166 protein-coding genes, 2 tRNA genes, 1 rRNA gene and 8 pseudogenes (1 of these 177 cut by a window edge) are annotated in these 230,686 nt (G+C 70.9%); 81 read left to right on the top strand and 96 right to left on the bottom strand.

Features of this window, described 5'->3' with window-relative positions; translation table 11 throughout:
• Both ACTWP9_RS13880 and ACTWP9_RS13875 read right to left on the bottom strand, forming a co-directional pair.
• Window positions 1-836, bottom strand: partial view of an aldehyde dehydrogenase family protein gene (locus tag ACTWP9_RS13880; protein WP_443246398.1) — the 5' portion only. The gene continues 622 nt to the left of window position 1, outside the view; only the first 836 of its 1,458 coding nucleotides appear in the window; its start codon is at window positions 834-836; its stop codon lies off the left edge, out of view.
• 56 nt (window positions 837-892) lie between these two features.
• Window positions 893-1,732, bottom strand: coding sequence for a helix-turn-helix domain-containing protein (locus ACTWP9_RS13875; RefSeq protein WP_443246397.1), 840 nt, complete (start codon window positions 1,730-1,732; stop codon window positions 893-895).
• 344 nt (window positions 1,733-2,076) lie between these two features.
• Between ACTWP9_RS13875 and ACTWP9_RS13870 the strand changes: the two are divergent.
• Both ACTWP9_RS13870 and ACTWP9_RS13865 read left to right on the top strand, forming a co-directional pair.
• Window positions 2,077-2,487 (top strand): annotated as a pseudogene (locus ACTWP9_RS13870) (ATP-binding protein); the annotation flags it as partial.
• 231 nt (window positions 2,488-2,718) lie between these two features.
• Window positions 2,719-2,901 (top strand): annotated as a pseudogene (locus ACTWP9_RS13865) (ATP-binding protein); the annotation flags it as partial.
• On the opposite strand, the gene ACTWP9_RS13860 reads toward ACTWP9_RS13865, so the two are convergent.
• Window positions 2,864-3,103 (bottom strand): DUF397 domain-containing protein, encoded by a 240-nt coding sequence (locus tag ACTWP9_RS13860; protein ID WP_443246396.1) that lies wholly within the window; start codon window positions 3,101-3,103, stop codon window positions 2,864-2,866. The pseudogene ACTWP9_RS13865 and the gene ACTWP9_RS13860 overlap by 38 nt on opposite strands.
• Window positions 3,104-3,302: 199 nt before the next feature.
• Between ACTWP9_RS13860 and ACTWP9_RS13855 the strand changes: the two genes are divergently transcribed.
• Both ACTWP9_RS13855 and ACTWP9_RS13850 read left to right on the top strand, forming a co-directional pair.
• Window positions 3,303-5,264, top strand: a complete 1,962-nt coding sequence (locus tag ACTWP9_RS13855) for an ABC transporter ATP-binding protein (protein ID WP_443246395.1) — start codon at window positions 3,303-3,305, stop codon at window positions 5,262-5,264.
• A gap of 153 nt (window positions 5,265-5,417) precedes the next feature.
• Window positions 5,418-6,557, top strand: a complete 1,140-nt coding sequence (locus ACTWP9_RS13850) for a rod shape-determining protein (protein ID WP_443246394.1) — start codon at window positions 5,418-5,420, stop codon at window positions 6,555-6,557.
• A gap of 27 nt (window positions 6,558-6,584) precedes the next feature.
• Here ACTWP9_RS13850 and ACTWP9_RS13845 read toward each other — a convergent pair whose 3' ends face one another.
• The gene (locus tag ACTWP9_RS13845) at window positions 6,585-7,055 is read right to left on the bottom strand and encodes a Crp/Fnr family transcriptional regulator (RefSeq protein ID WP_443246393.1); all 471 of its coding nucleotides are present in this window, start codon (window positions 7,053-7,055) and stop codon (window positions 6,585-6,587) included.
• Window positions 7,056-7,170: 115 nt separating this feature from the next.
• Here ACTWP9_RS13845 and ACTWP9_RS13840 point away from each other — a divergent pair, with 115 nt between their 5' ends.
• Window positions 7,171-7,401 (top strand): DUF2277 domain-containing protein, encoded by a 231-nt coding sequence (locus ACTWP9_RS13840; RefSeq protein ID WP_443246392.1) that lies wholly within the window; start codon window positions 7,171-7,173, stop codon window positions 7,399-7,401.
• 42 nt (window positions 7,402-7,443) lie between these two features.
• Here ACTWP9_RS13840 and ACTWP9_RS13835 read toward each other — a convergent pair whose 3' ends face one another.
• The 3 genes from ACTWP9_RS13835 to ACTWP9_RS13825 all read right to left on the bottom strand — a co-directional run bounded on the left by ACTWP9_RS13835 (window position 7,444) and on the right by ACTWP9_RS13825 (window position 10,123).
• Window positions 7,444-8,085 (bottom strand): MarR family winged helix-turn-helix transcriptional regulator, encoded by a 642-nt coding sequence (locus ACTWP9_RS13835; RefSeq protein ID WP_443246391.1) that lies wholly within the window; start codon window positions 8,083-8,085, stop codon window positions 7,444-7,446.
• A gap of 150 nt (window positions 8,086-8,235) precedes the next feature.
• Window positions 8,236-8,694 carry a carboxymuconolactone decarboxylase family protein gene (locus ACTWP9_RS13830; protein ID WP_443246390.1) on the bottom strand — a complete coding sequence of 153 codons (459 nt, stop codon included), beginning with the start codon at window positions 8,692-8,694 and terminating at the stop codon, window positions 8,236-8,238.
• A gap of 142 nt (window positions 8,695-8,836) precedes the next feature.
• Entirely contained in the window at window positions 8,837-10,123 is a 1,287-nt protein-coding gene (locus tag ACTWP9_RS13825) for a S1 family peptidase (RefSeq protein WP_443246389.1), read from the bottom strand.
• A gap of 281 nt (window positions 10,124-10,404) precedes the next feature.
• On the opposite strand from ACTWP9_RS13825, the gene ACTWP9_RS13820 reads away from it, so the two are divergent.
• Window positions 10,405-11,652, top strand: a complete 1,248-nt coding sequence (locus tag ACTWP9_RS13820; RefSeq protein ID WP_443246388.1) for an ANTAR domain-containing protein — start codon at window positions 10,405-10,407, stop codon at window positions 11,650-11,652.
• Between the two features lie 299 nt (window positions 11,653-11,951).
• Here ACTWP9_RS13820 and ACTWP9_RS13815 read toward each other — a convergent pair whose 3' ends face one another.
• Window positions 11,952-12,131 (bottom strand): hypothetical protein, encoded by a 180-nt coding sequence (locus tag ACTWP9_RS13815; protein ID WP_443246387.1) that lies wholly within the window; start codon window positions 12,129-12,131, stop codon window positions 11,952-11,954.
• Between the two features lie 50 nt (window positions 12,132-12,181).
• Here ACTWP9_RS13815 and ACTWP9_RS13810 point away from each other — a divergent pair, with 50 nt between their 5' ends.
• Window positions 12,182-12,979 (top strand): carbonic anhydrase, encoded by a 798-nt coding sequence (locus ACTWP9_RS13810; RefSeq protein ID WP_443246386.1) that lies wholly within the window; start codon window positions 12,182-12,184, stop codon window positions 12,977-12,979.
• Window positions 12,980-12,983: 4 nt separating this feature from the next.
• Here the strand turns inward: ACTWP9_RS13810 and ACTWP9_RS13805 are convergent, their stop codons facing one another.
• The 3 genes from ACTWP9_RS13805 to ACTWP9_RS13795 all read right to left on the bottom strand — a co-directional run bounded on the left by ACTWP9_RS13805 (window position 12,984) and on the right by ACTWP9_RS13795 (window position 16,941).
• Complete coding sequence (locus ACTWP9_RS13805) at window positions 12,984-13,673, bottom strand: response regulator (RefSeq protein ID WP_443246385.1); 690 nt, start codon at window positions 13,671-13,673, stop codon at window positions 12,984-12,986.
• Window positions 13,670-15,376, bottom strand: coding sequence for a sensor histidine kinase (locus ACTWP9_RS13800; RefSeq protein ID WP_443246384.1), 1,707 nt, complete (start codon window positions 15,374-15,376; stop codon window positions 13,670-13,672). The genes ACTWP9_RS13805 and ACTWP9_RS13800 overlap by 4 nt, the downstream gene beginning before the upstream one ends.
• A 143-nt stretch (window positions 15,377-15,519) precedes the next feature.
• The gene (locus tag ACTWP9_RS13795; protein ID WP_443246383.1) at window positions 15,520-16,941 is read right to left on the bottom strand and encodes a CitMHS family transporter; all 1,422 of its coding nucleotides are present in this window, start codon (window positions 16,939-16,941) and stop codon (window positions 15,520-15,522) included.
• A 318-nt stretch (window positions 16,942-17,259) separates the two neighbouring features.
• On the opposite strand from ACTWP9_RS13795, the gene ACTWP9_RS13790 reads away from it, so the two are divergent.
• Together ACTWP9_RS13790 and ACTWP9_RS13785 are read left to right on the top strand one after the other, a co-directional pair.
• Window positions 17,260-17,928 carry a dienelactone hydrolase family protein gene (locus ACTWP9_RS13790; RefSeq protein ID WP_443246382.1) on the top strand — a complete coding sequence of 223 codons (669 nt, stop codon included), beginning with the start codon at window positions 17,260-17,262 and terminating at the stop codon, window positions 17,926-17,928.
• Between the two features lie 41 nt (window positions 17,929-17,969).
• Window positions 17,970-18,620: a phosphoribosyltransferase gene (locus ACTWP9_RS13785; protein WP_443246381.1), complete on the top strand. Its 651-nt coding sequence runs from the start codon at window positions 17,970-17,972 to the stop codon at window positions 18,618-18,620.
• A 41-nt stretch (window positions 18,621-18,661) separates the two neighbouring features.
• On the opposite strand, the gene ACTWP9_RS13780 is transcribed toward ACTWP9_RS13785, so the two are convergent.
• Window positions 18,662-19,540, bottom strand: coding sequence for a SigB/SigF/SigG family RNA polymerase sigma factor (locus ACTWP9_RS13780; protein ID WP_443246380.1), 879 nt, complete (start codon window positions 19,538-19,540; stop codon window positions 18,662-18,664).
• 510 nt (window positions 19,541-20,050) lie between these two features.
• Here ACTWP9_RS13780 and ACTWP9_RS13775 point away from each other — a divergent pair.
• Window positions 20,051-20,290: a hypothetical protein gene (locus tag ACTWP9_RS13775; protein ID WP_443246379.1), complete on the top strand. Its 240-nt coding sequence runs from the start codon at window positions 20,051-20,053 to the stop codon at window positions 20,288-20,290.
• 9 nt (window positions 20,291-20,299) lie between these two features.
• Here ACTWP9_RS13775 and ACTWP9_RS13770 read toward each other — a convergent pair whose 3' ends face one another.
• From ACTWP9_RS13770 to ACTWP9_RS13755, 4 genes are all read right to left on the bottom strand, one after another.
• Window positions 20,300-20,770, bottom strand: coding sequence for an ANTAR domain-containing protein (locus ACTWP9_RS13770; RefSeq protein ID WP_443246378.1), 471 nt, complete (start codon window positions 20,768-20,770; stop codon window positions 20,300-20,302).
• A gap of 268 nt (window positions 20,771-21,038) precedes the next feature.
• Window positions 21,039-22,427 (bottom strand): hypothetical protein, encoded by a 1,389-nt coding sequence (locus ACTWP9_RS13765; RefSeq protein ID WP_443246377.1) that lies wholly within the window; start codon window positions 22,425-22,427, stop codon window positions 21,039-21,041.
• A 128-nt stretch (window positions 22,428-22,555) separates the two neighbouring features.
• Window positions 22,556-23,737 (bottom strand): GDSL-type esterase/lipase family protein, encoded by a 1,182-nt coding sequence (locus tag ACTWP9_RS13760; protein WP_443246376.1) that lies wholly within the window; start codon window positions 23,735-23,737, stop codon window positions 22,556-22,558.
• An 81-nt stretch (window positions 23,738-23,818) separates the two neighbouring features.
• On the bottom strand, window positions 23,819-24,388 hold the full coding sequence (locus tag ACTWP9_RS13755; protein ID WP_443246375.1) for a TetR/AcrR family transcriptional regulator: 570 nt from the start codon (window positions 24,386-24,388) through the stop codon (window positions 23,819-23,821).
• 187 nt (window positions 24,389-24,575) lie between these two features.
• On the opposite strand from ACTWP9_RS13755, the pseudogene ACTWP9_RS13750 reads away from it, so the two are divergent.
• A pseudogene (locus ACTWP9_RS13750) lies at window positions 24,576-24,707 on the top strand (GntR family transcriptional regulator); the annotation flags it as partial.
• A 58-nt stretch (window positions 24,708-24,765) separates the two neighbouring features.
• On the opposite strand, the gene ACTWP9_RS13745 reads toward ACTWP9_RS13750, so the two are convergent.
• From ACTWP9_RS13745 to ACTWP9_RS13725, 5 genes are all read right to left on the bottom strand, one after another.
• Window positions 24,766-25,896, bottom strand: a complete 1,131-nt coding sequence (locus ACTWP9_RS13745; protein ID WP_443246374.1) for a methyltransferase domain-containing protein — start codon at window positions 25,894-25,896, stop codon at window positions 24,766-24,768.
• An 8-nt stretch (window positions 25,897-25,904) separates the two neighbouring features.
• Window positions 25,905-26,108, bottom strand: a complete 204-nt coding sequence (locus tag ACTWP9_RS13740) for a hypothetical protein (protein ID WP_443246373.1) — start codon at window positions 26,106-26,108, stop codon at window positions 25,905-25,907.
• Window positions 26,108-26,794 carry a radical SAM protein gene (locus ACTWP9_RS13735; RefSeq protein WP_443246372.1) on the bottom strand — a complete coding sequence of 229 codons (687 nt, stop codon included), beginning with the start codon at window positions 26,792-26,794 and terminating at the stop codon, window positions 26,108-26,110. The genes ACTWP9_RS13740 and ACTWP9_RS13735 overlap by 1 nt, the downstream gene beginning before the upstream one ends.
• 626 nt (window positions 26,795-27,420) lie before the next feature.
• A complete protein-coding gene (locus ACTWP9_RS13730) occupies window positions 27,421-27,696 on the bottom strand; it encodes a DUF7848 domain-containing protein (RefSeq protein WP_443246371.1) in 276 nt (91 codons plus the stop codon).
• Window positions 27,693-27,917, bottom strand: coding sequence for a hypothetical protein (locus tag ACTWP9_RS13725; RefSeq protein WP_443246370.1), 225 nt, complete (start codon window positions 27,915-27,917; stop codon window positions 27,693-27,695). Before ACTWP9_RS13725 ends, ACTWP9_RS13730 begins: the two co-directional genes overlap by 4 nt.
• Before the next feature lie 142 nt (window positions 27,918-28,059).
• Between ACTWP9_RS13725 and ACTWP9_RS13720 the strand changes: the two genes are divergently transcribed.
• Together ACTWP9_RS13720 and ACTWP9_RS13715 are read left to right on the top strand one after the other, a co-directional pair.
• Complete coding sequence (locus ACTWP9_RS13720; RefSeq protein ID WP_443246369.1) at window positions 28,060-28,932, top strand: helix-turn-helix domain-containing protein; 873 nt, start codon at window positions 28,060-28,062, stop codon at window positions 28,930-28,932.
• Window positions 28,929-29,135, top strand: a complete 207-nt coding sequence (locus ACTWP9_RS13715) for a DUF397 domain-containing protein (RefSeq protein ID WP_443246368.1) — start codon at window positions 28,929-28,931, stop codon at window positions 29,133-29,135. The genes ACTWP9_RS13720 and ACTWP9_RS13715 overlap by 4 nt, the downstream gene beginning before the upstream one ends.
• Window positions 29,136-29,301: 166 nt before the next feature.
• On the opposite strand, the gene ACTWP9_RS13710 is transcribed toward ACTWP9_RS13715, so the two are convergent.
• Entirely contained in the window at window positions 29,302-29,745 is a 444-nt protein-coding gene (locus ACTWP9_RS13710) for an SMI1/KNR4 family protein (protein WP_443246367.1), read from the bottom strand.
• Window positions 29,746-29,815: 70 nt separating this feature from the next.
• A complete protein-coding gene (locus ACTWP9_RS13705; protein WP_443246366.1) occupies window positions 29,816-38,224 on the bottom strand; it encodes an SDR family NAD(P)-dependent oxidoreductase in 8,409 nt (2,802 codons plus the stop codon).
• Window positions 38,225-38,758: 534 nt separating this feature from the next.
• Here ACTWP9_RS13705 and ACTWP9_RS13700 point away from each other — a divergent pair.
• Complete coding sequence (locus ACTWP9_RS13700) at window positions 38,759-39,520, top strand: 3-hydroxyacyl-CoA dehydrogenase (protein ID WP_443246365.1); 762 nt, start codon at window positions 38,759-38,761, stop codon at window positions 39,518-39,520.
• A 61-nt stretch (window positions 39,521-39,581) separates the two neighbouring features.
• Here the strand turns inward: ACTWP9_RS13700 and ACTWP9_RS13695 are convergent, their stop codons facing one another.
• The 12 genes from ACTWP9_RS13695 to ACTWP9_RS13640 form a co-directional block, all read right to left on the bottom strand.
• Window positions 39,582-40,691 (bottom strand): acyl-CoA dehydrogenase family protein, encoded by a 1,110-nt coding sequence (locus ACTWP9_RS13695; RefSeq protein WP_443246364.1) that lies wholly within the window; start codon window positions 40,689-40,691, stop codon window positions 39,582-39,584.
• Window positions 40,684-40,974 carry an acyl carrier protein gene (locus ACTWP9_RS13690; RefSeq protein WP_443246363.1) on the bottom strand — a complete coding sequence of 97 codons (291 nt, stop codon included), beginning with the start codon at window positions 40,972-40,974 and terminating at the stop codon, window positions 40,684-40,686. Before ACTWP9_RS13690 ends, ACTWP9_RS13695 begins: the two co-directional genes overlap by 8 nt.
• 2 nt (window positions 40,975-40,976) lie before the next feature.
• Window positions 40,977-41,837: a 3-hydroxyacyl-CoA dehydrogenase family protein gene (locus tag ACTWP9_RS13685; RefSeq protein WP_443246362.1), complete on the bottom strand. Its 861-nt coding sequence runs from the start codon at window positions 41,835-41,837 to the stop codon at window positions 40,977-40,979.
• 22 nt (window positions 41,838-41,859) lie between these two features.
• The gene (locus tag ACTWP9_RS13680) at window positions 41,860-43,083 is read right to left on the bottom strand and encodes a cytochrome P450 (protein WP_443246361.1); all 1,224 of its coding nucleotides are present in this window, start codon (window positions 43,081-43,083) and stop codon (window positions 41,860-41,862) included.
• Between the two features lie 26 nt (window positions 43,084-43,109).
• Complete coding sequence (fabD, locus tag ACTWP9_RS13675) at window positions 43,110-46,346, bottom strand: ACP S-malonyltransferase (RefSeq protein ID WP_443246360.1); 3,237 nt, start codon at window positions 46,344-46,346, stop codon at window positions 43,110-43,112.
• Entirely contained in the window at window positions 46,343-68,035 is a 21,693-nt protein-coding gene (locus ACTWP9_RS13670) for an amino acid adenylation domain-containing protein (RefSeq protein ID WP_443246468.1), read from the bottom strand. The genes fabD and ACTWP9_RS13670 overlap by 4 nt, the downstream gene beginning before the upstream one ends.
• A gap of 28 nt (window positions 68,036-68,063) precedes the next feature.
• Entirely contained in the window at window positions 68,064-76,415 is an 8,352-nt protein-coding gene (locus ACTWP9_RS13665; protein ID WP_443246467.1) for an SDR family NAD(P)-dependent oxidoreductase, read from the bottom strand.
• 604 nt (window positions 76,416-77,019) lie between these two features.
• Window positions 77,020-78,141, bottom strand: coding sequence for a DUF6421 family protein (locus ACTWP9_RS13660; protein ID WP_443246359.1), 1,122 nt, complete (start codon window positions 78,139-78,141; stop codon window positions 77,020-77,022).
• Window positions 78,142-78,204: 63 nt separating this feature from the next.
• The gene (locus tag ACTWP9_RS13655; protein WP_443246358.1) at window positions 78,205-79,695 is read right to left on the bottom strand and encodes a tryptophan 7-halogenase; all 1,491 of its coding nucleotides are present in this window, start codon (window positions 79,693-79,695) and stop codon (window positions 78,205-78,207) included.
• On the bottom strand, window positions 79,692-81,014 hold the full coding sequence (locus ACTWP9_RS13650; RefSeq protein WP_443246357.1) for a cation:proton antiporter: 1,323 nt from the start codon (window positions 81,012-81,014) through the stop codon (window positions 79,692-79,694). Before ACTWP9_RS13650 ends, ACTWP9_RS13655 begins: the two co-directional genes overlap by 4 nt.
• Window positions 81,011-90,319 carry an amino acid adenylation domain-containing protein gene (locus ACTWP9_RS13645; protein ID WP_443246466.1) on the bottom strand — a complete coding sequence of 3,103 codons (9,309 nt, stop codon included), beginning with the start codon at window positions 90,317-90,319 and terminating at the stop codon, window positions 81,011-81,013. The genes ACTWP9_RS13650 and ACTWP9_RS13645 overlap by 4 nt, the downstream gene beginning before the upstream one ends.
• A 20-nt stretch (window positions 90,320-90,339) precedes the next feature.
• Window positions 90,340-96,717 carry an amino acid adenylation domain-containing protein gene (locus ACTWP9_RS13640; RefSeq protein ID WP_443246356.1) on the bottom strand — a complete coding sequence of 2,126 codons (6,378 nt, stop codon included), beginning with the start codon at window positions 96,715-96,717 and terminating at the stop codon, window positions 90,340-90,342.
• A 980-nt stretch (window positions 96,718-97,697) separates the two neighbouring features.
• Between ACTWP9_RS13640 and ACTWP9_RS13635 the strand changes: the two genes are divergently transcribed.
• A complete protein-coding gene (locus ACTWP9_RS13635) occupies window positions 97,698-98,366 on the top strand; it encodes an O-methyltransferase (protein ID WP_443246355.1) in 669 nt (222 codons plus the stop codon).
• A 78-nt stretch (window positions 98,367-98,444) separates the two neighbouring features.
• On the opposite strand, the gene ACTWP9_RS13630 is transcribed toward ACTWP9_RS13635, so the two are convergent.
• Entirely contained in the window at window positions 98,445-99,551 is a 1,107-nt protein-coding gene (locus ACTWP9_RS13630) for an HAD-IIIC family phosphatase (protein ID WP_443246354.1), read from the bottom strand.
• 467 nt (window positions 99,552-100,018) lie between these two features.
• Here ACTWP9_RS13630 and ACTWP9_RS13625 point away from each other — a divergent pair.
• Together ACTWP9_RS13625 and ACTWP9_RS13620 are read left to right on the top strand one after the other, a co-directional pair.
• Window positions 100,019-100,879, top strand: a pseudogene (locus tag ACTWP9_RS13625) (metallophosphoesterase family protein); the annotation flags it as partial.
• A 54-nt stretch (window positions 100,880-100,933) separates the two neighbouring features.
• The gene (locus tag ACTWP9_RS13620) at window positions 100,934-101,632 is read left to right on the top strand and encodes a 4'-phosphopantetheinyl transferase family protein (RefSeq protein ID WP_443246465.1); all 699 of its coding nucleotides are present in this window, start codon (window positions 100,934-100,936) and stop codon (window positions 101,630-101,632) included.
• Between the two features lie 15 nt (window positions 101,633-101,647).
• On the opposite strand, the gene ACTWP9_RS13615 is transcribed toward ACTWP9_RS13620, so the two are convergent.
• From ACTWP9_RS13615 to topA, 5 genes are all read right to left on the bottom strand, one after another.
• Window positions 101,648-101,721, bottom strand: a tRNA-Thr gene (locus tag ACTWP9_RS13615).
• An 86-nt stretch (window positions 101,722-101,807) separates the two neighbouring features.
• On the bottom strand, window positions 101,808-103,448 hold the full coding sequence (locus ACTWP9_RS13610) for an alpha/beta hydrolase (RefSeq protein ID WP_443246353.1): 1,641 nt from the start codon (window positions 103,446-103,448) through the stop codon (window positions 101,808-101,810).
• Between the two features lie 84 nt (window positions 103,449-103,532).
• Window positions 103,533-104,744, bottom strand: a complete 1,212-nt coding sequence (locus tag ACTWP9_RS13605; protein WP_443246352.1) for a DNA polymerase III subunit delta' — start codon at window positions 104,742-104,744, stop codon at window positions 103,533-103,535.
• A gap of 89 nt (window positions 104,745-104,833) precedes the next feature.
• Window positions 104,834-108,067 carry a dTMP kinase gene (gene tmk, locus ACTWP9_RS13600; protein ID WP_443246351.1) on the bottom strand — a complete coding sequence of 1,078 codons (3,234 nt, stop codon included), beginning with the start codon at window positions 108,065-108,067 and terminating at the stop codon, window positions 104,834-104,836.
• Window positions 108,068-108,166: 99 nt separating this feature from the next.
• The gene (gene topA / locus ACTWP9_RS13595) at window positions 108,167-111,028 is read right to left on the bottom strand and encodes a type I DNA topoisomerase (protein ID WP_443246350.1); all 2,862 of its coding nucleotides are present in this window, start codon (window positions 111,026-111,028) and stop codon (window positions 108,167-108,169) included.
• A 216-nt stretch (window positions 111,029-111,244) separates the two neighbouring features.
• Here topA and ACTWP9_RS13590 point away from each other — a divergent pair, with 216 nt between their 5' ends.
• Together ACTWP9_RS13590 and ACTWP9_RS13585 are read left to right on the top strand one after the other, a co-directional pair.
• On the top strand, window positions 111,245-111,634 hold the full coding sequence (locus tag ACTWP9_RS13590) for an NINE protein (RefSeq protein WP_443246349.1): 390 nt from the start codon (window positions 111,245-111,247) through the stop codon (window positions 111,632-111,634).
• Between the two features lie 55 nt (window positions 111,635-111,689).
• A complete protein-coding gene (locus ACTWP9_RS13585; protein WP_443246348.1) occupies window positions 111,690-112,115 on the top strand; it encodes a DUF2752 domain-containing protein in 426 nt (141 codons plus the stop codon).
• Window positions 112,116-112,132: 17 nt separating this feature from the next.
• On the opposite strand, the gene ACTWP9_RS13580 is transcribed toward ACTWP9_RS13585, so the two are convergent.
• From ACTWP9_RS13580 to bldG, 5 genes are all read right to left on the bottom strand, one after another.
• Window positions 112,133-113,719, bottom strand: a complete 1,587-nt coding sequence (locus ACTWP9_RS13580; protein WP_443246347.1) for a DUF7059 domain-containing protein — start codon at window positions 113,717-113,719, stop codon at window positions 112,133-112,135.
• 61 nt (window positions 113,720-113,780) lie between these two features.
• On the bottom strand, window positions 113,781-114,353 hold the full coding sequence (locus ACTWP9_RS13575; protein WP_443246346.1) for a small secreted protein: 573 nt from the start codon (window positions 114,351-114,353) through the stop codon (window positions 113,781-113,783).
• A gap of 262 nt (window positions 114,354-114,615) precedes the next feature.
• A complete protein-coding gene (locus tag ACTWP9_RS13570) occupies window positions 114,616-117,069 on the bottom strand; it encodes a sodium-translocating pyrophosphatase (RefSeq protein ID WP_443246345.1) in 2,454 nt (817 codons plus the stop codon).
• Between the two features lie 881 nt (window positions 117,070-117,950).
• Window positions 117,951-118,508 carry an ATP-binding protein gene (locus ACTWP9_RS13565; protein WP_443246344.1) on the bottom strand — a complete coding sequence of 186 codons (558 nt, stop codon included), beginning with the start codon at window positions 118,506-118,508 and terminating at the stop codon, window positions 117,951-117,953.
• 137 nt (window positions 118,509-118,645) lie between these two features.
• Window positions 118,646-118,987, bottom strand: a complete 342-nt coding sequence (bldG, locus tag ACTWP9_RS13560; RefSeq protein WP_016473000.1) for an anti-sigma factor antagonist BldG — start codon at window positions 118,985-118,987, stop codon at window positions 118,646-118,648.
• A 189-nt stretch (window positions 118,988-119,176) separates the two neighbouring features.
• Between bldG and ACTWP9_RS13555 the strand changes: the two genes are divergently transcribed.
• Window positions 119,177-121,816 carry a DEAD/DEAH box helicase gene (locus ACTWP9_RS13555; protein WP_443246343.1) on the top strand — a complete coding sequence of 880 codons (2,640 nt, stop codon included), beginning with the start codon at window positions 119,177-119,179 and terminating at the stop codon, window positions 121,814-121,816.
• A gap of 138 nt (window positions 121,817-121,954) precedes the next feature.
• Here ACTWP9_RS13555 and ACTWP9_RS13550 read toward each other — a convergent pair whose 3' ends face one another.
• From ACTWP9_RS13550 to ssd, 7 genes are all read right to left on the bottom strand, one after another.
• Window positions 121,955-122,431: an Rv3654c family TadE-like protein gene (locus tag ACTWP9_RS13550; RefSeq protein ID WP_443246342.1), complete on the bottom strand. Its 477-nt coding sequence runs from the start codon at window positions 122,429-122,431 to the stop codon at window positions 121,955-121,957.
• The gene (locus tag ACTWP9_RS13545) at window positions 122,418-122,861 is read right to left on the bottom strand and encodes a TadE family type IV pilus minor pilin (protein ID WP_443246341.1); all 444 of its coding nucleotides are present in this window, start codon (window positions 122,859-122,861) and stop codon (window positions 122,418-122,420) included. Before ACTWP9_RS13545 ends, ACTWP9_RS13550 begins: the two co-directional genes overlap by 14 nt.
• A complete protein-coding gene (locus ACTWP9_RS13540) occupies window positions 122,848-123,042 on the bottom strand; it encodes a DUF4244 domain-containing protein (RefSeq protein WP_443246464.1) in 195 nt (64 codons plus the stop codon). Before ACTWP9_RS13540 ends, ACTWP9_RS13545 begins: the two co-directional genes overlap by 14 nt.
• 123 nt (window positions 123,043-123,165) lie before the next feature.
• On the bottom strand, window positions 123,166-124,116 hold the full coding sequence (locus ACTWP9_RS13535) for a type II secretion system F family protein (RefSeq protein WP_443246340.1): 951 nt from the start codon (window positions 124,114-124,116) through the stop codon (window positions 123,166-123,168).
• Window positions 124,113-125,147: a type II secretion system F family protein gene (locus ACTWP9_RS13530; protein WP_443246339.1), complete on the bottom strand. Its 1,035-nt coding sequence runs from the start codon at window positions 125,145-125,147 to the stop codon at window positions 124,113-124,115. Before ACTWP9_RS13530 ends, ACTWP9_RS13535 begins: the two co-directional genes overlap by 4 nt.
• On the bottom strand, window positions 125,144-126,529 hold the full coding sequence (locus ACTWP9_RS13525) for a TadA family conjugal transfer-associated ATPase (RefSeq protein WP_443246463.1): 1,386 nt from the start codon (window positions 126,527-126,529) through the stop codon (window positions 125,144-125,146). The genes ACTWP9_RS13530 and ACTWP9_RS13525 overlap by 4 nt, the downstream gene beginning before the upstream one ends.
• Window positions 126,530-126,546: 17 nt before the next feature.
• Window positions 126,547-127,707 carry a septum site-determining protein Ssd gene (gene ssd / locus ACTWP9_RS13520; protein ID WP_443246338.1) on the bottom strand — a complete coding sequence of 387 codons (1,161 nt, stop codon included), beginning with the start codon at window positions 127,705-127,707 and terminating at the stop codon, window positions 126,547-126,549.
• Between the two features lie 452 nt (window positions 127,708-128,159).
• On the opposite strand from ssd, the gene ACTWP9_RS13515 reads away from it, so the two are divergent.
• Complete coding sequence (locus ACTWP9_RS13515; protein ID WP_443246337.1) at window positions 128,160-128,999, top strand: HAD family hydrolase; 840 nt, start codon at window positions 128,160-128,162, stop codon at window positions 128,997-128,999.
• 424 nt (window positions 129,000-129,423) lie between these two features.
• Here the strand turns inward: ACTWP9_RS13515 and ACTWP9_RS13510 are convergent, their stop codons facing one another.
• Window positions 129,424-130,299: an oxidoreductase gene (locus ACTWP9_RS13510; RefSeq protein WP_443246336.1), complete on the bottom strand. Its 876-nt coding sequence runs from the start codon at window positions 130,297-130,299 to the stop codon at window positions 129,424-129,426.
• Between the two features lie 106 nt (window positions 130,300-130,405).
• On the opposite strand from ACTWP9_RS13510, the gene ACTWP9_RS13505 reads away from it, so the two are divergent.
• On the top strand, window positions 130,406-131,404 hold the full coding sequence (locus tag ACTWP9_RS13505) for a nucleotide-binding protein (RefSeq protein WP_443246335.1): 999 nt from the start codon (window positions 130,406-130,408) through the stop codon (window positions 131,402-131,404).
• Window positions 131,405-131,492: 88 nt separating this feature from the next.
• Here ACTWP9_RS13505 and ACTWP9_RS13500 read toward each other — a convergent pair whose 3' ends face one another.
• Window positions 131,493-132,746, bottom strand: coding sequence for a hypothetical protein (locus ACTWP9_RS13500; RefSeq protein WP_443246334.1), 1,254 nt, complete (start codon window positions 132,744-132,746; stop codon window positions 131,493-131,495).
• Window positions 132,747-132,970: 224 nt separating this feature from the next.
• On the opposite strand from ACTWP9_RS13500, the gene ACTWP9_RS13495 reads away from it, so the two are divergent.
• The 6 genes from ACTWP9_RS13495 to ACTWP9_RS13470 all read left to right on the top strand — a co-directional run bounded on the left by ACTWP9_RS13495 (window position 132,971) and on the right by ACTWP9_RS13470 (window position 141,218).
• A complete protein-coding gene (locus ACTWP9_RS13495; RefSeq protein WP_443246333.1) occupies window positions 132,971-135,598 on the top strand; it encodes a SulP family inorganic anion transporter in 2,628 nt (875 codons plus the stop codon).
• Between the two features lie 198 nt (window positions 135,599-135,796).
• Complete coding sequence (gene acs / locus ACTWP9_RS13490; protein ID WP_443246332.1) at window positions 135,797-137,764, top strand: acetate--CoA ligase; 1,968 nt, start codon at window positions 135,797-135,799, stop codon at window positions 137,762-137,764.
• 175 nt (window positions 137,765-137,939) lie between these two features.
• The gene (nhaA, locus tag ACTWP9_RS13485; protein WP_443246331.1) at window positions 137,940-139,370 is read left to right on the top strand and encodes a Na+/H+ antiporter NhaA; all 1,431 of its coding nucleotides are present in this window, start codon (window positions 137,940-137,942) and stop codon (window positions 139,368-139,370) included.
• A 99-nt stretch (window positions 139,371-139,469) separates the two neighbouring features.
• The gene (locus tag ACTWP9_RS13480; protein WP_443246330.1) at window positions 139,470-139,940 is read left to right on the top strand and encodes a phage holin family protein; all 471 of its coding nucleotides are present in this window, start codon (window positions 139,470-139,472) and stop codon (window positions 139,938-139,940) included.
• Window positions 139,937-140,902, top strand: a complete 966-nt coding sequence (locus ACTWP9_RS13475) for an alpha/beta fold hydrolase (RefSeq protein ID WP_443246329.1) — start codon at window positions 139,937-139,939, stop codon at window positions 140,900-140,902. Before ACTWP9_RS13480 ends, ACTWP9_RS13475 begins: the two co-directional genes overlap by 4 nt.
• A 130-nt stretch (window positions 140,903-141,032) precedes the next feature.
• A complete protein-coding gene (locus tag ACTWP9_RS13470; RefSeq protein WP_443246328.1) occupies window positions 141,033-141,218 on the top strand; it encodes a hypothetical protein in 186 nt (61 codons plus the stop codon).
• Between the two features lie 62 nt (window positions 141,219-141,280).
• Here ACTWP9_RS13470 and ACTWP9_RS13465 read toward each other — a convergent pair whose 3' ends face one another.
• From ACTWP9_RS13465 to nth, 3 genes are all read right to left on the bottom strand, one after another.
• Window positions 141,281-142,480, bottom strand: coding sequence for a MarP family serine protease (locus tag ACTWP9_RS13465; protein WP_443246327.1), 1,200 nt, complete (start codon window positions 142,478-142,480; stop codon window positions 141,281-141,283).
• 246 nt (window positions 142,481-142,726) lie between these two features.
• Window positions 142,727-143,395 (bottom strand): NUDIX hydrolase, encoded by a 669-nt coding sequence (locus ACTWP9_RS13460; protein WP_443246462.1) that lies wholly within the window; start codon window positions 143,393-143,395, stop codon window positions 142,727-142,729.
• A gap of 50 nt (window positions 143,396-143,445) precedes the next feature.
• Window positions 143,446-144,561 (bottom strand): endonuclease III, encoded by a 1,116-nt coding sequence (gene nth, locus ACTWP9_RS13455; RefSeq protein WP_443246326.1) that lies wholly within the window; start codon window positions 144,559-144,561, stop codon window positions 143,446-143,448.
• Between the two features lie 265 nt (window positions 144,562-144,826).
• Between nth and ACTWP9_RS13450 the strand changes: the two genes are divergently transcribed.
• Window positions 144,827-145,501 carry a Crp/Fnr family transcriptional regulator gene (locus tag ACTWP9_RS13450; RefSeq protein ID WP_019355551.1) on the top strand — a complete coding sequence of 225 codons (675 nt, stop codon included), beginning with the start codon at window positions 144,827-144,829 and terminating at the stop codon, window positions 145,499-145,501.
• 114 nt (window positions 145,502-145,615) lie between these two features.
• On the opposite strand, the gene ACTWP9_RS13445 is transcribed toward ACTWP9_RS13450, so the two are convergent.
• From ACTWP9_RS13445 to ACTWP9_RS13430, 4 genes are all read right to left on the bottom strand, one after another.
• The gene (locus tag ACTWP9_RS13445) at window positions 145,616-146,446 is read right to left on the bottom strand and encodes an MBL fold metallo-hydrolase (protein ID WP_443246325.1); all 831 of its coding nucleotides are present in this window, start codon (window positions 146,444-146,446) and stop codon (window positions 145,616-145,618) included.
• Complete coding sequence (locus tag ACTWP9_RS13440) at window positions 146,443-147,327, bottom strand: NUDIX hydrolase (RefSeq protein WP_443246324.1); 885 nt, start codon at window positions 147,325-147,327, stop codon at window positions 146,443-146,445. Before ACTWP9_RS13440 ends, ACTWP9_RS13445 begins: the two co-directional genes overlap by 4 nt.
• 124 nt (window positions 147,328-147,451) lie before the next feature.
• On the bottom strand, window positions 147,452-147,916 hold the full coding sequence (locus ACTWP9_RS13435; RefSeq protein ID WP_443246323.1) for a RidA family protein: 465 nt from the start codon (window positions 147,914-147,916) through the stop codon (window positions 147,452-147,454).
• Window positions 147,913-148,074 (bottom strand): DUF4177 domain-containing protein, encoded by a 162-nt coding sequence (locus ACTWP9_RS13430; protein WP_003975360.1) that lies wholly within the window; start codon window positions 148,072-148,074, stop codon window positions 147,913-147,915. Before ACTWP9_RS13430 ends, ACTWP9_RS13435 begins: the two co-directional genes overlap by 4 nt.
• A gap of 111 nt (window positions 148,075-148,185) precedes the next feature.
• On the opposite strand from ACTWP9_RS13430, the gene ACTWP9_RS13425 reads away from it, so the two are divergent.
• Window positions 148,186-149,205, top strand: coding sequence for an ArsA-related P-loop ATPase (locus tag ACTWP9_RS13425; protein WP_443246322.1), 1,020 nt, complete (start codon window positions 148,186-148,188; stop codon window positions 149,203-149,205).
• Between the two features lie 77 nt (window positions 149,206-149,282).
• A complete protein-coding gene (locus tag ACTWP9_RS13420) occupies window positions 149,283-150,731 on the top strand; it encodes an ArsA family ATPase (protein ID WP_443246321.1) in 1,449 nt (482 codons plus the stop codon).
• Window positions 150,732-150,875: 144 nt separating this feature from the next.
• Here the strand turns inward: ACTWP9_RS13420 and ACTWP9_RS13415 are convergent, their stop codons facing one another.
• Entirely contained in the window at window positions 150,876-151,226 is a 351-nt protein-coding gene (locus ACTWP9_RS13415; RefSeq protein ID WP_443246320.1) for a WhiB family transcriptional regulator, read from the bottom strand.
• A 473-nt stretch (window positions 151,227-151,699) separates the two neighbouring features.
• On the opposite strand from ACTWP9_RS13415, the gene ACTWP9_RS13410 reads away from it, so the two are divergent.
• On the top strand, window positions 151,700-154,000 hold the full coding sequence (locus ACTWP9_RS13410; RefSeq protein WP_443246319.1) for a transglycosylase domain-containing protein: 2,301 nt from the start codon (window positions 151,700-151,702) through the stop codon (window positions 153,998-154,000).
• A gap of 121 nt (window positions 154,001-154,121) precedes the next feature.
• On the opposite strand, the gene ACTWP9_RS13405 is transcribed toward ACTWP9_RS13410, so the two are convergent.
• Window positions 154,122-154,586 carry a GatB/YqeY domain-containing protein gene (locus ACTWP9_RS13405; protein WP_443246318.1) on the bottom strand — a complete coding sequence of 155 codons (465 nt, stop codon included), beginning with the start codon at window positions 154,584-154,586 and terminating at the stop codon, window positions 154,122-154,124.
• Between the two features lie 291 nt (window positions 154,587-154,877).
• Between ACTWP9_RS13405 and ACTWP9_RS13400 the strand changes: the two genes are divergently transcribed.
• The 3 genes from ACTWP9_RS13400 (at window position 154,878) to ACTWP9_RS13390 (ending at window position 157,439) form a co-directional block, all read left to right on the top strand.
• On the top strand, window positions 154,878-155,822 hold the full coding sequence (locus tag ACTWP9_RS13400) for a metallophosphoesterase (RefSeq protein ID WP_443246317.1): 945 nt from the start codon (window positions 154,878-154,880) through the stop codon (window positions 155,820-155,822).
• Window positions 155,823-155,893: 71 nt separating this feature from the next.
• Window positions 155,894-155,967: transfer RNA gene (locus tag ACTWP9_RS13395), tRNA-Pro, on the top strand.
• Window positions 155,968-156,584: 617 nt separating this feature from the next.
• Window positions 156,585-157,439 (top strand): DUF2071 domain-containing protein, encoded by an 855-nt coding sequence (locus tag ACTWP9_RS13390; protein ID WP_443246316.1) that lies wholly within the window; start codon window positions 156,585-156,587, stop codon window positions 157,437-157,439.
• A gap of 481 nt (window positions 157,440-157,920) precedes the next feature.
• Here ACTWP9_RS13390 and ACTWP9_RS13385 read toward each other — a convergent pair whose 3' ends face one another.
• Entirely contained in the window at window positions 157,921-158,325 is a 405-nt protein-coding gene (locus tag ACTWP9_RS13385; protein ID WP_443246315.1) for a transcriptional regulator, read from the bottom strand.
• Window positions 158,322-158,825 carry a hypothetical protein gene (locus ACTWP9_RS13380; protein WP_443246314.1) on the bottom strand — a complete coding sequence of 168 codons (504 nt, stop codon included), beginning with the start codon at window positions 158,823-158,825 and terminating at the stop codon, window positions 158,322-158,324. The genes ACTWP9_RS13385 and ACTWP9_RS13380 overlap by 4 nt, the downstream gene beginning before the upstream one ends.
• Before the next feature lie 663 nt (window positions 158,826-159,488).
• On the opposite strand from ACTWP9_RS13380, the gene ACTWP9_RS13375 reads away from it, so the two are divergent.
• From ACTWP9_RS13375 to ACTWP9_RS13360, 4 genes and pseudogenes are all read left to right on the top strand, one after another.
• The gene (locus ACTWP9_RS13375) at window positions 159,489-159,614 is read left to right on the top strand and encodes a hypothetical protein (RefSeq protein WP_443246313.1); all 126 of its coding nucleotides are present in this window, start codon (window positions 159,489-159,491) and stop codon (window positions 159,612-159,614) included.
• A gap of 131 nt (window positions 159,615-159,745) precedes the next feature.
• Entirely contained in the window at window positions 159,746-160,156 is a 411-nt protein-coding gene (locus tag ACTWP9_RS13370; protein ID WP_443246461.1) for a winged helix-turn-helix domain-containing protein, read from the top strand.
• Window positions 160,157-160,391: 235 nt separating this feature from the next.
• A complete protein-coding gene (locus ACTWP9_RS13365; RefSeq protein ID WP_443246312.1) occupies window positions 160,392-160,928 on the top strand; it encodes a VOC family protein in 537 nt (178 codons plus the stop codon).
• Between the two features lie 46 nt (window positions 160,929-160,974).
• Window positions 160,975-161,141: pseudogene (locus ACTWP9_RS13360) on the top strand (MerR family transcriptional regulator); the annotation flags it as partial.
• 34 nt (window positions 161,142-161,175) lie between these two features.
• Here ACTWP9_RS13360 and ACTWP9_RS13355 read toward each other — a convergent pair.
• Window positions 161,176-161,464: pseudogene (locus ACTWP9_RS13355) on the bottom strand (NAD(P)-dependent oxidoreductase); the annotation flags it as partial.
• A gap of 3 nt (window positions 161,465-161,467) precedes the next feature.
• Here ACTWP9_RS13355 and ACTWP9_RS13350 point away from each other — a divergent pair.
• The 3 genes and pseudogenes from ACTWP9_RS13350 to ACTWP9_RS13340 all read left to right on the top strand — a co-directional run.
• Window positions 161,468-161,677: pseudogene (locus tag ACTWP9_RS13350) on the top strand (winged helix-turn-helix transcriptional regulator); the annotation flags it as partial.
• A gap of 383 nt (window positions 161,678-162,060) precedes the next feature.
• A complete protein-coding gene (locus ACTWP9_RS13345; protein ID WP_443246311.1) occupies window positions 162,061-162,816 on the top strand; it encodes a class I SAM-dependent methyltransferase in 756 nt (251 codons plus the stop codon).
• 164 nt (window positions 162,817-162,980) lie between these two features.
• Entirely contained in the window at window positions 162,981-163,712 is a 732-nt protein-coding gene (locus ACTWP9_RS13340) for an N-acetyltransferase (RefSeq protein WP_443246310.1), read from the top strand.
• A 297-nt stretch (window positions 163,713-164,009) separates the two neighbouring features.
• Here the strand turns inward: ACTWP9_RS13340 and mshD are convergent, their stop codons facing one another.
• The 6 genes from mshD to ACTWP9_RS13310 form a co-directional block, all read right to left on the bottom strand.
• The gene (mshD, locus tag ACTWP9_RS13335) at window positions 164,010-164,909 is read right to left on the bottom strand and encodes a mycothiol synthase (protein ID WP_443246309.1); all 900 of its coding nucleotides are present in this window, start codon (window positions 164,907-164,909) and stop codon (window positions 164,010-164,012) included.
• A gap of 59 nt (window positions 164,910-164,968) precedes the next feature.
• Complete coding sequence (locus ACTWP9_RS13330; RefSeq protein WP_443246460.1) at window positions 164,969-166,381, bottom strand: HAMP domain-containing sensor histidine kinase; 1,413 nt, start codon at window positions 166,379-166,381, stop codon at window positions 164,969-164,971.
• 164 nt (window positions 166,382-166,545) lie between these two features.
• Window positions 166,546-167,301, bottom strand: coding sequence for a response regulator transcription factor (locus ACTWP9_RS13325; RefSeq protein ID WP_443246308.1), 756 nt, complete (start codon window positions 167,299-167,301; stop codon window positions 166,546-166,548).
• A 37-nt stretch (window positions 167,302-167,338) separates the two neighbouring features.
• A complete protein-coding gene (locus ACTWP9_RS13320; protein WP_443246307.1) occupies window positions 167,339-168,355 on the bottom strand; it encodes a S1C family serine protease in 1,017 nt (338 codons plus the stop codon).
• A gap of 61 nt (window positions 168,356-168,416) precedes the next feature.
• Window positions 168,417-169,466, bottom strand: coding sequence for a LacI family DNA-binding transcriptional regulator (locus ACTWP9_RS13315; protein ID WP_443246306.1), 1,050 nt, complete (start codon window positions 169,464-169,466; stop codon window positions 168,417-168,419).
• Window positions 169,467-169,591: 125 nt separating this feature from the next.
• A complete protein-coding gene (locus ACTWP9_RS13310; protein WP_443246305.1) occupies window positions 169,592-170,365 on the bottom strand; it encodes a winged helix-turn-helix transcriptional regulator in 774 nt (257 codons plus the stop codon).
• A 366-nt stretch (window positions 170,366-170,731) separates the two neighbouring features.
• Here ACTWP9_RS13310 and ACTWP9_RS13305 point away from each other — a divergent pair, with 366 nt between their 5' ends.
• The 11 genes from ACTWP9_RS13305 to ygfZ all read left to right on the top strand — a co-directional run bounded on the left by ACTWP9_RS13305 (window position 170,732) and on the right by ygfZ (window position 180,034).
• Entirely contained in the window at window positions 170,732-171,685 is a 954-nt protein-coding gene (locus tag ACTWP9_RS13305; RefSeq protein WP_443246304.1) for an alpha/beta hydrolase, read from the top strand.
• Between the two features lie 30 nt (window positions 171,686-171,715).
• A complete protein-coding gene (locus tag ACTWP9_RS13300) occupies window positions 171,716-171,982 on the top strand; it encodes a MoaD/ThiS family protein (protein ID WP_443246303.1) in 267 nt (88 codons plus the stop codon).
• Complete coding sequence (locus ACTWP9_RS13295) at window positions 171,979-173,304, top strand: hypothetical protein (protein ID WP_443246302.1); 1,326 nt, start codon at window positions 171,979-171,981, stop codon at window positions 173,302-173,304. The genes ACTWP9_RS13300 and ACTWP9_RS13295 overlap by 4 nt, the downstream gene beginning before the upstream one ends.
• A gap of 110 nt (window positions 173,305-173,414) precedes the next feature.
• Window positions 173,415-174,131, top strand: coding sequence for an LmeA family phospholipid-binding protein (locus tag ACTWP9_RS13290; protein WP_443246301.1), 717 nt, complete (start codon window positions 173,415-173,417; stop codon window positions 174,129-174,131).
• 619 nt (window positions 174,132-174,750) lie between these two features.
• Complete coding sequence (locus ACTWP9_RS13285) at window positions 174,751-175,587, top strand: sulfurtransferase (protein ID WP_443246300.1); 837 nt, start codon at window positions 174,751-174,753, stop codon at window positions 175,585-175,587.
• 37 nt (window positions 175,588-175,624) lie between these two features.
• Window positions 175,625-175,912 carry a DUF1416 domain-containing protein gene (locus ACTWP9_RS13280; protein WP_443246299.1) on the top strand — a complete coding sequence of 96 codons (288 nt, stop codon included), beginning with the start codon at window positions 175,625-175,627 and terminating at the stop codon, window positions 175,910-175,912.
• A gap of 74 nt (window positions 175,913-175,986) precedes the next feature.
• Window positions 175,987-176,355 carry a DsrE family protein gene (locus ACTWP9_RS13275; protein ID WP_443246298.1) on the top strand — a complete coding sequence of 123 codons (369 nt, stop codon included), beginning with the start codon at window positions 175,987-175,989 and terminating at the stop codon, window positions 176,353-176,355.
• 225 nt (window positions 176,356-176,580) lie between these two features.
• Window positions 176,581-177,144 carry an FABP family protein gene (locus ACTWP9_RS13270; RefSeq protein WP_443246297.1) on the top strand — a complete coding sequence of 188 codons (564 nt, stop codon included), beginning with the start codon at window positions 176,581-176,583 and terminating at the stop codon, window positions 177,142-177,144.
• A gap of 397 nt (window positions 177,145-177,541) precedes the next feature.
• A complete protein-coding gene (locus ACTWP9_RS13265; protein WP_443246296.1) occupies window positions 177,542-178,375 on the top strand; it encodes an LAETG motif-containing sortase-dependent surface protein in 834 nt (277 codons plus the stop codon).
• A gap of 91 nt (window positions 178,376-178,466) precedes the next feature.
• Window positions 178,467-178,991 carry a Fur family transcriptional regulator gene (locus tag ACTWP9_RS13260; RefSeq protein ID WP_443246295.1) on the top strand — a complete coding sequence of 175 codons (525 nt, stop codon included), beginning with the start codon at window positions 178,467-178,469 and terminating at the stop codon, window positions 178,989-178,991.
• Between the two features lie 29 nt (window positions 178,992-179,020).
• Complete coding sequence (ygfZ, locus tag ACTWP9_RS13255; RefSeq protein ID WP_443246294.1) at window positions 179,021-180,034, top strand: CAF17-like 4Fe-4S cluster assembly/insertion protein YgfZ; 1,014 nt, start codon at window positions 179,021-179,023, stop codon at window positions 180,032-180,034.
• Window positions 180,035-180,074: 40 nt separating this feature from the next.
• Here ygfZ and dtd read toward each other — a convergent pair whose 3' ends face one another.
• A complete protein-coding gene (gene dtd, locus ACTWP9_RS13250; RefSeq protein ID WP_443246293.1) occupies window positions 180,075-180,500 on the bottom strand; it encodes a D-aminoacyl-tRNA deacylase in 426 nt (141 codons plus the stop codon).
• 150 nt (window positions 180,501-180,650) lie between these two features.
• On the opposite strand from dtd, the gene ACTWP9_RS13245 reads away from it, so the two are divergent.
• From ACTWP9_RS13245 to ACTWP9_RS13235, 3 genes are all read left to right on the top strand, one after another.
• The gene (locus ACTWP9_RS13245; RefSeq protein ID WP_443246292.1) at window positions 180,651-181,202 is read left to right on the top strand and encodes an RsiG family protein; all 552 of its coding nucleotides are present in this window, start codon (window positions 180,651-180,653) and stop codon (window positions 181,200-181,202) included.
• Window positions 181,203-181,323: 121 nt separating this feature from the next.
• Window positions 181,324-182,274 carry an asparaginase gene (locus ACTWP9_RS13240; protein WP_443246291.1) on the top strand — a complete coding sequence of 317 codons (951 nt, stop codon included), beginning with the start codon at window positions 181,324-181,326 and terminating at the stop codon, window positions 182,272-182,274.
• A gap of 72 nt (window positions 182,275-182,346) precedes the next feature.
• Window positions 182,347-183,639 (top strand): GNAT family N-acetyltransferase, encoded by a 1,293-nt coding sequence (locus tag ACTWP9_RS13235; protein ID WP_443246290.1) that lies wholly within the window; start codon window positions 182,347-182,349, stop codon window positions 183,637-183,639.
• 192 nt (window positions 183,640-183,831) lie between these two features.
• On the opposite strand, the gene ACTWP9_RS13230 is transcribed toward ACTWP9_RS13235, so the two are convergent.
• Window positions 183,832-184,014 carry a hypothetical protein gene (locus ACTWP9_RS13230; protein ID WP_443246289.1) on the bottom strand — a complete coding sequence of 61 codons (183 nt, stop codon included), beginning with the start codon at window positions 184,012-184,014 and terminating at the stop codon, window positions 183,832-183,834.
• Window positions 184,015-184,290: 276 nt separating this feature from the next.
• Between ACTWP9_RS13230 and ACTWP9_RS13225 the strand changes: the two genes are divergently transcribed.
• The 4 genes from ACTWP9_RS13225 to ACTWP9_RS13210 all read left to right on the top strand — a co-directional run bounded on the left by ACTWP9_RS13225 (window position 184,291) and on the right by ACTWP9_RS13210 (window position 187,734).
• On the top strand, window positions 184,291-185,157 hold the full coding sequence (locus ACTWP9_RS13225; protein ID WP_443246288.1) for a winged helix-turn-helix domain-containing protein: 867 nt from the start codon (window positions 184,291-184,293) through the stop codon (window positions 185,155-185,157).
• Window positions 185,158-185,327: 170 nt separating this feature from the next.
• A complete protein-coding gene (locus ACTWP9_RS13220) occupies window positions 185,328-186,422 on the top strand; it encodes a phosphotransferase (protein WP_443246287.1) in 1,095 nt (364 codons plus the stop codon).
• Window positions 186,423-186,565: 143 nt separating this feature from the next.
• Window positions 186,566-187,261, top strand: a complete 696-nt coding sequence (locus ACTWP9_RS13215) for an HAD family hydrolase (protein ID WP_443246286.1) — start codon at window positions 186,566-186,568, stop codon at window positions 187,259-187,261.
• Window positions 187,262-187,314: 53 nt separating this feature from the next.
• Entirely contained in the window at window positions 187,315-187,734 is a 420-nt protein-coding gene (locus tag ACTWP9_RS13210) for an ankyrin repeat domain-containing protein (protein ID WP_443246285.1), read from the top strand.
• Between the two features lie 56 nt (window positions 187,735-187,790).
• Here the strand turns inward: ACTWP9_RS13210 and ACTWP9_RS13205 are convergent.
• The 4 genes and pseudogenes from ACTWP9_RS13205 to abc-f form a co-directional block, all read right to left on the bottom strand.
• Window positions 187,791-187,916 (bottom strand): annotated as a pseudogene (locus tag ACTWP9_RS13205) (SAM-dependent methyltransferase); the annotation flags it as partial.
• Between the two features lie 133 nt (window positions 187,917-188,049).
• Entirely contained in the window at window positions 188,050-188,904 is an 855-nt protein-coding gene (locus ACTWP9_RS13200) for a maleylpyruvate isomerase N-terminal domain-containing protein (RefSeq protein ID WP_443246284.1), read from the bottom strand.
• On the bottom strand, window positions 188,901-189,785 hold the full coding sequence (locus ACTWP9_RS13195; protein ID WP_443246459.1) for a virginiamycin B lyase family protein: 885 nt from the start codon (window positions 189,783-189,785) through the stop codon (window positions 188,901-188,903). Before ACTWP9_RS13195 ends, ACTWP9_RS13200 begins: the two co-directional genes overlap by 4 nt.
• A 68-nt stretch (window positions 189,786-189,853) precedes the next feature.
• On the bottom strand, window positions 189,854-191,503 hold the full coding sequence (abc-f, locus tag ACTWP9_RS13190; RefSeq protein WP_443246283.1) for a ribosomal protection-like ABC-F family protein: 1,650 nt from the start codon (window positions 191,501-191,503) through the stop codon (window positions 189,854-189,856).
• Between the two features lie 305 nt (window positions 191,504-191,808).
• Here abc-f and ACTWP9_RS13185 point away from each other — a divergent pair, with 305 nt between their 5' ends.
• Window positions 191,809-192,546 carry a TetR/AcrR family transcriptional regulator gene (locus tag ACTWP9_RS13185; RefSeq protein ID WP_443246282.1) on the top strand — a complete coding sequence of 246 codons (738 nt, stop codon included), beginning with the start codon at window positions 191,809-191,811 and terminating at the stop codon, window positions 192,544-192,546.
• Here ACTWP9_RS13185 and ACTWP9_RS13180 read toward each other — a convergent pair.
• The gene (locus tag ACTWP9_RS13180) at window positions 192,531-193,154 is read right to left on the bottom strand and encodes a short chain dehydrogenase (protein WP_443246281.1); all 624 of its coding nucleotides are present in this window, start codon (window positions 193,152-193,154) and stop codon (window positions 192,531-192,533) included. The two genes, ACTWP9_RS13185 and ACTWP9_RS13180, sit on opposite strands and share 16 nt — an antisense overlap.
• 70 nt (window positions 193,155-193,224) lie before the next feature.
• On the opposite strand from ACTWP9_RS13180, the gene ACTWP9_RS13175 reads away from it, so the two are divergent.
• Window positions 193,225-194,085 carry a LysR family transcriptional regulator gene (locus ACTWP9_RS13175; RefSeq protein ID WP_443246280.1) on the top strand — a complete coding sequence of 287 codons (861 nt, stop codon included), beginning with the start codon at window positions 193,225-193,227 and terminating at the stop codon, window positions 194,083-194,085.
• Between the two features lie 6 nt (window positions 194,086-194,091).
• On the opposite strand, the gene ACTWP9_RS13170 is transcribed toward ACTWP9_RS13175, so the two are convergent.
• Window positions 194,092-195,303 (bottom strand): MerR family transcriptional regulator, encoded by a 1,212-nt coding sequence (locus ACTWP9_RS13170; protein ID WP_443246279.1) that lies wholly within the window; start codon window positions 195,301-195,303, stop codon window positions 194,092-194,094.
• A gap of 267 nt (window positions 195,304-195,570) precedes the next feature.
• Window positions 195,571-196,545, bottom strand: a complete 975-nt coding sequence (locus tag ACTWP9_RS13165; protein ID WP_443246278.1) for an NAD(P)-dependent oxidoreductase — start codon at window positions 196,543-196,545, stop codon at window positions 195,571-195,573.
• A gap of 68 nt (window positions 196,546-196,613) precedes the next feature.
• Between ACTWP9_RS13165 and ACTWP9_RS13160 the strand changes: the two genes are divergently transcribed.
• A complete protein-coding gene (locus tag ACTWP9_RS13160) occupies window positions 196,614-196,976 on the top strand; it encodes a winged helix-turn-helix transcriptional regulator (RefSeq protein WP_443246277.1) in 363 nt (120 codons plus the stop codon).
• Window positions 196,977-197,673: 697 nt separating this feature from the next.
• Window positions 197,674-199,140 (top strand): rifampin monooxygenase, encoded by a 1,467-nt coding sequence (rox, locus tag ACTWP9_RS13155; protein WP_443246276.1) that lies wholly within the window; start codon window positions 197,674-197,676, stop codon window positions 199,138-199,140.
• Window positions 199,141-199,284: 144 nt separating this feature from the next.
• Here rox and ACTWP9_RS13150 read toward each other — a convergent pair whose 3' ends face one another.
• The 4 genes from ACTWP9_RS13150 to ACTWP9_RS13135 form a co-directional block, all read right to left on the bottom strand.
• Window positions 199,285-201,000: an ABC transporter ATP-binding protein gene (locus ACTWP9_RS13150; RefSeq protein WP_443246275.1), complete on the bottom strand. Its 1,716-nt coding sequence runs from the start codon at window positions 200,998-201,000 to the stop codon at window positions 199,285-199,287.
• Window positions 200,997-201,698 carry a metal-dependent transcriptional regulator gene (locus ACTWP9_RS13145; protein WP_443246274.1) on the bottom strand — a complete coding sequence of 234 codons (702 nt, stop codon included), beginning with the start codon at window positions 201,696-201,698 and terminating at the stop codon, window positions 200,997-200,999. Before ACTWP9_RS13145 ends, ACTWP9_RS13150 begins: the two co-directional genes overlap by 4 nt.
• Entirely contained in the window at window positions 201,695-203,596 is a 1,902-nt protein-coding gene (locus ACTWP9_RS13140) for an ABC transporter ATP-binding protein (protein ID WP_443246458.1), read from the bottom strand. The genes ACTWP9_RS13145 and ACTWP9_RS13140 overlap by 4 nt, the downstream gene beginning before the upstream one ends.
• A 128-nt stretch (window positions 203,597-203,724) precedes the next feature.
• Complete coding sequence (locus ACTWP9_RS13135; protein ID WP_443246273.1) at window positions 203,725-204,615, bottom strand: alpha/beta fold hydrolase; 891 nt, start codon at window positions 204,613-204,615, stop codon at window positions 203,725-203,727.
• Between the two features lie 104 nt (window positions 204,616-204,719).
• Between ACTWP9_RS13135 and ACTWP9_RS13130 the strand changes: the two genes are divergently transcribed.
• The 4 genes from ACTWP9_RS13130 (at window position 204,720) to ACTWP9_RS13115 (ending at window position 207,420) form a co-directional block, all read left to right on the top strand.
• A complete protein-coding gene (locus ACTWP9_RS13130) occupies window positions 204,720-205,574 on the top strand; it encodes a helix-turn-helix domain-containing protein (RefSeq protein WP_443246272.1) in 855 nt (284 codons plus the stop codon).
• A 124-nt stretch (window positions 205,575-205,698) separates the two neighbouring features.
• Entirely contained in the window at window positions 205,699-206,109 is a 411-nt protein-coding gene (locus ACTWP9_RS13125; RefSeq protein WP_443246271.1) for a helix-turn-helix domain-containing protein, read from the top strand.
• Between the two features lie 122 nt (window positions 206,110-206,231).
• On the top strand, window positions 206,232-206,882 hold the full coding sequence (locus ACTWP9_RS13120) for a hypothetical protein (RefSeq protein ID WP_443246270.1): 651 nt from the start codon (window positions 206,232-206,234) through the stop codon (window positions 206,880-206,882).
• Between the two features lie 181 nt (window positions 206,883-207,063).
• Complete coding sequence (locus tag ACTWP9_RS13115; protein ID WP_443246457.1) at window positions 207,064-207,420, top strand: DUF2516 family protein; 357 nt, start codon at window positions 207,064-207,066, stop codon at window positions 207,418-207,420.
• A gap of 54 nt (window positions 207,421-207,474) precedes the next feature.
• Here ACTWP9_RS13115 and ACTWP9_RS13110 read toward each other — a convergent pair whose 3' ends face one another.
• Together ACTWP9_RS13110 and ACTWP9_RS13105 are read right to left on the bottom strand one after the other, a co-directional pair.
• The gene (locus ACTWP9_RS13110; protein ID WP_443246269.1) at window positions 207,475-209,127 is read right to left on the bottom strand and encodes a SpoIIE family protein phosphatase; all 1,653 of its coding nucleotides are present in this window, start codon (window positions 209,125-209,127) and stop codon (window positions 207,475-207,477) included.
• Between the two features lie 326 nt (window positions 209,128-209,453).
• Window positions 209,454-210,545, bottom strand: a complete 1,092-nt coding sequence (locus ACTWP9_RS13105; protein ID WP_443246268.1) for an NlpC/P60 family protein — start codon at window positions 210,543-210,545, stop codon at window positions 209,454-209,456.
• A gap of 318 nt (window positions 210,546-210,863) precedes the next feature.
• Between ACTWP9_RS13105 and pstS the strand changes: the two genes are divergently transcribed.
• From pstS to pstB, 4 genes are all read left to right on the top strand, one after another.
• Complete coding sequence (gene pstS, locus ACTWP9_RS13100; protein ID WP_443246267.1) at window positions 210,864-211,988, top strand: phosphate ABC transporter substrate-binding protein PstS; 1,125 nt, start codon at window positions 210,864-210,866, stop codon at window positions 211,986-211,988.
• A 269-nt stretch (window positions 211,989-212,257) separates the two neighbouring features.
• Window positions 212,258-213,241 carry a phosphate ABC transporter permease subunit PstC gene (pstC, locus tag ACTWP9_RS13095; protein ID WP_443246266.1) on the top strand — a complete coding sequence of 328 codons (984 nt, stop codon included), beginning with the start codon at window positions 212,258-212,260 and terminating at the stop codon, window positions 213,239-213,241.
• Complete coding sequence (gene pstA, locus ACTWP9_RS13090; RefSeq protein ID WP_443246265.1) at window positions 213,238-214,311, top strand: phosphate ABC transporter permease PstA; 1,074 nt, start codon at window positions 213,238-213,240, stop codon at window positions 214,309-214,311. Before pstC ends, pstA begins: the two co-directional genes overlap by 4 nt.
• A 13-nt stretch (window positions 214,312-214,324) precedes the next feature.
• Window positions 214,325-215,101: a phosphate ABC transporter ATP-binding protein PstB gene (gene pstB / locus ACTWP9_RS13085; RefSeq protein ID WP_443246264.1), complete on the top strand. Its 777-nt coding sequence runs from the start codon at window positions 214,325-214,327 to the stop codon at window positions 215,099-215,101.
• Window positions 215,102-215,345: 244 nt separating this feature from the next.
• Here the strand turns inward: pstB and ACTWP9_RS13080 are convergent, their stop codons facing one another.
• Entirely contained in the window at window positions 215,346-216,341 is a 996-nt protein-coding gene (locus ACTWP9_RS13080; protein WP_443246263.1) for an inorganic phosphate transporter, read from the bottom strand.
• A 6-nt stretch (window positions 216,342-216,347) separates the two neighbouring features.
• Window positions 216,348-216,968, bottom strand: coding sequence for a DUF47 domain-containing protein (locus tag ACTWP9_RS13075; protein ID WP_443246262.1), 621 nt, complete (start codon window positions 216,966-216,968; stop codon window positions 216,348-216,350).
• Window positions 216,969-217,174: 206 nt separating this feature from the next.
• Between ACTWP9_RS13075 and ACTWP9_RS13070 the strand changes: the two genes are divergently transcribed.
• Window positions 217,175-217,543, top strand: coding sequence for a metal-sensitive transcriptional regulator (locus tag ACTWP9_RS13070; protein WP_443246261.1), 369 nt, complete (start codon window positions 217,175-217,177; stop codon window positions 217,541-217,543).
• A 35-nt stretch (window positions 217,544-217,578) separates the two neighbouring features.
• Here ACTWP9_RS13070 and ACTWP9_RS13065 read toward each other — a convergent pair whose 3' ends face one another.
• Both ACTWP9_RS13065 and ACTWP9_RS13060 read right to left on the bottom strand, forming a co-directional pair.
• Window positions 217,579-217,803: a hypothetical protein gene (locus ACTWP9_RS13065; RefSeq protein WP_443246477.1), complete on the bottom strand. Its 225-nt coding sequence runs from the start codon at window positions 217,801-217,803 to the stop codon at window positions 217,579-217,581.
• Between the two features lie 256 nt (window positions 217,804-218,059).
• The gene (locus ACTWP9_RS13060) at window positions 218,060-218,935 is read right to left on the bottom strand and encodes a hypothetical protein (protein WP_443246260.1); all 876 of its coding nucleotides are present in this window, start codon (window positions 218,933-218,935) and stop codon (window positions 218,060-218,062) included.
• Window positions 218,936-219,072: 137 nt separating this feature from the next.
• On the opposite strand from ACTWP9_RS13060, the gene ACTWP9_RS13055 reads away from it, so the two are divergent.
• Window positions 219,073-219,321, top strand: coding sequence for a hypothetical protein (locus ACTWP9_RS13055; RefSeq protein ID WP_443246259.1), 249 nt, complete (start codon window positions 219,073-219,075; stop codon window positions 219,319-219,321).
• Window positions 219,322-219,369: 48 nt separating this feature from the next.
• Here ACTWP9_RS13055 and ACTWP9_RS13050 read toward each other — a convergent pair whose 3' ends face one another.
• Complete coding sequence (locus ACTWP9_RS13050; protein WP_443246258.1) at window positions 219,370-220,089, bottom strand: phosphatase PAP2 family protein; 720 nt, start codon at window positions 220,087-220,089, stop codon at window positions 219,370-219,372.
• A 297-nt stretch (window positions 220,090-220,386) separates the two neighbouring features.
• Complete coding sequence (locus ACTWP9_RS13045) at window positions 220,387-221,367, bottom strand: C40 family peptidase (protein WP_443246257.1); 981 nt, start codon at window positions 221,365-221,367, stop codon at window positions 220,387-220,389.
• A 367-nt stretch (window positions 221,368-221,734) separates the two neighbouring features.
• On the opposite strand from ACTWP9_RS13045, the gene ACTWP9_RS13040 reads away from it, so the two are divergent.
• Together ACTWP9_RS13040 and ACTWP9_RS13035 are read left to right on the top strand one after the other, a co-directional pair.
• Window positions 221,735-222,043: a hypothetical protein gene (locus ACTWP9_RS13040; protein ID WP_099882465.1), complete on the top strand. Its 309-nt coding sequence runs from the start codon at window positions 221,735-221,737 to the stop codon at window positions 222,041-222,043.
• 99 nt (window positions 222,044-222,142) lie between these two features.
• Window positions 222,143-222,793 carry an O-methyltransferase gene (locus ACTWP9_RS13035; protein ID WP_443246256.1) on the top strand — a complete coding sequence of 217 codons (651 nt, stop codon included), beginning with the start codon at window positions 222,143-222,145 and terminating at the stop codon, window positions 222,791-222,793.
• Window positions 222,794-223,024: 231 nt separating this feature from the next.
• Here the strand turns inward: ACTWP9_RS13035 and ACTWP9_RS13030 are convergent, their stop codons facing one another.
• Window positions 223,025-223,324, bottom strand: coding sequence for a YiaA/YiaB family inner membrane protein (locus ACTWP9_RS13030; RefSeq protein WP_443246255.1), 300 nt, complete (start codon window positions 223,322-223,324; stop codon window positions 223,025-223,027).
• A 314-nt stretch (window positions 223,325-223,638) separates the two neighbouring features.
• Between ACTWP9_RS13030 and ACTWP9_RS13025 the strand changes: the two genes are divergently transcribed.
• From ACTWP9_RS13025 to ACTWP9_RS13005, 5 genes are all read left to right on the top strand, one after another.
• Window positions 223,639-224,511, top strand: a complete 873-nt coding sequence (locus ACTWP9_RS13025) for a hypothetical protein (RefSeq protein ID WP_443246254.1) — start codon at window positions 223,639-223,641, stop codon at window positions 224,509-224,511.
• Entirely contained in the window at window positions 224,501-225,832 is a 1,332-nt protein-coding gene (locus ACTWP9_RS13020; protein ID WP_443246253.1) for a hypothetical protein, read from the top strand. Before ACTWP9_RS13025 ends, ACTWP9_RS13020 begins: the two co-directional genes overlap by 11 nt.
• The gene (locus ACTWP9_RS13015) at window positions 225,829-227,394 is read left to right on the top strand and encodes an SCO6880 family protein (RefSeq protein ID WP_443246252.1); all 1,566 of its coding nucleotides are present in this window, start codon (window positions 225,829-225,831) and stop codon (window positions 227,392-227,394) included. The genes ACTWP9_RS13020 and ACTWP9_RS13015 overlap by 4 nt, the downstream gene beginning before the upstream one ends.
• Before the next feature lie 81 nt (window positions 227,395-227,475).
• A complete protein-coding gene (locus tag ACTWP9_RS13010; RefSeq protein ID WP_443246251.1) occupies window positions 227,476-228,930 on the top strand; it encodes an ATP-binding protein in 1,455 nt (484 codons plus the stop codon).
• Between the two features lie 84 nt (window positions 228,931-229,014).
• Window positions 229,015-230,535 (top strand): hypothetical protein, encoded by a 1,521-nt coding sequence (locus ACTWP9_RS13005; protein WP_443246250.1) that lies wholly within the window; start codon window positions 229,015-229,017, stop codon window positions 230,533-230,535.
• A gap of 76 nt (window positions 230,536-230,611) precedes the next feature.
• On the opposite strand, the gene rrf is transcribed toward ACTWP9_RS13005, so the two are convergent.
• Window positions 230,612-230,686 (bottom strand): 5S ribosomal RNA (gene rrf / locus ACTWP9_RS13000); the annotation flags it as partial.

Raw genomic sequence — 230,686 nt, 5'->3', positions numbered from 1 at the left:
CGGCTGTAGACCGCGGCGTCCACGGCGTAGTCCACATCGGCGTCGTCCAGCACCACCAGGCCGCTGTTGGAGCCGAGTTGCAGGATGACGCGCTTGAAGTTGCGGCCGGCGACGGTGGCCACATGGCGGCCGACGCGGTCGGAGCCGGTGAAGGAGATGACCTTGGGCACCGGGTGCTCGATCAACGTGTCGCCGATCTCCGCGCTGTCGGTGATGACGACGTTCACCAGACCCGGCGGCAGCCCGGCGTCCTCCAGCACCTTGGCGACCAGGGTGCCCCCGCACACCGGGGTCGACTGGTGCGGCTTGAGGAGCACGGCGTTGCCCAGCGCGAGCGCGGGTGCGGCGGACTTCACCGCCAGCAGGAAGGGGTAGTTGAACGGGGAGATGATCCCCACGACCCCGACCGGGTCCCGGTAGACGCGGTTCTCCTTGCCGGGCACCGAGGACGGCAGGATCTCGCCGAGCGGGTTGAGCGAGAGCTGGAGCGCCTCCCGGAAGAACTCCTTGACCATGTGGATCTCGAAGGCCGCCTTGTGCCGGGTACCGCCCAGCTCGGCGATGATGGCCTCGGTGATCTGCTGCTCGCTGTCCTCGATGACCCGGATCGCCCGCTCGAAGACCCGTCTACGGGCGTACGGGTTGGTGGCAGCCCACTCACGTTGTGCGCGTTCGGCCGCGCGATACGCCTCGTCGACCTCGTCGCGCGTGGCGACGGTGATGGAGGCGAGCTTCTCCCCGTTGTAGGGGTTGAAGTCGATGATGTCCCAAGAGCCGGTGCCGGGACGCCACTCGCCGTCTATGCACTGGAGTGCCAGATCCTCGAAGTAGGACATGCCATTCCTTCTGGGGGTTGAAGGAGTCGCTGCTGCTTGGTCATCGTACCGGCGAGTCACAGGAGTTGGCGGATTCGGTGAAGGTGATCCCGAGTGCGCTCGGGAGAAAGGCTGATATCCACCAGTCGCCGCAGCACCTGGTCGTACTGAGCAACCTCGTCCCGCTTGTCCAAGTACAGGGCGCTGGTGAGCTGTTCGAGGTAGACGATGTCGCTCAGATCGGACTCAGGGAAGCGCAGCAGAGTGAACGCACCGGCCTCGGCGGGATGCCCGCCCAGCTCGAACGGGACGATGTGCAGCTGCACATTGGGCTGCTCGGAGACCTCGGCGAGATAGCTGAGCTGAGCCTCCATGACGGCCTTGCTGCCGTACGGGCGGCGCAGCGCGGCATCGTCCAGCACACAGAGCAGGTCGGGGGCGTTCTCACCGAGGAGCAGTTTCTGCCGCTCCAGGCGGAGCGCGACGCGGCGTTCGACCTCCTCCTCGGCGAGCGGGTTGCGGTGCCCGGCGGTGACAACGGCGTGTGCGTACTCGCCGGTCTGCAGGAGGCCGTGCACGAACTGCACCTCGTACGTACCGATATGCGAGGCGGCACCCTCCAGTCCGACGTACGTCTGGAACCAGCCAGGCAGCACATCGCTGTAGTTGTGCCACCAGCCCGCGACGCTCGAGTCCCGGGCCAGACCGAGTAGAGGCTCGCGCTCGGCGTCTTCGGTGACGCCGTAGAGCGTGAGCAGATCCTCCACGTCCCGGGCCTTGAAACTGACCCGTCCCAGCTCCATCCGGCTGATCTTGGACTCGGAAGCCCGGATCGAGTAGCCGGCGGCCTCGCGGGTGACGCCGCGGGCCTCGCGCAGCCTCCTGAGCTGGGATCCGAGCAGGATACGCCGGACCATCGAGCCGCTGGAGCTGTTTGCCCCCTTCGCCCCTCCGGTACCGCTCTGTGCCGATTCTGCTGCCATTCCGATCAGCCCTCCACCCCTGCTTGAAGGGAAGTGTGCCATCCCCGCGCTCCGTTGCGTGCCCGCCCGATTACACACGATCGAAAGTCTCTCGTGCACGTGCATCTGCCCTTGCATCTGCTGTGGGCATTGGGAACCATGGGGATGGCACAAGTGGACCCGTCGGCACGGAAGTTGGCTGCGCGGGTTGCGCTGTGGCGCCCGCACCAGGCGGGGTAGCACGGCCGACAGGATCCGCGCAGGATCATCACTGCCGCTGACGCCAGGAGTGGCCCTTGTTGGGGACCGAAGGATCGACGGTGCTGGAGCCCTTATGGCAGGGGCTCCCCTCGCCGGATGCCGCATCGGTCTCCGGCTCCGCTTCCTGCGCGCTGCCGCCACGCTACGAAGCGGTCTCCAGCGCCCGGGACTTCACCCGAAGGACACTCCGGCGCTGGGGCCTGACCGAAGAGTTCGACGACGTGGCGCTGGTGGTCTCCGAACTGGTGACCAACGCCATGCGGCACGGCCTCACCCCCGGCGCCGATCACGGGGCGGCGTCGGGGGACGAGGGCGACCCACCGGTCCGGCTGCATCTGATGCGCTGGTCGGCCCGGCTGGTCTGTGCCGTACGGGACCCCAGCGATCAGCCGCCCGAGGTGACGGCAGTACGACGTGCCGCCGCGCATCGGGAGGCCCGCGGGGGATTCGGTGCCGGCCACGGGGTGCACGGCGGTCACGGGGGCCGCACGGCACTCGAAGACTCCATGGAGTACGGGGGCTCCATGGATCGAGGGAGCTCCCTGAGACACGGGGGCTCCCTCGGACACGGGGGTCACGGGGAAAACGGGGGTCACGGGGGCGTCGTGCAAGCCGTTGACGCGTTCGACGCGTTGGGCATCTTGGACTCCGGGGATTTCCAGGAGTTCGAGGTGCCCGGCTTCACGGCGGAGTCCGGCCGCGGACTGTGCCTGGTCGATTCCTTCAGCGACAGCTGGGGCTGGCATCCGCTGTCCGGCCCGCTCGCCGGAAAGATCGTCTGGGCGCTGTTCCGGGTCGGCCGCCAACCCCGGGAGGGATCGATGGTCAGTGAGCCACCAGGTCGTCGAACTCGCCGTCCTTGACGCCGAGGAGCAGCGCCTCCACCTCCGCGGGGGTGTAGACGAGCGCGGGCCCGTCGGGGAAGCGCGAGTTGCGCACGGCGATATCCCCGTTGGGCAGTTTGGCGAACTCCACACATGCACCCTGCGAGTTGCTGAACCGGCTCTTTCTCCACACGACCCCCTGCAGGTCCATGGCGGCCATGCCGTTGAACGCGTCGGGCACTTGGATCTCCTGAGGTGGTTGAACGTGCGGGTCGCCGCAGTTGACGGCCGTGAGGCCGTCAACTGCAAACTTCCAGGGATCATAACTTCGTTCACGTACTGATGCATGTGCCGATGCACGTGCACGACACAGGTCGTGAGCTCATCACAGCCGGTCAGACCCTTGACTTGAAGTTCTCTTCAAGTCCTAGCTTCGACCTATGAGCATGGAGATGACCGCCTGGCACGCGCTCTACAACGCGCGCCACGCCCACCAGGACCAGCATCCCTTCTCCGCGGCCACGGTCCGCCGTGTCGTCCGCTTCGCGCACCGCCACCACCGCAAGCTGGTCGCGTTCATGCTGCTCAGCAGCGTGCTCGCCGTGCTCACGGTGGCCACACCGCTGCTCGCCGGGCGGGTGATGAACGCGATCGACCAGAGGGCTGCCAGCAGCACCGTGCTGATGCTGGCCGGTCTGATCGCGGCCATCGCCCTGGCGGAGGCAGGGGTCGGCATTCTGACCCGCTGGCTGTCCGCGCGCATCGGGGAGGGCCTCATCCTCGATCTGCGTACCGCCGTCTACGACCATGTGCAGCGGATGCCGGTTGCCTTCTTCACCCGCACCCGTACGGGTGCGTTGGTCAGCCGCCTCAACAACGATGTCATCGGCGCCCAGCGTGCCTTCTCCTCCACCCTCTCGGAGGTCTTCAGCAACCTCGTCACGCTGCTGCTGACCCTCGTGGTGATGTTCAACATCTCCTGGCGGATCACCCTGCTCACCTTGGTGCTGCTGCCGCTGTTCGTGCTGCCGGCGCGGCGCATGGGCGCCCGGCTCGCGCGGCTGGAGCGGGAGCGGGCCGACCACAACGCGCAGATGAGCACCCAGATGACGGAGCGCTTCTCGGCACCCGGCGCCACCCTGGTCAAGCTGTTCGGGCGCCCCGCTGAGGAGTCCGCCGAGTTCGCGGCCCGCGCCGACCGCGTACGGGACATCGGGGTGCGCACCGCGATGGTGCAGGAGGTCTTCTTCACGGCGCTCACCCTGATGGCGGCCCTCGCGCTCGCCCTCGTCTACGGGCTCGGCGGCTACTACGCGCTGCGCGGCAGCCTCGATCCGGGCGCCGTCGTCTCCCTCGCGCTGCTGCTCACCCGCCTCTACGCGCCGCTGACCGCGCTGGCCAGCGCCCGGGTCGAGGTGATGAGCGCGCTGGTGAGCTTCCAGCGGGTCTTCGAGGTGCTCGACCTCAAGCCGCTGATCGAGGAGAAGCCCGAGGCGGAAGAGGTGCCTGCCGGGCCCGTCTCCGTCGAGTTCGACGACGTCCACTTCAGCTACCCCTCTCCCGACAAGGTCTCCCTCGCGTCCCTGGAAGAGGTCGCCACGCTCGACACCCGGGGCGGCGAGGAAGTGCTGCACGGCATCTCCTTCCACGCCGGACCAGGAGAGATGATCGCCCTCGTGGGCTCCTCGGGCGCGGGCAAATCCACCCTCGCCTCGCTGGTCCCCCGCCTCTACGACGTGGACAGCGGCGCCGTACGGCTGGCCGGCAAGGACGTCCGCGACCTGAGCGCGGCGGCGGTACGGCAGACGCTCGGCATGGTCACCCAGGACGGCCATCTCTTCCACGACACCATCCGCGCCAATCTGCTGCTGCCCCGCCCCGAGGCCACCGACGCGGAGCTGTGGTCCGCGCTGCGCAGGGCCCGTCTCGACGGACTCGTCGCCGCCCTCCCGGACGGCCTGGACACCCTGGTCGGGGAGCGTGGTTACCGGCTCTCCGGCGGCGAGCGCCAGCGGCTGACCATCGCCCGGCTGCTGCTGGCCAGGCCCCGCGTCGTACTGCTGGACGAGGCCACGGCACACCTGGACTCCACCTCGGAGGCCGCCGTGCAGGAGGCACTCGGCGAGGCACTGCAGGGCCGCACGTCCCTGGTGATCGCACACCGGCTGTCCACCGTGCGGGCCGCCGACCAGATCCTCGTACTGGAAGAGGGCCGGATCGTGGAGCGCGGCACCCACGAGGAACTGCTGGCCGCCGGCGGGCGGTACGAGCAGCTGTACCGCACGCAGTTCCGCGACACGGACGACGGCACGGCAGGCAGTACGGCAGGCAGCACGGAAGGCAGCACTGCAGGCCCTACGGAGGACGGTACGGAAGGAGCACAGGTGCCGAGCGTCGCCTGAGGGAACGTCACCCCGCCGGACGCGCTCGGCGCGCGTGGGGTCACGGACCGGCACAGGCTGAGCTGTGGACCGTCCCTCGGCACCGTCCCTCGGCACCGCCCCTGGGGCGGTCCACTGGTCCACGCCAGCCGCTCCCGGAAGGACACGAGCGCCATGAGCTGCTCCAGCCTTGAGTCCCTGACCCGCTGCTCCGTCGCCGTCGACCTGGGCGCTGCCAGGACCCGCGTCTACGCGAAGGGATCGGGGCTCATCGTCGACCAGCCGTCGGTCGTCGCCGTGAACACCCACTCCGGCACGTTGATCGCGGTGGGCCAGGCAGCCGAGCGGATGGACGGCCGCACCCCGCAGCACATCCAGGTCATCCGGCCCGTCTCCGGCGGCCACGTGGTGGACATCGAGATGGCCCGGCGGATGGTACGGGCGCTCCTCGGCGACAAACTGCACGGCCTCCGGCGGCGCCGGACCATGAAGCAGGCCGTGGCCACGATCCCGCACGACGCCGACCCGCTGACGCGCCGGGCCACCATCGAGACGCTGTCCGGGGTCGGCGCGCGCCACGTCGAACTGGTGGAGGCCCCCATCGCCGCCGCGATCGGCTGCGGGCTGCCGGTGGTGCGCGCCGAGGGGGCCATGGTGCTGCTGTGCGGGACGACCACCACGCAGGTCGCGGTGGTCTCGCTGGGCTGTGTCGTGGCGGCGGGCACGGTCGGCCTGGGCGGGGACACCATCCACCACTCCGTCGTGCAGTACCTGCGCAACCGGCACGAGCTGCTGCTGCCCAGCCAGGAGGTCCGCCCGCTCCATCTGGCCCTGCTCGGCAACGGCGACCTCGGCAACGAACTCGGCACCGTCGAGGTGCAGGGCCGCGACGTGGTCTCCGGGCTCGCCCGCACCGTCGCCATCGACCCGGAGGAGGTACGCGGCGCCGTCCAGACCCCGCTCACGGGCGTGCTGGACACCATCCGCGTCGTCCTGCACCGCTGCCCGCCCGACCTGGTGGCCGACCTCGCCGAGCGCGGCATGGTGCTGGCCGGCGGCACAGCGCGGCTGCCCGGCCTCGCCGATCAGTTGCGGGAGCACACCGGGATGGCTGTCCATGTGGCGGAGGAGCCGGATCTGTGCGCCATCAACGGCCTCGCCGCGCTGATGCGGGCCGGCGCGGAAGCGGCCGATGCGGGCGCGCCCGTGCCGGAGAGCTCCGCGCATCCGGCCGCGGAGAGGGAAGTGATCGGCTCCCCGGCCCCGGTGGCAGCCGCAGAGGGAGTGCCGGTACCGGAGCAGGAAGCCGGATAGCCCTGCCGGTGGTCCCCGCGGTCCGGGTCAGATCGGACCCGCGGCGCGGTCCTGTGGGGCGTACGGGCCGAACAGGTCCACCAGCCGGGCGCGGCAGCGCTGGAGTCTGTCTCCCATCACTGCCGCAACGGTCCTGGTCATCGCCAGGCCCAGCGCTTTGTCCTCCTCGCACAGCACCCGCACCGAGAGCGCGTCGAACTCGAGGGCGCGTACCGGGCTGTCCGCCTGGGCGGCGAGGGACCACACATACGGCTGGAACATCCATGACCAGCCGAGCAGTTCTCCGTGCCGGACGTGGTCGATGGCCACGTCACGGTGTCCGGGGATGTGCATGGCCAGCGTCGCCGAGCCGGTATGCAGAATCCAGAAGCGGTCGGCCTTCGAGCCCTCCTCGAAGATTCGTTCCCCGGCTTCGAAGCGCACTTCGTAGCCGAGGGAGCGCACCCGCTCTCGCTGCTCCGGGGTCAGTTCACCGAGCAGCCCCGTCGTGGTCTGCATGGCCCGCCCTCCCTTCCGGGAACGGAGCGACGTATTCCCACGTCACGGCTTTTTCACCGTACCTCGCCTCACTCGAACAGGCGAGTGATGGGAGACGGGACGTACGGTCGGGAGTATGTGCAGAAGCATCCGGACCCTACGTCCGCCCTACGCCGAAGTCGTGACCGAGCAGGACATGCGGGCCGCCGCGCTCCAGTACGTCCGCAAGGTGTCGGGGTTCCGCGCCCCTGCAGCGCACAACCAGGCGGCCTTCGACCTGGCGGTGGAGCGGATCACCGCGGCGACCGAGGAGCTCCTGGAGGGCTTGGTGATCAAGGGAGCGGCAGGGACCGAGGGCACCCGCTGACGGGGGGGGAGGACGGGGGAGAGAACGGGGTTCCGCGCCGGTTCAGCGCCGGGAGCTCGCCTCCTCGCGGCTCTCCAGCAGCTGCAGCAGCTCACCCAGCATCCGGGCGAGCCCGTCGCGCTGCTCCTCGCCCAGCCCCGCGAGCAGTGAGCGCTCGTACGCCACCTGTTCCGGCATGATCCGGTCCACCACGTCACGCCCGTTCGCGGTCAGCGACAGATGTGCCATCCGGCGGTCCCGCGCGTCCGGGCGCCGCTCGATCAGGCCCCGCTCCTCCAGCGTCCGTACCCGCTTGGTGACGGCCGTGCCGGAGGCGTAGGTCTCCCGGGCCAGCCGGCCCGGGGTCAGGTCGCGGTCCTCGCGGCGCAGCGCGCTGAGGATGTCGAACTCGGGACGCGAGAAGCCCTCGCGGGCCAGCGGGGCGTCGGACGCCTGCCGCAGCAGCGCCGCGCACCTGGTGAGGCGGCCGATGACGCCGATCGGCTCGGTGTCGAGGTCGGGCAGCACCTGCCGCCACTGGGCCAGCACCCGCGCGACGACATCGCCCTCGGCCGCCCAACCGTTCGCTCCGGCCGCCTCGCCGTTCACCTCGTCCGGTCGGCCGTTCGCCCCGGCCCCCCGGCCGTTCGCCTCGGTTCCTCCCGCTCCGTCGGCTCTTTCGCCGGGTGCGCCTTCCGCCGGCACGCACTGCCCCTCTCGCCGAGCTCGTCTCTCCCGTACGCCGCCAATTCTGCCGTCGGGGGGCAGGCCGGTACGGGAGCGGGGTCCCACGGACGCGCGTGGCGCCCGCGGGACCCCGGCGAAAGGCAGCGGTTCTGCCCGCCCGTGCGGGTCCTACCGGTCCACCTGGTCGGAGGGCTGCTTGACGGGCACGTTGAACCGGTTGAACAGGTTGGTGATGCCGATCATCAGCAGCAGCCCGGCGAGCTGCTTCTCGTCGAAGTGCCGGGCCGCCTCGTCCCACACCTCGTCCGGAACCGCGTCCGACCGGTCGGCCAGCCGGGTCGCGGACTCGGCCAGCGCGAGGGCCGCGCGTTCCGCCTCCGTGAAGTGCGGGGTGTCGCGCCAGGCGGCCACCGCGTGCAGCCGCTGGTCGCTCTCGCCCGCCTCGCGGGCGGTGCGTGTGCCGTAGTCCACGCAGAAGCCGCAGGCGTTGATCTGGCTGGCCCGCAGGTGGACCAGCTCCAGCGTGGTCTTCGGCACCCCGGATCCGAAGGCCGTCTTCAGCAGCCCCTGGACGTGCGGGTTGAGCTCCGGCAGCAGCACTGCGGGGTTCTGCATCCGTGCGGTCATGTCTGGCTCCCTCTCTCACGCCTCCGCCGCTTTCGTCGGGCTGCGGCAGGCGAGGCGCTCTCGGTTGGTCACCCGTACGACGGAACGCGGGCTGCGGGATGTGACATGCGAACGCAGGGAAATTTCGCCGGGCCCGCCGGGCTCAGCCGCGGCTCCACGGCAACGCGGCGGTGCCCTGGTCCGGCGAGCCGGTCGGGCCACCGCCCCCGCCGGTGACGAGGGTGAGGCCGTACGCCTCGAGCGCGGGGATGACCGGATGGAAGAACGTCGTGCCGCCGGACGTGCAGTTGCCGGTCCCGCCCGAGGTCGTGCCCTGGGCCTGGCTGCCGGAGATGAACGAGCCGCCCGAGTCGCCCGCCTCCGCGCACACGGTGGTGCGTGCCACCCCGAAGACGGTGCCCTGCGGGTACGTCACGCTGGTGTTGCGCTGCTGGATGGTGCCGCAGCGCCGGCCGGTGGCCGAGCCGGAACGGCACACGGACGAGCCCACCAGCGCCTCGGTGGCCCCGGCCACCCTCACATCGCGGTGGCCGTAGCCGTTGACCAGCGGGCGCGGTGTCCAGTTGGAGTTCGTCGCCACCCACGCGTGGTCGGCGCCCGGGAACGTGGAGCCCTGAAAGGTGCCCTGGGGCTGCTGGTTGTATCCCTCGGTGGTGGTGCCCGGGGTGCCGCAGTGTCCCGCGGTCACGAATCCGCCCTGACGGCCCCGGGTGACGGAGAAGCCGATGGAGCAGCGGCCCCCGCCGTTCCTGTAGTACGTGTCGCCGCCCCGCAGATCCGCGAACGTGCGGGGCTCGGCGGTGGTGTGGCGCACCGTCACCGCGTTCCGGCCGACGCCGGCCCGCTTGATGAGGGCGTGCGCGGCGGAGGTGCTGTGGGCCTCCACGACGATGTCGTTGCGGGCGATGTCGATGTACCAGACGGGTACGCCTTGCGGGGCCGAGCGCGCGGCAGCACGGTCGAGGGCCTTCTGGACGCGGTCGAGGTCGCGGAGGTCACGCGCGACGACGCGCGCGGTGGCGCCCGCCCGGGTGATGCGCGCCGCCCGCGCCGCGTCCGTGGTCGCCACCGTCAGCCGCTCGGCCGTCCGGCCGCTGACGCGGGCCCCGGCGAAGCTGTCGCCGAGCGCGGTACGCAGCGCGCCGGCGGTGGCCGCCGCCTCGGCCTCGTTGGCGAGCCGGGTCCTGGCCTCGGCCCTGCTGAGGCCGAGGTCACGGCTGACGGCCCGGACGAGATCGGGGTCGGGCGCTGCGGTTTCCGGGGCGGTGCGGGGGGTGGCACTGGCGGGTGCCGGGGCGGTCAGCCCGGCCGGTAGCAGTCCGGCGACGGCCAGTACGGCAGCGGCGGTGGCAGCGGCGGCACCGTGCCGAGGCGCGGGGCGGGTTCTGGGCGGGAGAGGGGGAGGGCCGGAACTCGTGGGTCTCGCCATGGAGTTCTCCTCTGTGGGGGCGTTTCCCGGCGGGGTCGGAGAGCGGCTCGGCGAAACCGTAGAACCTGTTCCGCGCTGGTCCGGACCTCCCACTGTCCCCCTTCCACGGCGTTATGGCGGGACCCCTCGCCCAAGTGTCATGACGTGGCCGGTGCGGGCCCCGCCCGGGTGGCCCGCCCGGTCATCCCACCGGAAACCAGCCAGGGACCGAACTGCCGTGCGGTCTGACGCATGAGTACCTTTGTCATGCTGCAAATGTCCCGGGAAGGAAAGGACGCTGTATGGACAGTACGAGCGCCCCTGGCTTCGCGCGGGTGGAAGTGGTGCGGTTGCCGGGCGGGGAGAGCTTGTGGGTGGTGCGCGCGGAGGGTGGCCTGTTGGACGCCGGCCATCCGGCGCTCGACGCAGCCGCACAGCCCGGTGCGGGCTGCGCCGCCGTGGTGATCGACCTGGCGCTGGTCCCGCGGGTCTCCGCCGGGGGCGTCCGGGCGCTGGTCGGCTGTGCGCGTGCCGTGGAGGAGCACGGATGCAGCCTGCTGCTGGCCACCACCGACGCATCGGCCGGCAGCACCCTGACCACGGACGGAGCCCTGACCGTCGTGCGCTCCGTCGCCGAGGCGGCCACCGTATGCGGCGGCCCCGGTCCCGGGCCCGCCACCGGAATTCCTGTGCCGAGGCGGCCGGAACAGCCCTGCCGTCCGGACCGGGCGGGACCGGCAGCCCCGCCCGACGAACTGCTTCGGCTGCGCGAGGAGGTGCGCCATCTGCGGGCCAAGGTCCGTACCCATCCGCTGATCTCGCGCGCCCAGGGGGTCCTGGAGGAGCGCTATCGGCTGCCCGACGAGGGCACGGCGTTCGCGCTGCTGGAGGCCAGCTCGCAGCGGTTCAACGTACGGCTGCGTACCCTCGCCGCCGCTGTTGTGACCGTCCCGGCGCCGCGTTCCCTGGGCCGCGAATGGTTCCCGGGGCGGAAGCGGCACTCCGCTCCCCCGCTGGCCTTCGCGCCCGGGCTGCGGGCGGCCTCCGCGAACGCCGCAGAGGTGCTGTCCGCCGTGCTGCGGCGCAGCATGGAGGTGGCCGAGACCGGCATGGGCAATGTGCAGCTCGTCGATCCGATCACCGGTGATCTGCGGATCGAGAAGCATCACGGGCTGGACGACGACTTCCTGGAGTTCTTCGACCGTGTCGGCAAGGAGGGCACCTCTTGCGCGCAGGCTTCGCAGCAGGTCACCCGCGTCACCGTGACGGATGTGGCCACCGACACCATGTTCGACGAGCCCGCCAGGGCGGCGATCCTGGCCGCGGGAAGCCGTGGCTGCCACAGCACGCCACTGGTTGTGCCCTCGGGGCAGGTCGAGGGTGTGGTCTCCACCCACCACGAGCGTCCGGTCGGCGCGCTGTCCGCTGCGCAGGCGCGTGCGCTGGATGAGGTGGGTGCCCAGGCTGGGCGCTGGCTGGAGTGGTATCAGCGCACCGTTGTGCTCGATGCGCTGGAGGACTTGCACTTTGCGGGTGGCACTTGGTGCTGACCGCTTGTGGGGGCGCGCCTCCTTGTGTTTTGGCTGCCTGCCGGTGCTTGTGGGGGCACGCCCCCTTTGTTTTCGGCTGCCTGCCGGTGCTTGTGGGGGCACGCTTCCTTTGTTTTCGGCTGCCGCCGACAGGTCGTGTCGGGGGGCTCCGCCCCCCAACGGCCCCCCGCCAGGTGGGCTTCGCCCCCCTAGAACCCCCCTTCCGCAACCGCGGAAGCCATTGACGTAAGAGCAGCCCGCCCGGGGGCTGCCGCCCTTTGTCCGCACGTGGCGCCCATATCTGGGGTGGTTGCGAGGGTTCAGGTCAGGGAGTCGTCGGCCGGCGCGGGGATGCGGTCTCCGCGGCTGCGGGCGATGCGCACGACGTAGCAGGGCTTGTTGGTCGGCCGGTGCTTGGTGGTTGCTTTGCGGCAAGGAATGCTCCAGGGACCGGCAAGAACTGTTCTGGGCTTGATCAGGATTTGCCAACGGTCGTCCATGATTCGGCAATCCGGAGGGAGGGGTGGCGGGACGGAGATACGTTTCCTCCGTGAAATTTGCCCCGGTACATCCCAGAGTCGTTCGTCCAGAGAGGACGACACCTGTCGCCCCCGACTCCGGGGCGGCGCCCCCGGGTCGGCGTTTCCTCCTCCGTACCGCCCTCACCGGGACCGCGGTACTCGGCGCCGGTCTTGCCGTCGGTGCTTCCCCCGCGGTCGCCGCGGGCCGCACCGGGGCTGTGCGCAAGCGGCCCACCAATGCCAAGGAGGCTCTGCGGGAGCTGGCGGCGGGAAACAGGCGCTGGCGTGACTATCGGGAGCGGCATCCCGACGAGACGCCAGATGTCCGGGAGGCGCTGACGACCGGTCAGCACCCGTTCGCCCTCGTGCTCGGCTGCATCGACTCCCGGGTGCCTCCGGAGCTGGTCTTCGACCAGGGGCTCGGCGACCTGATGACCGTTCGCAGCGCGGGCCAGGTCCTCGACGAGGCTGTGCTCGGCAGCCTTGTGTACGGAGTGCTCGAACTGGACATCCCGCTGCTCATGGTGCTCGGCCATCAGTCGTGCGGGGCCGTGACGGCTGCGGTGCGGGCGGACGAGTCGGGCGAGGAACTTCCCGACCACATCCAGTACGTGGCCGACCAGATCAGCCCGGCCATCGACCACTGCAAGGAGGGCGACGCGCGCATCGCGGCGACGATCGACGCCAACGTACGGCTCATCCGTTCGCGGCTCGCGGCGGAGCCCGATCTCGCCGCCAAGGTGGACTCGGGGGAGCTGGCCATCGTCGGCGCCCGCTACGACCTGACCACCCAGCGGGTGCACCGCATCAGCAGTCGGACAGGCTGAGCGCTCAGCCCACCGGTCCGTGCCAGTGGTAGAGGTGGACCGGGCGGCCGGTCTCACCGTGCTTGAGGCGGTGCCGGACCAGCCCGGCACCCTCCAGCAACTTCAGGTAGCGCTGGGCGGTCTGGCGGCTGAGACCGGCGCGGTCGGCGATTTCCTGGGCCGAGAGGGGAGCGGCGGCGCTGTGCAGCACCTCGCGTACCAGATCGGCGGTCAGCACCGAGTGGCCCTTGGGCAGGGTCTCCGTGCCGCCGGGTGGCGTCGCGGCGCCGAAGATGCGGTCCACCGTCTCCTGGGTGGCGCCGGAGCGGGGAGCCGTGGCCAGTTCATGGCGGAGCGCGGCATAGCTGTCGAGCTTGCCGCGCAGGTGGGCGAAGGTGAACGGCTTCACCACGTACTGCAGGGCGCCATGGCGTTGTGCCGCGCGTACGGTCGCGGTGTCGCGGGCCGCGGTCACCATGATGACCTCGGTCTCGATGCCGAGGCCGTGCAGTCGGCGGAGGAGGGCCAGCCCGGATTCGTCCGGCAGGTAGTGGTCGAGCAGGACGAGATCGACGGGGTGCTGTTGCAGGAAGAGCAGTGCTTCGGCGGCGCTGTGGACCGTGCCGGCGACGTGGAAGCCGGAGACCTTCGCCACGTACGCGGCGTTGATCCGGGCCACGTTGGGGTCGTCGTCCACGACCAGCACTTCGATCACGTCACGGCTCCCGTCCGGGCGGATTCGGCGCCTCGGCCGGTGGGAGCGTCGGTGTCGGCGTCGCCGTCGGGGGCGGCGTCCGTCAGCGCCTCCGGCAGGACGACGCGGAACTCGGCACCGCCCTCTGCCGAGGCGCCGAGGTGGACCTGGCCGCCCGCGCGCTCCGCGAAGCGCCGTACGAGGGCCAGGCCCAGGCCCAGGTGGGAGGACGCCTCGCCGTCGGCCACGCCGTCCGCCGCCGGAACGGCCTTCGTCGACCAGCCCTCCTCGAAGACCAGCTTTCGGTTCTCGGGCGGGACGCCGGGACCGGTGTCGCGTACGGCGAGGACGACCCTGCGGTCGCCCTCGCCGCGCAGCTCCACCTCGACCGCGGGGTCCGCGCTGCCCGCCGCCGCGTCCAGCGCGTTGTCCACCAGGTTGCCGACGACCGTGACCAGGCCGCTCGGGTCGACCAGGCGGTCCGGGAGGAGCGAGTCGGGCGCGAGCCGCAGGGCGACGCCGCGCTCGGCGGCCACCGCGGCCTTGCCGACCAGCAGCGCCGACACCAGGGGATCGTGGACCCGTTCGGTGACCTCTTCGGCCGTGGCGCGGTGCACGCCCAGCGAGTCGGTGACGAACTGGGCGGCCTCCTCGTACAGCCCCAGTTCCAGCAGGCCGAGCAGGGTGTGCAGCCGGTTGGCGTGCTCGTGGTCCTGGGCGCGGAGGGCGTCCAGGAGACCGCGGGTGCCTTCGAGTTCGCGGCCGAGGCGTTCGAGTTCGGTGCGGTCGCGGAGGGTGGCGACGGCGCCGCCGTCCGCGGTGGGCATGCGGTTGGCGACGAGGACGCGGGCGCCGCGGACGGTGACCAGGTCGCGGCCCGTCACCCGCCCGGTGAGCACGTCCGCCGTACGGCCGGGGCCGAGGGCTTCGGTGACCGGGGAGCCCAGCGCTTCGGGGCCGAGGCCGAGGAGCCGCTGGGCCTCGTCGTTGACGAGCCGCACCCTGCCGCCCGCGTCCAGCGCCACGACGCCCTCCGCGAGGCCGTGCAGCATCGCCTCGCGCTCGGCCAGCAGCGCGGAGATGTCGGAGAAGGCGAGCGCGTGGGTGCGCCGCCGCAGCCGCCGGGCCAGCAGATAGGCGGCCAGCGCACCGACGGCCAGCGCACCGCCCGCGTACGTCAACAGCCTGGGGACGAGCGCCAGCAGGCTCTCGCGGACGTTGGCGTAGTCGATACCGACGGAGACCGCGCCGACGATCCGCCCGCCGGCGTCCCGCAGCGGGGCCTTGCCGCGCGCGGTGCGGCCGAGGGTGCCGTCGTCGATCTGGGTGACGTCGTGCCCCGCCAGCGCCGGTCCGGGGTCGGTGGAGACATGGTGTCCGAGCGCCGAGGGTGACGGGTGGGACCAGCGGATACCGCGCTTGTCCATGATCACCACGTACTCGGCGCCCGTGGCGTGCCGGATCCGCTCCGCCTCGGCCTGGAGGGGGCCGTCCGGAGAGGGCCGGTCGGCGGTGTGCCGCTGGGCGGTCAGCTCGGCGGCGAGCCCCGGCCGGGCCGCGGTGGTCTGGGCGATCGCGAGGGCACGGCGCATGGCCTGCCGGTCCAGCTGGTCGCTCAGCGGTGCCAGGAACAGGCCGCTGACCAGCGCTGTCACACCGACGACAAGCGCGAGCTGGGCCGCCAGCACATGAGAGGAGACGCGGCGCGGCGATCTGACGCGCATCGGCCCCGCCTCCTCTCGGCCTTCGGATTCGCGCAATCCGGACTGTCTGGAATCACCCGTTCCGGTTAACGTTACGGGTTCCGGCCACCCGGCCACAGGCCCCGGCCGTAGATCCCGGCCACAGGTCCGGCCACAGGTCCCGGCTACAGGATGCCGAAGAGCAGTCCCGCGCCGAGCACGACCAGCGATGTCAGTACCGCCCACTTGATCGTGAACTTGGTGTGCTCCCCGAACTCCACCTTCGCCATACCGACCAGCACGTACACCGCGGGGACCAGCGGGCTCGACATGTGCAGCGGCTGGCCGACGAGCGAGGCGCGGGCGATCTCCAGTGAGCTGACCCCGTGCGCGGCCCCGGCCTCGGAGAGGATCGGGACGATGCCGAAGTAGAAGCCGTCGTTCGACATCAGATAGGTGAACGGGATGCTCAGGAGGCCGGTGACCACCGCCATGTGCGGCCCGAGCGCGTCGGGGATCGCATGCACCACGGTGCGGGCCATCTCCTCCACCATGCCCGTCCCGGTCAGTACGCCGGTGAAGACGGCAGCGGCGAAGACCATGCCGGCCACGTTGAGCACGTTCTCGGAGTGCGCGGCGATCCGGGCCTTCTGGTCTGCCATGTCCCGGAAGTTCACCGTCAGCGCGATGGCGGCCCCCAGCAGGAACAGCACCGGGATGGGGAGCAGCTGGGTGATCAGCAGCACGAGGAGGGCTACGGTCAGCGCCGCGTTGAACCAGTACAGCTTCGGGCGGAGGGTGGGGCGGTTCGGGTCCAGTACGGCCGACTCGGGTCCGGTGCCGGTGTCGGCCTCGGGACCGGTGCCTGTGCCGGTGCCGCCACCCGTGCTGGTGCCGGTGCCGGTGTCGGCGCCCGTGCCGGTGCCGCCACCCGCGCCCACCAGCACCGTCTCCGTCTCGCGCTCGCGCTCGTCCGCGCCCGTGAAGGTCAGCGTGCCCAGGCGACGCCGTTCCCGGAGCCCGAGGACGTAGGAGAGGACCAGGACGCAGACCAGACCGACGGCGAGTGCCGGGATCATCGGGACGAAGATGTCGCCCGCGTCCAGGTGCAGCGCGGTGGCGGCCCGCGCGGTGGGGCCGCCCCAGGGGAGCGTGTTCATGACGCCGTTGGCCGTGGCGGCGATGCCGGTCAGCACGACCACGCTCATCCCCAGCCGCCGGTAGAGGGGCAGCATCGCGGAGACCGTGATCATGAACGTCGTCGAGCCGTCACCGTCCAGCGAGACGATCGCGGCGAGCACGGCCGTCCCCACCACGATCCGCAGCGGGTCGGCCTTGCAGAACCGCAGGATGCCCCGGACGATCGGGTCGAAGAGGCCGACGTCGATCATCACACCGAAATAGATGATGGCGAACATCAGCATGGCGGCCGTGGGCGCGAGGTCGGCGACGCCGTCGAGTACGTACTTCCCCAGGTGCGCCCCCTGGCCGACCAGGACGCAGAACAGCGCGGGGATGAGCACGAGCGCGGCTATGGGGGACATCTTCTTGGTCATGATCAGCGCCAGGAAGGTAGCGATCATGACAAAGCCGAGGATCGTCAGCATGGAAACCCAATCTCTCGCCCGCCGCGACGCGACGGGGGGCCCGCCCGTAACCCCGTCGCCTCGCGGCGGGGACCGGTGTCCGGTGACGGAGCACGCGGTGGCCCTGCGATCGGGGCCCCGGTGCCCTGCGGTCGCCCGACCGTAAGCAGCGCGAGGTACCCGTCACAAGAGCGTCATCCGCGAGCAATATGAGCGAAACCCCAGCTCAAGGTGGGGGCGTGGTTGGACCGCTGCGCCCATGGGCACCCGGGGAACGGCGCGAGAACCCAAAAGCGCAGGGGACGCCGTGAGGGAAAGCCCGAGGGGAAGTGAGGAGGCATGGCCACCGAAACCATGGAAACCGTGCATGTCCGGACCGACGACGGAGCGGTGCTCACCGGCGACCTCCAGGTGCCGGAACGGGTGACCGGCGCCGTGCTCTTCGCCCACGGCAGCGGCAGCTCGCGGTTCAGCCCTCGCAACCGCACGGTCGCCGCGGCGCTGCGCGAGGAAGGGCTCGCCACGCTGCTGCTGGATCTGCTGACCGAGGAGGAGGAGCAGATCGACGTGGCGACGGCGGAGCACCGGTTCGACATTCCGCTGCTGGCCCGCCGGCTGGTGGCGGCCGTCGACGACCTGACCCGGCACGGGCGGACGGCCGGACTGCCGGTGGGGATCTTCGGAGCGAGCACCGGCGCTGCGGCGGCGCTGACGGCTGCGGCCCAGCGGCCGAGCACCGTGTACGCGGTGGTCTCGCGTGGCGGCCGGCCGGACCTGGCAGGCGAAGCGCTGCCGGACGTGCTGGCTCCGGTGCTGCTGATCGTCGGCGGGAGCGACCACCAGGTGCTGCGGCTGAACGAGGCCGCCGCCGAGCGGCTGCGTGCCCCGCACCGTATCCAAATCGTCCCGGGCGCCACCCACCTGTTCGAGGAGCCGGGCACGTTGGAGGAGGCCGCGAGGGAAGCGGCCAAGTGGTTCGCGCTGCCGCCCACCACGGACGGCGAGTGAGGCCCCGGAAGAACGAGAACGCGTCGCAGAAGGAGACCCCGATGCGATACCCAGACCGCATCCAGGCAGGCCGCGAACTCGCCGCGGCCCTGAGCGAGATGCAGCGTACGGAAGAGCTTCCGGACCCGCTGGTCCTGGCGCTGCCCCGGGGTGGCGTACCCGTCGCGGCCGAGGTGGCACGTGCACTGCACGCGCCGCTGGACGTGCTGGTCGCCCGCAAGATCGGCCTGCCGGGCCGGCCGGAGTACGGCATCGGAGCCATCGCCGGGGAGGACCCGCCGGTCTTCGACCAGACGGCCCTGGAGATGCTCGGCCTCACCGAGGACCGGCTCTCTTCGACGGTGGCGCACGAGCGGACCGAGATGCACCGCCGCCAGGATCTCTACCGCGGCAACCGCCCGGAGCCGCGGATCGAGGGCCGTACCGTCGTCCTCGTCGACGACGGGCTGGCCACCGGTGTCACGGCGCGGGCCGCGCTGCGGTTTCTGCGGCGGCAGCGGCCAGGTCGCCTCGTGCTGGCGGTCCCGGTGGGCTCGCCGCAGGCCGTGCAGGCGCTCAGCCATGAGGCGGACACGGTGGTCTGTCTGCAACAGCCCGCCGTCTTCGAGGCCGTCGGCCTCTGGTACGAGCACTTCCCGCAGATCAGCGACGAAGAGGTCACGGAAGCACTTCACTTGACGACAACCCGCTGACTGTGCGCCCGCGCCCCGAAGGGGCGCGGGGAACTGCGCGCTCAGCCACAGCCAAGGCGCGCCCGGCCACCCGCACCAGCCCCGACGGCGGGTGCCGCACCCTCCGGACGGCGTGCCCGGCCGGGGTGCTCGACCTGACGGCGTACCCGCTCGAAGCTCTTGGACAGCAGCCGGGAGACGTGCATCTGCGAGATGCCCAGCTCCTGGCCGATCCGGGACTGCGACATGTCGCGGAAGAACCGCAGGTACAGCACCCGGCGCTGCCGTTCGGGCAGTTCGCGCAGGCACGGCTTGACCGCTTCCCGCGCCACCACCGTGTCGTACTCGGCCTCGGTGTGGCCGAAGGTGTCGGCCAGCGAGAAGCCGTCGTCGGCACCGGCCGACATCGAGGCGTCCAGGGACAGCGAGCGGAAGCTGCCGAGCGCCTCCATCCCGGCCGCCACATCCTCCTGGGGCATGCCGGTGTGCTCGGCGATCCGCTCGACGGAGGGGGCACGGTCCTCGACCGTGGTGCTCAAGTCCCGCACCGCGGACCGCACCTTGTTGCGGAGCTCCTGGACACGGCGCGGTACGTGCACGTCCCAGGTGTGGTCGCGGAAGTGGCGGCGGATCTCACCGGTGATGGTCGGCACCGCGAACGGCACGAACGGGGTGCCGAGCGCCGGGTCGTAGCGGTCGACGGCCTTGACCAGACCGAGCGCGGCGACCTGCTCCAGGTCCTCCAGGGTCTCGCCACGGTTGCGGTACTTGGCAGCCAGCCGGTGGGCCATCGGCAGCCACGCCTCCACGAGACGGCCGCACAACTCCTCCCGCTCGGGACCCTCCGGCAACCCGGCCAACTGCTCGAAGTCCCTGGTGGTGTCGGGAGCATCGTCATGGCTGTGGCGGGTTCGCTGGGGCCGGTACCGTACGGGGCACATGGGATCTGGCTCCTCCCGGTGTCGCTGACACGTGGACAACCGCGGGAGTAGCGGATTCGGGTGACGCACCCGGGGCCCGGGCAACACACCCGGGGTGACCTACTGCGGTCGCCTCCCGCGGATGTGCCTGTCCTCCCAAGCACGTGGTCTCTTGTGTAACCGAGCCAAGGGCCGGTAAACCCCTCGATCGGGTCCCGACGCGTCGGTCGGAGGCGGGGCGGCACCGGCGGCTGTTCTTCCAACCTGCCGGTGCCTCCGTGCGGCGACGTCGCCACACGTACCCGAGTGCGTAACCGCTCAGCGCCACGTCAAACAGCCGACCGAACAGCCGGTGCGCGAGTGCGGGGACGGAGCCGGGAGCGCCCCGGCACGGAGCGGTGGCAGTCCCACCGGCAACGGCCCCACCCGGGGGCGGCGGGGGCCGAGGGCGTAAGGTCGGCGTCTGGCCGCCCGCACGCACCATGTGGGTGGCCGGTTGTCTGTCCGTACCCTCACCAGGAGCTGTTCTGCATGCCGATCGACAACGCCACGGGCCCGCCCATCTACAACAGCCTGATCGAGGAGCACGGCGACGTGCCCGGCGATGTGCGCCAGGCCGCCGAGGTGCTCCAGCAGGAGGCACAGCAGGCGGTGGACTTCTCCCCGGTGCACCACCGCCACCCCAGTACGGGAAGACCGGAGGCTTCCGAGCCCCCGGCGTCCGGTCCCGCGCCGCAGGCCCCGCGGCCGCATCGATACGCGGCCGAGTAGCCGGGCGCGTCAGCCGCGGGGGATCCGTATCCGGTGGAGGGCGGCGGCCAGGTTCTTCCGGACGGGCTTGGGTACGGGGGTTCCCTCGGCACCGGCCACCAGTGCTGCGGCCACGCTCCGCAGCTTGATGTTGGAGTGCTGGGAGACCCGCACCAGGACCTGCCAGGCCGTCTCCGCGTCGCACGGCGCAAGGGCCATCACCATGCCCCTGGCCTGGTCGATGACCGGGCGGGTCTCCAGCGCCTGCCGCAACTGCCCGACCTCCGCGCTCAACTCCTCGACCTGCGCGGCCAGCCGCTCCCGCTCCAGGTCGGCGGAGTCGGCCTGCGAATGCTCCAGCACCTCCGCGACCTCGGACCCCTCCGGGGGTTCCGACACCTCCGCGGCCGGAGCCGCTGCCGCCTCGCCCGGCGGCACATCTCTGCGCCGCGAGCACTCCGCGGCAACAGAGGTACGCACAGAGCCGGTTGCGGCACTCATCGACGTCTCCCAGCGCTCGGACGGTCCTTCACCGCGCGGAGCCTCCGCCTCCGGAAGCTCCCGTACTCCGGACACTTCCGAGCCTGAACCCACAGCCCCGGTAGCAGCAACCCCGTACCATCCGCACGTTTCTGCGCAAAAACGGCACCGGGGGCTGTGTCCCCAACCCACCGGTGCCTTCGCAGGACGAGCTCACTCCCGCGCACTTGGGCACGTAACCATGGAAACGGCAGGTGAAACCCGCGCCTGTCCATGCGCGTTGGGCTCCTCAGAAGCCGCCGCCGAAGTCCCCACCGCCGACGCCACCGCCGCCGCCGTCTCCGAAGCCGCCGCCGAAATCGCCGGAGTCGAAGTCGCCGCCGGAGAAGTCGCCGCCGCCGAAATCACCGTCGGGCGCTCCGCCGTAGCCGTACGCGTACGGGCCGCCCAGCGCGCTGCCCAGCATGGTGCCCATCAGCAGACCGGGCAGCAGGGCCCCGCCGAAGTATCCGGCGGCCCATGGGGCGTACACCGGCCCGGCCTCCCAGTACGGCCGGGGCCCTTGCGGGGTGCCGACCTCGCGGGCCATCGGCTCGTCCCCGTCCGCCAGCCGGGTCGCGTCCGCGGCGCAGACCGGCACGGTCCGCTCCGTACCGCCCGGTGGTGTCCACTGCGCATCCTCCACCGACGGGCCGTGCCGGGGGTCGAAGAAGCAGGGCGGACGGCGCTCGGGCAGCGGTTTTCCGCCCAGCCGCGCCTCCAGGGTGGCGAGGGCGAAGCGGCCCTCCCCCAGCGCCTCGCTCACCCGCCGTACGTCCCGCGGGCTGCGGGCCGCCGACATCGTCGTCTTGGCGTCCTCGTACGAGTCGAGGGCCCGCGCATAGTCCTCGCGCGCCGCGTCGGCCTCCTCCCGGGGTACCCGGCCGGCCGCGGTCGTAGGGTCGAAGCCGATCCGGCTCAGCTCCTCGCCGAACGCGGTGATGTCCTCGTCCACGACCGGGCGCAGCTTCTCCAGCGCGGCCCGGTTCTGCCGCTCCTGCCGCCTGCGCCCGCCCATGCTCACCAGGAAGGCGCCGCCCGCGGCCAGCAGCAAGAGGATGCCGAGCGTCACGATGGCGGCGGTGCCGCCGCCGGTACGGCCGCCGTCCTGCCCCGCGCCGCCGCCGTCCCAGGACGCCGGAGCCACGCCGTCCGCCTGCTCGAGTGCCTGGCCGGTGAAGTCGGTGACCATCGCCCTCGGGTCGCCCGGGTGGGAGCGCTCCACGGCGCCGGCCACGTTCTGGACCGCGTCGCGCGGCATGACCTGGTGGTCCGCGCCCGCGTCGAAGCGGTTACCGAGGGCTACCGCGTAGACGCCGGTGATGCCGGTCTCGGTCCGCAGGTCCCGCAGCAGCGTCTGCCGGTCGAACCCGCCGTCGGAGGGCAGGACGGCGACGAGGACCGGTTTGTCGGCCTGTTCGATCTTGTCGCCGAGGGCGTCGGCCGCCCGCGGGGGCAGTACGTCGCGGGCCCGCGGATCGACGTAGACGGGGCCGTCCCGCAGGGCGTTGGCCGCATCGTCGACCCCGCCGCCGTCCGCGGCGCGCGGCCCGGCGGCAGCCGCGACCACCAGGAGCAGCGCGGCCACCACGGTCGCGAGCACCGAAGCGAGACGGAGGATCCGTCGTACGGCATTCATGTGATCACAGTACCGCAAATAGGACATTTAACGCTGGTGATCACCGGCCGGTGCGGAGCCCCAGGCCCCTCCCGTGCTCCGTCCACTCCTCCAGGGCGCCCACCGCGTCCCAGCCGCCGCCGGTACCGTCAAGCGCCCTCGGCGAACAGCCCTCCCTCGCCGAGAACGAGCTCGGCGAAACGCTCGCCCATGCGGCGGTGGGTGGCGGGGTCGGGGTGAAGGTCGTCGGGCAACGGCAGCTCGGCGAAGTCCGCCGCACCGTAGAGCTCACGGCCGTCGAGGTAGTACAGGTTCGGATCGTCGGCGGCCCGCTGCTCCACGATGCGGGACAGCTCTGCACGGATGACACCCAGCGTCAGCTTTCCGCTCGCCCGCTCCGCCGGATCGCCCGCTGCCCGGAACCGCAGCTGCCCGGAGCCGGCCGCGTCGAGGTCCGGGAGGCAGGGGCCGGGCGTGTCCTCGTGGATGGGGCAGTGGACGGGCGAGACGACCAGCAACGGCGCGGTGGGATGGCCCTCCCGGACGGTGTCGAGGAAGCCGTGCACCGCGGGGCCGAAGGCGCGCAGCCGCATCAGATCGGCGTTGACCAGATTGATGCCGACCTTGACGCTGATCAGGTCCGCCGGGGTGTCCCGCATCGCCCGTGCGGTGAACGGGTCGAGCAGCGCTGCGCCGCCCAGCCCCAGGTTGACCAGCTCCACGCCGCAGAGCCGGGCGGCCACCGCCGGCCAGGTCCCGGTCGGATGCCGGGCGTTGGAGCCGTGGCTGATCGAACTGCCGTGGTGCAGCCACACTTTGCCGTCCGGGGTCGGCGCGGGTTCGACGGGGGCGTCGGTGCGCAGGGCGACCAGTTCGGTGGTCTCGTCGTGGGGCAGCCAGATCTCGACGTCCTTGAGGCGGTCGGGCAGACCGGTGAACCGCAGAGTGCCGACGGGGCCGGGTTCCGTCCCGGCGGCCCCGGTAGCCATGTCGATGGTCAGGACTTTGCCACCGCTCACCCCGGCCTGGTCGGCGAGACGGCCGTCGACGAGCAGGTCGTACACCCCGTCCGGACGAGGCGGGACCCCCACGTAGACCCGCTTGGTCGGCAGCGTGTCCAGTTCGACGGCGGTCGCCCGAGTACGGAAGACCAGCCGTACGCCGGACGGTTGCGACTCCGCCATGGCGAGCTGCCCGTCCGCGCACTGTGCCCGGGCCCGCGCCGGCAGCCGGTGCGGCAGCAGACCGTGCTCCGTACGCTCCAGTTCGAGGGCCCCGCGCACCAGGTCGGCGGTGAGGGGTGTGGTGATCCAGTCGTGTTCGGTCTGCATAACCTCAGCCTCTTGTCGGTGTTTTCAGCCTCTGGTCGGTGCCTTCCGGATGGCTGCCCGAATGCGCCGTGGGCGCCGGGATCAGGGCGCGGGCCAGTTGCGCAGCAAGGCGTCGAGAGCGTCCAGCATCCGGGCCCAGGTCTCCTCCGTGTCGGGAGCGCTGTGGCTGAACCCCCCTCCCATCTCCAGGCTGACGTAGCCGTGGAAGACGCTGCCCAGCATCCGGACCGCGTGCGTCTGGTCCGGCTCCGTCAGGTGGTAGCCGCGCAGGATCGCGCGGGTCATCTGGGCGTGCCGGACGCCTGCGCCGGCAGCGGCCGTCTCCGGGTCGAGCCGCGTCTGGGCGGCGGCGTAGCGCCCGGGATGCTCCCGCGCGTAGTCGCGGTAGACGTTCGCGAAAGCGGTCAGCGCGTCCTTGCCGGCCCGCCCGGCCAGGGCGTCCGCGGCCCGGTCGGCGAGCTCCTCCAGCGCCAGCAGCGCAATCTTCGTCTTGAGGTCCTGGGAGTTCTTCAGGTGCGAGTACAGGCTCGCGACCTTGACGTCGAACCGCCTGGCCAGCGCCGAGACGGTCACCTGGTCGAAACCGACCTCGTCGGCCAGCTCCGCCCCCGCTCGGGTCAACCGTTCCGTAGTCAGCCCCGCCCGCGCCATAACCTTCCTCCCGTTTGATCGAGCCCATGCTGCATCTCCCTAAACCTTTTAGGCAAATCCCGGGCGCCCACCTGAAGCTTGGCCCGCAGTTAGCGGCGCCGCGTGCTGTGGCCGCCCTGAGGTGGCGAAGCGGATGCGGAAGGGGCTGCGGATGCGATGGCTGTGACCGGCGGGGGGGGGCGGCAGGCAGCGGTATGGGGTCGCACGGGACACCGCCCGGCGGGCCGTCCGTTATCTGCGGGAAGAGGGCTACGTGCGTACGGTTCCGCAGCGCGGGTCGTACGTCATCGACCGGTCAGAATTGGAACCTGACGCGTAGGGGCTCCTGGCTGTCTGCTGCGGCCAGACGGCAGACAGCCAGGAGGCCGTATGGGGTGTCAGCCGTACGAGGCAGACCATTTGCCTCGCGTGAAGTGGCATGCGCCGTCGGGCGTGATGTGCACCCGGCTGCCGTAGATCGGTAGACCACCCTCAGCGTTGAGTCGATGCCGGACGCGTTCCAGCATCGTCCACAGCTGCCGCGGGCCGCCCTGGTGGACGGTGGGCGGATCGATCCACGTCGCCGAGGCCCGCGCCCATGAGCCGTCGGCGTGCACCAGCCATGCCGTACGCTGCCCGCCGCGTTCCTCGTAGTAGGTCTCCACCCCGGGGGCGGCGAGTTCGAGCATGGCGCGTACGTCCCACGCTTCCGCGACGTTGAGCACCGGATAGCGTCCCTCGGTCACCTCCTCCCCCTCACGGTCCCGTACGGCCGCGAACAGCTCGCCCGTGCCCGGTGGGTAGTCGGCACCCTTGCGGGTACTCATGAACCCGGCGCGGTCCCACTCGACGACCCCGCGGGCGCTGCCGTCGTCGTCCTTGTCGGCCGTGACGATCACGTGCATACGGGCGAGGGTGGTCACCAGTCGTCCGCCGGGACGGAGCGCGGCAACCACACTGGCGAGGTTGCGCAGCGCGACCATGGACACGATGCGGTCGAAGTCCCCCGGGAGCGGTTCCGTCGCGTCGCAGGTGACCACCTGGGGGGACATGCCGAGCGAGGCGAGCCGTTCGGTCGCTGCTGCGGTCAGGTACGGGTCTACGTCCACGGTCGTGACGTGCTTGTCCCCGAGGCGCCGCGCCGCAAGGGCGGTACTGGCCCCGGTGCCGGTGCCGATCAGGCCAAGGTCGGCCCCGTCGTACAACAGTCCGTGGCGCAGCATCCGGACCACGAGGCCGGGCATGGTGCTGGACGAGGTAGGCACTCCGCGCGGCTGCTCGTCGGGGCTCGCGTCGTCGGCGTGCAAGCAGCCGACCCGGGTCGCCAGGGACGTGTCGGAGTAGGCGGCGCGCAGCCATGCCGACTCGTCCGCCGGACCCTCGCGCAGCGTCCATCTGCCGCCGCCCGCGGGTTCCCACCACCGGGGCACGAAGACGTGCCGGAGAGTGGAGGCGAGGGCAGCGCGCCACCGGGAGACGGGCGGGGTCACCTCGGCCGCGAGCCGTTCGGCATGGGCTTTCCAGTCCATCGGCCGCCTCACTCCTCGTACTTGGGTTCGCAAGCTTCCTGTTCCGCGGGCGAGCAATCACCGCCGTCCAACGCGGGCTTGCAGTCAGGGTCACACGGGTTGGCATCCGCGCGGGCCGGAACCGCGCGCAGCGCCTCGGCCCATGCCTTGCCGCCGAGGATTGCGGTCAAGCCGTGGTCTCGTACATTGCCGGTGGTCAGCCATCGCGACATCACGCACGGGTCACCTCGCCGGAGGGCAGGACGGCCGCTTGTCCATGCCCGCACCGCCCGCACAGTTCCGCCGAGTCCTTCCCGGTCCCCGGCAGCGAGGCGCGGCCGAGGCGCCGCGTCCGGTCCATGCGGATCTTCGTCACGCCGAGTGCTTCCAGTTCCCGACGTGCCTCGATCACGCGCTGTCCCGGCAGAACGGACACGATGCCGACGCGCAGCGGAATGCCTCGCTGTACGGCCTCGGCGATGTTCGCCCGAGTGCGTTCGTAGCTCCCTGGACGGGTGGTGATCGCGTCGTGTTCCTGGGCGCGGTCGCTGTAATAGCTGGTAGCCAGCCTCACGCCCTCGCGGGCGAGCAGACGCCACCAACCGGGCTTGATGTGGAACAAGTTGCTGTAGACCTCGACCCGAAGGCGGAGGCTCAACGCGTGGTCGACCAGCTCTGCCCATGCCGGGTGCGTTGTCGGCTCGCCACCGACGAGCTGCACCTCACGAGCGCCCATCGCCGCCGCGTCGCTGATCACGCGTCGCCAGTCGCTGGCCGTCATCGCACCGTGCGTGCCGTTCGGCCCCGACTCGGCGAAGCACTGCGTGCACTGCAGTTGACAGGCTCCGGTGATCTCCAGCCCGACAACGCTCGGCGCAGTCGTCGGTGACGGTGCCGGGCCTTCCATGACCGTGCTCATTTGCCGCTCCCTTGGTGGCGGTGTGCTGCTGTGATACGGCCGCCGGGTCGATGCCCGCGCGGGTGGTGCCCGCCCCCTGCCGGGGGCTCGGTGTGGGAGAACCGTGAACCGGTCGTCCCCCGGCAGAGGGCGGAGCCTTCATAGGTAGAGCTGTTTCTTGCACTTGCGGCAGTAGGTCTTGCCGTCGCGCCGCTCGGTCTGCCGGTGCTCGCACGTCTTGGTATCGGTCATCGCGACTTGCCGACTTGCAGGGCTGCGGGGAATCGCTCCCGCTTGCCTGCGGGGCGGCCGGTGACGGCCGCCGGACTCACCCGCGGGCAGAGTTCGCGGCGGGGGTGCATGCACAGTCGCGGTGAGCGTGGCCGGCTGAGCGGTGCCGTCGGCGGGCGCGTCCCGGCTGTATGACTGGCAGCGCACTATGCGGTCAAGCTCCGCAATGCATGGGCCGCACGCGTACACGTCGCCTGTCGCACCCGGAGTGTGCACGGAGCCGACCCACAGCACGCGCACACCATCGCGGCGGCAGTACAGCCAACAGGCGCCCTTCATCCACGGGTTACCGTCGTCCGTCTGCGCGGCCAGTGGCCAAGCGTTGCGCCACTGGCGTTCGGCGGCCGGAAGGAAACTCACGCCGTCCCTCGCTTCGCCTGCGCGAGTTCCTCCAGCCCTGCCAGGGGCTCCATGACCGCGTGGTCCGCGAAGCACCGCCAGTAGCGACGGTGTCCGGTCTCCTGCGTGTGCCTGCGCTGCCACTCTTCCACCGGCTCCGGGCTGGGGTGCGGTCCGGACTCCGCGCCACACTGCTTCCCCTCCCCGGACACGCACTCGGCTTCGTAGGTGGACGCTGCCGACTCGTCCCGCGCAATCACGTAAGGGACACCGCGAAAGCCCCGCCGGGTCACCGCTCCGCCCCCTTCTCGATGACAGCCGCCAACTCGCGGGCCACGGGAACGGAGCACTCGCCGAGACTCACCAGGGCATAGCCGGCGCCGTCGGCATGCAGCAGGGGACGCACGTCCATGGCGGGGAGCTGGATACCCGCCCGCCGCAACGCCGAGCCGAGGGCCTCGCGAGCCTCCCCAGCTTCCCTGATCTTCTTCACCGTTTGCTGCTCCGTCGTCATGGCTTTCGCTCCGAACGCCTGTTGTTGTGCACCCTCATTGGGTGGGTGGCTACGATCTGTACATCAACCATCACCGCCCATAGCGGCGTTCAACAGTCGCTTGGCCATGACACAAAACAAGTCATGGGGGAGGGATACACACATGACCGTCGAGACCGGTGAACCTGACCCCACAGCTTCACTACTTGCCTTCTTCGGAACGGAGTTGACCCGCATCCGAACTGAGCAGAACCTCTCCCAAGAGAAGACAGCGAGGTTGGCCCACACCACTCAGTCAATGCTCAGCAAGATCGAGGCGGGCAAGCGTGTGCCGTCGAAGGAACTGGCCCACGACCTTGACGAAGCTCTCAAGACCGGCGGGCACTTCGGGAGGCTGTACCCCCTCGTCATCCGCTACGCGTATCCCTCGTGGTTCCTGCCGTTCATCGAACTTGAGCGCGACGCGGTGTCTATGAGGGTCTTTGAGTCTCAGATCATCCCCGGTCTTCTACAGACGGAGGATTACGCCCGCGCGATGCTGGCAGCCGTCAGGCCGGACAACCTTGACGATCTCGTTGCTGCCCGCATGTCTCGGCAAGAAGTCTTCGAGCGGGATACTCCGCCCCGAGCGTGGTTTGTAGTGGACGAGCAAGCTCTACGGCGTCCCATCGGAGGGGCGGAAGTATGGAGTGCGCAGCTCGAGCACTTGCTCAAGGCAGGCGAGGACCCACGAACCGTGATTCAGGTGGTCCCCCTCAAGGTCCTTGCGCACCCTGGGCTAGCCGGTCCGTTTACGCTCCTTCGCTTCGAGGAAGGGGCGCAGCCGCCAAGCCGTACCGGCTCCGCGCCGCCACGGCGTAAGGACGCGGCGCCAGATGTTCTATACGTCGATGGCTTCTCCCAGGGCCGAATTGCCTTGGACACGAGCGAGGTAGCCGCAGGCGCACACGCATATGATTTGCTCAGGGCGGTTGCCCTGTCGCCCGAAGAGTCCGCCGAACTGATCGGCGGCTACCTGGAGGAACCGGAGCAATGACCAGCGCAAGCAAGCTCCCCGCCACGTGGCGGAAGAGCAGCTACAGCACCAACGGCGGTAACTGCGTGGAGGTTGGTGAAGGTCTCAGCAGGGTTGTCCCCGTCCGGGACTCCAAGGACCCGCACGGCCCGGCGCTCGTGTTCGAACCGTCCGCATGGTCGTCGTTCATCGCTACCGTCCAAGGCGGAGAGTTCGACGCCTGAGCATCTGGAACAGACCCCCGAGTGACCGGCCCTCGCCACGCGGCGGGGGCCGTTGTCGTGCCGGAACACGGAGCGGCGACACCGCACGCTGCGGCACCTGACCGCGCGAGCTGGGCGCCCGGCCTGTGACCCGGCCGCCGATGACGGCGGCGGTGTCACTTGCCGTTCAGTGGTACCAGCCGTCGCCGCCGTCGTCGCCGGCGCGGCGTTCGAGGTAGTCCCGCAGAGACTGGGCGACGCACTTGCGCTCATCGGTCTCGTGGTCCCACACGAAGACGTCGTCGGGGCGACCTGCCGGGACGCGCACGTACGCGAACAGGTCGCCGCCGCCGTTGTCGGCCATGAACATCAGCTGGTCGAAGGACATATAGAGCGCGGCGAAGTCGGAGCTCGCGCGGAACTCGGCGTTCTGCTCGATGATCTCCTGTGTGGACCACACGAGCCCGGACCCGTACTCGTCACGCACTCCGTCGGCCTCGTGCAGCAACCGGCGCAGCGCGTCCGGGACGGGCTGTCCCAGTCGGCGCTCGACCTGATCGATCTCTTCGTCCGAGGCGGGCGCAGCGAACTTGGCACCCTTGTAGAGCCGCGCGATCAACTCTCGCCACATCGCACGAGCGTATCGAGCCCGGTGTCAGGGCACGCCGGCAGCGTCATGGACAAGGTCGGGTGGTCGGTGGTCATCCGCGCCCTGCCTGCTCGGTGCTCGCGTTCAGCGCGTCCAGTTCTTCCTCACTCATGCTCTCCACGAGTGCGATGACATCGAGGCTCTGCTGCTCCGCGTCGGACGTCCCGGAAGCCTGCTCCGCCTCCGACGGCCAACCTCCGCGGCCGATCCAGTAGCTGCCGCCCTCGAATGCTGTCGGAGGCAGTGGGGCGAGCGGGCGCGGACCGTTGTGCAGCCTGCGCCAGGGCACGTCGCCGCCGCGTACCCACAGCTCGGCGAGGTGCTCCAGGTCGCGGTCCTCGACGAGACCGGCCAGGAACGCCTCACCGCGGGCGCCGGAGAGCATCGCGCCCAGCGGGCCGGCGTCCTCCTCGGCGTTGCCCGTGTGGACGGTCACAGCGGTGTCACCCGGCTCGGCCTCCCCGTCGTCCGCCAGATACCGGGTCAGCGCCTGACGCAGCTCGTCCAGCGAACCGACGACCGCCGCGAGCCGTTCGGGCAGCGCTTCACGGCCCAACTGGCAGGTGTACGCGACGTCGGCCAGGCTCACCGACCCGGCGTCGCCCTCCACGAACGCGAGCAGCCGCTCCGCCGCCGTGCGCAGCCTCGGGCCCGTCTTCGCGGACAGCACCACGAGCTGGGGCCCGGAGTCGTGGACGTCCGCGACAAGGTCCGCGCCTGGCGGGGCCTCGACGACCAGGCTGACGTGACTGCCGCCCGCCGCGGACGAGTTGACCAGCGCGCGGAGTGGGGCCGAGTCCTGCCGGGGCTCCCAGTGCGCGGGCCGCTCGCACAGTTCCAGCGCCGTGCCGTCCAGGGCGAGGTTGGGGTTGGGGGTGCCGACCTCCGTGAGGGGGGCCAGCTCCCCGTGCCGCAGTTGCAGGATCACCTTGGTCAGCTGGGCGATGCCGGAGGCCGCCTCCGGATGGCCCAGGTTCGACTTCACCGTGCCGACGGGCACCGGCTCGGTGACACCGTCGAACACTTCCCGCAGCGCGCGCAGTTCGATCTCGTCCGACATCGAGGCACCGTTGGCCGCTGCCTCCACGTAACCGATGGAGTCCGCCGCCACATCGGCCTGTGCCAGCGCCCGCCGTATGACGTTCACCTGGGTACGGCGGCTCGGCATCATGAAGCCCGACGACCGGCCGCTGTGCATGGAGGAGGTGCTCTTGATCACCGCGTGCACCTGGTCCCCGTCGCGCAGGGCGGCGTCCAGCGGCTTGAGCAGTACAGCGCCGACGGCCTCGGCCGGCAGGTAGCCGTCTCCGTCGCGGAAGCTGCGGCTGCCCGGGTGGCTGCCGAGCAGTTGCAGCTCGGACAGGGCCAGATACTTGTCCGGATGGACGGTGAGGTTGATGCCACCGGCGACCGCCAGCTCGGTCTCACCGCGGCGCAGATCGACGCAGGCCAGGTGGATCGCCATGGCGGAGGAGGTGCACATGCTGTCCACCGCCAGGCTCGGGCCCTCCAGCCCGAAGAAGTGCGAGACGCGATTTGCGATCATGTTGTACGAGGTGGACGAGGTCAGCGCCGCGAGCACGGGGTTGGTGTCGTCGGCCCGGTAGAGCTGGTACGCCGCCCCCACATAGACCCCGACGCGCCGTTCGTAGCGCCGGTGGAGGTCGTTCTGGGTCACGCCCGACTGCTCCATCAGCTGCCACACGGTCTCCAGGAACAGCCGCTGCTGCGGGTCCATCTCCGCCGCCTCCCGCGGGGACACCCCGAACAGCAGCGGATCGAACCGGTCGATGCCGTCGAGAAAGCCGCCCCATCCGGACGGCCGCGTGCCCGTGGTTTCGGTCGCCGAGTCGAGCAGCGCCTTGTGGTCCCAGCGCTCGGCGGGAACCTCGGTCACGCAGTCCTTGCCGGTCCGGAGGTTGTCCCAGAAGGCGGCGAGGTCGTCGGCCTGCGGATACCGTCCGCTGACGCCGATGACCGCCACGTCCCCGCCGGAACCCGGCCGGCCCTCGCCCTGCGGGAGAGGCGCCGTCCGGGCCCGCTCCTGCGCGACCGCCGCCGTCGCGCGGGCGGGCGCGGCCTCCCGCGCGGACGCGGCCTCCTGGGCGTGCGCCGCGTCCGCGGGCACCGTCCCGGAGGAGGCGGGCTGCCCTGTCTCGGGCGACGGCGCGGACGGTTCGGGCGACGGCGCGGGCGGTTCCGACTCGGCGGGCATACCGAGCAGCGCGCGCAGCTCGTCCGGGTGGTCGGTCATGAAGTAGCGGGCCAGTTCCCGAACCGACTCGACCTCCAGCAGCAGTGTCCGGGACAAGCGGCCGAAGGACTCCTCCAGCTGGGAGATCACATCGACAGCGATCACCGAGTCCATGCCGTAGCGGTCCAACGGCGCGTCCGGAGCCAGCCTTTCGGACCCCAGCTTGAGCGCCGAGGCCAGCACGCGCCGCAGATGTTCCACCGCGCGGTCCTCGAGGAGACGGTCGGCAACGGGGTCCTGGGCCGGGGCCTTGGCGGCCGGGCTGCCGTCGGCCACGGCCCCGTCGGCCGGTCCGGACGCGGCACTCTCCTGCGCATCGGCCTGCATCGGCGATTCCTCCTCGGGTGTGGTGAGTTCGGTGAGCAACCGCGCGCGCTCGCCGACGAGAACGAGCAGCCTGCCCTCCGCCGGACCGGCTTCCGCCGTCAGGGCGTGATGCAGCGCCGCCAGCCCGCGGGCGGTGTCCAGGGGCGCGAGACCGGCGCGGCGCAGGTGCTGCCGTACGGCGTCGCCGCCCATACCGCCCGCTTCCCACAGCGGCCAGCCGATGGACACCGTCCTTCCGCTGCACCGGCCGTCCTCGACGAGCCGGTTGCGGTATGCGGCGTAGGCGTCCATGAACGCGTTTCCGGCCGCGTAGTCGGCCTGTCCCGCGTTGCCGAAGGCGCCGGCGGTCGACGAGAAGCAGCAGAAGAACTCCAGCGGCTGGTCCCGGCTCAGCTCGTCGAGGTTGACCAGCCCCGAGACCTTGGGGCCGAGGACACGTGCGAGGTCCTCGGAGCTCTTGCGCAGCAGGAAGCCGTCGGCCAGGACGCCGGCGCTGTGCACGATGCCTGTCAGCGGCCCGTGGTCGTCGGCCACACGTGCCAGCAGTCGCGCCACCGCGTCCCGGTCAGTGACGTCGACGGCCTGGTAGTCGACCGTCAGGCCGGGCGCGCGCAGGGTGTCCAGGTCCCGCCGCCGTTCCTCGTCCAGCGGCGACCTGCCGGTGAGAACCACGGTGGCGTGGTCGACCGAGGCGGCGATGTCCTCCGCCACGATGCGGCCGAGGCCGCCGGCGCCGCCGGTGATCAGATATACGCCGCCGGTCCGCCATGGTGCGGACCCGCGCGTGGCGCCTTCGCCGGCCTCCGCGAGCCGCCCGACGAGTCGCCGGCCGTCCCGGTAACGCACCTCCGGCTCGGGCTCGGGCACCGCCGCCTCGGCCGCAAGACGAGCGGCGACGGTGGTGGCCGCCGCGCCGTCCAGGCACTCAACGTACTGGGTGCGCAGCAGCGGCTGTTCCGAGGTGGCGGACTTCAGCAGGCCCGCAAGGCCGGCCGAGCAGGCGAGGAGCTCACCCGCGGTTCCGTCGCCGGACGGGACGGCACCGGCCAGGACGACCTGGAACAGCAGCGGCTCCCGTACCCCTCCCGCCATTACCTCCCGGACCAGGGCGAACAGCCGCTGGGCTGCGTCGCCGTACCAGACGTCCGGCGCACCGTCGGCAAGCTGAAGGAAGTGGCATACGGCACCGGAGGGGAGCGCGGCACGCAGTCCGTCACGTCCGTCCGTGCCCAGCCGGCCGAGGATCACGACGTGGTGGGCCTGGAACGTACCTTCGTTCGCGTGGGCGGTGCCGTCGGCGCCGGGTTCCGGTAGCTCCCGCGCCGCCCAGTACGGCCGCAGCAGCACCATGTCGCCTTCCGGCTCCGCGGGCGCTGCGGCTGCCGGGGCCGCGAGCGGTGCTCGCCTCGGCTCCGTACCGTCGGCCGGATCGAGGTCGAACCAGCAGCGGTCCTTGGCGAAGGGATATCCGGGCAGACCGACGCGCCGGGCAGGCGGCCCCGCGGGGCTCAGATCCTCCCAGTGCACCGTCGCCCCGTGCGCCCAGAGGCGCAGCAGTTCGTCGTGTTCGCCGTGTTCGGTCCACGCGGTGACAGCGCCGCGCAGTGCGGCCTCACCGGCTGCCGTGGGCGCCTGCCGGCCGGGGCCGACGGTGCCCCGCACCCAGGCGGCCGGTCCGCGCGCGGTCTCGTCGGCGTTCGCGGCGTCCGTACCGGCGAGGAAGGACTCCAGCCGCGCCCTGGCGTCCGCCATCGTGGTGGCGGCGAAAGCCAGCCGCTCGTCCAGCGCCATGCGGCCCACCTGGAGCGTCCAGGCGACATCGGCGAGTGCGTCTTCGGGCAGCTCCGTCAGCCGGGTGCGCAACCGGCGGGCCTGCTCGGCGAGCTGCTCCTCGCTCTGCGCGGAGAGTACGAACAGCGCGGGGCGACCGGCGGTGCCCGACGGCGCGGGGAGCGGAGCCGGTTCCGGCACGTACTCGGACAGCACGACATGGACGTTCGACCCGCCGGCGCCGAAGCCGGACACCCCGGCGAGCCGCGGCAGCACCCGGGTCCCGCCCGCCTCGTCCGCCACGACGGGCTGCTGCCAGGGCTCCCTGCGCTGCTGGACCCGCAGCGGGGTGCCGTCGAAGTCGATATGCGGGTTGAGCTTGTCGGAGTGCAGGCTCGGCACCAGCTCGCCGTGGCGCAGCTGCAGCAGCACCTTGGTGATGCCGGCGATCCCGGCCGCGCCCTCGCAGTGCCCGATGTTCGACTTCACGGAGCCGATCGCACACGTCCCCGGCGAACCGCCTGCCGCCTCGAACGCCCTGGTGATACCGGTGACTTCGAGCGGATCGCCCAGTGCGGTGCCCGTACCGTGCGCCTCCAGATAGCCGACCGCCGAGGGATCGACGCCGGCGGCGGCGAACGCGTCCGCGATGACCTCGCCCTGCGCGGCGGGCGACGGAACCGAGTAGCCCGTGGTGCGTCCGCCGTGGTTGAGCGCTGTTCCCTTGATCACTCCGTGGATGTGGTCGCCGTCGGCGACCGCCCGCGCGAGGGGCTTGAGCACGACCGCGCCGACACCCTCGCCGGGGACGTAACCGTCGCCGCCCTCGCCGAAGCTGCGGCAGCGGCCGTCGCTGGAGAGGAAGCGGCGCTGGCTCAGCAGCACGAACTTGTTCGGGTGGGAGTGCAGATTCACCCCGCCTGCGACCGCCGTCTCGCACTGTCCGCTGCGGATGGCCTCACAGGCGAGGTGGATGGCCGTCAGCGAGGACGAGCACATGGTGTCCACGGTCATGCTCGGACCGTGGAAGTCGTAGAAGTACGAAACCCGGTTGGCGATGCTGGAGGCGCTTCCGGACAGCGCCGTGTACCTGCCCCGGTCCTGCGCCTGTGCGCCGTAGAGCTGGTACTCCTCGTACATCACTCCGACGAAGACGCCGACCCTGCCCGGTGGTGCGACGGCCGCGGCGGGACCGTCCGGGTCGGACGCGGCGCGGGCCAGCAGCTCGCCGGTGTATCCGCTGTCCTCCAGGGCGTGGTGGGCACACTGGAGGAACAGTCGTTCCTGCGGGTCCAGCAGCTCGGCCTCGTGCAGGGAGATCTGGAAGAACAGCGGGTCGAACTTGTCGATGTCGTCGATGAAGCCGCCCCACTTGGCCGTGGAGGAGCCCCCGACGTCGGCGTACGTCCGGTGATCCCAGCGCTCCGCGGGGACTTCCCGGATGCAGTCGCGGCCGTTGCGGAGGTTCTGCCAGAACTCGTCCAGGTCCGCCGCCTGCGGATAGCGACCGCTGAGGCCCACGATCGCGATGTCGCCGCCGGCGGGCCGCGGAGCGACGGTGCCGGCTGCGGCGGCGTGCTGGGCCTGCGGCTCGTCCTGCTGGGGCTCGTCTTGCTGCGGCTCGGCCAGGGTACGGGTGCTCAGCCCGGTCACCTCGGCACACACCCGGCCGTCATCGTCGAGCAGGGTGATGTCGAGCGGCCCGGCGCCGGGACCGCTGCCGCCGCCGGGCTGGTGCCGGATCCAGGCGTACGCGCCAGCCGGTGTGGGGGCGGGTGCCTCGACCCGCTGGACCGAGAACGGCAGTGCGGCGCGGGCCTCTTCGCCGTCCCCGCCCTCCCGTGCCGGGGCCGTCAGTCCGATCACTGCCTGGAGGGCGCCGTCGGCGATGCTCGGGTGGAGTCGGCAGCCCTCCACCTCGCGCGCTTCCTCGGGCAGGCGGAGGCGGGCGAGCACCTGGGGCCGCCCGGAGCGGTCGGTGCCCACGTGCAGCTCCGTGAGGGAGCGCTGCGCCGGGCCGTAGTCCATGCCCACACTGGCGTACAGGTCGTAGATGTCGGCGGCGGAGACGGTCCGCTCGGAGCACAGGGCCCGCAACTCGTCCAGGGACGGCGGGGTCGGGGCGGCACCGTCCACCAGGCTCGCGCGGCCCCGGCCGCACACCGTCAGCTCTCCGTCCTCGCTGACCGCGTGCAGCGTGTACTCCCAGCCGCCGCGCGGCACGTCGTGCACGGTGACGCGCAGCTCCAGGCCCTCGGGCCCGCAGAGCGCCGGGCGGAGCCAGACGACGTCGTCGAGCTGCACTGTGCCTGCGTTGCCCGCGCCGTCCCCGCCGTCCCCGCCGTCCGCGCCGCCCGCGCCGCCGTGCGCGGCTTCGACTGCGGCGCGCGCCATTTCCAGCTGCACGACGGCGGGGAGCAGGCGGCCCCCGCGGACCTTGTGGTCGCGGAGGAAGGGTTCGTCGCCGTCGAGCCGGGTGCGGTACTCCACGACGCCGTCGCGCCGGCTGACGTGGTGCAGCAGGGGATGCGGCGTCTCCTGGGGGCGAGTCTTCTGCGGGCGCGTCTTCTGCGGACGTGCCTCCTGCGGGCGCGGCTCTTCCGCCGGGCGGCCCGCGACCTGGTGGGCGACGGCGTCCACAGTGAGGTGGTCGGCGAGCGAAGCGGCGGTCAGCGCCGACCCGAAGCGTTCGTTGAGCCGCGCGGCGAGGCGGGCGCGGAGGGGCAGATCGAGGCCGTACTCCCCCAACTCCCCTTCCGCCGCGATGTCGTGGGGCTCCACCTCCAGCAACGCGGCCAGCTCCTCGACCACGGCGCTACGGGCGGAGGGCTGCTCCGCCCGACCGGTGGGCGCCGCCGGGGCCTCGGCCGCCCGGCGCTCGGCGACCTGCCCGCTCAGCCAGGCCGCCAGATCCGCGGGCGACCTGTGCTCGAACACCACCGTGGGCGACAGCGAGAGCGACAGCCGCTCTTCCAGCTCGGGCACCATCGAGACGAGGTCGGCGGAGGCCAGGCCGATGTCGTAGAAGCTCGCCCCCGTGTTGACCTGTCCGGGCGGCAGCGCCAGCCGGGCCGCGACCAGTTCCGTCACCACCTCCGCGGCATCCGGTGCGCCGGTGGCTGCGGAAACGTCGCCGGCCGGCCGTGCGGCGGGCATGCCGGTGGCCGGCCGTGCGGCACCCTGCTGCGGCTCGCTCCGTACGTCGAGGGTGTCGGCGGAGCGCACCCGCTTGGCGACGATGCGGTTCAGCTCGGCGACCTGCTGTCCCGTCTCGTCGTAGAACTCCACCGCGAGCTGCATCAGTTCTTCGTCCCGGTGCGCCGAGTCCGCCGGCACCCGGACGAAGCAGCGCCTGCCCAGCGGCGCCGACGCGCGGAACGACTCGAAGACCAGCGGCAGATAGAGATCCTCGGCCGCTTCGCCCTCGTACAGCATGTGCAGGCCGACGCCCGCGCCGAGCACCCCGGCCTCGAACAGGGCGGGATGGAAGGGGAATGCGTCGGCGGTGTCCTGGTGGGCGGGGTCCAGCTCGACTTCCGCCACCCAGTCCCCGGAACGGTGGTGTATCCCGCCGCCGACCTTCATGAGCCCGGAGTGGACGAGCTCCAGCCCTCTCAGCCACGCGTACAGATCGGCCAGCGGGGTGTGCCGGTGGGCCCCGGTGATCGGCAACGTCAGCCGCTCCCGGAAGGCCGGGAGGGTGTGCCGGTGCGCGTTCACCGTGGCGTGGACGACCTCGGGGCCGCCCTGCCCCTGGCCGCCCTGCCCCTGGCCGCCCTGCCCCTGGCCGCCCTGCCCCCGGGCGTCCTGCCGCGAGCTGACGACCTCGATCCTGCACCCTCCCGCCGCTGCGGGGCGGCCTCGGACGGTGGTCGGCACGCGCTCACCGGGGGCGGCGACCAGCGGAGCGAGGATGGTGAGGTTGCGCAGCTCGACCTCGGACGTGTCGTAGCCGTGCCGGGAGAGGACCTGGAGTATCAGGTCCACGTAGCCGACTCCGGGGAGCAGATGCCGCCCGTGGACGACGTGACCCTGCAGCAGTGGGTTGTCGGCAGTGACGGTGAAGGTCTCGTCGAATGTCAGCCGTTCGGGCATCGGTATCCGTCCCATGAATCAATATCCGTCCCCGCATGGCAACGGACCGGCAGGCGTCCGACAGGCGGGCATCTTCACAGCGAATGGCTCGTCGAAAACACGGTATGCGGCCCTGTCGACGGGCAGCAGAAATCCGCCGCCTCGCTGAACAGGATCGAGCAGTCGGCGCACCGACAAACGTCGGAGGCCCGGTTCCTGCTACCCGTGAAAAGTAGGTGACATCTCCCCGTAGTTCCCCCGTTGCAATTTCCGTCCCCGTAGCCGTCGACGGCAGAAACTTCGAATGTTATCCGGCTTTGCGGATTCTCGGCCGTCTACGACTGTCGGCAACGCTATCTAAACCGGGCGACAAGTGGCAACCCTCTCCGGGAATCGGCCCTGGAGACCGTCGAACGCTCAACAAGAGCGGGTGCGCAGGGGTTTGACCCTCGCCCGTAACCACCCGGCGGGAGGCGGGAAACCACCGGTTCCGTCTCCCCCTGTGATCGCCGGGAACTATGCTGATCGAGCCATACTGGCCAACTTCCACAGCGACAACAGGGGGAATGCGTGAGGATCGAAGGGAGTGTTGCGCTCGTTACCGGCGGAACGTCCGGACTCGGTCTGGCCGCGGTACGAAAGCTGCACAGCAGCGGCGCATCCGTGGTCATCATCGGCCGGTCTTCCTCGCCCGGCGAGCAGATCGCGAAGGAGCTGGGTGAGCGGGTCGTTTTCTCACCCGGAGACGTGACCAAAGAGGACGATGTCGCCGCCGCGATCCAGCGCGCCACAAGCCTTGGCACCCTGCGCATCGCGGTGAACTGCGCCGGGATCGGCAATGCCGTCAAGACGGTCGGGAAAAACGGCCCCTTTCCGTTGGCCGCCTTCAGCAAGGTTGTCCAAGTCAATCTCATCGGCACCTTCAATGTCATACGTCTCGCCGCCGCGCAGATCAGTAGGGCCGAGGACGACGGCGAGGAGCGCGGCGTCATCATCAACACCGCTTCGGCGGCGGCTTTCGAGGGGCAGATCGGGCAGGCCGCCTACTCGGCCTCCAAGGGAGGCATCGTGGGTATGACCCTGCCGATCGCCCGCGATCTCGCGGAGTGGAGGATCCGGGTGGTCACGATCGCGCCGGGACTCTTCCGCACCCCCATGTTCGACTCCTTCCCCGAGTCCACGCTTGAGGCGCTCGGTAACCAGGTGCCGCATCCCGGCCGGCTGGGAGATCCGGCGGAGTACGCCTCGCTCGTCTCGCACGTCGTGGAGAACCCGATGCTCAACGGCGAGACGATCCGGCTCGACGGCGCCCTCCGGATGCCGCCCAGGTAGCCGGCGCCGCCGCCCGGCCCGCGACTCGGCGCGGGCCGGGCGCCTCCCCCTGGCCGGCTCCTCACTGCGCTGTCTTCACGGCGTGCTCCGCCAGGATCAACTGGCAGATCTCGTTGCTGCCTTCGATGATCTCCATCAGTTTCGCGTCCCGGTACGCGCGTGCCACGACATGGCCGTCCCGCGTCCCTGCCGATGCCAGTACCTGGACCGCCGTCGAGGCTCCCTTGGCCGCGTTGCCGGCACTGACGTGCTTCGCGAGCACGGTGGCGACGACGAGGTCGGGAGAGCCGGCCTCCCAGCATTCGCTGGCGTACGCGCACGCCTGGGTCGCGACCTGCTCGGCGACGAACAGCTCGGCAAGGTGCCGCTCCACGAGCTGGTGGCCGGTCAGGAGCTTGCCGAACTGCGTCCGGGAACTCGCGTGCCGGGCCGCGGCGTTCCGGCACGCGCGCAGGATGCCCACACAGCCCCAGGCGACCGAGATCCTGCCGTACGCGAGTGCGGCGGTGACCAGCAGCGGCAACGGCAGGCCGGGCCCTCCGAGGATGCTGGAGGCCGGGAGCCGGACCGAGTCGAACCGGACGTGGGCATGCCCCGCGGCACGGCACCCCATCGGGTCGGCGACCCGCTCCACGTGCACCCCGGGTGCCGAGGTGGGCACCACCACCGCGGCGGCGCCACCGTCGCACTTGGCGAAGACGACCAGCAGGTCCGCGTAGTACGCACCGGTGACCCACACCTTGTGGCCGTCCAGCACGAGCGAGTCGCCGTCGAGCTCGACCGTGGTGCTCATCGTGGACAGATCGGAACCGGCGTCCGTCTCGCTGAACCCCACGGCCGCCAACTTGCCGCTGACCAGCTGCGGCAGCAGAGCCGCCGACTGCTGCGGACCGGCCAGCCGCTGGATGGTCCAGGCCGCCATGCCCTGGGAGGTCATCACGCTGCGCAGCGAACTGCACCGGCTCCCGGCGTGCGCGGTGAGCTCTCCGTTGTCGCGGCTGCCCAGGCCGCGCCCGCCGTGGCCGGCGTCGACCTGGGCACACAGCAGGCCCTCGGCGCCGAACTTCCGGAGCAGTTCACGGGGGATCTCCCCGGCGAGGTCCCATCCCTCGGCCCGGTCGCCGACGAGCTCGTCGACGACCGCGATCTCGTCGGCGAGCCGCTCAGGCACCGTCGGCCGTCTCAGCCGTGTCGCGCAGCCGGAGCACCAGTTCCGTCATGGTCTGCACCGTCCGGAAGTTGTCCAGCCGCAGGTCGGTGCCGACGATGGATATGCCGTACTCCTTCTCCAGGTGGACGACGAGCTCCATGGCGAACATCGAGGACACAAGTCCGGAGGAGAAGAGTTCCTGTGCCGGCGCGACCGATGTCTTCGTCTTCGCCTCCAGGAAGCTCAGCAGCGCCTTCTCGATGGATTCGGCGTTGACGTCCTCGGTGTGCTGTTCAGTCGTCACAGTTATTCCTTTCCGTATGCGTAGAAACCGCGGCCGGACTTGCGGCCGAGTTCACCGTCGCGCACCTTTGCCAGCAACAGGTCACAGGGCTTGCACTCTTCGGCACCGGTGCGCTCGTACAGCGCGGCGAGCGAGTCGGCCAGATTGTCGAGCCCGATCATGTCCGCGGTGCGCAGCGGGCCCGTCGGGTGTCCGAGGCACCCCTCCATCAGCTCGTCGACCGCTTCGACCGTGGCGGTGCCCTCGCCCACGATCCGCGCCGCGGTGTTGATCATCGGGTGGAGCAGCCTGCTGGTCACGAACCCCGGCGCGTCCTGTACCAGCACGGATCGCCGGTTCAGCGCGGTCAGCAGCGCGACCAGCGCTTCGACGGTGGCCTCGCTGGTCTGCGGGCCCCGGCTCACCTCCACCATCTCGATCAGGTAGGGCGGGTTCATGAAGTGCGTGCCGAGGAGTTCTTCGGGCCGTTCGGTCCAGGCGGCCAGCTCGCTGATCGGAATGCCGGAGGTGTTGGTGATCAGCGGAGTGCCGGGCCTGACCGCGGCCGACGCCTCCGTCAGCACCTTGGCCTTGACCTCGGGTGACTCGGTCACCGCCTCGATGACGGCGGTCGCCTCCACCACGTTCGGGAGAGCCACGGTGGTGACCAGCTGGCCGGGGGTACGGCCGGCCGGGAGCACGCCCATCAGCTGGGCGTGCCTGAGCTGATGCATGATCCTGGCGCGCGCGTCTTCGAGCGTCTCCTCGTCGACGTCGACGACAACGACGGGTATGCCGTGTCCGAGCACCAAGGCGGCGATGCCCGAGCCCATCACACCCCCGCCCAGGATGGCGACCAGATGGCCGGTCGGTTCTTCACTCATGATCGGGTCCACTCCTTCAGGTTCATACTCGGACCGGCAGCCGGGCGGCGCCGCGCAGGCTCCGCAGGCCGTTCCATTCGACCTCGCCGTCCATGCGCAGGCCGGGGAAGCGGCGCACCAGTTCGCCGATCGCCACCCTGCCTTCGATACGGGAGAGCTGCGCGCCGAGGCAGTGGTGCATACCGCTGCCGAACGAGAGATGCTTGCGCGCCTTCTCCCGCCGCACGTCGAATTCCTCCGCGTCGGGGCCCCAGAACTCCTCGTCGCGGTTGGCCCCGGCCAGGTTGGCGAGGATGAACGAGCCGGGAGGGATCTCGTAGCCGCCGACGTGGTAGGGCTCCAGCGTCACCCGCCTGCTGGTGTGCACCGGGGGTTCGTAACGCAGCATCTCCTCCACCGCGTTCTCGCCGAGCTCCGGCTCGGCCCGCAGGAGTTCGAGCTGCTCCGGGTTGCGCAGCAGGGAGAGCGCGCCACCGGAGATCAGGTTCACCGTCGTCTCGTAACCCGCGACGTAGAGCATGGTGACCTGGGCGACCAGCTCGTCGTGGCTCAGCTTGTCCCCGTCGCTCTCGGCGGCGATGAGAGCGGTGAGCAGGTCGTCGTCGGGCTCGCTCCGCTTCCGGGAGACGGCGTCGCTGACCAGCTCGAAGATCTCCACATCGGCTGCCTCGATGACCCTCATCACCTCGAGGTCGGTGGTCAGCTCCACCGAACGCATCAACAGGCTGGTGAGCATGCGCAGATGCTTGGTGTCGATCGGCGGCATGCCCAGCATCCGCGAGATGACGGCGAACGGCAGCGGGAACGCGAGCAGTTCGACCAGGTCGCCTCCCCCTTCCTCGGCGATGTCGTCGAGCGCCTCGTCGACCAGCTCGCGGACCATCGGTTCGAGCGCGTTGATGGCGCGGGTGGTGAATGCCTGCTTGACCAGCTTGAGCAGCCGGTCGTGGTCCGGCGGGTCCAGGTCCAGCAGGGCGAGCCCCTTCAGCCGCGGCTTCTCCGTGACGCCCGCCTTCGCGTACGCGTCGCGGAACGGCCCCGGCGCGACATGGCGCTGCTCCACGGAGAGTCCGCTACGCAGCAGCGCTGACACGTCGTCGTAGCGCGAGAGCATCCAGAAGCCGCCCGGGTGATGGTGCACCGGCACATGCCTGCGCAACTCCGCATAGTGCGGATAGGGGTCCTCCATGAATTCCTGCGTGAACGGATAGAAGATCACGGACTGATCCTGCGGCACGGTACTCATCGCTTGCCTGCCTCTTTCTTCGCTGGTCACTCGCTCTGGCTCCGCTGCATCTCGGGGAAACTCCGCAGCCGGGCCGTGATGTGGGCCGCAGCGCCCTCCATGAGGACGTCGGAGACGGCCTCGACGGTCCGGGCCCGCCAGGGGTGCAGGTCCGTACCCGCAACCGCCTGGTTGAAGGCGCCCATCGCCGGACCGCAGTGGACGAGGTGGTCGACCTTGGACTGCCGGTCGCCGGTCACCGCGAGGCGGAAGCCGCGTTCGAAGTAGCCGCGGAACAGGGCGGCCAGCTCCGCCTTCGGGTCCGCGCCCGCTGCCGGGGCCGAGGGTGCGGGATGCTCTCCGCCCAGGTAGCGGTCGAGGAGCTGGGCCCTGGTGCCTGCGTCGAGCTCGGCGTACGAGGCATGGCGGCGCCACAGGTCGTACAGCTTCGCCGCCCGCGCGGGGAAGAACAGCCCGCGCTTCACATAGCGGGCCTGCACCCCGAGTTCGAAGAGACCGGCGAACGGCGCGGTGTCCACGTCGTACTCGTGCACCTGCTGGAGGAGGTCCTTGGCCTGGTCGCTGGTGGCGGCCTCGACCGAGCACTGGTTGACCGATCCGGTCAGCACGAACTCGGCGCCGAGGAGGAAGGCGGCGGCTGCGGCCTCAGGGGTGCCGATACCGCCGGCACAGCCCACGTGCACCCGCGGGCCGGGGAGCGCTGCCTCGTCCCGCAGCCGGAGCACCGCGGGGAGCAGGGTCAGCAGATCCGCGCCGTCGCACAGCCAGCCGCCGTCCGCCTCGACGCAGAGGTCGTCGGCCATCGGGCGGGACGCCGCAGCGGCGGCCTCGGCCTCGGTCACAGCGCCCGCGGCCAGCAGCCGCGCGACCAGCGGCTCGGGAGGAGGGGCGAGGAACGCGGCGGCCATGTCGGTCCTGGACACCTTCGCCAGGACCCGGCCGCCCTTGAGCCGGAAGCGCACCAGGTCCTCGGTGATCAGCGGAAAGCCGGACGTCTCCACCAGGTCGACGCCGTGCCGCAACAGCTGGTCGACCAGTGCGGCCTCCTGTTCCGGAGCGCCGTGCCGGTAGAGGAAGTTGACACCGACGGCGGCGCCGGGCTCCAGCTCGCGAAGGTGTCGTTCCGTCTCGTCCGGAGTGAGTCCGCCGGTCCCGAGGAAGCCGAGGAGACCCGCCTTGGCAGAGGCGCGCAGCATCTCCGGGCCGGAGATGCCGCCGTACATCGCCCCCACGGCATAGGCGCGGCGCAGCCCGTACCGTTCCCGGAAGCTCCGGGCGCCGAGGTCGTCGGCGGTGAGGGCGACGGTGGGCTCGGTGGCGGCCGTGGGCTCGGTTACGGCCGTGGGCTCGGCTACGGCCGTGGGCTCGGGGCGCCGTGCCGGCGCCGTCGGCAGCGGGTCGGGGGCTGTCCTGATGCGCGTGACCAGTTTGGTGAGCACCTGTCCCGGACCCAGCTCGACGAACTCGAAGTCGCCGTGCCGCAGCACGGTGCGTACGGTCTCGGTCCAGCGGACCGGGGAAGCGATCTGGGCCGTCAGGCGTTCCTTGACCGTGTCGGCCGTGTACGGCAGGGCGTCGACGTTGGCGAGCACCGGGACCGTCGGGGCGCGCAGGGTGAAGCCGTCGAGGAACCGGCCGAACTCCTCGGCCACGCCGCGCATGTACCGGGAGTGCAGCGGCGCGTTGACGCGGAGCCGCACCGCACGCGCTCCGGCTGCCTCGAAGGCGGCGCACGCCGCGTCGACCGCCTCGCCGGGACCGGATACGACGAACTGGTCGGGGGCGTTGTAGTTGGCCAGGTCCAGCGGCGCGAACGCGGGGTCCGCGAGCGTCTGTACGACGGTCTCCTCGTCGACGCCGACCACCGCGGCCATGGCACCGGCGTCGGCTGCTGCCATCAGCTCGCCGCGCCGCCGCACCAGCCGCAGCCCGGTCTCGAAGTCGAAGACTCCGGCCGCGAACAGCGCCACGTACTCGCCCAGGCTGTGTCCGACGAGGTAGTCCGGCGGCACGAGGTCCTGTGCCGTACGGTCCAGGTAGGACAGGGCGCCCACGACGTAGAGCGCGGGCTGGGTGAACTCCGTGTTGCCGAGCTTGCGTTCAGGATCACTGAGGCACAGTTCCTCGATCGAGTAGCCCAGCACCTCGTCGGCGAGCGCCGTCTCGGCGGGAAACCGCGGGAACAGCTCCTTGCCCATTCCCCGCCGTTGCGAGCCCTGTCCCGGAAAGCCGTAGACCTTTCCGCCGGGGCCGCGGGATTCCTCCATGGCATGCACCTTCCGTGGTGTCGTCCGGACGGCATGCGTCCGCTTCCGGACCCCGTCGAGCAGCGCGGTGTCCTTCTCGAACTGGCTGAGCAGCGGCAACGAGGCAGCACGCGTTCCCGCCGGGAGGAGCTGGCGGAGGAAGTTGTGCAGGGTCCCCGCGGGACCGAGGTCCAGGTAGAGGAAGTCGTCCTTCTCCCGCAGACCGGCGATGGCGCCCTCGAACTCGATCGGCCGCCTCGCGACCCGCCAGAAGTGGTCCGGGGTGACCTGTTGCACCGTCCCGCCGTCCACGCAGGACACCCAGGGAAGGCGGGGCCGCGCCAGCTTCACTCCGTCGAAAGCCTCCCGGCAGGCGTCGAGCGCCTGGTCCATCAGGCGGGAGTGGAAGGCGTACTCGACCGGCAGCCGCACATGCAGCACGCCGGCGTCGCGCAGCGCCGCCTCGGCCCGGGTCAGATCCGCCTCCGGACCCGAGACCACGAAGCTGCCGGGGTAGTTGCGTGCGGCGATCTCGCACACCCGCAGCTCGGGCACCCGGTCCAGTACGTCGATCCCGGTGAGCACGGCGAGCATGCCGCCGGGTGGGCTCGCGCTCACCGCGTCGGCCTGGCGTACCAGCAGCCGCAGACAGTCGAACGGGTCGAGGCTGCCCGCGACGACGGCCGCGGCGTACTCGCCGAGGCTGCAGCCGAGGACGTAGTCCGGCTCGATGCCCTCGGCGCGCAGGGTCTCCGTCAACGCCAGCTCGATCATGACGATGCCCGGATGCGTGATCCGGGTGTCGAGGAGGGGATGGTTCCTCGGCTTCGCCGGGTCGAAGATCCGCCCGAGCACCGACTCGCCCAGTTCCCCGGCGACCGCCTCGTCATAGCGGAGCAGCGCCGTACGGAACACCTCGTTGGCGTCGTAGAGCTCCTTGCCCATGCCGTAGTACTGCGAGCCCTGCCCGGAGTACGCGAACACGATGGGCTGTGCTTTGTTCAGCGGTTCGGTCATCGGTAGCTGTCCCAGAACAGGCTGCTCGCCGCGGTCTTGGATGCGGTGGTTCCTCGGATGACGATCCTCCGGTTCAGCACGGGTTCCGGCAGTGGTGCCTTGGTGGGGTGGGCGGCTTCGGGCGCGGGGCCGAGGAGCACATGGGCGTTGGTGCCGCCGTCGGCGAAGCAGTTCAGTGCCGCGAGGCCGGCCGCCTCTGACCACGGCCCCGGCTCCCTGGGGAAGTTCAGCGGCGATGTGGCCAGGTCGAAGTGTTCGAGCGGTTCCTGTCCGGAGCCGAACGGCACCTGCTCCCGGTGGTGCAGCATCAGCACGACCTTGATGAACGCCGCGATACCTTCCGCGGCCAGCGGATGGCCGATGTTCGGCTTCACCGAACCGAGGGAGACCGGACGTGCTGTGTCGGTGCCGTAGACCGCCTGTACGGCCTTGAGTTCGAGCAGGTCGGTGACGACGGATCCGGAGCCGTTGGCCTCCACCCAGCCGACCTCCTGCGGGCTGTGTCCGCCGGCCGCCAGCGCCTCGGTCATCACCTGCTTCTGCGCCTCCAGGTTCGGAGTGGCGGGCCCCGCGGTCCGGCCGTCGTTGTTGATCGCGATGCTCTTGAGGACTGCGAGCACCTGGTCCCCGTCGGCCTGCGCCTTCGTCAGGGGCTTGAGGACGACGGCGCCCGCACCCTCGCCGAGGACCAGCCCGGAGGCCCTGCGGTCGAACAGATGGAACTCGGCGCCGGAGCTGAGCAGTCCACGCTGGGCGAAGATCTGGTGTGCCCGGTCGTCGGCGAGCAGGTTCACCCCGGCGACCACCGCCGACTCGATGCTGCCCGCACGCAGGGCCTGCGCGGCCATGTCCATCGCGACCAGGGCCGAGGAGCAGGCGGTGTCGACCACGATGCCGGGTCCGCGGAAGTCGAAGAACTGGGAGATGTTGGCGGACAGGTAGTTCTGGCCCGTGACCATCACGGGGTTCTTCGCCTGGTCCACCAGCGCGTCGTCGGGCGTACGGGTCGCACGGCCGCCGACGTAGACCCCGACGCGGCGCCCCTTGAGCTCCTCCGTCCGGTAACCGGCGTGGTGTACAGCGCGGTTGACCTCTTCGAGGAGGAGCAGCGCTTGCGGGTCCATGGCCGCGACGTCCGCCTCCGACAGCAGGAAGGACTCGGGGTCGAAGCGCAGCTCGTCCGGGAGCAGTCCGGCGTGGTAGCCGGTCAGCCCGGCGAAGCGCTGCTCGGGGAGCGGGCGCAGTGCCGAACGGCCCTGCCGGAGCAGCTCCCAGTACTCGCTCGCGGATCCGGAGCCCGGGAACCGGCAGGACAGACCGACGACCGCGATGTCGTCCCCGGCGAGTTCCCGCCGCTCCGGGACGGGCGCCGCGGCGCGAGGTGCGGCGGCCGTGTCCGTACCGGCGGCGGCAGTCTCCCGCGGCATGGGCTCCGCGGTGCCGGGTGAGGACCGGCCGAAGACGGCGACGAGTTCCTCGGGGCACTCCCCCGCGAGATACTCCGCGAATTCGTCGGCGGTCGGGTACTCCAGCAGGGCCGACGGGTCGAGCGACACATCGAGCTGCTTGGCGAGGGTCTGCACGAGCTGGGTGACGAGGATCGAATCGATACCGAAGTCCTGGACGGGCACATCGCCCGTCAGCTTGGCCCGGTCGAAACGGAGCTCCAGCGCCAGCCGGTCGAGCAGCCACGAGGCCACCGCGTCCTTCGCGCCCTGGAGATCGGGGTCACCGGCCGCCGCCACGGGCGGGCCGGACACTGCCACGGACGGGGCGGACGCCGCCGGCCGCTCGGGGGCCGCGTCCAGTCGGCGGGCCGTCAGCAGCTCGGGGCGCCAGTCGGCGTCCGGGCGCACCACTGCGGGCAGGACCACACGCGCGTCGGCGGCCAGCGCGCGGTCCAGCAGGGCGAGTCCCTGCGCGTCCGACAGGGCCGCCAGCCCGGATGCCCGGTAGGCGGCGCTGCGCACCTCCCCCATGCCGGTGTCCCGCCAGCTCGGCCACTGCACACTGACCAACGGCAGTCCGTACGGGCGCGCTTGGGCGACCTCGTCCAGGTAGGCATTGGCCAGCGCGTAGTCGCTCTGCCCGACGGCGAGTGCGGGGACCGCGGCCGTGACCGACGAGTACAGCACGAAGAAGCTCAGCGGCTCGGCACGGAAGCACGCCGCCATCGTGTCGAGGCCGAAGACCTTCGGGCCGATCACCCGGGCCAGGCCCTCGGGCTCCTTGCGGACGAAGGCGGGGTTCTCGGAGTCGGTGGTACCGGCGCAGTGCACCACCCCGCCCACCGGGCCCAGCCGGAGCTTCACATCGGCCAGGGCCCTGGTGAGTGCCTGCTCGTCGTCCAGCGGGACGGCCAGCACCTCCAGTTCCACTCCCCGTTCGGCGAGCTCGGCCAAGGGGCGCAGTTTGCGGCCCAGCGCGGTGTCCGCGGCGATGTGCGCTGCCCACTCGGCCCGTGGCGGCAGCTCCTCACGGCCGGTGAGGACCAGCTTGCGCACCCCGTGCCGGGCCACGAAGTGCTGGGCGGTCAGCAACCCGATTCCGCGGGTGCCACCGGTCACCCAGAGCACATGGCCGTCCGGGACGCGCGGCGGCTGCTGCGCGCTGTGCGGCAGTTCCCGCAGCACCGACCGGTGCCGGACGCCCTCCCGGTAGGCGACCTCGGCCTCCTCGCCGTCGGCGGCGAGTTCATCGGCCACCCACCCGCACAGCTGCTCGTCCGCGCACGATCCCACCTCCACGTGACGGGAGCGCAGCTGGCGGTACTCGCTCTGCAGCATGCGGTACAGGCCCACCCGGGCCGCACCGCCATGGCCGTCCCGCGACGTACGGGACACCAGCACGGTGCGCAGGTCGCGCTTGCCCCGGTCGACCACGTGCTGGAGCCAGCGGAACCAGGTGGACAGCGCCGCGCGGTCGACGCGGGTCACCGACCCGGCGCAGCCCGCCAGGTCGACCACCGCGTCGAAACGGTCCCAGCGGGTGCTGCCGGAGGCCAGATCGGCGTCGAGCCCCGTCGTGGTGAGCACTTCGGCGGCGGGCAGCGTGGCGGCCAGCCGTTCGGCCAGTGCCTCGGTGCCCGGTGCGGCCAGCACGGCGGTGCGGCCGGGCAGGGCGAGGCGGGCCGCGGGCTCGGCGGGAACCCAGTGCCTGGTCAGCAACGACCCTTCGGCGGCGGGTACGGCTTCCAGCGCGGCCAGTTCGGCGTCCGCCGCCGCCAGCCAGACCCGCTCGCCGCCGAAGGGATAGCCGGGCAGCGGAACCCGTCCGGGCCGGGACCCATGGTGCAGCGCCGACCAGTCGACCTGCCGGCCCGAGGTCCAGGCATCGGCGTAGGCCGCAGGACGGGCGGGCGGCGCCTCGCCCTTGGTGGGCCGGCGTGGATCGACGACCCCGGTCCAGCAGTCGGCGGAGGTGTTGCCGGTGACGAACTCGTCCAGCCGCGCGGCCAGTTGCCCGAGGTCGTCGAAGCGGACGGCCAGCCGGTGGGCCATGGCCTCCCGCCCGGACTGGAGCGTCCATGCGACCTCGTGCGGCGCCAGCCCGGCTCCCTCAGCGCGCAGATACGCGGCGAGGCGGCGCGCCTGCTCGGTCAGCCGCTCGGCATCCCTGGCGGACAGCACGGCCAGCTGCTCACCGGCCGGGCCGGTCGGCTGCTTCGGCGCACCGGGGTACTCCTGCAGGATGATGTGCGCGTTGGTGCCGCCGGCGCCGAAGGAGCTCACCCCCGCGGTCCTGGGCCGCTCGGTGCCGTCTTCGAGAACGCGGCGCGGCCAGGGTGCCAGCTCGCGCTGTACCTGGAACGGGGTCGCGGCGAAGTCGATGTTCGGATTGAGCTCTTCCGAGTGCAGCGACGGAGCGAACTCACCATGGCGCATCTGGAGCAGCAGCTTGGTGATCGCGGCGATCCCGGCCGCCGACTCGGCATGCCCGATGCCGGACTTGACCGAGCCGATCGGCAGCTTCTCCACCGGCACATCGCCGTCGAAGGCCCGTAGCAGGCCGGTGATCTCCACCGGGTCGCCCAGAGCCGTACCGGTGCCGTGTGCCTCGATGTAGTCCAGGTCGGCCGGGCGCATCCGGGCCCGGTCGAGCGCGGACCGCACCAGGTCGCCCTGGGCCTTGGGGCTGGGCACGTTGAAGCCCCGGCCGGTTCCCCCGTGGTTGACCGCGGTGGCCTTGACCACGGCCAGCACCCGGTCGCCGTCGGCGAGAGCCGCGTCGAGGCGCTTGAGCAGCACTGCGCCCGAGCCCTCGGACGGGACGTAGCCGGTGCCTCCCTCGCCGAAGCTGCGGCAGCGGCCGTCCTCGGACAGGAAGCTGCGCCACGCGAGTTGGAGGTACTTCGCCGGGTGGGTGGAGATATTGACGCCGCCCGCGACCGCCGTCTCGCAGTCGCCGTCGCGGATGGCCTGGCACGCCTGGTGGATGGCGACCAGCGCGGAGGAGCACATCGTGTCCACGGCGACACTGGGGCCGGTGAAGTCGAAGAAGTACGACACCCGGTTGGCCACCGAGGCGTAGGACGAGTGCGGGGGCAGTCCCTCGCCGCGCAGCGCCTCCTGAACGCCGTACAGCTGGTACTGGCCGTACATCATGCCCGCGAACACCCCGGTACGGGAGCCGCGCAGGCTTTCGCGGGTGTAGCCGGCGTCCTCCAGCAGATGCCAGACCGTCTCCAGGAAGACCCGCTCCTGCGGGTCGGTGTGCTCGGCCTCGATCTGCGACATCCGGAAGAACAGCGGGTCGAACCGGTCGGCGCCGCGGATGAACCCGCCCCACTTGCCGTACGTCTTGCCGGTGGCGGACTTGTCCGCGTCGTAGAACCGGTCATGGTTCCACCGGTCGGCCGGTATCTCCTCGATGCAGTCCGTGCCCGCGCGCAGATTGCGCCAGAACTCGTCCACGTCGTCGGCCTGCGGATAGCGGCCCGCGACACCGATGATCGCGATGTCGTCGCCGACCGCGTCGGGCCGGACGGTGTCGGTTGCCCCGTCCTGAGCCGATACCGCCTCGGCGATGGCGGGCACGGCCGCCTCGGAGGTGGTGAACGCGTCCGGGTGTGCCGCGGCCAGGTGATCGACCAGCTCTTCCGCCGTCACGTACTCGAACAGCAGGGTCTTCGACAGGGGACCGAAGCGCTCCTCCAGCCGCTGGGTCACGCTCATGGTGATGAGTGAGTCCACGCCGTAGTGGTCGAAGGACTCCGTGACGTCGATGTCCGCCTCGGGGAGCTTCAGTTCCTCCGCCAGGATCCGGAGCACCAGCCGCTCGGCCTGCTCCCGTACGCCGGTGGTGCTCTGCGGCGCGACGGCGGTGGCGTGCGCTGCAACGGGGGTGGCGGCGGTGGCCTGCGCCGGTACGGCGGGGGTGTGCGCGGCGGGGGTGTGCGCCGACCTGCCGTCGAGTGCGGTGAGGATCCGGGCGGGGTCGCCCGGTGCGAGCAGCAGCCTCGGCGCTGTACCGACCAGCGCGCGCTCCAGTGCCTCCAGCGCCGGTGCGGTACGCAGCGGACGCATACCGAGCACGCGCTCCACGTACTCCTCGGCAGCCGGTGCGATCCGCATGGCACCGTCGGCCCAGACCGGCCAGGCCGCGGCGAAGGTACGGCCGTGCCGCGCGCCCTGGCGGCGCAACTCCTCGCGCTGCTCGGCGAAGTGGTCGAGGAAGGCGTTGGCGAAGGCGTAACCGATCTGGCCCGCGTTCCCCAACGCCGCCGCCGCGGAGGAGAACGTCACGAAGTAGTCCAGCGCATCGTCCCGTGTCGCCTCGTCCAGCAGCACCGTGCCGTGCACCTTGGCGGCCAGCACCGCGTCCACGTCCGCCCGGTTCTTACGCTGCAACAGGCCGTCGCCGAGCACTCCGGCGGCGTGCAGGACGCCGGACACCGACCCGTGGGCCTGGCGGGCCTCGGCGATCAGTGCGCGCACCGCCGCGGCGTCGGACACGTCAGCGCGCACCACCCGGGCACCGATGGCCTCGATCCGGGCACCGGCCTCGGGGCCCGGAGCGGACCGGGCGGCGAGCACGATCCCGCCGCGGGGCAGTCCCGCCTCCTGCCGCACCTTGGCGATGTGCTCGGCGAGCAGCAGCCCCAGCGCACCGGTGCCGCCGGTGATCACATGGGCGCCCGGTCCCGTGAACGCCGAGGCGCCGACGGCCGGAAGACCCACCTCGCGCCAGGAACGGCGGGCCCTGCCCGCGGCATCGATCCGCACCTCGGGCTCGCCCTGACCGCCGAGTTCACCGGCCACGGCGTCCGCGAGGGAGCCGGACGCGACGGTCAGCACGCCGAAGTCGATCGCCGGGTGCTCCAGACGTACCGAGCGGGCGAACGCCGCCATGGCCGGGTGGGCCGGCGAAGCTGCCGCTTCGCCGTGCACATAGAGGTAGCGCAGTGCGCCGCGCCGCTGCCGCTGCCATGCCTGGAGGAACGCCATGGCGGTGTGGAAGCCGTGCTCGACGGCGCTGCCGGGGTCGGCGTTCTCCCCGGCCAGGTGGACCACATGGACGGGGGACGTCTCACCGTCCCCGACCGCCGCCTCGGCATCGAAGCCGTCGCCGAGGGCGATCCGCCGGGTGTCCGCACCCGCGGCAGTCAGGGCGGCGCTCACCTCGGCCCCCTCGGAGCCCGCGTCCAGCACAAGTACGTTTCCGTCCAGTTCGCGCTGCGCCTGCGGGGCGGGCTGCCAGACCGGTTCGAACGCGGTCACCGCGTCCTCCGCGGCCGAAACAGCCGAAGCGGCCGAAACAGCCGAAGCACGCTGCGTGTCCTCCGCGTCCGGCCGGGGCACCGCCCGGAGCGTGAAGGCGTCGATCGAGACGGCCACCTCGCCGGTACGGTCCAGCAGCGCCACGTCGAAGCAGAGCGTTCCGGCCGGCGACCGGCGCGCCGAAGGAGTGGCGTAGGCGTACATCTGCTCGGGCAGTTCCGCGTGGAGCCGGACCGAGCCCAGCGAGAAGGGCAGATACGGCAACGGCTGCGCCAGGTCGTCAGCACCGGACGCCAGCAGACCCGCCGTCTGCAAAGCCGCGTCGAGCAGCGAAGGATGGAACACATAGCCGCCCGCGTCCGCCACCCGGTCCGCGGGAAGGCGCAGTGCCGCCAACGCCTCGCCGTCCCCCACGGCGAGTTCCTCGATCACCTGGAAACTCGCGCCGTAGTCCATGCCCAGCCGGGAGAAGAGCCGGTAGCAGCTCGCGCCGTCACGGACATCCGTGCAGCGCCCGCGTACGCCTGGTACGTCGATCCGGGTGGGACGAGGCTCGGGCGCGCCGAACAGCAGCGTGCCGCGCGCATGCCCACGGGGTCCGCCCTCCGCGCTGTGCACCTCGAAGGACGTGCCGGCCTGGTCCTCACCGAGTCGGACCAGCAGTCGCTGTTCCCCTCCTCCCGCGGGCAGCCGGACCGGCGCGGCCCACACCAGGCCGTCGACACCACGCACCGGCGAGCCGGCGGACAGTTCACCGGCCAGCCGGGCGATCTCCAGATACGCCACGCCGGGCAGCACCGGCTCGCCGCCCACCACGTGGTCGCGCAGGAAGAACTCCCCGCCCGTGAGCGTCTTGGCGAACGAACGCGCGCCGGGCGCCGAGACGTCCGCGTCGAGCAGGGTCGGGTGCAGCCGGGCCGCGGCCCTCTCCGGTGCCGCCACCGGTGCCGGGCCAGGGGCGAACCAGTGCCGGGTACGGGCGAAGGGGTAGCTGGGCAGATGTGTCCGGCGGCGAGCCGCGCCCGCGTGCAGGGGCGCCCAGTCGACCTCGGCGCCGGCCAGCCACGCGTCCACGACGGCGGTCAGCTCCCCGGTCGCGGTGACCTTGGGCGGGGTTGCCTGCCGCTCGACCCGCCCGGTGCGCACCGCCGACGGGCGGCCGGCCAGGTAGGCGACCAGTTCGGACCGCAGCCCGGCCACGCCGTCCGTCACCACGGCGAGCCGGTGGGCCATCGGCTCACGGCCCGTCTGCAAGGTGTACGCGAGGTCGCCGGGCGGGACGCTCCGGTCCTCCAGGTGGTCGGCGAGCCGCTGGGCGGCGCTCCGCAGCGCCTCGGGAGTGCGGGCGGAGAGCACGTACGCCTGCTCGGCGGCCTCCTTCTCACGGTCGTCCGGCATCTGTGATTCCTCCAGCACGATGTGCGCGTTGGCTCCCCCGAAGCCGAAGGAGCTGACCCCGGCACGGCGTGGCAGCTCGCGTCCGGCGGTGTCGCGCCGCCGCGGCCAGGACCGGGCGGTGGCGGCCACCTCGAACGGGCCGCCGTCGAGTTCCAGATAGGGGTTCTGCTCCTGGAAGTGCAGGCTGGCCGGGATGGTGCCGTGCCGTAGCGCGAGTACGGCCTTGAACATCCCGGCGATGCCCGCGGCGGCCTCCAGGTGGCCGATGTTGGTCTTGACCGAACCGATGGCGCAGCCGGGCGCCTCAGCCGTGCCGGCACTTCCGCGGTCCGCGCGCAGCCGCCGGAAGGCGGCGGACAGACCGGCGGTCTCGATCGGGTCGCCCAGCGCGGTTCCGGTGCCGTGCGTCTCGATGTAGCCGACGGACTCCGGCGGTACGTCGGCGGCGCGGTAGGCGTCGACCAGCAGGTCGGCCTGGGCATCCGGGTTGGGAGCCGTCAACGACGTGGTCCGGCCGCCGTGGTTGGTCACGGCCGCCTTGATCGTCGCGTGCACGGCGTCGCCGTCGCGCCGCGCCGGGTCCGCCGGCTTGAGCAGCACCACGCCGACGCCCTCGCCCCGGACGTAGCCGTTCGCCCGGCTGTCGAACGCCTTGCAGCGGCCGTCGGGGCTGAGCATCTCGCCCTGGCTGAGCACCTCGTACACGGTCGGGGTCAGGATGAGGTTGACGCCGCCCGCGATCGCCAGATCGCAGCTGCCGTCCTGGAGCGCGGCGCACGCCTGGTGGACGGCGGTGAGCGATCCGGAGCAGGCGGTGTCGACGGCCATGCTGGGCCCGCGCAGATCCAGCAGGTAGGAGACCCGGTTCGGGATCATCGACAGCGCCGCGCCGGTGGCCGTGTGGCCTTGGGGACCGTGTCCGGCAGCCCGCTGCGCCTCCAGATAGTCGTTGTTGGCGACGCCGATGAACACCCCGACGCGCTTCCCGGCCAGCTCGGACGGGCGGTAGCCCGCGTCCTCGATGGCCGACCAGACCACTTCCAGCAGCAGCCGCTGCTGGGGGTCCATCAACTCCGCCTCCCGGGGTGAGATCCCGAAGAAGGCGGCGTCGAAGCGGTCCACGTCGGGGACGAAGCCGCCCCGATAGGAGGAGGCACGCGGCTGGTCCTGCTGCCCGTCCCAGCGCTCCGCGGGAACGTCCTGGACCAGATCGTCCCCGGCGGCCAGGTGGTCCCAGAACTCCTGGAGGTCGGAGGAGCCGGGCAGCCGTCCGGCCATGCCGACGACCGCGATGTCGTCGCCGCGCCGCACCTCGGCCTGCGCCTCGGCGGGGCGCGGTTCGACGGGGACGCTTACTTCGGCGGCGGCGCTTACTTCGGCGGCGTGGACCGGTGCGGCAGCGCGGACCGGTGCGGCAGCGCCGAACCGCGCGGTGAGCTCGGCGGGGTGCTGCTCCCACAGGTGCTCGGCCAGTGCGTGGAGGGTGCCTCGGCGGTAGAACAGCGTGGGGTAGACCTCGATGCCGTAGGCGGTACGCAGCTCGGCACTGAGCGCGGTGAAGCTCACCGAGTTCATCCCCACCTCGCCGAGCGGGGTGTGTGCGCCGATCTCCTCGTGCGGCAGCCCTGCCAGGCGGCCGACCGTGTGGGCCAGTTCGGCCACCAGCGCCTCGACGCGTCCCGCGGGTTCCGGGGAACTCCCGGGCTGCTCGGCGTCGGTGACGTCGGTGGCACCGGTGGCGCCGAAGCGCGCCCGCAAGTCGGCGGGCGGCAGGGTGGCCAGCGTGCTGCGGTCGACCTTCTCGTTGAGCGTGTGCGGGAAGCCGGTGACCGGAATCAGCACGTCCGGGAGCATATGAGCCGGCAGCCAGGCCGCGAGCTGCTCCCGGGTCGGGTCGGCGCCGCCGTCGGCACGTATGTAACAGGCCAGCAGCGAGCGGTCGCCGCCGCCCTGACCGCGTGCCACCACCACGGCGTCGCGGACCCCGTCCAGGCGCCGCAGGGTCGCCTCGATCTCCTCCAGCTCCACGCGGTGGCCGCGCACCTTGACCTGGGAGTCGATCCGGCCCAGGTGTTCGATCCGCCCGTCGGCCAGCCGGCGGACCAGATCGCCCGTGCGGTACATCCGGGCCTTCCGGGCCTCGGGCCCGTTCGCGAACGGGTCGGGGAGGAAGCGCTCGGCGGTCAGTTCGGGGTGGCCGGGGTAGCCGTCGGCCACCCCGTCGCCGCCGATGTACAGCTCGCCGGGCATACCGGTCGGGACGGGCCTGCGCGCGCTGTCGAGCACGTACAGCGCGGTGTTGGCGATCGGGGCACCGATCGTCACCCGCTCACCTGGGCTGAGCTTGCACGCCGCCGACCAGATGGTGGTCTCGGTCGGCCCGTAGAGGTTCCACACCGCGCCGTTCCCGGCGAGCAGTCGCTCCGCGAGGTCGGCGGACAGCGCCTCGCCGCCGCACAGCACCGTGAGCCGGGGGTTCCCCTGCCATCCGGCGGCGAGCAGCATGCTCCAGGTGGCGGGGGTCGCCTGGAGCACCGTGGCCGCACTGTGCTCGACCGCCTCCCGCAGCCGCAGTCCGTCCTGGGCCACCTCGGTCGGCAGGATCTCGACGGTGCCACCGCTGATCAGCGGCAGATAGAGCTCGAGCGCCGAGATGTCGAAGCAGGCCGTGGTGAGCGCCAGCAGCGTGTCCCGCGGCCCGAACCCGGGCTCACGCGCCATCGACCAGAGGAAGTTGGTCAGCGCGCGGTGCGGGACACGGACGCCCTTGGGCCTGCCGGTGGAACCGGAGGTGTAGATCACGTACGCGGGGTCCGACGGCTCCGAGGGGCCGGGCGACGGAGCCGCGGGCGGCTCCAGGCCCCCGTCGACGAACAGCCGGGGTACCGCGTCACCGCAGTCGGCCTCGACGGCGGAGTGCGTGAGCAGCAGGTGCAGCCCGGCGTCGTCGGCCATGAACGCGAGCCGCTGCTGCGGATATGCCGGGTCGAGCGGTACGTAGGCGCCACCGGCGGCCTGCACGGCAAGCAGGGCCACGGGCAGGTCGACGTCGCGCGGCAGCAGGACGCCGACGGTACGGCCCCGGCCGACACCGGCGGCGCGCAGCCGGGCCGCGAGCGCTTCCACCCGCTCGTGCAGCTCGCGATAGGTCAGCTCCCGCCCCCCGGCGCGGACCGCCACCGCCTCCGCGCGTGCCTCGGCCTGGCTCCGCACCAACTGCCAGACCTGCTTGTCGGCCGGGTAGTCCGCGGGTGCGGGCGGCGCGAGCATCGCCCGCTCCTGAGACGTCAGCAGATCGAGCTCGCCGACCGCGGTTCCGGGGGCGCCGACGGCGGAGGCCAGCAGCGTGACGAAGTGGTCCCCGAGGCGCTCCACCGTGGCGGCGTCGAAGAGGTCGGGGTTGTACTTGAGGGTGTACCGGCAGCCTTCGGGGCTGTCGACCAGGTCGAGGGTCAGGTCGAACTCACCTTCCTGGTGGACGCCGTCGACCCGGTCCCCGACCAGGCCGTCGTTCCGCATGTCGCGTGCCCAGTTGTGGAAGTAGAAGGCGACATCGAACAGCGCGTCCGTCGCGCCGGGGGCCTCCCGCTTCAGTTCCTCGGTGAGGGTGATCAGCGGGTAGGCGCTGTGCTCCAGCGCGCCGAGGACCGTCCGGTGGATACGGCGGACCAGATCGCGGAACGGCTCCTGGCCCTCGACCCGCTCCGCCACGACGACCATGTTCATGAAGTAGCCGAGCACGTCGTCGTAGCCGTCGGCGGGACGGTTCGCCGTCGGTGTGCCGACGGCGATGTCGGCCTGGTCGCTGTAGCGGTGCAGCAGCGCGAAGAAGCTCGCCAGCATGACGCTGGACAGCGAGGTGCGCTCCCGCGCGGCGAGCCCACGAGCCCGCTCGGACACCTCCGCCGGGACGCGGCCCTCGACGCTGGCGCCCCGGAAGCCGGGCACGGGCGGGCGCGGCCGGTCCAGCGGCAGCGGAACGGCGGTCGTACGGCCCCGCAGCCGGTCGGTCCAATACGTGCGCAGCCGCTCCCCCGTGGGACCGGCGACGAGGTCGCGCTGCGATGCCACGTAGTCGGCGAAGGTGTGCTCGGGCCGGTCGGCCGGCAGCGGACGGCCCTCGCGGACGGTGCGGTAGCCGCGGTCGATCTCCTCCAGCAGCAGAGGGATGGACACTCCGTCCAGCACCAGGTGGTGCACGTTCAGCAGCAATGCCTGCGAACCGTCGCCGAGGGTGTACAGCGTCGCGCGCAGCAGCGGGCCGTCGGCAAGATCGAACGGCGGGCGCATGTCGGCGCGCAGCCGTTCGCGGAGGTCCTCTTCCGAGACGGAGGTGAGGAAGACCTGCTGGAAGGGCAACTCTGGTTCGGCCGCGATCCGGATGTACGGGCCGTCCTCGTCGGTGCGGACCGTTGCCCGCAGTTCCTCGTGCCGGTCGAGCAGGTCCTGAAGGACGACACGCAGGGCGAGTACGTCCACGTCGCGGTCGAGCCAGAAGGCGAGCGGCAGGTTGTAGGCGTGGTTCCCGGGGGCGATCTGCTCGATCACCCACAGAGCACGCTGCCCCTCGGACATCGGGTGGGTCGACTCCTCCGCGTCCGTGCGGGGGCGCAGGACCCGGGCCGCCTCGGCTGCCGCCGGAGAACTCGCGGCGACGGCGGGCACGGACACGGTGGGCGTCGCGGAGACGACCGGCGCCGCGGAGACGGGAGCCGCCGAGACGGGCGCCGCGGAGACGGCCGTCGCGGGACCGGTGGGAACGGGGCTGTCGGCAGCCGCGGCGTCGGCAAGCCAGCTCGACGTCAGGTGCGCCGTCAGCTCACGCAACGTCGGACGCTCGAAGAACTCGTCCAGCGGCACCGCCACACCGAACTCCGCGTCCACGGCGGACACGATCCGCAACCCGCTCAGCGAGTCGAAGCCGTAGTCCCCCAGCGGACGATCGGGATCGATCGGCTCGTCCAACTTCAGGATCCGCTCCAGCAGCTGCCGGAGCCGGTCCTGCATCACGTCGGCGGTCTCGGCACCTGCACCAGAAACCGTCACCACCTCAGAGGGTGACGCCACCACACCAGGTACGACACCGTCGCTCTCCGCGACGAGCACCCGCTGGCCCAGCTCGGCGTCCTCGGCGCCGAGGGCGCTGACCTGTGTGTAGCCCTCTTCGCGGAGCAACCGCGTCCAGTTTTCCGGCGGGGCCAGCGGTGCGCCGTGGACGCGCAGTTCGCTGTCCTCGAAGGCCCACCAGCCCTCCATCACACCGCCGCCGACGGTCAGGTACGGCCGGATGGAGGTCAGTTCGTTGAGCACCAGCAGGCCACCGGGCCTGAGCAGTGACTTGATCTTCCGCAGCGTGGCCCGCAGATTCCTGGTGGCGTGGACCACGTTGGTGGCCAGCACCACATCGGCCGAACCCGGTGCGAACTCCTGCTCGTTCAGTTCGCGCTCCAGGTTGAGGAGCTGGAAGCGGGCGTACGGGTACTGCGCGGCGAAGCGCTCGCGGCCGTACTCCAGGAAGCGCGGCGAGATGTCGGTGAAGGTGTAGCCGACCCGGTCGGCGTGAGAGGCCAGAGCCGGAAGCACGCGCTCGGTGGTGGCACCGGTCCCGGCGCCCAACTCGACGACCTGGACGGTCTCGTGACCCGGCAGCTGCGGCAGCCGGGCTTCGACGAAGCGCCGCACGGAGTCCGCGACGAGCTGGTTGAAGAAGTCGGTGAGCGGGTTCCCCTTGTACAGGTCCTGCACCAGCTCCATCGAGGAGTCCGGGAACATGACCTCGGTCCCCACCAGCTCGGCGCGCAGCAGCTGCGGATACGCATGCAGGAACGCGCGGTTGAGGGAGGCCGTGGGCGCGACGTCCGGGCAGTCGCTCACCACGCGGTCGAGCTCGGCCTCCCAGCGGCCCGCTCGGCCGACCGCGGCGGTGGCGGTGACCTGGTCACCCTCGCGGGTCAGATACCCGGCATCCACCAGGAGACCGAGCAGCGCCTGGTGCAGCCGCTGGAACTTGTCCCTGATGTGGAGCCTGCCGCGCAGTTCCTCGCCGTGGTGCTGCTCGCCCGGCCGCTGGAAGACGCCCATGCGCTGGTAGGCGCTGAGCACCCCGGACACCGAGGCGGCATCCAGCGCTGCGTACCCGTCGAGCACCCGGGTGACGGCAGGGTCGAGGGCCGACGCCGTGCCGACGGCCGGCGCCGCGGCGGGGAGCGGGGCCCCGTCGGCGGGCGGCCGGGGAATCCAGCAGCGCTTGCGGGCGAAGGGATAGCCGGGCAGTTCGATCCGGCGGGCGCCCGCCGGGGTGATCCGCGACCAGTCCACCTCGGCCCCGGTCAGCCAGCGCTCGGCCACCGCCGTCAGATCACGCTGGGTCAGCGCCTGCTCCAGCGCTTCGGCCTCGTCCTCGTCCGGCCGCACCCGGATGCGCGTCACCTGACCGGTGAGGACCCGGTCCTCGTCGCGCCCCTCCGCGTACGCCGCCAGCAGCCGTACGGCCTCGGCCACCGAGCCGGCGGACAGGGCCAGCCGGAACTCGTATGCGGTACGGCCCGACTGGAGGGTGTGGGCGACATCGGCGAGCCGCAGCTCCGGGTCGGCGGCCGGCTCGGCGGGCGTCTCGGCGGGCGTCTCGGCGGGCGGCATGAGGGGAGCCACCGCCTCGGCGACGGCGCCGAGGGTGTCGGCGACCGTCGCTGCCGGGGGCAGCTCCGTGCCCAACTCCTCGGCAAGCAGCGCGAAGAAGTGGGCGCGCTCCGCCATGCCGAAGCCGCAGTCGACCAGGTCGTCCGCCAGATCGAGGGAGTCCGGGGCCACGTCGGCGATCTCGGAGGCCAGCCGCAGGCACAGGCGCCCGGCGTCCGCCGGCGCGCCGCCGGCCGGCACCGGCTGCTGCGAGGTGCCCCCGCGCAGGAAGGCCGCCAGGTCCGCCGCGTAGGCGCCCAGCCGCTCCTCGCTCTTCGCGGAGAGCACCAGCAGCTGCTCCTGGGTCTCCTCCACCGGTTCCGGAGCACCGGTCGGCAGGTCGGTCGGCAGGTACTCCTCCAACGTGACGCAGGCGTTGGCCCCGCCCGCGCCGAAGGAGCTGACGACGGCACGCAGCGGCAGCTCGGCAGGGGTTCCGTCCCCGTCGTCCGCGCCCCCGTCCGGCCGCGCCGGCCTCGTCCAGGGCTCCAGGGTCTGCTGCACCTCGAACGGTGTGGCGTCGAAGTCGATCTCCGGATTGCGGTGCTCCGCGTGCAGCGACGGCGCCAGCGCTCCGTGCCGGAACTGCAGCAGCACCTTGGTCAGGCCCGCGATCCCGGCTGCCGCCTCCAGATGTCCGATGTTGGACTTCACCGAACCGATCGCCACCGTCGGCCGCTCCGCACGGCTCGCCGGGTCCACCGGTCCGCCGAACGCCTCGGCCAGGCCCGCGATCTCGATGGGGTCGCCGAGGTGGGTGCCGGTGCCGTGCGCCTCCACGTAGCCGATGGTGTCGGCGCCGATTCCGGCGCGGGTCAGCGCTCCGCGGATCACCTCGGCCTGCGCCGACGCCTTCGGCACGGTGTAGCCGCCCGCGTCTCCGCCCGCGTTGACGGCCGAGCCGCGGATGACGCCGAGGACGCGGTCGCCGTCGGCGATCGCCGCCGCCAGCGGCTTGAGCAGGACGGCGCCCACGCCCTCGCCGTCGACGAAGCCGTCGGCGTCCGCGCCGAACGCCTTGAGCCGGTCGTCCCGCGAGAGCATCCCGGCCCACGCCAGGCTGCGCAGATGCTGGGGGTGCAGGATCAGATTGACGCCGCCCGCGAGCGCGGTGGCGCACTCGCCGGACCTGATGCTCTGGCACGCCAGGTGGATGGCGGTCAGCGACGCCGAGCACGCGGTGTCCACCGCGAGGCTCGGGCCGGTGAAGTCGAAGAAGGAGGACACCCGGTTGGCGACCGACCAGTGGTGGGAGTGCGCGTCGGTCGGCACGCCGAGCGCGTTGGCCTCACCGCCCATCCACGCGTAGTCGTTGCTCATCACCCCGGCGAACACTCCGACGGGTCCCTGCGCTGCGAGCCGGGCCGCCGGATAGCCGGCGTCCTCCAGGGTCGCCGCCGCGGTCTCCAGGAACAGCCGCTCCTGGGGGTCCATCGCTTCGGCGTCCGCGGGCGAGATGTGGAAGAACAGCGGGTCGAACGCGTCGACGTCGTCGATGAAACCCGCCCACTTGCTGTAGGAGCCCCATGCGCCGGTCGGGTCGTGGTGAGCGTCCGCATCCCAGCGGCCTTGGGGGACCTCGCGGATACAGTGCCGGCCCTCTGCCAGGTTGTTCCACAGTTGGGCCACCGTCCCGGCGAGGGGGTAGCGACCCGCGACGCCGATGATTGCGATCCCGTCGCTCTCCGCCGTGCTGGGGAGGGGGTGCCCCTGCCCGTCGTCCGCAGGCTGCGGGAGCGTCGTGGCTGGTCGCGCACGCCTCGAAGCCAGCGAAGCGCCCGCGAGAGGCTCAACAAACGAGCTCCGCGCCCCTTCGGGGCGCAGCTTGGCGGTGAGGAAGGCCGCCAGCCGGTTCGGGGTGCGGTGCTCGAAGACCATGGTGGCGGGCAGCCGCAGGCCGGTGCGGGCGGCGAGTTTGTTGCGGAGCTCCAGGGCGCTGAGGGAAGTGAAGCCGAGGCGCTGGAAGTCGGCGTCGGGGTCGATGTCGGCGACCGAGTCGTGTCCGAGCGCCGCGGCGACCTCCCGCAGGACCAGTTCGCCGACGAAGCGCTCACGCTCGGCTTCGGACATCGCCTGCAGGCCGGTGGCCTCACCGGCGGTGGGGACGAGGGGTCCGGCGGAGGTGGCGGCGGGACGCCGGCGGCGGGCCGGGGCCAGCGCACGGAACAGCGGCGGGAGCGTGCCCTGCGCGGAGTCCAGTGCCGCCAGGTCCAGCCGGGCCGGGAGCAGGTGCGCCCGGTCCGCGCCGAGGGCGGCGTCGAGAAGCGCCAGCCCTTCCTCGGTGGCCAGCGGGCGCACCCCGGCGCCGGTCAGCCGCGCAAGGTCGGCTGCGTCGAGCTGCCCGGTCAGGGCGCTGCGCTCGGCCCACAGGCCCCAGCCCAGCGCCAGCGCGGGCAGGCCCAGGCCGCGGCGGTGGTGCGCCAGTGCGTCGAGGACGGCGTTGGCCGCGGCGTAGTTGCCCTGACCCGCGGTGCCCAGCGTGGCGGCGACCGAGGAGAACAGCACGAAGGCCGACAGGTCGATGCCCTCCGTCAACTCGTGCAGATTCCAGGCACCGTCGGCCTTCGCCAACAGCACCGCCCGCAGCCGCTCCGGTGTCAGCGAGCCGATCACGCCGTCGTCGAGCGCTCCGGCAGCGTGCACGACGGCACGCAGCGGGCGGTCCGACGGGATCGAGGCCAGCAGTTCGGCGAGGGCTGCCCGGTCACTGACGTCGCATACGGCCGACGACGCCGTGGCCCCTGTCGCGGTCAGCTCGTCGGCGAGCTCCGGAGATCCTTGGCGGCTCACCAGCACCAGGTGGCGTACACCGTGCTCGGCCACCAGATGCCGCGCCACCAGTCCGCCCAGCGTGCCGGAGGCCCCGGTGATCAGCACCGTGCCGTCGGCGGGGAACGCGGGTGCCGCGGGCTCCTCCGGCAGCGTGGCGCGCGCGAGCCTGGGCACACGTATCCCGCCGTCGCGCACCAGGAGTTGGGGCTCACCGGACGCGAGCAGCGACGGCAGCAGTTCCGACAGGCCCTCGGCGTCGTCGGCGTCGTCGGTGTCGACCAGCACGATCCGGTCCGGGTTCTCCGTCTGCGCCGACCGCACCAGGCCCCATACGGCGGCAGCTGCGGGATCCACCTCCGCGGCGCTGCCGAGGCCGTCCGCCACGGCACGGCGGGTGGCCACCACCAGGTGACCGCCGCCGGTCTCGGACTCGGCGAGCCAGCGCTGCAGATCGCCGAGCACCTCGGAGGTGACCGCCTGGATCCTGGCGGACGGGTCGCCCTCAGCGGACGGGCAGTGCAGCACCGTGACATCTGCCGGGTCGGCGACGGGCCCCGGCAGGGCGGAGCCGGGCCGCGCGGGAACCCAGTCCAGCTCGAACAGCGCGTCGCGGCCCGCCAGGGCCTGCTGTGCGGCACTGAGCGGACGCAGCGAAAGGGAGTCGGCCGACAGGACACCGCGACCGGTCCCGTCGGCGATCCGCAGGGCCACCGAGCCGTCCTCCAGCAGCGTGATGCGCGCCCGCAGGCCGGTCATCTCCGCCGCCGCTGCCGGGTCCAGCCAACGCACGCCGTTCCAGGAGAACGGCAGCGCGGGTTCCGTCTCCAGGTCCAGCGCCGCGTGCAGGGCGGCGTCGAGCAGCGCGGCGCGTACCGGCTCGGCCAGTGACACCTCGGCGAACAGCTCGTAGCCGCGCCGCCACAGCGCCCGCAGACCCCGGAAGCCGGGCCCGTACTCCAGTCCCTGCGCGGCCAGTTCCTCGTACCAGGAGCCGAGGTCCGCCTTCTCCGCGCCAGGAGGCGGCCAGTTGGCGAAGTCCACCGAGTCCTGGTCCTCCTCTCCGGCGGCCTCGGTGAGCGCTCCGGTCGCGTGCAGCCGCCACTCGGCCTCCGCGCCGCGGGCGTACAGCCGCAGGGGCCGGAAGCCGTCGTCGTCGGCGGGTTCCACCAGCAACTGGATCTCGACCCCGCCCTGCTCGGGCACCACCACGGGCGCCAGCAGGGTGAGCTCGTCCACAGCGTCCGCCGCGTCCAGGGCTGTTCCGGCTTCCAGCGCCATCTCCAGCAGGGCGGTCCCCGGCACCACGACACGGCCCCGCACCCGGTGTCCCGCCAGCCACGGGTGCGTACGCAGGGACAGCCGGCCGGTCAGCACGGTCCGCTCGCCGTCCGCCAGTTCGACGGGCGCGCTCAGCAGCGGCTCGGGCGCCTCCAGCCAGTAGGGCTTCTGCTCGAAGGCGTAGGTGGGGAGGTCAACGGTGCGCACACCGGTGCCGTCGAACGCCTGCGTCCAGTCCACCGCGATGCCGTGGGCGTGCAGCCGGGCCATGGACAGCAGGAACCGCCGGGGCGCGTCCTCCGCACGGCGCAGGGTGTCCGCCACCACGACACCGCCGGCCGAGCCGTCGTCCACGGTGTCCTCGACGGCCGTGGTCAGCAGCGGGTGCGTGCTGACTTCCACGAACACCCCGAAGCCGTCGGCGACCAGCGCCCGGACGGTCTCCTCGAACCGCACCGGCTCCCGCAGGTTGCGGTACCAGTACGCGGTGTCCAGCTCCGTACCGTCGAGCGGACCGGCCGTCACCGTCGAGTAGAACGGCACCCCGGCCCGGCGCGGCTGTACACCGGCGAGCACGTCCGCCAGCTCGGCTTCCAGGGCCTCGACGTGCGCGGAGTGCGCGGAGAAGTCCACTCCCGGGACGTTCCACCGCATCACTCCGGCCTTCGCCAGTACGCCCCCGAGTTCCCGCAGCGCGTCGGGGTCGCCCGAGACCACCACCGTGTTCGGGCCGTTCACCGCCGCCACCGAGATCCGGTCGCCGAAGGGCTCGATCCGCTCCCGCACCCAGCCTTCCGAGGCCACGATCGACAGCATCCCGCCGCTGCCGCTCAGCGCCCGCAAGGTGCGGCTGCGCAGTGCGGACACCCGTGCGCCGTCCTCCAGGGACAGCGCGCCGGCCACACAGGCGGCGGCGATCTCGCCCTGGGAATGGCCCACCACGGCGGACGGGACCAGCCCGACCGAACGCCACACCTCGGCCAGCGAGACCATGACGGCCCAGAGCGCGGGCTGCACCACGTCCACCTCGGACAGCGCCGCCTCGTCGTCGAGGACCTCGGACAGCGACCAGTCGACGTGGGCGCTCAGCAGCCGTTCGCACTCGTCGAGTTGCGCGGCGAACACCGGCGAGTACTCCCGCAGTTCCCGCGCCATCCCGGCCCACTGCGCACCCTGACCGGGGAACACCCACACCGTGCCGGACTCCGGAGCCACGGAGCCCTCGACCACCCGCGGCAGCGACTCGCCTGCCGCCAGCGCTGCCAGGCCCTCCATCAGTTCGGCGCGGTCCTCGGCGACGACCACGCCGCGGTGGTCCAGCGCCGAACGAGTCGTCACCGTGGAGAACCCGACATCCACCGGGTGCGCGTCCGGATCGGACTCCACCTGCTCCAGCAGCCGCCCCGCCTGGGTCCGCAGGGCCGTCCCGGTCACGCCCGAGACCACCACCGGCACCGGCGCCCCGACCACCGGCCTGACCTCCTCGGGCTCGGTCACCGGCGGCTGTTCGAGGATCACGTGCGCGTTGGTGCCGCTGGCGCCGAAGGCCGACACCCCGGCCCGGCGCGGGCGTTCGGCCTGCGGCCACGGCCGCTGCTCGGTGAGCAGCTCGACCGCGCCCGCCGACCAGTCCACATGGCGCGACGGCTGCTGGATGTGCAGCGTCCGCGGCAGCACACCGTGCCGCATGGCCATCACCATCTTGATCACGCCGCCGACACCCGCGGCAGCCTGGGCGTGACCGATGTTCGACTTGAGCGAGCCGAGCCACAGCGGCTCCGTACGGTCCCGGCCGTACGTGGCCAGCAGCGCCTGCGCCTCGATCGGGTCGCCGAGAACGGTGCCGGTGCCGTGCGCCTCCACGGCGTCCACATCGGCGGGGGTCAGACCCGCCGAGGCGAGCGCCTGCCTGATCACCCGCTCCTGCGACGGCCCGTTCGGTGCGGTCAGCCCGCTGGAGGCGCCGTCCTGGTTCACCGCCGAGCCACGCAGCACGGCCAGCACCCGGTGCCCGTTCGCCTGCGCGTCCGACAGCCGCTCCAGCACCAGCATGCCCACGCCCTCGGACCAGCCCGTGCCGTCGGCTGCGTCCGAGAACGCCTTGCACCGCCCGTCCGGCGAGAGGGCGCGCTGGCGCGAGTACTCCACGAAGGTCCTCGGCGTGGACATCACCGCCACACCGCCCGCCAGCGCCAGCGAGCACTCGCCCGACCGCAGCGACTGCGCCGCCTGATGCAGCGACACCAGCGACGAGGAACACGCGGTGTCCACCGAGACGGCCGGGCCCTCGAAACCGAAGGTGTAGGCGACACGGCCGGACGCCACACTGGGGAGGCTGCCGGTGAACAGGTGGCCCTCGAAGCCGCCCGCGTCCTGCGCCAGCCGGGACGCGTAGTCGCTGTACATCACCCCGGCGAAGACTCCGGTGCTGCTGCCGCGCAGGGACGTCGGAGCGATCCGTGCGTGCTCCAGCGCCTCCCAGCACGACTGGAGCAGCAACCGCTGCTGCGGATCGGTCACCAGCGCCTCTTTCGGCGACATCCCGAAGAAGGCCGGGTCGAACTCGGCGGCGTCGTGCAGGAATCCGCCGTGCCGTGTGTAACTGGTGCCGGTGCGGTCCGCGTCGGGGTCGTAGAGCCCGTCGAGATCCCAGCCCCGGTTCACCGGGAACTCGGACACCGCGTCCACCCCGTCGACGACCAGCCGGTGCAGCTCCCCGGGCGACGTCACGCCGCCGGGGAACCGGCACGACATGCCGACGATCGCGAGGGGCTCCTGGCCCGCCGACTCCAGCGCGTCCAGCTTCTGTCGCGTCTGGCGCAGTTCGCTGGTAACCCGCTTCAGATATCCGAGCAGCTTCTCGTCGCTCATGTCAGGGCCTTCCCAGCTCATCGTCGATCAGGGCAAAGAGCTCGTCCGCGCTCGCCGCGGCGACCTCGTGGTCTCGGGTCGGCTCCGCCGCCTCCTCCTCGGGGCTCAGCGTCGCCAGCAGCTCCCACAGCCGGGTGGTGACGGCCGATCGCAGGTCGTCGTCGGCGACGGCGGTCACGCTCTCCTCCAGCCGGTCCAGCTCGGCGAGGAGCGGCCCCTGCGCCGCCGACCGCGCCGCCGCCGGTTGCTCCGCCGCCGGTTGTTCCGCGTCCGACGGCTCCGGGGCGAGCCCCTTCAGCAGGTGCCGCGCCAGCGCGGTGGGGCTCGGGTGGTCGAACGTCACCGTGGCGGTCAGCGTGAGCCCGGTGAGGGTGCTGAGCCGGTTGCGCAGTTCCAGCGCGGTCAGGGAGTCGAGGCCCAGGTCGGTGAAGCCTCGGTCGGGGGTCACATCGGAAGGGCCCGAGCGGCCCAGTACGGCCGCGATCTCCGACTGCACCATCCGGCGCACCGTCAGCTCGCGGTCGTGGTCGGACATCGTCAGCAGCTTGTCGCGCAACGGCTGTGCGCCCTCCTGCGCCCTGCCGCGGGGGGCCGAGGCCGGGGCAAGTCCGCGGAGCACCGCGGGCTGCCCGGTGTCGGGGAGCCCGGACATGTCGAGCCAGGCGGGCACCAGGTGTGCCCGGTCCGCGCCGAGCCCGAGGTCGAGCAGGGCCAGCCCGCCGTCCGTGGGCAGCGGACGCAGCCCCATGCGGGCCATCCGTTCCCTGTCGGTGTCGGCCAGACGGCCGGTCAGACCGGTGCTCTGCTCCCACAGGCCCCAGCCCAGTGACACCGCGGGCAGCGCCTGGGCACGCCGGTGCTGGGCCAGCGCGTCGAGGAACGCGTTGCCGGCCGCGTAGTTGGCCTGGCCGGGCAGGCCGACCGTGGCCGAGACGGAGGAGTACAGCACAAACGCCGACAGGTCGAGGTCACGGGTCAGTTCGTGCAGCTGCCAGGCCGCGTCCACCTTCGCCGACAGCACGGCGTGCAGCCGCTCCGGCGTCAGCGAGAGCACCGCGCCGTCCTGTAGCGTCCCCGCCGCGTGCACCACGGCGCGCAGCGGCGCCGAGGCGGGCACGGACGCGATGACGTCGGCCAGCGCGTCCCGGTCGGCCACGTCGCAGGCGGCCACCGAGACGGAGGCGCCCGCCGCGGTCAGCTCCGCCACGAGGTCCTCCGCGCCGTCGGCGGCCGTACCGCTGCGGCTGACCAGCAGCAGGTGGCGTACTCCGTGCCGGGCCACCAGGTGCCGCGCCGTCGTGGCGCCGAGTCCCCCGGTGCCGCCGGTGATCAGGACGGTGCCGTCGGGGTCGAGGGGCGGCCGGTCGGCGTCGGGTGCCGGGACCGAGCCGCGGGCGAGCCGGGGCACGAGGACCCGGCCCGAGTCCAGGGCGACCTGCGGCTCGCCGGTCGCCAGGGCGCGGCCCAGCTCGTCGGCCGTCGGCTCCTCGGCACCGTGGGAGTCCACCAGCACGATCCGGCCGGGGTGTTCGGTCTGGGCCGACCGCAGCAGGCCCCACACGGTGGCGGCGGCGAGGTCGATGCCGGCGTCCGGCTCGGTGGCCACCGCCCGCCGGGTGACGACCACCAGCCGGGACGAGCCGTCAGGGTCCTGCTCCAGCCGGTTCTGTACATCCAGCAGCACGGACTCGACGGTCTTGTGGACGGCCTCGGGCACCTCCTCCGCGCCCGGCGTGACCGGCATGACCGGCAGTACGGCGGTCGAGGCGTCCGGCCGGACGGGCTCGCCCGGGACGGTGACCTCGCGCCAGTCCACCTGGAAGAGCTTGGGGTCGACCCGACGCGCTTCCAGCGGCCGCAGGGTGAGGGAGTCGACGGAGAGCACCCCGACGCCGCTGCCGTCGGTCACCGTCAGCGATGCCCGGTCCGCACCGGCCGGGCTGATCCGGACCCGTAGCTGGGACGCGCCCGCCCGCGCCAGCCGCACCCCGGACCACGAGAACGGCACCATGGGAGCGGAACCGGAGCCCGCTTGAAGCACCAGTGGATGGAGCGCGGCGTCCACCAGCGCCGGGTGGACCTGGAACGGCCCCGCATCGTCGTGCAGCGCGATGTCGACGAGGAGGTCGTCGCCGTGCCGCCACACCTGCCGCAGGTTCCGGAACATGGGCCCGTACTCCAGGCCGCGGGCGGCAAGCTCGTCGTACCAGCCCGTACGGTCCATCGGCACGGCTTCGGCGGGTGGCCACTCGGTCAGCACGACGCCCGTGTCCTCGGGCTCTTGTGCGCTCACCACTCCGGTGGCGTGGAGCTGCCATCCCTCGTCGGCGCCGCCGCGGACGCGGCTGTGGATGCGGACGGCGCGGTGGCCGGTGTCGTCCGGGGGCGCGGCCGTCAGCTGCACCTCGGCCTCGTCCCGCTCCGGCACCACCAGCGGCGTGTGCAGGGTCAGTTCGTCCACCACGCTGCCGATCCGCAGGGCCATCTCCAGCAACGCGGTCCCCGGCACCACGACCTGACCGACCACGCGGTGGTCGGCCAGCCACGGCCGCGCGCGCAGCGACAGCCGTTCCGTGAGGACGGTGCCGCCGCCGTTCGCGAGTTCCACGGCGTCCCCCAGCAACGGCTTGTCGGCCGTGGCGTCCAGCCAGTAGCGCTGGTGCTGGAAGGCGTAGGTCGGCAACTCGACGAGGGACGCACCAACGCCGTCGAAAGCGCGGCCCCAGTCCACCGCGACCCCGCGCGTCCACACCTGCGCCACCGAGGTGAGGAACCGGCCCAGGCCCCCCTCGTCGCGCCGCAGCGACCCCGAGACCATCGAAGCCGCCGCCTCTCCCACGCGGCCCTCCAGGCTCTCCTGGACACTCATGGAGAGCACCGGGTGGGAACTGACCTCGATGAAGGTGCCGTAGCCCTGCTCGGCCAGTGCCTCCACAGCCGACCGGAAGTGCACCGTCCGCCGCAGATTCCGGTACCAGTAGCCCGCGTCCAGCAGTCCCTCGCCCAGCCAGTCCTGTTCGACGGTCGAGAAGAACGGCACCTGGGCCGGCCGGGGACGCACGTCGGCCAGCACCCGCGCCAGTTCGTCCTCGATCCGCTCCACATGAGGGGTGTGGGAGGCGTAGTCCACCGGGACCTTGCGCGCCCGGACCCCGTCCGCCTCGCAGACGGAGAGCAGTTCGTCCAGCGCCTGCGGCTCACCGGCGACCACCGTGGAGGTCGGACCGTTCAGCGCCGCCACCCAGAGGCGGCCCTGCCACGCCTCCAGCCGGGACTCCGCCTCCGTCGGCGGCAGGGCCACGGACATCATCCCGCCGAGCCCGGCCAGCCCCTTCGCGACCGCCTGCGAGCGCAGCGCGACGATCCGCGCCGCGTCCTGAAGGGACAGCGCCCCTGCCACACAGGCGGCGGCGATCTCGCCCTGCGAGTGCCCCACCACGGCCGACGGTTCGACGCCGTACGAGCGCCACAGCGCGGCCAGCGACACCATCACCGCCCAGGACGCGGGCTGCACCACGTCCACCCGCTCCAGCGTCGGTTCGCCCGGCACCTGCCGCAGCACACTCTCCAGTTCCCAGTCCGTGAACTGCGCCAGTGCCTCGGCGCACTCGCGGAAGCGCTCGGCGAAGACCGGTGAGGCGTCCAGCAGTTCCACGGCCATGCCTGCCCACTGCGAGCCCTGGCCGGGAAAGACGAACACCACCGGGGCACCGGTCGGCCGGGCCGCTCCCTGGACGGTGCCCGGGGCTTCCGCACCCTGCGCCAACGCGTCCAGCCCGGCCAGCAGCGCATCCCGCCCGTCGGCCACGACCACGGCGCGGTGCTCCAGCGCGGCCCGCGACACCGCCGTCGACCAGCCGACATCCGCCGGGCGCAGGTCCGCGTCGGCCTCCACATGGCTGCGCAGCCGGTCCGCCTGGTCCCGCAGCGCCGCCTCGGACTTGCCGGACAGCACGACCGGTACGGGGAATGATGCGGCGGGCCGGGAGGCTGCCCCTTGCCGACGTTCGCCGACTGCGGGCCCTTCGTGGTTGCTCGCGCAGCCCCCCGCGCCCCTTACGGGGCGCTCGTCCCCTGCGCTGTCCCCCGTTGCGGGGTGCGGCGGCTGCTCCAGGACGACGTGCGCGTTGGTGCCGCTGATCCCGAACGACGACACCGCGGCCCGGCGGGGCCGTTCGGCCGCGGGCCACGGCTGCTGCTCGGTCAGCAGCGAGACGGCGCCCGCCGACCAGTCCACATGCCGCGACGGCTGCTGGACGTGCAGCGTCCGCGGCAGCACACCGTGCCGCAGGGCCAGCACCATCTTGATCACGCCGGTCACGCCCGCCGCCGCCTGTGTGTGGCCGAGGTTGGACTTCACCGACCCCAGCCACAGCGGCCGGTCGCGCTCCTGCCCGTAGGTGGCCAGCAGCGCCTGCGCCTCGATGGGGTCACCGAGCGCGGTGCCGGTGCCGTGCGCCTCCACCGCGTCGACGTCCGCGGGGCTCAGTCCGCCACTGGCCAACGCGTCGCGGATGACCGACTGCTGTGACGGGCCGTTGGGGGCGCTCAGCCCGTTGGAGGCGCCGTCCTGGTTGATGGCGGAGCCGCGCAGCACGGCCAGCACCCGGTGCCCGTTCGCCTGCGCGTCCGACAGCCGCTCCAGCACCAGCATGCCCACGCCCTCGGACCAGCCCGTGCCGTCGGCCGCGTCCGAGAACGCCTTGCACCGCCCGTCGGGCGACAACCCGCCCTGCCGCGAGAACTCCACGAACATTCCGGGCGTGGACATCACCGCCACACCGCCCGCCAGCGCCAGCGAGCACTCCCCCGACCGCAGCGACTGCGCCGCCAGATGGACCGACACCAGCGACGAGGAACATGCGGTGTCCACCGACACGGCCGGACCCTCGAAACCGAAGGTGTAGGCGACACGGCCGGACGCCACACTGGGAGCTCCGCCCGTCAGGGCGTGGCCGCCGAAGCTGTCGGACGTCTCGTGCAGCCGGGGCACATAGTCCTGGTCCGAGACACCGGCGAAGACGGCCGTACGGCTCCCGCGCAGGGACGCGGGGTCGAAACCGGCCCGCTCCAGCGCCTCCCACGACACTTCCAGCAACTGCCGCTGCTGCGGGTCCATCGCCCGCGCCTCGCGCGGGCTGATCCGGAAGAAGTCGGCATCGAAATCCAGCGCGTTCGCCAGGAAGCCTCCCGTACGGACGTGTCCGGTGTCCGCCGGCTCCAGGCTCCAGCCGCGGTCCTCGGGGAACGCCGAGATCGCGTCCCCGCCCTCGGTGACGAGCTGCCACAGCTCCTCGGGGGACGACACGCCGCCCGGCAGCCGGCAGCTCATGCCGACGATCGCGATGGCGTCGTCGTCCGAGGCGGCGCGTCCGGCGGCCCGGTGCCGGTCCTGGCGCTGCCCCGACAGCGCGTCGTGGAGGTGCCGCACGAGAGCGGCGGGGGTGGGATGGTCGAAGAGCAGTGTGGTCGGCAGCCGCAGGCCGGTGGCGCGGCTCAGCCGCCTGCTGATCTCCACCGCCGTGACGGAGTCGGAGCCGAGTTCCTTGAACGAGCGGTCCGCCTGGACCGCGCCCGGGTCGCCATGCCCGAGGACGGCGGCCGTCTGTGCGCGGATCAGCGTCCACAGTTCCGGCTCCCCCGGGCCGGACGGCTCGGCGAGGGCTTCGGCCATGGGAGACGGTGTGTTGTGCGCCGGTGACTGCGGTGCCGGTGGCGGCTCCAGCGGTACGGACCCGGCCGCGCCCGCCCCGGCGAGCCAGTGCGGCTGTCGCTGGAAGGCGTAGGTGGGCAGTGCCACGGTCCGGGCGCCCGTGCCCTCGAACACGGGCCGCCAGTCCAACTCGACGCCCTGGACGTACAGCTCGGCCATGGACAGCAGCAACCGCCGCCTGCCGCCCTCGCCGCGGCGCAGGGTACCCTGCACCACCGCGCCCGGGGCACTGCTCACCGTGTCCTGGACAGCCATGGTCAGCACCGGGTGCGGACTGGCCTCCACGAACACCCCGTGGCCGTCCGCGGACAGCGCCCGGACGGTCTCCTCCAGCCGCACCCGCTCCCGCAGATTCCGGTACCAGTACTCGGCGTCCAGCGCCTCCGCGGTCAGCCGGCCGCCGGTGACCGTGGAGTGGAACGCGATATCGGTGTCCCGCGCTGCGATGTGGCCCGCGGCCCGCAAGACGTCGTCGCGGATCTCCTCGACCTGCGGGGAGTGCGAGGCGTAGTCGATCGGGACCATCCGGGCGCGCACGCCCCTGGCCTCGCACTCGGCCACCATCTCCCGCACGACGTCGACGGGGCCCGATACGACAACCGCGTTCGGGCCGTTCACCGCGCCGATCGTGACGCGGGTCCGGTCGACGTCCTCGACGGACATCGCGAGCTGGGCCATCGCTCCACGCCCCGACAGCCGGGTGACGATGACCCGGCTGCGCTCGACCATCAGCCGCACGGCATCCTCGAGAGACACGATCCCCGCCGCACAGGCAGCGGTGATCTCGCCCTGGGAGTGGCCCACCACGGCGGACGGCAACAGCCCCACGGAGCGCCACACCTCGGCCAGCGACACCTGCACCGCGAACAGCGCGGGCTGCATCACATCCATGCGCCGCAACGCGGCCTCGTCGTCGAGCACTTCCCGCAGCGACCAGTCGACCAGGCCGTCCAGCAGTCGGGCGCACTCGTCCATCCGGGCGGCGAACACCGCCGAGGACTCCCACAGTTCCCGTGCCATCCCGGCCCACTGCGGGCCCTGCCCCGGGAACATCCACACCACGCCCGAGGCGGGGCCCGTCACGCCCTCCACCACATGCGGCGACGGTTCGCCCGCCGCCAACGCGGCCAGCCCCGCGCAGAGTTCGGCGCGGTCCGCGGCGACGACGACACCGCGGTGCGCCAGCGCCGAGCGCGTCGTCACGGTCGCGTACGCCACGTCCTTCGGGCGCAGCTCGCTGTCGGCCTCCACCCGCTCCAGCAGCCGCCCCGCCTGGGCCCGCAGCGCCGTCTCGGTCCTGCCCGACACCACCACGGGCACCGGTACGGGGGCGGGCGAGCCGTCCCCGGTGCCGCCGGGTACGGCGGGCGCTGCGGGCGTCTCCTCCTCCGGAAGGGCAGGGGCGTCCGCGACCACCATGTGGCAGTTGGTGCCGCCCAGGCCGAAGGAGCTGACGCCTGCGAGCCGGGGGCCCTCGGGCCAGGGGCCTGTGGTGTCGTTCACCCGGAGCTTCAGCCGCTCCATCGGGATCGCCGGGTTGGGCTCGGCGTAGTTCAGGCTCGGCGGGAGGAGGCCGTGTCCGAGGGACAGCGCGACCTTGATCAGTCCGACGACGCCCGCAGCACCGTCGAGGTGCCCGATGTTGGTCTTCACCGAACCGACGGCCAGGGGCTGCCCGTCCGGCCGTTCCCGGCCGAGCACCGAGCCGAGCGCTTCCGCCTCGACGGGGTCCCCCGCCTTGGTGCCGGTGCCGTGCAGCTCGACGTACCGCACCTGCCCCGGCTCCACCTCGGCCCGGGCGAAGGCGGCACGCAGCAGCTCCCGCTGCGCGTCGCCGTCGGGGACGGTGAGGCCCGCGCCGCCACCGTCGTTGTTCACCGCGCTGCCGAGCAGGACACAGTGCACCCGGTCGCCGTCGGCGACCGCGTCGGCCAGGCGCTTGAGGACGACGATGCCCCCGCCCTCGCCGCGGACGGTGCCGTTGGCGCGCGCGTCGAAGGTGTAACAGCGGCCGTCCGGCGACAGGGCACCGGCCCGGGCGAAGGCGAGCGTGCTGTCAGGCGTCAGATTCAGATGGACGCCACCGGCCAGCGCCAGCCCGGTGGCGCCGGACAGCAGGCTCTCGCACGCCATGTGCACGGCGACCAGCGAAGAGGACTGCGCCGCGTCGACGGTGAGGCTCGGCCCCCGCAGGCCGAGGTGGTAGGAGATCCGGTTGGCGATCACGCCCCGGCTCAGTCCGGCCAGCGAGTGGTGGGACACGGCGTCGCCGCCGTACCGGTGGACGAGCGCGGCGTAGTCGTCCCCGGTGGCGCCGAGGAACACCGCGGCGGAGCCGCCGCGCAGGGTCTCCGGCACCACGTCGGCGTGCTCCAGCGCAATCCAGCTCAGTTCCAGGGCGAGCCGCTGCCGCGGGTCCATCGCCGCGGCCTCGCGGGGCGAGATACCGAAGAACCCGGGGTCGAAGTCGGCGATCCCGTCGAGGAATCCACCGCGCCTCAGCCCTGCCGGACCGAGGTCCTCCGGAACACCGCCGAGGTCCCACCGTCCCTCGGGTACGTCGTCGATCGCGTCGACGCCGTCACGCAGCAGCCGCCAGAAGGCGTCGATGTCGTCGGCCCCGGGAACGCGGCAGGACATACCGACGACGGCGATCGCGCTGTCGGCCGGTGGGCATGACGTGTTCGTGTCCGGGTGCTTCCGCTCCGGATGCTCCTGTCGCACGTGGCTCCTCATGCGCACTCGCGCGTACACGCCCGGTCCGGGCCGGTGCCGGCGCCCACCGGGATCGTCCCCGTGGACGCACGCGCACCGTCCCCGTGCGGCACGGGCCCCGGCAGCTGCGCCACCGAATCCCGGACCAGGCCGGTGAAGGGCTGTTCCTTGCCTTCGCGTAAACGGATTCGTGTAAACGGAAAAGGGTTGTCACCCGGGACAGGTCACGGAAAATTCCGGGACCTGCCGGGAAAGAACAACAACGGAATTGCACCGTCAGGATCGGGGAGCATCACCGCTACGCCCGCAAAAAGTCACTGTGTTTCACCACGCCCCCGTTGCGCCGGGCCGCGAATTTCACGGCCGCGGACCCCCAGAGGAGCCTCCCCATGGCTCCCGACGACCCCTCTGGCAGTCGACGTCGATCATATCGGAAGCGCCCAACTGAATGCAATGAAAGGCGAGTTGTGACCTGATTCATCCCAGCAGCGGCGAGCGCTCCTTCGCCCTCGGCAACCCCGGCCGGCTGTCAGACGCCCAGCCGCTCCTTTATCTCGGCGAAGAACGGGATGTGACGGTAGTCCTTCGCCTCCGGGTCGTAGTCCGTGTACTGGTTGGTGAATTCCAGCAGAGTCTTCTGGACGTCTTCGACGGGCGTGGTGTGGATCTGCTCCTCGATCCGCTCGATCTCTCCGAGGAACTGCGCCAGAGCAGCGGGAAGCTCCGGGTGCAGCCGGATCGATCCTCCGGTCAGCTCGATTCCGCCGTGCTGGGACAGGTAGTTGAAGAGGAGTTGCGAGGCGACGGCGTCATAGTTGGGGCGCGGAATCCCCTCGACCGCGTAGCGGAGCAGCCGCTCGGAGAGGATGTACTCGTACGCCAGCTGCGACTCGCGGGCCGGCAGTTCCCCGTCGTTCAGGCATACCAGCATCGCGGAGACATCGACGCGCAGTTCCTCCAGCCCGGCGAGCGGCTTCCGCTTCTTGTACGGAAGGAAATCCGGGATGGGCATGTCCCCGTGCCGGTGGTGGTATTCGTGCAGTCGCACCCACCACGAGGACGCCTGCTCGACCGTGACGTCATCGACGCCCCTCAGGTGGGGGAAGCTGTCCTCGGCCATCACCGCGTCGATCATCTTCCGGGTGATGCGGTTGTGCCGTTCGACGAACTTGTTGATGAAGTAGAAGATCAGGTCGTCGCCCTGCTGGACGCCGTCGATGTGGTTCTCCGGGAACAGCGCCACCACGACCCGCGACGCGAACCCCTTCGAGCTGGTCGTGATGTTCACCGGCATGGTGTTGCTGGCGTACCGGGTGGCCAGATGCGGATTCGTCGGCAGTGTCTCGTACGTCAGGTACTCCAGCGACAGGGAGGGGAAGTACGAGGCGTCGAAGAGGGAGAATATGTGGTGGTCGCGCTCTTCGCTGATATGTGCCTTGACGGTGGCCAGGCGGGGCTCGGCCGAGAAGTTCCGGAGATCCTCGACCAGTGCCTTGGCCGCGGGCTGCTGCCCGAGGTTCGGCGCATCGGATATGCGCTGCGCCAGCTTGTCCAGAAAGCCCTGGTCACGGAATGCGTCGCGGGATCCTTTGACGTCCTCGCGAAGTTCGTCGACCTCGCGGATGACCTCGGCTGTCGTGCTGTTCGACATGGTGCACCTCCTTTTCGGACATGGACACTTGCTGCACCGGGCCGCTCGGCCCGGGCCACTTCGTCAGCCGGCCGGGGCGTGGACCCAGGACATTCCGTCGGGCGAGGGGATCAGTCCGCCGTCGAACAGCGGTGTCTCCTCTTCGGCGTCCTCACCCAGCGAGGCGTGCATCTGCACCTTGGAGCTCTCGGTCATCGCCTCCCGCACCACCGACGAACCCAGCAGCGGGGCCCAGTTGTCGTTGTCGCCGTCGGCGATGGTCTCGACGGCGGAGGCGAACTCCTCGTTCTGCGCATTCAGGCGCTGCGTAAGAGCTTCCCCGTCGCGGAGTGCCGTCTCCCCCGAGGACACGCCGCCCACCAGGTCGACGAACGACTCCATGTCGGAATGGCTGTTCTTGGTGAGCTTCTTGGCCTCCCAGAAGTAGGAGCCCTCCACCTGGTGCATGTCGTAGAAGGACATCAGGAATTCGTAGAACACGCTGTACTCACGGCGGTAGCGCATCTCGAACTCCTTCATGGCCGCCTCTTCCTCGACCGCGCCGGCCAGCGTGCTGTTGATGGACCGGGCGGCGAGCAGCGCGCTGTAGGTGGCCAGGTGCACTCCGGAGGAGAAGACCGGGTCGACGAAGCAGGCGGCGTCGCCGACGAGCATCATTCCCGGCCGCCAGAAGGCGGTGTGGTGGTACGAGTAGTCCTTGCGGACGCGGATCTCGCCGTACTGCCCCTCGGTGACCCGCCGGGCCGGAGCGAGGTATTCGGAGATCATCGGGCATTCGTCGATCAGTGCCTGGAGGGCCTTCTCCGGGTCGCCCTGCACCTTCTCCGCCTCTTCCCGGCGGACCACGGCCCCGACGCTGGTGAGGGTGTCGCTCAGCGGGATGTACCAGAACCAGCCGCTGTCGAAGGCCACGCACAGGATGTTGTTACGGCTCGGCTCCGGCATCCGCTTGCCGCCCTCGAAGTAGCCGAACAGCGCCAGGTTGCGGAAGAAGTCCGAGTACTCCCTCCGGCCGCCGACCCGCTGGTTGAGCCGGCTCTTGTTGCCGGAAGCATCCGCCACGAACCGGGCCGACACCTCCCGCTGTTCGCCCTGGTCGTCGGTGTACCGCACGCCGGTGACCCGGTCGCCCTCTTCCAGCACCTCCGAGACCGCGCAGCCCTCACGCACCACGGCACCGACCCGGCGGGCGTTGTCCAGCAGGATCTTGTCGAACTTGGATCGCTCGACCTGGTACGCGGTCGAGGTCGGGCCCGCCATGTTCGGGGAAACCGAGAAGGAGAACTGCCACGGCTCCGGGTTGGCGCCCCAGCGGAACGTGCCGCCCTTCTTGATCGGGAAACCGGCCTTGGCCAGTTCGTCCGCGGCGCCGGTCATCCGGCATATCCCGTGGATGGTGGACGGCAGCAGGGACTCCCCGATCTGGTAGCGGGGGAAGACCTCCTTCTCCAGGAGAAGGACCGAGTGCCCCTGCTTGGCCACCAGCGCGGCCAGCGTCGAACCACCGGGGCCGCCGCCGACGACTACGACATCAAATGCTTCGGTGTTGCTCATTCTGTCTCCTGTTTGATCGCCGTCGGCATCGACGGTCCGGTCTGTGCAGAGGTGGATTCGGAACGTTCGGAATGCTTCGTGGGGCCCGTCGGTCGCCGGCCCGCGTCACGGTTGGTGCCGACCAGCTGGAGCAACGGGCCCGTCATGAAGGTGGTGACCAGCGCCATGAGGACGAGAACGACGTACAGGTCCTGGCCGAGGACACCGGCGGACCGGCCGACGTCCAGCACGATCAGTTCGGTGAGCCCCCGGGTGTTCACCATGACGGCGACCAGCCTCGACTGGCGGGCGTCCAGTCCGCCCAGCCGGGCGGCCCCGTAGGCGGGGACGGCCTTCCCGGCGATCGCCACCAGCAGGATCAGGCCCAGCAGGCCGAAGCCGTCGGCGCCCAGGCTGCCGATGTCGACGGACAGCCCGGTGGTGACGAAGAACAGCGGCAGCAGCATGCCCGACGTCTGTTCCATCGGCCCGAGCACATCGGCGTCCGGAACGCCGTCACGCCGCGGCATGGCCAGCCCCGCGAGGAACCCGCCGAAGACGGCGTGCAGTCCGAGCGACTCGGTGACCCACGCGCTGCCCAGTGCGAGGACCAGCGCCACCGGCACCGGGTTGCTCAGCAGTGTGGCCGGACGCTCCAGCCACCAGCGCAGCGCGGGCCGCACCACGCAGAGGAGGAACGCGGTGAAGGCCGCCAGCAGCGCCAGGGCGACCGGCCAGGACCAGCGGGTCGTCTGCCCGGAGTCGCTCAGCACCGCCGCGAGCACCAGCCAGGCCGCCACGTCCATGAACCCGGCCGCCGCGATCGACACCGTTCCCGCGGGGGTGCCGGCCGCGCCGCGTTCCCGCACGATGGCTGCCAACACCGGCAGCGCGGTGATCGAGACCGCCACTGCCACGAACAGCGCGAACGAACGCTGGTCCGCGTGCCCCGGGTCCACCGCGGAGAAGGCCCCGCCGGCCAGCGAGACGGCTCCGACCGCCAGCGCCATCGGCACCAGCAGTCCCACCGCCGCGACGCTCACCGCGGTGCGGCCCGCCCGGAAGGTGCGGAAGTCGATCTCGTACCCCGCGACGAACATGAACAGGACGATCGCGATCTGGGAGAGCACCGACAGGAACGGCCGCGCCTCATCGGGGAACAGATATCCCGACGGGTCGCCCGGGAGCCGGCCCAGCAGGGTCGGCCCCAGGGCGATGCCCGCGAGGATCTGGCCGATCACGGTGGGCTGCCCGAAGCGCCGGGCGAGGCCCCCGAACAGCCAGGACACCAGCACGACGAGAGCCACGTCCCCGAGCACCGTGGCCACGAGATGGCTCACATGGACTCCACGGTGTCGGCGATCAGGCCGGCCGGCTCCGCGTCCGGCTGCTGGACGATCCGCTCCAGCAGGCGCACATAGCTGCGCGCCAGACGGTCAGCGGTGCCCCTCGCGAACAGATCGGTGCTGTACTCCAGGTGGCCGTCCAGCCCGGAGTCCGTCTCGTGCAGCGCCAGGCTCAGATCGAACTTCGCCGTACCGGCGCCGTTGGCCACGGGCTCCGCCTCCAGGCCGTCGAGGCCGCCTGCGTCCTTGGCGTCCTGTTCGGGTGCCGCGGATCCCGCGCCGCCGGGCGAGATGGCCGGCACCAGGTTGAACATCACCTGGAACACCGGGGAGCAGGCCGGATCGGGCTGCGGCACCAGGGTGCGGGCGAGGTCGGCGAAGGGCAGATCCTTGTGTTCCTGTGCCTCCGCCACCACCTCCCTGGCCTGGCCCAGCAGCTCGGTGAAGGCCCGCTGCCCGGTCACCTCCAGACGCATCACGAGCCTGTTCACGAAGTACCCGACGAGCTGGTCCAGTTCGGCGGCCGGACGGTTGGTCACAGGGGAGCCGATCGCCAGCTCACGGTCGTCGGTGCGGCTGCTGAGCAGTACGGCGTAGGCCGCCAGCATCGTCATGTACAGCGAGGCGCCGTGGTCCGCGCTGAGCTTCCGCAACCGCTCCACCAGGTCGGCCGGAACGGAGAACTCCACCGCCGCGCCCTGGTAGGTCTTCACCGGACAGCGCGGGTAGTCGGTACGGAGCGACAGGCAGCCGGGCAGATCGGCGAGTTGCTCGACCCAGTAGTCGCGCTGCCGGTCGAGCTCCGCTGCGTCCACCGTACGGCTCTGCCAGCGGGCGAAGTCCGCGTACTGGAGCGGCAGCGGTGCGAAGGCCGGCTCGCGCCCGGAGTGCAGCTCCCGGTAGGCCACGAGCAGTTCCCGCAGCACGATGCCCGTCGACCAGCCGTCGAAGACGCCCCAGGGCCGGGTGAGGACCAGGACGTGCTCCTCCTCCGCGAGGGCCAGCAGATGGGCGCGGAGCAGGTGCCGGTCCTCCGGCGCGAACGGACGCAGCCGTTCCGCCCGTAGCCACTCGGTGAGCGCGGCCTCCTCAGCCCTTCCCGGCTCCGGGACCTCCAGGACGGGCACTTCGAAGCCGTCGGCGCCGTTCACCCGCTGGACGACGGTGCCTTCGCGGCGCACATAGCTGGTACGCAGGATCGCGTGGCGTTCCACCAGGGCGCGCACGGCCCCGGTGCAGGCGTCACGGTCCAGCGGACCCCGCAGCCGCAGCGCCAGCTGGACGTTGTCGTACGCGGCACCCAGGTGCGCGGGCGTACGCAGGAACCACAGGTCCTGCTGCGCGGTGGACAGCGGCGCCTCCGCGCCCTCGGCGGCGGGTGCGGCAGGCACCAGCTCAGCGCGTGGCCGCGTGTCCAGCTCCGCTTCCAGAGCCCCGGCCATTTCTTCCATGGTGGCGGCCGTGAGGATGAGCTGGAGCGGCAGATCGATGCCCGTCTCCTTCTTGACCCGCAGATTGAGGCGCGTGGCCAGCAGCGAGTGACCGCCCAGGTTGAAGAAGTTGTCCTGGAGACCGACCCGTTCGAGGTCCAGTACAGCCCCGACGATCCGGCACAGGGTGCGCTGGGCCTCGGTACGGGGCGCGACGTACACCTCCTTGGCCACGTCCTCCTCGTCGGGTGCGGGCAGCGCCCGCTTGTCGACCTTGCCCTGCGAGGTGACCGGCAGCTCCTCCAGCACGACGAAGGCACCGGGGACCATATGGTCCGGCAGCCGCTGGGACAGATGGTCCCGCAGCTCCCGGACCAGGGCCGAACCCAGCCGGTCGACCTGCGGCGCGTTCGCGAGCCGCTGGGCCCGGTACGGGGAGCGCGCCCACGCCCGGGGCGCCGCGCCCCGGCCCAGTACCAGGTCCAGGCCGTCCAGCCGGTCCTGCGACCAGGTTGCCGACACTTCGTACCCGAGCTCCTCGGCGTGCCGCAGCACCGCCTCCAGTTCCCGGACCTCTTCCTGTGCCCGCGTGGACAGCCGGGAGCCACCGGGAAGCGGCTCCACCTGGCGGGACGGTGCCCAGCGGGTCAGCGAGGTGCAGACGCGTACATCGTCCGCGACGCGCTGATTGGTCAGCCCGGTGACGCCGAACAGGTCCGGGGCACCGGCGTCCAGCAGGGCCCGCAGTTCGGCCGGAGTGGTGGCCTCCAGCCAGGGATGGTCGGCCACCGGCGCGGCGGAGCCCTTGGTCAGCACCACGTCGTAGCGGTACGCGAGCATCTCGTTGTCGCCGACTCCCCGCTTGACCCTGATGTCGACGGCGCCCAGTTCCTCGAAGCGCTCCTTCAGCCGCGTGAAGTAGGTGGGACTGACCAGGAGTTCGGTCTCCTGCCGACGACGGCGCTGCACCTGCGCGTTCAATGCTCCCGCCGTGCTGGGAACGCCGGAGCGGCTGCGCTCGATGGCGGACACATGAGCGGAGAACAGGTCGAGGTTGCGGATGTCGCCCAGCAGGATGTGGCCGCCGTCCTCGACCAGGGGCAGAATCCGCGCGATGACCTCGTCCAGGTAGTGGCGGCTGGGGAAGTACTGCGCCACGGAGTTGAGCACGACCACGTCGAAGGCCGCCTCGTCCATGCCCGCGCCCAGCTCGGCCACCGACAGGGCATCGCCCTGCCGCAGCGTGACGTGGGACCAGCCGCGGCGCTCCGCACCCCGCCGTACGTCCTCCAGGGCTGAGGGAGAGATGTCGATGCCGTGCACCGCCTCGCAGCTCTCCGCGTACCGGAAGAGGAGCAGCCCGGTGCCGCAGCCGATCTCCAGCAGCCGCTTCGGCCGGAGCCGGTGGATGCTGTCGACGGTGCCGTCGATCCACTCGCGCATCTCCGGCTCGGGGACGGGCTCCCCCGTGTAACTGCTCTCCCAGCCGGCGAGATTCAGGTCGTCGGGGACGGCCTCGTCGTCGCCGCTGCGTGAGTACTGGTCCTCGAAGAGCCGCTCCCACTGGTTCAGATGCTCGGCGGTCTGCTCCTGGGCAGCCGCCTCCAGCCACTCCTCCGCGGGGCGCACATAGGCGCTGAGGCCGTGGACCTCCCCCGATGTCTGCGGCACGACCACGGCGCTGTGCACCGAGGGGTGGGCGTGCAGCACCGTCTCGATCTCGCCGGGCTCGACCCGGAAGCCCCGCACCTTGACCTGGTCGTCCACCCGGCCGCGGAACTCCAAGGTGCCGTCGGGCAGCCTGCGCACCAGGTCGCCGGTGCGGTACAGCCGGCCGCCGCGGTCCTCGCCGAAGGGGTCGCGCACGAACCGCTCGGCCGTCGTCTCCGGGTCGTCGAGGTAGCCGCGGGCCACTCCGGCACCGCCCAGGCACAGCTCGCCGATCACCCCGTCGGGCACCAGCCGCAGCTGCTCGTCGGTCACATAGGCGGTGGTGTGCGGGACGGGCCGGCCGATGGGCACCCGCGCTTCCTCGGCGATGTCCCGCGGGATCTCGTGGTACGTGGAGGCGATGCTGTTCTCGGTGGGGCCGTATCCGTTGACGACGGTCAGGCCGGGCTGTGCCGCGTACAGCCGGCTCACATCCCGGGCCGAGAAGGTGTCGCCCACCACCGCCAGACAGCGCAGCGGCAGCTCGCTGCCGGTCCGGCCGGCTGCGGACTCCACGAACGCCGGGAGGAAGGCGGCCGACAGCAGCATGGTGTCCACACCGGTGCGTACGACGCTGTCCAGCAGCTGCGCGGGGTCCTTGGAGTCACCGTCGTGCAGCACCAGCAGACCGCCGGAGAGCAGCGGGGTGAGCACCTCCTGGGAGCCGGCGTCGAAGGAGATCGAGGAGTGGTGCAGCACCACCGTCTCCTCGTCGGCGGCGAAGTAGTCGGGGTTGCGCACGAGCCGGACCACACCGCGCTGCTCGACCAGTACGCCCTTGGGCCGGCCGGTGGAGCCGGAGGTGAAGATGGCGTAGGCGAGGTGGTCCGGCGTCAGGCCCAGGTCGGCGCGGGAGAGGTTGTGCTCGGGCATGCTCTCCAGCACCTGTACCCGGTCGGCGGCGCGCTCGCCGGTGTCGAGGTGCAGCACCTCGGCCACCCCGGCGACCTGGGCGAACAGTGCGTCCGGCAGCCGGGACCGGCCCAGCACCACGCGCACCCCGGAGCTCTCCAGGAGGCTGTGGATCCGCTGTTCGGGATAGTCGGGGTCGATCGGGACGTAGGCCCCGCCCGCCTTGAGGATGCCCAGCAGTCCGACGACCAGCTCCGGCGTACGGTCGGCGCACAGTCCGACGAGGACGTCCGGGCCGACCCCGGCGTCGCGCAGCCGGTGCGCCACCTGGTTCGCGCGGGCGTTGAGCTGGGCGTAGGTCAGTTGCCGCTCGCCGTGCCGTACGGCGATCGCGTCGGGCCGCCGGGCCGCCTGCTCCTCGAACAGCTCGGCGAGGCAGGAGTCCTGCGGGTACGCCGGACGCTCGCCCTGCGCTGCGGCCAGCAGCCGCTGCCGCTCGGCCGGGGGCAGCACGTCGATGTCGAGGGCCCGGGTGCTGCGCCCGTCATCGGCGGCGAGTGCCTCGACGATGCCGTCGAGCGCGGTCTCCACATACGTCAGCAGCGTCTCGGGTTCCACCGCGTCCTCGACCTGGACGGTCAGGGACAGCTCGTCGCCGATGTCGTCGAGCGACATGCCCATGGGGTAGTTGGTGCGGTCCATCACGCTCAGCCAGCCGATCCCCTGTGCCTCCAGTGAGGGGGCGGCGACCTCTTCGTGGCCCGGCTCGAAGTGCCGGAAGTTGATCGCGGCGCTGAACAGCGGGGTATCGCTGTCCAGCCCGCTGCACCGCTGGGCCAGGCTCAGCGAGGACTGCTCGCGGGCGATCAGCTCCCGCAGCCCGGAGGCGACCTCGTCGACGAGATCGCGGACGGTGCGTCCGGCCAGCTGTACACGCAGCGGGAGGGTGTTGATGAAGTTGCCCAGCATCCGCTCCACGCCGGGCACCCCTTGCAGACGGCCCGACATCACGGTGCCGAACACCACGTCGTCGCGTCCGCTGCTGGCGGCCACGACACGGGCGCAGGCGGCGTGGAAGAGCCACGCCGGGCTGAGACCGAGCCGCCCGGCCTCGGCCCGCAGCCGCCCGGTGAGATCGGCGGACAGCGAACGGCGCGGCTTGTGCGTACGCCGCCCGTCACCGTGCACATCACTCAGCCCGAACGGCACCGTCGGCTCGGTGACATCGCCGAGAGTGGTGCGGAAGTACTCCTCCGCGTCGCCCGTGCGCAACTGGTGCAGGGTGTGGGCGACGAAGTCGCGGTACGGCGCGGGCGGGGCGAGCAGGTCGGCACGCCCGGCCATCAGCGTCGCCAGTTCGTCGAAGATCAGGCGCAGCGAGGTCGCGTCCTCGATGAGGTGATGGAAGGTCACCAGCAGGAACCGGCGCTGCGAGCCGGGCTCCGGAGCGATACGGAGCTGCATCATCGGCGCCCGGTCCGGCAGCAGCGGAGGAGGGCTGTGCAGCAGTGCCTTGACCTGCTCCTCGGCCTCCTCCCCGGCCGCGCTCTCGTCCCCGGCGAGGCGTATGTGCTCGACGGGCAGCCGCACCGAGCGGTGGACGACCTGCACCGGCTCCGGCAGCCCCTCGGTGAGCACCGCCGTGCGCATCACGTCGTGCCGGTCGATCACGCCCTGAAGTGCTTCGGTGAACGCGGTGCACGCCGCCTCGTCCTCCGCGGTGAACGCCGCGGACATCACGTAGGGGTCGTTCTCCGGGTCCATCAGATGGTGGAAGAGGATGCCGTCCTGCGAGGGAACCAGCGGATAGATGTCGGCGATGTTGGACGCGCCGCCGGGGACGCGGTCCGCGATGGCGTCGAGGTGTTCCTGGCCGAGCCGGACCAGGGGCAGCAGCTCGGGTGTGAGCCGGTCGCATCCCTCAGGGATGAGGTTCGGCGGCACGGTGTAGCGGGCGGCGCTCCCCTCGCCGGCCGCTCCCGGCGCGGCGGACCCGTCGGCGCCGGTGTTCTCGTCGATGCGCGCCGCCAGAGCCGCCAGGGTGGGGGCGCTGAACGTGTCGCGCACGGTGAGGTGCAGACCGGCGTCCTGCAGCCGGGCCACCAGGACGGTGATCAGCAGCGAATGGCCGCCCAGCGTGAAGAAGTTGTCGTCCGCGCTGATCTGCTCGCGCTCGAAGCCGAGCAGTTCCGCCCACACCGCCGCCAGCGTCTGCTCCGTGCTGGTGGAGGGCGCGACATATGCCCGCTCCTCCCGCTCCGCGTAGGCGTCGATGTCGGGTGCGGGGAGCGCGGCGCGGTCGAGCTTGCCGTTGGTGGTCAGCGGCAGGCTCGGCAGGAACACATAGGCACCGGGAAGCATGTACTCGGGCAGGACCCGCCGCGCGAGCCGGTCCAGCTCGGTACGGAGCTCGGGCTGGGCCTGCCCTTCCGCGGGCACCACGTAGGCCACGAGCTGCCGGTTGCCGGGCCGGTCCTCGCGGACCACGACGGCGCACGAGCCGACCTGGGGGTGCTCGTCGAGACGGACGGAGATCTCACCGAGTTCGATGCGGTGACCACGGATCTTGACCTGGTCGTCGTTGCGTCCGTGGTACTCCAGCGAACCGTCCGCCAGCAGACGGCCCAGGTCTCCCGTGCGGTACATCCGGGCACCCGGCACGCCACGGAACGGATCGTCCAGGAAGCGCTCCCCGGTCAGCTCCGGCCGGTTGAGATACCCACGCGCCACACCCGCGCCGCCCACATACATCTCACCCACGGCGCCGGTCGGCACGGGATTCCCGTGCGCGTCCAGGATGTACACGGTCAGGTCCGGCAGCGGGCCGCCGATCGGGCTGACGACGCGAGCGGTGTCGGCCTCGGTCAGCGCGCGGTAGGTGACGTGCACGGTCGTCTCGGTGATCCCGTACATGTTCACCAGCTCGGTCCCGGCGTTGACCGGCCGTTCGAACCAGGGCCGCAGCGCCGCGGTGTCCAGCGCCTCACCGCCGAAGACCACCGTCCGCAGCCGGTGCGGAGCGCCGTCCTCGCCCTGCGCCGCGATCAGCTGGCCGAAGGCGCTCGGCGTCTGGTTCAGAACGGTGACGCCCTCCTCGCACAGCAGCGTGTAGAAGTCCCGCGGGCTACGCGTCACCTCCTGGGGGACCACCACCAGGCTGCCGCCGTGCAGCAGCGCCCCCCACATCTCCCACACCGAGAAGTCGAAAGCGAAGGAGTGGAACAGCGTCCACACGTCCTCCGGGCCGAACTCGAACCACTCCCGTGTCGTGGTGAACAGCCGGGAGACGTTGCGGTGCTCGACCATCACGCCCTTGGGCAGACCCGTCGACCCCGACGTGTAGATCACATACGCCAGGTTCGACGGGAAGGCACCGTCCACCGGCTCCAGATCGTCGGCCGGCAGCCAGTCCCAGCGGTCGCGCACGTCCACCACTGCTGCCCGGCCGACGTCCAGCCCCTCGGGCACGCCGCCGTCCACCAGCACCACCTTCGGGGCGCTGTCCGTCAGCACATGGTGCAGCCGCTCGGGCGGCGCGCTCGGGTCCAGTGGTACATACGCGCCGCCGGCCTTCAGCGCCGCCAGCGCACACACCACCAGCCACTCGCTCCGCGGCAGGCACAGCGCCACCAGCGACTCGCGGCCCACGCCCCGGGTGCGCAGGAACCGGGCCACCTGGTTCGCCCGCGCGTTCAGCTCCCCGTAGGTCAGCGAACGGTCCTCGCACCGCACGGCAACGGCGTCGGGCGCCGCACGCGCCCTCTCCTCGAACCACTCGTGCAGGCACCGCTCGGACGACGTCGCGTCCCCGGGCAGCGCCTTCCACTCCTCCGCCCGGCGGCTGAGCTCGGCACTGTCCATCAGCTCCAGCCGGGATATGCGTTCCTGCGGCGCCTCGGCGACGGAGGCGAGGAGAGTGGTGAAGTGACGTATGAAGCGCTGGACGGTCTCCCTGTCGAACAGCGCTGTGCTGTACTCCACGGCACCGGTCAGTCCGTCCGGGGTCTCCCGCAGATCCAGCGTGAGGTCGAACTTGCTGATGTCGAAGTCGACCTCGACAGAGGTCACCTCCAGCCCGCCCAGGGTCAGCTTCGGCTCGGCCTGTTCCTCCTGAAGCACGAGCACCGACTGGAACACCGGCGAGTGGCTGAGGCTGCGGTCCGCCTGCAGAGCGTCCACCACCGCCTCGAACGGCACGTCCTGGTGGTCGTAGCCCTCCAACGCCGTCTGCTTCACCCGGGTCAGCAGTTCGGCGAAGGCCGGGTCGCCGGACAGGTCGTTGCGCATCACCAGGGTGTTGGCGAACAGGCCGATCAGCCCCTCCACCTCGGCCCGGTTGCGGTTGGCCACGATGGTGCCGACGGCGATGTCCGTCTGCTGCGTGTAGCGGTGCAGTACGACGGAGTAGGCGGCCAGCAGCGTCATGTACAGCGTGGCGTCGTGCTGCTCGCCGAGCTTCCGGAGCCGCCCGAGGAGTTCCGGGGAGCACCGGAAGAATTCCCGGGTGCCCTCATGGTCGCGCACTGCCGGGCGCGGCCGGTCCGCCGGCAGGGTCAGCCCCGGGTCGACGCCGTCCAGCTGCTTCTTCCAGTACTCGATCTGCCGCGTCTGCACCTCGCCGGCCAGCCACTGGCGCTGCCAGTGCGCGAAGTCGGCGTACTGCACGGGCAGCGCCTCCAGGTCGGCTTCACGCTCCTGGCGGTGTGCCTCGTACAGCTCGGTCACCTCGCGGAAGAACACGCCGACCGACCAGCCGTCCGAGACGATGTGGTGCATCGTCACCATCAGGACGTGCTCGGTCTCGCTCTCCCGCAGCAGCAGCGCCCGGATCAGCGTGTCGTGCGCCAGGTCGAAGGGGGTGAGCATCTCCTGCTGGCAGGTCCGGACGACGGCCGCCGGGTCGTCGAGATCCCGCTCGCGCACCGCGAAGTCGGCGCCGTCGTCGATGATCTGGTGCGGGACGCCGTCGCGGTCCTCGAAGCGGGTACGCAGCGCCTCGTGCCGCAGCACGAGTTCCGTCAGCGCACGGCGCAGCGCGGCGCGGTCGAGCTTGCCGTGCAGCCGCAGCGCCATCGGGACGTTGTAGTGGGCGCTGCTGTCCTCCAACTGGGCCAGGAACCACAGCCGCTGCTGGGCGAAGGACAGCGGCAGCAGTTGGTCCTCGGACCGCGGCAGGCGGGGAATGAGATCCAGCGCGGACACGTCGACACCCTGCTTGCGCAACAGCGCGATCACGGCGCGCTGCCGCTTGAAGGGCATGGACTGAATCTTGCGGATCAGCTCCTGCCCGCTCTCCTCTTGCGGCATGCTCATATTGATCTCTCTGCTCAGCTCTCGGTGTCGGCGACGGCGTTGTCGATGTCCAGCGCTTCCAGCTCTGCGTCGGTCATGTTCTGGACGAGGCTGATGCTTTCGCTGATCGTGTCCAGGTCGAGCGCGGCGGCCGGCCCGGCATCCGGCAGGCTCCGCTCCACCTCGGCGGCCAGATCGGCCAGTTGCTCCGCTCCGAAGATCGTCTGGACCCGCAGTTCCACCCCCGTCCGCTGCTTGATCAGATTGATCATGCGGGTGACGAGCAGCGAATTGCCGCCCAGCGAGAAGAAGTTGCTGTCCAGCCCGACGTGCCCGGCGTCGATGTCCAGCAGCTCGGCCCAGACCTCGCAGACGACACGCTCGGTATCGGTGCGGGGGGCCGCTCCCTGCTCATCGGACCGCCGCAGGATCTCGGGTTCCGGCAGCGCGCCGGTGTCCAGCTTGCCGTTGCCGGTCAGCGGCAGTTCGTCCAGCAGGACGTAGCCGGAAGGCGCCATGTACGACGGGAGAGCGGCCCGCACCGCGGCGTCCAGCTCCGCCTTCAGGATCCGCTCGTTCGGCCAGCGCGGCACGGGCACGTCCAGCACGGCGCCTGCCCCTTCCGGGGTGCCGGGGCGCCTGGCGAACAGGACGTACGGCGCCGCTTGTGGCCCCGTTCCTTCGCGCCGCTCGCTGACGACATCGAAGCCGTGCTCCTCCAGCAGCGCCACCGCCTTCTCCTGCTGCCCGTCGGCATCGGGGAGTTCGACCACGAGCCGGCGGATCCTGAGCCAGTCGGTGTCCGCAATGCCGCGGAGCACATCGGACCCTGCGGACTCCGCGCCCACCCTCAGCAGGTCGATCCGGTCGATGCCCTCCTCCGCCACGATCTCGGCCAGGGCTGCGGCCGGTGCCCCGTCGAAGACCCGCGCGTCCAGTCCGTGCAGCGCGATGTTGCGGCGCAGCGCGTCGGAGTGCGGCCCGCTCGGCTCGCACGCGTACAGCCTGGCCGCCGGGCAGTGCAGCCCCGCGAACAGCGTGAAGAGGCCGATACCGGCACCGGCATCCACCACACAGTCGCCCTCGCCGAGTGTGATGCCGTGCCGCAGAAAGCCCTGCCCCGTGAAGATCTCCGCGTAGCGGGCCTCGGCCTCGCCGCGGTCCGGGGCGAAGACCGGCAGCCCGTTGGGCAGCTCGTGCACACGGTCCAGGACCTGCGGTTCGGTACGGGCCAGCCGCAGCAGCTCGTGCACCGGTCGCGCCGCGCCGTCGGACGGTACGACGTATCCGACCAGCCGCCGGTCGTCGCCCTGGCCGCGCACCACCACGCGGGCATCCGCGACGGCGGGGTGCTCGTTGAGGCGGGTGGAGATCTCACCCAGCTCGATGCGGTAGCCGCGGATCTTGACCTGGCCGTCGGTGCGCCCGAGGAACTCCAGGGTGCCGTCCGCCAGCCGGCGCCCCAGGTCTCCCGTGCGGTACATCCGGGCACCCGGTACGCCGCAGAACGGATCCTCCACGAAGCGCTCGGCGGTCAGCTCCGACCGGTTCAGATAGCCGCGTGCCACGACCTCGCCGCCGATGACCAGCTCGCCCACCGCGCCGGTCGGCACCGGCTTCCCGTACTTGTCCAGCACATACACGCTCAAGCCCGGCAACGGGCGGCCGATGGGCCGGGTCGTCAGCCGGGTGTCGGGCTCGGTCACCTCCCGGTAGGTGGAGACCACCGTCGTCTCGGTGGTGCCCCACATGTTGACCAGCGTGGTCCCGTCGTTGACCGGCCGCCGGAACCACGGAGCCAGCGGCGAGGCGTCCAGTTCCTCCCCGCCGAGCAGCACCGTCCGTACCTGGTGCGGGGCGCCGTCCTCGCCCTGGGCTGCGATCAGCTGCCCGAAGCCGGTGGGGGTCTGGCCCAGGACGGTGACGCCTTCCTCGCACAGCAGCGCGTAGAAATCCTTCGGGCTGCGCGCCACCTCCTGCGTGACCACCACGAGACGGCCACGGTGGAGCAGCGCGCCCCACATCTCCCAGACGGTGAAGTCGAAGGCGAAGGAGTGGAACAGCGTCCACACGTCCCCGGTCCGGTAGCCGAACCACTCCTGCGCGGCGACGAAGAACCGCGACATGTTGCGGTGCTCGACCATCACGCCCTTGGGCAGACCGGTGGAACCGGACGTATAGATCACGTACGCCAGATCCCCGGTCGAGGCACCCTTCTCGGGCTCCAGGTCGCCGTCCGGCAGGTCCGCCCAGCGGCCGGCGTCCCCGGGTACGTCCACGACCGTGGCCTCGCCCGCGTCGAGCCCCTCGGGCACCGCGCCGTCGACCAGCAGCACACGCGGGGCGCTGTCCCTGAGCACATGCCCGAGCCGCTCCGCCGGAGCCGACGGATCCAGCGGTACGTACGCGCCGCCGGCCTTCACCACCGCCAGCGCACACACCACCAGCCACTCGCTCCGCGGCAGGCACACCGCGACCAGCGCGTCACGCGTCACACCCTGCGCCCGCAGATACCGCGCGAGACGGTTCGCCCGCGCGTTCAGCTCCCGGTAGGTCAGCGAACGGTCTTCGCACCGCACCGCCACCGCGTCCGGCACCTCGCGCACGATCTCCTCGAACCACGCGTCCACGCGGCGGTCGGAGCGGACGCCGCCGGGGTCCTCGGTCGTCACCGGTTCCCAGGCGAACCCGGCGATCTCGCGCTCCCGCATCGCGGACGGCAGCACGGACAGCTCCACGGCCGGGCGCCCGGCGCTCTCCTGACCGGACAGCGCGTCGGTGAGGGCGACCATGGCGGCCTCCAGGCAGTCGACGACCACATCGGCGTCCTGCGCCTGGTGGATCTGGGCGTCGATCTGGAACGTGTCCTCGAGGTCGTTGATCGAGACGGTCAGCGGGTAGTTGCTGCGTTCGATCACCTCGGACGACAGCGGGGTGACGCCCACCCGCTGGAGCAGACGCTCGACTCCGTTGTCCCCCGGCATCTGCCGGTAGTTGAGGATCGCGTTGAACAGCGGCGTCTCCGGGCTGGGCAGTCCACTGTGCGCCCGGGCCTCGGAGAGCGGGGTCTGCTCGAAGCGCACCAGCCGGTGCAGCGTCGTATCGGCCTGCTCCACCAGCTCCCGCACACTGCGGCCGGCCAGCTCGAAGCGCACCGGCAAGGTGTTGATGAAGCTGCCGAGCATGCTCTGCGTCCCGGCGGGCCCTTGCAGTCGCCCCCACATGACCGTGCCGAACACCACATCGTCGCGGTCGGAGCAGGCGGCGGCGGTCAGGGCCCAGCCCACGTGGAACAGCGTCGCGGGGCTGGTCCGCAGTTCTTCGGCCAGCGCACGGATACGCCGGCCCAGCCCGTCGTCCAGCGACCGGCGTACCTCCAGGACCTGTTCTCCGTCGCCGTGCACATCGTGCAGTCCGAACATCACGGTGGGCTCCGCCACCTCGCCGAGCAGCTCGGTGAAGAAGGCGGCGGCCGCATCGAGGTCCTCCGGCCCGCGCCGGGTGTGCTCGATGAACGCGCGGTACGGCACCGGGTCCGGCAGGCTCTCGGCCCGCCCCTCCATGTGCGCGCCGATCTCGGCGAACAGCAGGCCGAGCGACGAGGCGTCGTGGATGGTGTGGTGCAGGCTCAACGCCGCATGCCACACCCCGGTGTCCGGATGCCGGCCGCGCCGCAGCCGGATCAGCGGGGCCCGGTCGAGCTCCATGCGCGGGGCGTGCCGGAGCAGCTCGGCGAGCTGCTCCTCGGCCGGCCTGCCGGAAGCGAGCTCGACCTCTTCCATGGCGAGTTCCACCTGCCGCAGCACCGCCTGGACAGGTCCGCTCAGCCCGTTCGAAAGAAGCACGGTGCGCAGCGCGTCGTGCCGGACGATGACCGCCTGCAGCGCCCGGGCGAACCCGTCCAGACAGTCGCGGTCCGCGAAGGAGAACAGCCCCGAGGAGACGTAGGGGTCGTGCGCGCTCTCCCTGATGTGGTGGAAGAACATGCCCTCCTGCATCGGGGCGAGCGGGTAGACGTCCTGGAGATTCGCCGCTCCGCCCGGCACAGCGGCGACGACGGCCGCCACTTCCTCCTCGGTGAGGGACACCAGAGGCAGCATGTCGGGGGTGATACGGGTGCTGTTCCCGGGTATCCCGGCGGGCGCCGGAGCGGACCCGCTGTCCACCGTGCCGCTGGCCCCCGTGCCGCCGTCCACCGTGGAGGCCGTCACCGCGCTCGCCGGTACTGGTTCAGCCGTTCCGGCTGCTTCGGCAGGTTCGGCTGCTTCGACAGGTTCGACAGGTTCGAGGGTGTCGGCCGTCCCGACCACTTCTGCCGCGTCGGCGATGGAGGCGAGCGAGCGAGCCCGCAGGATGCTGGGCGGGGAACAGTGCAGGCCCCGCTCCCGCAGCAGCGCGGCCAACCGGTGGGCGAGCAGCGAGTGGCCTCCCAGCGCCAGGAAGCTGTCCTCAGGTCCGAGCTCGTCCGGCTGGAACCCGAGCAGCTCGGCGCAGACGGCCAGGACGACTGCTTCCTTTGCTTCCTTGTCGGCCTGTTCCGCCCCGCCTTCCCTGTCGGCCTGTTCGGCTCCCGCGGACGCCGGGTCCACGGGAGCGGGCTCCGGGAGCTCGGACCGTTCGGTCGCGGGAGCGGGCGCCGACGCGGACGCGGGAGCGCTCGTACGGCCGAGCCAGTAGCTTTCCCGCTCGAACGCGGTACCCGGCAGCGGCAGCAGGCGCCGGCGCTCCGGGTGCAGCTTGCTCCAGGGGATCCGGGCGCCGTTCACCCACAGTTCGGCGAGCCGCTCCAGGTCGCGGTCGGCGACCAGCGCGGCGAGGAACGCCTCGCCCGGCGCCCCGTCGAGCATCGCGAGGAGGGGGCCTGCCCCGCCTTCCTCGGCGTTGCCCGTATGCATGTCGGAGTCGTCGGCCCCGGCCAGGAACCGGGCGAGGGAGCCACGCAGCTCGCCGACATCGCCCGCCACCACGGCGAGCCGCTCGGGCATCGCCTCACGGCCCGACTGAAGCGTGTACGCGACATCCGCCAGGCTCACCGCGTCGCTGCGCCCGAGGAACTCGTCCAGCCGCCGCACTGCCGTGAGCAGCCGCGACCGGCCTGCGGCAGACACCACGACGAGCTGCGCGCGGGTGTCGGCCTGGGGCTGCCGCTGCTCCGCGCTCTCCGGTGCAGCCTCGACCACCAGGCTGACGTGACTGCCTCCGACGGCTACGGAGTTGATCAGCGCCCGGTGTGCCGTCGGCCGGCCCTCGGCATCCCGGCGCCTGTTCCAGGGAGTCAGCCGTTCGCAGAGGGTCAGCGGGCTGCCGTCCAGCCCGAGGCCGGGGTTGGGCTCTCCGGCCTCGGTGAGCGGGACCAGCTCGCGGTGCCGCAGCTGGAGGGCGACCTTGGTGAGCTGCGCCACCCCCGAGGCCGCCTCCGGGTGCCCGAGGTTCGACTTCACGGAGCCGACCACCACGGGCTCCGCCGACTCGCCGAACACCTCGCGCAGGGCGCTCAGTTCGGTCTCGTCGGACGCCGTGGCGCCGGTGGCCGCCGACTCGACGTACCCGATCGAGTCCGGCTCGACGCCGGCCTGCTCCAGTGCCCGCTGCATGACGGTCACCTGGGCCCGGCTGCTGGGCGTCAGAAAGCCGTTGGCGCGACCGCTGTGCAGCGAGGCGCTGCCCTTGATGACGGCGTGTACGTCGTCGCCGTCGCGCACTGCCGCGTCCAGCGGCTTGAGCAGCAGGGCGCCGACTGCTTCGGCGGGGAGGTAGCCGTCACCGTTGCGGAAGCTGCGGCTGCCCCGGTGGCTGCCCAGCAGCCCCATCTCGGCCAGCCCGCGGAACTTGTCCGGGTGGGTGGCCAGGTTCACCCCGCCTGCGACCGCCAGTCGGCTCTCCCCGCGGTGCAGATCGGCACAGGCCAGATGGATGGCCATGGCCGAGGAGGCGCACATGCTGTCCACCGCCAGGCTCGGCCCCTCCAGCCCGAAGAAGTAGGAGACACGGTTGGCGATGAGGTTGTACGAGGCTGTCGAGGTGAGCGCCGCACTTGCGGGATCGGAGGCGTCCGCCCGGTACAACTGGCAGGCGGCCCCGACGTAGACGCCGACGCGCCGTCCGTACTGCTGCTCGATGGTCTCCTGGGTGACGCCGCAGCCCTCCAGCAGTTCCCACACCGTCTCCAGGAACAGCCGCTGCTGTGGATCCATCAGCGCTGCCTCGCGGGGCGAGATGTCGAACAGCGCCGGGTCGAACTTGTCGATCCCGTCGAGGAATCCGCCCCAGGCTTCGGACCGCTGCGCCTCCGCCCACCGGTCGGCGGGCGGCTCGGTGACGCAGTCCCTGCCCTCCCGGAGGTGCGCCCAGAGAGTGTCCAGGTCCTCCGCTTGCGGGTAGCGCCCTGTGATGCCGATGACAGCGACGTCCATCAATTCACCTCTGCTTTTGGCGCGCCGGAACGCGGCACGCTCCGGCACGGACGCGGTCCGCGCGGCCTGAACGGGGGGTGCCGACGCCTCGAGTTCGCGGGGTGCGCGGCGCCGACGGGTGCAGGAGTCGGCTGCAGCCGGTACGGACCGCACCGTCGGTCTGCGCTAGGCCCACATGGGCCAGCGGTGTCGACAGCCGCTCCTGGCCGACGGACGGCGCAGGCCGGCGTGCCGTCACCAGCGCATGCGTACCCGAACAGGGGTCGTCAGCGGTATTGGTGAAGGCTTCGGTGAGCGTCGGTGAGTCGGCCATCGGTATCCGTTCCAGAACAGTGTCGAACTGGCATTTCAGCCCGGCCCGGAACCACCCGTGAAGGTCTTCCGGACCTACGAGGAAAAAGTTCGGATTCGAAAGTGACGATTCATTGCAGGAAGAAGAACGAGACCCATTGACCCCTTGCAGGCGTCATGGAATCCCGCAGGACCGAAGAGCGCCGCAAAGTCCTGAGAATACAAGAAAGAGGACGGCAGTCGCCGTCGAAGCCGGGCGGCGCCAGCGCTGCACCCATGAAGAATTACTACATTTTCGTGCCCCCGTAATGTCAGGCCGCGATTTTCGCAGCCTCGGACCACAGGGGGACAGCACTACTCCCCGTCACTCCCCCCGTGATCGTCGATCACACTATCGGAAGTCGCCAACGAGATGCAATGAACTTCGAGTTGTGATCTCCGCTTCTACGTAACAGGAAAGTAAGGTTCTTCACGATTGTGTTCTTGAGCTGGCACTTCACGGAGCGCATGAGTGGTCCGACGCAACGCCCGATGGCGAGGACACGACAAGAAATAGGTCCGACGTTGCTGCCGGCGAGCGTGCGCGGGTACGGACACGCAGCCGCCGAGGCCCCGAACTCGGCCCGCCGCACGGTGCGTTCGAATCCGAACCAGGTGATCGCACCCGAGTACGACGGTAGGTTGGCCCCATGGCCACTCAGCTTGCCGTCACCGAAGAACTGCTCGCCTACGTCGAGGACATCTCCCACCCCGAGGACCAGGTGCTGACCGCGTTGCGAACGCTGACGGCCGAGCTGCCCGGGGGCCCGTCGATGCAGGTGCCGCCCACAGAAGCCCGGTTCCTCACGCTGCTGGTGCAACTGACCGGCGCCTCCCGCGTGTTGGAGATCGGCACCTTCACCGGGTACAGCACCCTGTGCATGGCACGCGCGCTCCCCGAGGGCGGGCGGCTGATCACCTGCGACATCAGCAAGAAGTGGACCGACATCGGTGCCGAATTCTGGGAACGCGCAGGTGTGGCCGACCGGATCGAGCTGAGGATCGGCGACGCCCGCGAAACCCTCGCCGAGCTGCGCGGGACGGAGGGCGAGGGAAGCGTCGACCTGGTGTTCATCGACGCCGACAAGACGGGCTACCCCGCGTACTACGAGGAAGCCGTAGCCCTGGTCAGGCCGGGAGGACTCATCGTCCTCGACAACACCCTGTTCTTCGGCCGGGTCGTCGACCCGGCAGCCGACGACCCGGACACCCTCGCCATCCGCCAGGTGAACGAACTCATCCACGCCGACGACCGGGTGGAGACCTGCGTCCTGCCCCTGGCCGACGGAGTGACACTGGCCCGCAGGAAGGCCGCATAGCCGGCCGTCGGCGGCCGTCCCCGCTGCGTGATCGCTGATCGCTGATCGCGCGGGGGACACGGCCGACGTCCGCCCGGGTCACCCCCTGCTGCGCTGCTCCTCCAGGACCCGCGCCCCCAGATCGGGGGTGATCAGGCGCATCGTGTCCGGCGGATCACGCCGCTCGGTCACCAGGTGCAGACGCTCCACCCCGTCGGTCTCGCTGACGGGCAGCAACGCCCTGCAGTCGCAGTCCTGGTCGTCGAATCCCGCGAACCGGTAGGCGATCTCCATCATCCGGTTCCGGTCGGTGCGCCGGAAGTCCGCGAGCAGATGCGCTCCGGCGTCGGCAGCCTCGCTCGCCAGCCAGTTCAGGATCACCGCACCAACCCCGAAGGACACCACTCGGCACGAGGTGGCCAGCAGCTTCAAGTGCCAGGCCGCGGGGCGCTTTTCCAGCAACAGCACACCGATGGCGCCGTGGGTGCCGAACCGGTCGGTGAGGGTGGCCACGAGCACCTCGTGGTCCTCGGAAGCGAGCAGCCCGCGCAGTTCCTCGTCGGAGTAGTGCACGCCTGTCGCGTTCATCTGGCTGGTGCGCTGGGTCAGCTCCTCGACCCGGCTCAACTCGGTCCCGGTGGCCCGCATGATGCGCAGTTCGAGATCGAGCGAGCGGAGGAACGCCTCGTCAGGCCCGGTGAACTCGGCCCGCTCGGCGTCGCGGCGGAAGTTCGCCTGGTACATCTGGCGCCGCTTGCCGGAGTCGACCGTCCTGGTGGCCGGGGTGAACTCCGGCAGCGCCGTCAGTTCGGCCGCCAGCTCGGCCGGGTAGCAGCGGACCTCCGGCAGATGGAACTCCACCTCGGCGCGCTCGGTGGGCTGGTCGTCGATGAACGCGACTGTGCGATGGGCGAAGTTGAGCTGCTCGGCGATCGACCGCACCGCATCCGACTTCGGGCCCCAGCCGATCTCGGCGAGCACGAAGTACTCGGCCACGCCCAGCTGCACCAGCCGTTCCCAGGCGGGCTCGAAGTCGTTCTTGCTGGACACGGCCTGGAGTATGCCCCGGTCGTCGAGCTCGGCGATGACCTCCCGGATCTCGTCGGCAAGCCGCACCTCACCATCTTCGAGGAGCGTGCCCTGCCACAGCGTGTTGTCCAGATCCCAGACCAGGCACTTCACCGTGGTCGTGGCTTTCTCACTCACCGGTGTCCTCTCGATAGAAGATTCAACAAAATTGGGGTCAGCTTGGGGTCAGACTTGGCCGACTCGGGCGGGCTTGATCAGGCAACAGCGGCGAGGACGTGCTCAGCCAAAAAGGGAGTTCCCGATTCCGGCCATTTCTTTATCGCGTCCGGCGAAACCGTGCCACGGAGAGGGGTACCGATGGCATAGGGTCCATCTTTGGCCAGTCTCGTCAGGAGCGGGCGAGCGACAGATCGATTGTGCCGCACATCACAACTCCGAGGTCGCACAGGAAAATTGATTCCACCGGCTGGAGCGTCATCCCGGACCGCTATGAGCGGCCGTTGACACGATCGCTCCGGCCTTGTTTTGTTGATGCGGCACCCGGCAACCGCTGACTTCTTGCCGCAACAGAGCGAGTTGTCTCGCATTCGGCGCTCCTGAAACACCGAGTCGGACGGCGGGCCGGTTCTGCCACATCCGCGAGAATGCAACGGGGACAAGGCGCACGGATGAACGGAAGACTGCTTGCTGTCAGCGATCTGCACGTCGCGTTCCGCGAGAACGCCGCGATCCTGGACTCGCTGCGCCCGACCTCGGACGCCGACTGGCTGATCGTCGCCGGCGACGTCGCCGAGCGGTTCTGGGACATCGAGCGGGCACTCGGGCTGCTCAGCGACCGGTTCGCCAAAGTGATCTGGGCGCCGGGCAACCACGAGCTGTGGACCCATCCGGGCGACCCGGTGACGCTGCGCGGCGAGCGACGGTACCGACGGCTGGTCAAAGCGTGCCGAGACCTGGGCGTCGTCACCCCTGAGGACCCCTACCCGGTGTGGCACGACGAGAGCGGCCCGGTGACCGTCGCCCCGCTGTTCGTGCTCTACGACTACTCCTTCCGCGCACCGGGCGCCGCCACCAAGGAGGAGTCGCTGCGCCTCGCCCACGATGCGGGGGTGGTCTGCACGGACGAGTACTTGCTGCACCCGGACCCCTACCCCACCCGCGATGCGTGGTGCCGGACCCGCGTGGAGTGGACCGAGCGCCGGCTCGCGGCCGTCGACCCTTCCCACCGCACGGTTCTGGTCAACCACTTCCCCCTGGTACGCGAGCCCACCAGGATCCTGCGGCACCCGGAGTTCGCCCAATGGTGCGGCACAGCACTGACAGCCGACTGGCACCGCCGCTTCCGCGCCACGGCCGTCGTCTACGGGCATCTGCACATCCCCCGGACCACCTGGCACGACGGAGTCCGGTTCGAGGAGGTCTCGATCGGCTACCCGCGCGAGTGGCGGTCCCGCCCGCCGCGCGAGCCCCTCCGTCCCGTACTACCCACCCCCACCGCCGGACCGTCACGGCAAGCCACCGGGAGCGTCGCCCTGCTCGACGGATTGCTGCCCCGGTCAGTGGCTACGGCCGAGGCGTTCGCGGACGCCGCAGGGCCACCGGAGGCGCATCTGTACCCACAGGAAGCGGCAATCATCGACGGCGCACTGCCGCAGCGGCAGCGCGAGTTCGCCACCGGACGGGTATGCGCGCGACGGGCGTTGAGCGCGCTCGGCGTAGAGCCGGCACCCCTGCTCCGCAACCGGCGCGGCGCCCCCCGGTGGCCCGAGGGCGTGGTCGGCTCCATGACCCACTGCGCGGGCTACCGAGCCGCAGCCGTGTCCCGTCGCACCGAGATTCTCGGGCTGGGCATCGACGCCGAGCCCAACGAGCCCCTGCCGGACGGCGTGCTGGAAACCATCGCCCTTCCCCACGAACAGTCCTGGGTCAACGCCCTCTCGCACACCGCGCCACAGATCCACTGGTGCCGCCTGCTGTTCAGCATCAAGGAGTCGGTGTTCAAGGCGTGGTACCCGCTCACCCACCGCGAGCTGGACTTCGACGAGGCACTCGTCGACGTCGACCCGGACGCCGGCACCTTCGCGGCCCGGCTCCTCACCCCCGCACCGACGGTCGACGGCCGACCCCTTGATCACCTCGACGGCCACTGGCTCTACCGCAACACCCTCCTCCTCACCGCCACCACCCTGCTCCCGCACAGCCGGCCCGGTCCCGACCTCCCCCAACACAACAAAAAGCCCAGGTCACAACTGGTGTGACCTGGGCTTCAACTGAGCCGCCTAAGGGAATCGAACCCTTGACCTACGCATTACGAGTGCGTCGCTCTGGCCGACTGAGCTAAGGCGGCAATGTGCGTGCGGCCAGTCTGGGGGCCGCTGCGGCGACAAGTCTACAGGGTTTGTGGGGGTGGTCGGGACGGGGGTTCGGGGGGGGTCACTTGCAGGTGGTGCCGTTCTTGGGGGGCTTGCCCTGGAGGAGGTAGGCGTTGACGGCGCCGTCGACGCAGTCGCTGCCGCGCAGGTAGGCGGTGTGGCCGTCGCCCTCGTAGGTGAGGAGACGGGCCGGGGTCAGCTGGCCCGCCAGTCCCTGGGCCCAGCGGTAGGGGGTGGCCGGGTCGCGGGTGGTGCCGACGACCACGATCGGGTCGGCGCCCTCGGCAGCGATACGGTGCGGCCCGCCTGTCGGCTTGACCGGCCATTCGCCGCAGTTCAGCGCCGCCCAGGCGAAGCCGCGGCCGAAGACGGGGCTGGCCTTCTCGAAGGAGGCGAGGGACTTACGGGTCTCGGCGGCGCCGGAGAACGCCGGGGGCAGGTCGAGGCAGTTCACGGCCGGGTTGGCGTACATGATGTTGCTGTACGCGCCGTCCGGGCCGCGCTCGTAGTAGTCGTCGGACAGCTCCAGCAGCTGCGCACCGTCGCCCTTCTTCGCCGCTGTCAGCGCCTCACGCAGCCCGGGCCAGGAGCCCTCGTCGTACATGGCGCGGATCACACCCGTGGTGGCCAGGGACTCGGTCAGGGGGCGCGAGGGGTCCTCGGTCTTGAGCGGTTTGCGGTCCACCCGGGCGAAGAGGGCGCTCAGCTTCTTGCCCGCCTGCCGGACACCGTCCGAGCCCAGGGGGCACTCGGACATGCCCACGCAGTCGCGGGCGAACGCCTTGAACGCCGTCTCGAAGCCCGCCGTCTGCTCACGGTTGACGCGGCGCGCCGAGAGGGAGGGGTCCAAGGCGCCGTCCAGGACGACCCGGCCGGAGCGCTTCGGGAACAGGCCCGCGTAGGTGGAGCCCAGATAGGTGCCGTAGGAGGCGCCGACGTAGTTGAGCTTCTTGTCGCCGAGCACGGCACGCAGCACATCCATGTCGCGCGCCGCCTCGACCGTCGAGACATGGCCGAGCAGCTTTCCGGTGCGCTTCTCGCAGCCCTTGGCGAACCTCCCGTACGCGGAGGTGAGCGCGTCGGTCTCCTTCGCGTCGTCCGGTGTCTGGTCGACACGCGTGTACGCGTCCATCTGCTTGTCGCTCAGGCACTCGACGGGCTCGCTGCGGCCGACGCCGCGCGGGTCCATGCCGACCAGCGAGTAGTGCTCGCGTACCTGCGGCGCATACATGAGGGCCGCCGACTGCTGGACGTACTCGATCGCCGAACCGCCCGGGCCACCCGGGTTGATGTGCAGCGAGCCGCCCTCGGCCTTGCCCTGCTTCGGCTTGGTACGGGTGACCGCCAGGCCCACGCTCTCGGCGGCGTCCTTGGGGTCGTCCCCGGGCTTGTCGTAGTCCAGCGGAACCCGCAGCGTGGCGCACTCGAACTCGGTCGGGCCACAGCTGTGCCACGACAACTTCTGCTCGTAGTACGGGCGCAGCTCGTCGGGGATCTTCGCGGGCAGCGGCTTGAGCGGGGGTGCGTCGGCGCCCGCACGGGTGCCCTTCGCGGAGGGATCGGTGTCCGGCTCCCCGGACGAGCCCGAGTCCGACGAGCAGCCGGAGAGCAGCAGGGCAGCGGCCGTGAGTGCCGCCGCGCCCCCGTACCGGATACGGGACGCGCCCCCGTACCGGACACGGGAGGCGTGTGACTTGCTCATGGGGCATCCCTCCGCAGGCGGCACGTGCTGGGAGCGTACCCAGCCGGGCGCCGGCCCGTCGCCCGCAGGGGGCCTAAAGGTGCGTCAGCCCGCCCGCAGCGCCATCGTCATCGCCTCCACGGCCAGCAGCGGAGCCACATTGCGGTCCAGCGCATGGCGGCACTCCAGCACGGCCTCGATCCGGCGCAGCGTCTGCTCCGGGCGCGAGGTGGCGGCCAGCTGCCCGATCGGACCGGCCGCCTCGTCGTGCGACAGCGCGACGGACGAGCCCAACTGGCGGGCGAGCACATCACGGTAGAAGGCCGTCAGGTCCGACAGGGCCAGGTCCAGCGAATCCCGCTGGGTACGGGTGGAGCGGCGCTTCTGCTTGTCCTCCAGCTCCTTCATCGCGCCCGCCGTGCCCCGTGGCAGCCGCTTGCCCTCCGCCGCACCGAGCGCGGCTCGCAGTTCCTCGGTCTCCTTGGCGTCCAGTTCCTCGGCGACCTGCTTGGCGTCCTCCGTCGCGGCGTCGATCAGCTCCTGCGCCGCCCTCAGCGCGCTGCTCACGTCGTCGACCCGCGTCGGCAGCTTGAGCACCGCCTGCCGTCTGGCACGGGCCCGCTCGTCCGTGGCCAGCCGCAGTGCCCGGTCGATGTGCCCCTGCGTGGCCCGCGCCGCGAAGGCGGCCGTCTCCGGCTCGATCCCGTCCCGCCGCATCAGCAGGTCCGCCACCGCGTCGACCGGGGGCGTACGCAGCGACAGGTGCCGGCAGCGCGAGCGGATCGTCGGCAGTACGTCCTCCGTCGACGGCGCGCACAGCAGCCACACCGTCCGCGGTGCGGGCTCCTCGACGGCTTTCAGCAGCACGTTCCCCGCGCCCTCCGTCAGCCGGTCGGCGTCCTCCAGGACGATCACCTGCCAGCGCCCGCCCGACGGCGACATCTGCGCCCCGCGCACCAGCGCGCGCGTCTCCTTCACGCCGATGGTCAGCAGATCCGTACGGACGACCTCCACATCCGCGTGGGTGCCGACCATCGTCGTATGACAGCCCTCGCAGAAGCCGCACCCCGGGCTGCCGCCCAGCGCCCGGTCCGGGCTCACACACTGGAGCGCCGCCGCGAACGCGCGGGCCGCCTGCTCCCGGCCGGCGCCGGGTGGGCCCGTGAAAAGCCAGGCGTGGGTCATGGCGGAGCCGGAGAGGTCGGCCGAGCCGCGCGCCTCGGCTTCCGCCGTCACATACGCGTCGGCATCGCGCGCGGCAGCGATCAGCTGCTTTGCTGCCCTGTCCTGGCCCACCAGGTCGTCCCACACCGCCATGGGGACCATTGTCGCGGATGCCGGTGACAGTCCGGCCGGGCACCGCGGCTGCCGCGCCCCGGCCAGGACTGTCGTCGTCCGCCACCGCCCTACCGACGGCGGTGGTCGTCGCCTTCGTCGTCGCTCTCGTGCGGACCCAGGAGCTTGTCCGCCAGAGTGGGCGCATCGTCGAGCGGGGTGTCCTCGGCCCAGGAGGGACGGGGACGAGGCTCTCCCTCTTCGACCTGCGGGAGCTCCCGCGTACGGTCGTCGTCGGGCCCGGGGCCCGGCTCGGCGGCCGACTCCTGGCGCGGCTCCTGGACCTGCGGGAGGACTGTCGTCTCCTGGGTGTCGTCCGCCTCGGAGACCCGCGGCAGCACCGTCGTCTCGTCCTCGGGCGACGCCGCCCCGGGACGCGGCAACTGTGTGGTGTCCTCCGCGTCCGGTCCTGCGGCCCCGTCGTCCTTGGGCCGCACCTGTGGGATCTGCGCCGTGTCGGCCTCGGACCCGTCAGGCGAGGCGTCGGCATCGGCGTCCGCGTCGGCACCCGCACCCGCACCCGCACCGGCGTCCGCGTCGGCATCCGTCTCGGCCTCGGCCGCGGCCTCCGGAGCCTCAGCGGCGGCATCGGTCTCCGCGGCCGAGCCCGCCTCCGCGGCTTCAGCCGCCTCCGCCGCCTCCCGTTGCGCCCGCTCCGCGGCCTCCGCCTCGGCCTTGGCCGCCGCCTCGGCTGCTGCCGCGGCCCGCGCCTGCTCGGCCTTCACCAGCGCCTCCTCGGCCTTGCGCTGCCGCTCGAGGCGGCGCTCCTCGGCCTCGGCGCGCAGTCGCTTCTCCTCCTCGGCGCGCTTGCGCAGCCGCTCCTGCTCCTGTTCGTAGGCGCGCTGCTCGGCCTCGCGCCGCTTGCGCTGCTCCTCCTCGATACGGCGAGCTTCCTCGGCCCGCTTACGGGCCTCCTCGGCACGCCGGGCCTCCTCCAGCTGGCGCGCCAGTTCGGCCTCGCGGCGCTTGCGCTCCTCCTCCTCGCGGCGGAGCTTCTCCAGCTGCTCCCTGCGCTCGCGCTCCTTGCGCTCCTCCTCCGCCTTGCGACGGGCCTCTTCCTCGGCCCGCTTGCGCGCTTCCTCCTCGGCCCGCTTACGGGCCTCCTCCTGGGCCTTCTTCTCGGCTTCGGAGAGCGGCAGCACCTGGTCGAGGCGGTGCCGGACGGCCGTGGTGACGGTCTGCGGCTCCTGCCCGGCGTCGACGACCAGATAGCGGGCCGGGTCGGCGGCGGCAAGGGCCAGGAAGCCGGCCCGAACCCGCTGGTGGAACTCGGCCGGCTCGGACTCCAGGCGGTCCGGCGCCTCGGTGAACCGTTCCCGCGCCGTCTCCGGCGAGATGTCGAGCAGCACCGTCAGATGCGGCACCAGCCCCTCGGTGGCCCAGCGGTTGATCCGGGCGATCTCCGTCGGGGACAGATCGCGCCCGGCGCCCTGGTAGGCGACGGAGGAGTCGATGTAGCGGTCGGAGATCACCACGGCGCCGCGCTCCAGCGCCGGGCGGACGACCGTGTCGATGTGCTCTGCGCGGTCGGCGGCGTACAGCAGCGCCTCCGCGCGGTGCGAGAGCCCGGCCGAGGAGACGTCCAGCAGGATGGACCGCAGCCGCTTGCCCACCGGCGTGGAACCGGGCTCCTTGGTGACGACGACCTCGTGCCCCTTGGCCCTGATCCACTCGGCCAGGGCCTCCACCTGCGTGGTCTTGCCCGCGCCGTCGCCGCCCTCCAGCACCAGGAAGAAGCCGTTCCGGGCCGGTGCCTGCCGGGGGTGGCCGCCGCCGAACGCCTCCAGCAGGTCCCGCCGCAGCGGTACCCCCTGCCGGTCATCCGTACGGCCCAGCAGGATCGCGCCGACGGGCAGCAGCAGTGCGCCCACCAGCATCAGCGTGAACGAGGCGCCGCCGTGGTCGAAGACGAACGAACCGTTGTCCACCCGGTGCGGCCCGATGAGCGCGGCGACCACAGGCGCCAGGATCGCGCCCACCGCGAGCGACAGCCGCACCACCGCCTGGAGGTGCTCCGTCGTACGGATCCGGCGGGACTCCTCGGTCTCCTGGTCGAGCAGCGTGTGCAGCGTGTTCGCGGCGATACCGCCGCCCACTCCGGCCAGCAGCGCCAGCCCGATGACGGTGGCGGTGTCGGACACCAGCCCGGCCGCCAGCAGAACGACACCGGTCAGACCGGTGACGAGCGCGAGCAGCCGGCGCCGCGAGAGCGACGGCATCGTGTGCGGCGCCAGCCGGATGCCCGCGGCAGTGCCGCCGGTCAGCATCAGCGCCAGCAGCCCGAACGCGACAGGCCCGCCGCCCAGATCGGCGGCGTGCAGCGGAGCGAGCGCGACGGCCGCCGCAACGGCGCCGCCGATCGCCCCGCCCGCGACGACGAGGAGCGGCACGGCGCCGCTACGGCCCTTGTCCGCTCCGCCCTCCGCCGTCCTGGGCCTGCGCAGCCCCTCCAGCGGGGAACGGGGGCGCGGGGTCTGCCCGTCCGGCAGTTCCAGGAAGTAGCCGACGGCAGCCGCGGCGGCGAAGAGACCGGCCGCCACATACGAGGCGAGCGCGGCCTGGTGCGAGCCGAACCAGTCGATCCCTACGGCGAACAGATTGCTGATCAGCGTGACGAGAACGAGCCCGGCAGCGGCGATCGGCAGCGCCACGAAGCTGGAGCGCAGCCACAGCCTGCGCAGCGCTTCTTGGTGGTCCGGCAGCGGGCGCACGGCCGCACCCTCGAGCGGCGCGGCCGGCAGCAGCGCGGGGGCCGCGCTGTCCCGCGTCACCGTGGAGAGCCGCTCGGCCCCACCCGTCACAAAGACGGTGACCAGCAGAACGATGAAGGCGCTGCCGGGTGTCCAGTCGATCCACAGCGGCGCGACGATCAGCGCGAGGGCACGCAGCACATCGGCGCCGAACAGCGTCCACCGCCGGTCGAGCAGCTTTCGCCCGCCGTCCTTGCCCTCTTCGGCCTTCTCCTGCTGCCGGACGCCGCTGACCAGCGCGGAGACCGGCCCCAGCAGCACGGCGCCGAACAGCAGCGTGGACAGCAGCCGCAGTCCGAAGACGGCGGCCACAACGAGCGCCATTCCGCGGTAACCACCGCCGAAGACCGGGTCTCCCGCCACACCGCGTACGGCTGCCGCCTGCATCGCCAGCAACAGCAGCACCAGGAGACCAAGCATGTCGCCGATCCCACTGGTGAACTGCGCGGTCCACAGCCGCCGCAGCGGGGGGAAACGCAGCAACGCGGTCACGGCGCCCTCGCGGGATTCCGCGGCGAGAGCGTCGTCCGGGGCAGTTGGGGGCGAAGACTTCATCCCGCCAGCGTATAGGGAGGGACCGACACCTCGAATGCGTACCCGAACATCTGTATGCGCCAACGGGGGTTGTGGAGGCTACGCCGCCTGCTCCTCCGACTACTCCTCGGGAGAAGACTTCTTGGGCGCAGAAGACTTCTTGGCAGCTGCCTTCTTGGTGGTCGTCTTCTTCGCCGTGGTCTTCTTGGCCGCAGTCTTCTTCGCCGCCGTCTTCTTGGCCGCGGTCTTCTTCGCGGGGGCCTTCTTCGCCGGAGCCTTCTTCTTGGCGGGCCCCTTCGCCCGCTTCTCGGCCAGCAACTCGAAGCCGCGCTCGGGGGTGATCGTCTCGACGTCGTCGTCCCGCCGCAGTGTCGCGTTGGTCTCGCCGTCCGTCACGTACGGCCCGAAACGGCCGTCCTTGACCACCACGGGACGTTCTGTCTGCGGGTCGTTCCCCAGCTCCTTGAGCGGCGGTTTGGCGGCGGCCCGCCCCCGCTGCTTCGGCTTGGAGTAGATCTCCAGCGCCTCGTCCAGCGTGATGCTGAAGATCTGCTCCTCGCTCTCCAGCGAGCGTGAGTCCGTCCCCTTCTTCAAGTACGGCCCGTACCGCCCGTTCTGGGCGGTGATCTCGTTGCCGGACTCGGGATCGACGCCGACAACCCGCGGCAGCGACAGCAGCCTGAGCGCGTCCTGAAGCGTGACGGTGTCCAGCGACATCGAGCGGAACAGCGAAGCGGTACGCGGCTTGACCGCGTTCTTGCCCGTCTTCGGCGTGCCCTCGGGCAGCACCTCGGTGACATACGGCCCGTACCGCCCGTCCCGCGCCACGATCGGGCGGTGGGTGTCCGGGTCGGTCCCCAGCTCGAAGTCGCCGCTGGGCTTGGCCAGCAGCTCCTTGGCGTAGTCGACGGTCAGCTCGTCCGGCGGCAGGTCGTCGGGGACGTCGGCACGCTGGCCGGGCTCGCCCTCCTTCTCGCTGGGACCCTCCACGTACGGGCCGTAGCGGCCGACACGCAGCGTGATGCCCTCGCCCACGGGGAACGAGGAGACGCCCTTGGCGTCGATCGCCCCGAGGTCGGAGACGAGCTCCTTGAGCCCGCCCAGGTGGTCGCCGTCGCCGTTGCCCGCGGCAGCGGCCTCACCGGCCTGGGCCTCGCCGCCCTCGCCGAAGTAGAAGCGCCGCAGCCACGGCACGGCCTCGGCGCTGCCCGCCGCGATGCGGTCGAGGTCGTCCTCCATCTTGGCGGTGAAGTCGTAGTCGACCAGCCGGCCGAAGTGCTTCTCCAGCAGCCCGACCACGGCGAAGCTCAGGAAGGACGGCACCAGCGCGGTGCCCTTCTTGAAGACGTAACGCCGGTCCAGGATCGTGCTGATGATCGAGGCGTAGGTGGACGGGCGCCCGATCTCGCGCTCTTCCAGCTCCTTGACCAGCGTCGCCTCGGTGTAGCGGGCCGGCGGCTTGGTGGCGTGGCCGTCGACGGACATCTCCTCGGCACGCAGCCGGTCACCCTCGGCCACCTGGGGCAGCCGCCGCTCGCGGTCGTCCAGCTCCGCGTTGGGGTCGTCGGCGCCTTCCACATACGCCTTGAGGAAGCCGTGGAAAGTGATGATCTTGCCGGTGGCGCTGAACTCGGCGTCCCGGCCGTCCGCGGACCGGCCGCCGACCTTCACGGTCACCGACTGCCCGACGGCGTCCTTCATCTGAGAGGCGACGGTGCGCTTCCAGATCAGCTCGTACAGCCTGAACTGGTCGCCGCTCAGCCCCGTCTCGGCAGGCGTACGGAACCGGTCGCCGGAGGGGCGGATCGCCTCGTGCGCCTCCTGCGCGTTCTTGACCTTGCCCGCGTAGGTACGCGGCTTGTCCGGCAGGTAGTCGGCGCCGTAGAGCTGGGTGACCTGAGCGCGGGCCGCGGCCACGGCGGTGTCGGAGAGCGTCGTGGAGTCCGTACGCATGTAGGTGATGAAGCCGTTCTCGTACAGCTTCTGCGCCACCTGCATGGTCGCCTTGGCGCCGAAACCGAGCTTGCGGCTCGCCTCCTGCTGGAGGGTGGTCGTACGGAAAGGCGCGTACGGGGAGCGGCGGTAGGGCTTGGACTCGACGGAGCGTACGGCGAAGTCCGTGTTCTCCAGCGCGGCGGCCAGCCCGCGGGCGGCCTCCTCGTCCAGGTGGAGGACGGCGGACGGGTCCTTGAGCTGTCCGTCGGAGCCGAAGTCGCGGCCCTGTGCGACGCGGCGGCCGTCGACCGTGGTCAGCCGGGCACCGAAGGTCCCCGGGTCGGTCGCCATGCCCGCTCCGGTCGAGGCATCCCCCGCCTGCCCCGTCGCGAACGTGCCGGTCAGATCCCAGTACTCGGCGGAACGGAACGCCATGCGCTCGCGCTCCCGCTCCACCACCAGCCGGGTGGCCACGGACTGCACGCGGCCCGCCGACAGTCGCGGCATGACCTTCTTCCACAGCACCGGCGAGACCTCGTAGCCGTACAGCCGGTCCAGGATCCTGCGGGTCTCCTGCGCGTCGACCAGCCGCTGGTTGAGGCTGCGCGGATTGCGGACGGCATTCTGGATGGCGTCCTTGGTGATCTCGTGGAAGACCATCCGCTTGACCGGGACCTTGGGCTTGAGCACCTCTTGCAGATGCCAGGCGATGGCCTCACCCTCGCGGTCCTCGTCAGTGGCGAGCAGCAGCTCGTCCGATTCGGCCAGCAGCTCCTTGAGCTTCTTGACCTGGTCCTTCTTGTCGCTGTTGACGACGTACAGCGGCTCGAAATCGTGGTCGACATTGACGCCGAGGCGGGCCCAGGGCTCGCCCTTGTACTTCGCGGGAACCTCGGCCGCACCGCCCGGGAGGTCACGGATGTGCCCGACGCTGGCCTCGACAACGTAGCCAGGGCCGAGATAGCCCTTGATCGTCTTGGCCTTGGCAGGCGACTCGACGATCACAAGTCGGCGCCCACCATTTGCTGTGTCGTGGGTCGGGGACAACTTCTGCTCTTCTCTTCTCTCCGGTCGGTTTCTGTATCAATATCGCTGCATCGCTATCGCTGCGGAGTGTGACGGTACCTCCCGCCCCCATGTCAAACGGGAAAAGTCCGCAACGCCACTCGAACGGTAACCCGACAACCAGCCGTCCCGCCGCCCGAAGGCTCTGGCAACATGTCCGGGGCACATCACCAGGTACCGCTCGACCTCGGAGGTCTTGTGTCCGACCCGAATCAGCCCGGCTACGGCTACCCGCAGCAGCCGGGACAGAACCCCTACAACCAGCCGCCCGGCCAGCCCGGCTACGGCTACCCGCAGCAGCAGCCCATGGGCGCTGCCCCTGGTCAGTACACCGGGGACCCGAACGCTCCGTACGGTTACGACCCGTACGGGCGCCCGCTTTCCGACAAGTCCAAGATCGTCGCGGGGGTGCTCCAGCTGTTCATCGGCAGCCTGGGCATCGGCCGCTTCTACACCGGCCACGTGGGCATGGCCATAGGCCAGCTTCTCACCTGCGGTGGCATGGGCATCTGGGCGCTGGTCGACGGAATCATCTTCCTGACCAGCGACAGCCGCACGGATGCTCAGGGCCGTATTCTGCGTGGCTGAGGCTTCGCAGGGCCCCGGGAGAGGGCGGCGCGACACGAGGGGAGGCACTGGCCACATGGCGATAATCAACGTCCCTGCTGCCGCTGGCCGACTCCGCGCCGCCCTCTCCCACCCGGCAGCCCCGCCGCTCGGCACACTGGCGGCGGGCCTGGCAGGCGCCTGCTACTTGTGGGGCACCAACCCCCATGAGTCAGGCGCCTGGCTGCCGCGCTGCCCCTTCAACTGGGCCACCGGGCTGCTCTGCCCGGCCTGCGGGGGCACGCGCCTGGCGTACGACCTGATACACGGCGACCTGGCGGCAGCCCTGCACGACAACGCCGCGCTGCTGACGGTGGGCCTGCCCGTCGCCGTCTACCTCTCGGGGCGCTGGCTCTACGAGGGGCTGCGCGGCCGGCGGTACGCGCCCCGGATGAGCACCCGGGGGAAGCTGGCCGTATTGAGCGCCGCCGTCGCCTGGACAGTGGCCCGAAATCTGCTGTGACGTGACCTACGGGGACGTCAGTCCAGCACCGGCGTCAGAAACCCCTGTTCGACCAGGAGCCTGATCGACTCCGGCGTCCGCGCCCGCAACTCGGCCGGGTTTTCGCCCAGCAGCTGCCCGATGGCATCCAGGATGCGCGCCGCGCTCAGTGTCCCGTCACACACCCCGGCGAACCCGGCGCCGACCGTGTCCACCGTCGTCGCCCGCCGCATCCCGCGGTTCTGCCGCAGTACGACGTACTCCGGGTCCTCCGCGCCCGGCGCTCCGACCTGCTCCTGGACCACCTCGTCCGCGAGGAGGAACCGGTGTTCCAACAGCGCCCCGTCGTGCGTACGGCGCAGAAAGTCCTGCCGGTCGAAGTGCGCCCGGATCACCTCGCCCAGCGGCTGCTCGACCGGGTGCGGCCACTCCTCGGCGAGCACCGAGGGGCGCTCGGCCTCCGTGCGCCGCAGGGTGACCCAGCCGAAGCCGACGGCCTTGGTGCCGCGTGCCGCGAACTCCTCCAGCCAGGCGTCGTAGCGCGCCGCGTATGCGGCCGGGTCGCCCCGGTGGTCCCCCGCATCCCGCAGCCACAGCTCCGCGTACTGGGTGACGTCCTGCACCTCCCGCTGGACGATCCACGCGTCGCACCCGGGCGGCACCCATGCCGAGACGCGCTCGCGCCAGTCCGCGCCCTCCCGGTGCTCCCAGTTGGCCAGCAGCTGGCAGTAGCCGCCGGGGGCCAGATGACGGGCCGCCTGCTGGACGAGGGTGCGGCACATGTCGTCACCCGCCATGCCGCCGTCCCGGTAGGTGAGCCGAGCCCCCGGGGAGATCACGAAGGGCGGGTTGGAGACGATCAGGTCGTACGGCTCGTCGTCCGCCACCGGCTCGAACAGCGAGCCCTCGCGCAGCTCCGGCTCGGCGGCGCCCGACAGCGCAAGGGTCAGCCGCGCGAAGTGCAGCGCACGCGGGTTCACATCCGTGGCGGTGACGTGTGTCGCGAACCGGCCGGCGTGCAGCGCCTGGATTCCGGAGCCGGTGCCGAGATCCAGCGCACGGGCGACGGGGGTGGGCACCATGATCCCGGCGAGGGTCGTGGAAGCGCCGCCGACCCCGAGCACCACGCCCTCCCCAGGGCTTCCCGGGCCGGACTCGCGCGGCCCGCCCACCCCGCCGGCGCCGCCGACCGCACACCCACGGTCGCTGACGACCCACCAGTCCTGGCCCTCCGGCCCGCTGTAGGGGCGTACGTCCACGGTGGCGCGTACGGCTTCCTCGGCGGCCTCTGTGCCCTCTGCGTCCTGCGGGGCGCCTGACCCCGGTGTCCGCTCCAGCCACCGGTCGGCCAGCGCCTCGTCGGCCTTCAGCGCCGCCCGCACGCTGCGGTACGGCACCGCCTGCTGCAGCAGGAAGAGCCGCGTCAGCGTCTCCAGCGGACCCTCACCGCGGGTGGCGCGCAGCGCCGGGACGGTCTCGCCGCGGGCCAGTGCCGCGTAGGCGGGGGCGCCGAGCAGGTCGAGGAGGCCGTCGGCGGTGAATCCGGCCGCGGTCAGCGCCTCCCGCAGCCTGCGGGTGCTCTCGGTGGTGGGCTCGGGAAGTGCGTCAGTGCTCACCCGCGCCATTCTCCTTCGCTCCCGGGCCGCACCGCCGCCGGGGGCGCGGGTGGGCGTGGGTGACGTGTCCTCAGGACCCGCCCTTGGTGACGCCTGTCTTCTTGCAGCTCTCCTGCTTGGCCATCGACTTGCCGACCTCGCCCTTCTGGAGTTTCTGCAGGGCCTTGTCGCCGCTCTGCCCCAGGGACTTGAGCTTGGCCGCAATGGTGTCGAGGCCCTCGTCGAACTTCTTGTCGGTGGGGAGCTTCTCGGAGGCCACCTTGAGGTCCTGGTACTTGCCGGAGATCCGGTTCAGTTCCTTGACGGCGTCCTTCTGCAGCTTCTCGCCGTCGTCCACCGGCGGCGCTCCCGCCTTCTTCACCGCGCCGGCCATCGCCTTGTAGGCGTCGGAGACCTTCTGGAAGCCGGTGATGTCCGCCTTCTTGACCTCTTCGGGAGACTTGCCTGACTGCGCCGCCTCCGTGATCGAGGCGTTGGCCTGAGCGACCCTGTTGAGCTGAGGCTGCAGGTCGTCGCAGACCTGCTTGGCCCAGTCGTCCGTCTTGCCACTGTCGTCGCTGCAACCGGTCAGCGCGAGTACGAGCGCCGCACCGCCGGACAGTGCCGCCGCGAGCTTCTTGTTCACCGGATCGGTCCCTTCCATGGCTGTTCGGCCCGGAACATACACGCCAGAGAGGGAGTGGCGGCGAGCCGGAAGAACCCTATGCCTACTATTGCAGCCATTTGCACCAACAATGCAGTGCGACATTGCAGACATTCGTCGATACCCGCCGGGGGCTCCCCGGCCACCCTCGGAGCACGCAAAACGGCGGGCGGGACGCCAATGCGTCCCGCCCGCCGGTCGGTTGACTGTGATTTATGTCGCCGGTCCGCCCTGAGAGGCCGTCAGGCCGGCCGTCAGCCGGCTAAGAGGCGGCCACCGGGTCGACCGGGTCCGTGGGATCTGCCGGTCCTGCCGGATCCGCCGGGGCCTGAGGGGGCTTGACGGACCGCTCGCCGGTGTTCTCCTCCGTCACCGCGACACCGCGGCGCTTGGAGACGTAGACGGCACCGACGATGACCGCGACGGCCACCACCGAGACGCCCACACGTACGCCCACGCTCTTGTCCTCGCCGTAGCTGAACTGCACCACGGCGGGCGCGATGAGCAGCGCCACCAGGTTCATCACCTTCAGCAGCGGGTTGATCGCCGGGCCCGCGGTGTCCTTGAACGGGTCGCCGACCGTGTCGCCGATGATGGTGGCCTCGTGCGCCTCGCTGCCCTTGCCGCCGTGGTGGCCGTCCTCCACCAGCTTCTTCGCGTTGTCCCAGGCACCGCCCGAGTTCGCGAGAAAGACGGCCATCAGGGTGCCCGCACCGATCGCGCCCGCCAGGAACGCCGCCAGCGCGCCCACCCCGAAGGTGAAGCCCACCAGGATCGGCGCCATCACGGCCAGCAGCCCCGGCGTCGTCAGCTCGCGCAGCGCGTCCTTGGTGCAGATGTCCACGACCCGGCCGTACTCCGGCTTCTCGGAGTAGTCCATGATCCCCGGCCGCTCCCGGAACTGCCGCCGCACCTCGAAGACGACCGAACCGGCCGAACGGGAAACGGCGTTGATCGCCAGCCCCGAGAAGAGGAAGACCACCGCGGCCCCGAACATCAGCCCGACCAGCGTGCTGGGCTGCGCGATATCCACCAGCTCCAGCATCTTGCCCGCGCTCTGGTCCGCGTCCGTGAGCGCCTCGGCCAACTCGGTACGGTACGACCCGAAGAGCGCGGCGGCGGCGAGCACCGCGGTGGCGATGGCGATGCCCTTGGTGATCGCCTTTGTGGTGTTGCCCACCGCGTCCAGGTCGGTGAGGACCTGTGCGCCCGCGCCCTCGACGTCCCCGGACATCTCGGCGATGCCCTGCGCGTTGTCGGAGACCGGACCGAAGGTGTCCATGGCGACGATCACACCGACGGTCGTCAGCAGACCGGTACCGGCGAGCGCGACCGCGAACAGCGCCAGCATCACCGTGCCGCCGCCCAACAGGAACGCGCCGTAGACGCTCAGACCGATCAACAGTGCCGTGTAGACGGCCGACTCCAGACCGATGGAGATCCCGGAGAGCACGACGGTGGCCGGGCCCGTCAGCGAGGTCCTGCCGATGTCCCGTACCGGCTTGCGGGTGGTCTCGGTGAAGTAGCCGGTCAGCTGCTGGATGACGGCGGCCAGCACGATGCCGATCGCGACGGCCACGACGGCGAGCACGCGCGGGTCGCCGCCGTGCCCCAGGATTTCCTGTGCATCGTCGCCGGAGACGCCCTTGAGGTCCGCGTAGCTGGACGGCAGGTAGACGAACGCGGCGACGGCCACCAGGGCGAGCGAGATCACGGCCGAGATGAAGAAGCCCCGGTTGATCGCCGTCATCCCGCTGCGGTCCGAGCGGCGCGGCGCCACGGCGAACACGCCCACCATGGCGGTGAGCACCCCGATGGCCGGGACGAGCAGCGGGAAGACCAGCCCGTCGTTGCCGAAGACGGCGGTGCCCAGGATGAGCGCGGCCACCAGCGTCACCGCGTACGACTCGAACAGGTCGGCCGCCATACCGGCGCAGTCGCCGACGTTGTCGCCGACGTTGTCCGCGATGGTGGCTGCGTTGCGCGGGTCGTCCTCCGGGATGCCCTGTTCGACCTTGCCGACGAGGTCGGCGCCGACGTCGGCGGCCTTGGTGAAGATGCCGCCGCCGACTCGCATGAACATCGCGATCAGCGCGGCACCGAGGCCGAAGCCCTCCAGCACCTTCGGCGCGTCCGCCGCGTAGACGAGCACCACGCAGGCCGCACCGAGCAGACCGAGCCCGACGGTGCACATCCCGACGACACCACCGGTACGAAAAGCGATCTTCATCGCCTTGTGCGAAACAGCCGTGAGATCACCCGACGGCTCCTCCGCGCCCGGCGCCGGAGTCGCCTCACGCGCCGCAGCAGCCACTCGCACATTGCTGCGTACCGCGAGCCACATTCCGATATAGCCGGTGGCCGCCGAGAAGACCGCCCCGACCAGGAAGAACAATGAACGGCCGATCCGCTGTTTCATATCGTCGGCCGGCAACAGCATGAGCAGGAAGAAGACGACCACCGCGAATACGCCGAGGGTGCGTAGCTGCCGCGCCAGGTACGCGTTCGCACCCTCCTGCACGGCGGCTGCGATCTTCTTCATGCTGTCGGTGCCTTCGCCCGCGGCGAGCACTTGTCGTACCAACACCAAGGCGACGCCGAGCGCTGCCAGCGCGACAACCGCGATCACGATCGCGAGTCCCCGGTTGCCACTGGTCAGTTCTGCGGCGTCCGCGAGGTGCTGGGGGTGGTGAAGTGGGCTGAGATGCCCCGCCATTCGTCCTCCTTGACGTTTGGCACATGGGCGCGCGCAAGCACGCTCAGGCGTCCTGCTGCAAAGATGTGGACGGATTGTAGGGAGCGCCACTAGATCAAAACAGAGCGCAGCAGCGAGAATTCGCCGGGATCGGCGAAGATCAGCCGCACCGGAACCGGAAAATTCGCTCGCATGAGGGAATGTGCAAATTCAACTGACGCCGGGAAAAACGATCTGTCGAGTGAACGAAGAGGTCCTGCGGCACCGGTTTAGACGCTGGTCAGAAATGCCGTCCGAGATCTTCGGAAGATCACGACTGAAGATCACGAAAAACCACGCGGACGGCCGAACGAAAGATCAAAAAGCCCACAACGAGCCCGCCGCGATGTGGCGGGCAATGACGGGTGGGGATGTGGAGGTTCAGGGGGAGTTCGGGGGAGGAGAGGGCCGGCGGGGGCCGAAGGGCGCCGAGGCAGCGGTGGTACGGACCCCGTCTGCGGGCCGTCGGCGGGCCGTGCGCAGCAGGTGTGTGCGACGCCTGAGCCCGCCTCGCGATGGAGCCGCACGGGCAGCCGACTGCCCCGGCCCTGGGGGCGGGGCTGAGTGGGGTGGGGCTGGAAGGGCGCAGGGCTGAAGGGCGCGGTCCTGAGGTGCGGTCCTGAGTGCGCGGAAAGCTGCTTCGGCCGAATCGCCAGTCTGTGCCGTCGGCCTGTTTCGCCGTCGCCTTGTACGTCGACAATCGCCCTTACGTCGACGCGCCGTGGTCCGTAGGTCGTCGCTGCCCCGACGTCGGCACCGGTGGTCCGTATGTCGTCGCCGCCCCGTTCGTCAGTGAGCCGACCGGCCGCGCGCAGGCGGCGCCAGCGCATGAGGAAGCTCCGGTCCAGCTGAAGGGCTCAGGTTCAGGGGAGGACGGGCTCCGTGGTGGGCCAGCTCATCCGGATCACGCCGCCGTGCTCGTCGGTCGTCACCTCGACGTCGTCCACCAGCCCGCTGATGACCGCGAGTCCCATCTCGCCGTCGCCCTCTTCCTCCTCGGGGACCGGCTCGGGGATCTCGTCGCGCGCTCCGGGCAGCAGCGCGCCCTCGGCCTCCACGAGGCCGCCGCCCCCACCGGGGCCGTTTCCGTTCTCGTTGGCCTTGGCGCCGGCCTGAGGCGCCGCGGAGGCGCCGGTGCCGAGAGTGCCGCCGGGCAGCGAGAAACGCCGGTGCGGCGCCTCGTCCCCCACCTCGATCGAGAACTTCTTCTCGTCCTCGATGAGCGACACCCGCACCGGGCTGCTGAGGCCGTGGCTCATATGCAGCCCGACGGCACGCGTGCACGCCTCGCCGACAGCCAGCCGCACCTCGTCGAGCACGGCTTCGTCGACCCCGGCCCGCCGCGCCACGGCGGCGGCCACCAGCCGCGCCGTACGGACGTGCTCCGGCAGTGCGCTGAAGAGCAGCTCAACGGTGGCCATGCCATCCCCCTCGGTCTTCCCTGAGTGTCTGCGGGGTCCGCCCGGGGACTCGGAGAGCCGGACCCCAGCGACCGCGCACCAGTCAACCGGTAAGCCGCCGGACCGCCCCAGGCGGGGCGGACCGACGGCCCGGCACATCAGTCAGTGGCCGCTACAGCCTCGTCGACCGAGGAGTGGATCGGGAACACCTTCGTCAGACCGGTGATCCGGAAGATCTTGAGAATGCGCTCCTGATTACAGACCAGGCGCAGCGAGCCCTCGTGGGCACGCACCCGCTTGAGCCCGCCGACAAGCACGCCGAGTCCGGTGGAGTCGAGGAAGTCGACACCCTCCATGTCCACGACGAGGTGGTAACTGCCGTCGTTCACGAGCTCGACCAGTTGCTCGCGCAGCTTGGGCGCGGTGTATACATCAATCTCGCCACCGACCTCGACGATCGTGCGATCGCCGACGGTACGGGTCGACAGGGACAGGTCCACGGATCCTCCAGCACCTTGCTATCGAGCGGTCAGCCCCCTCGGTTCTCCCTCCCCCTGCCCTGACGGAGGGAGGTACCCCCAAAGGCAGGGGACGGATCGGCAGCCGCAGAGGCATTCAATCACTTACCAGCAGGCGAGGACGACGCCTTACGACCATTGTCCGCCTCGCCAGTGACACACTCGGTACCGATGGCCAACGAACAGCACACCCGGTCCGCGAGCGTACGCCCGCGAGTCGAGCCCCACGGCTCGGCCTCCCGTGGCGACCCTCGCGATGTGCTCGCTCGTCTCACCAGGGGGGCGGACCGCGCCGGGCGTGTCACCCATACGGAGCACTTGCCCCCGCGAAACGGTCGCCATGCGCAATGGCCCGACCGGATCCGGCCGGAAGTGATCGATGCCGTACGTCACGCGGGCATCGCCCGTCCCTGGGAGCATCAGGCCCGGGCCGCAGCACACGCGCTCGACGGTGACTCGGTGATCATCGCCACAGGCACCGCCTCCGGCAAGTCGCTCTCCTATCTCGTCCCGGTCCTCAGCACCCTGCTGGACGGCTCGGAGGCCCCGAATGGCCGCGGCGCCACCGCGCTGTATCTCTCCCCCACCAAGGCGCTCGCCGCCGACCAGCGGCGTGCCGTGGCCGACCTGGCAGCCCCGCTGGGCACGGCGGTGCGAGCCGCTGTCTTCGACGGGGACACCCCGATGGAAGAACGCGAATGGGTGCGGCTGTACGCCAACTACGTGCTCACCAACCCGGACATGCTGCACCGCGGCCTGCTGCCCGGCCACACCCGGTGGTCCTCCTTCCTGCGCGCGCTGCGCTATGTCGTCATCGACGAGTGCCACACCTACCGCGGCGTGTTCGGCTCGCACGTCGCCCATGTACTGCGCCGACTGCGCCGGGTGTGTGCTCGCTACGGCTCCGAGCCCGTCTTCCTGCTGGCCTCCGCCACCGCCGCCGCGCCCGGCGAGGGCGCTGCCCGGCTCACCGGCGTACGGCCCGTCGAGATCACCGAGGACACCTCCCCGCGCGGCGAGACCGTCTTCGCGCTGTGGGAGCCGCCGCTGACCGAACTGGTGGGCGAACGCGGTGCCCCGGTGCGCCGCACGGCCACCGCCGAGGCCGCCGAGCTCCTCACCGACCTCGCAGTCCAGGGCGTACGCACCGTCGCGTTCGTCCGCTCCCGCCGCGGCGCCGAACTGATCTCCCTCATCGCCCAGGACCGCCTCTCCACCGTCCCCGCCCCCGTCCCCGCCCCGGGCGAAGCCCACGGCACGCCTACGGGGACGGCTGAGGCCCCCGCGGGGGCCGCCGGCCTCTCGGGCCCCGAGAGGGCCGAGAGGGACGAGGGCCCCGAGCGGGCGGAGAGGGCCGACCTCGTGGTGCAGGCCGCCGATGCCCCGACGCGGGGCGAGGACGCCGCGAGGCAGGGCGACGCCGCCGCGTGGTGGGGGAAGGGCGGGAGCGGGCCCGGGGCTGGTGCTGGGCGGCGGGGTGGGCTGTCGTCGCGGGTCGCGGCTTATCGCGGCGGCTATCTGCCCGAGGAGCGGCGCGCCCTCGAACGAGCCCTGCACACGGGTGAGCTGCTGGGGCTCGCCGCCACGAACGCGCTGGAACTCGGCATCGACATCTCAGGGCTGGATGCCGTCCTCATCACCGGCTATCCCGGCACCCGCGCCTCCCTCTGGCAGCAGGCCGGCCGCGCAGGCCGAGCCGGTCAGGGCGCGCTGGCCATCATGATCGCCCGGGACGAACCGCTGGACACCTATCTCGTCCACCACCCCGACTCCGTCTTTCGCACCCCCGTCGAGTCCACCGTTCTGGACCCGCACAACCCCTACGTCCTGGCTCCCCACCTGTGCGCAGCCGCAGCCGAGATCCCGCTCACCGAGGCCGACTTCGCCCTCTTCGGTCCGGAGACTGCGCAACTGTTGAACAAGCTCGAACAGCGCAAGCTGCTCCGCCGCCGCAGCTCCGGCTGGCACTGGACCCGCAAGGAGCGGGCCGCCGATCTGACCGACATCCGCGGCAGCGGCGGAAAGCCGGTGCAGGTGGTGGAGGCGGGCACGGGCCGACTGCTGGGCACCGTCGACGCCGGCGCCGCACACACCACCGTCCACGAGGGCGCCGTCCATCTGCACCAGGGGCGCACCTATGTGGTGCGACAGCTCGATCTGGAGGACTCCGCCGCGCTGGTCGAGGAATCCAGCCCGCCGTGGACGACGATGGCCCGCGACACCACCTCCCTGGCCGTACTGGAGACCGAGGCCGAGGTCCCCTGGGGCGAGGCCCGGCTGTGCTTCGGCTCCGTCGAGGTCACCAACCAGGTGGTCTCCTATCTGCGCCGCCGCCTGATCACCGGCGAGGTCCTCGGTGAGACCAAGCTGGACCTCCCTCCCCGCACTCTGCGCACCCGCGCCGTGTGGTGGACCGTCACCGAGGACCAGCTCGACGCCGCCCGCATCAACCCGGAGATCCTCGCGGGCTCGCTGCACGCCGCGGAACACGCCGCGATCGGCATGCTGCCGCTGTTCGCCACCTGCGACCGCTGGGACATCGGCGGCGTCTCCATCGCCCTGCACCCCGACACCCTCCTTCCCACCGTCTTCGTCTACGACGGCCAGCCGGGCGGGGCCGGCTTCGCCGAGCGGGCCTTCCACACCGCCCGCGCCTGGCTCACCGCCACCCGCGACGCCATCGCCGCCTGCGAATGCGAGGCGGGCTGCCCCTCCTGCATCCAGTCGCCCAAGTGCGGCAACGCCAATGACCCGCTCCACAAGCGCGGCGCCATCCGCCTCCTCACCGAACTCCTCCGCTCCGCCAGCTGACGCCCGTCCCCCGGGCGCCGTTCCTCCCGGATGCCCCTCTCCGGACCTCCTTCCACCGTCCGTCCCGCCGGCCGACCACCCACTCAGCCACTCCCGGGCTGCCTCCCCGGTCGTCTTCTCAGGGCGTCTTCTCTGTCGTCATCTCAGGGGCTTCTCCGTCGTCTTGCCAGGCGTCTTCTCAGGCGGGCCATCGGCGGGGCTGTCAGCCCGGCCATCGGCGGGGTTGTCCTGCGGGCCGTCGGCCGGGCCGAGTGGGCTGTCGGACGGACCGTCGGGGAGTCCGCCGGCCGGGCCCGCGCGGGCCCGTACCCGCGCTGTGTACGGGCCCCAGCGCACCCCCGCGTCCAGGTCGGCGACCTCTCCGCGGACCGCACACCGGGACAGCCGGGCGTCCTGCACCCGGGCCACCCGGCGGGCCACCGCGCAGGCTCGGGTCGGGCCCTCCAGCGCGCGGTCGGCTGCCGCGAGGGCGGCCAGGTCGGCGACGGCGCCCGCCCGATGGCGTACGTAGACCGCCTGGCCGAACCCGAGTACCGCCGCGAACACCCCGCACAGCGCCACCACGCTCAGCGCCGCCCACACCGACGCCGATCCCCGGTCGCTACGGAGTTTCACCGCCGCCTGCCCTCTTCTCGTCCAACGCGACCGCCTCCGACCGCAGCTGCACGGCCAGTGGTCCGGGACCGACCGTCCTCGCTCGTACCGCGACTCTCACCAGCTCGCCCTCCCTCGTCATCTCCACCCGGGCACCGGGCGGCGCCGCGGACCGCACGGCCTGCGCGACCGCGTTCCCGGGTTCACCGCGGGCCGCAGCGCGCGCCCCGGCGCGGGCGGCGTCGACGCACTGGATCCGGGCCACCGAAGCCATCAGCCCCCACAAGAGGCCCGCCACCAGCAACACCAGAGCCGGGATCACGACGGCGGCCTCGGCGGTCACATAGCCCGCACTCGGGTCTCCCCGCCGCAGCCGCCCGCCGCCCGAGCCCACGACTGCGCTCCCACGCACCTCCGCGCCCGTGCCCTCGGTCCCCTCAGAACGGTGCACGGAGCGCCCGTTCGACCAGCGCCTGCAACTCGGCTCCCACCGGACCGCTGTTGACGACCTTGTAGAGCACCGCGGCCAAGGCGACCGCCGCGAGCGTGCCCATCGCATACTCGGCCGTACTCATCCCGCTGTCCCCGCTGAGCCTCCGAGCTGCCCGCGTCCTCTCCCACAACCGCCGCATCCTCACCAGCACCGCCATGTCTCCCCTCACTTCGCACAGTTCTTCTTCCGGCCGACTCTTCATCCGGCCGGCTCGACACTCCAGCCAGCTCGCCACTCCAGCCCGGAACGCCCGTTCCGGCCCTCACCACATCGACCGCGCGAGCCCCAGCAGCACGGGGACGACTCCGACCGCCAGGAACGCGGGCAGGAAGCACAGCCCCAGCGGCCCGGTGACCAGCACCGCCGCACGTCTCGCGCGGCTTGCGGCGACCCGGGCCCGGCTGCCGCGCAGTCCGGCCGCCAGCCGGGTCACGGACTCCACCGCAGGCACCCCGGCGGTCCCGGCCCGCTCCATGCACCGGGCGAACTCCACCCCCCACGGCCGCTCCGCGAACCGCCCCCACACCAACGCCGGTTCGGCCCCCAGCCGCAGCTCCGTCGCGGCCCTGGTCAGTCGCTCTCCCAACGGCCCGCCCAGCGAGCCTCCGACAGCCTCCGCCGCACGCTCGGGCCCGGCGCCCGCCGCCAGACAGGCCGCCATCAGCTCGGCAGCGAGTGGGAGTTGCGCTTCGGCGGCCCGCTCCGCCGCCGTCCGGGAGTCCTCCGCATCGGCCTGCCGCCGCAGCCATCGCCAGGTGCCCCAAGCAGCCGCGCCGCCCACCAGCCACCCCACCGGACCGCCGATCAGCAGCACGCCCAGCACCCCGGCGCCGGCCACCCCCGCGCCCTCCCGTACGCGTCTCGTCCGCAGCACTCCCTCCCACTTCCGCTTGGCCGCCGTCCAACGGCCCGGAGGGGCTCCGGCCCACGCCCCTCCCGGTGTCCCTCCCACTGCGGCTCCGCAGACAACGGCTCGGCACACGAGGCGCGCTCGCCGCCGCACGGTCCCCTCTCGCCGGACCGCCTCCGCGACCCCCGCCACGCACCAGCCCGCCGCCAGCACCGCCACGGCCGCCGGGGTCCACATCCACACCCTGGGGACAACATCCGCCTCCGCGACCCCCGCCACGCACCAGCCCGCCGCCAGCACCGCCACGGCCGCCGGGGTCCACATCCACACCCTGGGGACAACATCGGCCCACCCGGCACTCACCTCGACCGGCTCCCCGTCGGCGCCGCCCCGTGATCCGTGGACTCCGTTCCGCGCTCCGCCGACCCGGCGTCCGGCGCCCTTCCGGGTCGCTCTGTGCCCTCTGCCGAGCGCACGATGCGGGCGACCCAGAACAGTCCCGCCCACTCCAGCAGCAGCCCGACCGCCAGGCAGAGGAAGCCGGCGGGGGTGTGCAGGAGAATCCACAGCGGATCGGCCTCCATGGCCGCGCCCATGGCCAGCCCGAAGACCGGCAGCAGGGCGAGCACCAAGGCGGTGGAGCGAGGGCCCGCCAGCTGCGCCCGCAAGTCCTCCCGCTGCTCTCCTTGGGCACGCACCGCTCCGGCCACCTTTTCCAGGCCCTCGGCCAGTCCGGCTCCGCCCTCGACCGCCACCTGCCAGCAGGCCGCGGCCCCGGCAAGCCCCTCTGCGCCGGGCAGCAGCGCCGCCTGGCGCAGCGCTCCGGGCACATCACCGCCGAATCGGGCCGCTGCGAGCAGCGCAGCTCCCGAGTCGCCGAAGCTCCGCACCACGGTCCGGTCGACGGCCAGCAGTGCGCCGTCCGGCTGCCTGCCCGCCCGCAGTTCGCCCGCCACCGCCGCGCACAGCCCGACCACGGCGGTCTCCCGTTCCCGGGCCCCCCGGTCCGCAGCACGCCGCCGCAGCCAGCCGCGCAGCAGAGGAACCGCGGCAAGCCCGGCCAGCAGCGGGATCCAGGACCGGCCCAAGAGCGCCACGAGGAGCCCGGCGGCCAGGCACCACCACTCGTGCCCCGCCCACTCAGCCAGCCGTCCACCACCCAGCCGTCCCCGCACCGCAGCAGTGGCGCCCTGCCACCAGCCGGGCGGTTCGAAGGCCGACCGGCGGGCCGCCACCTCTCCCCCACCGGCAAGCAACAGCCTGGCTCGGCGCGTTCCATCATGCCGCCCCGTCATCAGCCAGGCCGCCGCCCCGGCGCAGACCACCCCGGCATACGCGGCGTATGCCACCGCGGGCTCCGTCCCGGCCACTCCGGCACCGATCGCCACTGTCATCGGACGCCTCCCTCCGCAGTCCCGGCCCATGGCCCTGCCGCCGCACCGACCGGCCCACCGGCCACCGCAGGCGACCGCCCGTTGAGGCCACCACCGGGGGAACCGCCGCTCCCGGGCAGCCCGTCCGCGGCGTGCCCGCCCTCGGGGCAGCGCCGCATGCACAGCTCTTCCAGCCGCCGCCAGCCTCGTTCGCGGACGAATCCGCTTCCGGCGGCTCCGGCCCGGGCCCGACGCCCGTCCGGCCCGCGCCACACGGCGGCCGGTACCGTCGTCACCAGCCCGGCGGCATCCCGTTCCAGCACATGAATCTGGGCGATCCGGCGCCTGCCGTCACGGCCTCTTACCAGGTGCACGATCACGTCCAGCGCAGCCGCCAACTGGCTGTGCAGCGCCGCCCTGTCGAGCCCCGCCGTCGTACCGAGAGCCTCCAGCCGCGCCGGGACATCGGCCGCGGCGTTCGCGTGCACGGTGCCGCAACCGCCCTCGTGGCCCGTATTCAGGGCGGCCAGCAAATCTGTGACTTCGGGACCCCTCACCTCGCCGACGACCAGCCGGTCGGGCCGCATGCGCAGCGCCTGCCGTACCAGGTCGCGCAGTTCCACACGGCCCACGCCTTCCTGGTTGGCCGGGCGTGCCTCCAGCCGCACCACGTGGGGGTGGTCGGGGCGCAGCTCCGCCGAGTCCTCGGCGAGGACGATGCGTTCGTCCGGGGCGACCAGGCCCAGCAGCGTGGAGAGCAGCGTCGTCTTGCCACAGCCGGTGCCGCCGCTGACGACGAACGAGAGGCGTGCGTCGAGCACTGCTCGCAGCAGCCGCTCCCCGCCCGGTGGCACCGTCCCGGCCGCGACGAGCTCGTCGAGATCGAACGCCCGGGGGCGCACCACCCGCAGCGACAGGCAGGTGGAGCCCACGGCTACGGGAGGCAGTACCGCGTGCAGCCGGGTGCCGTCCGGAAGCCGGGCGTCGACCCAGGGTCGAGCGTCGTCGAGTCGGCGCCCCGCCGAGGTCGCCAGCCGCTGTGCGAGGCGGCGGACCGCGGCCGCGTCGGGGAAACGCACCCGGGTGAGCTCCAGCCCTCGGCCCCTGTCGACCCAGATCTGGTCGGGTGCTGTCACCAGTACGTCGGTGACCTCCGGGTCCGCCAGCAGGGGTTCCAGCGGGCCCGCACCGACCAGTTCGGAGCGCAGGGTCTCCACGACGCCCAGCACCGCGCTGTCCCCCATCAGCCGTCCCTGGGCCCGCAGCGCGGCCGCCACCCTGGCGGGGGTCGGTTCGGCGCCGGCTTCGGCAAGGCTGCGCCGTACCGAGTCCAGCAGCCGGGCGCCCGCTCCGGTGGCGTCCGCGGGCGGGGTGGCCCCTGGCACAGCCACGGCGCCCCGCATGCTCTTATCAGGCCCGCTCACGCTGCCACCCCTCCCCCGCTGAGCGCGCGCTCCCAGAACCGGCCGCAGAAGCGGGCCAGCGCGCCGTCTTTCGCGAAGCCGGGTGGCCTGCCCCGGTCGATGTCCTCCAGCAGGCCGCGCTCCCAGGGGAGCTCCCCGGCCAGCGGCAGCCCGAGCAGTCGGGCCACCTCCGTGTCGTCCAGTCCCGAGCCGTATCCGTGGGCGCCGCGCGGGCCGCCGGGTGCCCGCACCACCGCCCGCAGATCGCGGACCACCAATTGCATACGGGCAGCCACCCGGTGCGCGGCGGCGACGGCACGCAGCTCGGCGGGGACGACGGCCAGCCCGAGGTCGAGCTGGACCAGTGCTTCGGCGACGGTTTCGTCCACCTGCCGGGGGAGGTCGACGACGACCACGCCGCCGCGCCGCCGCGCGGCTGAGAGCACCGACTTCATCGCGTCGGCGGGAACCAGCGCGCGGTCGCCCCGGTCCCAGCTGAGCAGGCTCAGGTCATGGGAGCGCGGCAGGGACTCGGCGAGGGCCGCACCGCCGACCCGGCCCCGGGACTCTGTGAAGTCCGGCCATCGCAGTCCCTGCGTCCGCTCAGCGCCCAGCAGGATGTCCAGGCCGCCACCGAGCGGGTCGGCGTCGATGAGCATGGTCTGTTCTCCGGCGCGCGCCGCGGTGACCGCCAGAGCACAAGCCAGGGTGGAGGCGCCGGCTCCACCCCGGCCGCCGACGACCCCGACGGTCAGCGCCGCCTGCCCGACCCCCTCCAGGGCGTCAGCGATTCGGCCGGTCAGCCAGCGCTCCGCGTCCGGCAGCAGGACCACGCTCTCGGCGCCGACGCGGACTCCGCGCTCCCATACACCCGGGTCGTCCCAGTCCCGCCCCACCAGCAGCACTCCTGGCCGCCGTGGCACCGCTCCACCCGCACTCGGCGTGCCGTGGCCGGGGTCCGGGGCGTCGCCGAAGCCAGAAGCTCCGGCGCAGTCGTCACCGACCAGTACCAAGGGCGCCCGCTCCCACAAGGCGGCTCCGCTCCATGACGCCCACCCCGTCCGACTCTCCGGGCCTCCGTGCGCGACCTGGGGCTCCGTTCCGGCGGCTGCGCACAGTCGCAGTAGGTCATCGAGGAGTTCCCCGTCCTCGGTGACAATCAGAATGTTTTCGGCCACGCTGCAGCCCCTCCCGTGAGTTGAGCACTCGCGTCCGCAAACAGCCGCGGACGCCGACGGGATTCACGGTGCAGCGAACCGGAAAATCTTGTGGATCATGGTCGAAAACTGTGGACAACCCAGAGACTGTGAATAACTCGCTCACCCAAACCAGTGACTATCGGAGAGCATCCCTGCGATTACGCACCGTTACAGATCGGAGGAATCAGAGACTCCGGTCCCTAAAGATCGAAAAAGCCCCGGCCGCTATGGGCCGAGGCGAAGAAATGCCCCCGGACATGCGACGACCCCCGCCGGGGGGGAGAGCGGGGGTCGTCCCCACGGCCGACTCGGGGGGGGAGGAGTCGGGCCGGGTTAGCACGGTCGCGAACGATCCGTGACTTCCATGGTGTACCCGAGAGCCTTCTCAGGCAAACCCACGCGCCCCAGAGTACGCCGAATGGTGGGCGCCTATGCTCATGGGCGTGGAAAATCTCGCGATGCCCCGCACAGCCGCCTTCTTCGATCTGGACAAGACGGTCATTGCGAAGTCGAGCACGCTCACCTTCGGCAAGTCCTTCTACCAGGGTGGCCTGATCAATCGCCGCGCCGTGCTGCGTACTGCCTACGCGCAGTTCGTATATCTCCTCGGAGGCGCCGATCACGACCAGATGGAGCGGATGCGCGAGTACCTCTCAGGACTCGCCCGCGGCTGGGACGTCGAGCAGGTCAGGGAGATCGTCGCGGAGACGATTCACGATCTGATCGACCCCATCATCTACGACGAGGCCGCCTCCCTCATCGAGAAGCACCACCTGGCCGGCCGCGACGTGGTGATCGTCTCGTCCTCCGGCGCAGAGGTGGTCGAGCCCATCGGCCGGATGATCGGCGCCGACCGGGTCGTCGCCACGCGGATGGTCGTCGAGAACGGCCGCTTCACCGGGGAGATCGAGTACTACGCCTACGGCCCGACCAAGGCGGAGGCCATCCAGGAGCTGGCCGAGTCCGAGGGTTACGACCTGGCACGCTGCTACGCCTACAGCGACTCGGTCACGGACCTGCCGATGCTGGAGGCCGTCGGCCACCCGCACGCCGTCAATCCGGACCGGGCGTTGCGCAAAGAGGCGCTCGCGCGCGACTGGCCCGTCCTGACGTTCTCCCGGCCCGTACGGCTGAAGCAGCGCATCCCCTCGCTCTCGATGCCGTCCCGCCCGACGCTGGCACTGACGGCCGTCGCGGTGGGAGCGGCCGCTGCGACGGCGGGGTTCGTATGGTTCAACAACCGGCGGCGGCCACCACTCCGTCCTTTCTGAGCCCTCTTGCTGGACGCTGCCTTGCTGGACGCTGCCCTGGATCCGCCTCAACAAGGGATGTCCGGTTCGATGCCGTACGCCCGCAGTTGAGGGCAAAAGTAAAGATGTGCGAGCAGGGCTTCCGCTCAGTTCCCGCACGGAGTACAAAGGAGTTGACGGCCCGCGAGACCGGCGGAATCCGAAAGGATCCCGTTCTACGCAATGGCCCACGGACCGCCTGCATGAATACCGGGTACCCACGCGACGCAGAGCCCGCGATCGGGCAGGTCCCGTCAGGAAAGGGCAAAGTCCCACCTGATGACCGGACGCAATGTGGAGCACGCACTGGTAACCCGGTGGACATGCCAGTGACGGCCCCGCCCGTTGTGGCGGGGCCGCCGCATTTTCACGTCCTTTCAGGCCCTCAAGAAGGTTCCCCTGGCCCTCAGGCCGCGCCCCGCTGCATCGCCTCGCAGACGGCGGTGCTCTCCCGTACGCCGAGCTCGACCGCGCGGCCGCAGTGTGCGATCCACTCCGTCATCCCTTCGGGTGTTCCCGAGGCATAACCGGCCAGGGCCGTCAGATACGTATCGCGGCCCAGCTCCGCATGGCCCACTTCGGCCGGACAGATGGCCTTGGGGTCGAGGCCGCTGCCGACCAGCACGACGCGCTCGGCGGCACGCGCGACCTGCCCGTTGTACGAGCCGAACGGGCGCAGCACCTGCAGCTCACCGTGCACCACCGAAGAGGCGACCAGCGCCGGAGCCGAGGTGCTGCCCGCCATGAGCTGCGCCAGACCGTCCAAGCGCGCCGCGACCTCGTCCGCGCCGGGCAGCTCCAGGCCGAGGTCCGGGCTGTCGACCGGCTCTCCGGGGCGCCGTGGGCGGCCGACGGTGTCCTCGCGTGCCACGCCGCCCGCGGCCACCAGGTGCAGCCGGGCCAGTACGCGCAGCGGTGACTGCTGCCAGATGTCGAGCAGCTGCCCCGCCTCGGCCGTCACACGCAGCGCCGCGCCAACGGTGCGGGCCTCGGGCTCGGTACCGAAGTCGCTGCGACGGCGCACCTCTTCGAGTGCCCAGTCGACGCCTTCCACTGCGGCCGTGGCGCGGGCTCCGCGCAGTGCGGCCTCCGCGCTGACCTCACTGCTGCGACGGCGCATGATGCGGTGCCCATAGACCCGGTCGACGGCTTTGCGCACGGACTCGACGGCCTCCGGCACACCCGGCAGTGCGGCGAGAGGGGCCAGCGGGTCGGCCGCGGCGGTGCTGGGCGCCGAAGTCTTCGACGTGTCTCCGTCGTCGGGGCGAGCGGTGCTACTCATGCGTACGACCCTACGCACCCGGCCGGGCGCCCCAACCCCACGATCGAGTGGTCTTCTTCACTCGTGCCTGCAGATCCGGCACCTTCGGCGGATTACGCTATTGAACATGAAGATCGCTTTCGTAGGGAAGGGTGGCAGTGGCAAGACCACGCTGTCCTCGTTGTTCGTGCGCCACCTCGCCGCCCAGGGCACGCCCGTCATCGCCGTCGATGCCGATATCAACCAGCACCTGGGCGCGGCACTGGGACTGGACGACTCCGAGGCGGAGGCACTGCCCGCAATGGGCGCACACCTTCCGCTCATCAAGGAGTACCTGCGGGGCAGCAACCCGCGGATCGCCTCTGCCGACAAGATGATCAAGACGACGCCTCCAGGCGAGGGTTCCCGGCTGCTCCGCTTGCAGGAGGACAACCCGGTTTACGACGCCTGTGCGCGCACTGTCGCACTGGACGGCGGGGACATCCGGCTGCTGGCCACAGGGCCGTTCACCGAGTCGGACCTGGGGGTGGCCTGCTACCACTCCAAGACCGGTGCAGTGGAACTGCTGCTGAACCATCTCGTCGACAGCCGCGAGGAGTTCATGGTCGTCGACATGACGGCGGGCAGCGACTCCTTCGCCTCCGGGATGTTCACCCGCTTCGACATGACGTTCCTGGTGGCCGAGCCGACCCGCAAGGGCGTCTCCGTCTACCGGCAGTACAAGGAGTACGCACGGGACTTCGGCGTTCCGCTGAAGGTCGTCGGCAACAAGGTGCAGAGCGCGGACGACATCGACTTCCTGCGCCAGGAAGTGGGTGACGACCTGCTGGTGACGTTCGGCCACTCGGACTGGGTGCGCGCTATGGAGAAGGGCCGCCCGCGTCCCTTCCTCGAGCTGGAGGAGGACAACTCCCGCTCACTGGCCACGCTGTACGAGACGGCCGACGCCTCCTACGAACTGCGCGACTGGGAGCGCTACACCCGGCAGATGGTCCACTTCCATCTGCGCAACGCGGAGAGCTGGGGGAACGCCAAGACCGGAGCCGACCTCGCAGCCCAGGTCGACCCCTCCTTCGTCCTGCATGAGGACCGTCGGGAGACCGCAGCTGCTCCCCAGCCCGCCTGACAGTTGCGGAAACCTGGCGGCGCTGTCCCGTCGTCCGGCTCCCCGAGCCCCGTTCCAGGCCGACCCGGCCCGGAACGGGGGTGCCAGGTCAGCCGGTCTTCGCGGCCCTCGCATTCTGTGCCGTGGGTCGTGAGAGGAAGGCGCGCCAACCGCCCGTCGGCTTCTCCCCCACCTCCAGGGTGCGAAGCCTGGCGAGCATGCGCGGATCCTGCGCGTCCAGCCAGTCGACGAGCTGACGGAACGAGACACAGCGGACGCCGTCCTTGCGGCAGACGGTCTTCATGACGTCCTCGACAGCGTCCATGTAGATGCCGCCGTTCCAGTCCTCGAAGTGGTTGCCGATGATCAGCGGTGCACGGTTGCCCTTGTAGGCGCGCTGGAAGCCTTGCAGCAGGCCGTCCCGCATCTGGCGCTTCCAGACGGGCCGCCTTTCCACCGCCCCGTCGACCGTGCCGGACTGGTTGGCGAGGAAGTTGTAATCCATCGACAGCGTCTCGAACTCCCGTCCGGGGACGGGGACCTTCTGGAGCGGTAGGTCCCACAGGCCCTGCCGCTTACCGGGCCACACCTGGGTGCCGTCGCCGCTGGAGTCGTAGTGGAAGCCCATCTGACTCGCGGCCTTCAGCAGGTTCTCCTGGCCCTCGAGACAGGGCGTGCGACCGCCGGCCAGCTCCCGCTTGTACTCGAACGGGAGCGCTCGGGCCTTCGCCCACCCTGTCGTCGTCTTCCAGTTCTCGACGAACCAGCGGGCCTGCCTGATCTCGCTTTTCCACTGCTCGACGGACCAAGACCCCACGCCGCCGGGCCCGCAGAAGTGGCCGTTGAAGTGGGTTCCGATCTCGCTGCCGTCCAGCCACGCCTTGTGGACCTGTCGGAGGGTGGCACGCACGTTCTTGTCCTTGAGGTAGCCGATGTCGGAAGCGCCCTGGGCGTGTCCGGGCGGGGAGTAACGTTTCGCCTCGCCCTCCGGCAGCGCGTAGACACCGCTGAGGAAGTAGGTCTGCGCCGCGCCGTACTTCTTGCCCGCCTTGCGGAAGCGGGAGAAGAGTCTCTTGCCGTCCTCGCCGGCGCCGTCCCAGGAGAAGACGACGAACTGCGGAGGCTTCTTCCCCGACGCCAGCCTGCGCGGGGTGGGCTGAAAGGGCTGGCGCCCCGTCAGCGAGGTCGAACCGTCCCCCAGCAGCTGGACCTTGCTCTGCGGCCTGGCCTGTGGGGCTCCACCGGGAGAATCTTCCGGCCGTCGCGCACCGTCGCCGCCCGAGCAACCCCCGGCGGCCAGGGACAACGCCAGCGCCGCCGGAACTGCGGTGGTGAGAGCGGGTCTTTTCCGCGTGGCTGCCATCGGCTCACCTCGTCCTCTCGCCTTGTCTCGTCGGTCACCGGGCGGGACCGGCGTTGCCACATGGATAAAAGTGGCACGAGATATTAATAAGACAAATAGGACAAGCTGCCTTTTAGGCCCTGTTCACTCGATGGGTGGAACACGGACGGCCAGACCCCACTCCGCGCTTCGCCAAGGCTTTACTTGGCATTACTCTTCTTTTACTTCCGCATGGGAGTAATCAGATGATCACGCAAAGTGCCGACCATGGGAGGAGCGCGATGCCCCACCGCACCCCGGTGCGCAGCCGTCCGGTCGCCCGCCAGGACAGCTCCACCGCACGTCAGCGCTGGTCGGCGGACCTCTCCGCGTCCGTCACTGTCTTCCTGATCGCGCTCCCGCTCTCCCTCGGCATCGCGCTGGCCGCCGGTGCCCCGCTCCAGTCCGGGCTGGTGGCAGGCGCCGTCGGCGGACTGGTCTGCGGTTGGCTCGGCGGCGCTCCCCTGCAGATCACCGGTCCCGCGGCGGGGCTGACCGTGATCACGGCCGAGCTGATCCAGCGCTACGGCTGGCAGACCACCTGCGCGATCACCGTCCTGGCCGGGCTCGCCCAGCTGGGGCTCGGCTTCCTGCGGGTGGCACGCTCCGCCCTTGCCGTCAGTCCTGCTGTCGTGCACGGGATGCTGGCGGGGATCGGGGCCACCATCGCGCTGGCCCAACTCCATGTGATGCTCGGCGGCGCCCCCGACAGCTCGCCGCTCACCAATGCGCTGGAGCTGCCCGGGCGGATCACATCGGTGCAGCCCGCCGCCCTCTCCGTCAGCGGGCTGACCGTCGTCGTGCTGCTGGCCTGGCCCTTGCTGAAGGAGCACGGCGGGCCGCTCGGCGCGGTCATCGGGAGAGTTCCGGCCGCGCTTGCGGCGGTCGGCCTGGCCGCCCTCGCCGCCGTGCTGGCCGATACGCGGCTGCCTCGGGTCGACCTTCCCTCCTGGCGCTCGCATGCGCTGCCTCAGCTTCCGGAAGGACCGGTGCTCGGGTTGGGAACCGCGGTGTTGACGCTCACTCTGGTGGCCAGCGTGCAGGCCCTGTTGTCGGCCGCCGCGGCCGACAAGCTCACGGCCGCCCGGGGTGCCGGGGCCCGGGTGCCGCGCAGCGACCTGGACCGGGAGCTGCGTGCGCACGGTGTGGCGAACGCGGTGTCGGGCGCGCTGGGCGGGCTGCCCGTCACCGGGGTCGCGGTCCGCAGCACGGCGAACATCAACGCCGGGGCCACCAGCCGGAACTCGGCAGTGCTGCAAGGGGTGTGGGTGCTGCTGGCGGCCGGACTGCTGGTGGGGGCGCTGCAGCTGATCCCCCTTGCGGCGCTGGGGGCGCTGGTGATGGTCGTGGGCGTGCGGATGGTCAATCCGGGCCACATCGGTGCGCTGGTACGGCACCGCGAGGCGCTGGTGTTCGGCACCACGGCGGTGGCGGTGGTGCTGCTGGGCGTACTGGAGGGGGTCGGCCTGGGGATCGCGGTTGCGGTGGCCGTCGCGCTGCACCGGCTGGCAGGGGCACGGATCACCGTGCAGCGCGATGCGGGAAGCGGTCTCGCAACTCGGCGCGGTGACGGCTACCGGGTGCTGGTGCGGGGGCAGTTGACGTTTCTGGCGGTGCCACGGCTGAGCCGGGCGCTGGCGCAGGTCCCCGAGGGGGCGAAAGCAGTGGTGGAACTGGAGGGATCGTTCATGGACCACGCGGCGTTCGAGGCGCTGGAGGACTGGCGGGCCGCCCATACGGCCGCGGGCGGCGAGGCGGAGGTCAGAGGCCGCGCGGGGCTAGAGATCGGCGAGCCCTCGGCGGCGCACGCGTGCTCGCCGTGGACGCCCTGGCGCAACCACCAGTGCACGCGCCCGTCCGCCGAGGGGTCCGAGAGCTCCCATGACGGCCCGGCACCGGGCGCCGGCCCGCACACCGACGGCCGCTCGGACACCAGGCCGCACCCCGACGACCGTTCAGGCGCCAGTCCGGACGGCGACAGCCCGCACGGCGACGGCCCGCACGGCGACGGCCCCCCGAACGGCGACGGCTCCCCGCGCAGTGACGGCTCCGCCGACATCGGGTCCGCCGCCCAGGATGCGGGGGCAGGCGGCCCTTCCCGGAACAGCACGCAGCGCGCGCACGCCCAGTCCCGGCGTGGTCAACTGCTGGGCGGGGTGCGTAACTTCCAGCGGACCACGGCTCCGCTCGTACGGGACGAGCTGGCGCGGCTGGCCCGGGAGGGGCAGCGGCCCTCCCAACTGTTCCTCGCCTGCGCCGACTCCCGCCTGGTCACCAGCATGATCACCTCCAGCGGTCCCGGCGATCTGTTCACCGTCCGCAATGTCGGCAACCTGGTTCCGCCGCCCGGCGAGGAGTGCGGTGACCAGTCGGTGGCAGCAGCGATCGAGTACGCCGTCGAGGTACTCCGGGTCGAATCGGTGACCGTATGCGGGCACTCGGGCTGCGGTGCCATGCAGGCGCTGCACAGTGGGGCGGCGGACCAGGACAGCGGCGGGGCCCGCCGTGCGACCCCGCTCGGCCGATGGCTGCGGCACGGCCGGCCCACCCTGGAACGGTTCCGTACCTGTGGTGATGCCGCCCCGCGCCTCGCCGACCGGGAGACGGCCGACGAACTGGAGGCGCTCTGCCTGACCAACGTCGTCCAGCAGTTGGAGCATCTGGCAGCGCACGCGTGTGTGGCCCGGCGGCTTCGCGAGGGGACGCTGGAGCTGCACGGCATGTATTTCCACGTCGGGGAGGCCCAGACATATGTGCTGGACACGGCGGTCGTCGACGCACCGGAGAGCGAGCCGGTGTTCGCCGCTGTCAGACCTGGCCCTGTGGCTTCCTGAAAGGCGCCCCACACAGCATGGGGCCGCGGCAACACTCAGGTTTGGCGCAATGCGACACGCAACGACTCCCTGATTGCGGCTGTACCCAGCAGGGTGCGAGGTGCCAGGATCGGCTGGGGGTTGACCGGGCTCCCGCGATCACGAAGCATGCCAGTTATCAGGTACTGGTCTACACCACTTGCCGGAACGGGAGCCGACATGAACGAGAGTCCTTCCCTCTCCAACCTGCTGAAGGAGGAACGGCGGTTCGCCCCACCCGCCGAGCTGGCCGCGAACGCCAATGTCACCGCTGCGGCGTATGAGCAGGCCAAGGCCGACCGGCTGGGATTCTGGGCGGAGCAGGCACGGCGCCTGAGTTGGGGGACCGAACCGACCGAGACGCTGGACTGGTCGAACCCGCCGTTCGCCAAGTGGTTCAAGGACGGCAAGCTCAACGTCGCCTACAACTGCGTCGACCGCCATGTGGAGGCCGGCCGGGGCGACCGCGTCGCCATCAACTTCGAGGGCGAGCCCGGAGACACCCGTACGCTCACCTACGCCGACCTCCAGCGGGAGGTCTCGCAGGCCGCCAATGCGCTGACGGAGCTGGGCGTACAGGCGGGCGACCGGGTCGCCATCTATATGCCGATGATCCCCGAGACCATCGTGGCGATGCTGGCGTGCGCGCGTATCGGAGCGCCGCACTCGGTCGTCTTCGGCGGCTTCTCGGCGGACGCGCTGGCGACCCGGATCGAGGATGCGGACGCGCGCGTCGTCATCACCTCCGACGGCGGCTACCGCAAGGGCGCGCCGTCCGCGCTCAAGCCCGCCGTCGACGAGGCACTGACCCGGCCGGGCACCGAGAAGGTCCGCAACGTGCTGGTCGTCAAGCGGACGGGCCAGGAGGACATCGCCTGGAACGAGGACCGCGATCTGTGGTGGCACGAGGTGGTCGGCCGCCAGTCCGAGCAGCACACGCCGGAGGACTTCGACGCCGAGCACCCGCTGTTCATCCTGTACACCTCCGGCACGACGGGTAAGCCGAAGGGCATCCTGCACACCACCGGCGGGTACCTCACGCAGGTCGCCTACACGCACCACGCGGTCTTCGACCTCAAGCCGGAGACCGACGTCTTCTGGTGCACCGCCGACGTCGGCTGGGTGACCGGGCACTCGTACATCGTCTACGGGCCGCTCGCCAACGGCGCGACGGAGGTGCTCTACGAGGGCACGCCCGACTCGCCGCACAAGGGCCGCTGGTGGGAGATCGTGCAGAAGTACGGCGTCACCATCCTCTACACCGCGCCGACCGCGATCCGCGCGAGCATGAAGTGGGGCGACGACATCCCCGCGAAGTTCAACCTGTCGTCGCTGCGCATCCTGGGTTCGGTGGGCGAGCCCATCAACCCCGAGGCGTGGGTGTGGTATCGGCATCACATCGGCGGCGACCGCACCCCCGTGGTGGACACCTGGTGGCAGACGGAGACGGGCGGCATCATGATCAGCCCGCTGCCAGGCGTCACCGAGGCCAAGCCGGGCTCGGCGCAGGTGCCGCTGCCGGGCATCGCGGCGACGGTCGTGGACGACGAGGCCAGCGAGGTGCCGGACGGCGCAGGCGGATACCTCGTACTGACCGAGCCGTGGCCGTCGATGCTGCGCACCATCTGGGGCGACGACAAGCGCTTCCTGGACACCTACTGGTCGCGGTTCGAGGGCAAGTACTTCGCGGGCGACGGCGCCAAGAAGGACGAGGACGGCGATGTCTGGCTGCTCGGCCGGGTGGACGACGTGATGCTCGTCTCCGGGCACAACATCTCCACCACCGAGGTCGAGTCGGCGCTGGTCTCGCATCCGAAGGTGGCCGAGGCGGCGGTCGTGGGCGCGACCGACCCGCAGACGACACAGGCCATCTGCGCGTTCGTCATTCTGCGCGGCGGCGCGGACGAGGACGAGGCGCTGGTGGAGGAGCTGCGCGCCCACGTCGCCAAGCAGCTGGGCCCGATCGCCAAGCCGAAGCGCATCCTGCCGGTCGCGGAGCTGCCCAAGACCCGCTCCGGCAAGATCATGCGCCGGCTGCTGCGGGACGTGGCGGAGAACCGCACGCTGGGTGACACTCAGACCCTCACCGACTCCTCCGTGATGGATCTCATCCAGTCCAAGCTGCCGAGCGCGCCCAGCGAGGACTGAGCCGGCTCAGACAGCTGCGCGAGTGAGGGCACCGGCCTGCAGGCCGGTGCCCTCACTCGTTCGGTTAGGCTTGCCCCGTCGCACCGCGTCAAGAATGCGACAAGACCTTGGGCGAGCCGGGAAGTCTGGTCGGCACACACCACAGGTGTGTCCCGCCATCTTCTGGAGGCCCGCAATGGCGCCGCCACATGCCCCGCCCCACGGCGACAACGACCAGAGCCGCCGTTCCGTCTTTCTCGGCAGGCTCCCGCTCGGCGAACGCCGGTTCCTCGCGGACGCGTTGCGCACCGAGACCGTCGGCGGCACCCTGCTGCTGGCCGCCGCCATCGTCGCCCTGCTGCTGGCCAACACCGGCGCCAGCAGCGTCTACGAGGACGTCAAGAACTTCCACTTCGGCCCCGAGGCGCTCCATCTGCATCTCTCGGTCGCCGACTGGGCCAAGGACGGGCTGCTCACCCTCTTCTTCTTCGTCGCGGGGATCGAGCTCAAGCGGGAGCTGGTCGCGGGTGAGCTGCGCGATCCACGGGCCGCCGCGCTGCCGATCGTCTCGGCGATGTGCGGGATGGCCGTCCCGGCGCTGGTCTATCTGGCCTTCGCGGCCGGCGGAGGTGGTGATCTGCGCGGCTGGGCGATCCCGATGGCGACCGACATCGCGTTCGCGCTGGGAGTGCTGGCCGTGCTCGGCACCGGGCTGCCCTCCGCGCTGCGGGCCTTTCTGCTGACCCTGGCCGTCGTCGACGACCTGGGCGCCATCGTGATCATCGCCGTCTTCTACTCGGCGGGCATCAGCTTCGGGGCGCTGGCGGGCGCGGTCGCCGGGCTGGTGCTCTTCTGGCTCCTGCACCACCGGGGGGTGCGCGGCTGGTACGTGTACATACCGCTCGCCCTCGTCGTCTGGGCGCTGATGCACGCCAGCGGGGTGCACGCCACGGTCGCCGGGGTCGCGATGGGGCTGCTGCTGCGCTGTACGCCGCGGCCGGGCGAGGAGCCGGGGACCTCACCCGCCGCGCACATCGAGCACCTGGTCAGGCCGCTCTCGGCGGGACTCGCCGTGCCGGTCTTCGCGCTGTTCGCGGCGGGGGTGGCGGTCTCGGACGGAGCGCTGACCGATGTGTTCACCCAGCCGGAGACCCTGGGCGTGGTACTGGGGCTGCTGGCGGGCAAGACGCTCGGCGTGTTCGGCGGGGCCTGGGCGACGGTGCGCTTCACCAAGGCGGAGCTGAACCGTGAGCTGGGCTGGGCCGACGTACTGGCCATCGCAGCGCTGTCCGGCATCGGCTTCACCGTCTCGCTGCTGATCAGCGAGCTGGCCTTCACCCAGGACGCCGTACTCGGCGACGAGGCCAAGGCGGCGGTGCTGATCGGCTCGCTGCTGGCCGCGGTGTTCGCGGGGATCGTGCTCAAACTGCGGGCCCGTAAGTACCGTTCGCTGGTGGAGGCCGAGGACCGGGACGAGGACGGTGACGGCATCCCCGACGTGTACGAGGAGGACAACCCTCAGTTCCATCTGCGGATGGCGGCGCTCTACGAGGCGAAGGCGGCCGAGCACCGCAGGCTCGCCGAGGTGGCCACGCGCCACGACGTGACGGACGATGGTCCGGCATGATCTGAGCCGGACCGACTACCAGGGGAAGCCGGCACGACGGCCAGGGGAAGCCCGGGGCCCGCACCGTGACGGGCCTTCACTACCGCGAGGGAGACAGCGATGAGCGCAGCCGACGACGGCCGTAGCCTCGGCCAGTTGGTCGCAGCGGCCACTGCGGAGATGTCCGCACTGGTGCACGACGAGATCGCGCTGGCCAAGGCCGAACTGCGGCAGGACGTCAAGCGCGGCGTGCTGGGCAGCGGTGCGGCCCTGATCGCCGGGGTCTTCCTGCTCTTCGCACTGCCGGTGCTGAGCTTCGCCGCCGCCTTCGGCATCCACAACCTGGGACTCGGTCTCGCCTGGTCGTTCCTGATCGTCGGCGGCGCCTTCATCGCTGTCGCGCTGCTCCTGCTGCTGCTGGCGCTGGTCAAGTTCAAGAAGGTCTCCAAGAGCAAGAGCCCGCAGAAGTCGATGGCCTCCGCCAGGCAGAGCGCGGCCGTCCTCTCGCACGCCAGGCCCCACCCCCGCGCGGGGGAGGACGGCGGCAAGGAGCGCCCGCAGCTTCAGGGTGTGACACGCTCGTCCGTATGACGCTCGCAGACAGTCCCGCGGCCGTGATCCGTCCCGAGGGCCCCTGGACGCATCGGGACGTGGCCGCCAACGGAGCCCGGTTCCACATCGCCGAGATGGGCGAGGGCCCGCTGGTGCTGCTGCTGCACGGTTTTCCGCAGTACTGGTGGGCGTGGCGGCACCAGCTGCCCGCACTGGCCGACGCCGGCTACCGGGCCGTGGCGATGGACCTGCGCGGTGTGGGCGGCAGCGACCGTACGCCGCGCGGCTACGACCCGGCCAACCTCGCGCTCGATGTGACCGGTGTCATCCGCTCGCTGGGCGAGCCCGACGCTGCACTGGTCGGGCACGACCTCGGCGGCTACCTGGCATGGACGGCGGCGGTGATGCGGCCCAAGCTGATCCGCCGCCTCGTCGTCGCCTCGATGCCGCACCCCCGCCGCTGGCGGGCGGCCATGCTGGGCGACGTACGGCAGACAGCGGCCAGCTCCTACGTCTGGGGCTTCCAGCGTCCGTGGCTGCCGGAGCGGCAACTCGTGGCGGACGACGGTGCACTGGTGGAGCAGCTGATCCGGAACTGGGCCGGCCCCAAGCCGCCCGGTCCCACCGACGACCCGCCCGGCCCGACCGGCGACGCGGGCGTCCTGGCGGTGGAGAACTATCGGCGCGCGATGTGCGTACCCTCCACGGCGCACTGTTCGGTTGAGCCGTACCGGTGGCTGGTGCGGTCGCTGGCGCGGCCGGACGGGATGCAGTTCTACCGGCGGATGAAGCGGCCGGTCCGGGTGCCGGCGTTGCATCTGCACGGTTCGCTCGATCCGGTGATGCGTACGCGCAGCGCTGCGGGGTCGGGCGAGTACGTCGAAGCCCCGTACCGCTGGCGGCTTTTCGACGGGCTGGGGCACTGGCCGCACGAGGAGGACCCGGAGACCTTCACCTCGGAGCTGGTCCACTGGCTGAGCGACCCGGAGCCGGACCGCTGACCGGTCTGTGCCGGGCCCGCACCGTCGGCACCGGCGGGTCCCTGCCGCCTCGTACATGTGCCCGCCGCATAGGCCGATTGAGGGGGTCGGCGGCGATTACTGACCTTGAGGCGGGGGCAGGGACCCGGGTATGGGGTTGACGCACGACTTCCGTGACGTGGCACGTAACCGCAGCCTTCTCAGGGACCCGCGCGGCCAGGCTTCCCCGCGCGCCATGGCCCGGCTGCATCCCGCCGATGCCGAGCTGGGTATCCCCCGCATTCTGCGTCGCCGCGCCCGCTGGGTCGGCGCCAGACTGCGGCACAACCGCTCCTGAGCCGGGAGATCCGGCGATCCGGAGATCCGGTTTCCCCGTAGGGCGGCATCGGTCCGGTCCCGTCAGATCGCACAGCCCTGGCTGTTCACCGTCCGCTGGGCCGTGCGCCCTCGGGTGATGTCCTGGCGCACCTCGTCGGCGCTGAGGGCGTAGCCGGTGCTGTCATCGTCCAGCGACTTGGCGAAGACCACGCCGTAGACGCGGCCGCCCGGGGTGAGCAGCGGGCCGCCGGAGTTGCCCTGCCTGATCATGGTGTAGAGCGAGTAGACGTCCCTGCTGATGGTGGACCGGTGGTAGATGTCCGGGCCGTTGGCCTGGATACGGCCGCGCACCCGGGCCGAGCGGACGTCGAAGCCGCCGTTCTCCGGAAAGCCGGCCACGATGGCGCCGTCGCCGCTCTGCGCGTCCTGCTCGGCGAAGCGCAGCGCGGGCGCGGTCAGCCCTGGGACGTCGAGGACGGCGATGTCGCGCTTCCAGTCGAAGAGCACGACACGGGCCAGATAGCGCTGCCCCTCCCCGCCGACCTGCACGGTCGGGTGGCGTACCCCGCCGACGACATGCGCGTTCGTCATCACCTTGCCCCGCGAGAAGACGAACCCGGTGCCCTCCAGTTCCTTCCCGCAGCTCGGTGCCGTACCGACGACCTTGACGATGCTGCGCTTGGCGCGCGCCGCGACGGGGCTGCCCGCCAGTTCCGGGTCGGGCGGCCGGACGTCGCGGATCGGCTCGTTGGAGAAGGGCGAGAAGACCTGTGGGTAGCCGTTCTTGGCCAGTACTGAGGAGAAGTTGGCGAACCAGGCGTTGACCTGCTGGGGCATGACTCGCGAGACGCCGAGCAGGACGTTGGAGTCACGCACCTCCCGGCCCAGCGTCGGCAGCGACGTACCGGCCAGCGCGGAGCCGATCAACCAGGCGACGACGAGCATCGCGAGGACGTTGACGAGCGCGCCCCCCGTCGCGTCCAGGGCCCGCGCGGGCGACCAGGTGATGTACTGCCGCAGCTTGTTGCCCAGGTGTGTGGTGAGGGCCTGGCCGACGGAGGCACAGATGATCACCACGATCACGGCACCGATCGCCAGCCCCGTTCCCGGACGGTCGCCCGCCGTGAACTCGTCCCACAGCAGCGGCAGGACGAGCAGCGCGACCAGGCCGCCCCCCAGGAACCCGAGGACCGACAGGATGCCGACGACGAAGCCCTGGCGGTAGCCGACGATCGCGAACCATACGGCAGTCACGACCAGCAGTACGTCCAGCACGTTCACCGAATCAGCCTCGCCTCGGGTCCATCTCCGCAGTAGTCCGCTCCCCGCCTCCCGGCGGCGCACCGTATGCGGTCCGCGCACGGTACGGGCGGCCGCCCGTACGGGGCTGCCCAGGAGAGCGGAAGAGACACCGTCTCATGCGCGCGCGGGTGCGAGGGTCACGCGTACCCGTCGATCGGGTCGATGCGAGGGTCACGCGGCTCCGTCGCTCTTGTCGATGCGTAAGTCACCCGTGAGCCCCCTGAGTCACGCGTGCCAGTCGAGGGGGACCCGGCGGTCGCGGTCCCAGGGTCGCTCCCACCCGGCGTAGTGCAGGATCCGGTCGATCAGGCCCGCCGTGAACCCCCACACCAGCGCCGGGCCGACCATGAAGGCGGGCCCCACGTGTCCGGCCGGGTGGACGGCCATGGCGCGGTTGGCGGGGTCGGTCAGGTCCGAGACGGGGACCGTGAAGACGCGGGCCGTCTCCGCCGGGTCGACCGGCGCCACCGGCGTGGGACGCCGCCACCAGCCGAGCACCGGCGTGACGACGAAACGGCTGACGGGGATGTAGAGGCTGGGCAGTACGGCGAACACCTGCACGCCCGAGGGGTCGAGCCCCGTCTCCTCCTCGGCCTCGCGCAGCGCGGCCCGCAGCCGGCCGTCGCCCTCCGGATCGCCGTCCTCCGGATCGAGCGCCCCGCCGGGGAAGGAGGGCTGCCCGGCGTGCGAGCGCAGGCTGGAGGCACGCTCGATCAGCAGCAGCTCGGGGCCGCGCGGTCCCTCCCCGAAGAGCACCAGGACGGCGGAGGGCCGGCCCTTTCCGTCACGCGGCGGAAGGAAGCGGCTGAGCTGACCCGCCTCGACGGTCTCCGCCGCGTCCCGCACAGGGACGAGCCATTCCGGCAGCTCCCGGCCGCTGACCTCGACCGGCACGGAGGCCGCGCGGGCGTCCGCTGCCCGGTCCGAGGACTGCCCGGCACGCGTCACCGGGCCGCTCCGGCAGCGGAATCGGTCGTTGGCCCGGCTCCGGGCTCCGTCGAAGGCTCCGTCGAGGGCTCCGTGGCCGGGTCGCGGGAGGGGAGCGGCGGGGCGGGGCGGCCCGGGTAGTTGGCCGGGGGCTTGAGACGCTGCCCCGGCTGACCGCCCATCTCGTACTTGAGCAGCTTCTTCGCCTTCTCCGGGTCCGTCTCGCCCTCGCCGTAGGAGGGGCAGAGCTCCGCGATCGGGCAGGCGCCGCAGGCGGGCTTGCGGGAGTGGCAGATGCGGCGGCCGTGGAAGATCGTGCGGTGCGAGAACATCGTCCACTCGCTCTCCGGCAGCAGGTCGTCGATCTCCTGCTCGACCTTGACGGCGTCCGTCTGCTCGGTGAGCTTCCAGCGGCGCACCAGTCGGCCGAAGTGGGTGTCGACAGTCAGCCCGGGGACGCCGAAGGCGTTGCCGAGCACCACGAACGCCGTCTTACGGCCCACGCCGGGGAGCTTCACCAGCTCGTCTATCGAGTCGGGGACCTTGCCGCCGTGGTCGTCCCGCAGCGCCGCAGAGAGGCCGAGCAGGGACTTGGCCTTGGCGCGGAAGAAGCCGGTGGGACGGATCAGCTCCTCCAGCTCCTCAGGGTTGGCCGCCGCCATGTCCTCGGGGGTGGGATACGCGGCGAAGAGGGCGGGCGTCGTCTGGTTGACGCGCAGATCGGTGGTCTGCGCGGAGAGGACGGTGGCCACCAGGAGCTCGAACGGATTCTCGAAGTCCAGCTCCGGATGCGCGTAGTAGTAGACCTCCGCCAGCGCCTCGTTGAGCTGCGCGGCACGCTTCGCCCTGGACGCCTGCGACTCCGGCCTGCCCCCGGACGCCTTCTTTGCGGCAGACGACTGGGCGGGTGCCTTCTTCGCGGGAGCCTTCTTCGCGGCGGACTTCGTGGCGGACTTCGTGGCGGGGGCCTTCTTCGCGGGAGCCTTCTTGGCCGGGGCCTTGGCGGCCGGGACCTTCTTCGCCGTGGCGGCCTTCTTCGCGGGGGCCGTCCTGCCGGCCTTCACGGCCTTGGTGGTCTGCTTGGCGGCAGCCTTCTTCGCCGGCGCTTCGGCCGCCGCCTCGTGTTCGCTCACAGCGGAATCCTCTGTCTCCGTCACCCGCCCAGCCCCCTCTCTGTACGTGCGCTTCCCGGGGTAGTGGACACTCGGCCAGCGTAAGGCGCCCCACCGACATTCGTGGCACACGCGGCGGATCCGGGGCTCTAGCGCGCCCCGCGTTGGGGGCGACAGCATGCGTGCGTCAAACTTGTGACTGATTGCTGTGACTGATCGCATGGTTTCACCGTCCGGCATCATGGGTTCCACGGACCCCATGGGCAGGTCGACAAGGAGAGAACTCGTGGACGACGTTCTGCGGCGCGCCCCGCTCTTCGCGGCGCTCGATGAGGAGCAGGCCGCTGAGCTGCGCGCCTCCATGACGGAGACGACGCTCGCTCGCGGCGAGGCCCTCTTCCACGAGGGTGACCCGGGCGACCGCCTCTACGTGGTGACCGAAGGCAAGGTGAAGCTGCACCGCACTTCGCCGGACGGCCGGGAGAACATGCTGGCGGTGCTGGGCCCCGGTGAGCTGATCGGCGAGCTGTCGCTGTTCGACCCGGGCCCGCGTACGGCCACGGCCTCGGCACTGACCGAGGTCAGGCTGCTGGGGCTGGGCCACGGCGACCTCCAGCCCTGGCTGAACGCCCGACCGGAGGTGGCCTCGGCGCTGCTGCGTGCCATCGCCCGGCGGCTGCGCCGTACCAACGACTCCATGTCCGACCTGGTCTTCTCCGACGTGCCCGGCCGGGTGGCCAAGCAGCTGCTGGACCTGTCCCGCCGCTTCGGAGTGCAGTCCGAGGAGGGCATCCACGTCGTCCACGACCTGACCCAGGAGGAGCTGGCCCAGCTGGTGGGCGCCTCCCGCGAGACGGTGAACAAGGCGCTGGCCGACTTCGCCGGACGCGGCTGGCTGCGGCTGGAGGCCCGCGCCGTCATCCTGCTGGACATCGAGCGGCTGGCGAAGCGCTCGCGCTGACACCTGCGCCGGGACCCGTCCCGATCCGTACGCACGTGTAAGGGGCGCCCTCCAAGAGAGGGCGCCCCTTACGTGCGTACCAGGCGGCACGCTCTCAGCAGCAGCTCACGCAGCTCACACCAGCCCGTGCTCGACCAGATAGTCGAGCTGGGCCCGTACCGACAGCTCCGCCGCGGGCCACAGGGATCTGTCCACATCCGCGTAGACGTGGGCCACCACCTCGGCGGCAGTCCGGTGCCCCTGCTCGACAGCCGTCTCCACCTGGGCGAGCCGTTTGGCGCGGTGGGCGAGGTAGTAGTCGATGGCGCCCTGTGCGTCGTTGAGCACGGGCCCATGGCCGGGCAGTACCTGACTGACGCCGTCGTCCACGGTCAGGGACCGCAGGGCGCGCAGGGAGTCGAGATAGTCACCGAGCCTGCCGTCCGGATGGGCGACGACCGTGGTGCCCCGGCCGAGCACCGTGTCGCCGGTCAGCACCGCGGCGTCCGCGGGGAGGTGGAAGGAGAGCGAGTCGGCGGTGTGCCCGGGAGTGGGGACGACCCGCAGCTCCAGGCCGCCCGTGGCGATGACGTCCCCCGCGCCGAGCCCCTCGTCGCCCAGCCGCAGCGCCGGGTCGAGCGCCCGGACCGGCGAGCCCGTCAGCTCGGCGAACCGCGCGGCGCCCTCGGCGTGGTCCGGGTGGCCGTGGGTGAGCAGGGTGAGCGCGACCCGCTTGCCCTGCCGCTCGGCGGTGGCGATCACATTGCGCAGGTGTGCGTCGTCCAGCGGGCCGGGGTCGATGACGACGGCGAGATCGGAGCCGGGTTCGGCGACGATCCAGGTATTGGTGCCGTCCAGCGTCATGGGCGACGGGTTGGGGGCGAGCACACAGGAGGCGCGAGGGCTGGCCTGGCCGTCGAGTGCGCCGCCGCGCGGCTGGCCGGGGAGTGCTGCGGCGTCGGTCATGCGGGATCGATCCTCTTGGTGAACTCGTCGTGTCCTGGCCAGCTCAGCACGATCTGGCCGCCCTCCAGGCGAGCGCGCGCGAGTACGGGCGCCAGATCGCGCTGCCCGGCGGCGGCCAGTGCCTCCGCTGCGGTCCCGTACCGCGTCAGCTGGCGCAGGGTGGAAATGGTGGGCGGCATCATCAGCAGCTCGCCCCTGTCGTAGCCCGCCGCGGCCTCCTCGGGCCGGATCCAGACGGTGCGGTCGGCCTCGGTGGAGGCGTTGCGTGTGCGCTGGCCCTCGGGGAGCGCGGCGACGAAGAAGTACGTGTCGTAGCGCCGGGTCTCGAACTCGGGCGTGATCCAGCGGGCCCAGGCCCCCAGCAGGTCGTCACGCAGCACGAGCCCCCGGCGTTCCAGGAAGTCGGCGAAGGACAGCTCGCGGGCGACCAGCGCCGCGCGGTCCGCCTCCCAGTCCTCCCCCGTGGTGTCGGCGACGACGGTGTCAGGGCCGGGCCCGGCCAGCAGGACACCGGCCTCCTCGAAGGTCTCGCGGACGGCGGCGCACACTGTCGAGCGGGCCGTGGCCTCGTCCGTACCCAGCCGCTCGGCCCACCAAGCGGCCGTCGGTCCCGCCGCCTCCACGGCACGCGCGTCCCGTGGATCGACGGAGCCGCCCGGATACGCGTACGCGCCGCCCGCGAACGCCATCGAGGTACGCCGCCGCAGCATATGGACGGCCGGCCCGTCCGGAGTGTCCCGCAGGAGCAGCACGGTGGCGGCTCTGCGCGGCGTCACCACAGTCAGCTCCCCTGCGGCCAGAGCGCGGATACGCTCCGGCCACTCGGGCGGATACCACTGGCCGCCCTGGTCGGGCGGACCGGACGACGACGATGACGACATGGCCGGATGCTACGGCCCACCGCCCCGATGTTCGAGAGGCCCTCTCCCAGTCGGGCGCCTCTCCCCGCCACGCCCCTTTCCCCGCGACTGCGGCGGGGAAAGGGCCGCCCTCTCCCGAGCCGGCTCAGTCGGCCAGCTCGACCTGCATCTCGACCTCGACCGGCGCATCCAGCGGCAGCACAGCCACGCCGACCGCGCTGCGGGCATGCTTGCCCGCGTCACCCAGCACCTCGCCCAGCAGCTCGCTGGCACCGTTGATGACGCCGGGCTGGCCGGTGAAATCCGGTGCGGAGGCGACAAAACCGGTGACCTTGACGACGCGGGCGATCCGGTCCAGGTCCCCGGCCACGGACTTGACGGCCGCCAGCGCGTTCAGCGCCGCCGTACGCGCCAGATCCTTCGCCTCCTCGGGCGTGACCTCCGCGCCGACCTTCCCGGTCATCGGCAGGGTGCCCTTCACCAGCGGGACCTGGCCTGCGGTGTAGATGTACGGGCCGGTCTGCACCGCCGGTACGTATGCACCGGCCGGGGTGGCGGTCTCGGGCAGTTCCAGCCCGAGCTGCGCAAGCTTGTCCTCGACCGCGCTCATGCCTGCTTCTCCCGCTTCAGGTAGGCCACCAGCTGCTCGGGGTTGTTCGGTCCGGGAACGACCTGGACCAGTTCCCAACCGTCCTCGCCCCAGGTGTCGAGGATCTGCTTGGTCGCGTGCACGAGGAGCGGCACGGTTGCGTATTCCCACTTCGTCATGGGGAGACCCTAACGAACACAACCGCGCGCAGAGCCGCCGCGAGTGCCCACCGGGCGGCCGACGGTGACCGGTCTCGCCGGAGCGCCGGGCAACGAATTAGGCTCCCAGCCGTGAGCAGGCTTCACGTAGTGACCGGCAAGGGCGGGACCGGCAAGACGACGGTCGCCGCCGCACTCGCGCTGGCGCTGGCACACGGCGGCCGGCGCACACTGCTCGTCGAGGTGGAGGGCCGCCAGGGCATTGCACAGCTCTTCGAAACGGAACCGCTGCCGTACGAGGAGCGGAAGATCGCCGTCTCGCACGGCAACGGTGAGGTGTACGCCCTCGCCATCGACGCCGAGCGGGCGCTGCTCGACTACCTCCAGATGTTCTACAAGCTCGGCAGCGCAGGCCGCGCCCTCAAGCGGCTGGGCGCCATCGACTTCGCGACGACGATCGCGCCCGGCCTGCGCGACGTGCTGCTGACCGGCAAGGCGTGCGAGGCGGTACGCCGCCGGGACAAGCAGCAGCGGCCCGCCTACGACGCCGTGGTGATGGACGCGCCGCCCACCGGCCGCATCGCACGCTTCCTCGGCGTCAACGAGGAGGTGGCGGGGCTCGCCAAGGTCGGCCCCGTGCACAATCAGGCGCAGGCCGTCATGCGCCTGCTCAAATCGCCGGAGACGGCGGTGCACCTGGTGACGCTGCTGGAGGAGATGCCGGTCCAGGAGACGGTGGACGGCATCGCCGAGCTGCGGGCCGCCGGGCTGCCCGCCACCTCCGTGGTGGTGAACATGGTGCGCCCGGCCCTGCCGGGCGAGGAACAGCTGCTGACCGCCGAGGAGCGCACGGACGAGATCGCGCGCGCCTTCGCCCGCGCCGGACTCGGGGGCGCACGCCGGGGAGGACGCGCCGAACAGCTTGTGGCGCCTCTCCTGGGGCAGGGCAGAGAGCACGCCGAGCGGGTGCAGCTGGAGCGCGGGCTGCGCGCGGAGCTGTCCGCACAGGGCCTGCCGGTACGAGAGCTCGGCCTGCTCAGCGAGGGCGTCGAACTGGCGGGCCTGTACGGGCTCGCCCGCGAGCTGCGGGGCCAGTGGCAGACCGCGGAGACCGCCGCGCCGACAGCCGGGACGGGCGGCAAGCGCCCGTGAACCCAGGCCCCTCGCACCCGACGCCGGCTCCCAAGAGGCCGCAGCCATCCGCGATATCCGGGGAAGGAGAGGCATCCATGGCCACACCGCCGGACGCCGACGCGCTGGACATCGACCCCCTGCTCGACGATCCGACGACCCGGATCGTCGTCTGCTGCGGCTCCGGAGGCGTCGGCAAGACCACCACAGCCGCTGCCCTGGGCGTACGCGCAGCCGAGCGCGGCCGCAGGACCGTCGTACTGACCATCGACCCCGCACGCCGTCTCGCCCAGTCCATGGGCCTGTCCGAGCTGGACAACACCCCGCGCGAGGTCCCCGGCATCGACAAGGCCGCGGGCGGCGAACTGCACGCCATGATGCTCGACATGAAGCGCACGTTCGACGAGATCGTCGAGACGCACGCCGACCCCGACCGCGCCAAGGCGATCCTGGACAACCCCTTCTACCAGTCGCTGTCCACCGGTTTCGCCGGTACGCAGGAGTACATGGCGATGGAGAAGCTCGGCCAACTGCGTGCGGGCGACGAGTGGGACCTGATCGTCGTGGACACCCCGCCTTCCCGCTCCGCGCTGGACTTCCTGGACGCGCCCAAACGCCTCGGGTCGTTCCTGGACGGGAAGTTCATCAAGCTGATGATGGCCCCGGCCCGGGTCGGCGGCCGGGCCGGGATGAAGGTCGTCAACCTCGGCATGGCCGGGCTCTCCCTGTTCACCGGGGCCCTCAACAAGCTGCTGGGCGCGGGCCTGCTGCGGGACGTGCAGACGTTCGTGGCCGCCATGGACACCATGTTCGGCGGCTTCCGCACCCGTGCTGACGCCACCTACCGGCTGCTCCAGGCGCCGGGCACCGCCTTCCTCGTCGTAGCGGCGCCGGAACGGGACGCGCTGCGCGAGGCCGCGTACTTCGTGGAGCGGCTGGCCGCTGACCGGATGCCGTTGGCCGGGCTGGTGCTCAACCGGATGCACGACAGTGACGCGGCCGAGCTGAGCGCCGAGCGGGCACTGGCGGCGGCCGAAAATCTTGAGGACGGCGGCATTGTGGATCGCGCCGGGGGGAAGAGTCTGCATCGCGACGCTCCATCGGCCGGCCCAGCGGTTTCCGAGGACGGCTCCCCCGCCCCCGAGCGCCCCGGCCCAGCCCGGTCCGTCACCACACCTGGGGGGAACGAGACCACCGATACGACGACCGAGACGACAACCGAGCGAACGATCCCTGGCGTGCGGTCGGCCGTCGACCACGCGTCCGCGCACGACGGCACCACCGACTGCGACGACGGCCGTGACGGCGACCACAGCGAGGACGTCGTAGCCGTGCTGGCAGCCGGGCTGCTGCGGCTGCATGCCGACCGCATGCGGCTGCTGGCCCGTGAGCGGCGCACGCGTGACCGCTTCACGGCACTGCACCCGGAGGTGCCCATGGCCGAGGTGGCCGCACTGCCCGGTGACGTACACGACCTGGGCGGTCTGCGCACGATCGGCGAACGACTCGCCCACCAGCGTCGACGGGCCGCCGCGGACGCGGACTGACCGCGCCGTCGCCACAAGCGACCGGCGCGTCACGCTCCCGTCTGACAGCGAGTCAATGTCGATGCAGGAGTCAGCACCACCGGGGCCCGTCTGGCCACAGGCCCGTGCGGTGTCTCCGTGCCGCAGTACCGTTCCGCCGGGTGGTCAGCCCACCGCGGCGTACCGCTCGTGCTCGTCCGTCTCCAGGTCCACGTCGACCGGCAGCACCACGCCGGTGCTGCGCTCGTACTCCGAACGCGCCGTCTCCAGCAGGCGGCGCCAGGAGGTGACCGTCGGGCGGCGGCGCAGCAAGGCTCTCCGCTCACGCTCGGTCATTCCTCCCCAGACTCCGAACTCCACGCGGTTGTCCAGAGCGTCGGCGAGACATTCCGTACGGACCGGGCAGCCTGTGCACACGGCCTTCGCGCGATTCTGCGCGGCGCCCTGCACGAACAGTTCGTCCGGATCCGTAGAGCGGCAGGCAGCCTGCGCGCTCCAGTCTGTTACCCAGCTCATTGCCGGTGCCGTCCTCTCCCGAATCGAGGCTCCCCCACGGCGGCGAACGGCATATTCACCGTTGCCAGTTGAGGACGTTACGGAAGAGCGCACAGCACGCAACACCCCCTTCGGGCCCAATCTTGAATGGCCCGAACGGACTATGCGTGCCCAGCACATCACCCAACGGAGTGAGCCGGAAGCGCTGCGCAGAATCCGGGGGTGGGCAACGGGGCGGTCGCCTCCGACGTAGGGCGACGACGTGCGGCGGAGCATGCGGCGTGCGGCGGCGCGAGGGAGAGAGGGGGCGACGTATGAGGGGTGAAGGGCGAAGGAAGGGAGGTAAGGGGAGGTGAAGGGAGGTGTCAGAGTGACAACAGTCTCAGCCTAAGTGACCGGCGCGACGCTGTCCGGCGTTTGCCATGCTTCCCCGCCGGTGCGGTCACATCGACGCATCGTAGGCTCTGACACCGACGCGTCGTAGGCTCTTCCCCATGGCTAAGAAGCGCGCGGGCAGCGGAGTCGGCAAGCCCCAGCAGATCGCCAAGTTCGTCGGCGTCAGTGTGCTGGCGGGCACGGTGATGGCCGGACTCGCGCTGCCCGCTGTCGGGACGCTCGGCCTGGCGACGAAGGGCACCGTGGAGGGCTTCGACGAGCTGCCGGTCAATCTCAAGCGCCCGCCGCTCAGCCAGCGCACGACGATTCTGGACAACGAGGGCGGCGAGATCGCCAAGGTCTACTCCCGTGACCGCACGGTGGTAGACCTCAAGGACATCTCCCCGTACATGCGCAAGGCGATCGTCGCCATCGAGGACGCGCGCTTCTACAAGCACGGTGCCGTCGACCTCAAGGGCGTACTGCGGGCGCTGAACCGGAACGCGCAGTCGGGCCAGGTCTCCCAGGGCGCCTCGACGCTCACCCAGCAGTACGTCAAGAACGTCTTCGTGGAGGAGGCCGGCAACGACCCGGACAAGGTCGCCCAGGCCACCCAGCAGACGATCGGCCGCAAGATCAAGGAGCTGAAGTACGCGATCCAGGTCGAGGAGGAGCTGGGCAAGAAGAAGATCCTGGAGAACTACCTCAACATCACCTTCTTCGGCCAGCAGGCGTACGGCGTGGAGGCGGCGTCGCAGCGCTACTTCTCCAAGTCGGCCAAGGAGCTGAACCTGGAGCAGGCGGCGCTGCTGGCGGGCATCGTCCAGTCCCCGAGCCGGTACGACCCGGTCATCCACAAGGACGAGGCCACCAAGCGGCGCAACACCGTGCTCAACAAGATGGCGACGCACCGCGACATCACCCGCAAGCAGGCCGAGGCCGCCAAGGAAAAGCCCCTCGGGCTGGACGTCAGCGAGCCCAAGAACGGCTGCATCACCGCAACCAACGGTGCGGGCTTCTTCTGCGACTACGTACGCGAGGTCTTCCTGAACGACGAGGCGTTCGGCAAGACCCGCAAGGAGCGCGCCAAGCGGTGGAACCGGGGCGGGCTCACCGTCAGGACCACGCTGGATCCGAAGGCGCAGCGGTCGGTGAAGAAGTCGATCGAGTCCCATGTGAACAAGTCGGACAAGGTCGCGACCGCCGCCACGATAGTGCAGCCGGGCACCGGAAAGATCCTGGGCATGGGGCAGTCGCGCCCGTACGGCTTCGGGAAGAACGAGACGCAGATAAATCTCTCGGTGGACAAGTCCGCGGGCGGCGGCGCCGGATACCAGCCGGGGTCGACGTTCAAGCCCGTGATCGCAGCGGCCGCGCTGGACAAGGGGATGAGCCCCTACAAGTCCTACCCCTCGCCGTACCGCATGCAGTACCCCTCGCCGGTCAACACCTGCAAGGGCAAGTGGCGCGGCAAGGCACCGGTCGAGAACGAGAACAGCACTGAAGTCGGCCCCTATCGGATGAAGGAGGCGACCGCGAAGTCGGTCAACACCTACTTCGTCTCGCTGATAGGGGAAACCGGCATCTGCCCGGTGACGAACATGGCGAAGAAGATGGGCATCGAGCGTGCCGACGGCAAGAAGATCGACCAGGTGCCGTCCATCTCGCTCGGCACCCAGGAGATGTCGCCGCTGACCATGGCCGAGGGATACGCCACCTTCGCCAACCGCGGCGTGCACTGCACCCCCGTCGCCATCGAGTCGATCACCGACGCGCAGGGCAAGAAGCTGAGCGTGCCCAAGACCAAGTGCGAGCGCGCGATGAAGACCAAGACCGCCGATACGGTCAACTCGCTGCTGCGCGGCGTGGTCGAGGACGGCACCGGCAAGAAGGCGGGCCTGAGCGGCCGCGACAGTGCGGGCAAGACGGGTACCACCGACCAGCGGTACGCGGCCTGGTTCGTCGGCTACACCCCGAACATGTCCGGCGCCGTCTGGGTCGGCGACCCGGCGCACCGTACGCGGATGGTCAACATCTCCATCGGCGGCGTCCCGTACGACAAGGTCTTCGGTGGTGAGGTGCCGGGCCCGATCTGGCGGGACGCGATGGCAGGCGCGCTGGCCGGTGAGGCAGCGCCGGACTTCCGCCACGTACCGATCCGGGACGGTGGCAAGAAGCCCCGCGCGCCCAAGCCGCCCTCCCCACCGAAGCCGGACGACGACGCCGGGGACGACCGGCCCACCGACCCGTGGCCTGACCCCTCCGTACCGCCGGACGTCATCGGTGGCGGCGACGCCATGGGCGGCACCGGTGACGGTGGCGGCATCGGGGGCGGCGGCTGGCCCGGCGGCAACGGCAACGGGGGCGGCGGCAATGGTGCCGGCGGCTGGGATACGGACGGTGGTGGTGGCTGGCCGTAACCCGCGGCGGGCCGGGTCGGCCGCGAGCCCGGTCGGCCCACGCGAGCCCGGTCGGCCCAGATGTAAGGGGCGCCCTCCCTGGGAGGGCGCCCCTTACACGTCTGGTACAGCCGGTGGCTGGTTAGCCCGCCAAGCGCTTCTTGACCGCTGCCGCGACCCGGCCACCCTCCGCCCGGCCCGCGACCTTCGGGTTGACGATCTTCATGACGGCACCCATCGCCCTCGGCCCCTCGGCACCGGCCGCCCGGGCCTCCTCGACGGCCTCGCCGACCAGCGCGTCCAGCTCCTCGTCCGTGAGCTGCTTGGGCAGATAGTCCGCGAGCACCTCGCCCTCCGCCCGCTCCCGCTCCGCCTGCTCGGCACGGCCCCCGCCCGCGAACGCCTCTGCCGCCTCGCGCCGCTTCTTCGCCTCGCGGGCGATCACCTTCTGCACCTCGTCGTCGGAGAGCTCGCGCGCGCTGGTGCCCGCGACCTCCTCCTTCGTGATCGCGGCAAGGGTCATCCGGAGAGTGGCGGAACGGAGCTCGTCGCGCTCCTTGATCGCTGCGGTCAGGTCGTCCTGCAGCCGGGACTTGAGCATGGTCATGGGGCCAGTGTGCCAGGACCGTGCCGGGGCGTGCCGAAGATATCGAGGCGGGGTGGCTCGTAGGCATGGGGCGGAAATCGGGGCGGGGCATCGGGGCGGGGCGGCTCTTCGGGGGCGGGGCATCGGGGCGGGGCTGCTCTTCGGGGCGGAGGCATCGGGCGGGGCTGCTCTTCGGGGCGGAGGCATCGGGCGGGGCATCGGGCGGGGCGGCTCTTCGGGCGGAGGCATCGGGGCGGGGCTGCTCTTCCACAGGCCCTGCGGGCGGCCTCCGGGGTCTGCGACCATGGGGCCATGCGCGCGCGATACCGGATCCCCCTGAAGACAGCCGTCGGCATCACGGCGCTCGGCGCGGCCTGCGTCGGGTACGCGGCGGGTGTCGAAGTCCGTTCATTCCGCCTGCGACGGGTCTCCGTGCCCGTACTGCCCCCCGGCATGCACCCGCTGCGCGTTCTACAGGTCTCCGACATCCACATGGTCCGCGGCCAGCGGAAGAAGCAGCGGTGGCTGCGGGAGCTGGCAGGACTACGGCCCGACTTCGTGATCAACACCGGGGACAACCTCTCCGACCCGGAGGGCGTACCCGAAGTCCTCGACGCTCTGGGCCCGTTGCTGGAGTACCCGGGCGCCTATGTCTTCGGCTCCAACGACTACTACGGGCCCAAGCTGCGCAACCCCGCCAAGTACCTGGTGGAGAAGGCCACCGGCCGACACGGCCTCAACGGCAACGCGCCCGCCGTCGGCGCCGTCCACAACCCGTGGGAGGAGTTGCGGGACGCCTTCGACACCGCCGGCTGGGTCGGCCTCTCCAACACCAGGGGCCGCCTCAAGCTGGACGGCGGCCAGGAGATCGCGCTGACCGGGCTGGACGACCCGCACATCAAGCGCGACCGTTACGGAGAGGTCGCCGGCGGCCCCGAAGCGGACGCGGACCTCTCGCTGGCCGTCGTACACGCTCCGTATCTGCGCGTACTCGATGCGTTCGCCGCCGACCGCTACCCGCTGATCCTGGCCGGTCACACCCACGGCGGCCAGCTCTGCGTCCCCTTCTACGGCGCCCTCGTCACCAACTGCGACATCGACACCGACCGCGTCAAGGGCCTCTCCACCCACCGCGCGGGCGGCTACGAGTCGTATCTGCACGTCAGCGCGGGCTGCGGCACCAACCGCTACACCCCCGTCCGCTTCGCCTGCCCCCCCGAAGCCACCCTCCTCACCCTCACCCCCCGCCGGGCCTGACCCCCGGCGGGCCCCCTCAAAACCCGATTTCGCCTCAGCGCTCCCCTGGGCTAAAGTAGTCGTCGTTGCTTCGGGGTGTAGCGCAGCTTGGCAGCGCGCTTCGTTCGGGACGAAGAGGTCGTGGGTTCAAATCCCGCCACCCCGACAGAGGGAACACCAGATCAGGGGCCCGATCCACATTGTGGATCGGGCCCCTGACTCGTTTCCGGTGATCGTTCGGGAGGAATCTGGGAGAAAATCTTGGTCGGCCTCTTTCCCAGAGGGCCCTGAACTCCTATCCCTGGCCGCCCACGGTGCAAAGTAGCGGTGGCGCCTGCTGACGCTCTGTGCCCTGGTGGTGGAGCCCTTCGTCAGGCCACCCGACTCAACCTCGCCACGGCCGCACCCCACCCCCGTACGCCGGCGGACGCCGACGAGCCCCCCGCGGCGCGCTGAACACCCCGCACAGGACAAGGACCCCGCGTCCCCGGCCTGCGGGACCGCGCCCTGCGCGACGACCCGCGGCCTCGGCCGTCGCGCCGGCGTCCTCGATGACCAGGACGCGGAGATCCTCACCAAGCGCGTGCACGAGATGAGCGCCGACCGCTACGGCCCCCTGCACGCATCCGACCTGGACCGGTCCTCGGGCACGAACAGGATGCAGCCGCAGCCGCGCTTGACGTGGCACGCCTGGCCGCGGCCGTCCTTGTAGTCGAAGGGGCGCCGCCGAGGGTTCAGCTGCTGTCGGTGGTGTGCATCCCTGAGTGAGGACGAGGCGGCACGATGATGTCGCCGTGTGGTGGTGGGCCATGTCCATGCGGGGCGGAGGGGGCCGTCGTCCTCGACAGGCATGGGTCGGTATTGTCTGTCCGGATGACTTTCGCAGGTACGTCTCGGCCGCCTGTGCGGTGGCATCATGCAGAGACCGAGTTGGACGACTTTGCAATGATCACCTACCGCGTCGTGCCCGAGGCCCTCGCCGCTCGCCTGCCGGCGGGCTTCTCCCCTCGCGAGGTCACCTTTGACGACGGCACCACCGGTGCACTCGTTTCCGCAGTCGCGTTTGCCGATCGAGACTTCCGCTTCCGCTTTTGTCCGCCGGTGGCGATCTCCTGCGGCCAGATCAACTACCGCGCATACGTGAACGCGCACGGCCGGGCTGGTGTCTGGTTCTTCGCCACACGCCTCGACCACCCCATGGTGGTGCTGCCGAGGCTGATGTGGGGTATGCCGTGGCAACGTAGCCGGATAGAGATCGACGCTGACTGGAGTGACAGCGCGGGGAGATGGCGACTGAACGCCACCGACGGGACCGGCACGAGCGTCTGCGACGCGGTCGAGAGCGGCCCGGCTCCCGATCGCCTTGACGGTTTCGCCAGCCAGGAGGAGTGGCAGGAGTTCCTCACCCACCCGACATCAGGCTGGTACCGGCGCCCGGACGGTCGCGTTGGCGAGTACAGCATCTGGCATCCACCGATGGCGCCACGGCTGTTCGAAGCGCGGGCCGCACGGTTCCCGCTGTTCGAACGGCTCGGCCTGGTCGGCCCGGACGCCGTACCGCATTCCGTCCTCGCCCAGCGGACGCTGCATTTTGACGTTCACACCCCGCCGCGCCCATATCTGTGGGCCGATACCTGATGGTGGATAGCCACCGGAACAGGCGGCCGCTGCGGCTGCGGCCGCCCGGTAGAAGTCCGCGCCCCGCGCTGTGTCAGCCCTGGCCGGCACCGAACTCCCCAACGACTGGGGAAGCACAGCACGGAAGTTGAGCCAACAGATTCAGGTTCTGTACGTCATCCAGCACCACACACCGGGCAAAGTCGCCGCCGTTCCTCCCGGTCCGGATCGGGTGCCTCCTCCTCGCCCCGGAACTTCCAGATCACGCCGTCGAACTGCTCCCGCAGATCCTCCGGATACGGCCGGACCCGCCTATCGGCAGGAACGGCCCGATCAACTCCCACTCACCGTCCGTGAGTTCCGTACGCGCATACCAGGCTTCTGCCAGCCACCAAACGATCACGGGAAGAGGCGTCCAGCATCTTGATCGCGGCTTGAGGCAGGCCCTGGTACCGCAGCAGAAGGCCGACGCCGCGAAGATGGCGGCGCCGGCCGGATTGATTCAACCGGTGTGCGGCTGCTGAGTACCGGCGCCCGCATCGGCCTCGGCGTCGGCGTCGGAGCGGGCTGCGGCGGCCTGCTCGGCGCGGTCGGCGATCTGCTTGAGCGCGGCCAGATGTGTGCGCAGCCGTTCCCGGCCGACGGCGGTGGCCCGCACCCAGGTGCGGGGCCGCTTGCCGACGTAGCCCTTGCGGATCTCGACGAGCTCGGCGTTGCGGAGCGTGGTGAGCTGCTTGGACAGCGCCGAGTCTCTCAGGTGCGCGTGGTCGCGGACGAAGGCGAAATCGCACCAATTGGTGGCGGACACCAGCGACAGGATGGTCAACCGGGTCGGATCCAGCAGGAGTTGCTCCAGGCCGCCGACGGCGTCGGACCCTGCATCCCCGGCCTGGCCGGTCCCGCTCACCGGGCCGCAGCGCGACAGGCCATCCGGCGCATCACCACGTTGCTCAGCAGGCCCCCGGCAACGCTCAGGACGGCGTACGGGAGGGCGACGGTGGTATGGGGATGGTCGCGGATCCAGGCCGGCATGTTGGAGCCGGTCAATATGTGGTGCACGGCCGGGCCGGCGATGGACAGGACAGCTACGAAGACCAGGACCATCAGCAGTATGGGCAGCCAGGCGTACCAGGGTACGGCGCTGGGGTGCAGGACACCGGAGGCGGCGGCGACGCGGGGGCTCAGGCGCCAGGCGGCGTACCAGGCGGCGCTCAGGGCGCCGTACCCGAGGTAGGCGGCCATCTGTCCGGTGGGGCCGAAGTCGTGGGCGGCGTAAAACACCGCCAGGACGGCACCGACCGCGGCCCACAGCCACCAGGGCATGCGAAGCGAGTCGACGGTGTTGCGGCGGACCTGACGGACCCGGGCCAGGGCTTCCCGGGCCTCGACGGGGCTGGGCGTACTCATAGCTTTCCCCTTTGGGCAAATACTTTCCTGCGGAGAAAGTAGCGTGCACTTTCCCGCGAGGCAAGTGGGGACACGGGTACGGACCTCGGGACACGCCCACCGGTCCAGCGACAGCGCGCACCACCCCGAACGGCGGTCGGCAGGACACCGGGGCCAGTCGCACCTCGGGCCAGACCCCCGCCCGAGGCGGCGCCCGAACATCCTCACAGTCGTACCTCGTGACCACAGCGCGGTGCCCTTTGAGGCAGTTGATGCCGTACTCAACCGCGTGCCGAGCTTGTACTCCTCCGGGCCGAACTGCGGCGACGGCCGCCCCCGGCTCGCCGTCGGCACAGGTACAGCGGCTGCTGTCCGTGGTCGGCACACAGCGCATGAACGTGCCCGGCTAGTTAGGTCGCGAGCCGTCCCCGAGCCCTGTAATGAGCTGTTGGACAGGCTCAAACGCCTTATCCCATTGGTTGTGCGGCAGCGGGAGGCGTTCCCCATCGCGGAGCCGAGCATGCTCCCGAGGACGAACGAGGAGCGGCCGAAGGCCGCAACCCTGGTGTGCCGGTAGCTGCCGTTGCCCAGTGCCCGCCAGGTCGACCGCCGGGCCGGCCGCGCTCGGCCGGTTCGAGGCCAGCATGAGGGCCTGCACAAAGACTTCCGTTTCCCCGTCGAGGAGTGGGACCTGCACGACTACAGCCCCTGTTCCTGCTGTTCTGCCAGGTGCTGCCGTGGGCCATCGAGCAGGTGCTGCCGTGGGCCATCGAGCAGTACGACGCCGCCCTGGCGCCGGTCGGCTGCTGACCTTCAAAGCGGGTGTCGGTAGGGCTGACGGCCCGTGATCCCTGCGGTATGCCGAGTGCATGAGGTATGCGCAAGGGGGCGGCTGACCGACGAACGGCGGGCCTTCCGCGAGAGGTTGCTGATGCGCCGCGCTGCTCGGACGGCATGGCTGGACCTGCCAGGTTCCCGCCCGACGTGCCATCGAGCGGGACGAGGCGGCGGTGGCCGGCTGGGTGAAGGAGACCTGGCCGCACGTGGAAGGACCGTGGCGGCGCTCGGCGCCTGGTCCCGCCGCGGCCACACCCCCCCTCGTCCGTGTTCGAGGCCGGACCCGCCGCCGCTTATCCGTCGCCGCGCTGGTCTGCTACAAGCCCCGCGAACGATCCCGGCTGATCTGCCGGCCCTGCCCCGGCAAACGTGCCGACGCGCGCAAGAGCTTCTCCCGGGAAGGACCACCGCGGTCTGATCCAGACCGCCCACGACCAGCTCGGCGGCCCCATCGTGCTGGTCCGGGACAACCCCAACACCCACCTCACGGCAGGGATGCGTCGGTATACCGCTGACCGTGACCGGCTCATGGTCGTCCAACTCCCGCCCTACACACTCTCCAGTACCGTCCCGACGTCCTCGACGGCTGCCTCACCGGCACGGGCCTCCAACGCGATCCACCATGACGACACCACGCATTCAAGGTCAGTAGTTGTGCCCGGCCACAATGTTGGTCGCATCGTTGGGGCAAGGCGAGATTCACGGACGCGGCTTGCCCCTCACGTTGCGTGAGGATGGAGTGTGGGGTGCATGAGCAACTACTACAACGCGTTTGAGATGAGTCCTGTGCCCGTGCCCGGTCCGGATGCGGTTCCGCCGGAGCCATTCCGTGGCATCTATGGAATGCCCGCGTTCGTGACGATCCCCACGAGCGATTTGGCAGCGTCGGTGGACTTCTGGATTCATGGGCTCGGGTTCTTCGAGCTGTTCAGCATCCCGGGCAGGCTTGTGCATCTGCGCCGGTGGGCGTTCCAGGACGTACTCCTCGTCCCGGCGACGAGTGTTCCGGAGCAGACACCAGCGATGAGCTTCAGTTTCGCGTGCGTGCTCAACCAGGTCGATTCCCTTGTCGAGACCTGTCGTGCGTTGCGCCCGAACTCGGTCGATGGTCCACGGGATACTCCATGGAACACCCGCGATATGACGGTGATCACTCCCGAGAACGCACGGATCGTTTTCACTGCGGCGAAGCCCTTTGACCCGGCCAGTCAGGAGGCGCGGAACCTTGAAGCCGCCGGGATCACCCCATCGGGCGCCGGTCGCGGCGACAATGAGGAGCTTGCATGATGCCGCTGAGGACGATGGCCTGACCGTCGGTGAGCGCTCGACGTATCCGGTGCAATTGCGCGCGCAGCGCACCCAGGTTGCTGAACGTATCGACCGCTTCCAGCAACTCAGCGCCGGACTGAATCGGATGATCGACGCCCATGAGCGCGGCCTGCTGCTGACCACCGAGCAGCAGGCCGCGATCTACGTCCCCAGTGGAACCCGGACGACCCGGACACACCTGCCCAAGCCGTCAGCGCTACAGAGACGCGGGTAGCAGGGTGCCGCCCACCGCCATCTCGTACAGGGCGGCGAGATCCGCGTCGGTGCCGAGGTAAACGGTGTCGCCACCCAGCGCCCGCAGCGTCGATGCGAACTCGTCGAAGATGCTGTTGTCGCCGCCGTAGTACAGGAGGGTGTCCTCGGCACCCAGGGCGGACGGCACATTCTTGATCGCTCCATCGAGGTAGCGTGCGCCATGCCCGTGCCCATGCGGCCATCTGACGGGCCCCGGCTGGTGAACCGCTGTTGAGCGTCACAAGAGCCCGCCCCTTGAGCTTCGGACTGTGACCGGTATCGGTGAGCGGATGCTGATCCTGCAACTGCGGGAACTGGAGGCCAGCGGCCTGGTGCACCGCGAGGTCCATCACCAGGTCCCGCCGAAGGTGGTGTACTCACTGACCGAGTTCGGCCACTCGCTCATCGCCGCGCTCGTACCACTCGGTCAGTGGGGCGAAGCACACATGGAGCGTCTTGAGACCCTCCCGTGAACCGGGCGAACGTAGCCGCCGAGCCCGCGACTTCTGGATACGCCAGGTCCGTGGCGCGGCGCTCGGATCTCGTCGCGGTCTACGGGCCGGTCACGCCATCCTCAGGATCTTCAGGTATTCGGCTGGGGCTGTGCGGAGGCGTCAGCGGGTCAAGAATCAAAGACAACAAGCTTGGCTGATATCGGTGGGTGGCTGAGGGGGCACACATGCAGGTACTTGGGCATCTTCCCCACCGTCGTGGCTGAATTTCTGGCACGCGAGACGGAAAAGCCGTTGCCCGCTCACACCTTCGGGGGAACCTCGGGCTGGATCGACGCATCGTGGGCAGTAAACACAGAGCCACGGTCCGTCATTGCAGAGAACAAACAAGAATGGGAGTCGGCATGAACACCCCCACCCAGGGTTCACCTTCGGCCGAGGAGATCGACTTTTACGCAGCAAGCAAAGAGGAAATCGCGGCAACCGGCAGCCCATTCGTCTTCGATACACCCCCCTGGGATATCGGCGCCGCGCAGCCACATGTCATTGCGCTAGAAGAAGCGGGCACATTCCGTGGCCGGGTGCTCGACACTGGCTGTGGTCTTGGGGACAACGCCACCTACCTCGCCCTCAGGGGACACCACGTTATGGGCGTTGACTGCTCTCCCGCTGCCATCTCCCAGGCCGGGGACCGTGCTTCAGCCCGTGGCGCCGACCTCGTCGAGTTCCGAGTCGCAGACGCCACCCAGCTCGACGATGTCGGAACCGGCTACGACTCCGTCCTCAGCAGTGCCCTGTATCACTCTCTGCCTCATGACGGCCGCCTCCCGTACGCCGCAGCCATCCACCGCGTCAGTGCCCCTGGGGCGCATCTGCATCTTCTGACCTTTGCCGATGATCTCCCCGACAGCTACCCCCTGAACTCCGGCATCACACAAGACGAATTGCTCACCACATTCGACACCCATTGGAATATCGACCACATTACACAAATCCAATTCAGCACGACCTTCACCCCCGACTCTCTTGATGCAGTCAGCGGCAAGCTGCTCGCCCAGCGTGGATCCGCCCATAATCAAGCCGGAAACGTCCGCTGGCAACGAGACAGCCAAGGCCACCTGCAACTTGAAATGTGGTACCTCCACGCCACCCGAATCTGAAGATCACCAGACGGCCCGTTCGTTTGCACGACCCATCTAACCGCGCTGCCAGCTTTCCCCTAAGGGTGCAGACTCACGAGTGGGTCAATCCTCATCTGCTGACCTTCTGGTTTGGGCGTCCCTTGTGGTGACCAACTGCTCAGCGCAGTCGGGAGTGGAATCCGATGAAGGTAACAACTCTGGCGGAGCGGCCCTGGCTTGCCGAGGCTCCTTTGGTACAGCCATTCAAGTGGCCGGAGTTCATGCTTCAGGGGAACGACAAACCCTCTGCTATTGCTGATGGACTCCATTTGCCCTTCAGTGTCGTAGCCACCGAATCCGAGGGCGTCGTCGCACGAGCCTCAGCGGTTCCGTTCTCCGCGTCCGGGCCCGATCGGCAGGAACTTCCCGATCGGGGCTGGTATCAGGTGCTCCAGTGGGCCGCCGAAGACGCGCGGGAGGGTACTGCTGTGGACACCATCGCTTTCATCAGCGTGACAGTGTCTGCCGAGCGGCGGGGGGCGGGTCTTGCGGGCCGGATGCTGGAGAAGCTGAAGGAACTGGCCCGCTTACAGGGCCTGAAGACCGCCGTGGTGCCTGTACGTCCTGAGGGCAAGGCTCAGGAGCCGAGTGTGCCGATGAGCGAATACGCCGCTCGTGTCCGGGACGACGGTCTCCCCTGTGATTCCTGGCTACGTACGCACGTGCGCGCGGGCGGAAAGATCATCGGAGTCGCCCCCGCAGCGATGACCATCTCGGGGTCGCTGGCGCAGTGGCGCCGCTGGACGGGATTGCCCTTCACAACTGAGGGACCGACGGAGGTTCCCCGAGCTTTGGCTCCGGTGTACTGCTCGTTGTCCCAGCAGCACGCGGTATACGTCGAACCCAACGTGTGGGTGCGCTACGACCTGGCCTGACGCTCGCTCCTGAAGCGGTGCTCGGAGTGGTTTCCTGCGTGTCATTGATGAGATCCCAGGCCACGCACGGCCAGAACGTCGAGTTCCTTATCCGTGGTGGCCCGGCTGGAGCGGAAAGTGCGCGCCGCGCCGCCCCGCGACGTCGAGGGGAAGCTGGGGTATCTGCGGGGTTGTATCGAGCGGGGTGCCGATGCGTACGCGGGTTACTACGTGCAGGGGCAGTTGGTGGTGCGGTGTGCGCTGGTGTGTCCGCGCGGCGGTGAGCGGTGTCCCGATCCGCCGCGGTGAAGGGGCGTCTCAGGTTTCCGTGCGGTACATCAGGTCCGTCTCGTGGGTGCGGAAGCCGAGGTTTTCGTAGACGCGGACGGCGGCGGTGTTGTCGGCGTCTACGTAGAGCATGGCGGTCGGGAGGCCGCGTTCGTGGGAGAGGTAGCGAAGGCCGATGGTGGTGAGGGCCTTGCCGAGGCCGAGGCCCTGGGCTTCGGGGCTGACGCCGAGGACGTAGACCTCGCCCAGTTCCTCGGCCGAGTGCACCTTCGTCCAGTGGAAGCCGATCAGCCGCCCCGCCCGTTCGGCGAGGAAGAAGCCGACCGGGTCGAACCAGGGCTCGGCCTTGCGGTCCTCGAGATCGCGCTGGGTGAGGTTGCCCTGCTCGGGGTGGTGGGCGAAGGCGGCGGCGTTGACGGCCAGCCACGCGGCGTCGTCCTCCTCGGGGCGGAAGCTGCGAACCGTCACCCCCTCAGGTAGTGACGGTTCGGGCAGGTCGAGGCCGGCCAGCGGGCGCCGCAGCTGGCGGAGCTCGCGGAAGAGGGTCATGCCCAGGCTCTGCGCCAGATGCCGGGCGGCAGGGTGGCCGCCGTGCGCCCAGACCCGCAGCCGTCGGCCGGACTGCTCCAGCAGTACCTGGCCGAGCCGTCTGCCGAAGCCGTTGCCGCGGCGCGTGGGTGCGACGACGAGCTCCCCGGCGGGGGCCTCCACCGGGTCGGTGTCCTCCAGTTGCGCGTAACCGGCGAGAACCCCGTCGCCGTCGCGCAGCAGCAGGTGGCGTACGCCCGGGCGGGGGCCGCCGCGCAGTTGGAGCCTGCCCTGTTCGGAGACGGCGGCCTGGCCGTCCTCCCGCGCGGCGGCGTCGATCAGCGCCTGGACCTCTCGTACGCCCTCCGCGGACACCTCGTCCACAACATCCACGTCACTCATGGGAACGACCCTACGGCCGAACGCGGGCGAGCGGACCGGTGCCTGCCTTCCGAAAGCGGTCAGCCGGCTGGTTCGGCAGGCGGTGGCGTGGGCGCCCCAGGCAGCCGCAGTACCGCCTCGGTCCCCGGGCCGCCGTCCGCGGGCTGCTGGAGCCGGACTTCGCCGCCGCTCTGCCGCACAGTACGGGCGACGATCGACAGCCCGAGCCCCGAGCCGGGCAGGCTCCGCGCGGAGGGGGAGCGCCAGAAGCGGTCGAAGACGTGCGGGAGTTCGTCGGCGGGAACGCCCGGCCCCTGGTCGCGTACCGTCAGCTCGCCGTCCCGCAGCACGGTGTGCACGGTGCCGTTCTCGGGGCTGAACTTGATCGCGTTGTCCAGCAGATTGACCACCGACCGCTCCAGCGCCGCGGACTCGGCCCGTACGTACCAGGGGGCGAGGTCCGTCGTCAGGGTCAGCCGCGGCCCGCGCGGACGCACCCGTTCCACGGCGCGCTCGACGATCTCGTGCAGCCCGACGACGCCCGTCCGGGAGGGAGCGCCCGGCTCTTCCGGGTCGCCTGGGCCCTCCGGCATCGCCTGCGGGCGCGACAGCTCCTGGAGGTCGCCGATCAGCTCGGCCAGCTCGGCCATCTGTGCCTGCACCGACGACAGCAGCTCCCTGCGGTCCTCCTCGGGCAGCGCCCGCCCGGTCTCCTCGCTGCGCACCAGCAGATCGATGTTGGTACGGAGCGAGGTCAGCGGGGTGCGCAGTTCGTGGCCCGCATCGGCGATCAGCTGCTGCTGGAGCTCGCGCGAGGAGGCCAGCGCCTCGGTCATGGCGTTGAAGGAGCGGGACAGCCGGGCGATCTCGTCGTGTCCGTCCGTCGGGATGCGTACGGCCAGATCCTCGGTGCGGGCAATGTGCTCGACGGCCTCGGTGAGCCGGTCCACGGGCCGCAGCCCGGCGCGGGCCAGCGCGACACCGGCGCCCGCGGCCCCCAGCACACCGGCCCCGCCGACCAGGGTGAGGATCAGCGCGAGGTTGCGCAGCGACTCCTGGATCTCGGCCATCGGCCGGGCCACCGACACCGCGAGCCCGGTGCCGGGCACCGGCGTGGTGCGCACCCGGTACTCGGTGCCGTTGGAGGCGCGCGCCGTGTGCAGGGACTCACCGCGCCGCTGCCCGGCCACCCGCACGTCGGAGTCGGTCACATCCAGCTTTCTGCCGACGATCACGCAGCTGCCGCCGGAGGTGTCCACCACCTGCACCGTGGCGCCGAAGGGGTTGGGTGCCGGCTGGTCGGGCGGGGTGCACTGCCCGGACTGCACCCGGTCGACGACGGTGCTGGGCGAGACCGAGTTGTCCCGCAGCGAGTCGTCCAGCGAGCCGAGCAGCTGAGCGCGTACAAGGAACCAGCAGGCCACCGCGCACGCGGCAACCGCCAGCGCCACCGTCGCCGCGGCCAGCAGCGCGAGCCGCCCGCGCAGCGGCATGGAGACGGCCCGGGCACCCTGCCGACGCAGCCGGAACAGCGCACTGCGGGCCCTGCGGGCGCCGTCGGCACTGCGGGTATCGCCGACGCCGCCGACGCCGTCGGGGGACTCGGCGCCGCTGGGGGAGTCGGCACTGCCGGGAGAGTCGGCACTTCCCGGAGAGCTCACGTGTCGTCCCGCAGGACATAGCCCACGCCGCGCACCGTGTGCACCAGGCGCGGTTCGCCGCCGGCCTCGGTCTTGCGGCGCAGATACATCACATAGACATCCAGCGAGTTGGACGACGGCTCGAAGTCGAAGCCCCAGACGGCCTTGAGGATCTGCTCCCGGGTGAGCACCTGCCGCGGGTGGGCGAGGAACATCTCCAGCAGCGTGTACTCGGTGCGCGTCAGCTCCACCGGGCGCTCGCCCCGGGTCACCTCGCGCGTCCGCAGATCCATCCGCAGATCGGCGAACGACAGCGTCTCGGGCTCCTCAGCCGCCTCGGCCTGCGCCTGGGCGCGGGCGTACGAACTGCGCCGCAGCAGCGCCCGGACGCGGGCGAGGAGTTCATCCAGTTCGAAGGGTTTGACGAGGTAGTCGTCGGCGCCCGCGTCCAGCCCGGTGACGCGGTCCCCGACAGTGTCGCGCGCGGTCAGCATCAGGATGGGCACCCGCACTCCGGTGGCCCGCAGCCGCCGGGCGGCGGTCAGTCCGTCCATACGGGGCATCAGCACGTCGAGGACGACGAGGTCGGGCCGGTGCTCGGCCACCTTCTCCAGGGCCTCGGCGCCGTCGGCGGCCAGCTGCGTCTCGTACCCCTCGAAGCTCAGGCTGCGACGGAGCGCGTCCCGGACAGCGGGCTCGTCGTCGACGACGAGGATGGTCTGCTTCTCGGACGCCGGGCCCGACGGGGAGGAGGCGGTGATCTCGGAGGGCATGGCTACCAGCTTGGCACCGTCCACAACGGCGCGCGGGTCATGCACCGCCGTCCCGCAACGAGCTCAGGTCCTGCTTCACGTCGTTGACCGGGATGGCGAAGCCCAGCCCGACACTGCCGGCGCTGGCCTGGGACGCCTGTCCGTCGCCCGAACCGGCCGAGAAGATGGCCGAGTTGATCCCGATGACCTTCCCGGACATATTGAACAGCGGGCCACCGGAGTTGCCCGGGTTGAGGGAGGCGTCGGTCTGTATGGCCTTATAGGTGGTGGTCTCCCCCTGGACCCCGCCGTTGTACCGGCCGCCGCCGGACTCGAACGGCCACTCGCCACCCCCGCTGCCCTGGCTGGGGAGCTCGTTCTGGTCGCCGTCCTCCTTGGGGACCTTCACCTCGCGGTTCTTGGCGGAGACGATGCCGCTGGTCACGGTCCCGGACAGGCCCTCGGGCGAGCCGATGGCGACGACCTGGTCGCCGACGCCCACCGCGTCGGAGTCGCCCAGCGTGGCGGGCTTGAGATTGTCCTGCCCGTTCACCTTGAGCAGCGCCAGGTCCTTGTCGGCGTCGGTGCCCACGACCTCGGCCTGCGCGGTCCTGCCGCTGCTGAAGGTGACCTTCACGGTGTCGGCGCCGGAGACGACGTGGTTGTTGGTGACGATCTGGCCGTCCTTGGTGATGACGACGCCGGAGCCGGTCGCCTGCCCCGAACCGCTGGTCGCCTTGATCTCCACCACGCTGTCCTGGACGCTTTCCACCACCTGGGACACATGGCCCTTGGCGGTCGCGTTGCTGCCGGAGGCGGTGAGCACCGACCCGCTCGACCCGCCGTCACCGCCGAGCAGCTGCTCCATGCTGTAGGCGGTGCCCCCGCCGATCACTGCCGCGGCCACGGCCACGGTGGTGAGCAGTGCGGCGGGCCGCCGCATCCGGCGCCGCGGCGGGCGCCCGGGCGCTGCGGCGAACGCGGCGTACGGCGGTTCGGCGGGCGGCGGCGGTACGGCACCGAAAGAGGCTGTGCGCTGCGCGTTCTGCGGGTTTTCCCGCTCGAAGTTCTCCATGCCACCGAGAGTGCTCCGGCAAGATGAGAGGTCCCTGAAGGGGTCCTGAGAAACCTCCGAGTTATGCCGGATCACATCCGCAGGAGCGCCGGATGACCAGTCCGGAGGGGAACTGCCGCACCCTGCCCTTGCTGCCGGGAACGCCGCCGTTGCGCGTACCGGGAATCCGCAGCGAGTCGTCCAGCACCAGGTCCACGGCCGCCTTCGCCATCGCCTCGCGGTCCGAACCGACGGTGGTCAGCGGGGGATCGGTCAGCCCCGCCTCCTTCACATCGTCGAAGCCCGCCACGGCCAGCTCGCCGGGTACGTCGATGTCCAGCTCGCGCGCGGCCCGCAGCACCCCGATGGCCTGGTCGTCGGTGGCGCAGAACAGCGCCGTGGGCCGGTCGGGACGGCGCAGCAGGTCCAGCGCGATCCGGTAGGTGTCGTACCGGTTGTACGGGGCCTGGAAGAGCCGGCCCTCGACGGACTTGCCCGCCTCCTTCATCGCCCGGGCCCAGCCCTCGATGTGGTCGGTGACGGGGTCGCCCTGCTCCGGAGTGGACTCCATCCCGCCGAGGCAGGCGACGTAGTCGTGCCCGTGCTCCAGCAGATGCCGGGTCGCCAGCTGGGCGCCGCCGACGTCGTCGAGAACGACCGCGACATCGTCGATGGCCTCGGGCCGCCGGTGCATCAGTACGACGCGAGCGTCCCACGCGTCGATCTCCGCCGCCGCGTGCTCGCTGGGGCCGGCGCTGATCAGGATGAGGCCGGAGACGCGCATCCCGAGAAACGCACGCAGATAGTGCACCTCACGCGCGTCCAGATAGTCCGAGTTGCCGACCAGGACCATCTTTCCGCTCTCGGCCGCCGCGCGTTCGACGGCGTGCGCCATCTCCGCGAAGAACGGCTGGCGGGCGTCCGGGACGACCAGCCCTATGAGGTCCGTACGCCGCGACGCCATGGCCTGTGCCACGCGGTCGGGGCGGTACCCCAGCTCCTTGATGGCGGCGAGCACCCGCTCCCGCGTCGCCGGGGCGACCGGTCGGGGACCGTTGTTGATCACATAGCTGACAACGGCTGTCGAGGTCCCCGCCACCCTTGCCACGTCGTCCCGCGTCACCTTGGCCACGCCGAGAGTCTACGCGGGGTGAGCCACTTTCCCGCAGCCTGCGGGCATCGGGCATCGGGCAGGGGCAGGGGCAGGGGCAGGGGCACCCCCTCCCCAGCATTGAGGAGGGGACGCCCTCTAGTCGCCTAGTCGCCGCTGCGCCCGGAGGCCGCCGCCTCCCTCGCGACGCGCTCCGCCTCGTCCGCGACGGACGACTCAGGGGCCGAGCCCTCGCTCTTCTCCGGCGCCTTCTCTGGAGAGACAAAGCGGTAGCCGACATTGCGCACGGTGCCGATCAGCGCCTCGTGCTCGGGGCCCAGCTTGGCCCGCAGGCGCCGTACATGGACATCCACGGTGCGGGTGCCGCCGAAGTAGTCGTAGCCCCACACCTCCTGTAGCAGCTGGGCGCGGGTGAACACCCGGCCGGGATGCTGCGCGAGAAACTTCAGCAGCTCGAACTCCTTGAAGGTCAGGTCCAGGACCCGCCCCTTCAGCTTCGCGCTGTAGGTCGCCTCGTCGACCGACAGATCACCGTTGCGGATCTCCATCGGGCTGTCGTCGGCGGCGATCTGCTGGCGACCGGTGGCCAGCCGCAGCCGGGCCTCCACCTCGGCGGGCCCCGCGGTCTCCAGCAGGACGTCGTCCACGCCCCACTCCGCCGTGACGGCGGCGAGCCCGCCCTCCGTCACGATCAGCATCAGCGGACAGCCGGTCCCGGTGGAGCGCAGCAGCTGGCACAGCGACCGCACCTGCGGAAGGTCGCGGCGGCCGTCGACGAGGATCACGTCGGCGGACGGCGCGTCCACCAGCGCGGGCCCCTCCGCGGGGGCGACGCGCACGTTGTGCAGGAGCAGCCCCAGCGCCGGCAGCACCTCGGAGGAGGGCTGGAGTGCGTTGGTGAGGAGAAGCAGTGAACTCATGCGGTGACACCCTCCCTCGCGGAGAGGACCCACGTGGCACGTGGTTGGTGCGCTTTTGAACGGCCTCGGTTCCGGTCTCGGTTCTGCACGGTTCGCTTGCCCATGACGTCGAGTTCCCTCCTGGCGCCCTGCGCCGGGGGCGCCACCCGGGCTGGCGCCCGGGGGAATATGGCGGCACTGCTTCGTACGGCACTGCCCGAGGACCTGGCCACGGCCTGTCCACCGGCCCGGCCCCCAGAAAGCACAAAAGGACCCGGGGGCGACGCTGCCCGGATCCTGCTTGCCTTGCAGAATACCCGCATGAGAGGCCGAGCGGGATGTGACGTCGCTCGCGATCACCAGCAGACCGTTACGGAGAGTATCCCTATGGGCGCGGTTCGCGCGGAGTTGTGGACGGCGGACGGGGTGCGGATCGAGGCCAGGTACGAGCCGTACGCGGGCCCGGGCGCGGGCGAGCAGGCCGCCGGTGCGGAAGGGGACCCCGGCGCGATCGTGCTGGCGCACGGCTTCACCGGTGCCCTGGACCGGCCCGCGCTGCGCCGCGCTGCCACCGCGTTCACCGCGTACGCGGCCGTCGTGACCTTCTCGTTCCGGGGGCACGGCCGCTCGGGCGGGCGCTCGACGGTGGGCGACCGGGAGGTGCTGGACCTGGCGGCGGCCGTGACGTGGGCGCGTTCGTTCGGGCACCGCCGGGTGACGACCGTCGGCTTCTCGATGGGCGGCTCGGTGGTCCTGCGGCACGGGGCGCTGCACCGCGCGGAGCACGGAACCGGTCACACTGTGTCAACCCTCGATTCGGTGATGCACAGGGGGCGCACGGTCGCGCGCAGGGCAGACAGGGGCGGCACACAGGGCGTGGGGGACTCACAAGGCGGTGCGTACGCCGACGCCGTGGTCGCCGTCAGCGCGGCCGCCCGCTGGTACTACCGGGGCACGGCGCCCATGCGGCGGCTGCACTGGGCGATCCAGCATCCGGTCGGCCGGCTCGTGTCGCGCTACGGACTCCGTACCCGTGTCCACCACCGGGACTGGGACCCGGTTCCCCTCTCTCCGGTCGCCGCGGCACCGCTGATCGCCCCGGTGCCGTTGCTGGTCGTCCACGGCGACCAGGACCCGTTCTTCCCCGTCGACCATCCCCTCGCGCTCGCCGAGGCGGCGGACCCGGAATCGAGCGAGCTGTGGCTGGTGCCCGGTTTCGGACACGCGGAGAACTCCGCCGACCCCGCGCTGCTGGACCGGATCGGCGACTGGGCGGCCACCCGGCTACGAGCACCCGCTGCGAGGCCGCATCATGGGAGCCGCGACAACAGGACGCGATAGAGGGCACGGACGGCTGAGAGGGACCCCACCATGGCCAGCGGCACGATCCGCTACTGGGCGGCGGCGAAGGCCGCGGCCGGCACCGCCGAGGAGCCGTACGACGCCGGCACCCTGGCGGGCGCGCTGCAGCGCGCCCGCGAGACGCACGCCGAGCAGCCCGAGTTCGCCCGCGTACTGCTGCGCTGCTCCTTCCTGGTCGACGGCGACCCGGTCGGCACCCGCGCCCATGAGACCGTCCGGCTCAGCGAGGGCGGCACCGTCGAGGTCCTCCCTCCGTTCGCCGGGGGTGCCCGATGAACGACGGCCGGTTCGAGGACCCCTACCGCGGCGCGTACGACGAGTACGGCCGCCCCCTCCCGCACGGCGAGGTCCAGCCGCTGCCTCCGAACCACCCGTCGTACGAGGGCTCTTACGGGGGCTCTTATGAGAGCGCGTACGACGTGACGTACGAAGTGACCCGGGCCGACGCGCCTCCGCAGCACTGGCAGGGGGCCGCCTGGGACAGCACCGGAGCGCTGCCCCCGGGGACTCCGCACACACACCAGCCCCTCCCCGCGTCCTCCGGCCGGCCCTTGCCCGGAGCACCCGGACCCCTCCCGCCGGAAGACCACTCCGAGCCGCAGCCGATGCCCCGGCCCCAGCCCCAGCCGCGCCCGTACGCACAGCCACAACCCCAGCCGCAGCCGTACGCACAGCCACAGCCACCGCCGTACACACAACCCCAGCCACAGCCGCAGCCACAGCCGTTCGGCACCGCAGCTCCACCCCCACAGGCCCCACAGACCGCACCGGCCCCACAGACCGCACCGGCCCCGCAGGCCGCACAGACCACCCAGCCCCCGCCCCCGCAGGCGGCCGCCCCGTCCCCCGCGCCGGGTACGCGGCCGCGTACCGGGTCGCCGATCATCGCGCCGGGGTTCCAGCCCGCAGCCGTCACCACGGTGCTGGCGGCGCTGCTCGCGGGGACCGCACCGTTGGGGCACGGGGCGCTCACCGGCGCACTCGTACTGCTGCAGGCGCTGACGGCGGCCGGGTGGTACCGGCTGAACGGAATGTGGCCGGCCCGGCAGGGCATCGCCCTCGCGTTCATGGCAGGGCTGACGGCCGACGCCGGGCTGCTGCTGACCGACGGCAAGGACGCGCCGACGGTGCTGCTCGGCGCGGCCGGCGTCTGGTGCGTCCTCTCCCTGGTGCTGCAGTTGCGCAACAACTCCAGCCCCGACGAACGCCTCTACGCGCTCACCGCGGGCTTCGCCGCCACCGGCGTGACGGTGCTGGCCGCCGGGCTGCTCCCCACCGATCCCAAGGCCGTGACGGTGGGAGCCGCCGCCGTCGCGCTGGGCACCCTGGCGCGCGCCGTGCCGCTTCCCGCGCCGCTCTCGGTGCTGCTCGCGCTGGCCGCCGCCGCGGGGGCCGGGGCGGCGACGGGACAGCTCAACGGCGTGGATCCGGTCCAGGGCGTACTGCTCGGTCTGGGGGCCGGCGTGTGTGCGCTGCTGGGTCTGCGGGTGGCCAGTTACGACTGGCCCTCCCGGTTCGTCCATATGACGGCGGGCGTCGCCCTCCCCCTCACCCTGGCCACCCCGGCCCTGTATCTGCTGGGCCGCACTCTGATGTAACAACGCCCCACCAACCTCAACCGCCCCCGGAGTGCCCGACGGCCTGCGGGTTACGCTCGCAGCTAGCCAGCCGACTCGTGGTCAGCCGACTCTGGGGGGATACGGACGCGATGCGCGCACTACGCATAGGGCTTGTGATCCTGGTGGTACTCGCCGGGCTCTTCGTGGCGGCCGACCGCATCGCGGTGAACCTCGCCGAGGACGAGGTGGCCAAGAAGCTGAAGAGCCAGCTGGGATCGACCTCGTCCAGCGATCCGTCCGTCTCCATCGAGGGCTTCCCCTTCCTGACCCAGATCGCCGGCAAGGATCTGGACAAGGTGACCGTCGAGGTGGAGGGCGTCACCGCCACCGCGAGCGACCGCCAGGTGCGGCTGAGCAAGATCAATATGACGGCCGAGGACGTCAAACTGTCGGACAACTACGGCTCGGCGGTCGCGGACCGGGCCACCGGCACCGTGCACCTCTCCTACGCCGATCTGTCCAAGGCCGCGGACGACGGCGTGCGGGTCGGCTACGGCGGTAAGAGCACCTCCGGCAAGGACCAGGTGAAGGTCACCGCCAGCGTCGCCCTTCCGTTGGTGGGCCGCGCCATCGAGCGCAGCGTCTACAGCACCGTCAGCGTCTCGGGCGGCGACACGGTGCGGCTGCACGCCGACAAGGTGCCCGGCTCCAAGCTGCCCGGCGTCGAGCAGGCGATCCGTAAGAAGATCGACTTCGAGCGCGAGATCGACAGCCTCCCCGACGGCCTGAAGCTGGAGAAGGTCGAGGCCACCAAGGACGGCGTGGACGTCTCCATGGCAGGCACCCACGTGGACCTGGCCGGCTGATCTTGCTGGGAAGGGGCTGCCCCTGTCTGTCCATCGCAGGCTGCACGTACGCCGTGGCCGCTCGCGCAGTTCCCCGCGCCCCTGGCGGGGCGCGCCTCCCCTGCGCTGCGAGGCTTGCCCACAACGTGTACGTGGGCGAGATCTTCCGTCCGGCATCCGAGACAGCCGGAGTCTGAGGTACGTGCCCCCAGAGCCCCTCCAAGCGATCACTCTCACATTGCGGACAATCACGTCTCACATCGTGGATCGGCGGTGACACAGCCCCGCTGTCGTCCTTACGATCGAGCGCATGAAGCGACAGGCGGACCTCACGAAGCGCCGGGCAGTGGACCTGTGCCGCATCGCCGCCATGCTCTGTCGCGGCTCCCGCTGACCGCCGACCGTCCGCGCGTCCGCTGACGCCGCCGGTGTCCGGCGCATCCGCTCCCCGGAACACCCGGCGCACCACAGCGCGTATGTGCCGCAGAGCAGTTTCCCGCGTACGTCTCCCCGCGCACCGCCCCGCACGGCCGCACTCCGCCGTGCGCCCGACCCGTATCGGCGCCCCGCCGGCGCCACCGCGTACGCGTACCCCTGTTCGCCCTCCGCCGCATCCACCCACCTCACGAGGAGAGACAGCATGAGCCGCAGCGACGTTCTGGTCGACGCCGACTGGGTCGAGGCCCGCATCGACGACCCGAAGGTAGTGATCGTCGAGGTCGACGAGGACACCTCGGCCTATGACAAGAACCACATCAAGAGCGCGATCCGCATCGACTGGAAGCAGGACCTCCAGGACCCGGTGCGCCGCGACTTCGTGGACCAGGAGGGCTTCGAGAAGCTCCTGTCCGCCAAGGGCATCGCCAACGACGACACGGTCGTGCTCTACGGCGGCAACAACAACTGGTTCGCCGCGTACGCCTACTGGTACTTCAAGCTCTACGGCCACCAGGACGTCAAGCTCCTCGACGGCGGCCGCAAGAAGTGGGAGCTGGACTCCCGCGACCTGGTCGCCGAGGTCCCCCAGCGCCCGGCCACCGACTACAAGGCCAAGCCCCAGGACACCTCCATCCGCGCCTTCCGCGACGAGGTCGTCGACGCCATCGGCGCCAAGAACCTGGTGGACGTCCGCTCCCCCGACGAGTTCAGCGGCAAGCTGCTGGCCCCCGCGCACCTGCCCCAGGAGCAGTCGCAGCGCCCCGGCCACGTGCCCAGCGCGCGCAACATCCCCTGGTCGAAGTCGGCCAACGACGACGGCACCTTCAAGTCCGACGACGAGCTCAAGGAGCTCTACGAGACCGAGGGCGTCGACCTGGGCAAGGACACCATCGCCTACTGCCGCATCGGTGAGCGCTCCGCCCACACCTGGTTCGTGCTGCACGAGCTGCTGGGCCAGCAGAACGTCAAGAACTACGACGGCTCCTGGACCGAGTACGGCTCCCTCGTCGGCGTGCCCGTCGAGATCGGCTCCAACTGACCCTTCGCTCTCCTTCGACCAGGACGGAAACACCCTTATGTGCGGAGCACAGGCAGGCGGCCCGGACGCCTCCACCATCAAGCCCGGCGAGACCACCATCCAGGGCAATGTGACCCGTGACGGCGAGCCCGTCACCGGCTACGTGCGGCTGCTGGACTCGACCGGTGAGTTCACCGCGGAGGTCCCGACCTCCGCCACCGGCCAGTTCCGCTTCTACGCGGCCGAGGGCACCTGGACGGTCCGCGCCCTGGTGCCCGGCGGCACCGCGGACCGCACCGTGGTCGCCCAGAACGGCGGCCTGGCCGAGGTCACCATCGCGGTCTGACCCTTCTTTCCGGGGGCTCCGCCCCTGGGCCCCGGCACAGGGGTCCAGGGGCGGAGCCCCCATATGCTGGACGTATGGCACCCCGTAGCAAGCTCGTCATCAAGGTCACCGCGGGTGCGGACGCACCCGAAAGGTGTTCGCAGGCGTTCACGGTCGCCTCCGTCGCGGCGGCCAGCGGCACCGAGGTCAGCGTGTGGCTGACCGGCGAATCCGCCTGGTTCGCCCTCCCGGGCCGCGCCGCGGAGTTCGAGCTGCCGCATGCGGCGCCGCTGCCCGATCTGATGGCCGCGGTCCAGGCGACCGGCCGGATCACCCTGTGCACCCAGTGCGCGGCCCGCAGGGGGATCGAGGAGAAGGACGTCATCGAGGGGGTCCGTATCGCGGGCGCCCAGCTCTTCGTGAGCGAGATCATGCCCGAGGGCGTCCAGGCCCTCGTGTACTGAGGGAGCCCCCTCGGGAGGCCGTGCCCGCGCCCGGCGATTAGACTCGGCCGGGTCACCGACACCGCGCAAGGAGAGCCACCCCGTGCTTGAGGCATTCTTCACCGCCCTGATGGTCCTGGTCTGCGTCGGCACCGTGGCCTTCGCCGGGCTGACCTTCAAGAAGCTCTACCAGGGCCAGCGCTGACCGCTCGCCGCCCCCGCCATACCTAGGGATCGACCAGCTCCATGATCGAGATTCCGTCCGACCTCCACCCGGACCTCGTCCCCCTCGCCTTCCTCCTCGGCAACTGGACCGGGGCTGGAGTGTCGGAGTTCGAGGGACAGGACAAGTGCAACTTCGGGCAGGAAGTCACCTTCACCCACGACGGCCGTGACTTCCTGGAGTACGTCTCGCACTCCTGGGAGCTGGACGCGGAGGGCAAGAAGGTCCGCCCGCTGGAGACCGAGACGGGCTACTGGCGGATCGACAAGGACCGCAAGGTCGAGGTCGTCATGATCCGCGACCAGGGCATCGCGGAGGTCTGGTACGGCGAGCTGGCCGAGAAGAAGCCGCAGATCGACCTGGCGACCGACGCGGTGGCCCGTACCGCCGCCGCGGGCGAGTACAGCGGCGGCAAGCGGCTGTACGGATATGTGAACGGCGATCTGATGTGGGTCGGCGAGAAGTCCACGCCCCAGGTGCCGCTACGGCCCTACATGTCGGCGCACTTGAAGAAGGTCGTCGACCCCAAGGAGTGGGCCAAGGACGTCGTGGATCTTCCCGACGACGGAATCGCCTTTTTCCGCTGACCTTTCCCCCGGGCAGTTGTCCGCCTTCCCAGGGCAGTTGTCCGCCGGCAGCTGCCCTTTCTGCTGAACAACCGTCCAGCAACCGCTGAACTGACAGGTCATCGGACGTCTCGACGGTGTCACGATTGTGAAAGCTGTGAAATAGCGCGTTGTCCGTGAGTTCTTCGGGAACTCTCTTTTGCCGCCGGAGACGTGGCAAAATCCCAGGTCACAGCACGCTCCTGCACCCTCCGTCCACCGCTGATCACTCCGCGTGGACGAGCTAATGCGTACCCTCGAGTGATAAGAATGGCGTTAATCCATTCACCGGCACGAGCGCCGGCGAGGCCCTGTCGCGCGTTTCCCGCGCCCGCTCGCCCCTGCGCTCGGCTGCCCTAACGGGGTAAAGGCTCTTTCTGTGAATCGTTCTCGCATCACTTCCGCAGCCGCCACCGTCGCGCTGGTCGGCGGGCTGGCGGTCACTCAGTTCGCCACTGCCGGCAGTGCGTTCGCAGCCGGCGGCGCCGACCTCAACTCGGGCGCTGCGACCGGCTTCATGTACAACAAGGCCACCGGCGAGGTTCGGGGCGGCTTCGCGATCAACCTGGGCAGCTACGGCCCCGACGCCACCACGGCCACCCTCACCGTGACCGCGGTCAAGAACATCCACTTCGACACCCGCCGCGACGACTCCGGCAACCTGAAGAACCCGCCGGTCTTCGACGAGGACAAGCCCAAGGACAAGCACAACTTCACCGTCAAGTCCGTCACGGAGAAGCAGGTCGTCGTCACGGTCGACCTGGCCGGGAACGGCGACGAGATCGAGAAGGTCGACGTCCCGGGCTTCATCTCCGGCAAGAAGCAGACGCTGCGCACCAGCATCAAGGGCGACACGACTGACCCGGACCCGAGCAACAACACCAAGACCATGAACTACTCGGTCGACGCTCCGGACTGGAACCCCGACAAGCCGAAGCCGCCGCAGAAGCCCGAGCCCTCTCAGAAGCCGACTGAGAAGCCCTCGGACCCGCAGAAGCCCAACAAGCCGTCGAAGCCCAGCGACGACGCCTCGGACGCCAACAGCCCGGCGCCCAATGGCGGTTCCGACAAGGGCGACAGCGGCAAGGGCGACCTCGCCGAGACCGGTGGCAACTCCAACACCCCGATGCTCGTCGGCGGTGCGGGTGCCCTCGTCGTGATCGGCGGCGCGGCCCTGTTCCTGGCCAAGCGCAAGAAGGCCGGCCAGAGCTGATCGCCGACTCCTTCCGGGAGGGTGGGTCTGGGTGCCACGGGGGCACCCGGACCCGCGCCGTTTGTGTACCGGACCTCTCTACACTGGAGCCGTGGCTACCACCGACTGGCAGAGCGACCTTCGGGCGCGCGGATATCGGCTCACTCCGCAGCGCCAGCTCGTGCTGGAGGCCGTGGACAAGCTGGAGCACTCCACGCCCGACGACATCCTCGCCGAGGTCCGCCGCACGGCCGGCAGCGTCAACATCTCGACGGTCTACCGCACGCTGGAGCTCCTGGAGGAGCTGGGGCTGGTATCCCATGCGCACCTCGGGCACGGCGCGCCCACCTACCATCTGGCCGACCGGCACCACCACATGCACCTGGTCTGCCGGGACTGCACCGATGTGATCGAAGCCGAGCTGTCCGTCGCCGAGCCCTTCACCGCGGCCCTGCGGAAGCGCTTCGGCTTCGAGACGGACATGAAGCACTTCGCGATCTTCGGCCAGTGCGCAAGGTGCATCGCGAAAGCCGACGAAGACGGCGACCACGACGGTGACAACGACAGCGACAACGACAGCGAGGCCGGCGCGGGCGGCGCGGGCGGCGCGGGCAGCAAGCCGGAGAGCCGCTCCTAGCCCGTCATGGCCCGTCGTAGGCTGGGCGTATGTCCTCCAGCAGTTCGAGCAACAGCGCCGCCGCTCCCGCCCCCAGCCCCCTGCTGGCCCTCCCCGGCGCGGTAGCGGCCGAAGCCCCCGACGAGGGCGTCGCGGCCCATTACGGCGACCTGTTCAAGGAACAGCGCGCCCTCGCCGACGGCACCGGCTTCGTGGACCTCTCGCACCGCGGTGTGGTCACCGTCTCCGGTGCGGACCGGCTCCCCTGGCTGCATCTGCTGCTCACCCAGCACGTGGAGCAGCTCCCGGCAGGCCAGGCCACCGAGGCGCTGATCCTCTCCGCCAACGGGCACATCGAACAGGCGCTTCAGCTCGTGGACGACGGGACGACGGTGTGGATGCACACCGAACCCGGCAAGCAGGGCGAGCTGATCGCCTACCTGGAGAGCATGCGGTTCTTCTACCGGGTCGAGATCGCCGACCGGACACCGGACGTCGCCGTCGTCCACCTGCCGGCAGGCTCCATCGCCGATGTGCCGGGCAGCGTCCTGGCCGTACGGGAGACCTCGTACGGGCGCGATCTGTTCCTGCCGCGCGGCGAGCTGGCGGACTTCGCCGCGGCGCACGGGCCGGCCGTCGGGGTGCTGGCCTACGAGGCGCTGCGGGTCGAGGAGCGGCGGCCGCGCCTCGGGATGGAGACCGACCACCGGACCATCCCGCACGAGGTGGGCTGGATCGGCTCGGCCGTACACCTGGAGAAGGGGTGCTACCGCGGGCAGGAGACCGTGGCCCGTGTCCACAACCTGGGGAAGCCGCCGCGACGGCTGGTCTTTCTGCACCTCGACGGCAGCGAGGTGCGGCTGCCGGTGCACGGCGACGCGGTGCGGCTCGCCGCCGATGGGCTGGAGGGGCGGCAGCTCGGGTTCGTCACCACCTCCGCGCGCCACCACGAGCTGGGGCCGATCGCGCTGGCGCTGGTGAAGCGGAACGTCGATCCTGCCGCGGCGCTGATCGTCGGTCCTGACGCCACCGCCGCGGCACAGGAAATTATCGTCACCCCCTGAGCCGGTGACGATTTTTCCTAGGGGCCCCGGGGGGCCGGCCTCACACCTCCAGCAGCACCGTGAAGGGACCGTCGTTCGTCAAGGAGACCTTCATGGCGGCGCCGAAGACGCCGGTGGCGACGGTGGCGCCCAGCGCCTGTAGCTGGGCGACCACCTCGTCGACCAAGGGTTCGGCGACATCCCCGGGCGCCGCCCCGTTCCACGTGGGCCGCCGACCCTTGCGCGCGTCACCGTAGAGAGTGAACTGACTGATCACCAGCAGCGGCGCTCCGATGTCCGAACACGACTTCTCCTCATGCAGGATGCGTACGGACCACAGCTTCCGGGCAAGCTGCGCCGCCTTCTCCTTCGTGTCGTCGTGCGTGACTCCGACCAGCACGCACAGGCCCTCGCCGACTATCCGACCAACGGTTTTACCGTCCACGGTGACGCTCGCGCCGTCCACTCTCTGCACCACTGCTCGCATGCCGCCATGATGCCGTGCCGCCGTCCGGCGGGTCGCGCAGCCGCCGACCCGGGGGTGAGGAGCGCTGCGAGCAAGGGCACAGAATGGCACGATGCGCACACGCGGTGCGTTCAGCAGGTACCGCGCAATGGGATGAGGGGACACAAGCCCATGAGCACAACCGGAGCGGGCCGGTCCCGGACGCCGCGACAGTCCGGGGCCCTGGAGGCGCTGCGTGAGCCCGAGCAGCCGGATCTGCACACGCTCTGCCTGCGCGAGCTGCGAACCCTGCGACGCTCGGCACAGCAGGACGAGGCGGATCTGAGCTATGTGCGCAGACTGCTCCAGGGGCGTATCGACATCCTCCGCGCCGAGCTGGCCCGACGCAGCTCCGCGGGCTCACCGCTGCTGGATCTGCTGCCGCAGATCCTCGCCGACGGCCCGCCCACCCACCGCTCCTCGGCCCGGCATGTGACGCTCGCCGCACCGCGCAGCGAGCAGTACCGCGCCCTGGCCGAGGAGATGCTGTCCGAGGTGGAGCTGAGTGATCTTCAGGCCCGTACGGACGGCGAGTTGCACGACGCGATGGCCCGGCTCGTCCGCTACGAGGAACAGGTCTCGCGCCGCCGCCAGTCGCTCCAGCGCACCGCCGACGAGTGCAGTACGGAGATCGCCCGGCGGTACCGGGAGGGAGAGGCGCAGGTGGACGACCTGCTGCCGTAGCCGGGACCGTGCGCGAGGGGTGTCCCTTCTGCGGTACGGGGCGTCCGGTTACCGTGAGGGGTCGCATAACCGACTGCCCCCGCATGCAGCCGTCCGGCGTACACCACTGGAAGGTCCCGAGATGCCCGAGATATCCCCCGTGCTCGCCGAGGTCGTCAGGTCCGGCTTCACCGAGGGACGGCACCGGGGCTCGCTGGTGGTGCTGGCAGCCGACGGGAGCGTCACGTTCGCGCTGGGCGACCCGGAGGTGCCGGTCTTCCCGCGCTCCGTGAACAAGCCGTTCCAGGCCGCCGCCGTGCTGAGCTCCGGACTGGAGCTGTCCGGTGAGCGGCTGGCGCTGGCCGCGGCGAGCCACTCCGGGGAGGGGTTCCAGCTCGACCTGGTCCGTACGATGCTCGCCGAGCAAGGGCTGGCCGAGTCGGATCTGCAGTGCCCCGCCTCCCTCCCGCTGGACGAGGAGGAGGCCGAGGCGTTCCTGGCGGCCGGCTCAGCGCGTACGCCGCTGGCCATGGACTGCTCCGGCAAGCACGCCGCGATGCTCGCCGCCTGCCGGGCCAACGGCTGGCCGGTGGACAGCTATCTGGACCCGGACCACCCGCTGCAGAAGCTGGTCCGCGAAACGCTGGAGGAGGCCACCGGCGACCCGGTGGCGCACACCGGTGTGGACGGCTGCGGCGCCCCGCTGATGGCCGTATCGCTGACCGGGCTGGCGCGCGGCTTCCGTGCGCTGGCACTGGCCTCCGCGCAGACGCCTCTGGGACGGGTCGCGGAGGCGATGCGCACCCACCCCGAGTACGTGGGCGGCACCCGGCGGCACGACACCTGGCTGATGCGGGAACTGCCCGGCGCCGTCAGCAAGATGGGCGCCGAGGCCGTACAGGGCTTCGCGCTGCCGGACGGCCGCGCCCTCGCCCTCAAGGTGGAGGACGGCGCGGCCCGGGCGCTGGGCCCCGTGCTGGCGCGGGCGCTCTCCCTCCACATGGGAGTGAGCTCGTCGGTGCTGGAGCGGATCGCGACGGCTCCGATACTGGGCGGCGGCGTCCGGGTCGGCGAGGTCCGCGCAGCATTCTGAGGGCGGTCCGCGCGGCTGCCGGGCGGCGGAAATCCGGGTGCGGCTCCGGGGGCGCGTGCCTAGCGTGAACGCATGGCGAACCCTGTCGAGCGCACCGCGAACCCCGTCGAGATCCGTACCCTGACCAGTTCCGACGAGTTTCCGGAGTGGCTCCGCGCCGTCTCCACCGGTTTCTTCCGCGGCCCCACCGTCGGTGAAGAAGAGGTTGCGGCCCGCGCGCTGGGCACGGATCTCGGCCGTATCCAGGGCGCCTACGACGGCGGACGGTGCGTGGGCACGTTCCGCACGCTGCGGCAGTCGTTGACCGTCCCGGGAGGCGCGGTGCTGCCCGCCTGCGCGGTCTCCGGTGTCACCGTCTCGCCCACGCACCGGCGGCGCGGGCTGCTGAGCAGGATGATGGCGAACGCGCTGGGCGCGGCCAAGGAGCGCGGCGAGGTGTGCGCGAGCCTGATCGCCGCCGAGTACCCGATCTACGGGCGGTACGGCTTCGGCCCCGCGACCTGGACCACCGAGTGGGAGGTCCTCATCGCCCGTACGGGACTGGACCGGCGCTACGCGGGCCCGGCGGACCTGGGGGACGGCGGACGGGTGGATCTGGTGGACGCCGCCGAGTTCCGGGCGCAGCTGCCGGCCGTCCACGAGCGGTTCCGTACCGGGCCGCAGCGGCAGGGCGCCATCGACCGCGACGAGAAGTGGTGGCGGGCGGCCACCGGCGACCTGCGCTTCCCGGACGACGGCTTCACCCCGGCCTTCCACGCCGTCTACCGCGACGCCGACGGGCAGCCGCAGGGCGGGGTGACCTACACCTCCGACGACGTATGGCAGGCCAAGCAGCCAGAGCAGACCGTGACGGTTCGGGACCTGTTCGCCACGACGGCCGCGGGCGAGGCGGCGCTGTGGAGGTTCGTCCTGGCGATGGACTGGGTGCTCCGGGTACGGACAGGCTGCCGCGCCCCGGACGACGTACTGCCGCTGCTGCTGCCGGACCCACGCGCCGCGCGCACCGTCACACACGCCGACTGGTTGTGGATCCGGCCGCTGGATGTGCCCCGCATGCTGGCGGCCCGCAGCTACGCGGTCGAGGGCACGCTGGTGCTGGAGGTGCGGGACAAGGACGGCTACGCGGGCGGGCGCTTCAAGCTGGAGGCAGCCGGGCCCCGGGACGGGGCACAGTGCGCGGCCACCCAGGAAGATCCGGAGCTGTCGCTGGACGTCGCCGAGCTGGGTGCCCTCTTTTTGGGCGACGAGTCGGCCGTGCGGCTGGCGGCGCTGGGACGGTTGGCCGAGCACCGGGAGGGGGCGGCGGAGCGGGCGGAGGTGCTGTTCCGTACGGCCCGTCGGCCGTGGTGCCAGGACGTTTTTTAGCGGCTGTTCCGGGGAGAGGGCCGCCTCTGACGGGGGGCTTGCGGTCTGCGGGCGAGTTGTGGTTGCTCGCGCAGTTCCCCGCTCCCCTGACGGGGCGCGGCCACCGCCTTCAAGCCGCCTTCCCCGTGGCGTGGGTTGATGGGAGGGGAAGGCGGCATGACGGCGGCCGTCGGTCACGGCGGCTCCGTGCGGTCAGGGATGGAGCAGCAAGGTGGCGAGCACGAGGGCTCCCGCGGTGCTGCATCCGGTGTGCCGGGCCTTGAGGCCGATGCTCAGCAGCAGGAAGCCCACGAGGCCCAGGACCCCGTAGCGCACCTGGACGAGCTGTTCGAAGGCGACGACGGCGATGGCTACGGCGAGCGCGAAGAGTGGCATGGCGGTCCCTCCTTCTCAGGCACGAGAGGAACGGCTGTGCTGGGAGTGCGGGTTCGCCCATGCGACGTCGGACGGGCGGATGGCTCAGGGCCGACCAAGAGCGGGATGGCGCTGTGCAACTGTGGAACTGTTGGACTGGTTGGCTTGGTTGGCGAGGTTGTCTGCCAGGTATGAAAGTTGGCGACCAACTCGCTTACTACATTCCCACTTGTCCACCATCTGAAAACGTATGGCAGACAACTAACGCCGAGTGACCGGAAGTTGTATGGTCATCGCGTGACCAGGAAGCCGACCTCCGCAAGCGGCCACCGCCCGCGCGATGTGGTCGCCGACACTCTCCGTGAGCGGATCCGGACCGGAGAGCTCCGGCCCGGCGCCCGCCTTCCCACCCAACGGGAGCTGGAAGCCGAGTTCTCCGTAGGCCGCAGCGCCGTACGGGAGGCCCTGGCCGCCCTCACCCAGGAGGGCCTGCTGGAGAACGTGGGCCGAGGAGCCTCACCGACCGTAGCCGAGCCCACGCACCACGCGGACGCCCCGCGCAGTGCCGGAGTGGAGCTGACGGACCGCCTTCACGAGGCATTTCAGGCCGAGGACGTGACCATCGACGCGTTCTCCCTCACCACCGAGACCCTCAACAACGCCCTGTCCTGGCCCATCCGCCAGGTCATGGACCGGCAGCTGACCCCCCGCTCGGTCACCGCGCGCGTGCTCATCCCCAGCCTCGAGGCCCGGCTGGCCCTCCCCCGCCTCATAGACGACCCCGAGAACCCCAAGCCCCGCGCACGGCTGCACCAGATACAGACCACCTACGTCAACGCCCTCAGCAACTCCCTGGGCTCCCTCTCCCAGTTCGACACCGAGGTGACGCTGACCGTCCGCGCCGTTCCGCTCACCCCCACCCACAAGCTCTACCTGCTCAACGGCGACGAGGCCCTCATCGGCTACTACCAGGTCGTCAAGAACGAGGAGGCCGCCTTCGAAGGCGAACAACTGGCCCTCTACGACGTACTCGGCCTCACCGCCAAGCTCTTCCGCTCCAACCGGGGGCCGAAGGCACGGGACGAGCAGGAGGCCAGCTTCGTGGAGGAGTCGCAGGAGTTCTTCGACTCCCTGTGGACCACCATCGCCGCTCCCTTCCGGTGACAGCCGATGGCCGCTCCCTTCGGTGACGGGCCATGGCCGCTTCCTTCGGGTGACAGACCTTCGGGTGACGGGCGAGGGAGCCGCGAGATGGGGAAAAGAAGAGCCCGGTAAAGTTCCGGCACCCCGGTGATCTCCGTGGCCCGGCCCCATCGCCCCCGAGGACAGCGCCGATGACCTCACCCGCCCTGCAACAGGCCGAAGCGATCGGCGCCGTGGACGGACCGCTGGCGGGCTACCACCGCGAGTGGTATGTCGTCCGGCCGCAGGGCGAACTGACCCGACTGGGACGGGTCAAGATCGGTGAACCGCGGGCGGGGGCACTGTGGTTCGACCGGCGGTACTTCGCCTCCGAGGACGAACTGCTGCTGGAGCTCGCCCGGCTCGGCGTACCGCGCGTGCCGCCCGTCCACCGGGTCCGCTCGACCGGGACCGTCTTCCACGGGTTCATCGAGGGCCAAACCCTCGCGGCACTCTCCCCGGGGGGCCACCCCGTGGAGCCCGCCCAACTGCGGCAGATCATGGAACGGTTCGCCTCGCTGTGCCGGCTGCGGCCCGGCGACGTACGTGCCTGTCCGCTGGGCTCCGACGACGGTGACAGCAGCGACAGCTCCGGATTTCTGCGCGGGCTGCTGGAGTTCACCCGCGAGCGCGCCTACCTCGCACGCCTGCCGCGCTTCGGCCCGCTCTTCGAGCGGCTCGGTGTGCCGCGGGACGCGCTGGGACCCCGCTCCCGGCTGGCGGCGGAGGCCGCGCGCCAGACCGACCGGCCAGTATGTCTACTGCACGGGGACCTGCACCGGGCCAACTTCATCGTCGGCCCGGCAGGCGCGCTGTGGACCATCGACTGGGAGCTGGCCTCGTTCGGTGACCCGCTGTACGACCTGGCCACACATCTGCACCTGATGGACTACCCGGCCCGGCAGCGCACCGAAGTCGTCGAGGGGTGGCGGCGGACCGTCACCCCGCTGCTGCCCGGAGCCGACGCCGGGCTGGCGGAGGATCTGCCGCGCTACCTGGGCTACAAGCGGGCCCAGTCCGTCTTCACCGATGTGGTGCGGCAGGCCGTCGTGGTCGCCGACGCTGTGGGCTCACCTGCCTTCGCCGACCTGCTGGGGCAGGTGGCCAAGCTCGTGCACGACGTGCTCGTACGGGCCGCCGAGCCCCTGGAGCTGGCCGACGTGCCGAGCCCGGGCGCCGTCGAGCTGGCGTACGCCGAGTTCTGCGCAGCGCACGGCTCCCGCGTACTGGGGCCCAACAGCCACTGACCGCACACGGGTGCGCCTGCAACAATCGCTGCCTGCCTGGCCGAGGGCGAGCCCGCGAACCGGGGCTCTTGCCCGACGGCCCACGAACGGGGACACAGAGGACGGTGGCAGTAGTGGAGCATGCGATCAGCTCGGCTCGGTGCGTGATATTCGACTTCGACGGCCCGCTGTGCCACCTCTTCGCCCGGCGCACCGCTGCCTCGGTCGCGCGGCGGCTGCGCGAGACGTACGCCGGCCCGCCCGGCGGCTCCGCCGGAATGTGGCCCGAGACCACCGACCCGCTGCGGCTGCTGACCGCCGCCTTCGACGATTCCTCGCTGCCGCGGGAGAACGCACGGCAGATGGAGCGGTCGCTGACGCTGGAGGAGGTCGCAGCAGCGGAGGTGGCCTTTCCCACCGGATACGCGGACGCGCTCGTACGGACCCTGTGCGCCACGGGCCGCACGGTGGCCGTCGCCACCGACAACTCCGCCGACGCGGTGGAGCGTTATCTCGCCGGACGCTCCCTGCTGGACGCCTTCTCCTCCGGCCGTCGGCCCGGGGATGCCCCCAGCCGGGTGTGCGGCCGGGTCTGCGACGGCACCGCGCCGCTCCGGCTGAAGCCCGACCCGGACTGCGTGCTGCGTGCCCTGGAGTCGACGGGTGCCGACGCCGCCGAGTCGCTGATGCTCGGGGACTCCGCACGCGATGCCGCCGCCGCGCGGGCCGCCGGGGTCGGCTTCGTGGGCTACGCCCGTAACGAGCGCAAGGAGCGGGAGCTGCGGGAAGCCGGCGCCGAGTGGGTCGTCCCCACCCTCCGCGATGTACTCCTGACGGTCGACCCGCTGGCCCATGTGTGAGGGGGGCTGGGGCGAAACCCTTCGTGGCCCGCGATGATCCGTACGCTGGCCCCATGAGCGACGCACCCACCCCCGCGAGCGACGAGCCCGCCCACGACCCCGAGGTCCTCGAACTGGCGCAGAGGGTCTTCGACCTGGCACGGCACGGCGACACCGACACCGTCGCCGCCTACGTCAAGGCGGGCGTCCCGGCGAACCTGAGCAACGACAAGGGCGACACCCTTCTGATGCTGGCCGCCTACCACGGCCACCCGGAGACGGTCCGCGCCCTCCTCGCCCAGGGCGCCGACCCGAACCGCACCAACGACCGGGGGCAGTCCCCGATCGCCGGCGCGGTCTTCAAGGGTGAGGACGAGGTGGTGCGGATCCTCGTCGAGGCAGGCGCCGACCCGCACGCCGGGACGCCGTCCGCCGTGGAGACGGCCCGCATGTTCGAGAAGCGGGAACTGCTGGACCTCTTCGGCGAGCAGTAGGCCCACGCGGGCGGCTTGCTCGCCGCGCCCGCCCGGCGCCGTGGTGGTCGCATCATGACGACCACCACTCCGCGCGGCCGCAGCAGCGCGGTCGCCTTGGCGACGTTCGGCGGCCATGACTCGGTGGCGGCCATGGTGGGCGGCGGCTTCTCCGCCTCTGCGAGCACCTCGCCGCCCCTCGTCACGTGACCACGCCACCCCGACCAACCGGTTTGTCCCGCGGATCTTGCGTACCCGGCAAACGGGGCTCGTGCCCCGGGCAGGGACACCCCCTCACCGGCCGAAGGCTCAGGCTCGCCGACCGAGGGCTCAGGCTCAGGCGTGCAGCCAGAAGCCGGCCCGTTCCAGCCACAGCTCCAGCAACTCTGCGTCGCCGAAGACCTCGACGGCTCCCTCCGCGCGCGGCGGACGCCCGTAGGTCCGCAGCAGCAGGTCGGTGAGGGGGCCGCGCAGCGCGACGGCGGCCTTCTCGTGTACGTGACGCCATGCGGGGGTCTCCCCGCTCAGGTCGACCAACCACTCACCGCGCGCCGCCCCGCCCGAGGAGCCGGACCCGCGCTGCCCGACGTCCGTCGCATGCAGATGCACCGTGCGGCCGGGCCCCAGCAGCGAGGGTTCGCCGGGTGGGGTATCCGTCGCCTCCGGCAGCACCCCGTAGTCCATCCACTCGTCCAGCGCGTCCAGCGCCACCTCCTCCGCCACCTCGTACCGTGCGCCCCCGCCGACCGCGAACGCCACATCCGCTCTGTGCACCACCGTCTCGTGCGTCATCCGGCGGGCCCAGAACGCCGATGTCGCATAGGGCTCCGGCGCCGGCGACCACACCTTGGCGTCGGGCCCCGCCTCGCGCAGTGTGTTCGCCAGCCGCTCGGCGCCGGCGATGAGCCACTCGCCGAGCTCGGCGACGGCCCGGCCGTCCGTAGCCGTCTCGTCCGGCTGCTCCGGGGTTTCGTTGACCTCCTCGTCGGAGACAGGCTCCTGCGCGCGGGTCCGCACGGTCAGCTCCGCCCACCGGTGTGCCGCGCCCAAGTGCCGCACCAGCTGCCCGAGGGTCCAGCCGGGGCAGGTGATCGCGGGGACCCGGAGGTCGGCGCCCGCCAGGTGCTCCCTCAACTTCGCGGCCTGGGCGGGGATTTCCGCGCAGAACTGCTCGTGTCTCAAGCCGGTCATGGCGTCACCATACTGAGCCGGACCACCTCCCCCAGCTCCAGCGCGACATAGAGGTCGCCGTCCGGGCCGACGGTGAGGCCGTGCGGCTCGGAGCCCGGGGCGGGCAGCGGGTGCTCCACGATGTGGCCGGACGGGGCGCGGGCTGCCACGCGGTTCGCCGCCCACTCGGTGACCCAGCAGGTGCCGTCCGGGCCGACGGTCACCGCGTGCGGCCTGGACTCACGGTCGGGCAGCGGGAATTCGTCGATGCTGCCGTCCGTGCCGATCCGGCCCAGCTGACCGGCACCGATCTCCACGAACCACAGCTCCCGCGTACCGCAGGCGATTCCCACCGGTGCGGCGCCCTTGGTGGGCAGCTCGTACAGGGTGACGCTGCCGTCGAGCGCGATACGGGCGATCGCGTCCGCCTGGTTGAGCGTGCACCACAGCGCACCGTCCGGCCCTGCCACCAGTGCGGAGGGGAAGCACCCGCTGACCGGGAGGGGGAACTCGGTGACCTCTCCATCGGTGGTGATGCGGCCGATGCGGTGGGCGCTCGTCTCCGTGAACCAGAGCGCGCCGTCCCCGCCCACCGCGATGCCGTACGGGCCGCATTCCGGTGTCGGCAGCGGGAAGGACTCGGCCTGCCCGTCCACCGTGATCCGGCCGATGCGGTGGTCCTTGGTGCGGGTGAACCACAGGGCACCGTCGGGGCCCGGCGTGATCACTGTCGGACCGCAGTCGGCGGCGCCGAGGGGGAACGTCGTGGCCCGGCCCTCCGGGGTGACGCGGGCGACGGCGCCCGCGCCCACGAGCGTGACCCACAGCGCCCCGTCGGGACCGGTGACGACGTCGTAGGGGCTCGCTTCGGAACCGAAGACCGCCGTGGTGGTCACGGCCACCGCCGACGTGGGTTCTGCAACCTCCCCCTCGGGAGCGGTGGGTGGGGTGGGGCTCTGTCGGTCCGGGTTCACAAGTAGCTCCTCTCCTCGGCCGTCCCCTCGGGGAGCGACGCGGTCGGTTCTTCCAGGGCGAGCTGCGCGCCTCGCCAGCGCTGCCGCAGCCTGCGGTCGTGGCTGACGACGATCAGCGCGCCGTCGTAGGCGTCCAGCGCCGCTTCCAACTCCTCGACCAGCGCTGGTGAGAGGTGATTGGTCGGCTCGTCCAGCAGCAGGACATCGACCCGTTCGGTCACCAGCCGGGCCAGCGCGAGGCGTTGCCGCTGGCCCGTGGAGAGCCGGGCGGCGGGCACTGCCAGCCGCTCCACGTCGAACAGGCCCAGCGTGAGCAGCCGTCGGGCGTGTTCCTCCAGCGATCCGGGACGGCCCTGGGCGTACGCCTCCAACAGCGTCTGCCCGGCGTCGGCGGGGAGCTCCGGATCCTGGGGGAGGTATCCGATGCGGCCCCTGCGGGAGACGCGGCCGGAGTCGGGCGCCAGCTCTCCGGCAAGGACGCGCAACAGGGTGCTCTTGCCCGCCCCGTTGGGCCCCGTCACCAGCAGCCGTTCACCGGCGGCGAGGGCCAGACCCGTAGGGGCCAATCTGCCTCGGACACCGGCCTCCTCGGCGTCCAGCACCGTGCCGCGCAGCCCGGCGCCGCGCAGGGCCTGGGCGGTGAAGCGCAGTGGTGCCGGTGGGGCCGGAACGGGGTCCGCCAGCAGTCGGCGCAGCCGCTCCTCGGCGTTGCGGACCCGGCTGGCGAGGGACTGCTGGACGCGACCGGCGGCCCGGTCGTACGCCATCTTGTTGCCGTCCTTCATCGCCCGGCCGGGGGCCACTCGGCGGGCTGTGGTGGCGGCGGTCTCGCGCAGCCGTTCCGTCTCGGCCCGCCAGCGCTCGTGCGCTTCCGCCCAGCGGCGCCGGGCGGCGGCCTTCTCGGCCAGATAGCCCGCATATCCGTTGCCGTAGCGGACGACTTGGCGGCGGTCGGCGTCGACTTCCAGCAGCGTCGTCGCGACGCGCTCCAGGAAGGTGCGGTCGTGGGAGACGGCGATCGTGGTGCCGCGCCGGGCCCGCAGATGCTCCTCCAGCCAGCGCAGCGCGGCGTCGTCCAGGTGGTTCGTCGGCTCGTCGAGCAACAGCACCTCGGGGCTCGCGGCGAGCAGGGCGGCCAGCCGGAGCCGTACCCGTTCGCCGCCGGAGAGGCCGCCCACCGTGCGGGTGCGGGGCAGCAGGCCCAGTCCGAGCCCGTGCAGGGCGCGTTCGACGCGGGCCTCGGCCTCGTAGCCCCCACGCAGTTCGAAGACGGTCAGCAGCTCTCCGTACTCCCCGAGAGCCGATTCGTCGCCCTTCGACATCGCCGCTTCCAGCGTGCGCAGGCGCTGTTCCATGGCGCGCAGCTCGCTCATCGCGCGGTCGACGACCTGCTGCACGGTCAGCTCCGGGGGCAGCACCTCTTCCTGGGCGAGGTAGCCGACGCCCCCCTCGGCGTGCAGGACGATCTCTCCCCCGTCCGGCTTCTCCTCCCCGGCGAACAGGCGGAGCAGGGTCGTCTTGCCGGAGCCGTTCTCTCCGACGATCCCCGCGCGCTCACCTGCCGAGAGCGCGCAGCTCACCCCGTCCAGGACTGTCCGGCCGTCGTACGACTTCGTGACGGCCGAGGCCGTGATCTGAGTAGGCATCCGTGCTCTCCAAAGCGATCAAGGGTGAGACGTCCAGGGGGGACAGGACCGGGTGAACGCTCTGGTTGAGCATCGGCAACTCCTCTTCCGTGCCGCGGCATGTGTGATGCGCGACGGGTACAACCGGGAACCGCGACCGGCGAGGCTTTACAGCGACGCCTGTCGCGTTAAGATAGTGACACGGCGTCCCCGCCACGGCAAGTGGAAATCGCGAGCGAGGCGAGCAAGGCGGGCGAGGCGAGCAAGGCGGGCGAAGCCGGAAACGAGCAGGACGGGCGAGGACGGGAAGCGGAGATGGTCGTGACGTGACAGCGGGACTGACAGCAGGAAGGCCCGGAGAAGGCAACGACAACGCGGCCGACGAGGCTGCCGCCGACGCCGCGGAGCCGCCGACACCCGGCTCGCGGCGGCCCGGCGGTCGTACGGCGCGCGTCCGCGAGCGGGTGCTGGGAGCCGTCGGCCCGCTGCTTGTGGAGCAGGGATTCGACGGCCTGACCGTCGACGCCGTCGCCGCGCGCTCGGGCGTGCACCGCGCGACGGTCTACCGCCGCTGGCGCGATGTGGGCGGACTGCTCGCCGACGTGCTCGACGCGGCGGGGGACGACGGCTGGAGCCCGGCCGACACCGGCTCTCTGGAGGGTGACCTGCGGGCGCTGAACGAGGAGGTGCAGGAGGCGCTGACGGATGAGCCGTCGGTCGCGCTGGGCCTGATCGCCGCATCCTTCCGCTCGGAGGAGGCGGCGCGGGCGCTGAGACGGTTCTGGGAGGAGCGGTACGCACGCTGCGAGGTGGTCGTGGACCGGGCTGTGGCGCGCGGGGAGCTGAGTCCGCCGGTCGACGCGCGGAAGCTGGTGGTGAGTTCGACGGCCCCCGTCTATCACCAACGGGTGCTGCTGCACGCCGAACCGGACCCGGAGCTGCCGGCGGAGGCGGCCCACGCGGCTGCGCTCGCCGCGCGGGCCGGGGCATTCGCCGACGCCTCCGTGGGAGCCGTGGGAGCCGCGGGAGCCGTGGGAGCCGTGGGAGGTCACGCCAGTGCGTAGATCCGTCCCGTATGGCTGCCTTCGACGGAGCGGACGTACGCCTGGGCGACGTCCGCAAGGTCCACGGGCAGGACGCCGGGGAAGAAGTCGCCGTAGTCCGGGACGCTTTCGGTGAAGAGCGTGGGGCTGACGGCGTTGACGCGCTGCGGTGCGATCTCGACGGCCGCGGCGCGTACGAAGGCTTCCACGGCGCCGTTGGCCATCGAGGCGGCGCTGCCTGCGGGGATGGGCTCGCGGGTCAGCACACCGGTGATCAGTGTGAACGAGCCGCGTTCGGCGATCCGCGGGATGCCCTGCCGGACCAGTTCGAGCTGGCTGAGGACCTTGCCGTGGAAGGCCGCGGTGTAGTCCGCGGCCGACATCTGGGCCACCGGCTTGTACGGCACGTCGCCGGCCGCGCTGACGACGGCGTCCAGCGGCCCGCCCGCCGCGCGCGCCGCCGCATCCGCCGCTTCGTACAGGGCGGTGACCTGTTCGGGGTCGGCGATGTCGTAGCGCAGGTCGCCGCCGGTGCGGCCGACGGTGAGCAGCTGGTGGCCGCGCTCGGCCAGCGCGGAACGCACGGCGGCGCCGAGCCTGCCCGTCGCGCCGATCAGAAGAATGTTCATGCCCAGGACGCTAGGGCCCCGTCCTCAGCGCAGTAAAATGCCGATTGTGCAGGATTTATGCTCGGTGATTATGAATGTGGAGCTGCGTCATCTGCGGGCGCTGGCCGCCATCGGCGACGAGGGCACCATCACGGGCGCTGCCCGCGCCCTGCACATCAGCCAGCCCGCGCTCTCCCGCACCCTCGACCAGTTGGAGGCCCGGCTGGGCACCCGGCTCGTCGAGCGGACCACCCGCCGGCTGGAGCTGACCGAGCCGGGACGGCGGCTGTGGGAGCGCGCGCACCGGGTGCTGCGGGAGCTGGACGACGCGCTGGCGGAGGTCATGACGGGCCCGCGCCCGCTGCGGATCGGCTTCCCCTGGGGAGCGCTCGGCCGCCACACCGTGCCGCTCCTTCGCTCATGGCGTACGGAACACCCGGGCACGCCCCTGGGCGTGCGCCGGTGCGACGACCCGGAGGCCGAGCTGCGGCGGGGCGAGATCGATGCGGCCTTCCTGCGCACGCGCCCCGCACCCGGCGCGGGGCTGCAAGCGCTCGCCCTCTACCAGGAGTCCCGGGTCGCGGCCGTCCCGGACGGTGATCCGCTCGCCGAGCGCGGCACGGTGCGGCTGGCCGATCTGGCGCCGCGTCCGGTCGCGATCTGCGCCACCGCCACCACCACCAGCGCCGAACTGTGGCCCGAGGAGGCACGGCCCGACACCTTCGAGGTGGCCAACGTGGACGAATGGCTCACCGCCATCGCCACAGGGGACTCCGTCGGGGTGACCGCCGAGAGCACCCTCCACAGCTATCCGCACCCCGGCGTTCGCTATCTCCCGCTCGCCGACGCGGATCCGATCACCGTCTGCCTGGTGTGGCCGCACACCCCGACCCACCCGGCCACCCGTGCCCTCTGCGACCACGCCGCCCGGCTGCTGCGCGGGGCGCAGTGAAGCGGGTCAGCCAACAGCAGCGTCGGCAGCCACCACGTCGGCGACCACGCAGCTCACGTTGTCGGGCCCGCCGGCGCGGTTGGCGGACTCGACCAGTGTGCGTACCGCCTGCGCCGGGTCGGCGGCCGTGGTGACGATCTCGCGGATGTCAGCCGTCGGTACGACCGCCGACAGGCCGTCCGAGCACAGCAGGTACCGGTCCCCGGCACGCGCTTCGCGGAGCTTCATGTCGACGGCGCCGCCCGCGCCCTCCCCCGTCAACGCGCGGGCCAGCAGCGCGGGCTGCGGGTACGAGGCGGCCTCCTCGGGGCTCAGCCGCCCCTCGTCGAGCAGCTTCCGCACCAGCGTGTGATCGTCCGTGAGCTGGAAGAACTCCCCGCCCCGCAGCAGATGGGCGCGGGTGTCGCCGATGTGGACGAGGGCGAGCCGGGAGCCGGTCCGCAGCAGTGCCGTGAGAGTGGTGCCGACGTCCTCCGCCGCGACACCGCGCACGGCGCGACCCGCCTCCTCGACGGCGTCCTCCAGGGCGTTGAGGAGCTCACCGGCCGGAACGGTGTCCATCTCCAGCCGCCGGAGCGCCCCGACGGCCGCCGCGCTCGCCCGCTCTCCCCCGCTGCCGAACCCGTCGGCGACGGCCAGCAACTGGGCGTCGGCGTATGCCGTGTCCTGGTTGCTCTCCCGTACGCGTCCGGTGTCGGAGTGGGCGGCATAGCGGATGTTCAGGGGAACGTCGGGGGTTTTGGTGGTGTGCGACATGAGGTCCACGTCCTTCCGTGACAGGTGGTCGACGAGGAAGGTGGCCAGGTCCCGGCGCGCCGCGAACTCCGCCTCGGTCTCTGCCCAGTACGCCCGCACTTCCCGCGCGGCGGCCGAGCCCGTTGCCGTGAGGCCCGTCACCGCGGGGTCCGCTGCCGCGGAGCCCGTTGCTGCGGAGCCCGTCACCGCTGAGCCCGTTGCCGCCGCATCCGCTGTCTCCGCGTCCCCTGCCGTCGCCAGGTCGCATACGAGCCTGATGCGGGCCAGCGGCATGCCCAGGCGGCGCAGCCAGGCCACCAGCCGGGCGCGCTCCAGTTGTTCGGGGGCGTAGCGGCGGTAGCCGCTCACCGGGTCGACGCGGGCGGGGGTCAGCAGGCCGAGCTCGTCGTACAGCCGCAGGGCCTTCGGGGAGAGCCGCGACGCCTTCGCGAAGGCCCCGATGGTCAGCCAGTCCGTACCCATACCCGTCCTCCCTCCTCACCGGGCTCCCCGCCCGGCACCGCCGATGCTGCGGCTTCCCCCGAGGTGAAGGTCAACCCGCACAGCAGGCACATTCCGTTCGGCGGCCGGCCGGCCGCCGAGCGGGGTGCCGCAGCACCGGATGCGCCGTCCGTCGCGGGCCCTGGCGATCCGGCGCGCCTCGGCCAGACCCGTCCCATCCGACCCCTCCCGTCCGAACCGTCCCGCGCGGCCCGTCCCGTGCGGTACGCGCCGCGCCCGGGCGGCCGGTCAGCGCCGCCCCAGCACCTCCGCGACCCGCATGAACCCGTCCGTTCCATGTCCCAGTCCGATGGTGCGGCGGGCCCAGCCCTCGACGGCGCGCATGACTGCCGCGTCGATGCCGTGCTCCTCGGAGGCGTGCACGATGTGCGCCATGGAGGAGGCACCCGAGGTGAGCGGATTGAGCCTGCCCGAGAAGGTGCCCTCGTCCGTGTCGTCCGCCCACTCCTCGAAGATCGGCGGCAGGATCGCAGCGATCCCCTTGGCGAACGGTGCCAGCTCCCGCGCACTGATGCCCTCCGCGCGGGCCATCGCGACGGCGTGCGCGTAACCCGCCATCGCGGTCCAGAAGATGTCGAGCAGCGCGATGTCATGGGCCGCCGCGCGACTGATCTCCGTACCGAGGTGGGTGTGGGTGCCGCCCAGCGCCTCCAACACGGGCAGCTGACGCTCGTACAGCTCGCGCGGTCCGCTGTGCAGGAAGACGGCGTCGGGGGTGCCGATGGTGGTGGTCGGCGTCATGATCGCGCCGTCCAGGTACTGGATGCCGTGCCGGTCCGCCCAGTCGGCCGTGTCCCGGGCGCGGCCGGGGGTGTCGGCGGTCAGGTTCACGACCGTACGGCCCTTGAGCGCTTCGGTGACGGCATCGCGCCGCAGCACGGCGTCGGCCGCGTCGTAGTTGACCACGCAGACGACGGTCAGCTCGGCCGCCGCGACCGCCTCCTCGGCCGTCGCAGCGCTCGATGCGCCCCGTTCGACCAGTTCCTTGTCCTTGCCGGGGGTCCGGTTCCAGACGGTGGTCCGTACTCCCGCGTCCAGGAACGCACCGGCCAGCGCCTGCCCCATCGGCCCCAGCCCGAGCACCGTGACGGCGGACCGGCCGTCGGAAGACGGACGGCCGGTGGATTGTTCCTCGGACGGGGACGTGGAGGAAGAGGCGGAGGAAGACGTGGGGGAGGCGGACGAAGATATGGACGAAGACATGGCTCAACTTCCTTGCGAATACGATGAATAGCGGCAAGCAGCAACTGTTGATGACAAAGGGGGCGACGATGACGCGCAGCCGGGCTCAGGACCCGAACGTGTGCGGGGTGACCGCCGCGATCTCCGTGATCGACGGCAAGTGGAAGACCGCACTGCTCTGGCAGTTGGAGTCAGGCCCGCGCCGCCCCGGCGAGCTCCGCAGAAACCTGCCGGGGCTCACCGAGAAGGTGCTGACTCAGGCACTCCGCGAGATGGAGACGGACGGCCTCGTGCACCGCGAGGTGTACGACGTGCTGCCGTTGAAGACCGAGTACTCGCTGACCCCGTTCGGCCGCGATCTCGCCGAGGCTCTCGGACCGCTGTCCGACTGGGGCCACCGTCGGCTGGAGAGGCTCACCAGGGCGCTGGAGCCGCAGACGCCGGTCTCCTGACATCGCGCCACCCCGAGCCCCCTTCGCCGGTTGTCCCTCGTTCGTTCCTGCCGGGCCGGTCGGTCGTCCGACCGGCCACCACCAGACTCGCCCGGCCGCCTGCTGCTGCCAAGTACCCACAAAAAAGTGGCTGCCGCCCACAGCAGCGCGCTGCGAAGCCGAGGGCCGGGGGAGGGGAGATCCGCCTTCTACGGGTCATCCCGGCGGTGAATCCCCGCATGCTGAACGTGGCTTCACTGCGAGCCAGGGCGCTGGCGTCGACGTCGGCGCCGGCAATTCGGAGCTCGGCGTTCGATCTGGGCATCGCCGCGGCCGTCCGGCTGAAAAAGCCCGGCCGTGGTCGGGTCGCTCGGGGAGAACGAAAAGGAGGCGCTACTCACTCCTTGCCATGTTCAACGTATAGCGCACCGGGGGGCTTGCGGCAAGACCCGGGTGGTGCCGCAGAATCATCGGCCAAGGCCAGAACCTGCAGAAATCAGGGATTCGCGAAATGCGTGCGCTGTTTGTCGACGTAATGGGCACGCAGGCACGTCAATTCGCCGGTGGTTCGCCGCTTATTCGCCGGTAGAAGACGTCTGGACCGCCTGTGGAACTCGCGGTACGTCAACGAGAACTCGGCGTCGAAGTGCGGGATGCGCGGCGCCGGACTACTGCGAAGCGGTCGGCCGGAAATCACATCCGTCAAGTGGGGGTTTTCATGATCGACGTGATCGTGGTCGGCGGCGGGCCGACCGGCCTGATGCTGGCGGGCGAGTTGCGGCTGCACGGTGTGCACGTGGTCGTGCTGGAGAAGTTGGCGGAGCCGACCGGGCAGTCCCGCTCGCTCGGCCTGCACACGCGCAGCGTCGAGGTGATGGACCAGCGCGGCCTGCTCGACCGGTTCCTCGCGGTCAGCGAGCGGTTCCAGGCCGGCAGTCTCTTCGCCGGCATCGCCAAGCCGTGGCCGGACCGTGTGGATACCGCACATCCGTACGGCCTCGCCATCCCGCAGGCCGTCACGGAGCGTCTGCTGACCGAGCACGCCACCGAGCTCGGCGCCGAGATCCGGCGCGGCTGCGAACTGGTCGGGCTGAGCCAGGACGAGTACGGGGTGACCGCCGAGCTGGCCGGTGGGAGCACCCCCGCCGATGAGGGCGTCACCGGCAGGGGAGGGACGCGGCTGCGCGCACGCTATCTCGTCGGCTGCGACGGCGGCCGCAGCGTGGTGCGCAAGCTGCTCGGCGTCGGCTTCCCGGGCGAGCCCACCAGGGTCGAGACGCTGCTGGGCGATATGGAGGTGACCGAGGATCCGGCGACGATCACCTCCCTCGTCGCGGAAGTCCGCAAAACCCAACTGCGGTTCGGCGTCGTCCCCATGGGGGACGGGGTGCATCGCATCGTCGTGCCTGCCGAAGGGGTGGCCGAGGACCATGCGGGTGCGCCGACCCTCGCGGAGTTCACGCAGCAGCTGCGGATGGTCGCCGGCACCGACTTCGGGGCGCACTCGCCGCGCTGGCTGTCCCGGTTCGGCGACGCCACCCGGCAGGCCGAGCGCTACCGGGTCGGCCGGGTGCTGCTGGCCGGTGACGCGGCGCACATCCATCCGCCGGCCGGCGGGCAGGGGCTCAACCTCGGCATTCAGGACGCGTTCAACCTCGGCTGGAAACTTGCCGCCGAGGTCAACGGCTGGGCGCCGAAGGGGCTGCTGGACAGCTACCACACCGAACGGCACCCGGTCGGCGCCCGGGTACTGGCGGGCACCCGGGCACAGATCATGCTGATGGGGACCGGTCCGGGTGCCACGGCGTTGCGGGAGCTGTTCTCGGAGCTGGCGGACTTCGAGGAGGTCAACCGGCACCTGACCGAGATGATCACCGCGGTCGGGATCCGCTACGACTTCGGCGACGGCCACGAACTGCTCGGCCGACGGTTGCGGGACGTGGAGCTGAAGCGGGGTCGTCTCTACGAGCTGATGCACGGCGGCCGCGGGCTGTTGCTCGACCGTACCGGTCGGCTGTCGGTCGCCGGATGGGCCGACCGGATCGATCACGTCGTGGACGGCAGCGAGGAGCTGGAGATGCCCGCGGTGCTGCTGCGGCCGGACGGTCATGTGGCCTGGGCCGGTGAAGACCAGGAGGAACTGCGGAGCCAGATGCAAAGATGGTTCGGCGTTCTTGCCCCGTAGCATTTCTTGCTCCGTAGCAGTTCTTGCTCCGTAGCAGTTCTTGCTCCGTAGCAGTTCTTGCTCCGTAGCAGTTCTTGCCCCGCAACGGTGCCCTGCCCCCGTAGCAGTTCTTGTCCGTAGCGATGGATCGGGCTTCATTCCGGCTCATTCGCTCGCTGCCGGTATCAGGGAAATGTTCCAGTAATCGGCGTAACGGCCACCGCGGCGCAGAAGTTCGTCGTGGCTGCCTTCCTCCACGATCCGGCCGCCGTCCAGAAAGGCGATGTGATCGGCGCGTTGGACGGTTCGCAGCCGATGCGCAACCATCACCACCGTCCGGCCTGCCATCAGGCGTTCGATGCCCTGGTGGACCGCCGCCTCGTTCATCGGGTCCAGCGCGGAGGTCACCTCGTCCAACAGCACGACGGGCGCATTCTTCAGCAGTGCCCGCGCGATCGAGACACGCTGGCGCTCACCGCCCGACAGCAGTGCGCCGCCCTCGCCGACATGCGTCGCCCATCCGCCGGGCAGTCGCTCGAGCACCTCGTCCAACCGCGCCGCGGTCACTGCTGCCCGCACCTCGGCTTCGTCGGCATCGGGGCGGCCGAGACGCACGTTCTCCTCGATCGTGCCGTCGAAGAGATAGACGTCCTGGAAGACGATGGAGATATGCGCCATCAGCACCTCGGTGTTGATGGCGCGTACGTCCACGCCTCCTACGCGCACCGCGCCCGCGTCCACGTCGTAGAAGCGTGCGAGCAGTTGCAGCAGTGTGCTCTTGCCCGCGCCCGACGGCCCGACAACGGCAAGCCGCCGTCCCTCGGGCACGGACAACGACACATTGTCGATCACCGTACGGTCGCCATGCTGGAAGGAGACGGACTCGAACTCCAGGTCATGGCTTGTCGGCTGGACCGGTTCGGGAGCTTCCGGCAGCGGTTCGGTGCGCAATACCGTGTCGAGTCTCGCCAGCACGGAACGTGCGCCGCGGAGTTTGCCGCCGATATCCGACAGCGAAAGCAGCGGCTCCGCACAGCGGGCGGCCAGTACCAGAATCGTCAAGGTCTCTGGCACCCCGATATTCCCGCCGAGCGCGAGGTAAGCGCCCAGGACCAGCAACGCGGTGAACATCGCCTGCACCGTGACCGTCAAGCCCAGTACGCCGGGCAGCGCCGACAGCGTGGAACGGCGGGACGCGCGCTGGACCTCCCGCAGCGAGTCGTCGAGCAACCGGAAACGTTCGGCGGTCCGGCCGCCGGCGCGCAGTGCCGGCTGGGCCTGGAGATATTCGATGACCCGCCCGGTGGCCTCGTGGTCGCGTTCGTGGCGCTCCGCGTCGTCGGCGGCCATCGAGCGTCCCGTCCAGATCTGGATCGCCGCCACGGCCGGTGCGGCAGCCGACGCGGCCAGTCCCATGTGCCAGTTGACTGCAAGCATCACGGCAACGATCGTCAGCGGCGTCACACAGGCGGAGATGAACGGTGCCAGCAGATGCGCGATCACGCTCATGGCCTGCAGGACACCGCGACTGGCCAGGACGGAGACCTCCCCGACGCGGCCGGCACCGTACCAGCCGATGGGCAGGCGGGCCAGATGATCGCCGAGACGGTGGTACGTACCACGCAACAGCGCGGCCCCGACGCGGAAACCGGACAGATCGCTGATGTAGCGCAGCGCCGCGTAGGCCGCGACCGCGGATCCGAACGCGAGCAGCCAGGGCCAGGCATCCGAGGGCGTGCTCCCGAACAGCGCCCGCAGTACGGGAACCAGCAGTGCGTAGGACAGCCCCTCGGCGATCGCGGTCGTCGTCATCAGGGCCACGGTGCGGCGCATCGGCCGGGCGTACTCGCGCCCCAGCACGCGCAGCAGGGTGTGCATCATCGCGGCTGGTCTCCTTGCAGTACGCCGGTGTGGGGCTCCACGAAGATGTGATCACTGAGTTCGTGCGGGAACGTCGCCTGCTCATCGCCTGTCACGCGCACACCGCCCTCGGTGGCCATGACCGTGACCTTGTGAGCGGGTCGCATCCCGACGCGTTTCAGGCGCAGCAGGACCGAGGGACGGTTCTGGAGTTGTTCGCTGATCCGGACGACCATCACCGTGCTCTCTGCGGCGGTGGCCGCATCCGTCATGGTGAGGACGGGTTCGAGGACGGCGCCGCTCTCGTCCCGAGTGGGAATGGGGCTGCCGTGCGGACAAGTGGCGGGGTGGCCGAGGATCTCCGTCAACCGCGTCTCCACCGCGTCGGACATGACGTGCTGCCATCGGGACGCCTCGACATGAACGTCCTCCCATTGAAGACCGATCACGTCCGCCAGAAGGCACTCGGCCAGGCGGTGTTTCCGCATCACCCGCACTGCCCGACGGCGGCCCGGCTCCGTCATCACCAACCGCCGGTCGCCGGCCACCCGCACCAGGCCATCGCGCTGCATCCGGGCCACCGTCTGTGAGACGGTCGGCCCGCTCTGCTGGAGCCTTTCGGCGATCCGCGCCCGAAGTGGCACGACGCCTTCTTCCTCCAGCTCGAAAATGGTGCGGAGATACATCTCCCTCGGATCGACCAAGCCATGCGTTCTCACGGTCGTTCTTCCTTCCTCGCACGCCCGCCTGTCGGCATCGCCTGCCCCCGTTCGACCGACCGGTCGGTATCGGTCTCCTCACACCTCACCGCTTCGGTACTCACCGAGTCGGTACTCACCGATCGGTGGGATTGCCAGAACGCGGCGAACTTTCCGTTCTGTTTCAGCAGTTCGGCGGGCCTGCCGCGCTCGACGATCGAACCGTTCTCCAGCATCACGACGGTGTCGGCGTCGGCGACCGTCTCAAGGCGATGGGCGATGACCAGAACGGTCCGCTCGCCCTCCGGCGTCGTCAGGGCCCGGCGCACTGCCTGTTCGGTCTGCGGGTCGGCGAAGGCGGTCGCCTCGTCGAGCACCAGAACGGGCGCGGCAGTGAGCAGTGCGCGGGCGATCGAGATCCGCTGTGCCTCGCCGCCCGACAGTCCGGCGTCCTCACCGATCACCGACTCGTATCCGCGCGGCAGTTCGAGAATTCGGTCATGAATGTTTGCCAGCCGGGCGGCGCGAACCACGTCGCCGAGTTCGGCATGCGGTACGGCCAGCGCAATGTTGTCCGCGACCGAAGCGCGTAGCAGGCGGACGTCCTGGAAGACGAAGGAGATATTCCGGTAGAGCTCCCGGCTGCCGATTTCGCGCAGATCGACACCGCCCAGGGCGACCGAACCGTGGGTCGGGTCGAAGAATCGCGGCAACAGCTGAACGAGCGTCGACTTTCCGCTGCCCGACGGCCCGACGATCGCGGTGACCGTCCCCGGTTCGAGGACCAGGTCGATCCCTCGCAGCACCTCGCGGTCGGCTTCGTATCCGAACCGAACGTCACGCAGTTCCACGCGGTGCCCCTGTGGTGCGACAGGGTGCGCGGGTTCCGGCAGCGACTGCACCGCCAGCACGTCCCGGATCCGGCCGACCGCGCGCCGTGCGGCCTGCATATCGTCGAAACCATGGCCGAGGGCTGCCACCGGAGCGGTCAGGCCCAGCCCGAGCAGCAGGAAGGGCAGCAGGTCGGCCGGGGGCATGCTCCCGCTCGTGAGCAGAGCCGCGCCGCCGATCAGCACGACCAGCAGCACGAACGGCGGCGACAGCACCATCTGCATCCCCGCGGCGATCCCGGAGACACCGCGCACCCACCGGTAAAAGGTGTCGACGAAATCGTCTGCGGCCGTGCGGAATTCACGGTGGGAGCGCCCGGAGCCGCCGAACGCCTTGACCACCGAGATGCCCTGTACGAATTCGACGACGGAGTTGGAAATCCGTCCCATGCCCTCGTCGAACTCCGTCTGTTCGCGCTGCCGGGCCGGGGTCATCATCAACGGGACCAGCGCGATTGCCAGCACCACCGGTATCAGCGTGATCAGGGTGAGCCGCCAGTCGACGGTGAACAAATAGATCAGCGACACAAATGGCACCACGAATGCGGCGACGAGTTCGCCGGGGGTATGGGCGATGAACGGGTGCACCGCACTGACGTCCTCCCCCACCACCTTTGCCAGCTCACCGGTCCGGCGTCGGGAGAACCAGCCGATCGGTACGTGCCCCAGCCGCTCAGCCAGCGCTCGGCGAAAGGACAACTGCACCTGGCTGTCGAGAATGTGCCCGATTCCGGACGAGGCGGCCGTGAACAGCAGCCGTACGAGCAAGCCGGTCGCCCCCGCGATCACCACGGTCCGGACATGGCCGTGATCGGTCGGCCCGGGCGACAACAGCGCACGGCCCAACTCGACGACCGCCAGCAGCGGCGCCAGACCCGCGACAGCGCCGATGACCTGCAGGACGACAACGGCCGCGAAACTCCGGAAATACGGGCGCAGCAGCCGTGCCATGCTCTGCCCCGGCGCGGAATCGTCATCCGGTGGTGGTGTGGACTGTTCCCTCGCCCGGGAAAGGCCGGTGGCGGTCATCGCTCTCCCGTCTTCGTCGATTTCGTCATAACCTTCGTGGATTTCGTTTATGACCTTCGTGGATTTCGGGACCTTCGTTGCTTTCGTCACGGCCAGGCCCTCGGTGAGCCGCTGTTCCTGGGCCGGCGTCAGCTGCCCGGGGGCGGCGTGTGGGCTGCGGTGAACGCCAGTAGCAGTCCGGCGGTCCGGGACGGTTCCTCGAGCAGGGGCGAGTGCCCGACGCCGGGGAGCATTTCGATCGTCGCGCCGGGGACGATGCGGTAGTCGGCCGCGGAGGAGGATCGCCACCGTCGGTCCTGGCCACCGAAGATGACCAGCAGCGGCTTACCGAGGGTGGCCAGTCGATCGGGCAGTGGGCGCTGCCGGAGATAGCCGCGGGCCGCCCGGGATGCCCCCGTGAACGCGCGGTAGGTCATTCCGCGTACGTCGTCGACGATCGCCTGCGGGATTTCGATGTCATGGGTGACGGCGGTGGCCGCCGCCCGGCGGATCATCGAGTCGGTGCGCAGCCCCCACAGCAGTTGGCCGATGACGGGCAGGGACAGGAGCCGGTCGACGGGCCACTGCGGAATGTACGCGTCGAGACAGGGCCCGGAGTTGATGAGGGCGAGAGCGGTCACCAGGTCCGGCCGTCGCTCAGTGAGCGCGGTGGCGACCGAGCCGCCGGTGGAGTGGCCGACCACGATGGCGTGCCGGACACCCAGCCGGTCCAGCGCCTCCCCGACCCGGCGCGCCTGTTCGGCGATCCGGTAGCCGACGCCGCCGGCCGGCTTGGCCGACCGGCCGTGCCCGAGCAGATCGATCCTGATCACTCGATGGCTCCTGGCCAGCATCGGGACGAGCAGGTCCCAACTTCTGCCCGACGCGGCGAACCCGTGGATCAGGAAGAGTGCCGGGGCGTCGGCCGGGCCGTCCTGTACGACGTGGATCTCCCCGCCGTCACCGCACAGGGTCGGATTCCCTGCGCCCGGGGCGTCCTTGGGTCCTGGACCGAGAAGAGTCCGCAGGTTCTTGACCATGGCCCCACCCTGACCGGCCCGGCCGGGGCGCGTATTGGACGAATGTCGGGCTGCCCGCATCTCTCGCCGCTCCGCCGGGGAGGCGAGGCTCGTAGCATGAGGTCATGCGGTCCGCCGGGTACAAGCGTGCTGTGTTCGATGTCGTGCCGCCGTCGCGGCCCAGCCGGTTGACGGGCGTCAGCATGGCCGGATTCCAGCACCACGGTCCCGAGCCGATCGACATGCGGGCGATCCCGCATCCGTCCGTGACTCTGGCTCTCGTCCCCCGGCCCGGCACGCTCCTCGTCGACGACGCGACCGGCCGCCGACGGGGAAGCCTCCTCGCCGGGCTGGCGTTCAGCGATATGCAGGTGCATGGCCGGGACGTCGAAGCCGTACAGGTGCGCCTGTCCCCGATCGTCGCGTACGCCGTGCTGGGCATCTCCCCCGCAGACCTGGCGGGTGCCGTGGTGGCGCTCGACGATGTGTGGGGCCGGGAGGCCGCGCGGGTCCAGGAGCAGTTGAGCCGGGCCCGCTCGTGGCAGGACCGGTTCGCGCTGACGGACGAGCTGCTCGCCCGCCGATGCGAGGCGGGACGTTCCGTACCCCCCGAGCTGGCCTGGGCATGGGACCGGATCGTCCTCAGCTGTGGCCGGATCCGGGTCGAGTCTCTGGCGGCCGAGATCGGCTGGAGCCGCCAGCGCCTGTGGTCCCGGTTCCGGTCGCACCTCGGCCTCACCCCCCGTAGTGCGGCGAAGCTGGTCCGCTTCCACCATGCGGTCCACCGGCTGGCCGGAGGCCAGAGCCCGGCCCGCGCCGCAGCCGAATCCGGCTACTACGACCAGTCCCACCTCCACCGGCACGTCCAGGCGTTCGCCGGAGTCACCCCGGCCACCGTTGCCGACGAGCCTTTTCTGGCGGTGGACGACCTCGCATGGCCCGGTCACGCCCCACCCGTCACGAACCCCGCCCGCCAGTAGAACCCCGTGCCGTGGCGGCACCGCAGGCTCCGCCGGCCAGTGGGCTCGGTCTTCACAACTACCGAGGGGCACACTTGCAAGCAGCTTGCTTGCAATAGTTAGCAATCGGGTGCACTCTGGGGGCATGGCCTCGCTCAATGTCGGGAACCTCGGCGAGTTCCTGCGGGAACAACGGCGGACCGCGAAGCTGTCGTTGCGGCAGCTCGCGGAGGCCGCCGGCGTCTCGAACCCGTATCTGAGCCAGATCGAGCGCGGCCTGCGCAAGCCGAGCGCGGAGATTCTGCAACAGCTGGCCAAGGCGCTGCGGATCTCGGCGGAGACGCTCTATGTGCAGGCCGGGATTCTCGACGAGCGGGACCGGCAGGACCTGCTGCAGGTCCCCGCCGCGATCCTCGCGGACTCCTCGATCAACGAGCAGCAGAAGCAGGCGCTGCTCCAGATCTACGAGTCGTTCCGCAAGGAGAACGCACAGCAGCGGGCGACCGCCCACGACCCGGCGGACCCGTCCGCCGAGGGGGCTCGGCAGCCGGAGTAAGCACAACAAGCGGAGCAAGGACACCAAAGGGCCGCGACGGTGCGGGCCACCGGCACCGGGCGTCGCACACCACGCGGCGGACGGCCCTGTCAGGCGAGTTGAGCCACGAAAGGCGTACCCTCATGCCCATCGCGAACGACCTGCGCAAGACCCTCACCGACCCGACGCCCCTCTACTTCGCAGCGGGCGTCGTCGACAAGATCCGCGAAGAGGCGCCGCAGGCCCTCGCGGCAGTCCGGGAGACGGACCCCAAGGAGGTCCAGGCGAAGCTCACCCAGCAGGCCAAGGAGACCCAGGCCAAGGTGAGCGAGACCCTCAGCGGACTGGACACCGACCTCAAGAAGCTCCGTGAGCAGGCCCAGCACCTCGCGCTGCAAAGCGTCGGCGTCGCGGCGGAGTACGCGATCAAGGCCCGGGAGACCTACGAGGAGCTGTCGGTGCGCGGCCGCGAGGCGGTCAAGAACTGGCGCGGCGAGGGCGACGACGAGACCCCTGAGGTGATCGTCGAGCGCGAGCCCGTCCAGTCGGTGAAGATCGCCGAGCCGCCGGTCGAGGAGACCTCCGACGCCGGCACCGGCGCGGACCGCAAGGCCGCCGACACCGGCACGGCCGGCAAGAGCGCCACCACCGGCAAGGCCGCGGGCAGCACCAAGAGCACCAGCGGTAACGGCACCAAGGCCACCACCGCCAAGAAGACGGGCACCAGTGCCCGTAAGACGACCGGCAGCACCACGCCCTCCGCCCGGAAGTCGGCTCCCAAGACCGAGTCCTGAGCCGCATGGGACGGCGCGGGGGAAGAGCACGGAACGGGCCGGGCACCCTTCGCGGGCCCGGCTCGTTCCGTGAGTGCGGGCCCTGATTCTTCCGTAATCGCTGGGGTACGGTTGCGGCAAAGCCCCTGTAGGCCCGAGTCGCCCCACCCACGGATCGAGACCAACCAGGAGTGTGAGCACCATGCTGTTCGAGGGCTTCCAGCTCACCGCCATGACGTTGATCAGCGTCGTGCTGCTCGCCCTGGCGGTCTTCACCTTCGTGGACGCCGCACTGCGGCGGGAGGACGCCTACCGCGCGGCCGACAAGCAGAACAAGCCGTTCTGGCTGATCATCCTGGGTCTTACGGCCCTGGTGAACGTGTTGCAGATCCCGTTCTTCCTGCTGCAGATCATCGGCCTGATCGCCACCATCGTGTACATCGTCGATGTCCGTCCGGCGCTCAAGCAGGTCATGGGCAACTCCCGGGGCCGGCGTTGGGGCCGACGCCCTGGAGGCAGCAGCAGCGACGGTCCGTACGGGCCGTTCAACGGCCGGTGACCGCTGCGCAGCCGTTGAGAGCAGAGCCCGGTACGTAGCCGGGTTCTTGCCGGTTCACCGGCCGCGGTCCAGCAGCAGGACCGCCACGTCGTCGGTCAGCTCGCCTCCGTTGAGGCGGCGCACCTCGTCCATCGTCGCGTCCAGCAGTCCCTGACCCCGCGCGCCCTCGGCCAGCCGCCGGGCCACGATGTCGAGCATTCCCTGCTGGCCGAGCCGCTCCCGGCCCGGCGCCCGGCCTTGCCCGGCGCCCGTCTCCGCACGCCCCGCCTCGGTGCGTGACCGCGTACGTGCCTCGTCCACCCGGCCCTCGTCCACCCGGCCCTCGATGAGCCCGTCCGTGTACATCATCAGGCTCCAGGAGTGTCCCAGAGTGACCTGGCGGCGCGGCCAGCGCGCCTGCGGCAGCAGGCCGAGCGCGGGACCGCTCCCGTCCTCCGGCAGCAGCCGGGGCACCGGCGCCGCGGCTGCTGCGTGCCCCGCGAACAGCGGCGAGGGGTGCCCGGCCAGATAGACCGCGGCACTGCCTCCGTCGGCGGCGATGTCCACGGTGCACAGCGTCGCGAAGATCTCCTCGCTGGCCCGCTCGTTCTCCAGCACCTTCTGCAACGTACTCAGCAGCACGTCGCCGCAGAGCCCGGCGAAGGTCAGGGCGCGCCAGGCGATCCGCAGCTCGACGCCGAGTGCCGCCTCGTCCGGGCCGTGACCGCACACGTCGCCGATCATGGCGTGAACGACGCCGTCCGGGGTGCGGACGGTGTCGTAGAAGTCGCCGCCCAGCAGCGCACGGGAGCGGCCGGGGCGGTAGCGCGCGGCGAACCGCAGATCGCTGCCCTCCAGCAGCGGCCGGGGCAGCAGCCCGCGCTCCAGCCGGGCGTTCTCCTGGGCCCGCAGCCGGGTCTCGGTGAGCTGGCGCTGGGCCAGATCGGCCCGTTTTCGCTCCACGGCGTAGCGGATGGCGCGCATCAGCAGCCTGCCGTCCAGCTCGTCGCGGAAGAGGTAGTCCTGGGCGCCGACCCGTACGGCCTCGGCGGCCCGCTCCGCGTCACTGCCGTCCGTGAGCGCCAGTACGGCATGCCGCGGGGCCATCCGCAGGACGCGGCGGAGGATCTGCAACTCGTCGGGCTCCGGAGCCGGGCCGGAGCCGGAACCGGCAGGGGAGCCGGACTCGGTCACGGCACCGGCAGCCGCACCGGCACCGTCGGCGAGACCCGCACCGCCACCGGTGCCCGCAACCGCGCCCGTACCGGAAGCACCGGCACCAGCTGCACCGGACGTACCACCGAAGCCACCGGGGCCCCCGGCGCCTGTGACGCCACCAGCGGCACCGATGCCGGCACCCGCGCTGCCGGGGACGCCGCCGATGCCGGGGATGGCGCCGCCCGGGGCGGCCTCAGGGAGCTCGGCAGGGAGCCCCTCGACCGGCGCCTCCTCTGAATCCCCGCGCGCCTCACAGTGCAGCGCGAGGTCCAGCAGGATGCAATGGACATCGTCCGTGAGCAGCCGTGCGGCCTCGGTGAGGTTGCGGGCCGTACGGACCCGCACGGGCCTGCCGTACGCGTCGAGCATGCGGGGCACACTCAGCGCTCCGGCTGGATCGTCCTCGATGACCAGCAGGGTCAGGCTGCTGCCGGGTGTCGGCGCGGCCTGCCGGGCCGGCGCGCCGGCGGGCTGTGCCGCCGCCCCGGCCAGGGGCGCGCTTACGGGCATTGAAAACCTCTCCCTCCCCCGAGGGCAGTGGTGCACGCGTCGAGCGGCGGCACCATGGCTGAGCCCGGAAAACGCGCGGTGGTCGGGCGCTCGTCATCCCGGGCTATCGGACAGGACCTTAGCGCCCTCGTACAGATGGACGGAATGGCTGACGATAATCCGCCACTGTCATATGCCCACACCAGAATGGGAGTTCACGCCGCGATACAGCCGTTTTCGCCGACCCCCGCATGACCAAGCTCACGCGCTGAAAAACGTAAAGCGCACACGGCGGAAGAAATCCACCCGGAATTCCCTTGCACGCGTCGCCGCACCGGAACTATGCGTTATTTGTCCGGACGTACGACGCCAAGGATCGGCATGGTGCCCGCGCCCTCGACGGTGATCTGCCGTCCGGTGCGCGGTGCGTGCAGCAGCGCTCCGTCACCGATGTAGATCCCCACGTGACTGGCGTCCTTCTTGTAAATGATCAGGTCACCGGGGCGCATCTTCTCGACCGGCACATGTGGCAGCTGCTTCCACTGCTCCTGGGAGGTGCGCGGAATGTGCTCGCCCGCCGCCTCCCAGGCACGCATCGTAAGCCCCGAGCAGTCGAAGGTGTCGGGGCCCTCGGCGCCCCAGACGTAGTCCTTGCCGAGCTGCTTGGTGGCCCATTCGATGGCCCGCCGGCCGGCCGGGGACGCCTTGCCCTTGAGCCCCTTCAGCACCCCGGATTCCAGCCACTTGGCCTGCCGCGCCTTCGCCGCCTCGTCCTCCAGCTGTCGCAGCCGCTCCCGCTCCTCCTTCTTCAGGCCGGACTCGATCTTCTTGGCCTGCTTCAGCTGCGCGGTGATCTTCTTCTTCGCGGCGGCCTTCTTCTTCCGGGTCTTCTCCAGCTTCTTCCACTCGTCCGTGGCGTCCTTGGCATACCCCTGAAGCGTGCTGCGGGTCTTGGTGAGGGTGCCGATGAAGCCACGGGTGGCGTGCTGTCCCTTGCGGGCGAGGGAGACGCCGTGCAGGAATTTCTCCGGGTCCTTGCCGAGCATCAGCTTGGCCTCGTCCGGCATGCCGCCGCCGCGGTACTGCGCGCGAGCCATGGCACCCGCCGTCTTGTTGAGTTCGTCCAACTTGCCCTGGGTCCTGTCGATCCGCTTGGCGAGCTTGACGATGTGCTTCTGCTGCTTCTTGACGGCGTCCTCGGCGGCGTTGTAGGCGTCTGTCGCCGAACCGGCCTTGTCGTGCAGCCGCTCGATCTGCCGGCGGATCTGCTCGAGGCCCGGTTTGTCGGCTCCGGCCTTGGTGCCGACCGGGTCCGGCTTCCCGGGCTCGGCGTACGCGGTGCCGAGCGCGGGCCCCGCGAGCAGCGAGATGGTGCAGGCCAGCACGAGCGTGCCGGACCGACCGGACGGGAGGGTCGAGCTGGTCTGCGGCCGTCTCACCCCGGGCCACCCCCTGGTTATGGTCAACTTTGGCCGACGCAGCGGATAGTGCCATGCCCGCCCCGAAGACAACAGAGGAATGTACTGACGAGTATCGACGGCGCCCGTCCCGGAGGCACGCGCCCCGGGGGAGCACCGGGCTGTCCGCCGAGGTTCACTCGGCGTTCACTCAGCTCCGTCGGCCGCTTCACTTGATCTGGCTAATTTCGGCCGTAACAAGAGCGCGGCACCCCCCGAGACAGGGACTGCGCCCCGTAGCCAGAGAATCCGACGGCCGGCCGGTCGTCGCTCCCGGGCCCAGGAAGGAACTGAACGAAAGTGAAGCTTCAGCGCACGCTCCGGCTCCGCACCGCAGCTGTCGGCGCTCTCACGGTCTGTGGCGCCCTGGCCCTGAGCGCCTGCGGCTCGGACGACAACTCCGGCGGTTCCGGCGGCGACACGACGAAGGCCGCCAGCAAGATCAAGTGTGATGGCGAGGGCAAGCTCCTCGCTTCCGGATCCACGGCCCAGAAGAACGCCATGGACATCTGGACGCAGACCTACCAGTCGGCCTGCAGCAGCACACAGCTCAACTACAAGCCCACCGGCTCGGGCGCGGGCATCCAGGAGTTCCTCCAGGGCAAGACGGCCTTCGCGGGCTCCGACTCGGCGCTCAAGCCGGAAGAGGTCGCCCAGTCCAAGAAGGTCTGCAAGGGCGGCCAGGGCATCAACCTGCCGATGGTCGGCGGTCCGATCGCCGTCACGTACAACCTCGGCGGCGTCGAGGACCTGGTGCTGGACGCCGACACGCTGGCCAAGATCTTCGACTCGAAGATCACCAAGTGGAACGACCCCGCGATCAAGAAGCTCAACCCGGACGCGAAGCTCCCGGGCAAGAAGATCCAGACGTTCCACCGCTCCGACGAGTCGGGCACCACGGACAACTTCACCAAGTACCTCAACACCGCCGCGCCCTCCTCCTGGAAGCACGAGCCGGAGAAGGCGTGGGCCGGCAAGGGTGGCCAGGGCGCCGACGGCTCGTCCGGCATCGCCACGAACGTCAAGCAGAACGACGGCTCCATCGGCTACGTCGAGCTCTCCTACGCCACCGGCAACGACCTGAACACGGTCAAGCTGGACACCGGCGCCAAGGAGCCGGTCGAGGCCACCACGGACAACGCCTCCAAGGCGATCGCGGACGCCAAGGTCGTCGGCCAGGGCAAGGACCTCGCCCTGGACCTGAACTACAAGACCAAGGCCGAGGGTGCCTACCCGATCACCCTGGTGACGTACGAGATCGTCTGCGACAAGGGCAACAAGAAGCAGTCGCTGGACGCGACGAAGTCCTTCCTGAAGTACACCGCCAGTGAGGACGGCCAGAAGGCCCTCAAGGAGAAGGGCTACGCCCCGATCCCCGATGAGGTCATCTCCAAGGTGCGCACCACGATCGGCGGCCTGAGCTGACCGGGCTGCCGCGGAAGCGGCACCCCTCTCGCCGTCGCAGCGGGAGCTGATTCCACCGCAGCGGCGAGAACCACGACGGAGTGGGGTGGGGCACCCCGGCCGAAGGCCGGGGGAGGTGCCAAGCGCACCCCCCGCCCACTCCCTCCAGGTAAACGGCGCCCCAGCTGTCACTGATTGGGGCCGCAAAAGAGTTCCGGTGCACCGCCAATGGGCCGCCCGCGCACCAACGCCGAGCGCGTAGCGACCCGCACCGTCAGACCGGAGAAACCATGGCTACCGAAAACCCTCCCGCGACAGCGGGCCCCGCGGCACCGCAGCCCGCGAAGGGCGCCACGCGCAAGGGTGACCGAATATTCCTCGGGCTGTCCCGGGGATCGGGGATCACCCTCCTGGTGATCATGGCGGCGATCGCCGTCTTCCTCACCTGGCGAGCGGCGCTTGCCATCAACGCCGACGAAGTCAACTTCCTCACCAGCTTCGAGTGGGACGCCAACGCGACCCCGCCCCGCTTCGGCATCGCGGTCCTCGCCTTCGGCACCGTCGCCAGCTCGATCATCGCGATGCTCCTCGCGGTCCCGATCGCCGTCGGCATCGCGCTGTTCATCTCGCACTACGCGCCGCGCAAGCTGGCGACCCCGCTCGGCTACGTCATCGACCTGCTGGCGGCCGTCCCCTCGATCGTCTACGGCCTGTGGGGGGCGCTCTTCCTCGTCCCGCAGCTGACCGGCCTCTACGAGTGGCTGGATCAGTACCTCGGCTGGACGGGGATCTTCACCTACGAGGGCGGCGCGGCCCGCTCCCTGTTCACGGTCGGCATTCTGCTCGCGATCATGATTCTGCCGATCGTCACCAACGTCTCCCGTGAGGTCTTCCGGCAGTCGCCGAAGATGCAGGAGGAGGCGGCCCTCGCACTGGGTGCCACCCGGTGGGAGGTCATCCGCATGTCGGTGCTGCCCTTCGGCCGCTCCGGCGTCATCAGCGCCTCCATGCTGGGGCTGGGCCGCGCGCTGGGCGAGACGATGGCCGTCGCCACGGTCCTCTCCCCCAGCTTCCTGATCAAGGCCAGCCTGCTGGAGCCGGGCGGCGGCACGTTCGCGCAGAACATCGCCGCGGGCTTCAAGGAGGCCGGATCCATGGGCCGCGACGCGCTGATCGCCTCCGGCCTGGTCCTCTTCGTCATCACCCTGCTGGTCAACGGTGCGGCCCGACTGATCATCGCGCGCCGCAAGGAGTACTCGGGAGCGAACGCATGAGCCAGACAGCTGTGGCCGACGCCCCCGTCGACGACGCGCCGCTGCCGCTGCCCAAGCTGCGCCAGCCGCGACTTCCGCGCTGGGCCCCGGTCGGCCTGGCCGCCCTCGCAGCCGCGCTCGGTATCGGTACCGGCGTGGTGGCCGGGCTGGAGAGCCGTGTCCAGTGGGGCCTGATCGCCGCCTTGCTCTACCTCGTACTGACCGCGGGCTTCGCCGGCGCCGTCGAGGGTGGCAGGCAGGCCAAGGACCGGCTGGCGACCAGCGTGATCTGGGTCTGCTTCCTGCTGGCCGTCGTCCCGCTGGCCTCCCTGCTGTGGGAGACGGTCGCGCGGGGGGTGAAGGTCCTCGACGGCTACTTCCTGACGCACTCCATGAGCGGAGTGATCACCATGGAGCCGGGCGGCGGTATCTACCACGCGCTGATCGGCACCCTGGAGCAGGTCGGCCTGGCCACACTGATCGCGGCGCCCATCGGGCTGCTGACGGCGATCTACCTGGTCGAGTACGGCAAAGGCCGGCTGGCGAAGGCCATCACCTTCTTCGTGGACGTCATGACCGGCATCCCCTCGATCGTCGCCGGCCTGTTCATCCTCTCGTTCTGGATCATCATTCTCGGCTTCGGCTACTCCGGGTTCGCGGGCGCGATGGCGCTGGCGATCCTGATGATGCCGATCGTCGTACGCTCGACGGAGGAGATGCTCAAGCTCGTTCCCAACGAGCTGCGTGAGGCGTCGCTGGCGCTGGGTGTGCCGAAGTGGAAGACGATCCTCAAGGTCGTTCTGCCGACCGCGGTCGGCGGTATCACCACCGGCATCATGCTCGCCGTCGCGCGCATCGCCGGTGAGTCGGCCCCGATCCTGCTGCTGGTCTTCGGCTCGGCCGAGATCAACAACAACCCCTTCGAAGGCGCGCAGTCCTCGCTCCCGTACTACATCTACGAGCAGTGGGCCCTCGGCAACGAGCCGTCCTACGACCGCGCCTGGGCAGCCGCCCTCGTGCTGATCGCCTTCGTCATGATCCTCAACCTGGTCGCCCGCGGCATCGCCCGCTGGAAGGCCCCCAAGCACTAAGACGGTGATTCCCATGGCCAAGCGCATCGACGTCAGCGGCCTCTCCGCCTACTACGGCAACTTCCGCGCCATCGACGACATATCCATGACCGTCGAGCCCCGCTCCGTGACCGCCTTCATCGGCCCCTCCGGCTGCGGCAAGTCCACCTTCCTGCGCACCCTCAACCGCATGCACGAGGTGACGCCCGGCGGGCGCGTGGACGGCAAGGTGCTGCTGGACGACGAGGACCTGTACGGCACCGGGGTCGACCCCGTCTCCGTACGCCGCACCATCGGCATGGTCTTCCAGCGCCCCAACCCCTTCCCGACCATGTCGATCTACGACAACGTCGCGGCGGGGCTGCGGCTGAACGGCGACACCAAGAAGAAGGACCTCGACGAGGTCGTCGAGCGCTCCCTCAAGGGCGCCAACCTGTGGAACGAGGTCAAGGACCGGCTGAACCGGCCCGGCTCCGGCCTCTCCGGCGGCCAGCAGCAGCGACTGTGCATCGCCCGGGCCATCGCCGTCGAACCGCAGGTGCTGCTGATGGACGAGCCCTGCTCGGCGCTCGACCCGATCTCCACCCTCGCGATCGAGGACCTGATCGGTGAGCTGAAGTCGCGCTTCACCATCGTGATCGTGACGCACAACATGCAGCAGGCGGCGCGGGTTTCCGACCGGACCGCCTTCTTCAACCTCGCCGAGGTGGGCGCTCCCGGCAAGCTCATCGAGATCGACGACACCGAGCGCATCTTCTCCAACCCGTCGGTCCAGGCCACCGAGGACTACATCTCCGGCCGCTTCGGCTGAGCCCTCGGGCCGGGCCGGCCCTTGACCGCCCGCGGTGCTGCATGGCGGTGCCACCGCGGGCATCTTTCTTTGCCGCTGTTCCGGGGAGGGGGTTGCCCCTGCCTGACGTCCGCAGGCTGCGGGTCGGTTGTGGCTGGTCGCGCAGTTCCCCGCGCCCCTGACGGGGCGCGTCCTCCTCCCCCGGGCTCCGTCCGGGAGGTGCCCGCGGGGCGCAGGGTGGGCGAGCGCAGCCCCCCGCGCGGGGTCAGCCGAAGACGAGCTTGATCGCCCCGTAGATGAGCGCAGCGAAAATCGCCGCGGCCGGCATGGTGATGAACCAGCCCAGAACGATGTTCTTCGCCACGCCCCAGCGCACCGCGCTGACCCGCTTGGTCGCTCCCACGCCCATGATCGCGGAGGTGATCACATGGGTGGTCGAGATGGGGGCGTGGAACATGAAGGACGCGGAGTACATGACGGACGCCGCGGTGGTCTCCGCCGCGAAGCCCTGCGGCGGGTCCAGTTCGATGATGCGCCGCCCGAGGGTGCGCATGATGCGCCAGCCACCCGCGTACGTACCCAGCGAGAGCATGGCCGCGCTGGCGATCTTGACCCAGATGGGGATCTCGTTGTGCTGCTGCACATCGGCGATGGTGAGCGCCATGACGACGACACCCATGGTCTTCTGCGCGTCCTGGAGACCGTGGCCGAGCGCCATGCCGGCCGCCGAGACGGTCTGGGCTATCCGGAAGCCCCGCTTGGCGCGGTGCGGATTCGACCTACGGAAGATCCACATGATGCCGCACATCACCAGATAGCCGAAGAGCAGCCCGACCAGCGGCGAGAGGAACATCGGCACGACGATCTTCTCGAACACGCCCCACCAGTGGACGGCGATACCACCGGCCAGCGCCGCGCCCACCATGCCGCCGAACAGAGCGTGGCTGGAGGACGAGGGCAGCCCGAAGTACCAGGTGATGAGGTTCCAGACGATGGCCCCGACCAGGGCGGCGAACAGAATGGCCATACCGCTGTCGCCGTGCGGGGTCTCGATCAGCCCCTCGCTCACGGTCTTGGCGACCCCGCTGCCGAGGAAGGCACCCGCGAGGTTCATCACCGCGGCCATGGCCAAGGCCGCACGCGGGGTCAGCGCCCGGGTGGAGACCGACGTCGCGATGGCGTTCGCGGAGTCGTGGAAGCCGTTCGTATACGTGAAGAAGAGCGCGACACCGACGGTCACGATCAGCGCGAAGGTGTCCACGGAGCGTCAGGACTCCTTGACCGTGATGGTCTCGACGGTGTTGGCCACATGCTCGAACGCGTCGGCGGCCTCCTCGAGCACGTCCACGACCTGCTTGAGCTTCATGACCTCGATGGCGTCGTACTTGCCGTTGAACAGGTGGGCCAGCAGCTTGCGGTGGATCTGGTCGGCCTGGTTCTCCAGCCGGTTGACCTCGATCCAGTACTCGGTGAGGTTGTCCATCGTCCGCAGGTTCGGCATGGCCTCGGCGGTCAGCTCGGCGGCCCGCGACAGCACCTCGATCTGCTGCTCGACCCCCTTGGGGAGCTCCTCGATCTGGTAGAGGACGACGAGGTCGACGGCCTCCTCCATGAAGTCCATGATGTCGTCGAGGGAGGACGCCAGGTTGTAGATGTCCTCGCGGTCGAACGGCGTGATGAAGGAGGAGTTGAGCTGGTGGAAGATCGCGTGCGTCGCGTCATCTCCCGCATGCTCCGCCGCGCGCATCCGTTCGGAGATCTCGGTCCGCGCGGAGGAATCAGCGCCGAGCAGTTCCATGAGGAGCTTGGAGCCGGTCACGATGTTGTCCGCGGAGGCCGCGAACATGTCGTAGAAGCTCGTCTCCCTGGGGGTCAGACGAAAGCGCACTGGGGGTCCTCGGGGTGCATCGGCGACGGTCTCGTTGATGCTAGGCGCATCATCCGGCCACTGCGAACCGGCGTCCCCAGTGTCACCCATGGAGGCTCGCCTACTGAAGCGGGCTCCGAGAAGTCCGGTATCATATACCCAGTAGGGGTATCGAGAACCCGCCATTACGGCCTCGACAGCCCCCCACCACCACCCGGGAGGACCGCATGACGTCGCCGCAGACCACACCGGACGCGCCTCAGACCGTGGCCGAAGCCACTTCGGAGGGCTGCTCGGCACACGCGGCCACCGGCCTGCACGGTTACACCAAGAACAAGGACGCTCACGTCAAGCGACTGCGCCGGATCGAGGGCCAGATCCGCGGCCTCCAGCGGATGGTGGACGAGGACGTCTACTGCATCGACATACTCACCCAGGTCTCCGCCTCCACCAAGGCCCTGCAGTCCTTCGCGCTCCAGCTCCTCGAGGAGCACCTGCGGCACTGCGTGGCGCACGCCGCGCTGGACGGCGGCGCCGAGATGGACGCCAAGGTCGAGGAAGCCACGGCCGCCATCGCCCGCCTGCTGCGCACCTGACCCGACGAGGTTCTCCTCTCAGCCCGCCGGGGGCCTCAACACGCGGACGACCGTGGAAGGTCGTCCAGCTCGTCCGCCGCGCGCCGCAGCACCTCGTCGATACGGGCCACACTCAGCGGCCCCTCGGCGGCGGACGCGGCGATCATCAGCTCGCCGCACAGCTCGATCTCGGCGAGAGCGACGTGGTCCTGCATCAGCGAACGCCGTCGGCAGCGGCTCCCACGGCCGTCGCCCCTGTCGTCACGCTTCGTTACGGGCACACGTATCACCTCCCGTGCTGCACGGATCCACCGGGCGGAGCGCCGCGGCCAGGCCGGGGCCCAGCCTCCCAGCCTAGGGAGACCGCCGCCCGGGCGCATGGCACTTCCGAATCATTTACCGGGCCGGAACGGCTGCGGCTCCACCGCGCTCCGCCGCCGTACGGCTCCCCTGCGACTGCTGCCCGGCCGACGTACGGCTGCCCTTACGGCCGCTGCAACGACGCAGTACGGACGCGATACGGGCGCCGCGCGAGCGCTACGGTGCGGCGATCTTCCCGGTCCAGATGTCGCCGAGGCCCGGCATCGGGATCCGCACCCGGGTACCGAAGGCGTGCAGCGCCGTCGTCGAGGAGACCGCGTAGTCCGCGTCCGGCGGGCTGTCCGGGTCGGCGGCGAAGGTGAAGCGGTGCTGGACCTTCCGCAGCCGCCCCTGCTCGTCGAGGTAGGCGTCGAAGGGCACCGTACGGCCGGAGAACCCTTTCTCCGCGGCCTTCAGCTGACGGCGCGCCAGCGGCGGCGCCCCCGCAGCCGCGCGCTCGATGTCCACCACACCGCTGTAGTGCCACACCCGGACGCCGCCCAGCTCGGTGACACCCTCGTATTCCACCTCGCGGGCCCCGCGCAGCAGTTGGGCGGCGGTGACGGGATCGGTGGCCCCGCCCGTCACCAGGTTCCCGTCCGGCAACCCCGTGGTGTCGACCCGTACCCACTTGTCGTCCGGCACACCCGCGCGGTTCCGCATGTAGAGCGCGCCCGGAGTGACCAGCTCGCGCACCAGCCTGCGCTCCCCTGGCGGCGCCCCGTCGGCGCCGGGCGGCAGCGTGACCCGCAACCGGCCGGTGCGGCGGGCCAGATCGAAGGCGCCACGGCCCTCGATGGTGACCCGGGTGTGGCCGCTCACCATCTCCATGGCCGTCCGCACCCGCGCCGTCCCGGCCCGGGCCAACTCGTCCGCCGCCGCCAGCACGGCAGCCCGGCCGGGGCGGGAGGGCCCGGCGACGGTGGGAGGCCCGGCGGTCGCCACGGCGCCCTCCCCGGAGCAGCCGGCCATCGACAGCAGCACGGTGCCGAACGCCACCGCCATGAGCGGGAACGGCACCGTGCCGCCTCGGTACTGCCGCCGCGCCGCCATTTCCTGCCGACCCCTCGCTGCCGGTCGCCGCCTCCCCGGCCTTCTGCCGGGAGGTGCCCCAGGTCCGAGGCCGGTCCGGATTCGACGGTTCAACGAGGCCCCTGGGAACGCCGTCACGGCCCGAGTACGGTGGTCACGTGCGAGAGCGAGCTCCCGAACACCAGCCGGACCCGGCGCATCCGACCCTCCCGGCGGCCCAGGCGGCCCCGCACGGGACATCGTTGAACGAACGCGGCTCCTTCTGCGCCGCGTCGTGCAGCTGCGGCTGGCGCGGCCCCGCACGCCGAGCCCGCGACCGCGCCCGCGAGGACGCCCGCATCCACCAGCACGGGCACGGCGACCACACGACAGCGCCCCCACCGGGCGGAGCGGCAGGAGCGCTGTAGTTCGTTCGTTCGATCCAGGCCGAGTCTCCCGACTCAGCAGCTCGGGGTTCAGGCCGCCAGGTCGCGGTCTCCCGCGCGGCGCGGCTCCTCCTCGCCGGGCCGGCCGACAGCCCGGCGGCCCGCAGCAGCAGCGCCCACAGCGGCGGCAGCTGCGCCCGTCCACAGCAGCGTCTCCAGCCGTGCGTTCCCGGCCGCGCCCCGCACCAGCGGCGTCAGCGCCCACATGGCGACGGGGGCCAGCAGCAGGGCAACGGCGGTGCCCAGCGCGAGTCCGCCGATGACGTCGGTGGGGTAGTGCACCCCCATGTAGACGCGGCAGAAGCCCTCCAGGAGAGCCAGCGCGATGGCGACGAGGCCGGGCTTGCGTTGGACCATGAAGATGCCGACAGCGACGGCCATGGTGAGCGTGGCGTGGTCGCTGACGAAGGAGAAGTCCGTCTTGCCCTGGACGAGGACCTCCACACCCTTGTGCTCCATGAAGGGCCGCGGTCGCTCCACGAAGCCGCGGATGGGGATGTTCACGGCCAGCGCGATCAGCGCCGCCAGCGGGGCCCAGAGCAGCCCGGCGAAGCCGCTCAGTGCCTCGTCCCGGCTCTCGCGCTTACGCGTCACACCCCACCAGGCCCACACAGTCAGCACGACGAGCCCGACCGCAATGCCGTACTCCCCGATGTACTCCATGATCCGGTCGGCCCAGGTGGGTGCGTCCTTGGCCAGCCCGTTGATCTCGTAGAGCAGTTCGACATCAGGGTTGTCCCAGAGTGCCATCGCGGTGCGGCCCCTCACTTCGGCTGTGTGCTCATCGCTGGATCTGCGCTGACGACCCCCCGTGGTCGCGTTGCGGAAGTCCCGTTCCGTGGAGAGAACGCCCTGCGGCAGGTGGAGCGTTCCGTTCTTACCGAACGATCACCAGGACGTTACCCAAGGGTGATCCATAGGCGCAGCTCAGGGCCTATGCCTCACGGATTGTTGACGTAATCCATGCGCTGCGCGCACAAGCAGTGCCCCTGAGCTGTGTACCCACCGGAGCTGCTTGCCCAGGCGTACCCGAGCCGTGTCCACCGGTCACTTGGCGCTCGGCCGGGTCGCCCCGAAGTAGTCCGGGCTGTCGATCGGGTCGTAGCGGATCTTCGCTCCCGTGTAGGGAGCATTGATCATTTTGCCACCGCCGACGTAGATGCCCACATGGTGGATGGAACGGGAGTTGTTCAGGTCGTGGGCGAAGAAGACCAGATCGCCGGGGAGCAGTTCGCCCCGCTTGGGGTGCGGCCCGGTGTTGTACTGGTCGTTGGCCACCCGGGGCAACTCGACGCCGACCTTTGCGAACGCCGCCTTCGTCAGGCCCGAGCAGTCGAATCGGCCACCCTGCTCCGGCGTACCGTTGCCGCCCCACAGATACGGGGTGCCCAGCTTGCTCTGCGCGAAGGCAATGGCACCGGCACCCTGCTTGGTGGGGCTGAGCCGGCCGGTGGGCGCGGCGAAGCTCTGCTCCATCTTGCGGATGGTGGACACGTAGTTCTTGGTCTCGCTGTAGGGCGGCACCCCGCGGTGCTTGATGACGGCGTACGGACCCGCGTTGTACGCGGCGAGCATGTTGTTCGAGGCGTCGCCGGGTACATCCTTGACGTTGGCGGCCAGCTTGCAGTCGTAGCTCGCGGCGGACGGAATGGCGTCCTCCGGGTCGTGCACGTTCTTCTTGCCGTCGCCGTTGGCGTCCATGCCGTGGGTCGCCCAGGTGCCGGGGATGAACTGCGCTATGCCCTGCGCCTTGGCGGGGCTCTGCGCCTTGGGGTTCCAGCCGCTCTCCTGGTTGAGCTGCGCGGCCAGCAGCGCGGGGTTGAGCGCCTTGCACAGGTTGCCCCACTTCTGGACGAGCCCTGCGTAGGCTGCCGGCACCGAGCCCTTGGCCAGCCCGACAGCGCCGCCCACCGCGCCCGTCAGGTTGGCGGAGGCCACATAGGTGCCCACCACGAGCAGCGTGACGAACAGGGACAGCGTCCCCACTCCGCCACCGATCGCCAGCAGCCACACTCTTCTACGGCGCACTCCCCAACCCTCCCCCACAGGACACCAGTTCGTCGACGCCGACCACGCGCTCACATCATTCCAGGCCGACCCCCCGAGCGGAACGGCGGACAACGGGCGCGGGGGTGAACGCGATCACCCGCCCCGCCCGGGACCAGGCTCACCAGGGGCGCACAGAAGTACGAACGAACGACCGATGCCCCGTCAGGGTCCGTCCCATGCCCCGCTGCCGAGCACCCCTGTCAGTCCAGGACGCCCGACGGCCCCGCCACGTTCCCGAATCGACCACGAATCGGGGCCACTTCGGGCAACTCGACGCGCCCCGATGTCACCGGGCCATGGCACAATCCGTCAGAGACGAACCTTGAAACTAGGCGGTGAGTTCACCATGTTCCTGGCGGCTGACAAAGGCGATATCACCACCATCATCGGCGGGATCGCGCCGGACTGGGGCCCGTTCGGCTCCCTCGGGCAAGAGGCCCGGATAATGATCGAGGTCATCATGGCCGTGGCCATCCTGCTCTGCCTCGGCATCGCCATCTGGGGCGCGGCCAAGCAGCGGATCGGCGCGACGGCCCTCCGCGACACCTTCAGCGCCGAGCAGGGGAAGGGTTTGATCGTCGCCGGATTGACCGGCGTGTTCATCATCGGCTCGCTCGGCACCCTGTTCACCATCGTCTACGGCATGGCGGTCTAGCACCGCCACGGCAGGGCGTTCCAAGGACCGCTCCGTCGACGCGACAGACGACACAACGGCGCGCCCGGTGCCCGCCCGCGCCTGCACGCTAGGAGCTCCATGAACATCGTGAACCCTGCCCTCGAGGACTATCTGCTGGCCCACTGCACGCCGGCCGACGAGGTCCTCCGCGACCTGGTCGAGGAGACCCACCAGCGCGCGCCGGATTATCCCACCATGCAGATCACGCACGACGAGGGCGAGTTCCTCACGATGCTGGTGCGGCTGACGGGTGCCAGGACTGCCGTCGAGGTCGGCGTGTTCACCGGCTACTCCTCCATCTGCATCGCCCGCGGTCTGCCCGCGGACGGACGGCTGATCGCCTGCGACGTCTCGGAGGAGTGGACGTCCATCGCCCGCCGCTACTGGGAACGCGCCGGCCTCACCGACCGCATCGAACTGCACCTCGCACCGGCCGTCGAGACGCTGCACGCGCTGCCGCAGGAGCAGTTCGTCGACTTCGCGTTCATCGACGCGGACAAGACCGGCTATCCGGCGTACTACGAGGCGCTGGTGCCCCGGCTGCGCCCCGGCGGGCTGATCGTGCTGGACAACGTGCTCCGTGCCGGGCGGGTCGTGGATCCGGCTGCGCAGGACGAGGCGGACGTCGCCATCCGCCGGATCAACGACACCATCACCGCGGACGAGCGCATGGAATCCGTCATGCTGCCCCTCCGGGACGGCGTCACACTGGCCCGCAAACGCGCGTAGGCGGACCTGAGACGGCGCGGAGGGCGGCACGGGCCTCGTCGAGCGAGAGGCTGTGGAACCGGCGGACCCGGCGGAACCGGCTGGACGGCTGGACCGGCCACTGGACGCTGCGGGCGAGTCCTGCATGTCTCGTTCCCCGGTCTCACCGAACTTCCCGAGGGCCGACGGTGGTGACGCACGGCGGCGATGTCCGGCCGCTTCCCACCGCACCCGGGCGCATCCCGCCCGCACTCACGCCTTGCCCTGACCGAACGGATCGACCTCGGTCAGCAGCTTGTCGATCCGCGCCTTGTCCACCCGGTTCGTCACCTCCGACACCTCCTGCCGGTCCCGTACGCACTTGGCCAGCGTGAACGCGGAGGAGACCACGAAGACGAGCCCGAGCCCGAGGTACCCGCGCTCCCACGGGCCGACCGGCAGCCGGGCGATCCCGACGAGCAGCGCGACCATCGACACCCCGAAAGCAATCGCCGACTGCACGAAGAACGCCGCGGTGGTGGGTCTTTGCACGGAAGGAGTCACATCAGTCATACCCGGCAGCCTGCCGCCCGCCGACGCCCCGCACATGGGTACGCATACTCAAACCCGCCCATGGCCCGCCCTCAGTCCACCCACGGCCCCGCCGAGCACCGGGGGCGCACCGGTGCGCGGCCGACCCCCTCACCGCGCGCGTAATCGCCCGCCGAGCGGCAAGAACACAGACGGCGCACCGTCGCGGTGTTCGAAATGCTGCCATTCACCTGGCTTGCACACGGCACATGCGCGGTGTGACCCCGCTACCGTCATCTGAGGAGACAATGCAGTGACGGCAGTTGAGCGACAGAGGTCGAGGGGGCCAGGCCGGCATGAACATCGGCGGCGGCGACGAGTACGAAGCGCGTACTCGCACCAGCGAAGGCGTGCCCGGCGCCCGTGATGGCGCACGGACAACGACTCGAACACGCCTACCGGGCAGCGAGGGTGGCGGCAACCGCCCGCCCACCCGCCCCGGACGGAGCCTGGTGACAGTCGTCGCCGTGGTCGTCCTGCTCATCGCGGCCATCGCCTTCGCCAACCGCGGGGGCGGCGGGGAGGACGGCGGCGGCGACAACGCCTCCTCCGACGGCAAGGGCGGCACCCCTCCCCAGGCCCAACCCACCGCCCCCTCCGGTGAAAAACCCGTGAAGAACTCCCCCGACACCCTCGCCTCCGGCTTCCCCCACACCGAGAAGGGGGCACAGAGCGCCGCAGCGAACTACGCTGTCGCGTTGGTGTCCGCGGACATCGTGAAGTCGAAAGAGCGGGACGAAATCATCCAACAGCTCTTCGCTCCGGATCAGGTCACCGGGATCCAGCGCAAGATGGACAAAGCCTACTCGCCGAAGCTGCTGGCGAGGATGGGGCTGGATGAGAACGGGGTTGCCAAGAAGGACACCAAGTACGTGTCCCGGACAGCTCCGGTGGGGACGACCGTCCGTAAATACAAGGGCGACACGGCGAAGCTCGACGTGTGGTGCACGGGCGTGTTCGGCAACGCAGGGAAGAAGTCCACGACCCCGGTCACGAGCGACTGGTTCACCCTCACCTTTGACCTCACGTGGACGGACGGGGACTGGAAGATTCGGAAGTTCTCGCAGAAGGAAGGCCCCGCCCCCGTGAACGGCGACAACACAGCTTCGAGGGCCGACGAGATCGCCGCCGCTGTGGACAAGTTCGGAGGCTTCACGTATGCCCGGTAACCAACAGCGCCGTATCCTCGCCGTAGGCACCTGGGTGGCAGGTTTGCAGGCCACGGCCATTCTTTTCGCGGGCCGTGCGACAGCAGAGCCGAAGGATGGCTGCGACTACACCACGGGACACTCCCGAAAGTTCTGCGATTCGGACGACGGAGGCGGCTCCGAGTCCCCGAACGTCAGCTCCGACCCCACCGACCCCCTCGGTTCCGTAGCCAAATCCTGTGCCGAGGCAGCAAGCTGGACGGTGCACAAGCTGGGGAAGCTGGTGGATTCGACGACGAAGGTCGACTTCACCAACACGGAGTTCCTGCGGCAGTACGCCGTGGTGTTCGCCGCGTCGACGATTCTGACGCTCACGCTGTGGCTGCTGGCGGTGGCCAAGCGGGCGGTGCGCGGGGTGCCGTTCACCGAGGCGATCACGGAGGCGATCGGCTTCCTCTGGCTGACGGTGCTGGCATCGGCCTTCACACCGCTGATCCTCTACACGGTGGTCTCGGCGACCGATTCGGTCACGGATATCCTCGCCTCGGGCACGTCCGAAAAGACCGACGCGTTCTTCGGCACGTTCTCCGAGGCGCTGAAGAAGGGCGACGACATCGGCGGCGGCCCGATCATGCTGATCGTCGTCTCGCTCGTGTCGATCATCGCGGCAGGCGTGCTGTATCTCGAACTGGTGGTACGCGCAGCGCTGCTGTACGTCGGCGCCCTGCTGGGCACCGCCGTCTACGCGGGGCTGGTCGACAGGAATATGTGGGGACATGTCCGCCGCTGGGCGGGCATCATGATCGCTGTGATCCTCGTGAAGCCCGTGATCATCATCGTGCTCGGTCTCGCGGGCGCGCTTGCGGGCGAGGACGGGCCCGACTCGGTCTCGGCGATCGTGTCCGGGCTGGCCATCATCCTGCTGGCGATCTTCGCCAGCGCGATGATCTACCGCTTCGTACCCGGCTTCGGCGACGACATCGCCGCCCACCGCAACGCGGTCCGCACCTCCACCCGTGGCGCCGCCGCAGTGGTGTCCTCGCCGGCCGCACTGGTCCGCCAGGGCATCAACACCCACGGCGGCCGGGGAGGCGGCCAGAACGCCACTGCCGCCAGCGCCTCGTCCACCGGCGGCAACTCCTCCGGTTCCACCGTGACCGGCGGTGTGGCCGCACACAGCTCCCGTGCGGGCGGCGCCGAGGAGGCACCGCCACCCCGGCAGCAGGCCCCCGCGCCCGCCGCCACCACCCCGCACTCGGCCCGCCCGCCCCGGCAGAGCCCCTCGGGCACGGGCCGCTCCCAACCCGGTCAGCCCCGCAGTTCGGGAGGTGACCGCGGATGACGACCTCCTCCCACACCGCAGGGTCCTCGCTGGGCGCGCCACGCCGTACGTACATGATCGGCAAGGCCCGGCCCAACGCCCTCGTCGGAAAGAACCGCGAGACGGGCGAGATCGGCCTGATCGTCGTCGGCGCCTTTCTCGGCATGATGAGCGGCCTGCTCATCCCCGTCCTCTCGTTCCGTATCCCCGCCCTGATCGGCTTCCCGGTGCTCGCGCTGGCGGCTGTCTACGTGCCGTACAAGGGCCGTACGTTCTACAGGTGGTTCGAGATCAACCGCTCCTACAAGCGGCTGCTGCGCCGCGGTACGACGTATCGTTCCGACGCCGTCGAGGCCGGCACCATGCTCGACGGCCGTGAGGTGGAGATCGGCCCGCCGCCCGGCGTGGGCCGCATCAACTGGCTGTCGGCGCCGTTCGGCCCCGACGAGATCGCCGTGCTGCTGCACGCGGACCGCCGCACCGTGACCGCCGCCATCGAGATCGAGGGCCCGGGCGTCGGTCTGCGCGACAGCGAGGACCAGGAGGCCCTCGTCGAGCGCTTCGGCACGCTCCTGAAGCATGTGGCCAACGGCGACGGCTATGTGACGCGGCTGCAGATGCTGGCCCGTACGCTGCCCGCCGACCCCGACGCGCACGCCAAGGACGTCACCCAGCGCGGCAACGAGCGGGCCGCCGGATGGCTGCGCTCCTCCTACGAGCAGCTGCTGTCGATGGTCTCCACCTCCAGCGAGCAGCACCGCGCCTATCTGATCGCCTGCATGCCCTACGGCCGCGAGCTGGCCACCGAGGGCGCCACCATCGCCAAGGCCGCCCGGAGCACGGCGGGCCGCAAGCTGACCAGGGACGAAGGGCTGGCCATAGTGATGGCCCGCGAGCTGACGGACATCTGCGCCCGGCTCACCGAGGCCGACATCCGGGTGCGGCAGCCGCTCGGGCAGGCCCGGCTGGCCTCGCTCGTCCACTCGATGTACGACCCGGACCACCCCATCGACCACATCCAGGCCATGTCCAAGCGCAACGCCTGGCCGGCCGAGCTGGACGCGGTCGAGCCGACGTACCTCCAGGCCAAGACCCGCGAGTCGACCACCCGCGAACCCTGGTGCCACGCCACGGCATGGGTCAAGGAGTGGCCGATGACCCCGGTCGGGGTCAACTTCCTGGCCCCGCTGCTGGTGCACACCCCGGACGTGATCCGTACGGTCGCCGTGGTGATGGACCTGGAGCCGACCGAGCTGGCGATCGAGCGGATGCTGACGGAGAAGACGAACGACGAGGCGGAGGCCAGCCGTTCGGCCAAGATGAACCGCACCGTCGACCCGCGCGACATCGCCGCGCACGGCCGCGTCGACCAGCGCGGCGAGGACCTGGCGTCGGGCGCGGCGGGCGTCAACCTCGTCGGCTACATCACCGTTTCCTCCCGCTCACCGGAGGCGCTGGCCCGTGACAAGCGCACGATCCGCGCCTCGGCGGGCAAGAGCTACCTCAAGCTGGAGTGGTGCGACAGGGAACACCATCGCGCCTTCGTCAACACCCTCCCCTTCGCCACCGGTATCCGGCGCTGAGGAGCCCTCCATGACCCCCACCCGCTCCGACGCCCGACCGCTCCACCCCCGCACCGCCGCTCCAGGCCGGAGGTAGCCAGCATGGCCGCGCTCGATCCCCTGTCCGCCATCACCGAAGCGTTCACCAGCTTCCTGTTCGGCAAGACGGAGACGACCCGCCTGCCCGTCCGTACGTCCACGGGCCAGGCGCAGGCCGTCTACCTGCCGACGGCCGCGCCTGGGCTGGGCGACTCCGGCGTCATCATCGGCCGCGAGGTCTACAGCGGAAAGGGCTACATCTACGACCCCTTCCAGCTCTACGGACAGCAGCTCCCGGCCCCGCACTGGCTGGTGCTGGGCGAGTCCGGAAACGGCAAGTCGGCGCTGGAGAAGACGTACGTACTGCGCCAGCTGCGCTTCCGGGACCGCCAGGTGGTGGTCCTGGACGCGCAGGGCGAGGACGGCGTCGGCGAGTGGAACCTGATCGCCGAGGAGATGGGCATAACCCCGATCCGCCTCGACCCCACCGCGGCGCTCGATCAGGGCATCCGGCTCAACCCGCTGGACCCGGCCATCACCACCACCGGCCAGCTGGCGCTGCTGCGCACCATCATCGAGGTCGCGATGGGCCACGGCCTCGACGAACGCTCCGGCTTCGCCCTCAAGGTCGCGCACTCCTACGTCAACTCCACCATCACCGACCGCCAGCCGCAGCTCACCGACATCGTCGAGCAGCTCCGCCACCCCAAGCCGGAGTCGGCGGAGGCGATGAACGTCGCCCTGGACGACGTACGCGACTGGGGCCTGGACGTCGCCCTCGTCCTCGACCGGCTGGTCGACGGTGACCTGCGCGGCATGTTCGACGGCCCGACGACGGTCGGCATCGACCTGGACGCGCCGCTGATCGTCTTCGACCTCTCCCACATCGACCGGAACTCCATCGCCATGCCGATCCTGATGGCGATGGTCGGAGTCTGGCTGGAGCACACCTGGATCCGCCCCGACCGGCGCAAGCGGATCTTCCTGGTCGAAGAGGCGTGGCACATCATCAACAGCCCCTTCGTCGCCCAGCTCTTCCAGCGCCTGCTGAAGTTCGGCCGCCGCCTCGGCCTCTCCTTCGTCGCCGTCGTCCACCATCTGTCCGACGTGGTCGACGGAGCGGCGGCCCGCGAAGCCGCCGCGATCCTCAAGATGGCCTCCACCAGGACGATTTACGCCCAGAAGGCCGACGAGGCCCGCGCCACCGGCAAGGTCCTGGGCCTGCCACGCTGGGCCGTGGAGATCATCCCCACCCTGTCGCCCGGCATCGCCGTCTGGGACGTCAACGGCAATGTGCAGGTCGTCAAGCACCTGGTCACCGAGGCCGAACGGCCACTGGTCTTCACCGACCGCGCCATGACGGAAAGCGCCGCGGAAGCCGAGGCCGCAGAAGCCGAGGCCGCCGCCTCCTTCGAGGCCGCGCTGGAGGCCGACCTGGAGGCGGAGACCGAAGCACGCGCCATGGCCATGGAACGCACCCCGTCCGGACCGGCCGCCCCCGGCTCAGGCGTCGCCTGACCGACACCAGGGCACCCCCACCCGTCGCAGCCGCGGCGGGGATCTTGCCGCAACCGACCGGCCCCCGCTTGAATACCGGTACCGATGTCATACGACGACCGCGAGCGTCACCGCCGCCCGGGATACCACCCGGGCCACTACCCCCACCATGAACCGCACCGGATGCGCCGCACAGCCGGTGGGGGCGGCGGAGGCATTCCCGACGGCCTCCTGGTGGGCGTCCTCGCCTTCCTGCTGGGCCTCACCATCTTCGTCTGGACGGCCACGGGACTCGCGGGCCTCTTCTCCCACGGCGCCTGGCCGGACGACGTCACCTTCGCCAATACCCCGCTCGCCGTACGGGAACTGGTCACCGAGCCGCACGACATCCCCGGCGCCTGGCCCACCACCCCGCGCAACCAACTCTCCGGCTACGGCCTGTTCTGGGGCATCTTCATCAGCCAGTTGATGGTGCTGATGGTGCTCACGGTCTTCGTCATGGGCACCATCGCCCGCGCCCGAGCCGTACGAAAGGCCAGGCGCATCCGGCGCGACCATGCGGGGGAACCCCCGGAGCACAAGAGCGCGGGGCCCACGGAGGCCGCGCGGGAGCCCGGTGCCGCCCCGCTCCCCTCGCAGCCGCCCGCTCCGGCTCCAGCCTCCCAAGAGCAACCTGTACCGCCCCAGGACCCCTCCGCACCAACACCACAGCCGCCCTCAGCCGCCCCACCCAGCCCGCTGGCACCAATCCTCCTCGGCACAGCAGCGACCACCGGAGCCACTTCCCCCGTCGACGGCCAGGACGCGACCGGCAACGTGACCGGCAACGGCTCGGTCGGCACCGGCTCCCTCGGCAACGCGACAGGCGGCCCGTCGGCTGACGACGACCCCGTGACACAGATCCTGGAAGCTCCCGGCGCCGCACTCGTCAGCTCGGCCACGCCCGCCCTGTGGACCGCCACCAAGACGGCCCGCGCCAAGCTCGGGCCCGTCCACCTCTTCGACCCGACACACGCCTGTGACACCCCCGACCGCCTCCGCTGGTCACCGCACCATGGCTGCGCCGACCGCGCCACCGCCGCGGCCCGCGCCACAGCCCTGCTGGCCCCCCTGCGCTCCCCGCGCCCCATCGACGCGACGACGCACACGACGGCCGAGACCGTCCTACGCTGCTGGCTGCACGCCGCAGCCCTGGAAAAGCGCCCGTTCCGCGAAGTCCACCGCTGGGCACTCGCAACGGGACAGACAGCGGACGCCGTACGCATCCTGCGGACCCACCCCAAGGCCGCCTCCGGCACCGCCGGCGAGCTGGAGTCCGCCCTCGCGGGGCATCCCCAACTACGCGCCGACGCTGTCGCCCTGATCCGCCGCGCCCTGGCCCCACTGGGCCAGCTGCATGTCCGGAACGCATGCTCCGCGGAGCGAGCCGATCGCCTCGCGTTGGAATCCTTCATCGCCGAAGCGGGCACCCTCTATGTAGTGGGCGAGGACCCGGACGTACTTCCGATCCTCAACGCGCTCACCCAGAGCGTGGTCGAGCACGGCCGCCGCATGGCCGCACGGTCATCTGACGGCCGGCTCGACCCACCACTGACGACGATCCTCCAGCTGCCGCTGAAGCCATAACCGGCCATGCCGAGAGCTGGGTCCGGACATGGAAAAGCCCCGTTGGCGTCAGCCAACGGGGCTTTCCTCACAAAGAGTTCGGCGGTGTCCTACTCTCCCACACGCTCCCGCATGCAGTACCATCGGCGCTGAAAGGCTTAGCTTCCGGGTT

Source organism: Streptomyces sp. 3N207 (genome assembly GCF_052246355.1).
Classification (GTDB): Bacteria; Actinomycetota; Actinomycetes; order Streptomycetales; family Streptomycetaceae; genus Streptomyces.
This window is presented reverse-complemented; position numbering and strand designations above follow the sequence as displayed.

Coding starts and splice junctions, on each gene's coding strand:
- ACTWP9_RS13875 (WP_443246397.1), bottom strand. CDS start 1,732: ATGGTCCGGCGTATCCTGCTCGGATCCCAGCTCAGGAGGCTGCGCGAG.
- ACTWP9_RS13855 (WP_443246395.1), top strand. CDS start 3,303: ATGAGCATGGAGATGACCGCCTGGCACGCGCTCTACAACGCGCGCCAC.
- ACTWP9_RS13850 (WP_443246394.1), top strand. CDS start 5,418: ATGAGCTGCTCCAGCCTTGAGTCCCTGACCCGCTGCTCCGTCGCCGTC.
- ACTWP9_RS13845 (WP_443246393.1), bottom strand. CDS start 7,055: ATGCAGACCACGACGGGGCTGCTCGGTGAACTGACCCCGGAGCAGCGA.
- ACTWP9_RS13840 (WP_443246392.1), top strand. CDS start 7,171: ATGTGCAGAAGCATCCGGACCCTACGTCCGCCCTACGCCGAAGTCGTG.
- ACTWP9_RS13830 (WP_443246390.1), bottom strand. CDS start 8,694: ATGACCGCACGGATGCAGAACCCCGCAGTGCTGCTGCCGGAGCTCAAC.
- ACTWP9_RS13825 (WP_443246389.1), bottom strand. CDS start 10,123: ATGGCGAGACCCACGAGTTCCGGCCCTCCCCCTCTCCCGCCCAGAACC.
- ACTWP9_RS13820 (WP_443246388.1), top strand. CDS start 10,405: ATGGACAGTACGAGCGCCCCTGGCTTCGCGCGGGTGGAAGTGGTGCGG.
- ACTWP9_RS13815 (WP_443246387.1), bottom strand. CDS start 12,131: ATGGACGACCGTTGGCAAATCCTGATCAAGCCCAGAACAGTTCTTGCC.
- ACTWP9_RS13800 (WP_443246384.1), bottom strand. CDS start 15,376: ATGCGCGTCAGATCGCCGCGCCGCGTCTCCTCTCATGTGCTGGCGGCC.
- ACTWP9_RS13795 (WP_443246383.1), bottom strand. CDS start 16,941: ATGCTGACGATCCTCGGCTTTGTCATGATCGCTACCTTCCTGGCGCTG.
- ACTWP9_RS13790 (WP_443246382.1), top strand. CDS start 17,260: ATGGCCACCGAAACCATGGAAACCGTGCATGTCCGGACCGACGACGGA.
- ACTWP9_RS13785 (WP_443246381.1), top strand. CDS start 17,970: ATGCGATACCCAGACCGCATCCAGGCAGGCCGCGAACTCGCCGCGGCC.
- ACTWP9_RS13780 (WP_443246380.1), bottom strand. CDS start 19,540: ATGTGCCCCGTACGGTACCGGCCCCAGCGAACCCGCCACAGCCATGAC.
- ACTWP9_RS13775 (WP_443246379.1), top strand. CDS start 20,051: ATGCCGATCGACAACGCCACGGGCCCGCCCATCTACAACAGCCTGATC.
- ACTWP9_RS13770 (WP_443246378.1), bottom strand. CDS start 20,770: ATGAGTGCCGCAACCGGCTCTGTGCGTACCTCTGTTGCCGCGGAGTGC.
- ACTWP9_RS13765 (WP_443246377.1), bottom strand. CDS start 22,427: ATGAATGCCGTACGACGGATCCTCCGTCTCGCTTCGGTGCTCGCGACC.
- ACTWP9_RS13760 (WP_443246376.1), bottom strand. CDS start 23,737: ATGCAGACCGAACACGACTGGATCACCACACCCCTCACCGCCGACCTG.
- ACTWP9_RS13755 (WP_443246375.1), bottom strand. CDS start 24,388: ATGGCGCGGGCGGGGCTGACTACGGAACGGTTGACCCGAGCGGGGGCG.
- ACTWP9_RS13745 (WP_443246374.1), bottom strand. CDS start 25,896: ATGGACTGGAAAGCCCATGCCGAACGGCTCGCGGCCGAGGTGACCCCG.
- ACTWP9_RS13740 (WP_443246373.1), bottom strand. CDS start 26,108: ATGTCGCGATGGCTGACCACCGGCAATGTACGAGACCACGGCTTGACC.
- ACTWP9_RS13735 (WP_443246372.1), bottom strand. CDS start 26,794: ATGAGCACGGTCATGGAAGGCCCGGCACCGTCACCGACGACTGCGCCG.
- ACTWP9_RS13725 (WP_443246370.1), bottom strand. CDS start 27,917: ATGACGACGGAGCAGCAAACGGTGAAGAAGATCAGGGAAGCTGGGGAG.
- ACTWP9_RS13720 (WP_443246369.1), top strand. CDS start 28,060: ATGACCGTCGAGACCGGTGAACCTGACCCCACAGCTTCACTACTTGCC.
- ACTWP9_RS13715 (WP_443246368.1), top strand. CDS start 28,929: ATGACCAGCGCAAGCAAGCTCCCCGCCACGTGGCGGAAGAGCAGCTAC.
- ACTWP9_RS13710 (WP_443246367.1), bottom strand. CDS start 29,745: ATGTGGCGAGAGTTGATCGCGCGGCTCTACAAGGGTGCCAAGTTCGCT.
- ACTWP9_RS13705 (WP_443246366.1), bottom strand. CDS start 38,224: ATGGGACGGATACCGATGCCCGAACGGCTGACATTCGACGAGACCTTC.
- ACTWP9_RS13685 (WP_443246362.1), bottom strand. CDS start 41,837: ATGAGTGAAGAACCGACCGGCCATCTGGTCGCCATCCTGGGCGGGGGT.
- ACTWP9_RS13680 (WP_443246361.1), bottom strand. CDS start 43,083: ATGAGTACCGTGCCGCAGGATCAGTCCGTGATCTTCTATCCGTTCACG.
- fabD (WP_443246360.1), bottom strand. CDS start 46,346: ATGACCGAACCGCTGAACAAAGCACAGCCCATCGTGTTCGCGTACTCC.
- ACTWP9_RS13665 (WP_443246467.1), bottom strand. CDS start 76,415: ATGTCCTGCCGCGTTCCCGGGGCCGACGACATCGACGCCTTCTGGCGG.
- ACTWP9_RS13660 (WP_443246359.1), bottom strand. CDS start 78,141: ATGTCGAACAGCACGACAGCCGAGGTCATCCGCGAGGTCGACGAACTT.
- ACTWP9_RS13655 (WP_443246358.1), bottom strand. CDS start 79,695: ATGAGCAACACCGAAGCATTTGATGTCGTAGTCGTCGGCGGCGGCCCC.
- ACTWP9_RS13645 (WP_443246466.1), bottom strand. CDS start 90,319: ATGCCGCAAGAGGAGAGCGGGCAGGAGCTGATCCGCAAGATTCAGTCC.
- ACTWP9_RS13640 (WP_443246356.1), bottom strand. CDS start 96,717: ATGGACGTCGCTGTCATCGGCATCACAGGGCGCTACCCGCAAGCGGAG.
- ACTWP9_RS13635 (WP_443246355.1), top strand. CDS start 97,698: ATGGCCACTCAGCTTGCCGTCACCGAAGAACTGCTCGCCTACGTCGAG.
- ACTWP9_RS13610 (WP_443246353.1), bottom strand. CDS start 103,448: ATGAGCAAGTCACACGCCTCCCGTGTCCGGTACGGGGGCGCGTCCCGT.
- ACTWP9_RS13605 (WP_443246352.1), bottom strand. CDS start 104,744: ATGGCGGTGTGGGACGACCTGGTGGGCCAGGACAGGGCAGCAAAGCAG.
- tmk (WP_443246351.1), bottom strand. CDS start 108,067: ATGAAGTCTTCGCCCCCAACTGCCCCGGACGACGCTCTCGCCGCGGAA.
- ACTWP9_RS13585 (WP_443246348.1), top strand. CDS start 111,690: ATGGCGATAATCAACGTCCCTGCTGCCGCTGGCCGACTCCGCGCCGCC.
- ACTWP9_RS13580 (WP_443246347.1), bottom strand. CDS start 113,719: ATGGCGCGGGTGAGCACTGACGCACTTCCCGAGCCCACCACCGAGAGC.
- ACTWP9_RS13575 (WP_443246346.1), bottom strand. CDS start 114,353: ATGGAAGGGACCGATCCGGTGAACAAGAAGCTCGCGGCGGCACTGTCC.
- ACTWP9_RS13570 (WP_443246345.1), bottom strand. CDS start 117,069: ATGGCGGGGCATCTCAGCCCACTTCACCACCCCCAGCACCTCGCGGAC.
- ACTWP9_RS13565 (WP_443246344.1), bottom strand. CDS start 118,508: ATGGCCACCGTTGAGCTGCTCTTCAGCGCACTGCCGGAGCACGTCCGT.
- ACTWP9_RS13555 (WP_443246343.1), top strand. CDS start 119,177: ATGGCCAACGAACAGCACACCCGGTCCGCGAGCGTACGCCCGCGAGTC.
- ACTWP9_RS13540 (WP_443246464.1), bottom strand. CDS start 123,042: ATGCGGCGGTTGTGGGAGAGGACGCGGGCAGCTCGGAGGCTCAGCGGG.
- ACTWP9_RS13530 (WP_443246339.1), bottom strand. CDS start 125,147: ATGACAGTGGCGATCGGTGCCGGAGTGGCCGGGACGGAGCCCGCGGTG.
- ACTWP9_RS13525 (WP_443246463.1), bottom strand. CDS start 126,529: ATGCGGGGCGCCGTGGCTGTGCCAGGGGCCACCCCGCCCGCGGACGCC.
- ACTWP9_RS13515 (WP_443246337.1), top strand. CDS start 128,160: ATGCTCATGGGCGTGGAAAATCTCGCGATGCCCCGCACAGCCGCCTTC.
- ACTWP9_RS13510 (WP_443246336.1), bottom strand. CDS start 130,299: ATGAGTAGCACCGCTCGCCCCGACGACGGAGACACGTCGAAGACTTCG.
- ACTWP9_RS13505 (WP_443246335.1), top strand. CDS start 130,406: ATGAAGATCGCTTTCGTAGGGAAGGGTGGCAGTGGCAAGACCACGCTG.
- ACTWP9_RS13500 (WP_443246334.1), bottom strand. CDS start 132,746: ATGGCAGCCACGCGGAAAAGACCCGCTCTCACCACCGCAGTTCCGGCG.
- ACTWP9_RS13495 (WP_443246333.1), top strand. CDS start 132,971: ATGATCACGCAAAGTGCCGACCATGGGAGGAGCGCGATGCCCCACCGC.
- acs (WP_443246332.1), top strand. CDS start 135,797: ATGAACGAGAGTCCTTCCCTCTCCAACCTGCTGAAGGAGGAACGGCGG.
- nhaA (WP_443246331.1), top strand. CDS start 137,940: ATGGCGCCGCCACATGCCCCGCCCCACGGCGACAACGACCAGAGCCGC.
- ACTWP9_RS13480 (WP_443246330.1), top strand. CDS start 139,470: ATGAGCGCAGCCGACGACGGCCGTAGCCTCGGCCAGTTGGTCGCAGCG.
- ACTWP9_RS13475 (WP_443246329.1), top strand. CDS start 139,937: ATGACGCTCGCAGACAGTCCCGCGGCCGTGATCCGTCCCGAGGGCCCC.
- ACTWP9_RS13470 (WP_443246328.1), top strand. CDS start 141,033: ATGGGGTTGACGCACGACTTCCGTGACGTGGCACGTAACCGCAGCCTT.
- ACTWP9_RS13445 (WP_443246325.1), bottom strand. CDS start 146,446: ATGACCGACGCCGCAGCACTCCCCGGCCAGCCGCGCGGCGGCGCACTC.
- ACTWP9_RS13440 (WP_443246324.1), bottom strand. CDS start 147,327: ATGTCGTCATCGTCGTCGTCCGGTCCGCCCGACCAGGGCGGCCAGTGG.
- ACTWP9_RS13435 (WP_443246323.1), bottom strand. CDS start 147,916: ATGAGCGCGGTCGAGGACAAGCTTGCGCAGCTCGGGCTGGAACTGCCC.
- ACTWP9_RS13430 (WP_003975360.1), bottom strand. CDS start 148,074: ATGACGAAGTGGGAATACGCAACCGTGCCGCTCCTCGTGCACGCGACC.
- ACTWP9_RS13420 (WP_443246321.1), top strand. CDS start 149,283: ATGGCCACACCGCCGGACGCCGACGCGCTGGACATCGACCCCCTGCTC.
- ACTWP9_RS13415 (WP_443246320.1), bottom strand. CDS start 151,226: ATGAGCTGGGTAACAGACTGGAGCGCGCAGGCTGCCTGCCGCTCTACG.
- ACTWP9_RS13410 (WP_443246319.1), top strand. CDS start 151,700: ATGGCTAAGAAGCGCGCGGGCAGCGGAGTCGGCAAGCCCCAGCAGATC.
- ACTWP9_RS13405 (WP_443246318.1), bottom strand. CDS start 154,586: ATGACCATGCTCAAGTCCCGGCTGCAGGACGACCTGACCGCAGCGATC.
- ACTWP9_RS13400 (WP_443246317.1), top strand. CDS start 154,878: ATGCGCGCGCGATACCGGATCCCCCTGAAGACAGCCGTCGGCATCACG.
- ACTWP9_RS13390 (WP_443246316.1), top strand. CDS start 156,585: ATGATGTCGCCGTGTGGTGGTGGGCCATGTCCATGCGGGGCGGAGGGG.
- ACTWP9_RS13380 (WP_443246314.1), bottom strand. CDS start 158,825: ATGAGTACGCCCAGCCCCGTCGAGGCCCGGGAAGCCCTGGCCCGGGTC.
- ACTWP9_RS13365 (WP_443246312.1), top strand. CDS start 160,392: ATGAGCAACTACTACAACGCGTTTGAGATGAGTCCTGTGCCCGTGCCC.
- ACTWP9_RS13345 (WP_443246311.1), top strand. CDS start 162,061: ATGAACACCCCCACCCAGGGTTCACCTTCGGCCGAGGAGATCGACTTT.
- ACTWP9_RS13340 (WP_443246310.1), top strand. CDS start 162,981: ATGAAGGTAACAACTCTGGCGGAGCGGCCCTGGCTTGCCGAGGCTCCT.
- mshD (WP_443246309.1), bottom strand. CDS start 164,909: ATGAGTGACGTGGATGTTGTGGACGAGGTGTCCGCGGAGGGCGTACGA.
- ACTWP9_RS13330 (WP_443246460.1), bottom strand. CDS start 166,381: ATGCCGCTGCGCGGGCGGCTCGCGCTGCTGGCCGCGGCGACGGTGGCG.
- ACTWP9_RS13325 (WP_443246308.1), bottom strand. CDS start 167,301: ATGCCCTCCGAGATCACCGCCTCCTCCCCGTCGGGCCCGGCGTCCGAG.
- ACTWP9_RS13320 (WP_443246307.1), bottom strand. CDS start 168,355: ATGGAGAACTTCGAGCGGGAAAACCCGCAGAACGCGCAGCGCACAGCC.
- ACTWP9_RS13310 (WP_443246305.1), bottom strand. CDS start 170,365: ATGAGTTCACTGCTTCTCCTCACCAACGCACTCCAGCCCTCCTCCGAG.
- ACTWP9_RS13305 (WP_443246304.1), top strand. CDS start 170,732: ATGGGCGCGGTTCGCGCGGAGTTGTGGACGGCGGACGGGGTGCGGATC.
- ACTWP9_RS13300 (WP_443246303.1), top strand. CDS start 171,716: ATGGCCAGCGGCACGATCCGCTACTGGGCGGCGGCGAAGGCCGCGGCC.
- ACTWP9_RS13295 (WP_443246302.1), top strand. CDS start 171,979: ATGAACGACGGCCGGTTCGAGGACCCCTACCGCGGCGCGTACGACGAG.
- ACTWP9_RS13290 (WP_443246301.1), top strand. CDS start 173,415: ATGCGCGCACTACGCATAGGGCTTGTGATCCTGGTGGTACTCGCCGGG.
- ACTWP9_RS13285 (WP_443246300.1), top strand. CDS start 174,751: ATGAGCCGCAGCGACGTTCTGGTCGACGCCGACTGGGTCGAGGCCCGC.
- ACTWP9_RS13280 (WP_443246299.1), top strand. CDS start 175,625: ATGTGCGGAGCACAGGCAGGCGGCCCGGACGCCTCCACCATCAAGCCC.
- ACTWP9_RS13275 (WP_443246298.1), top strand. CDS start 175,987: ATGGCACCCCGTAGCAAGCTCGTCATCAAGGTCACCGCGGGTGCGGAC.
- ACTWP9_RS13270 (WP_443246297.1), top strand. CDS start 176,581: ATGATCGAGATTCCGTCCGACCTCCACCCGGACCTCGTCCCCCTCGCC.
- ygfZ (WP_443246294.1), top strand. CDS start 179,021: ATGTCCTCCAGCAGTTCGAGCAACAGCGCCGCCGCTCCCGCCCCCAGC.
- dtd (WP_443246293.1), bottom strand. CDS start 180,500: ATGCGAGCAGTGGTGCAGAGAGTGGACGGCGCGAGCGTCACCGTGGAC.
- ACTWP9_RS13245 (WP_443246292.1), top strand. CDS start 180,651: ATGAGCACAACCGGAGCGGGCCGGTCCCGGACGCCGCGACAGTCCGGG.
- ACTWP9_RS13240 (WP_443246291.1), top strand. CDS start 181,324: ATGCCCGAGATATCCCCCGTGCTCGCCGAGGTCGTCAGGTCCGGCTTC.
- ACTWP9_RS13235 (WP_443246290.1), top strand. CDS start 182,347: ATGGCGAACCCTGTCGAGCGCACCGCGAACCCCGTCGAGATCCGTACC.
- ACTWP9_RS13230 (WP_443246289.1), bottom strand. CDS start 184,014: ATGCCACTCTTCGCGCTCGCCGTAGCCATCGCCGTCGTCGCCTTCGAA.
- ACTWP9_RS13220 (WP_443246287.1), top strand. CDS start 185,328: ATGACCTCACCCGCCCTGCAACAGGCCGAAGCGATCGGCGCCGTGGAC.
- ACTWP9_RS13210 (WP_443246285.1), top strand. CDS start 187,315: ATGAGCGACGCACCCACCCCCGCGAGCGACGAGCCCGCCCACGACCCC.
- ACTWP9_RS13200 (WP_443246284.1), bottom strand. CDS start 188,904: ATGACCGGCTTGAGACACGAGCAGTTCTGCGCGGAAATCCCCGCCCAG.
- abc-f (WP_443246283.1), bottom strand. CDS start 191,503: ATGCCTACTCAGATCACGGCCTCGGCCGTCACGAAGTCGTACGACGGC.
- ACTWP9_RS13180 (WP_443246281.1), bottom strand. CDS start 193,154: ATGAACATTCTTCTGATCGGCGCGACGGGCAGGCTCGGCGCCGCCGTG.
- ACTWP9_RS13175 (WP_443246280.1), top strand. CDS start 193,225: ATGAATGTGGAGCTGCGTCATCTGCGGGCGCTGGCCGCCATCGGCGAC.
- ACTWP9_RS13170 (WP_443246279.1), bottom strand. CDS start 195,303: ATGGGTACGGACTGGCTGACCATCGGGGCCTTCGCGAAGGCGTCGCGG.
- ACTWP9_RS13165 (WP_443246278.1), bottom strand. CDS start 196,545: ATGTCTTCGTCCATATCTTCGTCCGCCTCCCCCACGTCTTCCTCCGCC.
- ACTWP9_RS13160 (WP_443246277.1), top strand. CDS start 196,614: ATGACGCGCAGCCGGGCTCAGGACCCGAACGTGTGCGGGGTGACCGCC.
- rox (WP_443246276.1), top strand. CDS start 197,674: ATGATCGACGTGATCGTGGTCGGCGGCGGGCCGACCGGCCTGATGCTG.
- ACTWP9_RS13150 (WP_443246275.1), bottom strand. CDS start 201,000: ATGATGCACACCCTGCTGCGCGTGCTGGGGCGCGAGTACGCCCGGCCG.
- ACTWP9_RS13140 (WP_443246458.1), bottom strand. CDS start 203,596: ATGACCGCCACCGGCCTTTCCCGGGCGAGGGAACAGTCCACACCACCA.
- ACTWP9_RS13135 (WP_443246273.1), bottom strand. CDS start 204,615: ATGGTCAAGAACCTGCGGACTCTTCTCGGTCCAGGACCCAAGGACGCC.
- ACTWP9_RS13130 (WP_443246272.1), top strand. CDS start 204,720: ATGCGGTCCGCCGGGTACAAGCGTGCTGTGTTCGATGTCGTGCCGCCG.
- ACTWP9_RS13125 (WP_443246271.1), top strand. CDS start 205,699: ATGGCCTCGCTCAATGTCGGGAACCTCGGCGAGTTCCTGCGGGAACAA.
- ACTWP9_RS13120 (WP_443246270.1), top strand. CDS start 206,232: ATGCCCATCGCGAACGACCTGCGCAAGACCCTCACCGACCCGACGCCC.
- ACTWP9_RS13115 (WP_443246457.1), top strand. CDS start 207,064: ATGCTGTTCGAGGGCTTCCAGCTCACCGCCATGACGTTGATCAGCGTC.
- ACTWP9_RS13110 (WP_443246269.1), bottom strand. CDS start 209,127: ATGCCCGTAAGCGCGCCCCTGGCCGGGGCGGCGGCACAGCCCGCCGGC.
- pstC (WP_443246266.1), top strand. CDS start 212,258: ATGGCTACCGAAAACCCTCCCGCGACAGCGGGCCCCGCGGCACCGCAG.
- pstA (WP_443246265.1), top strand. CDS start 213,238: ATGAGCCAGACAGCTGTGGCCGACGCCCCCGTCGACGACGCGCCGCTG.
- pstB (WP_443246264.1), top strand. CDS start 214,325: ATGGCCAAGCGCATCGACGTCAGCGGCCTCTCCGCCTACTACGGCAAC.
- ACTWP9_RS13070 (WP_443246261.1), top strand. CDS start 217,175: ATGACGTCGCCGCAGACCACACCGGACGCGCCTCAGACCGTGGCCGAA.
- ACTWP9_RS13060 (WP_443246260.1), bottom strand. CDS start 218,935: ATGGCGGCGCGGCGGCAGTACCGAGGCGGCACGGTGCCGTTCCCGCTC.
- ACTWP9_RS13050 (WP_443246258.1), bottom strand. CDS start 220,089: ATGGCACTCTGGGACAACCCTGATGTCGAACTGCTCTACGAGATCAAC.
- ACTWP9_RS13040 (WP_099882465.1), top strand. CDS start 221,735: ATGTTCCTGGCGGCTGACAAAGGCGATATCACCACCATCATCGGCGGG.
- ACTWP9_RS13035 (WP_443246256.1), top strand. CDS start 222,143: ATGAACATCGTGAACCCTGCCCTCGAGGACTATCTGCTGGCCCACTGC.
- ACTWP9_RS13030 (WP_443246255.1), bottom strand. CDS start 223,324: ATGACTGATGTGACTCCTTCCGTGCAAAGACCCACCACCGCGGCGTTC.
- ACTWP9_RS13025 (WP_443246254.1), top strand. CDS start 223,639: ATGAACATCGGCGGCGGCGACGAGTACGAAGCGCGTACTCGCACCAGC.
- ACTWP9_RS13020 (WP_443246253.1), top strand. CDS start 224,501: ATGCCCGGTAACCAACAGCGCCGTATCCTCGCCGTAGGCACCTGGGTG.
- ACTWP9_RS13015 (WP_443246252.1), top strand. CDS start 225,829: ATGACGACCTCCTCCCACACCGCAGGGTCCTCGCTGGGCGCGCCACGC.
- ACTWP9_RS13010 (WP_443246251.1), top strand. CDS start 227,476: ATGGCCGCGCTCGATCCCCTGTCCGCCATCACCGAAGCGTTCACCAGC.
- ACTWP9_RS13005 (WP_443246250.1), top strand. CDS start 229,015: ATGTCATACGACGACCGCGAGCGTCACCGCCGCCCGGGATACCACCCG.